178 protein-coding genes, 3 tRNA genes and 1 other RNA gene (2 of these 182 cut by a window edge) are annotated in these 230,686 nt (G+C 32.8%); 93 read left to right on the top strand and 89 right to left on the bottom strand.

Going from position 1 to position 230,686, the window contains the following annotated elements; translation table 11 throughout:
* Positions 1 to 1,044: the 5' portion of a family 20 glycosylhydrolase gene (locus tag BC961_RS08320; protein WP_121925391.1), read on the bottom strand. 1,236 nt of this gene lie to the left of the window's left edge; 1,044 of the gene's 2,280 nt are visible here — the first part of the coding sequence; the start codon lies at positions 1,042 to 1,044; its stop codon lies off the left edge, out of view.
* 162 nt (positions 1,045 to 1,206) lie between these two features.
* Between BC961_RS08320 and BC961_RS08325 the strand changes: the two genes are divergently transcribed.
* Positions 1,207 to 1,980 (top strand): DeoR/GlpR family DNA-binding transcription regulator, encoded by a 774-nt coding sequence (locus BC961_RS08325; RefSeq protein WP_121925392.1) that lies wholly within the window; start codon positions 1,207 to 1,209, stop codon positions 1,978 to 1,980.
* Here the strand turns inward: BC961_RS08325 and BC961_RS08330 are convergent.
* The 11 genes from BC961_RS08330 to BC961_RS08375 form a co-directional block, all read right to left on the bottom strand.
* Positions 1,977 to 3,047 carry a dipeptidase gene (locus BC961_RS08330; protein ID WP_121925393.1) on the bottom strand — a complete coding sequence of 357 codons (1,071 nt, stop codon included), beginning with the start codon at positions 3,045 to 3,047 and terminating at the stop codon, positions 1,977 to 1,979. The genes BC961_RS08325 and BC961_RS08330 overlap by 4 nt on opposite strands.
* Before the next feature lie 11 nt (positions 3,048 to 3,058).
* Positions 3,059 to 4,174, bottom strand: a complete 1,116-nt coding sequence (locus BC961_RS08335; RefSeq protein WP_121925394.1) for a D-TA family PLP-dependent enzyme — start codon at positions 4,172 to 4,174, stop codon at positions 3,059 to 3,061.
* Positions 4,175 to 4,180: 6 nt separating this feature from the next.
* The gene (locus BC961_RS08340) at positions 4,181 to 4,828 is read right to left on the bottom strand and encodes a bifunctional 4-hydroxy-2-oxoglutarate aldolase/2-dehydro-3-deoxy-phosphogluconate aldolase (protein WP_121925395.1); all 648 of its coding nucleotides are present in this window, start codon (positions 4,826 to 4,828) and stop codon (positions 4,181 to 4,183) included.
* A 12-nt stretch (positions 4,829 to 4,840) separates the two neighbouring features.
* Positions 4,841 to 5,740, bottom strand: coding sequence for a sugar kinase (locus BC961_RS08345; RefSeq protein WP_245980857.1), 900 nt, complete (start codon positions 5,738 to 5,740; stop codon positions 4,841 to 4,843).
* Positions 5,709 to 5,864 carry a hypothetical protein gene (locus BC961_RS14825; RefSeq protein WP_245980858.1) on the bottom strand — a complete coding sequence of 52 codons (156 nt, stop codon included), beginning with the start codon at positions 5,862 to 5,864 and terminating at the stop codon, positions 5,709 to 5,711. The genes BC961_RS08345 and BC961_RS14825 overlap by 32 nt, the downstream gene beginning before the upstream one ends.
* 10 nt (positions 5,865 to 5,874) lie before the next feature.
* Entirely contained in the window at positions 5,875 to 6,342 is a 468-nt protein-coding gene (locus BC961_RS08350) for a RidA family protein (RefSeq protein ID WP_121925396.1), read from the bottom strand.
* A 4-nt stretch (positions 6,343 to 6,346) separates the two neighbouring features.
* A complete protein-coding gene (locus BC961_RS08355; protein WP_121925397.1) occupies positions 6,347 to 7,669 on the bottom strand; it encodes a GntP family permease in 1,323 nt (440 codons plus the stop codon).
* A 10-nt stretch (positions 7,670 to 7,679) separates the two neighbouring features.
* Positions 7,680 to 9,206: a SusD/RagB family nutrient-binding outer membrane lipoprotein gene (locus BC961_RS08360; RefSeq protein WP_121925398.1), complete on the bottom strand. Its 1,527-nt coding sequence runs from the start codon at positions 9,204 to 9,206 to the stop codon at positions 7,680 to 7,682.
* Positions 9,207 to 9,243: 37 nt separating this feature from the next.
* A complete protein-coding gene (locus BC961_RS08365) occupies positions 9,244 to 12,393 on the bottom strand; it encodes a SusC/RagA family TonB-linked outer membrane protein (RefSeq protein WP_121925399.1) in 3,150 nt (1,049 codons plus the stop codon).
* 611 nt (positions 12,394 to 13,004) lie between these two features.
* Positions 13,005 to 13,421 (bottom strand): DUF6691 family protein, encoded by a 417-nt coding sequence (locus tag BC961_RS08370; RefSeq protein ID WP_121925400.1) that lies wholly within the window; start codon positions 13,419 to 13,421, stop codon positions 13,005 to 13,007.
* Between the two features lie 42 nt (positions 13,422 to 13,463).
* On the bottom strand, positions 13,464 to 14,024 hold the full coding sequence (locus BC961_RS08375) for a YeeE/YedE family protein (RefSeq protein WP_121925401.1): 561 nt from the start codon (positions 14,022 to 14,024) through the stop codon (positions 13,464 to 13,466).
* Positions 14,025 to 14,265: 241 nt separating this feature from the next.
* Here BC961_RS08375 and BC961_RS08380 point away from each other — a divergent pair, with 241 nt between their 5' ends.
* The 9 genes from BC961_RS08380 (at position 14,266) to BC961_RS08420 (ending at position 24,813) form a co-directional block, all read left to right on the top strand.
* On the top strand, positions 14,266 to 15,579 hold the full coding sequence (locus tag BC961_RS08380) for a TolC family protein (protein ID WP_121925402.1): 1,314 nt from the start codon (positions 14,266 to 14,268) through the stop codon (positions 15,577 to 15,579).
* A 176-nt stretch (positions 15,580 to 15,755) separates the two neighbouring features.
* Complete coding sequence (locus BC961_RS08385; RefSeq protein WP_121925403.1) at positions 15,756 to 16,832, top strand: efflux RND transporter periplasmic adaptor subunit; 1,077 nt, start codon at positions 15,756 to 15,758, stop codon at positions 16,830 to 16,832.
* Between the two features lie 199 nt (positions 16,833 to 17,031).
* Positions 17,032 to 20,265, top strand: a complete 3,234-nt coding sequence (locus BC961_RS08390) for an efflux RND transporter permease subunit (RefSeq protein WP_121925404.1) — start codon at positions 17,032 to 17,034, stop codon at positions 20,263 to 20,265.
* 18 nt (positions 20,266 to 20,283) lie between these two features.
* A complete protein-coding gene (locus BC961_RS08395; RefSeq protein ID WP_121925405.1) occupies positions 20,284 to 20,589 on the top strand; it encodes a hypothetical protein in 306 nt (101 codons plus the stop codon).
* 131 nt (positions 20,590 to 20,720) lie between these two features.
* Positions 20,721 to 20,822 carry a hypothetical protein gene (locus tag BC961_RS14950; RefSeq protein ID WP_394345441.1) on the top strand — a complete coding sequence of 34 codons (102 nt, stop codon included), beginning with the start codon at positions 20,721 to 20,723 and terminating at the stop codon, positions 20,820 to 20,822.
* A 240-nt stretch (positions 20,823 to 21,062) separates the two neighbouring features.
* Complete coding sequence (locus tag BC961_RS08405) at positions 21,063 to 21,524, top strand: 2-dehydro-3-deoxyphosphooctonate aldolase (protein WP_394345442.1); 462 nt, start codon at positions 21,063 to 21,065, stop codon at positions 21,522 to 21,524.
* Between the two features lie 216 nt (positions 21,525 to 21,740).
* On the top strand, positions 21,741 to 22,559 hold the full coding sequence (gene kdsA / locus BC961_RS08410; protein WP_121925406.1) for a 3-deoxy-8-phosphooctulonate synthase: 819 nt from the start codon (positions 21,741 to 21,743) through the stop codon (positions 22,557 to 22,559).
* A 17-nt stretch (positions 22,560 to 22,576) separates the two neighbouring features.
* Positions 22,577 to 23,431 (top strand): hypothetical protein, encoded by an 855-nt coding sequence (locus BC961_RS08415; protein ID WP_121925407.1) that lies wholly within the window; start codon positions 22,577 to 22,579, stop codon positions 23,429 to 23,431.
* A 284-nt stretch (positions 23,432 to 23,715) separates the two neighbouring features.
* Positions 23,716 to 24,813, top strand: a complete 1,098-nt coding sequence (locus BC961_RS08420; RefSeq protein ID WP_121925408.1) for a PAS domain-containing sensor histidine kinase — start codon at positions 23,716 to 23,718, stop codon at positions 24,811 to 24,813.
* A gap of 48 nt (positions 24,814 to 24,861) precedes the next feature.
* Here the strand turns inward: BC961_RS08420 and BC961_RS08425 are convergent, their stop codons facing one another.
* The 4 genes from BC961_RS08425 to corA all read right to left on the bottom strand — a co-directional run bounded on the left by BC961_RS08425 (position 24,862) and on the right by corA (position 30,985).
* Entirely contained in the window at positions 24,862 to 26,238 is a 1,377-nt protein-coding gene (locus tag BC961_RS08425) for a M20/M25/M40 family metallo-hydrolase (RefSeq protein ID WP_121925409.1), read from the bottom strand.
* Positions 26,239 to 26,418: 180 nt separating this feature from the next.
* Positions 26,419 to 27,618, bottom strand: a complete 1,200-nt coding sequence (locus BC961_RS08430) for an acetate/propionate family kinase (RefSeq protein WP_121925410.1) — start codon at positions 27,616 to 27,618, stop codon at positions 26,419 to 26,421.
* 148 nt (positions 27,619 to 27,766) lie between these two features.
* The gene (gene pta / locus BC961_RS08435) at positions 27,767 to 29,860 is read right to left on the bottom strand and encodes a phosphate acetyltransferase (RefSeq protein ID WP_121925691.1); all 2,094 of its coding nucleotides are present in this window, start codon (positions 29,858 to 29,860) and stop codon (positions 27,767 to 27,769) included.
* A gap of 54 nt (positions 29,861 to 29,914) precedes the next feature.
* Entirely contained in the window at positions 29,915 to 30,985 is a 1,071-nt protein-coding gene (gene corA / locus BC961_RS08440; protein ID WP_121925411.1) for a magnesium/cobalt transporter CorA, read from the bottom strand.
* A 331-nt stretch (positions 30,986 to 31,316) separates the two neighbouring features.
* Between corA and BC961_RS08445 the strand changes: the two genes are divergently transcribed.
* On the top strand, positions 31,317 to 33,878 hold the full coding sequence (locus BC961_RS08445) for a zinc-dependent metalloprotease (protein ID WP_121925412.1): 2,562 nt from the start codon (positions 31,317 to 31,319) through the stop codon (positions 33,876 to 33,878).
* A gap of 147 nt (positions 33,879 to 34,025) precedes the next feature.
* On the opposite strand, the gene BC961_RS08450 is transcribed toward BC961_RS08445, so the two are convergent.
* Entirely contained in the window at positions 34,026 to 34,751 is a 726-nt protein-coding gene (locus BC961_RS08450; RefSeq protein ID WP_121925413.1) for a bacteriorhodopsin-like, read from the bottom strand.
* A gap of 109 nt (positions 34,752 to 34,860) precedes the next feature.
* Here BC961_RS08450 and BC961_RS08455 point away from each other — a divergent pair, with 109 nt between their 5' ends.
* The gene (locus tag BC961_RS08455; RefSeq protein WP_121925414.1) at positions 34,861 to 35,757 is read left to right on the top strand and encodes a Brp/Blh family beta-carotene 15,15'-dioxygenase; all 897 of its coding nucleotides are present in this window, start codon (positions 34,861 to 34,863) and stop codon (positions 35,755 to 35,757) included.
* Positions 35,758 to 35,868: 111 nt separating this feature from the next.
* Here the strand turns inward: BC961_RS08455 and dnaK are convergent, their stop codons facing one another.
* Entirely contained in the window at positions 35,869 to 37,755 is a 1,887-nt protein-coding gene (gene dnaK, locus BC961_RS08460; protein WP_121925415.1) for a molecular chaperone DnaK, read from the bottom strand.
* Positions 37,756 to 38,078: 323 nt separating this feature from the next.
* Here dnaK and BC961_RS08465 point away from each other — a divergent pair, with 323 nt between their 5' ends.
* The 5 genes from BC961_RS08465 (at position 38,079) to tamL (ending at position 47,160) form a co-directional block, all read left to right on the top strand.
* Positions 38,079 to 38,408 (top strand): hypothetical protein, encoded by a 330-nt coding sequence (locus BC961_RS08465; RefSeq protein WP_121925416.1) that lies wholly within the window; start codon positions 38,079 to 38,081, stop codon positions 38,406 to 38,408.
* A gap of 110 nt (positions 38,409 to 38,518) precedes the next feature.
* Positions 38,519 to 38,956 carry an acyl-CoA thioesterase gene (locus BC961_RS08470; protein WP_121925417.1) on the top strand — a complete coding sequence of 146 codons (438 nt, stop codon included), beginning with the start codon at positions 38,519 to 38,521 and terminating at the stop codon, positions 38,954 to 38,956.
* Positions 38,957 to 39,037: 81 nt separating this feature from the next.
* On the top strand, positions 39,038 to 39,622 hold the full coding sequence (locus BC961_RS08475; protein ID WP_121925418.1) for a cytochrome b/b6 domain-containing protein: 585 nt from the start codon (positions 39,038 to 39,040) through the stop codon (positions 39,620 to 39,622).
* Positions 39,623 to 39,869: 247 nt separating this feature from the next.
* Positions 39,870 to 44,873, top strand: coding sequence for a translocation/assembly module TamB domain-containing protein (locus BC961_RS08480; protein WP_121925692.1), 5,004 nt, complete (start codon positions 39,870 to 39,872; stop codon positions 44,871 to 44,873).
* A complete protein-coding gene (tamL, locus tag BC961_RS08485; RefSeq protein WP_121925419.1) occupies positions 44,866 to 47,160 on the top strand; it encodes a translocation and assembly module lipoprotein TamL in 2,295 nt (764 codons plus the stop codon). Before BC961_RS08480 ends, tamL begins: the two co-directional genes overlap by 8 nt.
* Before the next feature lie 101 nt (positions 47,161 to 47,261).
* Here tamL and BC961_RS08490 read toward each other — a convergent pair whose 3' ends face one another.
* A complete protein-coding gene (locus BC961_RS08490) occupies positions 47,262 to 48,881 on the bottom strand; it encodes an ABC-F family ATP-binding cassette domain-containing protein (RefSeq protein WP_121925420.1) in 1,620 nt (539 codons plus the stop codon).
* A 397-nt stretch (positions 48,882 to 49,278) separates the two neighbouring features.
* Here BC961_RS08490 and BC961_RS08495 point away from each other — a divergent pair, with 397 nt between their 5' ends.
* Positions 49,279 to 49,995: an ion transporter gene (locus BC961_RS08495; protein ID WP_121925693.1), complete on the top strand. Its 717-nt coding sequence runs from the start codon at positions 49,279 to 49,281 to the stop codon at positions 49,993 to 49,995.
* An 88-nt stretch (positions 49,996 to 50,083) separates the two neighbouring features.
* Here BC961_RS08495 and BC961_RS08500 read toward each other — a convergent pair whose 3' ends face one another.
* The 5 genes from BC961_RS08500 to BC961_RS08520 form a co-directional block, all read right to left on the bottom strand.
* Positions 50,084 to 51,172, bottom strand: coding sequence for a glycoside hydrolase family 18 protein (locus BC961_RS08500; RefSeq protein ID WP_121925421.1), 1,089 nt, complete (start codon positions 51,170 to 51,172; stop codon positions 50,084 to 50,086).
* A gap of 149 nt (positions 51,173 to 51,321) precedes the next feature.
* A complete protein-coding gene (locus BC961_RS08505; RefSeq protein ID WP_121925422.1) occupies positions 51,322 to 53,352 on the bottom strand; it encodes a beta-N-acetylhexosaminidase in 2,031 nt (676 codons plus the stop codon).
* Between the two features lie 28 nt (positions 53,353 to 53,380).
* A complete protein-coding gene (nagB, locus tag BC961_RS08510; RefSeq protein WP_121925423.1) occupies positions 53,381 to 55,318 on the bottom strand; it encodes a glucosamine-6-phosphate deaminase in 1,938 nt (645 codons plus the stop codon).
* A 324-nt stretch (positions 55,319 to 55,642) separates the two neighbouring features.
* Positions 55,643 to 57,208: a RagB/SusD family nutrient uptake outer membrane protein gene (locus BC961_RS08515; RefSeq protein ID WP_121925424.1), complete on the bottom strand. Its 1,566-nt coding sequence runs from the start codon at positions 57,206 to 57,208 to the stop codon at positions 55,643 to 55,645.
* Positions 57,209 to 57,218: 10 nt separating this feature from the next.
* Entirely contained in the window at positions 57,219 to 60,251 is a 3,033-nt protein-coding gene (locus tag BC961_RS08520) for a SusC/RagA family TonB-linked outer membrane protein (protein ID WP_121925425.1), read from the bottom strand.
* A gap of 337 nt (positions 60,252 to 60,588) precedes the next feature.
* On the opposite strand from BC961_RS08520, the gene BC961_RS08525 reads away from it, so the two are divergent.
* The 3 genes from BC961_RS08525 (at position 60,589) to BC961_RS08535 (ending at position 63,976) form a co-directional block, all read left to right on the top strand.
* Positions 60,589 to 61,641, top strand: coding sequence for a sensor histidine kinase (locus BC961_RS08525; RefSeq protein WP_121925426.1), 1,053 nt, complete (start codon positions 60,589 to 60,591; stop codon positions 61,639 to 61,641).
* Entirely contained in the window at positions 61,631 to 62,332 is a 702-nt protein-coding gene (locus BC961_RS08530; protein WP_121925427.1) for a LytR/AlgR family response regulator transcription factor, read from the top strand. The genes BC961_RS08525 and BC961_RS08530 overlap by 11 nt, the downstream gene beginning before the upstream one ends.
* 174 nt (positions 62,333 to 62,506) lie before the next feature.
* Positions 62,507 to 63,976, top strand: coding sequence for an MFS transporter (locus tag BC961_RS08535; protein WP_121925428.1), 1,470 nt, complete (start codon positions 62,507 to 62,509; stop codon positions 63,974 to 63,976).
* Between the two features lie 101 nt (positions 63,977 to 64,077).
* Here the strand turns inward: BC961_RS08535 and fsa are convergent, their stop codons facing one another.
* From fsa to ffs, 4 genes are all read right to left on the bottom strand, one after another.
* A complete protein-coding gene (fsa, locus tag BC961_RS08540; RefSeq protein ID WP_073353076.1) occupies positions 64,078 to 64,734 on the bottom strand; it encodes a fructose-6-phosphate aldolase in 657 nt (218 codons plus the stop codon).
* Positions 64,735 to 64,887: 153 nt separating this feature from the next.
* Positions 64,888 to 65,088 (bottom strand): hypothetical protein, encoded by a 201-nt coding sequence (locus BC961_RS08545; RefSeq protein WP_121925429.1) that lies wholly within the window; start codon positions 65,086 to 65,088, stop codon positions 64,888 to 64,890.
* A gap of 2 nt (positions 65,089 to 65,090) precedes the next feature.
* Positions 65,091 to 65,894 carry an SDR family oxidoreductase gene (locus BC961_RS08550; RefSeq protein WP_121925430.1) on the bottom strand — a complete coding sequence of 268 codons (804 nt, stop codon included), beginning with the start codon at positions 65,892 to 65,894 and terminating at the stop codon, positions 65,091 to 65,093.
* A 107-nt stretch (positions 65,895 to 66,001) separates the two neighbouring features.
* Positions 66,002 to 66,099, bottom strand: an RNA gene (gene ffs, locus BC961_RS08555) — signal recognition particle sRNA small type.
* Positions 66,100 to 66,188: 89 nt separating this feature from the next.
* Here ffs and BC961_RS08560 point away from each other — a divergent pair.
* Both BC961_RS08560 and hutI read left to right on the top strand, forming a co-directional pair.
* Positions 66,189 to 67,262: a glutaminyl-peptide cyclotransferase gene (locus BC961_RS08560; RefSeq protein ID WP_121925694.1), complete on the top strand. Its 1,074-nt coding sequence runs from the start codon at positions 66,189 to 66,191 to the stop codon at positions 67,260 to 67,262.
* A 258-nt stretch (positions 67,263 to 67,520) separates the two neighbouring features.
* Positions 67,521 to 68,759, top strand: a complete 1,239-nt coding sequence (hutI, locus tag BC961_RS08565) for an imidazolonepropionase (protein WP_121925431.1) — start codon at positions 67,521 to 67,523, stop codon at positions 68,757 to 68,759.
* A 50-nt stretch (positions 68,760 to 68,809) separates the two neighbouring features.
* Here the strand turns inward: hutI and BC961_RS08570 are convergent, their stop codons facing one another.
* Positions 68,810 to 69,694, bottom strand: a complete 885-nt coding sequence (locus BC961_RS08570) for a hypothetical protein (protein WP_121925695.1) — start codon at positions 69,692 to 69,694, stop codon at positions 68,810 to 68,812.
* A gap of 91 nt (positions 69,695 to 69,785) precedes the next feature.
* Here BC961_RS08570 and BC961_RS08575 point away from each other — a divergent pair, with 91 nt between their 5' ends.
* A complete protein-coding gene (locus tag BC961_RS08575) occupies positions 69,786 to 70,820 on the top strand; it encodes a formimidoylglutamase (RefSeq protein ID WP_121925432.1) in 1,035 nt (344 codons plus the stop codon).
* Positions 70,821 to 70,955: 135 nt separating this feature from the next.
* The gene (locus BC961_RS08580; RefSeq protein ID WP_121925433.1) at positions 70,956 to 72,209 is read left to right on the top strand and encodes a DEAD/DEAH box helicase; all 1,254 of its coding nucleotides are present in this window, start codon (positions 70,956 to 70,958) and stop codon (positions 72,207 to 72,209) included.
* Positions 72,210 to 72,518: 309 nt separating this feature from the next.
* Here BC961_RS08580 and BC961_RS08585 read toward each other — a convergent pair whose 3' ends face one another.
* The 3 genes from BC961_RS08585 to aroC all read right to left on the bottom strand — a co-directional run bounded on the left by BC961_RS08585 (position 72,519) and on the right by aroC (position 76,300).
* Positions 72,519 to 73,802, bottom strand: a complete 1,284-nt coding sequence (locus BC961_RS08585) for a dicarboxylate/amino acid:cation symporter (RefSeq protein ID WP_121925434.1) — start codon at positions 73,800 to 73,802, stop codon at positions 72,519 to 72,521.
* Positions 73,803 to 73,952: 150 nt separating this feature from the next.
* Positions 73,953 to 75,242 (bottom strand): dicarboxylate/amino acid:cation symporter, encoded by a 1,290-nt coding sequence (locus tag BC961_RS08590; RefSeq protein ID WP_121925435.1) that lies wholly within the window; start codon positions 75,240 to 75,242, stop codon positions 73,953 to 73,955.
* On the bottom strand, positions 75,239 to 76,300 hold the full coding sequence (gene aroC, locus BC961_RS08595) for a chorismate synthase (RefSeq protein ID WP_121925436.1): 1,062 nt from the start codon (positions 76,298 to 76,300) through the stop codon (positions 75,239 to 75,241). The genes BC961_RS08590 and aroC overlap by 4 nt, the downstream gene beginning before the upstream one ends.
* A gap of 380 nt (positions 76,301 to 76,680) precedes the next feature.
* On the opposite strand from aroC, the gene BC961_RS08600 reads away from it, so the two are divergent.
* Positions 76,681 to 77,193: a hypothetical protein gene (locus BC961_RS08600; protein ID WP_121925437.1), complete on the top strand. Its 513-nt coding sequence runs from the start codon at positions 76,681 to 76,683 to the stop codon at positions 77,191 to 77,193.
* A 57-nt stretch (positions 77,194 to 77,250) separates the two neighbouring features.
* Here the strand turns inward: BC961_RS08600 and BC961_RS08605 are convergent, their stop codons facing one another.
* The 11 genes from BC961_RS08605 to BC961_RS08655 all read right to left on the bottom strand — a co-directional run bounded on the left by BC961_RS08605 (position 77,251) and on the right by BC961_RS08655 (position 90,945).
* Positions 77,251 to 77,679, bottom strand: coding sequence for a protease complex subunit PrcB family protein (locus tag BC961_RS08605; RefSeq protein WP_121925438.1), 429 nt, complete (start codon positions 77,677 to 77,679; stop codon positions 77,251 to 77,253).
* A 76-nt stretch (positions 77,680 to 77,755) separates the two neighbouring features.
* Complete coding sequence (gene bshA, locus BC961_RS08610) at positions 77,756 to 78,889, bottom strand: N-acetyl-alpha-D-glucosaminyl L-malate synthase BshA (protein ID WP_121925439.1); 1,134 nt, start codon at positions 78,887 to 78,889, stop codon at positions 77,756 to 77,758.
* A gap of 78 nt (positions 78,890 to 78,967) precedes the next feature.
* Complete coding sequence (locus BC961_RS08615) at positions 78,968 to 80,992, bottom strand: heavy metal translocating P-type ATPase (protein WP_121925440.1); 2,025 nt, start codon at positions 80,990 to 80,992, stop codon at positions 78,968 to 78,970.
* 52 nt (positions 80,993 to 81,044) lie between these two features.
* Positions 81,045 to 81,659, bottom strand: coding sequence for a phosphatase PAP2 family protein (locus BC961_RS08620; RefSeq protein WP_121925441.1), 615 nt, complete (start codon positions 81,657 to 81,659; stop codon positions 81,045 to 81,047).
* Between the two features lie 166 nt (positions 81,660 to 81,825).
* Complete coding sequence (locus tag BC961_RS08625; RefSeq protein WP_121925442.1) at positions 81,826 to 84,822, bottom strand: glycoside hydrolase family 3 N-terminal domain-containing protein; 2,997 nt, start codon at positions 84,820 to 84,822, stop codon at positions 81,826 to 81,828.
* Between the two features lie 15 nt (positions 84,823 to 84,837).
* Positions 84,838 to 85,320, bottom strand: a complete 483-nt coding sequence (locus BC961_RS08630) for an ABC transporter ATPase (protein WP_121925443.1) — start codon at positions 85,318 to 85,320, stop codon at positions 84,838 to 84,840.
* A gap of 44 nt (positions 85,321 to 85,364) precedes the next feature.
* On the bottom strand, positions 85,365 to 86,156 hold the full coding sequence (locus BC961_RS08635) for a (Fe-S)-binding protein (RefSeq protein ID WP_121925444.1): 792 nt from the start codon (positions 86,154 to 86,156) through the stop codon (positions 85,365 to 85,367).
* Between the two features lie 75 nt (positions 86,157 to 86,231).
* Complete coding sequence (locus BC961_RS08640; RefSeq protein WP_121925445.1) at positions 86,232 to 87,566, bottom strand: (Fe-S)-binding protein; 1,335 nt, start codon at positions 87,564 to 87,566, stop codon at positions 86,232 to 86,234.
* Between the two features lie 5 nt (positions 87,567 to 87,571).
* Positions 87,572 to 88,537, bottom strand: a complete 966-nt coding sequence (locus BC961_RS08645; protein WP_121925446.1) for an MlaD family protein — start codon at positions 88,535 to 88,537, stop codon at positions 87,572 to 87,574.
* A gap of 50 nt (positions 88,538 to 88,587) precedes the next feature.
* Positions 88,588 to 89,736, bottom strand: a complete 1,149-nt coding sequence (locus BC961_RS08650; RefSeq protein ID WP_245980861.1) for an N-acetylmuramoyl-L-alanine amidase family protein — start codon at positions 89,734 to 89,736, stop codon at positions 88,588 to 88,590.
* A gap of 42 nt (positions 89,737 to 89,778) precedes the next feature.
* Complete coding sequence (locus tag BC961_RS08655) at positions 89,779 to 90,945, bottom strand: N-acetylmuramoyl-L-alanine amidase family protein (protein ID WP_121925447.1); 1,167 nt, start codon at positions 90,943 to 90,945, stop codon at positions 89,779 to 89,781.
* A gap of 88 nt (positions 90,946 to 91,033) precedes the next feature.
* On the opposite strand from BC961_RS08655, the gene BC961_RS08660 reads away from it, so the two are divergent.
* Positions 91,034 to 93,775, top strand: a complete 2,742-nt coding sequence (locus BC961_RS08660) for a putative LPS assembly protein LptD (protein WP_121925448.1) — start codon at positions 91,034 to 91,036, stop codon at positions 93,773 to 93,775.
* A 54-nt stretch (positions 93,776 to 93,829) separates the two neighbouring features.
* Positions 93,830 to 94,210 (top strand): RidA family protein, encoded by a 381-nt coding sequence (locus BC961_RS08665; RefSeq protein WP_121925449.1) that lies wholly within the window; start codon positions 93,830 to 93,832, stop codon positions 94,208 to 94,210.
* A gap of 79 nt (positions 94,211 to 94,289) precedes the next feature.
* Here the strand turns inward: BC961_RS08665 and BC961_RS08670 are convergent, their stop codons facing one another.
* From BC961_RS08670 to BC961_RS08685, 4 genes are all read right to left on the bottom strand, one after another.
* The gene (locus BC961_RS08670; RefSeq protein WP_121925450.1) at positions 94,290 to 95,141 is read right to left on the bottom strand and encodes an N-acetylglucosamine kinase; all 852 of its coding nucleotides are present in this window, start codon (positions 95,139 to 95,141) and stop codon (positions 94,290 to 94,292) included.
* Positions 95,142 to 95,255: 114 nt separating this feature from the next.
* A complete protein-coding gene (gap, locus tag BC961_RS08675; protein ID WP_121925451.1) occupies positions 95,256 to 96,260 on the bottom strand; it encodes a type I glyceraldehyde-3-phosphate dehydrogenase in 1,005 nt (334 codons plus the stop codon).
* Positions 96,261 to 96,423: 163 nt separating this feature from the next.
* Complete coding sequence (gene pfkA, locus BC961_RS08680; RefSeq protein WP_121925452.1) at positions 96,424 to 97,410, bottom strand: 6-phosphofructokinase; 987 nt, start codon at positions 97,408 to 97,410, stop codon at positions 96,424 to 96,426.
* 448 nt (positions 97,411 to 97,858) lie between these two features.
* The gene (locus tag BC961_RS08685) at positions 97,859 to 102,292 is read right to left on the bottom strand and encodes a translocation/assembly module TamB domain-containing protein (protein ID WP_121925453.1); all 4,434 of its coding nucleotides are present in this window, start codon (positions 102,290 to 102,292) and stop codon (positions 97,859 to 97,861) included.
* A 205-nt stretch (positions 102,293 to 102,497) separates the two neighbouring features.
* Here BC961_RS08685 and tsaD point away from each other — a divergent pair, with 205 nt between their 5' ends.
* The 7 genes from tsaD to BC961_RS08720 all read left to right on the top strand — a co-directional run bounded on the left by tsaD (position 102,498) and on the right by BC961_RS08720 (position 109,109).
* Positions 102,498 to 103,520, top strand: coding sequence for a tRNA (adenosine(37)-N6)-threonylcarbamoyltransferase complex transferase subunit TsaD (gene tsaD / locus BC961_RS08690; protein ID WP_121925454.1), 1,023 nt, complete (start codon positions 102,498 to 102,500; stop codon positions 103,518 to 103,520).
* A gap of 3 nt (positions 103,521 to 103,523) precedes the next feature.
* The gene (locus BC961_RS08695) at positions 103,524 to 104,231 is read left to right on the top strand and encodes a 16S rRNA (uracil(1498)-N(3))-methyltransferase (protein WP_121925455.1); all 708 of its coding nucleotides are present in this window, start codon (positions 103,524 to 103,526) and stop codon (positions 104,229 to 104,231) included.
* A 15-nt stretch (positions 104,232 to 104,246) separates the two neighbouring features.
* Positions 104,247 to 104,888: a DUF4159 domain-containing protein gene (locus tag BC961_RS08700; RefSeq protein WP_121925456.1), complete on the top strand. Its 642-nt coding sequence runs from the start codon at positions 104,247 to 104,249 to the stop codon at positions 104,886 to 104,888.
* A gap of 352 nt (positions 104,889 to 105,240) precedes the next feature.
* On the top strand, positions 105,241 to 106,185 hold the full coding sequence (locus BC961_RS08705; RefSeq protein ID WP_121925457.1) for a zinc metalloprotease: 945 nt from the start codon (positions 105,241 to 105,243) through the stop codon (positions 106,183 to 106,185).
* A 79-nt stretch (positions 106,186 to 106,264) separates the two neighbouring features.
* Positions 106,265 to 107,356, top strand: a complete 1,092-nt coding sequence (locus tag BC961_RS08710; RefSeq protein ID WP_121925458.1) for an AI-2E family transporter — start codon at positions 106,265 to 106,267, stop codon at positions 107,354 to 107,356.
* Positions 107,357 to 107,358: 2 nt separating this feature from the next.
* Complete coding sequence (locus tag BC961_RS08715; RefSeq protein WP_121925697.1) at positions 107,359 to 108,537, top strand: THUMP-like domain-containing protein; 1,179 nt, start codon at positions 107,359 to 107,361, stop codon at positions 108,535 to 108,537.
* 5 nt (positions 108,538 to 108,542) lie between these two features.
* A complete protein-coding gene (locus BC961_RS08720; protein ID WP_121925459.1) occupies positions 108,543 to 109,109 on the top strand; it encodes a hypothetical protein in 567 nt (188 codons plus the stop codon).
* Position 109,110: 1 nt separating this feature from the next.
* On the opposite strand, the gene BC961_RS08725 is transcribed toward BC961_RS08720, so the two are convergent.
* Positions 109,111 to 109,770, bottom strand: a complete 660-nt coding sequence (locus tag BC961_RS08725; protein WP_121925460.1) for a M15 family metallopeptidase — start codon at positions 109,768 to 109,770, stop codon at positions 109,111 to 109,113.
* 563 nt (positions 109,771 to 110,333) lie between these two features.
* Between BC961_RS08725 and BC961_RS08730 the strand changes: the two genes are divergently transcribed.
* Positions 110,334 to 111,710, top strand: coding sequence for an NAD(P)-binding domain-containing protein (locus BC961_RS08730; protein WP_121925698.1), 1,377 nt, complete (start codon positions 110,334 to 110,336; stop codon positions 111,708 to 111,710).
* A 124-nt stretch (positions 111,711 to 111,834) separates the two neighbouring features.
* Here the strand turns inward: BC961_RS08730 and BC961_RS08735 are convergent, their stop codons facing one another.
* The 4 genes from BC961_RS08735 to BC961_RS08750 form a co-directional block, all read right to left on the bottom strand.
* Positions 111,835 to 112,233 (bottom strand): DUF2452 domain-containing protein, encoded by a 399-nt coding sequence (locus BC961_RS08735; RefSeq protein ID WP_121925461.1) that lies wholly within the window; start codon positions 112,231 to 112,233, stop codon positions 111,835 to 111,837.
* Between the two features lie 220 nt (positions 112,234 to 112,453).
* Positions 112,454 to 112,527 (bottom strand) — tRNA-Arg (locus tag BC961_RS08740).
* A gap of 39 nt (positions 112,528 to 112,566) precedes the next feature.
* A tRNA-Pro gene (locus BC961_RS08745) sits at positions 112,567 to 112,641 on the bottom strand.
* Between the two features lie 19 nt (positions 112,642 to 112,660).
* Positions 112,661 to 112,744: transfer RNA gene (locus tag BC961_RS08750), tRNA-Ser, on the bottom strand.
* A 228-nt stretch (positions 112,745 to 112,972) separates the two neighbouring features.
* On the opposite strand from BC961_RS08750, the gene BC961_RS08755 reads away from it, so the two are divergent.
* Positions 112,973 to 114,151 carry an acetyl-CoA C-acyltransferase gene (locus tag BC961_RS08755; protein ID WP_121925462.1) on the top strand — a complete coding sequence of 393 codons (1,179 nt, stop codon included), beginning with the start codon at positions 112,973 to 112,975 and terminating at the stop codon, positions 114,149 to 114,151.
* A gap of 69 nt (positions 114,152 to 114,220) precedes the next feature.
* On the top strand, positions 114,221 to 114,982 hold the full coding sequence (locus tag BC961_RS08760; RefSeq protein ID WP_121925463.1) for a C40 family peptidase: 762 nt from the start codon (positions 114,221 to 114,223) through the stop codon (positions 114,980 to 114,982).
* 53 nt (positions 114,983 to 115,035) lie between these two features.
* Here the strand turns inward: BC961_RS08760 and BC961_RS08765 are convergent, their stop codons facing one another.
* On the bottom strand, positions 115,036 to 116,304 hold the full coding sequence (locus tag BC961_RS08765; RefSeq protein WP_121925464.1) for a tetratricopeptide repeat protein: 1,269 nt from the start codon (positions 116,302 to 116,304) through the stop codon (positions 115,036 to 115,038).
* Positions 116,305 to 116,357: 53 nt separating this feature from the next.
* Entirely contained in the window at positions 116,358 to 119,000 is a 2,643-nt protein-coding gene (gyrA, locus tag BC961_RS08770; protein ID WP_121925465.1) for a DNA gyrase subunit A, read from the bottom strand.
* A 256-nt stretch (positions 119,001 to 119,256) separates the two neighbouring features.
* Between gyrA and BC961_RS08775 the strand changes: the two genes are divergently transcribed.
* The 4 genes from BC961_RS08775 to BC961_RS08790 all read left to right on the top strand — a co-directional run bounded on the left by BC961_RS08775 (position 119,257) and on the right by BC961_RS08790 (position 124,333).
* Positions 119,257 to 121,803 (top strand): ATP-dependent Clp protease ATP-binding subunit, encoded by a 2,547-nt coding sequence (locus tag BC961_RS08775; protein ID WP_121925466.1) that lies wholly within the window; start codon positions 119,257 to 119,259, stop codon positions 121,801 to 121,803.
* A gap of 137 nt (positions 121,804 to 121,940) precedes the next feature.
* The gene (gene rimK / locus BC961_RS08780; protein ID WP_121925467.1) at positions 121,941 to 123,311 is read left to right on the top strand and encodes a 30S ribosomal protein S6--L-glutamate ligase; all 1,371 of its coding nucleotides are present in this window, start codon (positions 121,941 to 121,943) and stop codon (positions 123,309 to 123,311) included.
* A 20-nt stretch (positions 123,312 to 123,331) separates the two neighbouring features.
* Entirely contained in the window at positions 123,332 to 123,850 is a 519-nt protein-coding gene (locus BC961_RS08785) for a DUF421 domain-containing protein (protein ID WP_121925468.1), read from the top strand.
* Between the two features lie 87 nt (positions 123,851 to 123,937).
* Complete coding sequence (locus tag BC961_RS08790; RefSeq protein ID WP_121925469.1) at positions 123,938 to 124,333, top strand: OsmC family protein; 396 nt, start codon at positions 123,938 to 123,940, stop codon at positions 124,331 to 124,333.
* 87 nt (positions 124,334 to 124,420) lie between these two features.
* Here BC961_RS08790 and BC961_RS08795 read toward each other — a convergent pair whose 3' ends face one another.
* Genes BC961_RS08795 through hutH form a run of 3 tightly spaced genes read right to left on the bottom strand, consistent with a single transcriptional unit; the run spans position 124,421 to position 128,006 of the window.
* Positions 124,421 to 125,767, bottom strand: coding sequence for an inorganic phosphate transporter (locus BC961_RS08795; RefSeq protein ID WP_121925470.1), 1,347 nt, complete (start codon positions 125,765 to 125,767; stop codon positions 124,421 to 124,423).
* A 30-nt stretch (positions 125,768 to 125,797) separates the two neighbouring features.
* Positions 125,798 to 126,442 (bottom strand): DUF47 domain-containing protein, encoded by a 645-nt coding sequence (locus BC961_RS08800; RefSeq protein WP_121925471.1) that lies wholly within the window; start codon positions 126,440 to 126,442, stop codon positions 125,798 to 125,800.
* Between the two features lie 49 nt (positions 126,443 to 126,491).
* The gene (hutH, locus tag BC961_RS08805; RefSeq protein ID WP_121925472.1) at positions 126,492 to 128,006 is read right to left on the bottom strand and encodes a histidine ammonia-lyase; all 1,515 of its coding nucleotides are present in this window, start codon (positions 128,004 to 128,006) and stop codon (positions 126,492 to 126,494) included.
* A 691-nt stretch (positions 128,007 to 128,697) separates the two neighbouring features.
* Between hutH and thrA the strand changes: the two genes are divergently transcribed.
* The 4 genes from thrA to BC961_RS08825 all read left to right on the top strand — a co-directional run bounded on the left by thrA (position 128,698) and on the right by BC961_RS08825 (position 135,689).
* Positions 128,698 to 131,145 (top strand): bifunctional aspartate kinase/homoserine dehydrogenase I, encoded by a 2,448-nt coding sequence (gene thrA / locus BC961_RS08810; protein ID WP_121925473.1) that lies wholly within the window; start codon positions 128,698 to 128,700, stop codon positions 131,143 to 131,145.
* A 90-nt stretch (positions 131,146 to 131,235) separates the two neighbouring features.
* Complete coding sequence (locus BC961_RS08815) at positions 131,236 to 132,159, top strand: homoserine kinase (RefSeq protein ID WP_121925474.1); 924 nt, start codon at positions 131,236 to 131,238, stop codon at positions 132,157 to 132,159.
* Positions 132,160 to 132,346: 187 nt separating this feature from the next.
* Positions 132,347 to 133,639: a threonine synthase gene (gene thrC / locus BC961_RS08820; RefSeq protein ID WP_121925475.1), complete on the top strand. Its 1,293-nt coding sequence runs from the start codon at positions 132,347 to 132,349 to the stop codon at positions 133,637 to 133,639.
* A gap of 625 nt (positions 133,640 to 134,264) precedes the next feature.
* Positions 134,265 to 135,689: a hypothetical protein gene (locus tag BC961_RS08825; protein WP_147440538.1), complete on the top strand. Its 1,425-nt coding sequence runs from the start codon at positions 134,265 to 134,267 to the stop codon at positions 135,687 to 135,689.
* 85 nt (positions 135,690 to 135,774) lie between these two features.
* On the opposite strand, the gene BC961_RS08830 is transcribed toward BC961_RS08825, so the two are convergent.
* Positions 135,775 to 136,683 carry an SH3 domain-containing protein gene (locus BC961_RS08830; RefSeq protein ID WP_121925477.1) on the bottom strand — a complete coding sequence of 303 codons (909 nt, stop codon included), beginning with the start codon at positions 136,681 to 136,683 and terminating at the stop codon, positions 135,775 to 135,777.
* 282 nt (positions 136,684 to 136,965) lie between these two features.
* On the opposite strand from BC961_RS08830, the gene BC961_RS08835 reads away from it, so the two are divergent.
* Together BC961_RS08835 and BC961_RS08840 are read left to right on the top strand one after the other, a co-directional pair.
* Complete coding sequence (locus tag BC961_RS08835) at positions 136,966 to 137,481, top strand: GNAT family N-acetyltransferase (protein ID WP_121925478.1); 516 nt, start codon at positions 136,966 to 136,968, stop codon at positions 137,479 to 137,481.
* A gap of 222 nt (positions 137,482 to 137,703) precedes the next feature.
* Positions 137,704 to 138,894, top strand: coding sequence for a BaiN/RdsA family NAD(P)/FAD-dependent oxidoreductase (locus BC961_RS08840; RefSeq protein WP_121925479.1), 1,191 nt, complete (start codon positions 137,704 to 137,706; stop codon positions 138,892 to 138,894).
* A 6-nt stretch (positions 138,895 to 138,900) separates the two neighbouring features.
* Here BC961_RS08840 and BC961_RS08845 read toward each other — a convergent pair whose 3' ends face one another.
* The 3 genes from BC961_RS08845 to BC961_RS08855 form a co-directional block, all read right to left on the bottom strand.
* A complete protein-coding gene (locus BC961_RS08845; RefSeq protein ID WP_121925480.1) occupies positions 138,901 to 139,284 on the bottom strand; it encodes a DUF3037 domain-containing protein in 384 nt (127 codons plus the stop codon).
* Complete coding sequence (locus BC961_RS08850) at positions 139,262 to 140,056, bottom strand: HipA family kinase (RefSeq protein ID WP_121925481.1); 795 nt, start codon at positions 140,054 to 140,056, stop codon at positions 139,262 to 139,264. Before BC961_RS08850 ends, BC961_RS08845 begins: the two co-directional genes overlap by 23 nt.
* Positions 140,057 to 140,140: 84 nt before the next feature.
* A complete protein-coding gene (locus BC961_RS08855) occupies positions 140,141 to 140,986 on the bottom strand; it encodes an NAD(P)H-hydrate dehydratase (protein ID WP_121925482.1) in 846 nt (281 codons plus the stop codon).
* Between the two features lie 192 nt (positions 140,987 to 141,178).
* Here BC961_RS08855 and BC961_RS08860 point away from each other — a divergent pair, with 192 nt between their 5' ends.
* From BC961_RS08860 to BC961_RS08905, 10 genes are all read left to right on the top strand, one after another.
* Positions 141,179 to 142,702 (top strand): S10 family peptidase, encoded by a 1,524-nt coding sequence (locus tag BC961_RS08860; protein WP_121925483.1) that lies wholly within the window; start codon positions 141,179 to 141,181, stop codon positions 142,700 to 142,702.
* A gap of 23 nt (positions 142,703 to 142,725) precedes the next feature.
* Positions 142,726 to 144,123, top strand: a complete 1,398-nt coding sequence (locus BC961_RS08865) for an alpha/beta hydrolase family protein (protein ID WP_121925484.1) — start codon at positions 142,726 to 142,728, stop codon at positions 144,121 to 144,123.
* 259 nt (positions 144,124 to 144,382) lie between these two features.
* Positions 144,383 to 145,102, top strand: a complete 720-nt coding sequence (locus tag BC961_RS08870; protein ID WP_121925485.1) for an AAA family ATPase — start codon at positions 144,383 to 144,385, stop codon at positions 145,100 to 145,102.
* Between the two features lie 50 nt (positions 145,103 to 145,152).
* On the top strand, positions 145,153 to 145,683 hold the full coding sequence (locus BC961_RS08875; RefSeq protein ID WP_121925486.1) for an alpha/beta hydrolase: 531 nt from the start codon (positions 145,153 to 145,155) through the stop codon (positions 145,681 to 145,683).
* Between the two features lie 343 nt (positions 145,684 to 146,026).
* Complete coding sequence (locus tag BC961_RS08880; RefSeq protein WP_121925487.1) at positions 146,027 to 146,419, top strand: hypothetical protein; 393 nt, start codon at positions 146,027 to 146,029, stop codon at positions 146,417 to 146,419.
* Between the two features lie 34 nt (positions 146,420 to 146,453).
* Positions 146,454 to 147,485 (top strand): TQO small subunit DoxD, encoded by a 1,032-nt coding sequence (locus BC961_RS08885; RefSeq protein WP_121925488.1) that lies wholly within the window; start codon positions 146,454 to 146,456, stop codon positions 147,483 to 147,485.
* Between the two features lie 354 nt (positions 147,486 to 147,839).
* Positions 147,840 to 148,922, top strand: a complete 1,083-nt coding sequence (gene gcvT / locus BC961_RS08890) for a glycine cleavage system aminomethyltransferase GcvT (RefSeq protein WP_121925489.1) — start codon at positions 147,840 to 147,842, stop codon at positions 148,920 to 148,922.
* Positions 148,923 to 149,071: 149 nt separating this feature from the next.
* Positions 149,072 to 151,114, top strand: coding sequence for a S41 family peptidase (locus BC961_RS08895; RefSeq protein WP_121925490.1), 2,043 nt, complete (start codon positions 149,072 to 149,074; stop codon positions 151,112 to 151,114).
* Positions 151,115 to 151,302: 188 nt separating this feature from the next.
* Complete coding sequence (locus BC961_RS08900; RefSeq protein WP_121925491.1) at positions 151,303 to 152,016, top strand: YebC/PmpR family DNA-binding transcriptional regulator; 714 nt, start codon at positions 151,303 to 151,305, stop codon at positions 152,014 to 152,016.
* Positions 152,017 to 152,428: 412 nt separating this feature from the next.
* The gene (locus BC961_RS08905; protein ID WP_121925492.1) at positions 152,429 to 154,504 is read left to right on the top strand and encodes a hypothetical protein; all 2,076 of its coding nucleotides are present in this window, start codon (positions 152,429 to 152,431) and stop codon (positions 154,502 to 154,504) included.
* A gap of 111 nt (positions 154,505 to 154,615) precedes the next feature.
* On the opposite strand, the gene BC961_RS08910 is transcribed toward BC961_RS08905, so the two are convergent.
* Both BC961_RS08910 and BC961_RS08915 read right to left on the bottom strand, forming a co-directional pair.
* Positions 154,616 to 155,656: a PLP-dependent cysteine synthase family protein gene (locus BC961_RS08910; protein ID WP_121925493.1), complete on the bottom strand. Its 1,041-nt coding sequence runs from the start codon at positions 155,654 to 155,656 to the stop codon at positions 154,616 to 154,618.
* A 68-nt stretch (positions 155,657 to 155,724) separates the two neighbouring features.
* Positions 155,725 to 157,860: a S9 family peptidase gene (locus BC961_RS08915; protein WP_170151300.1), complete on the bottom strand. Its 2,136-nt coding sequence runs from the start codon at positions 157,858 to 157,860 to the stop codon at positions 155,725 to 155,727.
* A gap of 70 nt (positions 157,861 to 157,930) precedes the next feature.
* On the opposite strand from BC961_RS08915, the gene BC961_RS08920 reads away from it, so the two are divergent.
* Both BC961_RS08920 and BC961_RS08925 read left to right on the top strand, forming a co-directional pair.
* Positions 157,931 to 158,251 (top strand): YbaB/EbfC family nucleoid-associated protein, encoded by a 321-nt coding sequence (locus BC961_RS08920; protein ID WP_121925494.1) that lies wholly within the window; start codon positions 157,931 to 157,933, stop codon positions 158,249 to 158,251.
* Between the two features lie 324 nt (positions 158,252 to 158,575).
* Positions 158,576 to 160,438 (top strand): OmpA family protein, encoded by a 1,863-nt coding sequence (locus BC961_RS08925; RefSeq protein ID WP_121925495.1) that lies wholly within the window; start codon positions 158,576 to 158,578, stop codon positions 160,436 to 160,438.
* A gap of 159 nt (positions 160,439 to 160,597) precedes the next feature.
* Here the strand turns inward: BC961_RS08925 and BC961_RS08930 are convergent, their stop codons facing one another.
* Positions 160,598 to 161,617, bottom strand: a complete 1,020-nt coding sequence (locus BC961_RS08930; RefSeq protein ID WP_121925496.1) for a threonine aldolase family protein — start codon at positions 161,615 to 161,617, stop codon at positions 160,598 to 160,600.
* 89 nt (positions 161,618 to 161,706) lie between these two features.
* Here BC961_RS08930 and prfB point away from each other — a divergent pair.
* Together prfB and BC961_RS08940 are read left to right on the top strand one after the other, a co-directional pair.
* Positions 161,707 to 162,805, top strand: a protein-coding gene (gene prfB / locus BC961_RS08935; RefSeq protein ID WP_121925497.1) for a peptide chain release factor 2 whose coding sequence is annotated in 2 segments (ribosomal slippage) — positions 161,707 to 161,769 and positions 161,771 to 162,805 — 1,098 coding nt in all. Because the reading frame shifts where the segments join, the coding sequence is not laid out codon by codon here.
* Between the two features lie 90 nt (positions 162,806 to 162,895).
* Entirely contained in the window at positions 162,896 to 163,594 is a 699-nt protein-coding gene (locus BC961_RS08940) for an energy transducer TonB (RefSeq protein WP_121925498.1), read from the top strand.
* A 40-nt stretch (positions 163,595 to 163,634) separates the two neighbouring features.
* On the opposite strand, the gene BC961_RS08945 is transcribed toward BC961_RS08940, so the two are convergent.
* The gene (locus BC961_RS08945; protein ID WP_121925499.1) at positions 163,635 to 164,546 is read right to left on the bottom strand and encodes a phospholipase A; all 912 of its coding nucleotides are present in this window, start codon (positions 164,544 to 164,546) and stop codon (positions 163,635 to 163,637) included.
* 184 nt (positions 164,547 to 164,730) lie between these two features.
* Here BC961_RS08945 and lpxD point away from each other — a divergent pair, with 184 nt between their 5' ends.
* Both lpxD and BC961_RS08955 read left to right on the top strand, forming a co-directional pair.
* The gene (gene lpxD, locus BC961_RS08950; protein ID WP_121925500.1) at positions 164,731 to 165,732 is read left to right on the top strand and encodes a UDP-3-O-(3-hydroxymyristoyl)glucosamine N-acyltransferase; all 1,002 of its coding nucleotides are present in this window, start codon (positions 164,731 to 164,733) and stop codon (positions 165,730 to 165,732) included.
* Between the two features lie 151 nt (positions 165,733 to 165,883).
* A complete protein-coding gene (locus tag BC961_RS08955) occupies positions 165,884 to 167,512 on the top strand; it encodes an acyl-CoA carboxylase subunit beta (protein ID WP_121925501.1) in 1,629 nt (542 codons plus the stop codon).
* An 80-nt stretch (positions 167,513 to 167,592) separates the two neighbouring features.
* On the opposite strand, the gene BC961_RS08960 is transcribed toward BC961_RS08955, so the two are convergent.
* Together BC961_RS08960 and BC961_RS08965 are read right to left on the bottom strand one after the other, a co-directional pair.
* Complete coding sequence (locus BC961_RS08960) at positions 167,593 to 168,642, bottom strand: AMP-binding protein (RefSeq protein WP_121925502.1); 1,050 nt, start codon at positions 168,640 to 168,642, stop codon at positions 167,593 to 167,595.
* A gap of 8 nt (positions 168,643 to 168,650) precedes the next feature.
* A complete protein-coding gene (locus tag BC961_RS08965) occupies positions 168,651 to 169,592 on the bottom strand; it encodes a CPBP family intramembrane glutamic endopeptidase (RefSeq protein WP_121925503.1) in 942 nt (313 codons plus the stop codon).
* Between the two features lie 99 nt (positions 169,593 to 169,691).
* On the opposite strand from BC961_RS08965, the gene arsC reads away from it, so the two are divergent.
* Both arsC and BC961_RS08975 read left to right on the top strand, forming a co-directional pair.
* Positions 169,692 to 170,036 (top strand): arsenate reductase (glutaredoxin), encoded by a 345-nt coding sequence (arsC, locus tag BC961_RS08970; protein ID WP_121925504.1) that lies wholly within the window; start codon positions 169,692 to 169,694, stop codon positions 170,034 to 170,036.
* A gap of 96 nt (positions 170,037 to 170,132) precedes the next feature.
* On the top strand, positions 170,133 to 172,583 hold the full coding sequence (locus BC961_RS08975) for an outer membrane beta-barrel family protein (protein WP_121925505.1): 2,451 nt from the start codon (positions 170,133 to 170,135) through the stop codon (positions 172,581 to 172,583).
* A gap of 119 nt (positions 172,584 to 172,702) precedes the next feature.
* Here the strand turns inward: BC961_RS08975 and BC961_RS14720 are convergent, their stop codons facing one another.
* Entirely contained in the window at positions 172,703 to 172,876 is a 174-nt protein-coding gene (locus BC961_RS14720) for a hypothetical protein (protein ID WP_170151301.1), read from the bottom strand.
* Between the two features lie 252 nt (positions 172,877 to 173,128).
* Between BC961_RS14720 and fumC the strand changes: the two genes are divergently transcribed.
* Entirely contained in the window at positions 173,129 to 174,526 is a 1,398-nt protein-coding gene (gene fumC / locus BC961_RS08980; RefSeq protein ID WP_121925506.1) for a class II fumarate hydratase, read from the top strand.
* Between the two features lie 222 nt (positions 174,527 to 174,748).
* Here the strand turns inward: fumC and lpdA are convergent, their stop codons facing one another.
* On the bottom strand, positions 174,749 to 176,152 hold the full coding sequence (gene lpdA / locus BC961_RS08985) for a dihydrolipoyl dehydrogenase (protein ID WP_121925507.1): 1,404 nt from the start codon (positions 176,150 to 176,152) through the stop codon (positions 174,749 to 174,751).
* 148 nt (positions 176,153 to 176,300) lie between these two features.
* On the bottom strand, positions 176,301 to 176,759 hold the full coding sequence (locus tag BC961_RS08990) for an Lrp/AsnC family transcriptional regulator (protein ID WP_121925508.1): 459 nt from the start codon (positions 176,757 to 176,759) through the stop codon (positions 176,301 to 176,303).
* Between the two features lie 233 nt (positions 176,760 to 176,992).
* Here BC961_RS08990 and BC961_RS08995 point away from each other — a divergent pair, with 233 nt between their 5' ends.
* On the top strand, positions 176,993 to 178,195 hold the full coding sequence (locus tag BC961_RS08995; RefSeq protein WP_121925509.1) for an aminotransferase class I/II-fold pyridoxal phosphate-dependent enzyme: 1,203 nt from the start codon (positions 176,993 to 176,995) through the stop codon (positions 178,193 to 178,195).
* A 152-nt stretch (positions 178,196 to 178,347) separates the two neighbouring features.
* Here BC961_RS08995 and BC961_RS09000 read toward each other — a convergent pair whose 3' ends face one another.
* Positions 178,348 to 184,365 carry a PAS domain S-box protein gene (locus BC961_RS09000; RefSeq protein WP_121925510.1) on the bottom strand — a complete coding sequence of 2,006 codons (6,018 nt, stop codon included), beginning with the start codon at positions 184,363 to 184,365 and terminating at the stop codon, positions 178,348 to 178,350.
* 376 nt (positions 184,366 to 184,741) lie between these two features.
* Here BC961_RS09000 and BC961_RS09005 point away from each other — a divergent pair, with 376 nt between their 5' ends.
* From BC961_RS09005 to BC961_RS09060, 12 genes are all read left to right on the top strand, one after another.
* Positions 184,742 to 185,197, top strand: a complete 456-nt coding sequence (locus BC961_RS09005; RefSeq protein ID WP_121925511.1) for a MarR family winged helix-turn-helix transcriptional regulator — start codon at positions 184,742 to 184,744, stop codon at positions 185,195 to 185,197.
* A gap of 14 nt (positions 185,198 to 185,211) precedes the next feature.
* Positions 185,212 to 185,844 carry an NAD(P)H-dependent oxidoreductase gene (locus BC961_RS09010; RefSeq protein WP_121925512.1) on the top strand — a complete coding sequence of 211 codons (633 nt, stop codon included), beginning with the start codon at positions 185,212 to 185,214 and terminating at the stop codon, positions 185,842 to 185,844.
* Between the two features lie 32 nt (positions 185,845 to 185,876).
* Positions 185,877 to 186,446 (top strand): YceI family protein, encoded by a 570-nt coding sequence (locus tag BC961_RS09015; RefSeq protein ID WP_121925513.1) that lies wholly within the window; start codon positions 185,877 to 185,879, stop codon positions 186,444 to 186,446.
* Positions 186,447 to 186,794: 348 nt separating this feature from the next.
* Positions 186,795 to 188,195, top strand: a complete 1,401-nt coding sequence (locus BC961_RS09020) for an anthranilate synthase component I family protein (protein ID WP_121925514.1) — start codon at positions 186,795 to 186,797, stop codon at positions 188,193 to 188,195.
* 53 nt (positions 188,196 to 188,248) lie between these two features.
* Positions 188,249 to 188,863 carry an anthranilate synthase component II gene (locus tag BC961_RS09025; protein ID WP_121925515.1) on the top strand — a complete coding sequence of 205 codons (615 nt, stop codon included), beginning with the start codon at positions 188,249 to 188,251 and terminating at the stop codon, positions 188,861 to 188,863.
* Between the two features lie 81 nt (positions 188,864 to 188,944).
* A complete protein-coding gene (trpD, locus tag BC961_RS09030) occupies positions 188,945 to 189,937 on the top strand; it encodes an anthranilate phosphoribosyltransferase (RefSeq protein WP_121925516.1) in 993 nt (330 codons plus the stop codon).
* A 151-nt stretch (positions 189,938 to 190,088) separates the two neighbouring features.
* Positions 190,089 to 190,868, top strand: a complete 780-nt coding sequence (gene trpC, locus BC961_RS09035) for an indole-3-glycerol phosphate synthase TrpC (RefSeq protein ID WP_121925517.1) — start codon at positions 190,089 to 190,091, stop codon at positions 190,866 to 190,868.
* 155 nt (positions 190,869 to 191,023) lie between these two features.
* Entirely contained in the window at positions 191,024 to 191,635 is a 612-nt protein-coding gene (locus BC961_RS09040) for a phosphoribosylanthranilate isomerase (protein ID WP_121925518.1), read from the top strand.
* Positions 191,636 to 191,647: 12 nt separating this feature from the next.
* Positions 191,648 to 192,829: a tryptophan synthase subunit beta gene (gene trpB / locus BC961_RS09045; protein WP_121925519.1), complete on the top strand. Its 1,182-nt coding sequence runs from the start codon at positions 191,648 to 191,650 to the stop codon at positions 192,827 to 192,829.
* Positions 192,830 to 193,062: 233 nt separating this feature from the next.
* On the top strand, positions 193,063 to 193,824 hold the full coding sequence (gene trpA / locus BC961_RS09050) for a tryptophan synthase subunit alpha (RefSeq protein ID WP_121925520.1): 762 nt from the start codon (positions 193,063 to 193,065) through the stop codon (positions 193,822 to 193,824).
* A 276-nt stretch (positions 193,825 to 194,100) separates the two neighbouring features.
* The gene (locus BC961_RS09055; protein ID WP_121925521.1) at positions 194,101 to 194,853 is read left to right on the top strand and encodes a DUF2971 domain-containing protein; all 753 of its coding nucleotides are present in this window, start codon (positions 194,101 to 194,103) and stop codon (positions 194,851 to 194,853) included.
* Between the two features lie 573 nt (positions 194,854 to 195,426).
* Positions 195,427 to 195,966 (top strand): DUF3575 domain-containing protein, encoded by a 540-nt coding sequence (locus tag BC961_RS09060; RefSeq protein ID WP_121925522.1) that lies wholly within the window; start codon positions 195,427 to 195,429, stop codon positions 195,964 to 195,966.
* A gap of 448 nt (positions 195,967 to 196,414) precedes the next feature.
* On the opposite strand, the gene BC961_RS09065 is transcribed toward BC961_RS09060, so the two are convergent.
* Positions 196,415 to 197,473 carry an alpha/beta fold hydrolase gene (locus BC961_RS09065; protein WP_211331312.1) on the bottom strand — a complete coding sequence of 353 codons (1,059 nt, stop codon included), beginning with the start codon at positions 197,471 to 197,473 and terminating at the stop codon, positions 196,415 to 196,417.
* A 590-nt stretch (positions 197,474 to 198,063) separates the two neighbouring features.
* On the opposite strand from BC961_RS09065, the gene BC961_RS09070 reads away from it, so the two are divergent.
* The 4 genes from BC961_RS09070 to BC961_RS09085 all read left to right on the top strand — a co-directional run bounded on the left by BC961_RS09070 (position 198,064) and on the right by BC961_RS09085 (position 201,594).
* Positions 198,064 to 199,059, top strand: coding sequence for a type I phosphomannose isomerase catalytic subunit (locus BC961_RS09070; protein ID WP_121925523.1), 996 nt, complete (start codon positions 198,064 to 198,066; stop codon positions 199,057 to 199,059).
* Between the two features lie 41 nt (positions 199,060 to 199,100).
* Complete coding sequence (locus BC961_RS09075; RefSeq protein ID WP_121925524.1) at positions 199,101 to 199,853, top strand: HAD-IIB family hydrolase; 753 nt, start codon at positions 199,101 to 199,103, stop codon at positions 199,851 to 199,853.
* Positions 199,854 to 199,867: 14 nt separating this feature from the next.
* Positions 199,868 to 200,959 carry a glycoside hydrolase family 130 protein gene (locus tag BC961_RS09080; RefSeq protein ID WP_121925525.1) on the top strand — a complete coding sequence of 364 codons (1,092 nt, stop codon included), beginning with the start codon at positions 199,868 to 199,870 and terminating at the stop codon, positions 200,957 to 200,959.
* 119 nt (positions 200,960 to 201,078) lie between these two features.
* Positions 201,079 to 201,594 (top strand): c-type cytochrome, encoded by a 516-nt coding sequence (locus BC961_RS09085; RefSeq protein WP_121925526.1) that lies wholly within the window; start codon positions 201,079 to 201,081, stop codon positions 201,592 to 201,594.
* A 151-nt stretch (positions 201,595 to 201,745) separates the two neighbouring features.
* Here the strand turns inward: BC961_RS09085 and pgi are convergent, their stop codons facing one another.
* From pgi to BC961_RS14955, 5 genes are all read right to left on the bottom strand, one after another.
* Complete coding sequence (gene pgi / locus BC961_RS09090; RefSeq protein WP_121925527.1) at positions 201,746 to 203,395, bottom strand: glucose-6-phosphate isomerase; 1,650 nt, start codon at positions 203,393 to 203,395, stop codon at positions 201,746 to 201,748.
* A 62-nt stretch (positions 203,396 to 203,457) separates the two neighbouring features.
* Positions 203,458 to 204,186, bottom strand: a complete 729-nt coding sequence (pgl, locus tag BC961_RS09095) for a 6-phosphogluconolactonase (RefSeq protein ID WP_121925701.1) — start codon at positions 204,184 to 204,186, stop codon at positions 203,458 to 203,460.
* 4 nt (positions 204,187 to 204,190) lie between these two features.
* Positions 204,191 to 205,711, bottom strand: coding sequence for a glucose-6-phosphate dehydrogenase (gene zwf / locus BC961_RS09100; RefSeq protein ID WP_121925528.1), 1,521 nt, complete (start codon positions 205,709 to 205,711; stop codon positions 204,191 to 204,193).
* A gap of 26 nt (positions 205,712 to 205,737) precedes the next feature.
* On the bottom strand, positions 205,738 to 207,186 hold the full coding sequence (gene gndA / locus BC961_RS09105) for an NADP-dependent phosphogluconate dehydrogenase (RefSeq protein ID WP_121925529.1): 1,449 nt from the start codon (positions 207,184 to 207,186) through the stop codon (positions 205,738 to 205,740).
* A gap of 500 nt (positions 207,187 to 207,686) precedes the next feature.
* Positions 207,687 to 207,992 (bottom strand): transketolase-like TK C-terminal-containing protein, encoded by a 306-nt coding sequence (locus BC961_RS14955; RefSeq protein ID WP_394345444.1) that lies wholly within the window; start codon positions 207,990 to 207,992, stop codon positions 207,687 to 207,689.
* A 301-nt stretch (positions 207,993 to 208,293) separates the two neighbouring features.
* On the opposite strand from BC961_RS14955, the gene BC961_RS09110 reads away from it, so the two are divergent.
* On the top strand, positions 208,294 to 208,767 hold the full coding sequence (locus tag BC961_RS09110; protein WP_245980866.1) for a GlcG/HbpS family heme-binding protein: 474 nt from the start codon (positions 208,294 to 208,296) through the stop codon (positions 208,765 to 208,767).
* Between the two features lie 202 nt (positions 208,768 to 208,969).
* A complete protein-coding gene (locus BC961_RS09115) occupies positions 208,970 to 209,554 on the top strand; it encodes a fasciclin domain-containing protein (RefSeq protein WP_121925530.1) in 585 nt (194 codons plus the stop codon).
* A 123-nt stretch (positions 209,555 to 209,677) separates the two neighbouring features.
* Here the strand turns inward: BC961_RS09115 and BC961_RS09120 are convergent, their stop codons facing one another.
* From BC961_RS09120 to BC961_RS09135, 4 genes are all read right to left on the bottom strand, one after another.
* Positions 209,678 to 210,232 carry a DUF4494 domain-containing protein gene (locus BC961_RS09120; protein ID WP_121925531.1) on the bottom strand — a complete coding sequence of 185 codons (555 nt, stop codon included), beginning with the start codon at positions 210,230 to 210,232 and terminating at the stop codon, positions 209,678 to 209,680.
* A 182-nt stretch (positions 210,233 to 210,414) separates the two neighbouring features.
* Positions 210,415 to 211,047, bottom strand: coding sequence for a nitroreductase family protein (locus BC961_RS09125; RefSeq protein WP_121925532.1), 633 nt, complete (start codon positions 211,045 to 211,047; stop codon positions 210,415 to 210,417).
* A gap of 41 nt (positions 211,048 to 211,088) precedes the next feature.
* A complete protein-coding gene (locus tag BC961_RS09130) occupies positions 211,089 to 211,667 on the bottom strand; it encodes a TetR/AcrR family transcriptional regulator (protein ID WP_121925533.1) in 579 nt (192 codons plus the stop codon).
* A gap of 1 nt (position 211,668) precedes the next feature.
* Entirely contained in the window at positions 211,669 to 212,058 is a 390-nt protein-coding gene (locus tag BC961_RS09135; RefSeq protein ID WP_121925534.1) for a DoxX family protein, read from the bottom strand.
* Positions 212,059 to 212,419: 361 nt separating this feature from the next.
* On the opposite strand from BC961_RS09135, the gene BC961_RS09140 reads away from it, so the two are divergent.
* The 4 genes from BC961_RS09140 (at position 212,420) to BC961_RS09155 (ending at position 217,117) form a co-directional block, all read left to right on the top strand.
* On the top strand, positions 212,420 to 213,046 hold the full coding sequence (locus BC961_RS09140; protein ID WP_121925535.1) for a TetR/AcrR family transcriptional regulator: 627 nt from the start codon (positions 212,420 to 212,422) through the stop codon (positions 213,044 to 213,046).
* Positions 213,036 to 214,367 carry a TolC family protein gene (locus BC961_RS09145; protein WP_121925536.1) on the top strand — a complete coding sequence of 444 codons (1,332 nt, stop codon included), beginning with the start codon at positions 213,036 to 213,038 and terminating at the stop codon, positions 214,365 to 214,367. The genes BC961_RS09140 and BC961_RS09145 overlap by 11 nt, the downstream gene beginning before the upstream one ends.
* Positions 214,368 to 214,376: 9 nt before the next feature.
* A complete protein-coding gene (locus BC961_RS09150; protein WP_121925537.1) occupies positions 214,377 to 215,456 on the top strand; it encodes an HlyD family secretion protein in 1,080 nt (359 codons plus the stop codon).
* Positions 215,457 to 215,533: 77 nt separating this feature from the next.
* On the top strand, positions 215,534 to 217,117 hold the full coding sequence (locus BC961_RS09155) for a DHA2 family efflux MFS transporter permease subunit (RefSeq protein ID WP_121925538.1): 1,584 nt from the start codon (positions 215,534 to 215,536) through the stop codon (positions 217,115 to 217,117).
* 150 nt (positions 217,118 to 217,267) lie between these two features.
* Here BC961_RS09155 and yaaA read toward each other — a convergent pair whose 3' ends face one another.
* Positions 217,268 to 218,026, bottom strand: a complete 759-nt coding sequence (gene yaaA / locus BC961_RS09160) for a peroxide stress protein YaaA (RefSeq protein WP_121925703.1) — start codon at positions 218,024 to 218,026, stop codon at positions 217,268 to 217,270.
* A gap of 388 nt (positions 218,027 to 218,414) precedes the next feature.
* On the opposite strand from yaaA, the gene BC961_RS09165 reads away from it, so the two are divergent.
* Positions 218,415 to 219,653 carry a protoporphyrinogen/coproporphyrinogen oxidase gene (locus tag BC961_RS09165; protein ID WP_121925539.1) on the top strand — a complete coding sequence of 413 codons (1,239 nt, stop codon included), beginning with the start codon at positions 218,415 to 218,417 and terminating at the stop codon, positions 219,651 to 219,653.
* Between the two features lie 77 nt (positions 219,654 to 219,730).
* Here BC961_RS09165 and BC961_RS09170 read toward each other — a convergent pair whose 3' ends face one another.
* Positions 219,731 to 221,263 (bottom strand): SulP family inorganic anion transporter, encoded by a 1,533-nt coding sequence (locus BC961_RS09170; protein WP_121925540.1) that lies wholly within the window; start codon positions 221,261 to 221,263, stop codon positions 219,731 to 219,733.
* 421 nt (positions 221,264 to 221,684) lie between these two features.
* Here BC961_RS09170 and BC961_RS09175 point away from each other — a divergent pair, with 421 nt between their 5' ends.
* Positions 221,685 to 223,103, top strand: a complete 1,419-nt coding sequence (locus BC961_RS09175; RefSeq protein WP_121925541.1) for an amidohydrolase family protein — start codon at positions 221,685 to 221,687, stop codon at positions 223,101 to 223,103.
* 88 nt (positions 223,104 to 223,191) lie between these two features.
* Here BC961_RS09175 and BC961_RS09180 read toward each other — a convergent pair whose 3' ends face one another.
* The 6 genes from BC961_RS09180 to BC961_RS09205 all read right to left on the bottom strand — a co-directional run bounded on the left by BC961_RS09180 (position 223,192) and on the right by BC961_RS09205 (position 229,933).
* Complete coding sequence (locus BC961_RS09180) at positions 223,192 to 223,557, bottom strand: response regulator transcription factor (protein WP_121925542.1); 366 nt, start codon at positions 223,555 to 223,557, stop codon at positions 223,192 to 223,194.
* 104 nt (positions 223,558 to 223,661) lie between these two features.
* Complete coding sequence (locus BC961_RS09185; protein ID WP_121925543.1) at positions 223,662 to 226,013, bottom strand: response regulator; 2,352 nt, start codon at positions 226,011 to 226,013, stop codon at positions 223,662 to 223,664.
* 19 nt (positions 226,014 to 226,032) lie between these two features.
* Positions 226,033 to 226,443, bottom strand: a complete 411-nt coding sequence (locus tag BC961_RS09190; protein WP_245980868.1) for a response regulator — start codon at positions 226,441 to 226,443, stop codon at positions 226,033 to 226,035.
* Between the two features lie 21 nt (positions 226,444 to 226,464).
* Positions 226,465 to 226,875: a response regulator gene (locus BC961_RS09195; RefSeq protein ID WP_121925544.1), complete on the bottom strand. Its 411-nt coding sequence runs from the start codon at positions 226,873 to 226,875 to the stop codon at positions 226,465 to 226,467.
* 4 nt (positions 226,876 to 226,879) lie between these two features.
* On the bottom strand, positions 226,880 to 227,608 hold the full coding sequence (locus tag BC961_RS09200; RefSeq protein ID WP_121925545.1) for a sensor histidine kinase: 729 nt from the start codon (positions 227,606 to 227,608) through the stop codon (positions 226,880 to 226,882).
* Between the two features lie 6 nt (positions 227,609 to 227,614).
* Complete coding sequence (locus BC961_RS09205; protein WP_121925546.1) at positions 227,615 to 229,933, bottom strand: PAS domain S-box protein; 2,319 nt, start codon at positions 229,931 to 229,933, stop codon at positions 227,615 to 227,617.
* Positions 229,934 to 230,626: 693 nt separating this feature from the next.
* Here BC961_RS09205 and BC961_RS09210 point away from each other — a divergent pair.
* Positions 230,627 to 230,686, top strand: partial view of a J domain-containing protein gene (locus tag BC961_RS09210; RefSeq protein ID WP_121925547.1) — the beginning only. 834 nt of this gene lie beyond the right edge of the window; the window shows 60 of its 894 coding nt (coding positions 1–60); the start codon lies at positions 230,627 to 230,629; its stop codon lies beyond the right edge, outside the window.

Consider the following 230,686-nt stretch of genomic DNA (forward strand, 5'->3'; position numbering starts at 1 on the left):
ATGTTCGTCCTTTAACCCTAATTCTTTTATTCTTTTCTGACAATTGGGGCAAACTTTCCATCTTGTTTTTGGACACTCATCACCACCAATATGAATATATGTACTTGGAAAAAGTGCTAATACTTCTTCAAGAACATCCTCTAAAAACTCAAAAGTTTCTTCTTTTCCTGCGCAAAAAACATCCTCAAAAACGCCCCATGTTTCAATAACTGTAAAATCATTAGAAGGAAAGCACGCTAATGAAGGATAAGCGGCTACAGCCGCAGAAGCATGACCAGGCATCTCTATTTCTGGTATTACATTTACATGTCTTTCTGTTGCAAATTGAACGACTTCCTTAATTTCTTCTTGCGTATAAAAGCCACCGTATGGATTTCCATCAAAAAATAATGGAAAACGCTCAAATTTATTTCCAACTAAAGTTTGTGCTCTTTTTGATCCAATTTCTGTCAATTTTGGATATTTTTTGATTTCGATGCGCCAGCCTTGATCATCTGTCAAATGCCAATGAAAATTATTCAGTTTGTAAAATGCCATTTGGGAAATAATTTCTTTAATAACATCTTTAGAAAAAAAATGTCTGCTCACGTCTAGATGTAATCCTCTGTATGAATATCTAGGCTCATCTTTAATAATTACGGAAGGTAATTTTAAAATACCATCATTAGGCAACATTTGTAAAATGCTTTGAACGGCATAAAACAGGCCTTTGCCTTTTCCAGAAATTCTAATTCCATCTTTAGAAACAGTCAATTTATAACCTTCTATATTAGTAACCGATTCGTCTATCGTTGAAATATAAACCTTAAATGCTTTGCCTTTTTTATTAGATTTAGCATTAAAAATTCGTTCCATAATTTGCGCTGATTTCTTTTCACTTGCGCTAGAAACATTCTTCTCAAAAATTATTTTGACCGGTCCATTTATAGCAACACTATCTCCAGTTGCTTGGTAGAAGTTGGGAGCCGGAATTATAGTTGATCCCTTTTGAGCGCTGGCAAAATTGAAAACAAATAATGCTAGTAATATGATGGTTTTTTTCATGATTTTAAATAAATTAATTTAATACTGTTTTTTAAATGCAAAAAAATAGCATCTAGTTAAAAAACTTAGAAACATTCCTTCTACACTGATTTTTAAAAGCTAAGACTCTTTTTATTTGATGTCAAAATGAAATAGTATTATATTTGTTACAAATAAATCACAATGATAGCAACGGAAATTGCAAATTATACTAAAGAGGAACGTAAGAATTATATTTTAAAATTAATAAATCTACACACTCGCGTTAGCTTTGACGCACTTGCTGTTCAACTTTTTGTATCTGAAGACACTATCAGACGAGATATTAATGAACTTGAATCAGATTCTTTAGTGATTAAAGTAAAGGGAGGAGCTATGACTAAATCATACCACCACTCCTCTTCATCTGAAACTTATGCTAATGAACACAAGCAAATAATTGCTAGAAAAACCATAAGTCTTGTAAAAGATGGTATGATTTTACTAATTGGCGGCGGAACAACAATTCGCGAATTTATCAAAATGATTCCTGATGAATTAAACCTTACCATTTTTACCGTAAATGTCTTATCAGCTGTTGAGTTATTAGACAAACCTAATATCAAAACTATTATGATAGGTGGTTATATTTCTCCCTATAGCCAAATGACAATCAGTGGAGACGTCTATGCCCAACTTGCTCATATCAAAGCGGATCTATTAATCTTAGGAACGAATGCTTTAGATATCGACGGTGGATTTTCTGATTCAGATTGGGAAACAGTGCAAGTAAAAAAAGCAATGTTACAAGCTTCCACAAAAAGTGCTATCCTTACTATTTCAGAAAAACTAAATACAATTCAAAAAATGAAAATAGCCAACTTATCCGAAGTTGATTACGTCGTCACCGAAGTTGATATCACTCACGAAAAACTGCAATCCTATTTAAAAGCAGTTCCAAGTTTAACCTTCATTTAATCCCAATGTTTCATCAGAAAGTCAATCCAGTTTTGATGAAATATTTTCTTTAAATCCACTTCTGAATAGCCATTATTTCTAAAAATCATAACTAGTTTCTGTAAATCAGCAATTGTATTTAAATCGTATGGAGTTTGCTCGGTACCGAAAGCGCCATCGAGATCTGAACCAATACCTATATGATTAGCATTTCCTGCCAACTGGCAAATGTGGTCCATATGCTTAAAAGCGACTTCTAAATTACATTGCATTCCTAGCGGTGTAGATTCCCCTCTTACCCAATTAGGAACCATCATCCACGCATCCAATGCACCACCAATAACTGAACCTTTAGCAATTAATCTTTTTATTTGCTCATCATCATACTGCCGATTGTGATTTACTAGCGCTCTGCAATTGTTGTGGCTCGCCCAGATAGGTCCATTAAAAACATCCATAGCTTGCCAAAAAGCATCATCACACAAATGAGTGGCGTCCAAAATGATATTTAAGCGTTCCATTTCTTTTAATAGTTCAATTCCGTTCTGCTTCATTCTACCAGTTGAATCGGTTCCATTTGCATAACGACCTGGACCATAATGTGCCGGTCCTATCGCTCTCAAACCATCATTATACGCTCTTTCTAAATAAGAAATATCAACGATAGAATCTGCTCCTTCTAAGCTTAAAATATAGCCAATTGCTTTTTTATCATTAGGCTTATCATCATTCCACAAAGTAAGATGTTCTTGCAAAGTTTTCTTGTTCGTTATTTGCTTCATTTCGCCCAAGGCTTCCATTTCTCTGTACCAAGCCAGTTGGCCTTGCGTTTGAGCCCAAGCTTGCTGCGGCGAATTCCAACCTGGAATTAAAGTACCTGGTTTTACGAAACGCGCAATTTGGGTAGCAACAACAATTCCTATATTTCCTTTGCGCAAGTCTGGCAAAGAGACAGTGGCTCTCTCGCGATCTGGTTTATCCGTCATTCCTTTTTCTAAAAGTCGTAAGGTTTCAACGTTCAATCTTATATCTCTATTCCATTCCATAGCATTCATGCTAAGATCAAGATGGGCATCTATAATAAACATACCGATTTTATTTAAAAATTAATTTTTCTTTTTCGAGCTTCGATAGACCATTGCCCATTAATATAACTTTCCTCATTTACAATTTGCGCAGTATCATACAAATTACATGTTGGACAAATGTGATACGGCAAAGTATACATAATGTCACCAATTGCATACGTATTTTGTCCCGTATTTTCTAGAACTAAATGCTCCTCTGAATGCGATATAGGAATTAAACTTTTATCATTAAGAATTAAAATTCTCTTGTCTAATGCATTTTCAGAAGCTACGGCTTTATAGCCAAGATCTATACATAATGTTTTAGCTGTTGGTTTTGATATTACTGTTGCAACAACTACCGCTGCTGGAACAAATTGTTGCTCTGGGAGTTGCAATTGATAATTGGTATCCCAAAAAACAAATGTTCCAGGACTGCATTCTACATTATTAATCTGTGAGTAAAATGGAAAGGTATTAGAGCCGCCAGCGACAATTTTGAGCTTACGAGCCATATTTTTTTCTAAATTTTTCACTTTTTCATTAATCGGATGAAATATTTCCGCTGCTTTTTCAGTACGCTCCCTAACGGTCCCTTTTATATGACCGTCGTAGATATGAACACCTAAAAAGCTAATGTTAGGAAATGCTACTATTTTCAAAACTAAGGTTTCCCAATCCTCTTTATAATCAAAACCTGTTCGATCCATTCCAGTGTTGAGATCGACGTAAAGGTTCAAAATAAGATTATTTTTTACTGCTAGATTAGATAATTGTTCTGCGATATCTGATGAATCGACTACAGTTGAAAAAACACTTTCAGGATAATTTTGAATCAATTGTATCCATCTATTTTGTTTTTCTCCCGTTAGCTGATAAGCCAAAAGAATATCATCCATATTATGAATTGCCGATAATTCAGCTTCTGCAATTGTAGCGCACTTTACTTTCTTTATCCCTACATTTTTGAATAAATTCAGGACTTCGCCCATCTTATGCGTTTTCACATGGGGACGCAACTTATCTACATCTTGAGCAACCCCTAAAAGTAAAGTAGCAATATTGTCCAAAACCCTATTTTTATATACTGCTAAAAACGGAGTATCTACTGAAATTCTTGATTCTATCTCCCACCAATTATTTTTCATACTCTTTTAATTTCGTGCTTCTTCAATAACGGCAATCAAATTTTTAAATTTAGACAAAGCAGTGTCATACGTTAAAGTCACTAATTCTTTTTTCGAAAACAAATGTGAACCTACACCAACACAAATGACACCCGCTGAAAACCATTTTCTCAAATTTTCTAAGTCTAAAGTGACGCCTCCTGTTGGCATTAACTTCAAATTTGGAAACGGCGCGCGAATCGCCTTTACATAACTTGCACCACCAATCTCATCAGCTGGAAAAAGCTTGACAATATCAGCACCTAATTTATTTGCGTTCAATACCTCATTCAACGTTGCTGCGCCAGGAATCCAATATACTTTATTTTCAATACAATATGCTCCAATATCAGAATCTGTATGCGGACAAACAATACAATCTGCTCCTAGAGAATGATATAATTTTGCTTGCTCCACAGACAATATTGAACCGACGCATATTTTAATATCCAATTTATTTTCTTGCTTAAAGGCGATCATCTCTTCGAAAACTCTTTTTGAGTCTTCAGATCTTGCGGCATACTCAATCGCTTTTATCCCAGAGTCGGCTGCAGCTTGCAAAACAATTTTAGCAATGTGACTATCGATTTGGGTGATTAGCGGCAAAACGCCCTGTCTTTTTAATATTTCGTACATTTTTTTCTTTTATTATCTCCCTATTCTATTACTGACTCCTTCTTTCAAAAAATGCTTAACCTCGTCGATTCCCGTAATAGCAAAATCTCCAGGCACACTTTGCTTTATGACTCCACAAGCCGTTGCCCATTCTATAATTTCTTGTGGTTCCAGATTATTCATTAGACCGTAAAGTAAACCAGCAGTAAAAGCATCTCCAGAACCTATTTGATCCGTAACCAAATGTATTTGATGTTGCTGTGATTCATACATGACATTATCATTCATCAACATGGCTGAGTAAATATGGGTCAGACCTTCTGATTTTCTAAAACTCATCGCTAAAGTTTCTAAGTGCGGCATGTGTTTTTTTAATTCTAAATAGGCTTTTTCAAATCGCAGGCTGTCTTTTTCTTTTTTATCGGTTTTAATACCAAAATAGATTTCTACATCATCTAAATCAGCTACTATAATTCTACTAAACTGCAGTAATTCTGGCATAATTTCAGACGGTTTTTTTCCATACTGCCATAATTTACTTCGATAATTAAAGTCAGAAGAAATTACTAGTCCTTTTTGATGCGCTAACAAAATACCCTGTTTACAAACTTCTGCAGCTTTCTGAGAAATAGCAGGACTAATTCCAGACCAATGAAAATGAGTTGCTTGTTCGAATGCTTTCTGCCAATTAACATCTTCTTTTTGTATTGTCGAGAAAGAAGAATTACTTCGATCGTAAATTACTTGCGTTTGTCTAATTTGATTTCCGTTTTCGACAAAATACAAACCCATTCGCTCTCCGCCAAAACTACAATTAGAAACATTTACGTTGTATTTTTTTAATTCATTTACTGCTAATGTGGCCAAATCATTAGCTGGAATTCTAGTTAAAAATTCAGTTTCAACTCCAAGCTGAGATAGTAATACACACATTTGCTTCAGCTCCACCTATCTGAACTCTAAAATCATTAGTCTGTGAAAATCGGAAACCATTTGTAGTGCTCATTCGGAGTAATAATTCTCCTATGGTTAGCAATTTCATTTTATTTTCAACCATTTTTGATCTTTTAAAACAATTCGAATAATGCCTCAACCTCAACAGGAATATTGTCTGGAAGCGAACCCATCCCTACGGCGCTTCTTACTCCTATACCGTTTTCTGTTCCCCAAACTTCAGCAAATAATTCGCTGCAACCATTGATAATGTACGGATGCTGCAAAAATTCAGAATTGCAGTTCACCATTCCAAAAACCTTTACAACTCTTTTCACTGCGTTTAGACTTCCAAAATTGGTTACAATAGTTGAGAGAATTGTTAAACCAACTTGTCTAGCTGCTAATTTTCCTTCATCTGAATCCAAATCGTCCCCAATTCTTCCAATTATTAATGACTTATCATCCCGTACTGGTCCGTGACCAGAGACATATAAATATTTGCCATCAACAAGAAAAGGCTTGTAAATCCCAAGAGGTTTTGGCGCGGGCGGTAAGGTTAATGATAACGATTCAAATTTTTCTTGTGGTGATAAATTCATGCTATTAATGTATAAAAATGTTTAAAATAAAGACAAAAACAATACCTAGTATTGATACAAATGATTCCATCAGCGTCCATGACTTAAAAGTGTCTTTTAGACTGACATTAAAATATTCTTTGAACATCCAAAAGCCAGGATCGTTTACATGCGAGCACATTAAACTTCCAGCTCCTATGGAAAGAACTAACAAATTAGGATCTACAGAATGATTGCCTAACAGCGGTAATAAAACACTAGCAGTCATAAGTCCAGCAGCGGTTGCTGAGCCAATACTTACTCTAACAATTGCCGTAATAAGCCAAGCTAACAAATAAGGATGGATATTTACTTGCAGAAAATAATCTACAATATCTTGACTAACTCCGCTTACCATCATGACTTCTTTTAAGCTTCCTGCTCCACCAATAATTAATAAAATCAGCGCAATTTCCTTAATAGCAGATCCATAATCCTCCATGATGCTTTTCATGTTTTTACCGAGCTTTAATCCTAAAGTGTACGTACATAAAATCAAGGAAATTAGCATTGCAATTACAGGATCACCAATGATTTCACATGCAACTTTTACATCTTGATTTTTAATTATAAAAGGAATTATGGAAGTTGCACTTAAAAGAAATACAGGAAACAAGGATGACAAAATACTCACAATAAAACTTGGTTGCTGGTCTGCTGATACAGAAGTTTCACTAAATGAAAATGCGGATTCTCCTGGCAAAGATTTTATATTTTTCAAAAAATTGGAGAAAAACAATCCTGCAATCAAGATAGTAGGAATCGAAATAATAAGTCCATAAATTAAAACTAAACCTAAGTCGGCATCAAGCATTTTAGTCAAAGCCATAGGAGAAGGATGCGGTGGCAAAAATCCATGCGCCACTGATAGAGAAGCTAACATGGGAATTGCGATATACACTCTAGGCAATTTGAATTGATGGGCAACTGAAAAAATCAACGGAACTAAAAGCACAAATCCCACGCTATAAAATAATGGAATACCTACTATAAATCCGGTAATCATTAATCCTGTTCGCACATATTTTTTGCCAGTCTTTTTCATTATCGAATTGGCGATAACTGTCGCAGCTCCAGAGGTAGAAGTCAATTTACCGATACAGGCTCCTAAAACAATGATCAAAGTGACGGCACCCAGCATATCTCCCATTCCTTTTTGAACAGTTTGGGTGATTGTCATTACTGGCAGGCCTAAAAGTAGACCTGCTAATAATGATGTAACTATAAAAGCTATAAACGGATTTATTTTAAAGCTTGTGATTAGCAAAACCAAAAAAAGAATACATCCAATAAGAATTACAATGCTCATATTTTATATTTTATTTGTCCCACCACATTTTGGTTGTAAACGTATCTGCACCTTGACGCGCTACTGCATCAGTATAACTTTTTGTGTTAACTGCAGCCTCCGTAGAAGGATATTTTAATCTTCTTGGTATCACTCCATTCGTAACATTTCCAGGAAAATTTACTGGTGTTAAAATAGGATATCCAGTTCTCCTCCAGTTTGCGTATACTTCTTGCTCATCTATGAATAGAGCAATCCAAACTTGAGTATGAATTTGATTCATTTTGGCATCAAAACTTCCCGCAACATTGTACGGATTAGCAAGTAAATATGGAGTTGCATTATTTATAGCGTGACTAGAACCATAAATCCCTGCATTTAAGAACGAAGCTTTTACTGCATTCTCAAATAAGTTTTTATCTGTATCACCTGTAAACCATCCCCTTGCTGCCGCTTCTGCCATATATAAATGAGTTTCAGCATTACTAAGGATTACTAACGGTGCATCCAAACGGAATACTGTTTGTTGATTTGGTTCCGAATAAGTTCCTTGATCTGCTGCTGACGGAGCATTTTTTAATCCATTAGGAAAACCTTTTTGAATAGCAGGACTATTATCCTGATTTGTACCAACCCAAACACCGGAGTAAACGCTAATTCTTGGATCTGAAGTTGCTTTTAGAACATCAATGAACGTTTTAGCTAGCTTTCCTCCCTCAGTATTCTTCTGTCCAAATGAATTCGCAGAAAAATCATTTATTCTGCTATCTAAGGCAGCTGGGTTTTTATTAAAATCTTTGGGTCCGTTTGTATATTTCAAAAGTGCATTATCGTCACCGTTAAGAATTACTCCTCCTGCAATTGCTTTTTGCACCCAAGCTTTAGACAATGCCGGATCCACCTTTGACAAACGCAATCCTAAACGCAACATTAAAGAATAAGAAAACTTTTTCCATTTAGTGACATCACCTTGGTAAATTAAATCAGCGCTCCCAAGACTAGGTTTAGCAGGGTCTAATGCTAGAGCCGCTTCATCTAACTCTTTTAATAAATCCTTATAAATGCTCTCTTGACTATCATATTTTGGTGTGAACACTAAATCAGTTGAGCCTTTCGAAGCATCAAAATAGGGAACATCACCATACAAATCCGTTATTCTATGAAAAATATACGCTTTCCAAATCCTTGCTATTGTAAACTTATTGCTATCCTCAGGTTTTACACTAAAAAGTCTCGCAGCCATTGCCACTTCATTAACGGCAGTCACGTAAGTTAAATTAAAATAAGGATTATAATAAACTGAATTGTCTAAATACTTGTCTCCCACTCCCGAAGCCTCTTTATAAGTAGCATAATGCTGTACTAGACCTCCACACTCCAACACAGAAGTGTAAAAATAATTATTATTGAATGCATCTAATTGCGATGAACTAAATAAAAAATTAGGATTAGCATTCTCCACAGTATTTGGGTTTGTGTTAATCTCCTCAAAATCTTTTGTACAAGAGGTCATGCTTAGCACAAAAACACTTGTAATATATAAAATTGTTCTTTTCATTTTTTTAAAATTTTAAATCTATTTTTTCTTAATTCAATTACAACTTAACACTTAGGTTTAAACCATAACTCCTGGTTCTTGGTACGCCAAATTGTTCTACACCTTGCGCATTTCCTGCACTAAATACAGACTCAGGGTCAATACCAGGCGTTTTCTTATATAAAATGAATAAATTTCTTGCTACGAATGAAACAGTAATCGAATTAACTTTAGACAAAAATGAAATTTTCTCTAATGGCAGTTGATATCCTAAAATAACTTGTCTCAACTTTACAAAGCTAGCATCGTAAACAAATTCAGAAGAAATATTTCTAAAACCGTCGTAGTACGTTCTTAAGTCAGCTGGAGCGATTGTCATATTTACTGGGTTTCCACTTCTATCAACCCCTGAAATTGGCAATCCTGATTCTCTTCCATCAAGAGTAAGTTTTGTCAATCCCATACGTGTTCCGTAAAGATTTGTTCCTGAATATAAACTTCCTCCAAATTTTCCATCTATAAGAAAACTAAAATTGAAATTTTTATATTTAAAATCATTGTTGAAACCTATTCCCACTGGGTGTACACCCTCTCCCAATTTCTCTAAAGGACCTTGAACAAGTGTTGCTGAACCTCCTGAGACATTATACACTTTATTACCGCTAGCATCTAGTAAAGGCTTGTATCCTTTTATAATACTGTAAGGACCTCCGACATCACTGGTAATTGTAACATAACCATTAACAGAACTAGCCATTGTAAGCGATTCTACATCTTCAGCAAGTGATTCCACGACATTTTTATTATAAGAACCGTTAATGCTGGTTTCCCAAGAAAAATTGTCCGTACGAATTGCTTTAGCGCTTAATAAAAGTTCGATACCTTTATTTCTCATTTTACCGATGTTTAACAAAGCAGAATTAAAACCAGATGCTGGAGATATCGTAGATTCAACAATATCATTAGTTGTTGCTCTATTGTACCAAGCAAAATCTAAGTATAATTTATTATTGAAAAAAGATAGGTCTGTACCAATTTCAATAGTAGTTGAGGTTAATGGACTTAAACCTGAATTTGCTACTCTAGTTCCCGTTAAACCTTGTAATTGTTGACCAATATGACCTCCTTGTCTAACAGAATACGAGTTATTTAAAACATAAGGTTCTGGTGTTGCTCCACCTACTTGAGCCCATGAACTTCTTAATTTTGCGAATGAAATCCATGACGGCATTGGTACTATTTCTGAAAGAATAATACTTGTCCCTACAGATGGATAAAATATAGTATTGTTCTCTGGAGATAGAGTCGAAAACCAGTCTTGGCGACCCGTTAATGACAAATATACCAAGTTTTTATAGTCTAGATCTAAAGCACCATAAACTGAATTTGTTTTTGTTTTTCCATAAGGATAACTGTAGTTCAAAGTGGAAAAATTAGAAAGAGAATAAAAGTCAGGAAGTGTCATACCAGAGCCATTTACTGCCTCTTCGTCCCTAAGATTTGTCTTAGAATTTAATCCCACAATTGCATTCAATGAAATATCTTTATAAATATCCTTTTTATTGTAGTTTAAAGAAAGTTCAGAATTACGATTTATCAAATTCACTTTGTTACTTTGAACGTAACCAATAGGATTATTCAACGTAGTTAAGGGTAAATAACCAAAGAATTTATAGTTAGTCAAATCTTGTCCTACCCTACCTTGCAAAAATAATTCTGGAGTTACATTAACTTTCAAATTTAACATACTTATAAAGCGGTCTTTAGTGTCGTAATTTTTTATTTTATTAACAACAAAAAGTGGATTAGAAGCAATAGGAACTGGATTCCATGGCATCTCTATTCCGTTTTCATCATAACCATTACCTAAACTTCTTATATCAACCGTATTTGCAATCATATATGTTCCCCAGTTCGGATTCGACTCGGCGTCAGATACCGTTGGTCTATTATTTGATTGCTCATTATTATATTGTACTACGGCATCAAGGTGCAACCAACTCGTTAAATTTAATTCAGAAGCTAGATTTATGGTCTTTCTATTAAATTCAGAGTTAGGAACAATACTTTTATTTTCCATATTTGAAAAGGATAATCTTCCGGTTGCAATTTCGCTTCCTCCAGTAAGAGCTAGCGTATTTGTAAAAGTTTCTCCCATTCTATAAAAGTTCTTTATGTTATTTCGTTGTGCAACATAAGGTCTTTTCACTCCATCAAATTGAATCACATCGCTTCCGTCAATTTTAGCACCCCAAGACCAGCGACCAGTAGCAAGAGCTTCTGCTTCAGTAACGGGTTTCATACCTAGCTGTCCTTGTCCATATTCATACTGCCAATCTGGTTTTATGGAAGGTGTTTCAACAGTATAATTTGAGTTGTACTCCACTCCTATTCCTTTTTGTGCAGTTCCTGTTTTAGTTCGAATCAATATCACACCATTAGCAGCCATAGATCCATAAAGCGCAGCAGCAGTTCCTCCTTTTAAGATTGTTATGCTCTTAATATCATCTGGATTAATTCCTGAAATACCATCGCCTCTATCCACGTTCATTCGCTCTCCATTACCTATCATTGGAAGATTTAATTGCGTATTGTCTAATGGCAAATCATTCACCACATACATGGGCTGGTTATTTCCGTTTAATGAACCGTTACCTCTAATAACAACACGGCTTGATCCATTTGCACCCGTGGAAGTGCTAGTGGCATTTACACCAGCAATTTTTCCAACTAAAGCATTAGCGATACTTACCTCTTTTGACTTTGCGAAATCTGTTCCTTTTAGCTCTGTAACCGAATTTGTAACTGCCTTGGTTGATTTTTTTACACCTAATGCTGTTATGATAACTTGGTTAAGCATGTTTTCTGCTTCGATTAAAGAAACCACCAAATCCTTTTCATTAGCTGAAATATTGACTTCTTTATTGTCAAATCCCATATAGCTAACTATTAAAGTCGATTTATCCTGCGGTAATTTCAGCGTAAAAAAACCCTGCTCATCTGTTACAGTTGAAAAATTCCTATTCCCTTTAACATAAATTGTTGCACTTATAATAGGCAATCCATCCACTTGGCTGATTACTTTTCCTGAAATAAGCTGCTGGTTAATCTGCTTATCTGAAACTTGTGCTTTTGTGGAAACTTCTTGTGCTTTTGTGGATAGCGACATACAACCCAACAAAAACAGTGTTAATAGTTTACGATTCATAATTAGTTTTTTTTCATGGTGGTTAGTTTAATAATTTCAAATATAAAACTAAAATTGAATAATTTGAATATTTTTTGCAAATAAAAAAAATAACTGCATTTTTTTTGAAAAATATAGTTTTAATTAAGTTATTTATTACAATATGCTAGTAGATTTAAAACGAATAATATATTAGATTTAGAATCGGAAGATATTTATTGCATTTATTTTGCATTTAGAAAAATCTGTACAGTAACTTTCTTGCGTAGACCTTAATAAAATCAGGATCGTAAAATTGTATTCTAAGTGAACTGAAACTTAAAACAAATTATCATAAAAGGGAAATTTAGCAGAAGACGATAATAGGAGTGTCGATTCAAAAAAACAACATAAATAATCTGCTCGCTTAAGCGACGAAAACTATTTCATTGAATAGAGCAGTGACTAATTTTATTAAAGGAGTTGAGTGCAGTACTGTTTTGTATTCCTTGACTTCTAGATAGAAAGAACGAGAGTTTGTATCTACAAGTATTTTATTATCAAACAAAAAAAGCTGCAATTTCCGAAGAAAATGCAGCTTTTTATCTACTATTTTAACATATTGATTCACAAAAATTTTGAATTTATGATGTCTAGTGAGGTAATTTATTCTTTAGTAATCCATATAAATAAGTACCTAAAAGTGCTCCAAAAAGCACTATAAAAACAGTCCAAAATCCTGCTCCTATCAATATAAATATTGGTCCTGGGCATGAACCAACTAATGCCCAACCCAATCCAAATAATATTCCACCAATCCAATAACGAGCGGAACCTTTTTCTTTGTCTTCAATTACTATTGGTTCTCCTTTAATGTCTTTAATATTTTTTCTTTTGATCAGCTGGATCCCAATCACTCCTACCAAAATTGCTACAGAAATAATTCCGTACATGTGAAACGATTGAAATTGGAACATCTCGTAGATTCGATACCACGAAACAGCTTCTGATTTGGTTAGGACTATTCCAAAAATAAATCCAACTACTAAGTATTTTAATATATTTTTCATGCTTTGTTTTCTAATGTTTAAAATTTGACTACTGAAGTATTATTAGCTTAGAAGTAATGGCAATAAAAAATGTGCCATAATTAAACCACCAACAAAGAACCCAATTACTGCTTTCAAAGAAGGAATTTGTAAATTACTTAAACCAGAAATCGCATGACCTGATGTACAACCTCCAGCATACCGTGATCCAAAACCAATTAAAAGACCACCAATTAATAAGATTGCTATAATCTTAGGTGACTGTAAAATTTCTGTTCCAAAAAGTGCTTGTGGCATTAATTTACCGTTGGGAGCATCAATTCCCATTTCAGCTAATTGTTCTATAGTCTGAGGATTTATAGATACATTTGAAGGATCACTCATGAAATTGACAGCAACAAATCCACCTAACATGGCTCCTAAAACAACCACTAAATTCCAACGCTGCGCTTTCCAGTCAAAGTCAAAAAAGGATACTTTTTTACCTAATCCAGCAATCGAACATAACGATCGCAAATTAGAAGACATACCAAACGTTTTTCCAAAATAAATTAAGCAAAGCATAATCAATCCTATTATTAATCCTGAAACGTACCATGGCCACGTTTGAAAAATCATTTCCATATTTTATTTTTTCACAAAGATAGAACGCATTTTCAATAAAAGGAAGCGGTAAAGCAATGAAAGTGACTATATAAATTGATAGCTCATTTTACAAATACATCACTAATAAAAAACTAAAATTCAAATCCACTGTAATTCAATGTTTAAAAAATAATAGGATTTAAATCGCATGTGTGACTTATGTTACTGAGCACGCTCTTTTGTCAATCTATCTTTGCTTCATAAACCTGATAAAATAATTATGAAGAATATAAATTTTATACTGCTCATCGGAATTTTGATTATATCTACTGTTGCATTTGGTCAAGACACCTTGATTATTTCCAAAAAGGATATTTGGATAAAAGCAGCTGATAAGAACTTACAAATAAAGATTTCAGATCAAGACTTTAAATCCGCACAAGCAGATTACAGACAATCAAATTCGTTGTTTTTGCCAAGTATTTCAGCTTCACATACGGCCATTTCTACAACAAATCCTTTGATGGCTTTTGGATCTAAACTAAATCAGGAAATTTTGACAGCCTCCGATTTTGATCCAGCTTTGCTTAATAATCCGGCGCGAACAAAAAACTTCGCTACTAAATTCGAAATTCTACAACCCTTAATTAATGTCGACGGAATTTATGGAAGGCAAGCCGCTAAAGCGAAAATGGAAGCGTATGCTTTACAGACGGAACGTACTAAAGAATATTTAGAGCTGGAGGTTAACAAAGCTTTTATGGAATTACAATTAGGGTATAAAGCTGTAGCAGTTTTAGAAAAAGCGAATATAACGGGAGATGCTAATCTAAAATTGATACAAAACTATTTTAAACAAGGCATTCTTCAAAAAACGGATTTACTATCGGTGCAAGTTCGTGTAAATGAAGTACAAAATCAGTTGCAATACGCTAAAAGTAATGTACAAAATGCATCTGATTATTTAGCCTTTCTTTTAAATGAAGACAACACTAATAAGGTCTACAAACCACTTGAAGAGCTGGACAATCTAATTGCATTGGAAAGAATAAATACTACTCTTTCTATTGATAGAAAAGACATTCAAGCAATGGACAAATCATCCGAAGCTTACGCAAAAATGTTGCAATTAAGTAAAATGATTTTCTTACCAAGATTAAATGCTTTTGGGAGTTACGAGTTGTACGATGACACTTTATTTGGAACCACAGCGAAAGGATATTTAGTAGGAGCGCAATTATCATGGAGCTTATTCGACGGTTATAAATCAATTGGGAAAATGGAAAAAGCAAAAGCAGAATTCCAAAAATCAGAAATTGAAATGCAACAATATAAAGCCAAAAGCCAGTTGGAATTAAACAAAGCAGATCGTCAATTGAAAGATGCGGAGAACAAAGTGAGTCTTTCTAAACTTGCTTTAGAACAATCGCAAGAAGCATATCGCATTCGCAACAACCGTTTTACTCAAGGTTTAGAAAAAACTACCGACTTACTACAATCAGAAACACAGATGTTTCAAAAAGAATTAGAGTTTTTACAAGCAGTTTTCGAATATAATTTTACTCAAAACTATTTACATTTTTTAACGAAATAAAGGAATTAAAATTCAATTGCAAAATTACTTTTTGGCTTTTTATTCCTGCAAAGTTTACAAAACCTTGTAGGTCTTTAGAAAATTAATTTAGTCCTTTTTTAAAAAATTGAAACTTAAAACATACCTACAAGGTTTAAAAAAAACCTTGCAGGATAAAAAACAATAAATACAAAACCATGAAAAAGATATTTATACCCTTATTTGCAGTAATTCTTTTAGCTTCTTGTAACAGCGAAAAGAAACAAGAAATTGCAAAAGAACCTGCTATTGCTGTGAAAGTAAGCGGAGTTTCTGAAAATAGCAACAGTCCTTTTGTGACTGCAAGCGGAAAAATTGAAGCTAAGAACAGTGCTAACTTAAGCACTAGAATGATGGGATATGTAACTAAAGTTCATGTGCAAGTTGGTCAAAAAGTGAATGCTGGACAATTATTAGTAAGCATTAATAATACTGATTTACAAGCTAAAAAAGCGCAGGTTGATGCGAGTATTCTTCAAGCGACTGCAGGATTTAACAGTGCTAAAAAAGATTACGATCGTTTTGTGAATTTGTTCAAAATGCAAAGTGCTTCTCAAAAAGAATTGGATGATATGACTGCACGCTACGAAATGGCAAAAGCTGGATTAGAAGGTGCGAAACAAATGAGGAATGAAGTATTGGCTCAGTTTTCTTATTCGAATATTACGGCTCCATTTGCTGGTGTTGTAACCAATACATTTATCAAACAAGGTGATATGGCTAATCCAGGAATGCCTTTAGTAAGTGTTGAAGGTGCCTCTAAATTACAAGTCATGGCAATGGTGTCTGAAAATGATATTGCGGCAATTACAAAAGGAATGCCAGTTAGTGTTTTAGTAAAATCATCAAATGAGAAACTAAACGGAAAGGTAAGTGAAGTAAGTATTTCAGCTACTAATACGGGAGGGCAATATTTAGTAAAAGTAGATTTAGATAAAACAGACGCTACTGTTTTATCAGGAATGTTTGTCAATATTCAGTTTCCAATTGCAAATAAAGCAAACACATCAAAAAGTGAAGTGCTACTACTACCAGAATCCGCTTTAGTAAAACAAGGACAATTAACTGGAATTTATACTATTGGAACTGGAAATGTAGCCATATTAAGATGGTTGCGTGTTGGGAAAAACTTTGGCGACCAAGTTGAAGTTTTATCTGGACTTTCGGCAGATGAACAATATATTGTTTCGGCAGATGGGAAATTGTATAATGGAGCAAGTATTAGTGTTCAGTAAAGGAGTGATCAGTGCTCAGTGCTCATTAAAAGAAAAAAAAGTGTTCACTGTTCAATGTTCATTTTAGATAAATAATAAGATTTTGTAATTAATTCCGCGTGAGGGATAGCAGTGAAAATCCCACGCTTTTTAGCGTGGATTGTAACGGATAGCCCGACCCGACCTTTTGGGAGGGTCACGCCCAAATAAATAAAAAATTATGCAAGAAGGTATTTCTGGTAAAATAGCCAATTTATTCATGAACTCAAAACTGACCATCTTATTGATGATAGGTTTGATGATTATTGGAGTTTATAGTTCGTTTTTGATTCCAAGGGAGGAAGAACCTCAGATAAATGTACCAATGGCCGACATCTTAGTTGGTTATCCAGGAGCAAGTCCGTCAGAGGTTGAAAGCCGTGTGGCAAAACCGTTGGAGAAAATTATATCCAACATAAAAGGTGTTGAACATGTGCATACGATGGCTATGAACGGCCAAGCCATGATTATTGTACAGTTTTATGTGGGTCAAGATGTGGAGCGCTCGTATGTGAAATTATACGATGAATTAGCAAAACATGAGGATATGTTCCCAAAAGGAGTGTATAAACCAATAGTAAAAACACGTTCGATTGATGACGTTCCGATGCTAGGAATTACTTTATGGAGCGAAAAAGAAGATGCTTTTCAAATTCGACAAATTGCTGAAGAAGTAACTTCGGAGATTGAGAAAATCAAAGATGTAGCTATTACAAAAGAAATTGGCGGTAGTATTCGTGCGCTAAAAGTAGTTTTAGACAAAGATAAAATGGCCGAAAATGGCGTTGATGCCTTAGGAATTATGCAAATGATTCAGGCTAATAACGGCAGTTCGCAATCGGGTGGTTTTGTTCAAAATGATCAGGAATATTTGGTTACTACTGGCCAGTTTTTATCGAATGCTGAAGATGTAGAAAACTTAGTGGTGGGTATCAATAAAAATATGCCTGTATATTTGAAGCAAGTTGCCAAAGTGCAAGACGGCCCAGAAACGCCAAGAAGTTATGTGTCTTTTGGATACGGCAAAGCCAATGAAAAATTTAAAACAGCTAAATCAGAATATCCTGCGGTTACTATTTCTATAGGTAAAGTAAAAGGAGCTGATGCGATGAAAATCTCGGAGAAAATCCTTCACAAAGTAGAATTATTGAAGAAAGATTTAATTCCTGATGATGTTCATGTTGAAGTAACTCGAAATTATGGTGAAACAGCTTCGGATAAAGTAGGTGAACTTTTATTTCATTTATTTATTGCGATTGTGGCTGTAACAGTTTTAGTGATGCTGGCCATGGGATGGCGCGTTGGATTAGTGGTGTTTTTCTCCGTTCCATTAACTTTTGCGTTGACTTTATTTAGCTATTATTTATTGGATTACACTTTAAATAGAATTACACTATTTGCACTCGTTTTTGTGGTGGGAATTGTGGTTGATGATAGTATTATTATTGCCGAAAATATGCACCGTCATTTCAAGATGAAGCGACTGCCGTTTAAACAAGCAGCTATTTATGCGATTAATGAAGTAGGAAATCCAACAATATTAGCCACTTTTACAGTTATTGCAGCTATTTTACCAATGGCTTTCGTATCAGGAATGATGGGCCCTTATATGAGTCCGATGCCTATTGGAGCTTCGATTGCAATGATATTATCACTATTCGTAGCCTTGACGGTAACGCCTTACTTAGGCTATCATTTACTTCAAGAAAAAGATACCCAAGAACATAAAGAAGCGGAAGGACTAGAAACGAGCCGTATCTATAAAATATATAATAAGTTAGAGCGTCCATTATTAGAAAGTAGCTCCAAAAGAAGAATACTTTTAGCGGTAACTATTTTGTTATTAATTGGTTCGGTTTTTATGTTTTTTACCAAATCGGTGGTGGTAAAAATGTTGCCTTTTGATAATAAAAATGAGTTCCAAGTAGTGATTGATATGCCAGAGGGAACTACGTTAGAACGCACAACAGCGGTAACTAAAGAAATTGCGCAATACCTGTCAACAAGACCAGAAGTAGTTAATTATCAAAATTATATTGGAACCTCGGCTCCTATCACGTTCAACGGATTAGTGCGTCATTACGACATGCGTGGTGGTAGTAATATGGCCGACATTCAAGTTAATTTACTACACAAAGAAGAAAGAACGATTCAAAGTCACGCCATTGCGAGAGACATGCGTGCCGATGTGCAGAAGATTGCTAAGAAATATGGTGCGAATGTAAAACTAATTGAAGTGCCTCCAGGACCGCCAGTCTTATCAACTTTAGTTGCTGAGATTTATGGCGGACCTAATTATAACGAGCAAATAAAAGTAGCGAAGCAAGTAAAAACTATTTTAGAAAATACGGCTGATGTAGTCGATATCGATTGGATGGTTGAGGACAATCAAGTAGAATACAAACTCGAAATAGACAAAGAAAAAGCAATGCTAAACGGAATTGCGCCACAGCAAGTAGTGGGGAATCTTACCTATTTACTGAAAGAATATCCTATTTCTAATTTGTACGATGAAAATTCAAATGATAATGTAGCAATCGTTCTTTCTCTTGACGACAAAGACAAAACAAGTTTACAAGACATTCAGAATCTAAAAATCAAAGGAAATCAAGGCAACATGATTCCGGTAAGTGATTTGGTAAAAGTAAAAACAGATACTTTACAAAAAACCATTTATAGAAAAGATCAAAAACGTGTGGTTTATGTAACAGCTGATATGGCTGGAGCTTTAGAAAGTCCTGTATATGCCATTTTAGGAATGAGCGACCAAATGGCTAAAATGAAAGTTCCAAAAGGCTATAAAGTAGAGAAATTGTATATGGAACAACCTACTGACGAAAGTAATTTTACAGTAAAATGGGATGGAGAATGGCAAATAACATTAGAAGTATTCCGTGATTTAGGAGTTGCTTTTATGGTAGCTATTGTCATTATCTACATGTTAATAGTAGGATGGTTCCAGAACTTTAAAACACCAATTGTAATGATGTTGGCTATTCCGTTATCCTTGATTGGGATTGTTTTTGGCCACTGGCTGTTAGGTGCTTATTTTACAGCTACTTCTTTCATTGGGATGATTGCATTAGCTGGTGTAATGGTTCGAAACTCGGTTTTACTGATTGACTTTATAGAGATTAGATTGCAAGACGGAGTTCCGTTGAAACAAGCGATTATAGAAGCTGGAGCGGTAAGAACCTCCCCTATTTTGTTAACCACTGGAGCAGTAGTTATTGGAGCATCGATTATATTATTTGATCCATTGTTTCAAGGATTAGCGATTTCATTAGTGTTTGGAGCGATAGTTTCCACCATTCTAACATTGCTAGTAGTGCCGTTAATTTATTATATAACAGAGAGAAAAAAATGGGAATCCAATTCTGAAATTTCAATCAAGAATGATGATGAAGCATTATAATTTAATAAAATATAAACTATGAAACTACTAATCATAACTGCAGTCTTAGAATTTGAAAAAGACATTAAGGCGATGCTAAAAAAATCTAATGTAAAAACCTTTACTTATAAAGAAGTAAAGGGGTTTACAGATCTTTCTGAAGAAGCTATTGAAAGCAACTGGTTTGCTGGCGATATGAATGAGACGGAATCCATACTCTTTTATGCTTTTGTCAAAAAAGAAAATATTGACTCACTGTTTGATTTGGTTAATGACTTTAATGCAAAACAAGCAGCCAAATCAAACATTCATATTGCTGTGCTGAATATTGAAAAATCTAATTAATAACAACTAAATAAGAGGATGAGCTTCCTTCATCACTCGCCAATATATAATGAAAAATAGAATAGTAAGATTCGTAGCGGGAACATATATTAACTAGTTTAATTTTAGCACATTATTTTAGTACTAATTGGTTGTGGCTTACAGCTTTTGTAGGAGCTAATTTATTTCAATCTTCCCTTAGCAAATGGTGCTTATTAGACACTATTTTAGAGAAATTAGGAGTAAAAGATTAGTCAGTAGTAATTAGTGATTAGTGACTAGTTCTTAGCATTTAAGACGTACAAATGAATTAGAATTCTAGAAAAAGAATTATTAGCTTAAGATTACAAATTAAAACAAGTGGATTATTTTGATACTTCTATTGACAAAAAAAACATTTTGTAATCAATAGGACTCAAAGTTCTATTTATCTTTGTGCTGCTCTTCAAAGTTTTTCTTGAGCAATTACAAATCATTTTTAACGTTAAGGATTTATGAACAATATCAAAAAAACTTTTCTTTTTTTAGCATTAGCATTATTAAGTGGTTCCTGCGTGAGCACAAAATCGACTTTAAAAAACGTGGATGATAATGCTCCAAATCTTGTGGTTACAAAAGATAATACTTTTGTGATTACTAAGTATAGCGATGATAAAAAATACGGTTATGACGAAGATTACCCGATCAATATTTTTTATAGAAACACATTAAATGACAAAATTAATCAAGAACGTTTCTTGAATGCTTTGGCTGGGCCAAAAGGCGAAAAAATAACGTACTCAAAATTAGAAAGCTGTTGTCCTTTTCCAACCAAAAGAACGGATCTTGGCGCTGGTTTATTAGATGTTTACGAGTTAAAATGGGAAGGGCAAAAAAAACCTATAAAATTATATTTAAATATTTTTGAAAAAGGAGTCTTAATGGTTCCAGTTGGGCTTAGTTTAAATAAAAAGTAGTGTTGTAATTAAAATGTCTCAAAAATATTTTCAGTTTTTAAGGGCACTGAAAAATATTTTCAATTCTATATGTTATGTTTGATGGAATGGGATTGCTTCGTTCCTCGCAATGACTAATCGTTATTACTAGAGCAGGAAACAGCTTCAAATAAAACGTTAATAGCAAAGTAGTTTCACAAAACCTAACTATCTTTGCACTTTCAAAAAATAACTACTATGAACATACATAAAATTCCTCAAATTAAGCATACTGAAAGCGGCAACTTCTTCCTATTAGCTGGTCCTTGCGCGATTGAAAGTGAAGAAATGGCGATGCGAATTGCTGAAAAATTAGTTGGCATCACTGATAATTTACAAATTCCTTTTGTTTTTAAAGGTTCTTTCAAAAAAGCAAATCGTTCTAGAATCGATAGTTTTTCAGGAATTGGAGACGAAAAAGCACTTAAAATCCTTAGAAAAGTGTCAGAGACATTTCATGTTCCTACAGTTACAGATATTCATACGAATGAAGATGCGGATATGGCGGCACAATATGTGGATGTTTTGCAGATTCCAGCTTTTTTAGTTCGCCAAACGGATCTAGTTGTGGCTGCTGCCAATACTGGAAAAGTAGTAAACTTGAAAAAAGGACAATTTATGAGTCCAGAAAGCATGAAGCACGCGGTACAAAAAGTGTTAGATTGTCAGAATGAAAACGTAATGATTACTGATAGAGGAACCATGTTTGGTTACCAAGATATGATTGTCGATTTTAGAGGAATTCCTACTATGCAACAATATGCTACAACGGTTCTTGATGTAACACACTCTTTACAACAACCCAATCAGACTGCAGGTGTAACTGGTGGAAGACCGGATATGATTGAAACTGTTGCTAAAGCTGGTATTGCAGTGGGCGTTGATGGAATATTTATAGAAACTCATTTTGATCCCGCTAACGCAAAAAGCGACGGTGCTAATATGCTTCATCTAGATTATTTTGAATCGCTGATGACTAAATTAGTAGCGATTAGAAAAACAATAAATACATTTTAATTTTAATACAAAGTTCATTGAAAACTAAAGTTTTATTTTTCGTCTTGTTCGGATTTTCATTAAGCACATTTGCACAAGAAGAAATTAAAGTAGAAAAATATACCGCTCATAATAAAGGAAAATTCTTTGTTTCATGGGGCGGAAATAGGGAAAGCTACACAGACTCTGACGTAACTTTCAAAGGGAAAGATTACAACTTTACAGTTGATAATATGACTGCGCACGATAAACCAAAAGGATGGCATTTGGACTACATAAATCCTGTGAAAATGACAATTCCTCAAACGAATTTCAGATTAGGATATTATATTTCTGATAATTATAGCGTTACAATTGGTGTGGATCATATGAAGTATGTAATGACACAAGATCAAACTGCTAATGTTTCAGGCGCAATCAATTTACCAATTACAGATGCAGGCTCAATTCACAATCGAATTTATAACAACACTCCAGTTAATTTTACGGATGAAACCTTCTTAAAGTATGAACACACTGACGGATTAAATTACGTACACACCGAGATATCAAGACACGATGATATTTCAAAATTTCTGGGTCTTCCTAATATTGACAAAGTTCAAATTAATTTCACTGAAGGTTTGGGACTTGGTTTACTTTATCCTAAAACAAACACAACGCTACTGGGAAAAGATCGTCATGATGATTTTCATATTTCAGGTTTTGGTGCTTCGGCGAAAGCGGGGCTTAACATAACATTTTTTAAATATTTTTACATTCAAGGAGAATTAAAAGGCGGTTACATTAATATGCAAGATATTAGAACAACCCAAAGTAAAGAAGATAGCGCGTCACAAGATTTTTTCTTTTTTCAAAGAATAATTGCAGTCGGTGGAATTTTTAGAATATAAAATAATAGGGTTTAGAGTTTCTTTTGAAATTTTTTAAAGTGACCGCAATAAACTTAAATATCTAATGTAAAAAGAAGGCTTGAATTTTAATATTCCAGCCTTTTTTTGTTTTAGATTGTAAATTTGAAAATAATAAATCCTTATTTAGTTAGATTTAAATTCAAAGTTAGTAGAATTCTTGTTTTTTTATATAAATTTGGAAAGAGGCCCAAAATTTTAATAAAAGAACTGTCACATATTTGAAAATATGAAATTATTTAAAAACTGTAAATCCTGCTAAATCAATGAATTCAAATTCTACTACTACTGATTCTGATGGAAAATATTCGTTTGATAATTTTTTCAATATTTCGGCTGATTTAATATGTATTGCAGGGTATGACGGTTACTTTAAGAGAATTAATCCCTCTGTATCAAAATTATTAGGATACAGTGAGGAGGAATTGTACGCTAAACCCATAAGTGCATTTGTTTATTCTCCCGATTTAAAATTAACATTAGAAACAAGAGAGCAAGTCTATAAAAGCAAACCACTATTAAATTTTGAAAATCGTTATCTCACTAAAAGCGGTGAAATCGTTTGGCTATCATGGACTTCAATGCCTGTAGATGCAAATCAATTAATTTATGCGATTGCAAAAAACATAACACATAAGAAAAAAGTAGAAGGCGAAAGAAATTTACTTTTAAGTAATCTGACACAAATAAATAAGGAACTGAGAATACTTTCTCATAAAACTTCTCATGATTTGAAGTCCCCTATCAACAATATGTTATCCGTATTTAGTCTGATTGATGTTTCTAAAATTGATGATGAAGAAACACTTGAGCTGATCAATATTTTAAAATTAACAAGCGAAAATTTAAAAGATACATTAAATGATTCTATTGACACTTTAATTGAAAATGCAAACATCAATACTCAAGTTGAAGAGATAAACTTTAATGAATGTCTTATTGAAGTTTTAGTGTCGATAAATTCACTAATTGTTGATTCGAAAGCAAGTATTACTTTTGATTTTTCGGAAGTAGAAAATGTAGTTTTTAACAAGGCTTATATTAAAAGCATTTTTTTAAATCTACTTACGAACTCAATTAAATATTCAAAACCATCAAGCGTACCAACAGTTAAAATTCGTTCTACAGTAGTGAACGGAATAAATCAATTAATTTTTTCAGATGAGGGACTTGGTTTCGACCTAGATAAAGTGAAAGATAAGATTTTTGGACTGTATGAAAAATTCCATACAAATGACGATACAAATAGTACGGGAATAGGACTTTATTTAGTTTACAATCACATCACAAGTTTAGGTGGAAGAATTGCTGTAGAAAGTAAAATAAACGAGGGTGCAACATTTACGATTTCATTTAAATATTGAAAAACATAAAAATTGCACCCACATTAATTTTGGTAACTTTTTATTCTATTATTCTATTATTCCATTTTGATCAATAAGATATAATAATGAAGCCATAGTTGCCGCACCTAATTCTAATTCTCTTTTATTAATTGCATCAAAAGTATCATTTGCAGCATGATGATAGTCAAAATAGCGTTGTGAATCTGGTTTTAATCCAGCTTTAACTATCTTTTTAGAAGTTAAAGCATCAATGTCAGAACCTCCATGACCTTTTGTAAAGCTATGAATTAAGTATGGTTCGAAAAGATTCTTCCATCCTTCGATTCTTTTAAAATTAGCATCGTCTGATTCGAAATTAAAACCCCTTGGAGTAAATCCTCCTGAATCACTTTCCAGAGCAAAAATGTGATTTTCTTTATTCAGTTGTGCTACTTCTTCGTATTTTTTTCCGCCTTTACCACCATTTTCTTCATTCATAAAAAGCACAACGCGTATCGTATTTTTAGGTTTGTATCCAAGATTTTTGAAGATATTGACTGCTTCCATGCTTTGCACCACTCCTGCTCCATCATCATGTGAACCATCTGCTAAATCCCAAGAATCAAGATGTCCTCCCACAACAATTATTTTTTCAGGATGTTCGCTACCTTTTAATTCTCCTATAACATTATATGATAAAACATCTTCCATTTGTTTGCAAGATTGTTTGAAATAAAACTTCAACTTAGAATTACTTTTAAGTGATTTACTTAATAATTCAGCTCCGTTGGTGCTTATAGCTGCTGTTGGAATATATTTTGATTCTGGCAAATCACCATAGCTTTGATTACCTGTATGTGGGAAATCATCTAATCGTAAGTTCATCGAGCGTACAATTGTTCCAACGGCTCCAAATTTTGCTGCTTCCTTAGCACCTGCGTATCTTTGATCTACACAACCTCCGTAAGATTTAAAAGTTTCAATAAGCTCTTGCTCCATCGGTCTGTTAAAAAATACTATTTTACCTTTAATCTTATCTCCTAATGTATTGAGTTCAGCTATTGTTTGCACTTCAATAACTTCAGCGGCAAGACCATTTTTAGAAGTTGCGATAGAACCACCTAAAGCGCATATTGGAACAGAAGTTTTAGCTTTGTTATCCATTATGTAAGCAGTTTCTTTTTCACCTCTTACCCATTTTGGCACCATCACTTCCTGCAAATAGACTTTATCCAAACCAAGAGTTTCTAATTGGGCTTTTGTATATAAAACTGCTTTCTGCGCATTTTCTGAACCCGATAATCGAGATCCTATATTATTCGAAAGATGATCTAGCCATGAGTAACACTTTGAATTTGTTAGCGAAGATTTATAGATTTCTTTAAACATTTGTTCATCTTTACTTTGAGCAGTCAATGTTACACCGCTAAAAAATAAAGCCGCTAATAGAAAAGTTTTTTTCATAATTTATAAAGATTAAAATCAATTTTGTTTGGAAATTTTAATTTATTATTATCAGGCAATTTCGTAATTAATAACGAATAATTAATATTAAGATACAAAAAAATCCTGCAAATTTAAATTTATTGCAGGATCTTTAAATATCAGTTAAAAAATAACCTTTTCTTTTTGAAATTAAATTTACTATTCAACAAGCAATTCAAAAACTTGATTTGCTATTTCAATTTCTTCATTTGTAGGAATTACTAAAACTTTAGTTTTAGATTCGGCTGTGCTTATTTCTCTAATTTCCTTCGAACGCAATTCATTTTTTTCTAAATCCAGTTCGATACCAAAATAATCCATATCGGTACAAACCAATTTTCTAATATAAGATGAATTTTCTCCTATTCCCGCAGTAAAGATAATTGCATCAAGTCCGTTTAAAACGGCAGAATAAGAACCAATATATTTTTTTATTCGATACGCATTCATCGCTAAGGCTAACTGGCAATCTACATTTCCGTTTTCAGCTTGCTTTTCAATGTCTCTCAAATCGCTAAAACCAGTTAATCCTAACATACCACTTTGCTTTTGCAACATTGTGTTTACAGCCTCTAAAGAGTAACCTAAAGTATTTACTAAATAGAATATTATAGATTGATCTACATCTCCGCTTCTAGTACCCATAATCAAACCGTTCATAGGACCAAAACCTAAAGTGTGATCGACACTCTTTCCATTTTTAATTGCAGTCATACTACATCCATTTCCTAAGTGGATTGTAATTATTTTAGATTCTTTACTAAAAGAATTCTGGGTTAAATAGTGAATTGCATTCTCTGATACGTACTTATGACTCGTTCCATGGAAACCATATAATCGAATCTTGTTTTCAGTCAATAGATAATTGGGCAAAGCGTACTTGTGAGCAATTACGGGTATTGTTTGGTGAAAAGCAGTGTCAAAAACAGCTACTTGTTGGGCATTTTTAAATATTTCAGAAGCAACAATGATTCCCTCTAAATTTGCAGGATTGTGCAAAGGCGCTAAATCAAATAACTGCCTGATTTTCTCCTTAACTTCCTCAGTAATTACGACTGTATTTGAAAACGTGCTTCCACCATGAACTACGCGGTGTCCCACAGCTTCAATTTCTTCGGTGCTAATAATAACGCCAAATTCTTCGTCCATTAAAAGGCTAGCTATTTTCTCCAACCCTATTTTATGGTCAGCGATAGGTAAAGATTCCTCAATTTTATTTGAAGTGCTTACAAACGTCAAGTTTGAAATTTCTAATCCAATTCTATCAATCATACCAGAACAAATTACTTCGTTTGCTGGCATTTCGATTAATTGGTATTTTATAGAGGAACTCCCCGAGTTTATTATTAATATTTTCATTTTTTAACTATTTTTTGCCGCGAACATATTATGGCGTAAAGGTTTTTACTATTATTTCAATTTTGCTAATGCACAAATATTATTACTAAATATTCAAAAACAAGATCATTAGTGACTTTGCGTTAAAAATTATTCCTTGTTTTAAAAACTAAAGTCCCTGTGCTTGTATAGCAGTAATAACTACTGTGTTAATAATATCGTCCACAGTACAACCACGACTTAAATCATTAACTGGCTTGTTCAACCCTTGTAACATAGGACCAATTGCTAATGCGCCAGTTTCTCTCTGAACAGCTTTATACGTATTATTTCCAGTGTTCAAATCAGGGAAAATTAAGACACTTGCTTGTCCAGCTACTTCAGAATTTGGCATTTTACTTCTTCCTACTTCCATGTCAACCGCTGCATCATATTGTATAGGACCTTCAATTTTCAAATCTGGGCGCTTCTTTCTCACAATTTCAGTTGCAGTTCTAACCTTTGTTACTTCATCACCTTTTCCAGAAGAGCCAGACGAGTACGAAAGCATTGCAATTTTTGGCTCAATGCCAAATGCCCAACTAGAATCTGCAGAAGAAATTGCAATTTCTGCTAGCTGCTCAGCTGTTGGATTAGGGTTTATGGCGCAATCTCCAAATACAGAAACTCTATCTTCTAGACACATAAAGAAAACAGAAGAAACTACACTTGAATTTGGCTTAGTTTTAATGAATTGTAAAGCAGGCAAAATTGTATGCTGTGTCGTGTGAGCAGCACCAGAAACCATTCCGTCTGCATGTCCTTTATAAACCATCATAGTTCCAAAATAGGATACGTCGACCATTAAATCTTTGGCCATTCCTAAAGTTACATTCTTAGCTTTTCGCAATTCGTAGTATGTATTTACATAATCATCAAAATACTTAGATTCTACAGGATTTACGATTTCAATTTTCGAAAAATCAAAAGTAATTCCTAACTCTGCAACTTTAGCTTCAATTTGTTTTCTGTTTCCAATGATTGAAATATCCACTACATCCATGGCAACTAAACGAGAAGCAGCAATAAGAATTCGATCATCATTCCCTTCTGGAAGAACTATATGCTTGCGGTGTTGTTTCGCTCTTTTTACTAGATTATATTGAAACATTTTTGGAGTCATCCCTTCTGCTTCAAATGCCAGCAATTTTTTAGATAAATTATCTAAGTCCACATATTTTTCAAATGTGTTTATCGATGTTTCTATCTTATGAGTATTATCAGCGTAAATTTTTGATTTAATATTACCCAATCGATTTGTAATTCCATAAGTACCGCCTTCAACAGTTATGATAGGTACGATCGTGGTTAAACCTTGAATCAATTTTATAATGCTATCTTCAGGAAGAATATTTCCAGTGAGAACAATGCCAGAAATCGTTGGGTAATTCACTGATTCATTTGCTTGGAGCGCTCCAAGTATGATGTCAGCTCTATCTCCGGGAGTTATAACAAGTGCATTTTCTTTTAGATGTAATAAGTAGTTATGCAGTTGCATGGCTCCTACACTAAAATTACCAACTTCATTATTCAAGAATTCATCCCCAAAAAGGACTTTGGCGCCAAGCAAATCAACAATCTCTTTAATCGTTGGATTATTCAAGCTAGAAATTAATGGAATTGCGTTTACCATAACCTCAATTGGAAGGCTACCTCTCAAACCATCTGTGACTAATCTAATGTTTTCTGGCTGGACTTTGTTGGCAATAACTGCTAGAACTTCAACATCTCGAACCTTAAATGAATCATATACTAAATAAAGACTGTCAATAAGTTCCTCCAAAGTCTTACCTACTCCTGAACCGACAATAATTGTTGGAATCCCTAAATTTTTAGCAATCAAAACATTCATATCGAGCTCAATCGCAGTTCCCTCTCCACTGAATCCAGTTCCTTCAACTAAAACAAAGTCAAAACGCTCTTCTAATTTCTTATATTTTTCAATAATTAAATCGAGAACCTCCCCTATTTTTCCTTTATTTTTCTTCTTGATTAATTTACTTTTAGTAATAGCATACGCATCTTCGAATGAAATATCCAAACCAAAATGACCTATTACTGTTTCAATGTGATTATCGCAGCTTCCGTCTTCAAAATCTTCAATTATTGGTCGAAAATAACCGACTTTGGCTGTTTTACCAATAAGCATACTCATCAAACCTAAAGTTATAATTGACTTACCACTATTTTGTTCGCTAGTAGCAATGTATATTGCTTTATTCATTTTATATATTTTTAATTTTATCCAATTAAAATTGGACATTTACTGTTTTACTAATTAAAACCAATCCCTCTTTTTAAAATAAATTATCATTCCAATAACTATCAAAACCATCACTCCTACAACGATAAAATAGCCGTTATGATACTCTAGTTCAGGCATATTTTTAAAGTTCATTCCATACACACCTACTATAAAAGTTAATGGAATAAATATGGCAGACACAATAGTTAGCGTCTTCATTATTTCATTCATTTTATGAGTCTGTGCCGAAAAAAAGAAATTAGAGGCGCTCTCTAATGATCCTAAATCAGATTCAATTTGTTCTAATAATTCTAAGCTCTTTTGATGTAAACGAAAAAAGAAACTAAAATTTTCAATTTCAATAACATTAAAAACAGTATCGTCTTTCAAACTTTTTATACCATACAAAGAATCTCTCAAAGGAATTATTGATCGCTTCAAGAAATTAAAATTATCACGATGTTTTTCAATACGTTCTAAAGTTAATGGATCCGCATTTCTTTTTGAAAGGGCAACCAATTCCTCTACTTTTTCCTCTTCATTTTCAATGGTGATATAAAAATTTTCCATTATCGCGTCTAGAAGTACATAGAGTAAGTAATCTACTTTCTTTGTTCGAACTAAACCAGAATGGGTGCGAATTCGTTCTCGAATATGGGTAAAAAAATCAGAGCGTTTTTCTTGGAAGGAAATTAAAATACCGTCTTTTATCAAAAAGCTAATCTGCTCTACACTTATATTATCAGAATCGCCTGCTGGGAGAAGCGATTTTATATTGAAAAAAAGTACATCTGATAATTCCTCGAGTTTTGTTCGTCTACTGGTATTTAGAATATCGGTCAGCATGAAATTATCTATTTCGAAAAAACTACCTATCGATTTTATTAAATCTATATTATTTAGACCGTGAATATTGAGCCAATTTGTTTTATTAGTATCTAGAAATTTAGCTAAATCAGCCACTTTAAAATCTTCATATTCTTTCAAGTCAATAGTGTCGTAAACAAACAATTGCATTTCAGAATCATTTTCTTTATGAATTCCCGTATATTCAAGATGATACGGCTGCAGTCTCTTACCTTTTTTAAATTTAATTTTTCTCATGTATAATCATTCACGAAGTAATATTACAAAAAACTTGTTCAATTGAATCACTACTAGGTCGCCTTAGCTTTCATGTAACACTATTGAGGCGTTTTATAATAGTTAACTACAAAAATAGGGATAAATACCTATTTACTATATGAGATAAATCATGTAATATTCACTTTACAGCGTTTAATGAACATTTGTTAATTTTAGTTAATTTTTTATATTTAAATTTTACCACTAGAAAATTGAAAATTATATTGATAGATTTGGAAATCGATAGTTACTTTTTGCGTAACTATTTTTTTATTTTAACTTATTTATAAACCATTAGAAGTATAACTAAATGATTAAAAAAAAATTATCTTTAATTATTGTTTGTCTTTTCCTTTTTTCAGCAAGTGAAACTTTTGCTCAAAGTAGAAAAGAGAAAAAAGCAGCGAAAAATGCAGTTGCAAAAGTGGACCCAAAGGCCGCTGATGCTAAAAAAGAACCTAAACCGTACAAGAAAGTTATTGATTCTACAGCAGTGACACAAAACGGTTTGATCATTGTTCATAAAGTAGATAAAAAGTATCTGTTTGAAATTCCTGATTCTATACTAGGAAGTGAAATGATGACCATCACTCGCTATTCTAAAACTCCTGCTGGAGGAGCAATCTTTGGTGGTGAAGAAATCAATAGACAAGTGGTTCGTTGGGAAAAAGGAATGAATAACAACATTCTTTTAAGATCTATTACTTACGTTATTATGTCTCCGGATGAGGACAAACCTTTGGCACAAGCCGTAAAAAATTCTACATCTGATCCAATCATCGGTAACTACGATGTACTAGCCTATAAAAAAGATGCAGATGGTAAAATAACTGGATACGTTCTTGATTTATCTACGACTTTTGACGCTGATGTTCAAACTTTTTCTTTAGATCCAATAAAGAAGCAAATGTTAAACATACAAGCATTTCAAAAAGACAGATCATTTATTTCTAAAGTGAGTAGCTTCCCAATCAATACTGAGATTAGAAGCGTAAAAACATTTACAACTACTCCACCACGAATTAATGCAACGCCAACACCTAAGATAGGAATTGATTTACCTTCGGCACTTGATGCTGGTGTTGTGACTATGGAAATGAACACTTCGATGATTTTATTGCCTAAAACGCCAATGCGAAAAAGAGAATTTGATGCTCGCGTAGGTTATTTTGCAAATCAATTTGGTGTTTTTGAAGAAGAATCACAAAAATCAGATACGAAAGTCTTTGCGGTAAGATGGCGCTTAGAGCCTAAATCTACTGAAGATGCTCAAAAACAAAAAAATGGCGAATTAATTGAGCCATTGAAACCAATTGTTTATTATATCGACCCCGCAACTCCTGAAAAATGGAAAAAATACATCAAACAAGGAATTGATGATTGGCAGGTTGCTTTTGAAGCTGCAGGTTGGAAAAATGCAATTCGCGGGGAATATTGGCCAGAAAATGATCCTACGATGAGTTTAGAAGATGCGCGTTTTTCAGTATTGAGATATTTCGCTGCAGAAATACAAAATGCATACGGACCTAATGTTCACGATCCTAGAAGTGGAGAAATATTAGAGAGCCATATTGGTTGGTATCACAACATTATGAGCCTATTAAGAAACTGGTATTTAATTCAAACAGCTGCTGCAAATCCAGAAGCAAGAGCTAAGAAATTTGATGATAAACTAATGGGTGAATTAATTCGATTTGTATCCTCTCATGAAGTAGGACATACATTAGGATTACGTCACAATATGGGTGCAAGTTCTGCGACACCAGTGGAAAAATTAAGAGACAAAGATTTCGTGGCAAAAAATGGTCATACTTCTTCTATTATGGATTATGCACGATTTAATTACGTAGCGCAGCCAGAAGATGGGGTAACTGACTTTTTTCCAAAAATTGGTGATTACGACAAATGGGCTATCAAATGGGGTTACTCTTATTTTGAAGATGCAAAAACAGAAAAAGCAGAAAAAGCTATTTTAAATGAAATGACTAAGGAAGCTTACAAGAACAATCGCTTGTGGTTTGGAACTGAAACTAGCCCGTATGATCCTAGATATCAAACTGAGGATATTGGAGACAATGCAATGAGAGCTTCAGAATACGGAATTAAAAATCTAAAAAGAATTCTTCCTAATTTACTAGAATGGTCTACAGAAAAAGGAGAAAGTTATAGTGAGCTTGATGAACTATACACTGCTTTAACAGGACAATTTAGAAGATATATGGGTCATGTTACTAAAAACGTAGGTGGAATCTATGATTCTCCAAAGACTTACGATATGACTGGAAATCAATTTACGGTTGTTCCAAAAAGCATTCAAAAAGATGCAGTTACTTTTTTAAATACACAATTATTTACGACTCCAAAATGGTTATTGAATCAAGATATTCTTTCTAAAATAAATCCAGAAAGTGGCGTTGAAGCTGTAAAGTCAATGCAAGATGCAACCTTAAGTAGCTTGCTAGCGGGAGATAGAATGGTTCGTTTATTAGAATCTTCTAGCATCAGCAAAGACAATTATTCTGTTGACGAATTAATTACTGATTTGAATAAAGGTATTTTTTTAGAGTTAAAAGGCAGCGGATCTATAGATATTTACAGACGAAATATCCAAAAACTTTACGTTGACAAACTAGTAGAATTACTAAAACCTGGGACAGCTACTGTGAGATCTGTACCTGTGGGAGTAACGTACGGCTTCTCGACAAAAAAAGTTAATTTATCTCAAACTGATTTACCATCAGTTGCAAGAGGACAGTTAATTGCATTGAGAAACGACTTAAAGACGTCATCTGGTAGAATGAGTGATCGAATGAGCAAGTTTCACGTTCTTGATTTAATTTCTAGAATTAGTTTAGCATTAGATCCAAAATAAAATATTTTATAATTGAGAAAGCACTACTTAGTGGTTTTATAAAATAAAACCTGACTTATATAATTATAAGTCGGGTTTTTTGATTCTAATAAAAAAGCCAGACTATAAATAGTCTGGCTTTCCACTTAAAATAAACAACCAATAAACTTAATCTTTTTGGTATTTAACTGCTAAGCTGTAGATAACTAAACCAAATCCTATTTTATTAATAGCATCAGCAATGTTATATACAACATCAATATTACCTGATGGAATAAATCCGTTGTACCATCCTGTTGTTCCCATCATATATCCTAATGGATAAATTGACCAACCAACTAGTACGAACCAACAGAGAATTTTGTGCGCTTTTTGTATTTCTCCTCCAGCTGCAGCAGCTAGTTTTGAAGCTTCACCTAACCAAATTTCATACACGATTAAGAAATAAGCAGCTCCAGAAATGAATCCCCATAAAGCAGCACTATCTGGAGCAATTACTTCTCCAATATAACCTGTAACTAGCATTACTATAGAGTAAAGAATCATTTTCCATAATAACGATTGTTTTGCTCCTGCTACCTTTAATATTAGATAAAACTCTAAACACATCAACGGTACAGTTAATACCCAGTCAACGTAACGGAAGAAAGTTGGAGATTCTCCAAAAGTCGCCCAGTAATCTCTCATGTAGAAATAATGCACTGCTGCAATAAAAGTAATTAAACCAGAAACTAAAACGGATGTACGCCATTTCCTGTCGAATTGGCTTAATGATAGAAAGAAAAATGCTGATGCAGCCATCATGGCCATGCAGCCTACAAAAAATGTAAAACCTACATAATCTGTTGGTAGTAATTTACCAACCAATGCTGAAATAAACATAAAGTTTGTCATAAGTGAAAATTTAAATGGTTTTTGTTTATTCAAATGTATAAAAAGTTAAACAATAATAAGTGTTTTTGTTTAAGTTTTTTTAACTATTTTTAAACAATAATAAAAGCAAATGAAAAATTACACTAACATCGCAATCGTAGCAAGCTTTTTTGCTCTATGGATGGATTCTTTTCTATCTGATAAACATCAGGTAATTATGGGATTTATGCTGATATTTTCATTTGGAATACTACATGGTGCCAATGATTTATTGTTAATAAAAAATATAAGCGCAGAAAACAAATCTAATTCATGGCTAAAAATCTTTACCTATTATGTAATTATTGTTTTAGCAGGCATACTAATTTTTTATTTAATTCCGCTGTTTGCACTTCTGCTCTTCATAATAGTCAGCGCAAATCACTTTGGAGAACAGCAATGGCAAAATTTAGATAACCATATTCCAAAATCATTGTTATTACTGTACCAATCTTTATATGGACTGATAATTCTCCTATTGCTTTTTAATTTTCATAGCGAACAAGTACAAGGAATAATTGAAACGATTACGCAAACTACTATTTCGACGGAAATATTTTTAATATCCCTTCAAATCTCGACTGCCCTATTTCTTAGTATGAGTGTTTATTTTTTCTGGAAAATAGAAAAAATTAGAAAAAAGATACTTTTAGAGTTATTCTTTCTAGTTGTGTTTTCAATATTATTTAAATCATCCAGTCTAATTTGGGGATTTGCAATTTATTTCGTTATATGGCATAGTATACCTTCAATTATAGATCAAATTAAATTTTTGAACAAGTCCTTTACTTTTCAGAACTTTTTTAGTTATTGCAAATCTGCTGGAGCATATTGGTTAGTATCAATAATTGGAATTTCGATTATTTACTATTTTTATCAGGATGAAGAATTATTCAATGCCTTGTTTTTTTCGTTTCTAGCAGCTATCACATTTCCTCATACCTTAGTTATAAATAAAATGTTTGGACAAAAGAACGCATTAGAATAAAGAGCATAAAAAAACCGTTCACTTTGAGTGAACGGTTTCTCTTTATTATATCCCGATAAAAATCGGGATAAGCAATTCATACAATTTTGTTATACAAAATTGATTTTCTGCTTATTTTACTTCTTCAAATTCAACGTCTTCAACATTGTCTCCTTGAGTAGCTTCACCTTGTGGCGCAGCTTCTTGTTGACCTTGTTCTCCTTGAGCATACATTGCTTCAGTAGCTGTTTTCCATGCTGCGTTGATGTTATCAAGCGCAGTTTGAATAGCTTCGATGTCTTGAGATTGGTGAGCCATTCTTAATTCAGTTAAAGCGTACTCTACAGCAACTTTATGATCATCAGCTAATTTAGAACCAAGTTCTTTTAATTGAGTTTCAGTTTGGAAGATCATTCCATCAGCTTCGTTCAATTTTTCTGCTCTAGATCTTGCGATTTTGTCAGACTCAGCATTAGCTTCAGCATCTTGTTTCATTCTTTCGATTTCTTCAGATGTTAATCCAGAAGAAGCTTCGATACGAATATCGTGAGATTTTCCAGTTCCTTTATCAGTTGCAGAAACTTTGATGATACCATTAGCATCAATATCAAAAGTTACTTCAATTTGTGGAACACCTCTTGGTGCTGGTGGAATACCGTCTAAGTTGAAACGACCGATAGTTTTGTTATCAGCAGCCATTGCTCTAGCTCCTTGAAGAACGTGTAGTTCAACAGTTGGTTGAGAATCAGCAGCAGTTGAGAAAACTTGAGATTTCTTAGTTGGAATAGTAGTATTAGACTCAATTAATGTAGTCATAACTCCACCCATAGTTTCGATACCTAAAGATAAAGGTGTAACGTCAAGTAACAATACATCTTTTACATCTCCAGAAAGAACTCCACCTTGAATAGCTGCTCCAATTGCAACAACTTCATCAGGGTTAACTCCTTTAGACGCTTTTTTACCAAAGAATTTTTCAACTTCTTCAGCGATTCTTGGCATACGAGTTGAACCTCCTACAAGAATAACTTCGTCAATATCAGAAACAGATAAACCTGCATCTTTCAATGATTTAGCAACTGGTTCCATAGAACGTTTTACTAAAGCATCAGTTAATTTTTCAAATTGTGATCTAGTTAATTTTTTAACTAAGTGTTTTGGTCCTGAAGCTGTAGCAGTTACGTAAGGTAAGTTGATTTCAGTTTCAGCAGAAGAAGACAATTCAATTTTAGCTTTTTCAGCAGCTTCTTTCAAACGTTGTAATGACATTGGATCAAGACGTAAGTCAATACCTTCTTCTTTCATGAAGTCAGCAGCTAACCAGTCAATAATTTCGTGGTCAAAATCATCTCCACCTAAGTGAGTATCTCCGTTTGTAGACAATACTTCAAAAACTCCGTCTCCTAATTCAAGAACAGAAATATCAAATGTACCTCCACCTAAATCGTAAACAGCAATTTTTTGATCTTTTCCTTTTTTATCTAATCCGTAAGCTAAAGCTGCAGCTGTAGGCTCGTTGATGATACGCATAACTTTAAGTCCTGCAATTTCACCAGCTTCTTTTGTAGCTTGACGTTGTGCATCATTAAAGTAAGCAGGAACAGTAATAACTGCTTCAGTAACTGTTTGACCTAAATAGTCTTCAGCAGTTTTTTTCATTTTTTGAAGAGTCATTGCTGACAATTCTTGCGCAGTATAAAGACGACCATCAATATCAACACGTGGTGTATTGTTATCTCCTTTTACTAACTTGTAAGAAACTCTTTTAGACTCTGAAGAAACTTCGCTAAAAGAATGACCCATAAAACGTTTGATAGAAGCAATAGTCTTAGTTGGATTAGTTACCGCTTGTCTCTTAGCAGGATCTCCTACTTTAATTTCTCCACCTTCAACAAAAGCGATGATAGATGGTGTTGTTCTTTTTCCTTCTGCATTAGGAATAACAACTGCTTCATTACCTTCCATTACAGAAACACAAGAGTTTGTCGTACCTAAATCAATTCCGATTATTTTACCCATTTTTAATATATTTAATTTTATTGTATATTAGTTTTATTCACTCGCAGTCATTAAGTCAATCTTTGTGCCAATACAAATGACCCTATTAAAATGTCAGTTTATGTTAAAATCCATAATAATTAATATGACAATATGACATTTCAGACTGACTGACATACTTATATAATGGTACATTTCACTATTAAAGGAACGCACTTCGAGCTTTACTACTTAAGCAATCAGCACTCTTTAATCGTCTAATAATGTTTATTAAATAATTAAATTTTTAAAGATTATTAGTACAAATCACCAACTAAGTTCTATGTTTGAAGAAATTTAAAATTATGAAATTTTCTACCGTTCAATTTGACGATAATAAAATTGAAATCTTCAACTCCTATTTAGGAAAAGAGACAATCAAATTAAATGGAGTTATCGTATCAGAAAAAAATTCAATTAGTGGTGGCACCCATACCTTTAAAATCCTAAAAAACGGTAAGGAAGCAGATTGTAAGATAATCTTAGGGTATGGTTCGAATGGAGTTGTAATGGACTTATTTATTGACAATGTTGCAGTAATACAGTCACCAAAAAGTTCTTTTATTATTCTTTTTATAATTGTTGGATTTATTATAGGTATCGCTTTAATACAAATGTTATATCATAACTATTAGAAGTAAAAGAATAAAGTCAATAATTAGTAGTGATAGAAATTATCATTTAGTTAATTTTGTTCGAGGCTAACCTACTTTAAAGCTAAAAATATAATTTAACCTGATAATAAATGACATCTTTTACAAAACAAATATCGCTACGTTGGTCGGATTTAGACCCTAATTTTCACGTGCGACATAGCGCTTACTACGATTTTGGTGCTCAGCATCGTATTGAAATATTAGAAAGTTTAGGTTTGACAATGAAAGTCTTACAGCAACAGCATTTTGGACCTATACTATTTAGAGAAGAATGTGTGTTTAGAAAAGAAATAAAGTTGGCTGATAAAATTACAATGCAAACCAAAATCTCTAAGATGAGACCTGACGCAGCGAGATGGTCCATTATCCATGAGTTCCTTAATGAAGAAGGGAATCTTTGCGCAGTTATAACTGTAGATGGTGCTTGGATGGATACTAAACTGAGAAAGATAGCAGATCCAACACCTGAAATCGCTGTTGAAGCCATTAGCCTTTTTCCTAAAAGTGAAGACTTTATAAGCATCTAATACAAATTGTAAAACTACAGATGTTTCTAAATTCTGTCAAGTAATATAATTTTAAGAACTTCTATAAATACTATTACCATTATGAAAACTAGAAATTACTCAGTGGTTTACAGAATAATGCATTGGTCCATTGCAATTTGCTTGACTTTAATGTTAATTACAATTTTCTTGCGTTTAACTTGGATGAACAAGACTAACATGGCCATAATAATTCAAGATTATTTAGCTACAACTTCTCAATCCTTGTCACAAGAAGAAGCAATCATTCTCGCAAAAAAAATACGAAAACCAATGTGGGACTGGCATATTTACATCGGATATGCTTTAGTAGGACTATATAGTTTGAGATTGATACTGCCATTTTTTGGTCAAATGAAATTTACTAGCCCTCTTAATTCAGCGCTCTCCGTAAAAGAAAAATTTCAATATTGGGTTTACATCATTTTCTATTTATGTATTGCGGTATCATTAACTACTGGATTAATCATTGTTTTAGGACCTGAAAATCTAAAGGATTCTATGGAGCAAATACATGTGCTCTCCATTTACTACTTACTCTCCTTTATTATCTTACACCTAGGTGGCGTTTTCATAGCTGAATTAACTAATCAAAAAGGATTAATTTCAAGGATGGTTAGCGGCTCTAAAAAAAGCGATTTAAGCTGATTCCTAATTAATAGGATTACATTTTAAGTGTAAGAATTAATTGTTTATAGACTGGCTAACTAATTCTGTTTTTAGACTTAGTTAGTTATTTGACTTTTAGACTCACTAAATTTTAGAAATTCAAAACTGAATGTTATAATTTATACTGCTCTACTTTTCTCACCTTTACGGCCAATTGTGTTCAAAAGCAAAATTGCTATTTTGATATAAATAAGCTATTTTTAACCCCAAAAAAAAATTGTCTCGTTTGAAAAAATATTTAAAGAAAAGTCTAAAAGTTTTACTTTGGATAGTAGGTTCACTAATTCTACTATTCCTTGTACTAGTTGTAGCGCTACAAGTTCCATCTGTTCAAAATTTTGCTAAAAATAAAGCAGTTACCTATCTAGAAGGCAAGATAAAAACGAAAGTAAGAATTCATCGAATAGAAATTGGTCTGCCTAAAAAAGTAATTCTTGAAGGCGTATATTTTGAAGATCAAAAAAAAGACACCCTCTTTTCGGGTAAAAAGCTTGCTGTAGATATTAGTTTATTTCAATTAATGAATAATAAGGTCGAGATTAATTCCGTACACTTAGAGGGAATTACCGCTAAAATTAATAGAGATTCTTCTGCGATTTTCAATTTCGAATACATAGTTGATGCCTTTGCATCTCCAGAAAAACAAAAATCTGACTCACCGCCGATGCAGTTTTCTGTAGAAGAAATTAAACTAGATCGTGTATTATTTAAATATGACGATTTTGTTACTAAGAATAATTTATATGCAAATGTAAATCAGTTCCAAACAAAGATTAAAACTTTTGATTTGGAAAATATGAGTTTTGAAATTCCGAAGGCAAAAATCAATGGGTTAAAATTAAAACTAAAGCAAGGAATTGTCGCTTTATCAAATGAAACTAAAAAAGCTGCTATTAAAAATGAGCCAGAATCAATCTTAAATTTAAAATTAGGGGAAATTGATTTAGCTAAAATTGATATTGATTACTCGAGTGATGAAACAAAATTAGCCACGACTTTATACTTAAAAAAGCTTCTTGCCAAGATTGACAAAATGGATTTGAACAATCAATTTGCAATAGTTGATAAATTAGAGGTAACTGGAGTAGAAGGAAAATTAGCTCTAGGAAAATTAGTGAAAGTTGTAACTAAAAAAGATTCAACGGAGCCTCAATCTAATAACTGGCAGTTTAAAATTAATGAAACTGAATTGAAAAGAATCAATTTCCGCTTTGACAATAATAATGTTGTAGCATCCCAAAAAGGTATTGATTACAATCACTTAGATATAACTAATTTAAATCTAAAACTTAATTCGCTAAATTACAATCCTGAAAATATATCTGGAACTGCAAAGTCATTAACAGTGAAAGATAAAAGTGGATTAAATATACAAGCATTAAGCACAGAGTTTTTCTACGGAAAGAAGAACGCTTTTTTCAAAAAATTATATTTAAAAACACCACAAACAGAACTTAAAGACGAAATTAGAATAGGTTATCCATCAATAGCTTCTCTAGCCTCAAATCCTGGTGAACTTGGCCTTATCGCTAATTTGAAAAAAAGTAAACTTGGAATAAAAGATATATTACTTTTCGCTCCCACTTTAAGTGCTACAAATCCTTTTAGTAGTAATCCTAACGGAATTCTATCTATTGATGGAGCTATAAAAGGAAAATTAAAAAATTTAGAATTTCCCATAATCGATATCAGCGGATTTGGTAACACAAAATTAATTGCTAGCGGTTCGATCACTGGTTTACCGGATATCAACAAAACATTTTTTAATTTAGATATCAAAGATTTACAATCTAGCGAAAAAGATTTTATGGGTTTTTTACCCAAAGGAACAATTCCGAACAACATACAATTACCTTCTAAATTTAGCGCGAAAGGAACTTTTAAAGGGACAATAGCAAATTTCAATACCAATCTAAATTTACAAAGTACATTTGGTGCTGCAAAAATAATTGCTGCTTTCGATCAAAGTAGAAAAAATTTTGAAAAATACGATGCTAAAACAGAATTCATCAAATTTGATCTGGGTAAGTTAATAAAGAATGACTCTATTGGTAAAATAACTTTAAAAGCAGATATTAAAGGAACAGGTTTTGATCCAAAAACCGCAACAGCTTCTTTAAATGCAAATGTATTGAAGGCCTATTTTAACAAATACAACTACACTAATCTAAATGTTAAAGGCGCAATTAAAAATGGTGATTTTAATGCAGTCGCTTTCGCAAAAGATCCTAATCTGACTTTTAATTTAGTGAGTAATGGAAGTTTCAGAGACAAATATCCAACAGCCAAATTAAAATTAAATGTTGATATAGCTGATTTAGAGAAACTGAATCTACACGCTGGTCCTTTAAAAATAAGAGGTGTAGTTGACGCTGATATTCAATCTGCAAATATCGATTATCTAAATGGAATAGTAAATGCACACAGTATAAACATAGTAAATGATAAAGGTCAATTTGCAATTGACTCTATTAATATTGCAGCAAATTCAAGCCCAGAAAAAAACACATTGCTGTTAGATTCTCCGTTTTTATCAGCAGAAGTAAATGGAAAGTATAAACTTTCTCAAATCGCAATTGCATTATCAAATTCTATCGCTACCTATTATGATAGTAATCCAAATGCTAAAAAAGTAGTAGTTGACAAGCAGCAATTAGCTTTTACTATCAATGTGAAAGACAATCCAATTTTATTTAAACTGATTCCTGAATTAAAAAGTCTGGAACCTATCAATTTAACTGGAAGATACAATTCAGTAAACGATTCGATTGTTTTGAATGGAGCAATTCCAAAATTAATATATGGCGAAAATATAATTACAAATGCAATCGTAAAAATTGATACGGAAGACAAAGCTTTATTATATAGTCTTATTATTGATGATATCCAAAACAAGAAAATTCAATTACCATTCACTAGCATTTCTGGTCAAGTTGAAAAAAACATCGTAGATTATATTTTGCAGTTAAAAGATATAAAAGAAGTGGAACGTTATTTAATTGCGGGAACTTTGAAAGGTGCAAATGGATATAATGAGCTAAGTTTCGATCCAACTCAGTTAGTATTAAATTATGAGCCTTGGAAAATAGACGATGATAATGTAATCCGTTTTGGCAAAAAAGGAATTTATGTTGGCCAATTTGATTTAAGTAAATCAGGAAGTCACATTAAAATCCAATCACAATCTGAAGCAGAAAACGCTCCTATAAAAGTAGATTTTAATGATTTTGACATTACTACAGTTACAAGTTTTGTTGAGAAAAATGATTTGCAATTTACCGGTAAAATAAATGGAGAAGCTGTGGTGAAAAATTTAACTACCACTCCCCTTTTCACCTCTGATTTGCTAATAGATACTTTTACTTTTAAAAAGGATACTATAGGAAACATTAGTATTAAAGTAAATAACGAAATCGCTAATCAATATGACGCTAAAGTAGAAATAACCGGTCAAGGTAATCAGGTTAATCTAGATGGATCTTATAAAACGACTCAAAGTGCTTTTGACATGAATCTTGATATTCAAAGATTGAATTTAAAAAGTATTCAAGGCTTCACATTAGATAACCTAAAGGAAAGCACTGGTTTTTTAAATGGTAATTTTAGAATAACAGGAAACACTAGCCAGCCTTTAGTAATTGGAGAACTAAAATTTAACGATATTGGATTTAAAGCGACTGCTCTAAACGCGACTTTTAAGCAGATAAATGATAAAATATCTTTTACTCGCGATGCTATTATTTTTGATCAGTTTAATATCAAAGATCAAAACGAGAATGACTTGACAATTAATGGAAAAATAAACAGTACTAATTTTAGTAATTTCGGTTTCAATTTGACCGTTGATGCTGATAATTTCCAAGCCGTTAATTCTAAAGCTAAAGACAACGATTTATATTACGGTGAGCTATTCTTGGACAATCATTTAAAAATTACTGGTAATTTAAACAACCCTATTGTTGAAGGAAATATAAAAATTAATAAGGATACTAAGTTTACAATTGTTCTACCACAATCTGATCCGTCAATAGCAGACAGAGAAGGTATTGTCGAATTTATTGATCAAGATAATCCAATGATTTTAGATGATCTCGCACTTGAAGAATTAAGTAGTGAAATGGACATTAAAGGAATTAACGCCTCAGTAAATATTGAAATTGATAAGGATGCTGAACTTTCAATGGTTATCGACAAGTCAAATGGAGATTTCCTAAAGCTTAAAGGTGAAGCGCAGTTGAACGGTGGTATCGATCCATCTGGAAAAACTACACTTACTGGTCGATACGAACTTTCTGAGGGTAGCTACGAAATGAGTTTTAATGCGATAAAAAGAAAATTTGATATCAAGGAAGGAAGTTATATTCTTTGGACAGGTGAACCGACTCTCGCAGATATCAATATAACTGCAATTTACAAAACAGAAGCAGCGCCAATTGACTTGGTTAACGATCAATTAGGAGCTGTAACTAGTGAGGTGCGCAATACATACAAACAAAAAATTCCATTTGAAACCAACTTGAAAATGACTGGTGAATTATTAAAACCAACTATTTCATTTGATGTTGTTCTTCCAGACGGAAATAACAGCGTATCAACAGAAATTATAAATACTACACAAGCGAAACTAACGCAGTTACGCTCGCAACCAGATGAAATGAACAAGCAAGTATTTGCTTTGCTTTTACTGAATCGTTTTATTGGTGAAAACCCATTTGCAAGTGAAACAGGTGGAACAAATGTTTCCTCTTTAGCACGAGAAAGTGTTAGTAAGATTTTATCACAACAGCTTAACAATTTGGCTGGAGATTTAATTGAAGGTGTTGAACTAAACTTCGATTTAGATACATCTGATGATTACACAACTGGTCAGCGTGAAAACAAAACGGATTTAAATGTTGGTATTTCTAAGAAATTATTAAACGACCGCTTGAAAGTTACCGTGGGAAGCAGTTTTGGAATTGAAGGTCCGCAACAAGCAAATCAGAACGCAAACAATATTGCAGGCGACGTTACATTAGATTACCAGATTTCAAAAGATGGAAGGTATAAAATGAGAGTGTACCGTGTCAACAAATATCAAGTTGCACTTCAAGGTGAAGTTGTTGAAACAGGAGTTGCTTTCATAATCACATTGGATTACAACAAATTCAAAGAATTGTTTACAAAAAGTAAAACGAAGAAAGAGAATCAAAAATCAAAAAAAGAATCAAAAGACAAGTCAGATGAATAATAGCCGTTTATTATCTTTTATTTTTCTAACTGCAGTGGCATCATCGTGCAGCAACACTCGGTTTTTACCAGAAGGAGAATTGCTGTATACTGGCGCAAAAGTAAATGTTGAGGGAAAAGAAATTAGTAAGAAAGATAGAAAAGCATTAAAAAGTGAACTGAAAGATTTAGTGCGACCTAAACCTAATAAAACTATTCTTGGACTGCGACCTAAATTATACATTTACAACATCGCTCCCACTCCAACAAAAGATAAGGGATTTCGTCATTGGTTAAAATATAAAGTTGGTGAAGCTCCCGTTTTTTACAGCAAAGTTGATTTAGAATATAACAAAAGCGTATTGCAAAATTATTCAGAAAATAATGGATACTTTAATGCTAAAACTACTGCAGATTCTACTAGAAGAGGCAAAAAAGCCAGCGCTGAATATATTGTAAAGCCAGCAAGACAATACACTATTAGAGAGGTGAAATTCCCAACTGATTCTACTGTGCTAGCAACAGCAATACGAAATACAAATCGCAGAACATTATTGAAAAAAGATGATCCTTACAGTCTTGAAGTTATAAAGGCTGAGCGTATTCGAATTGATGGAAGACTTAAGGAAAAAGGTTATTTTTACTTTAATCCTGATTATTTAAAAGTGCAGATTGATAGTACAGTTGCCGATCACAAAGTGGATTTAATTGTAAAAATAAAAGAGGAAGCTCCTGCGCTAGCTGAAACTCCATATAAAATCAACAAGATTATAGTTTATCCAAATTACACAATTGGATTAGACAGTTTAAAAGACAACACAAAGTCAATTAAAAAACACAATGATATTACTATTATTGACTCTACTAGTATGTTTAATCCAAGAGTTTTTGATCGAACTTTAAATTTCTCAAAAAATGATTTATACAATCGTACGGATCATAATTTGTCGCTAAATCGTTTGGTGAATTTAGGAACTTTTAAATTTGTGAAAAATCAATTTGCCGTTTCTGATACGACAGGAAATTATCTTGATGCTTTCTATTACTTAACTCCATTACCAAAAAAATCGCTTCGATTAGAATTGTTAGCAAAGACAAATTCAGCTAATTACACAGGAACAGAATTAAATTTAAACTGGAGTAATCGAAATGCTCTTGGCGGTGCAGAGCTCTTAACTATTTCTGCTTTTGGTGGTCTCGAAGTCCAAGTTGCTGGCCAGAATAACGGTTTTAATGTATATCGTTTTGGATCTGAAGCAAATTTAATTTGGCCAAGATTAGTAGCACCATTTAAATTAGATTCTCCAAGCGGTTTTGTTCCTAAAACGAAGTTGACACTTGGCTACGAATATCAAAACAGAACAAAATTATATTCATTGCAAACTTTTAAAGGATCTTTTGGATACTTATGGAAAGAGAGCGATAGAAAAGAACATTTATTAAATCTTACTGAAATAACGTATGCTAGTCCTCAAAATGTTACAGCATTATATCGCGACAAAATTGTAGAAAATAAGTCTTTAGAAAAAGTAATTGAGAAACAGTTAATATTTGGTCCTACTTACTCTTATACTTATACAAACACTGCTCAAAAAAGAAAAAAGAATACATTTTATTATAAAGGAACTGTAGACTTAGCGGGGAATATCACTGGACTAGCTACTGGTGCAAATATTAAAAAAGGAGATACTATAAATGTATTTAATGTTCCTTTTAGCCAATTTATTAAAATAGAAAATGATTTTAGACACTATTATAAATTAGGACCTGACTCGCAAATAGCAAGTAGAATAATTGTAGGAGCTGGATATGCTTATGGTAATTCAAGTGAAATGCCATTTATTAAGCAGTTTTTTATTGGTGGAACAAATAGTATTAGAGCCTTTAGGGCTCGTTCTATCGGACCTGGAAGTTTTGATGGAGCTTCTACAAATACAAATTCATTTTTACCAGATCAATCTGGTGATATTAAATTAGAATTCAACACGGAGTATAGAGCAAAAATATACGGTCTTGTAAAAGGAGCATTATTTATCGATGCAGGAAATATCTGGTTGCTTAATGACAACGTTGAAAAGCCTGGCGCTAAATTTTCTAAAAAGTTTATGAGTGAGTTAGCTGTAGGTGCAGGTGCGGGATTGCGTTTTGACTTCTCTTTCTTGATATTGAGAACTGATCTTGCTTTTCCTTTACGCAAACCTTATTTATCTGAAGGCAATCGCTGGGTAATGGATAAGATCGATTTTGGAAGCGGTCCATGGCGTAAAGAAAACCTAATTTTCAATTTAGCGATTGGATATCCATTTTAACAAACAACACTCTTAAATCGTCTATTTAAGATTCAATAAATTCCAAAAAAAAATCTCCTAAACATTTAGGAGATTTTTTTTGGCTAAAAGTGTTACTAGTTTTAAACAGTATACATTTTAACTCTTAATTCTTGTACTTTCTCATCGTCAAGATAATCATCAAATGTCATGTATCTATCAATTGCACCGTTTGGTGTTAATTCGATAACTCTATTAGCAACAGTTTGAGAGAATTCATGATCATGAGTTGTAAAAATCACAGAACCTTTATAATTTTTCAATGAATTGTTAAATGCGGTAATAGATTCAAGATCCAAGTGATTTGTAGGTTCATCTAACATCAATACGTTAGCACGCTCCATCATCATTCGAGACAACATACAACGCACTTTTTCTCCTCCTGATAAAACTCTACAAGTTTTCAGAGCTTCTTCACCAGAGAAAATCATTTTCCCAAGGAAACTACGAATGTTAACTTCGTCACGTTCCTCCTCTGTTTTAACCCACTGGCGCAACCAATCTACAAGTGTGTAATCGCTCTCAAAAAAAGAGTGATTTTCAACTGGCAAATAGGCTTGATTTGTTGTTACTCCCCAATCATAAGTACCATCGTCTGCTTTTTTATTTCCATTTAATATTTCATAAAAAGCAGTTGTTGCACGTGAATCTTTAGAGAAAAGAACAATCTTATCTCCTTTGGCCATATTCAAGTCAACTCCTTTAAATAAAACATCTCCTTCAATTGAAGCACATAGATTTTGCACATTTAAAATTTGATCACCTGCTTCACGCTCTTGATCAAAAATAATTGCTGGATAGCGACGGCTTGATGGTTTTATCTCTGATATATTCAACTTACTAATCATTTTTTTACGAGAAGTAGCTTGTTTTGATTTGGCTACATTCGCAGAGAAACGACGAATAAATTCTTCTAATTCTTGCTTCTTTTCTTCAGCTTTTTTGTTTTGCTGCGCTCTTTGCTTTGCAGCTAATTGGCTTGATTCATACCAGAAGGTGTAGTTTCCTGAATAGTGATTAATTTTACTAAAATCGATATCAGAAATATGTGTACATACAGAATCTAAAAAGTGTCTATCGTGAGAAACAACGATTACAGTATTCTCATAATTTGCAAGGAAATTTTCTAACCAAGCAATTGTCTCAAAATCCAAATCATTGGTAGGCTCATCCATAATAAGCAAGTCAGGATTTCCAAATAAAGCTTGCGCCAAAAGTACACGCACTTTAATTTTTCCTTCTAAATCACCCATTAATGTATAGTGGTGCTCCTCATTAATTCCAAGATTTGATAACATAGATGCAGCATCAGAGTCTGCATTCCAGCCATTCATCTCTTCAAATTGTACTTGTAACTCCCCTATTCTATCTGCATTTGAATCGTTGTAATCTAAATACAAAGCATCCATTTCTTTTTTAATTGCATACAAGGTTTTATTCCCCATCATTACAGTTTCAAGAACAGTGCTCTCATCAAACATGTTGTGGTTTTGATTTAAAACCGACATACGTTTTCCCGGCTCTAAATGAATATGTCCTGCTGTAGGATCCATTTCGCCTGCAATTATTTTAAGAAAAGTTGATTTTCCAGCACCATTAGCTCCAATAACTCCGTAGATATTACCGTGCGTGAAGGTTGTATTTACTTCGTCAAACAAAATTCTTTTGCCAAACTGAACTGATAAATTATTTACTGTTAACATGAATATCTTTTTATAAAATTTTTTGCAAAAGTACGAAAAAAATACTGATTTTCCTCGGAACTAAGTGACTTGATATCGATTAGAAATAATAATGATTACCTCTTTATTATTAGTAACGAAGACAAGCTCTAAAATGCTATTTAAATCTTCAACGGAATATTTGAGTATTTAAAAAATCGATTTTTTAGAATATAAAATGATTAAAAATTAGTAATTGAATAGAGGTATAACAAAATATTAATTGATCTTCAAAAGTTCTTTAATTACATTTTGAAAAACTTCATTAATTAGACGTTCTGCTTACGGCAGATAAAACATATTTCTTTTTCAATACCTTTGTTCCGTTTTTTTGAATAAAAAATCGCTACTTCAAAACAATTATCTAAAAATAAAAATCATGATTCGAGAAAAATTACGTTCCATAATAGAAGATAACACAACTCGAAAAGGTAGAATTTTTGATTATTTGATTCAAATTTTAATCTTTATTTCTCTAACATCATTTTCAATAGAGACGTTGCCCAATAATTCAATTCAGACTAAAGAGCTACTTGCAAAAATTGAATTGATAAGTATCATCATTTTTAGTATCGAATATTTACTCCGAATTTATGTTGCTGAAAAACCCTTAAAATATATATTTAGTTTTTATGGAATTGTAGATATATTATCGATCCTTCCTTTTTATCTAAGTGCAACATTTAATTTAAAAGCATTAAGAGCTTTTAGAATATTCAGAATATTTAGAGCTTTTAAATTAGTTAGATACAACAAAGCGCTTAACAGATTCAGCGTGGCATTTACTTTTATAAAGGAAGAATTAATTCTTTTTTTCATGATCACCTTAATCTTAGTTTTTTTGACATCATCTGGTATATATTTTTTCGAAAACGAAGCTCAACCAGATGTTTTCAGTTCCTTATTTCACAGTTTGTGGTGGTCAATTGTTACGCTAACCACAGTTGGCTACGGTGATGTTTATCCTATTACTTTAGGTGGAAAAATCTTTACTTTCTTTGTACTCATTATTGGTGTTGGAATTGTTACAATTCCAGCTGGTCTTGTAGCTTCAGCGTTAACAAAAGCAAGAACTTTAGAGGAAAAAGAAGAATAAAGGACATGTACATTAATAACTAAGCTATTCCTGTTGATGAAAAAAAAAATTCATGAACAGGAATAGTTTAGAAATTTACCAATCGTTTTTATTTTGATTTTTTAGCTTGATCAATTGCTTCAAGCATTCCATTTTTAGGATTGTCTATAGTAAGTTGCCAAAACATAATACCACCTAATTTTTTATTAATTGCATATTTTGTTTTTTCCTTTATCGAAGTAACATTATCACCGGTTGCGAACATTTTTTCATTTTTGTTATACCAATAAGCTGCTTTCGCTTTTTTATCCCAGTAATATTTCCATCCTTTTTCTTTTGAGAAAGTACTTTCATAATTTTTAAAGCTCACTCCTTCGATATGCACACCAGACTGATACAGACCATTATTTGCATTAGAAACTTCCTTCCAAATACGGGTGTAAAAAGCACCTCCTATCACTAACTTATGTGATGGAATTCCTAACTTTAATAAATAGGAAACCGCTTTATCAGTTGATTCTTCACCAGATTTTGTACTAAAAATAGATGTTTGATGTCCTGTTGATTTCGAAAAACCATTGACTAAATCATAACTCATAATATTCACACGATCTACTAGCGGCATTATCTTTTCCCATTCTACAGATTCATCTAAGAATTTTTGAAAGCCACCTGCAGCAAAACTTAATTCGTTATTATTTCCTAATACATTACGCAAACTAATAACAAGCGCTGTGAAATTTTTCTTATCAGCTGCTTGATACAAATGTCCTGGCGCTCCTTCAATCGTAGGATATTCCCAATCTAAATCAATTCCATCTGTTTTAAAGTAATCATTAACCTCCTTTACTGATTTAGCAAAAACAGCTATACCATCAGCAGTCGAAAAAGCCTCAGAACATGGAGCACATCCAGCCCAACCACCTAAAGACAACATTATTTTTAATTTTGGATGTTTAGTTTTAAGAGAAACTAAATGTTTTATCGCTAAAGAATCTTGCGCGGTATCAACACTTAATTTACCATCTTTTAAATGGCAAAAACTGAAAATAATATGAGTTAGTTTACTAACATCATATTTATCGATCTCTTTATCATCACCAGTATAATAGGCAATCACTGAGAAATCTTTTTGGCCTTGAGCCGAAATCGAAACAATTAAAAACGATAAAAAAAGAAATAATTTTAAATTCTTCATTTCAAAAATAATTTAGATTTATAAAAATAGCACTAACGATTAGTACTACAAGTAAATTAAACAAAGAAAACCTGGACAAAATGACCAGGTATTCTTAATGAGTTTAAAAAATTTGAACTGAAGTTAACTAATTCAGGCTCAGTTCTAATTTAATTGTTCACTAGTTTTTTCAAACTTTTGTAAACGGCTAATTCAACATCAGCATGATTTTTAGAATTACATTTCTCTAATAATTCATTCATTTTTGAGGAATTAGATGCTTGTTTATTTTCTATCGTTGCAATAAGTTGTTGTGAGATCTCGCTCAAACTTTTTGAAAGTGGTAGAATAGGTTGAACAAGCGGCGCATTTAAACCCAACTGCACAAGATCTTTATTTGTTGCAATCCATTTTTGGAAAAAAGCAACCAATTCGCGTTTGTTTTCTGAATTTTTATTTTTTAGATAATTATCTGTCGCTTTATTAAAATTATGAGCATCGATAGCATCTGGTGTGCACGCATCAGCAAACAAAGTCAGTGGCGAATACATTTGGTACTCAGTTCCGCCAGCATTACGAGAGTAAATTTTTAACGGTTCGCAAACATTAGAAAAATCAGCAAGGGCTTTAATTTCTTGATTATTGCTAATGTTTCTTAAAATCACATCTTTGTTTTTAATATGAGTGATTCCCAGTTCTTCTAATCTATAAGAAGTAGCATTCATTCTATTGTGCATACTTTCTAAATCTACGATATCTTGGCTAGACCATAATCTTTCAGCAATTGCTGCCGTTCTTGGCCAAATTCTAGAATCAAGCGTTGCAGGTGTTACGAGTTCCGTCCACATAGTAGCCTCACCTCCTAAAATCCTTGCTCGTTCTTCAGTTGTAAGCGTACTATTGTGAGGAATAGGATCATTTAAATAATGATCATTTACACTTTGCATTAAATCAAGATAATAACCGTTAGAAAGAACAGTTTGATAACCATTTTTTGCTGCAGCTGCAACTGAATGTCCTGCAGGCAAACCTTCATTTGGACCTTTCCAAGAATGGATAATAGCTTGCTTCGACATGTCTTTTGTCATTATTTCTTCCCATCCCATCAATTGCTTTCCGTGCTTTTTAAGCATTGGAACTAACTGCATGGTGAAATACGTCTGCAAATCATGGTTCGTTTCTAATTTATTTTTCTTTTTGAATTTCTGGATTTTCGGATTTGCATCCCAATCTTTTCCTTCATTTTCGTCTCCGCCAATGTGGAAGTATGCTCCAGGAAATAATGGACAAACTTCATCAAAAATGTCGCTTAATAATTGATACGTTTTAGGATTTGATGGATCTAAAGTTGGATTAAAAATACCTGCATTTCGTTCAATTTCATAAAGTGTAGATGCATTAGTTCTACTTCCCATTTCTGGATATGCTGTCAAAATAGCAGAAGCGTGACCTGGAACATCAATTTCAGGAACTACAAGTATTCCTCTTTCGCCAGCATATTTCACTACACTTTTAATTTCCTCTTGCGTATAAAACAAACCATCTGAAGCTAGATCCGTTAATTTTGGATGTTTTTTAATCTGAATTCTCCATCCTTGATCGTCCGTTAAATGCCAATGAAAAACATTTAACTTAACAGCTGCCATTGCATCAAGATTACGCTTAAGTACATCTACTGGTTGAAAATGTCTTGCAACATCAATCATTAAACCACGCCATGTAAATCGCGGAGTATCCGAAATTGTAGCAGTAGGAAAGTAATACTTACTGCTATCATTTTGCAACATTTGCAATAAGGTTTCTAAAGCATGAAGTGCACCTAGATCTGAAGCGGCAGTTATTAAAATTTTATTTTCTTGAATCTCTAATTTATAGCTTTCATCTTGATTTAATCCTATATTCCCCGCTTGAACGCAATTGATTTGTAATTCAGCTGTTGGCGTTTGATTGATTTTCGAAATAAATCCTTGCCCAAAAAACAATCCCGTTCTACCATCTAATCGTCTTAAAAAGTTAGTAGCACCAGCAAAAATTCGAGAATTAGGGTTACCTGTAACATTAATCTTGAAATTTTTATTGATCGCAAAATTACCAGCAGTCAAATTTATATTCTGCGGCCATGGCATTAGATTCAATTGCTCCTTTTTTACTTGGGCATTCGAAACAAACGCTGCAAATAATAGAATTATGATGTATTTCATATTTTCTTTACTTTATAAAAAGTGGTTTTTAATAATCGAAACGCTTAAAAGCTTCAATTGCCTCGTATTCTGCAAGACCTAAATCATCGTATAGTTTTGCTGTGTTTTTATTTCGATCCTCAGCTCTTACCCAAAATTCTCTAGAATCATTTCCTTGGAACATCACTCTATCTTTTTGAGATTGATGGTATAAAATAGCATGTCTTTTTAATAAAACTTCATCAGGACTTAAGGGAACAGCCATATCAATTTCATGTAAATCCCATTCATGCCAAGCGCCTCTGTACAACCATAACCAACAATCATCCATGAATGATTCTGTTTTCAGCTGCTTCATTGCCGCAAATATGGCATTTAAACAAACCTCATGTGTTCCATGCGGATCTGCTAAATCTCCAGCTGCAAAAACTTGATGTGGTTTAATTTTTTTAATGATAGAAGCTACTATTGCTACATCTTCGGCACCAAGCGGATTTTTCTTAATTTGTCCAGTTTCGTAAAAAGGTAAATCTAAGAAATGAGTATTTTCATCTTTCAGTCCAATATATCGAGTGGCTGCGTACGATTCTCGTCTTCGTATTAACCCTTTCAACTTTCTAACTTCCAATGAATCTATTTGATTTTCTGATTTATTATTTATGAACCGAATCACTGACTCAAAATCAACACTGCTATTATTGTTTCCAATAAAATCATTAGAAACCTCTGCAAACTTGAGAGCTTCGTCATCCGTTACTGCAATATTTCCTGAAGTTTGATAGACCACATGAACATCATGACCTTGCTTAATTAATTTTGAAAATGTACCTCCCATCGAAATCACATCATCATCAGGATGTGGACTAAAAAGAATAATTCTTTTTTTAGCTGGATCAGCTCTTTCAGGTCTGTGCGAATCATCCGTATTTGGTTTTCCGCCTGGCCATCCCGTTATTGTATGTTGTAAAACATTAAACATGTTAATATTTAAATCATATGCTGAACCTTCCTGAGCTAATAGATCAGACATTCCATTATTATTGTAATCTCGATCCGTTAATTTTAAAATCGATTGTTCTGTTTTTTGACAAAGCCAAACAATCGCTTTACTTTTTAATTCTTGATTCCAAATACACTCTCCAACCAACCATGGAGTTTTAAATCTAGTTAGTTCTAAAGCTGCAGATTTATCTAAAACGAAAGTAGCATTACTATGGTTTTGCAAAAATGTTGCTGGAACGTTTGAACTAATTTCACCTTGAATGGTACGTTTTATAATATCTGCTTTGTTTTGTCCCCAAGCCATTAATACAATCCTTTTAGATCTCATAATTGTGGACACACCCATCGTAATAGCTCTTTTAGGAACATTGTCGATTCCGTTGAAATCTGATGATGCATCAACTCGAGTGATATGATCTAAAGTAATAATTCGAGTTCCTGAATTAATGTGCGAACCCGGTTCGTTGAATCCTACGTGACCTGTACGACCTATTCCTAACAATTGGAAATCTAAACCTCCTGAATTCCTGATTTTCATTTCATAATCAACACAATATTGATTTAGCTCTTCGATTGAAACTGTTCCATCAGGAACATTAATATTTTCTGGATTAATATCAATATGGTTAAAAAGATGCTGATGCATGAAATAATGGTAACTCTTACTATTCTCTTTCGTCATTGGATAATATTCATCCAAGTTAAAAGTAACCACATTGTGAAAGCTAAGTCCTTCTTCTCTGTGCATTCTGACTAACTCTTCATACACTTTGATAGGAGAAGAACCTGTGGCTAAACCAAGAACACAAGGTTTATTTTCTTCTTGTTTTGATCGTATTAGTTGCGCTATCTCATGCGCAACAGCTAAGGAAGCTTCAATCGAATTTTTGAAAATCTCATTGTGAATTTTTTCAAATCTAGTGTCTTCGAATTGTCCTGCACTCTTATAACTTATATCCGATTTTAGTTCTAATGTATCTTTCATTAATTTATTTTTTATCAATTGACTAAACACCTAATTAAAAAATTCAAGTTTTTAACTGGTTGTGAAATTTTTTAGAAATTTATTGGAAAGAAATAGCAACAGCGAATGCAATTGTATTCTAATTCAATTATAGGAATCTCAGTATTTAGAAAATTGTAATTGCAAGTAGGTCTGAATTTCAATAGTTTAAAACAATAAATCGTTTAACTACCAAAATAAATTTTACAATTATTTTATTGTTTTATTTATAGAATAATAGATTTAATAAAAAAATGGCACAAGCATATACATACTTATGCCACTTTAATCACCAATCCAAATAATTTAAAAATTAGGGGCACTAGTATCCCACCATAATCTAGTAGCTCCATTATCAAGACCTCCTAGCGCAGCAACTCCTGAAGCAATTCCTTCTTTGTTGTTGGCTACTTCTGAATCTGAAAAAGCTAATCTTCTCACACCAAGCTCAGTGCTAATAAGACCGTTACTTTGATTATTAGATATTCTGAATAATTTAGGATATCCAGTTCTTCTAAATTCTGACCACGCTTCTTGTCCATCAGGATAAGTAGCAATCCATTTTTGAGTAATAATTTTCTCTAGATTTTTTTCCTTGTCAGTTCCCCAAGCAACAGTAATTTTGCTAATTGCTTGTGCATTATTTGCAGGATTTAGAGGGTCAACATAATCTTTAGGTAACTTAGTGTTATCTGCAATATAAGCCGTAGCACCTTCCGCACCATTTTGTTCAAATGAAGATTTAATACCTGCTTCATATAAACTTTGAGCAGTTCCACCCATATTCCAACCTCTTAAAGCGCCTTCTGCTCTCAAGAAATAAACTTCTGCAGTAGACATCCAAGTGATTTCTCCTGTTTTAGTTCTAGGACCTGTTTGAGAAAATTTAGAATAAGTACTTCCTGAAGGATATATAATCCCTGTTCGTACTCCTTTGTATTCTCCTGGAGTCACTTTTGAAGTATTCCAATATTTTGATATTCTTGGATCTTGGTAACCACCTAAAATTGATTCCATATCAGCTCCCATGAATAATCCAACCCAACTATGACTCATAACATCAATTACGTTAAGGTCCGTTGGTGATTTAATTTTTAATCCATCAGCAGTAGCTGTAAAAACCCCTAAAGAATGACTAACTGCTTTTTCTGCTTCTACTTTTGCTAATGCAGGATCAACTTTAGAAATACGCATTGCCATTCTTAAGCGCAATGAATTTGCATATTTAGTCCAGTTTGCATATTTACCTTCGTACAGAGACAAATCAGTTTCATCAAATGCAGTTTTTTCACCTGCAGCATTTCTTTTTGTTAACTCAGTTACAGCAAAATCTAAATCTTTAAACATTTGAGTATAGATTTCCTTTTGTGAATCGTAAGTAGCAACTCCTTTTCCAAATTTCGAATAAACAGCTGGTCCGTACATATCCGTTATTCTTTGCATTGTAGCAACTTTCAATATCAATGACCAAGCGTAAAATTGATCAAATTTATCTTTAGAACGCTGTTCTGCTTTGTATAAGTAAGAGATAATATTAACGTATGCATCATCCCAAGCATAACTGTTCCAACCGCCATTCAAAACATAATCGTGATTGTTTTGTGGTCCAAAAGGAACTGGAGTTGTCATATAGCCTGACCATCCATCAGCTTGTAAACTTTGCTGAATTTGGTATTGCCAAGTTGTTTCAGATATAAACAAGTGATTAAAAGCTGGTTTAAATAAAGATTTTATACTGTTATAATCTTGATCTAATTGTTCTATTGTAGCACCCTCTGGGTTTGTATTTATATCCTCAAAATTATCTGTACAACTAAAAGCCGTAAGTAAAGACAGGCAAAGCGCTGTTCTTTTTATTTTATTTATTGTCATGATTGTAATATTAAAAAGTTAAATTTAAATTAAGACCAATACTTCTTGTTGACGGTAAACCGAAAACATCCACACCTTGTAAACCTTCACCTGTACTTAAAGCAACATTAGGATCAAATGGAGCATCTTTATAAATAAAGAATAAATTTCTAGCAATTAAAGAAATACTAGCTGACTGCATAAATGGTAATTTAGTTTTGTTGAATGTGTATCCAATAGAAACTTCTCTTACATTAACATTAGTTGCATCGTAAACATATTCTCCAGTAGCACCATTTCTACCTGCTGTTTTATCGTAATAATCAAAAGTATCCATTGTAGTTACAGCAGTTCCGTCAGCTTTAGCACCGTTGATCTTAACACCACCAGCATTTCTAGCATCTCCACTAGCTTTAGAAACTCCATTAAAATCATTGATAGCTTCAGTTAAACTTAAAACTTCACCACCAAAACGACCATCGATTAAGATGTTTGCTGTGAAAGCGCCAAACTTGAATGTGTTAGAAAATCCTAACATAAAATCTGGATTTGCATTACCTACTTCTTCCCAGTCAGCGTTAACAGATAATTTTCCGTTATCACCCACTAATAATCTACCTTGAGCATCTTTTTGAATATTTTTACCTTCAATTATTCCAAAAGGTTTTCCTTCTACTAAAGAATATCTGTAATTATTTGATCCTGGATCAGTTAACACGATTCTTCCTTCTACATTTTGAGCAGGGATGTCATTTACTTTACTCTTATTTTGAGAGTAGTTGATTCTAGATTCCCAGTTGAATTTTTCACTTTTAACAAGATCAGCAAATAATACAACCTCAAATCCTTTATTAGAAATACTTCCAGCATTGATTGCATAGTTTAAGTATCCATTTTCATTTGTAGATTCAGCTGGAACTTGTAAGTATTGATTTTTAGTTTGTGAATCATAGTAAGAAACCTCAAAACCTAATCTATTATTGAACATTCTCCACTCTGTACCTATTTCATACTCTGATTTTAATTCTGGTTTCAAAGTAGTTCCTGGTCTTGGACCTACAGGAGGATTAATAGGTTGACCTGCAACAATTGAATATGTTGGTTTTGTAATAAATGCAGCAATATCATTTCCTACTTGTGCATAAGTAGCACGTACTTTTCCAAAATTTATAAATTCTGGCATTTCAGTCATTTCACTAATGATAGCAGTTAAACCTACTGAAGGATAAAAGAAACTTGGATTATCAGTATTTACTAAAGTTGAAGACCAGTCATTTCTCGCAGCAGCGTCTAAGAATAATACATCTTTGTATCCAAAAGTTGTTGCAGCAAAAACTGATTGTACTTCTCTTTGATAAGCAGTTTGAACGTTTCCATTATTATTTGCAAAGTTTCCTAAAGTAAAGATGTTTGCATTTCTTAATCCTCCACCAATTCCAGAATCTAAATTAAGTCCTGCGCTCTTTCCATTATTAATACTCGCTCCAATAGTTCCACTGAAAGAAAAATCTTCTGAGAAATTAGTGTTTATTAAACCGATTATATCTGCATAATTTTGAGTTGCGATAGTATTAGAATTAATATATCTTCCTTTTGGATGTACTAAAGAAGCAGCTGATGTAGCGTACATTTCTTTTTGGAAGTTACTTTCGCTTCTGTTATAACTGTATCTTGAAGTTAAACGAAACCAATCTGATACTTTGTAATCTAAAGCAACTGCTCCGTTGAAGAAGTTGTTAATATCAACAGACTTTTGTCTGTTTATTTGCCAGTATGGGTTTTCATTGCTTTCGCTAACCGCTGCAAAACCAGGATAATTTTGTGCATTCCAGTTTTTAGTTACATCAAAAACTTCATACGTTTTTAAATCACTTAAGCTAAAAGCTCTAGGGTGAGAATAAACACCACTTACTGGATTAAAGTATAAACCATTTACAGGTCTATTGTTGATTTTTTGAGAAACATAATTTGCAGTTACTGCAACATTCAATCTATCATTAAAAAACTTAGATGCTTGACGGATACCAAAGTTGTTTTTCTTCAAATGGTTTCCAGGTATTACTCCAGATGCGTCTGTGTTAGCATATGTAAAACTTGTAGATGCACCATCAGTAGCTTTTGAGAAAGCCATAGAAGTAATTTGTGTTGTACCAGTATTAAAGAATCCTTTAATATCGCCTTCAACTTTTTGCTTAGCTCCCCAGCTTTTTGCATCACCAACTGCTGAAGTATAATCAGATTGAAATTCAGGTAAATACGCTACAGAATCAAAAGTTGTCACTGAGTTTACATTGAATGTCTCAACACCAGCTTTTACTTTTTTTGAACTCAATAGAATAACACCATTTGCACCTTGACTACCGTAAAGTACAGAAGCCGCAGCACCTTTAAGTACAGTCATTCCTTCATAATCATCTGGATTGATTAAAGAAACAACATCTCCTCCATCTCTATTTCCTCCAGCTAAATCTCCAAAAGTTCCATTAGGTTGAACTGACCCTCCATTTGACAATGGAATACCGTCGATTACATATAAAGGTTGGTTATTTGTAAAAGAAGAGTTACCTCTAATAGTTACTTTAGTCGAACCTCCAGAACCAGAAGAGCTTTTTGTAATTGCTACACCTGCTATTTTACCAGCAACTGTATTAATAATGTTTGCATCCTTTACTCGAGTTAACTCTTCACCTTTTAATTCTTGTGCAGAATACGTTAAGGTTTTTCGTGCCTTTGTAATTCCTAATGAAGTTACAACCACTTCGTTTAATGAATTAGTAGCTGCCTCAGTCATTTTTACATTAATTGTATTAGACTCCCCTACTACAACATTTTTAGTTTCTAAACCTAAATAAGAAAAAATTAATGTTTTACTTTTTGCAACTTGTATTGAGAAGTTACCATCAAAGTCAGTACTTGCCGAAGCAGTTTCACCTTGCACATTAATATTAACTCCAGGTATAGGAGCACCACTTCCATCTGTTACTGAACCTTTGATTGTTTTCACCTGAGCAAGCGAAACTTGTACAGTAAAAAGAATCATAAAGATTGAAATAATTTTTTTCATTTTTATAGGTTTTTATTAGTTATGGCGTAAATCTATCAGTTAAAACAATCTTAAAAAAAGAAATTATACTAACAACTTTAAAAGAGCTACTAACCACATATTTTCACAAACAAAGCGTAAATATTACATATTATAAAATAAATTTTCGAATAATTTATACCAACGACACTATTTCACCAACGAACTACAATCTAAAATAATTTATATGTAACTTAAATTATATTTTGCACTTTTTGTGCCTGAAAATTCGATTTTTGGCTTCAAATTGATTAAAGTTGCAAAAGAATTTTACGATATAGTATTATTAGACTTCATATAATCCCTAACCTTTTCTCATTTGGCACGTTTAAAAAAAATAGAATTTAGTACCGAGTATCGAAATCATTTTGGCTTTTGGGGAATCTTTTTTTTAATCAATTGGTTAAGATGGGGATCTTACTTTGATGACTATCCCTATTCTTTCAAATCTAACCTGATTGAGTTTTCTTTACACATTCCTTTTGTGTACTTCAATTTGCTAGTTCTTATACCTAAATATATTGTAAAATTTGAATACTATAAATATGCTTTAGCGCTCTTAGGAAGTTTAATCATAATCTACGTTGCAAGGACAGGTTTGACGTATTATATGGTTTCAGAAAATATATGGCCAGAAGCAGATAAATTATATCGCCCTTTTGACATCAATCACATCGTTGCCGTGACAATTGGAGAAATTTATGTCTTGTCAATTGCCTCATCAGTTTTTTCAACAATGTATTGGTTAAAAGAAAGAGATAGAAACGCAATAATGAAACAAAATCAGTCTAAGATGAAGCTGAAATATCTTAAGACTCAAATTCAGCCACATTTCTTTTTTAACACTCTTAATAATTTATACGCACTTTCGTTAGAATCATCAAAAAAAGTACCCGATGTAATCTTAAAACTTTCTAGACTAATGGAATATGTATTATATGACATTAAAGGAACGCAAATGGTCGACCTAACAAAAGAAATCGATTATATCCAAAATTACATTGAAATTGAAAAACTGCGTTTTGAACAGGTGGAGGTAGCAGTTAATATAGAATCAAATATTGATGATATAAAAATTCCTCCTTTATTAATAATTACCTTAATCGAAAATGCATTTAAACACGGAGGTCCTTGCAATAGTAATCTTCGAATAAAAATCAATTGCAAAGTCATTAAAAACGAAACACTACAATTTGAAATATTAAATAATTTTGTAATTTCACAAAATACGAGTAATAAAAAGGGCATTGGTTTATCCAATACCAAAAAGAGACTAAAGCTGATATTTCAAAATAATTTTACTTTGGAAAAAATTGTAAAATTCAACTATTATATTATCCGACTACAAATACCAATTCAACATGAAGATTAAATGTGTTTTGATAGATGATGAACCATTAGCAACAAAAATCCTGCAAAATTATTTCGCTAATTTTCCAGATTTTGATATTATTGGGACATTCCACAATTCTGTAGAAGCATTAGATTTTATTAATAACAATGCAATAGATATTGTTTTTTTAGATATTCATATGCCTCTAATGACAGGTTTCGAATTAATAAGGCTTATTGAAAATAAAACTAAAATTGTAATTACAACAGCATTTAGAGAATTTGCTGCTGAAAGCTATGAACTAGACGTTTTAGATTACTTAGTAAAGCCTATTCCTCTTCCTCGTTTTATAAAATGTATACATAAAATTGAAGCTGATTTTAATGTAAAGAATAATGTAAAAGCTGATTCCCTTAAAATTGATCCACACATTTTTATAAAAGTGGACAAGAAAATGGTGAAAATCATTATTGATGAAATTCTTTTTATCGAAGGAATGAAAGAATATATAAAAGTTGTTACAGCTGACAAAACATATATTACTCACAAATCATTGACTGCATTATCTGAAGAATTACCCGCAGAAAAATTCACTCGAATTCATAAATCGTATATTATCGCAATTAATAAAGTAAAGTCTATTGAGGGGAATAGAATACAAGTACATTCCTACACTTTACCAATAGGAAGGAATTACAGCAAGGACGTAAAGATTAGAATTCTGGACTAAATCCAAGAATTCAAACCTAAATCAAGCCTTAAAATTATCAAATTATGTTGTTCATAAGGAGAATACTGCTGATGGTATAATTTATATGTATTTTATTATAAATTGCTTTCTTTTGACTTTCATAAAAAATATATTTGTAATCTTTCTTAAAAAAAATTAACCAAATTAACCATTATGAATTCAGAAAATTTACAAACCAAATGGGGGCAATTTATTTCATTAGTAATAGTCTTCTTTTTTTGGGGATTTGTTGGATCAGCCAACGATATTTTAATTCCAGTATTTAAAAAAGTTTTTACATTATCGCAAGTTCAGTCACAATTAGTAGCATGGGCATTTTATGCTGCCTATTTTGTAGGATCCTTAATATTTTTTCTAGTTTCACTAAAATCAGATGTTTTACAAAAATTTGGTTATAAAAAAACGCTTTCAACAGGTTTAATAATTTCGGCAATAGGTTCCTTCTTATTTGTACCAGCCGCGACAATGGAGAGTTTTCCTTTCTTTTTAACAGCATTATTCACTGTAGGTTTAGGTTTTTCGATACAGCAAATTGTAGCAAACCCTTTAGCAATAAAAATGGGTAGCCCAGCAACTGGAGCGCACCGTTTAACTCTAGCTGGAGGCGTAAATTCGTTTGGTACGACTTTAGGCGCCATACTTCTAGGAATTGCTCTTTTTGGAATGGGAGACAATAAAAAAACTACTCTTTCCTTAGAAGATATTAAGTTGCCATTTATAATTCTTGGCCTTACTTTCATTTTAGTGGCTATCTTTATGTACTTTTCAAAAATTGAAGATCCAGCAAAACAAGAAGAAGCAAAAATTGACACAGGTGCTGCAAACTTTAGTGTTTTTGACTATCCACAGTTGTACTTAGGAATGTTAGGAATCTTTATATATGTTGGTACTGAGGTAACTATTATTAGTAATCTACCCGCATTACTTCACACAAAAGACTTTGGAGGGATATTAGAAGATGCAATCTCTCCCTTTATCGCACTATATTGGGGAAGTTTAATGATAGGTCGCTGGAATGGCGGAGTAAACGTTTTCAATACATCAAACTTAGTAAATACTGCGCTTAAATTTATAGTTCCCGCTTTAGCATTTGGGGTTATTATTGGAGCAAATGTATTTGCAGCTCATGATGTTTCTGGATTTTACATTTATCCTTTTTGGATATTACTTTTTATAGGAGTTAGTTTTCTAGGTGGTAAAAATGCCGGTAAAACTTTAATGCTTTTTGCTATTTCTGGAATAGTGATGATGGCAGCGGGTTTAATCACTTCAGACACTGAGTTAGCTAAATTCTTCTTTATTTCTGGTGGTTTATTCCTTTCCATCATGTGGCCATCAATATTTGATTTAGCGATTGCAGGATTAGGCAAAAACACCGGAAAGGCTTCCTCTTTCTTGATAATGATGATTCTGGGTGGTGGTGTAATTCCGCTAGTGCAAGGAGCTATCTGTGATTTAGATTTAACAAATCCAGCGGGAATATTTGGAATATCATATACGCACTTCTCTTATATTGTTCCATTACTTGGATTTGCGTACTTAGCATTTTATGGTTTCTATTGTCCAAAGATCTTGAAAAAACAGGGTGTCTATCATTTAGAAGGTGAAAGCGCAGGACACTAAAATTAATAGTACAGTTAAAAAAAACAGTTCAATAAAAAATCCCATTTGCCTAGGCAAATGGGATTTTTTTATAGTAAGAAATTCTTATTAAGATAAAATTCTTATTTATTTCCTTTTTCGAAATCAGCAACAAATTGAGCTAATCCTATGTCAGTAAGTGGATGTTTCAACAATCCGTAAATTGCAGAAAGTGGCCCAGTCATAACATCAGCGCCAATTTTAGCACAATTCACAATGTGCATTGTATGACGAACAGAAGCAGCAAGAATTTGAGTTTCATAACCGTAGTTGTCATAAATTAATCTGATTTCCTCGATCAATGCTAAACCATCTGTTGAGACATCGTCTAAACGACCAATGAATGGAGAAACATAAGTTGCACCCGCTTTAGCAGCTAATAAAGCTTGTCCAGCAGAAAACACTAACGTTACATTTGTTTTAATTCCTTTATCTGAAAAGTATTTAGCAGCCATAACACCTTCTTTTGTCATTGGCAATTTTACAACGATTTGCTCGTGTAAATCAGCTAACTCTTCACCTTCTTTGATCATACCGTCATAATCCAAAGCATTTACTTCGGCACTTACGTCACCATCAACAAGATTACAAATATCAACGTAATGTTTTAAGATGCTGTTTTTACCTGTAATTCCTTCTTTTGCCATTAAAGATGGATTTGTAGTAACGCCATCTAAAACGCCTAATGCCTGTGCTTCTTTAATCTGCGCTAAATTAGCCGTGTCAATAAAAAATTTCATAATATTTGTATTTAATTGTGTGTTTTTAATTTTCATCTTCGCTTGCTTATCTTTGCAAAGTGAGTTTTCCGTTGTAATCTTATCCTTAAAAATAAAAAGATTTTCGACTCAATCCATTACGCTAAAAATTTGCTGCAAAATTACAACTTAAATTTACTTAACTAAATTGTTTTTATTCAATTCTTTAAGTTCTTCTCTAATTTCTTCGAGAACATTTAGCATATCATCTTTATAAAGATCATTATTCTTGATAATTTTATTTATCCATCTAATAATTCTAAAAATCACAAAAACGAAGAGAACTAGCCATAATAACATAGCTATTTGAGGTAAAAAAGTCTGTAAATTTTCCATATTTATAATTTATAATGATTCATAAGCATTTTCTCGTAAGTTTTATCAGGCAGAATTCTTTTTAGAAAGATAGAGAACTTTTGCATAAAAGCGCCCACCTTATAATGAATATTAGGAGTAGGATTTTGAATAATTTTATAAACAGCTTCAGCCATTTCATTTGGATTACTACCAGTATTAACATGCTCATCCATCGTCTTTAATGTGTTTCCGTATGTTTTTTCATAATCAGAACCTGGAATAACTGGAGCATGAAAGCGACCAGAAGCGATATTAGTAGCAAAATCACCGGGAGCAACATTTGTAATGTGTATTCCAAATGGCCTTACTTCCATTCGAAGCGCTTCGGTTATTAGTTCTAAAGCTCCTTTTGAAGCTGAATAAACACTGCGATATGGTAATCCCATGTATCCTGCGATAGAAGTAATATTGATTATCAGACCAGAAGTCTGCTTTCGCATTTGTGGTAACACTGCCTTCATAACTTCAATTGGACCGAAGAAATTAGTTTCAAAATTGTTTTTGATTTCTTCCATTGGAATTTCTTCCAAAGGGCCAGTAATGCCTACACCAGCGTTATTAATAACAATGTCTAATTTTCCAGAAATGGCTATTATTTTGGCAACAGCCAAATGTATTGAAGTTGGATTCCGAACATCTAACGCTACTAATGGAAAAACTGAATTTAAAATTCGCTCAGGATTCCGACTCGTACCGTATACAATGAAACCTTTATGATGTAAAAATTCACCAATTGATTTTCCTATTCCTGATGAACCTCCTGTAATAAGAACTACTTTATTCATTTTACTATTATTTGCGATACGAAAGGTCCAAAAATAAAAAAATCCTCCGTAAGGAAGACTAATAATGACTTTATTTCAAAAAAAATATTCTTAAATAGAAGATAAAAAAATGGCAAGCGACCTACATCGCACCGCTCAACCACGTACCCTTGCTATGTTCCCATCCTGGGGGAGTCTGCAGGAGCTGGTCGTGTAGGACTTGCCGGTGCAAATATACAACACTTTTTATATTTTTGCAATACCTTTGTGCCGATAAAAATATCGTTGTATATTGTTCTAACAAAAATTCAGACTATGAAAAATCATAACTTCCTATTTGTCATTTTATTAGGAATTACTTTAAGCAATTGTGGAGAACCAAAAAAAGGAGAAAATTCTATATTTACCATCGATAGTAGCGCTTTTAAAGAACAATATCAGCCTCAAGAGTCAGTAGATTTAACTATTTTGAATCCAAACAATAAGGTTATAGACAGCATTATCTATTATGTAAATGATAAGAAAATAGCTAGTAAAAAAGGACTTGAGAAATTAAAATTTGAATTGAAAGATCAAAAATTAGGATACCAAAACTTGAAAGCGCTAGTTTATTTTGAAGGAGAAAACACCGAAGCAACTGCAAGAGTTGAACTAGTATCAAACATTCAACCTAAACTCTTAAAATATAAGATTGTAAACACTTATCCACATGATTATGAGGCATACACACAAGGTTTAGAATTTCATCGCGATACATTATATGAAGGAACTGGAAATGGTAGCGGCCCAACTGGAAAAAGAGGCGTTTCAAGTCTAAGAAAAGTTGATTATAAAACGGGAAAAGTCTTTAAAAAAGTAGAATTAGCAGATCAATTTTTTGGAGAAGGAGTAACGATATTGAACAATAAAGTGTATCAGTTAACTTGGAAAAATAATGAAGGATATATTTACAATGCTGATACTTTCAAAAAAGAAAAAACATTTCCTTACTTTAAAAACATTGAAGGTTGGGGTTTAGCTAACGATGGAACTCATTTGTATTTATCTGATGGGACAGAAAAAATATGGAAACTAGATCCTACAACCTTAAAAGAAGTTGATTACATCAACGTTTATTCGTATGAAACTAAAATAAAAGCAGTCAATGAATTAGAGTGGATTGAGGGTAAATTATATGGTAATATTTATCAAAAAGATGCAATCGCTATTATTAATCCAAAAAATGGAGCTGTAGAGGCTATTATTAATCTTGTTGATTTAAAAAGCAAAGTAACTCAATTGCCAGACACCGATGTTTTAAATGGAATTGCGTACAATCCTAAAACAAAAACAATTTTTGTTACTGGAAAAAACTGGGATAAAATGTTTGAAATTTCAGTTTCAGAGTAACATAAAAACTGGCTAAATAGGTACAATTTTTTGCTACAAAATATAAGTTTAATTATAATTTTGCCACAAAGACACGAAGACACTAAGTATTTTTTAAGTATTTTATTATATACTTTAGTCGTATTACAATAAAGCACTAATCTAATTTTTTTCTAAGATTTGTGCTTCTGTACCTATGTACTTTTCTATCTCTGTCCCTTTGTAACTTTGTGCCTAAAAAAAAGTTAGCTGTAAAATCCCAAAAACAAAAACACAACAATGACAACTTTAATCATAAACATTAAGGAATTACTTCAAGTTCGGGAAACAAGTGTTGCAAAAGTTTCTGGAGCGGAGATGACAACTCTTCCAACGATTAAAAACGCATTTCTTCTACTTAAGAATAACTTAATAGCTGATTTTGGATCTATGGATCAAATACCACAAGTCAAAACAGATAAGGTAATCGATGCATCAGGAAAAATCGTTCTACCATCATGGTGCGACAGCCACACACACATTGTATATGCTGGAAACCGCGAGCAAGAATTCGTAGACAGAATTAACGGTCTAACATATGAAGAAATAGCAAATCGAGGTGGCGGCATACTAAATTCTGCTAAAAAACTAAACGAAACTTCTGAAGACGACATTTATCAGCAGTCTAGCGCTAGATTGGAAGAAGTAATGCATTTAGGAACTGGAGCTGTCGAAATCAAATCTGGTTACGGTCTAACAGTTGAAGGTGAATTAAAAATGCTTCGTGTTATTCAAAAATTAGCTCAAAATTATCCTATCACTATCAAAGCTACCTTTCTAGGTGCACACGCTATTCCACGCGAATTTAAAGAAAACCGAAGAGGATATATAGATTGCATTCTTAATGAAATGTTACCTCAAATATCTAAAAATAAATTAGCCGATTATATCGATGTATTTTGTGAAACAGGGTATTTTACAGTTGCCGAAACAGAAGAAATTATGGAAGCTGGTATTCACTTAGGCTTAAAGCCAAAAATTCACGTGAACCAATTTAATTCAATTGGCGGAATTCAGGCGGGTGTCAAATACGATGCGCTTTCTGTCGATCATTTAGAAGTGATGACAACAGAGGATATTATTGCTTTAAAGAACACTAAAACAATGCCAGTCGCATTACCTTCTTGCTCCTACTTTTTAAGTATTCCCTACACTCCAGCAAGAGAAATGATCGCTGCAGGACTTCCTATTGCTCTCGCCACGGATTATAATCCTGGTTCTACTCCATCAGGAAACATGAATTTTGTAGTTGCCACAGCTTGTATTAAAATGAAGATGACTCCTGAAGAAGCGATTAACGCAGCCACGATCAACGGCGCTTATGCAATGGGAATTTCAGAAACTCATGGAAGTATAACTATTGGCAAAAAAGCTAATCTTATTATCACTAAACCTATCCCCTCCTACTATCAATTACCCTACGCTTTTGGTAGTAATTTAATTGATACAATTATTATCGAAGGTCAGATATTGGCATAAAAAAGAGGAACATTACGTTCCTCTTTTTTTTATTTATTTTATTTCGAATACTATCTTAAATTAAAGCTTGTTTTAGAAACTAACTGATCTTTATCAAAAATATTGATGAAGTAGGTTCCTTTAGCAAAATCCTTACCTTTTAAATCTTGTGAAACTTGAACTGTTTTGTTTTCATAATTTACATTAGTTAAAAAACTATACGTTAAAATATTATCACCAAAATTTTCTGTCTTCTTGTCTCCTAAAACATTGTTTTTACTATCAATCACTTGAACGTAATAAGTTTTAGCTCCAGATTTTGCAATTGCATTTTCTGCAATAGTAAAATTAACTCTAAGTACATCAGCTCTACTTGCTTTGTCAGTTGCGATTTGTTTACCTGAACTTCTCAATTTGAATGCGGAACCGCTTGTATTTAAAACTGTAAGTTTCGATCCTATTTCAACTGCTTTTGATAATTCTTCGTTTTGACCTGTAAGAGCTTCAACATTTCTTTTAGTTTCGCCTAATACTACAACTGTACTATCACGTTGCGTTGTAAGCGTTGTATTAGCCTTTTTTAATGTTTCATTCTCAGCCATTAAGACTTTCATATTTGATTGCAAAGAATTGTATTGTGATCTGTATTTAGATAGAGAAGCTACATCACCTTTAGATTTACTTAAATCAGACATTAAATTAACTACTTTATCTCTTTCTTGAATTAACTCGTCAGACATAGATGTATTTTCTGAAATAGCAGCATCGTAAGTCAATTTAAGCTCTTCAAGATCTTTCATCACCAATTCTTTTTCGGTCAATGTAGTTTTCAATTCTGTTTTAACTGTATCTGCATCAGAGGTCATTTTAAAAATATAAACTAAACTACCTACTAATAAAATAGCCAATACCGCTATTATCGCTTTAAGACTTGAACTGCTTTTTTGATTTTCCATATGAGTTTTTTTTTCAAATTTAATAATATATAATAGTCTAATAACGAAACTTAACACAATTATAGTATTTTTGGATAAAAATATTTTTTTAATGGAAAAAATTATCCCTTTTACAATCAAAGATCTCGCAAAAATAACAAATCATCGAAGTGGTGAAATTAAATTTGGAGAGAAAATGATAACTATTCCAAAAGATGCTGATGCACTGGATTTTATTGCGTCATGTGAAGCAAAATATGTTCTTTTTGGCATCCCAGAAGATATCGGAGTAAGGGCCAATTACGGTCGTCCTGGAGCAGCTTCTGCTTGGGAAAGCGCCATAAAAAATATTGCTAATATCCAACATAATCGATTTTGCAAAGGCAGCCAAATTGTTGTTCTAGGACAATTAGATGTGCGTGAATCAATGAAAAATGTCGAAGTTTTAGATTTTAATGATATTGACGATCGCTCTAAGTTGAGCCAGTTAGTCGATAAAATTGATAAAGACGTTTCGCACATTATATTTAATTTAGTTAAACTTGGAAAAACCCCAATTATTATTGGTGGCGGACATAATAACTCCTACGGTAATATAAAAGGTACGGCTCTTGCCAAAGGTAAACCTGTAAACGCAATTAATTTTGATGCGCATTCTGATTTTAGAATTCTTGAAGGACGTCATAGTGGAAACGGTTTTTCATATGCATTTGAAGAAGGATTTTTAAAAAAGTATTTCATTTTTGGTTTACACGAAAACTATATTTCAAAAAGCGTATTAGATATTATAAAAAAAATAGAAGATCGAGTTCGTTTTAATACGTATGACAGTGTCAGTATTAGAAAAGAAAAAGATTTCAATAATGAGATGGATCACGCTTTAGAATTTATCAACGATGACTTTTTTGGACTTGAGGTCGACTTGGATGCAATTCCCAATATTGCGAGTAGTGCCATGACATTGAGTGGTTATTCTGTGGAGCAGTTACGCCAATTTATTTCTTATTTTGGCAAAAGCAAAAATGTTTCTTATCTACATATTTGTGAAGGCGCACCAGATCTTGGCGAAGAAAAAAACAATCATTTGATCGGTAAGCTTATTGGTCATCTTGTAACTGATTTCATAAAAGCTAATTCAATATTATAATATTTCAAGTATTTTTTCAATTTAATCACGCTACAATTGCGATAGTGAACAACATATAAATAAGCATCACAAATAATAATACTATCTTTGCCGACGTATCTATGTACTAATTACAAGATATTTAATACCTATTATATGTTATTCGAAGATTTATCGCTCTCAAAAAGTATACAAAAAGCCGTATTTGAACAAGGCTATATAGAAGCAACCCCAATACAAGAACAGTCCATTCCTATCGTTTTATCAGGTCGTGATATGATTGGTTGTGCGCAAACCGGTACCGGAAAAACGGCCGCTTTTGCAATTCCTATTATTCATCAATTACACAGAATAGTTGGTTCATCAAAAAAAGCAAGTCCAATCCGCGCTTTAGTTATTACACCAACACGAGAATTAGCAGTTCAAATTGGTCAAAATTTTGATCAATATTCAAAATATACAAACTTAGTACAACTAACTATATTTGGTGGAGTTTCTCAAGTTCCTCAGGTAGAAATGCTAAAAAAAGGAATAGATATCCTGATCGCTACTCCTGGACGTTTACTTGATTTAGTAAAACAAGGTTTTATTGATTTAGATCATTTACATACTTTGGTTCTTGATGAAGCAGATCAAATGCTTGATATGGGATTTGTAAATGATGTCAAAAAAATCGTAAAACTTACTCCTAACAATAGACAAACACTTTTGTTTTCAGCGACAATGCCAAGTGCAATTAGAGAGCTAGCTGAAATGTTTCTTAAAGATCCTGCAACTGTTAGTGTATCGCCAGTTTCTTCAACTGCAGAAAGCGTTGAACAACGTGTATACTTTGTTGAAAAAGGAGAGAAAAGAAATTTGTTATATCATCTAATAAAAAACGAAAACTTATCTAATGTTTTAGTTTTTTCAAGAACAAAACATGGCGCTGACAATGTTGTTAAAGCGCTACGCAAACATGATATTGAAGCAGAAGCTATTCATGGTGATAAATCTCAGAATGCTAGACAACGTGTTTTAGATGGTTTCAAAAATAAAGAAGTAAAGGTGTTAGTAGCTACTGATATTGCTGCGAGAGGAATTGATATTGATCAATTACCATTTGTAATCAATTTTGATCTTCCTAACATTCCAGAAACTTATGTTCATAGAATAGGTAGAACTGGTCGTGCAGGAAATGAAGGTGTTGCAATATCTTTTTGTGGAAAAGACGAGCATCAATACTGGAAAGACATTCAGAGATTAATTAAAGTAGATGTAAAAATAGTGAGTGATCATCCCTATGGATGGCATTCTGGAAGCCCAGAAACAGCTCCTGGTCTGAAACAACCTAATTCTAACCGAAGCGCTGGAGCACACAAATCTAGAAAGTCAGAGGTTTCGAAACAAAATAAAAAACGTTGGTACTAATCTAACTTTGAGCATTCTATAGCTTTTTCAAAATTAAATGCTAGTTAGAAAATTATAAAATCCTTAAATTTTTAAAGTTGTATGACTTTAAAAATTTAAGGATTTTTTTTTAGAGAAAACGAAAAACAACAACTTTACTTCTCAACTTATAGATAATAAAAGTAATTGTACAAAAACCTTCTTATTCATTGAATGAAAAAGTCAAAAAAATTGAGATTATTTAGCTTAAGCTAATATTGAAAATATAAACTATAAAAAAAGCCTGCTCACAATAAACAGGCTTTGATTTATAAACTTCTTTAAGATTTATTATGATTCGATACTAACAGTTTCAGATCCTTTGGTTTCTTCCCACTGCCCTACAACTGATGTCGCTAAAGCATTTCCTAGAACATTTGTTGCACTACGGAACATATCACAAAAATGGTCAATTGGTAAAATTAAAGCAATTCCCTCGATAGGAATATCAAACATCCCACACGTTGCAGCAACTACAACTAAACTAGCTCTTGGTACACCTGCAATACCTTTACTTGTAAGCATTAAAACTAAAAGCATCGTCATTTGGGTTCCAATGTCTAAATCTATACCGTACGCTTGCGCTATAAAAATACTTGCAAAGGTCATATACATCATACTTCCATCAAGATTAAAAGAGTATCCCAGCGGCAACATGAAAGAAACAATTCTATCTTTTACTCCAAAACGCTCTAATTCTTCTGTTAATTTCGGAAATACAGCTTCACTACTTGTAGTTCCAAAAGCAATAATCAATGGACTTACAATTCTTTTTAACAAAACAGTCATTCTGCTTTTTAAGAAAATATAACCAACAAGTATAAGTACTACCCACAGAGAGGAAATTCCAATTAAAAATGATCCGAAAAATTTGAAATAGGTAATTGCTAGTTCTTGGAAATCTCTTACCGCAAAAACTCCTGCAATAGCACCAAATACTCCAATAGGTGCAAACTTCATTACATAGTTTACCATCTTTAAAACGATGTGCGACATCTTTTCTAAAGCGTTCGTTACTGGTTTTACGTAGTCTCCTAACGACGCGGCAGCCAAACCAAAGAAAATGGAGAAAATTACAATTTGTAAAATCTCATTAGTTGCTAATGCTTCAAAAATACTCTTAGGAACGATGTGCTCGATGAAGTTTTCAAAAGATATATTTTGAGTTTTAGCCGTTACTTCTGAAGCAGATGATAAATCAATACTTGGTAGATTTAATCCTACTCCTGGCTCAAGTATATTTACAAAAAACATTCCTAATAATAATGAAACAAATGAAGCGGTAAAGAACCAACCCATAGCTTTTCCACCAATTCTTCCTACTGCTTTGATGTCTCCTAGTTTGGCAATTCCCACAACTAAAGTCGTGAAAACTAAAGGAGAAATAATCATCTGAACTAAGCGTATGAAAATAGTGGCTAAAATATTTATTTTCTTACTAAATGCCGCAGCATCTTCTGGAGAAATATAATTATGTATAATGATGCCTAAAATCGCACCTAAAACCATCGCTATTAATATTTGTCCAGTTAAGCCTGAAAAAAATGATGGTTTTTTATCGGTATTGTTATCCATTTAGTGATATTGTTAATTATTAAATTCGCACCGAAAGTAATATTAATTCCTTAAATATCAAATAACATGAATATAATATTATTGAAAATAAAATGAAGAAGAAAAAAAATAATTAAAGTATACTATCTATCCTTTTAACTAAACAAAAAATTAAAGCTTTCGTTCGTGGATGTCTTCGGGCTTTCTTAATTTTCCAACAGAATTTCCAACTATTGTCGCTACTGCAGAATCACTTGTTATATTAACGACAGTCCTGCACATATCTAGAGGTCGATCAATAGCAAAAATTAAAGCTAAACCCGCTTCTGGTATTCCTGCTTGTCCTAAAACTATTACTAGCATAACCATTCCTGCACTTGGAACTGCCGCTGATCCTATTGAAGCTAAGGTCGCAGTAACAACAATCATTAATTGAGTAGTTAGATCTAGATGAATTCCCATAGCTTGTGCAATAAATACAGCTGCAACTGCCTGATATAAACTCGTACCATCCATATTTACTGTCGCACCAAGAGGTAAAACAAAACTAGTTACTTCCTCATCAACTCCTAAATGTTCTGTTACGCATTCTAATGTTACTGGTAAAGTCGCAGCACTCGAGCTAGTTGAAAATCCTAACAACTGAGCTGGAGCAATCGCAGAGAAAAAGCGTCTTGGACCCACTTTAGCAAAACTATATAACATGGTAGGATAAACAATATAAGTCATTATTAGCAAACCTAATAATACAGTCATACCATAAATTGCTAATGCTCCTAATGTAGTGAAATCTGGAATTTCTACCATCAGCGAAGCCATTAATGCAAATACTCCGATTGGAGCCGCAAGCATTATAATATCAATAATTTTTAAAATAACTTCATTTAATCCTTTGAAAAAATCAACTACAGGTTGCGATTTTTTTTCATCAACTAATATAATTCCAATTCCTAAAAGAATAGTAAACAAAATTACTTTCAACATACTTGCATTATCAGTCAACGCTTGGAAAAAATTCTCTGGAACAACATCTATCAAAGGTTGTAAAGGACCTTGATTTTTAGCGGTTTCAGCCATTTGAATTTTAGCATTAGCATCGCCAGTAAAACTTGATAAAAGAGTATCTCTCGATACTTCATTGATGTAACTTCCAGGTTTAATTACGTTTGCTAAAACTAAACCTATGCACACTGCAAATACGGTAGTAAACAAGTAAAGAGCAACAGTCCTTCCTCCTAATTTTGAAAGCTTAGAAATATCTTTTAAATCAGCAAGTCCAGTTATTAATGAAACCACAATTAGTGGAACGGCAATCATTTTTAAAAGGTTAATAAAAATTGTACCAAAAGGTTTTATCCAATCAGTTACCGCACCCACCATTCCGATATTCTTCATGAATATTCCAAACAGCAGACCGAGAATCATCCCAATCAATATTTTCCAATGTAAAGCTAATTTCATTTCAAAGTTTTATTTATCAAGTGGAAATCAGCCAATACAATAGCAGCCATTGCCTCAACAATAGGTACAGCGCGTGGAACAACACAAGGATCGTGACGACCTTTTCCAGTCATTTCAGTGATGTTGCCTTTGTTGTCTAGCGATTCTTGTTTTTGCATTATTGTTGCAACAGGCTTAAATGCAACACGAAAATAAATATCCATTCCGTTACTTATTCCGCCTTGTATTCCTCCTGAAAGATTAGTTTTTGTAGTTCCGTCAGTGTTATACAAATCATTATGTTCGCTACCTTTCATTTTTGCTCCACAAAAGCCGCTACCGTATTCAAAACCTTTAACAGCATTGATTGATAACATTGCCTTTCCTAGTTCCGCATGAAGTTTATCAAAAACCGGTTCACCTAATCCTACTGGTACATTTTGAATAACGCAAGTTACTGTTCCACCAACGGTATCACCTTGTTTTCTAATATCGCGTATATAATCTTCCATTACAATTGCCATCTCTGGATCTGGACAACGCACTGGATTATCTTCAATTTTCGAAAAATCTAAATCTTGATATGGTTTTTCTAGAAATAATGGACCAACCGAAGAAACGTAAGCATTAATCTTAATTTCAGGTAACATTTGCTTTGCAACTGCGCCAGCAACAACTCTACTTGCTGTTTCTCTAGCAGAACTACGTCCACCTCCACGGTAATCACGTACTCCATATTTTTGCTCGTAAACGTAATCAGCATGACTAGGTCTGAAATTATCTTTTATATGAGAGTAATCGTCTGATTTTTGATTGGTGTTAGGTATAATAAAACCTATTGGTGTTCCTGTAGTTTTTCCTTCAAAAATTCCAGAAAGAAATTGAACAGCATCAGGTTCTTTACGCTGCGTTACAATTGCAGATTGACCCGGTTTTCTGCGTGACATCTCAAATTGAATTGCTTCTAAATCTATTGTTATTCCTGGAGGACAACCATCTATGATTCCGCCTAAAGCTTCACCGTGAGATTCTCCAAAAGTTGTTATTCTAAATAGTGTTCCGTAGCTATTACCTGCCATTATAAATAGTTTTAAACAAAAGTAACCTTTTACTTTAAAGTTCAAAATTTTTGCATTCAAAGTTTTATGAAATAAAGGCTTAATTTGTATGATTCAATTTTTTCTCATGAAATTTATAAATTATTATAAATTTCATTTCTCTTTCGAAGATTACAAAAGTTTTAATGAAATTGTGCAACAATAGTGCAGAATAAATCACAAAATTTTATTGCTAACAAATCATTAAACCCTAATATAGTAATCAAAATAAAATACCTCGGATACGCAGTAGCGCTAAGAAAATTGAAAAAATAAATGTGGTAATTATATAACTTTTTGCGAGAATTACATAAATGATAAGAACTCTAATTAAATACATTTGTACCAATAAAAACAAACTTATGAAAAAAATAATTTTATCCGCTATAATGCTAATGGGTTTAGCGTTTACAGCACAAGCACAAGATATTTCTAAAAACGCTTTAGGATTGCGTTTTGGTAGCAATGGTGGATTTGGAACTGAAATTTCTTATCAAAGAGAGCTTTCTAAAAACAATAGACTAGAATTAGATTTAGGTTGGAGAAACAGAAAAGATTATAATGATGATGATTTTGATGATACTGCAATCAAATTAACTGGTTTATACCAATGGGTTTGGAATATTGATGGTGGTTTCAACTGGTACGCAGGTGTTGGTGGTGGTGTAGGAAGCTACAACAGAGATTATTATGATAAAAGAACTTACAATAATGATGTTTTTGTTTTTGCTGCTGGAGATATCGGTATTGAATACAACTTTGACTTTCCTTTATTGATCTCTTTAGATTTCAGACCTGAATTTGGTGGAAATGGTGGATACTACAAAAATAATTATGGTTCTGATGTAGCTTTAGCGCTTAGATACCAATTCTAATATTATTTAGAATCTTATTAAAAAAATAGGCTGTTCGTTATGAACAGCCTATTTTTTTTACTTTATAATTATTTCCTTTTTTGAATTTATTTTAACCACACAAAATGGATTTGTCAAAGCCTGCGTAACCATACTTCCCGTGGCGGGAACATTTTCTTTTACCGTTACAACAATATTTTTCTCCGTTTCTACCACATTGTCAATTCCTATGCTATATCCACCGGATGCTTTCTCACCCATATTTAATATAATAAAATTAGATTTTTGAATATCAGTTGGACTAATTTTATTTTTTAAGTTCTCATCTTGTTGAAGCATCTTAATTTCTTCTGGCAGAGATAGTATTTCAAAAAATCGAATGCTTGCTCCTCCATACGATTCTTGCGATAAAACTTCGTATAATTTATTTGTTTCGACAGTTTTAATCGAAGCACTACTACAAGATACTAACGAGATTGCAAATAATGATAGAATGACATTTTTCATTTATTTTCTTGTTTACTTAAAGTGCGTTTGAATTTATTTAATAAAATAGCAAAGAACAATTAAGCGTTATTAAAATTTAGATGTATTTATTTATAGCTTTCTGATATAACGATTCGTACAAAGGTAAGATGTTTTTAATGTCAAATTGTTTAGCAACGGACAGCGCATTTTCTTTAAATTTATTCAAAGTGTCATCGTCTTTTAAAATTCGCAATGCATTTTGTGCCATTTCTTCTATGTTTCCAACGTCACTTAAATATCCGGAAATACCTTCAAAATTAACCTCAGACAATCCTCCTGAATTACTAGAAATAACTGGAACACTGCATGCCATCGCTTCAAGAGCTGCTAATCCGAAGCTTTCAGTTTCTGATGGAAGCAAAAACAAATCTGTTAAACATAAAATTTTATCAATTTCATTACTGTTTCCAAAGAAAATAACTTTGTCTTCAATTCCCAATTCTTCACATAATTTTTCTGCCTTTTCTTTTTCAGGTCCGTCTCCTACCATCATCAACTTAGCAGGAATTTCTTTCTGAATGTTATAGAAAATTTTAATAACATCCGGAATTCTTTTTACTTTTCGAAAGTTACTAATATGCGTAATAATCCGTTCGCCTTCTTTCGCCATTACAGAGCGCTGACAAGGTTCGCCTGAATCTTTTGTGTTTTTATTTATTTCGATAAAGTTTGGAATAACCTCAATCTCATTTTTAATATTGAATAATTTAATCGTATCGTCTTTTAAACTTTGGGAAACCGAAGTAACAAAATCAGATTTATTGATGCTAAACGTAACTGCAGGTTTGTAAAATGGATGATTACCTACTAATGTAATATCGGTACCATGCAACGTTGTTACCATAGGAAGATTAATTCCTTCGTCTTTTAGCATTTGTTGAGCCATGTATCCCGCGTAAGCATGAGGAATCGCATAATGCACGTGAAGTATTTCAATTTTATACAACTTCACCATATCAACTAGCTTACTTGATAAAGCTAATTCATAAGGCTGGTAATGAAACAGTGGATATTCAGGAACATTCACTTCGTGATAATGTACATTCGGACTTAAAAGCGCTAACCTCACTGGCTGACTGTACGTTATGAAATGTATTTCATGTCCTCTACGAGCTAACTCTAGACCTAATTCTGTAGCGACAACACCACTTCCTCCGAAGGTTGGATAACAAACTATTGCAATTTTCATGTATGTAATTTAATAAAAACGAATTTAATAAAAATAGAGCCTAATTTTATGGAAATTTAAGTTAAAACTTCTAATTAATTAGAATTTCATCCTTTGGATTCGTACCGCGTTTAATATGGCTAACAAAGCAACGCCGACATCAGCAAAAACCGCTTCCCACATAGTTGCTAATCCACCAGCACCTAAAACTAACACAATCAGTTTTACTGCAAAAGCTAATGTAATATTCTGCCAAACTATTTGTTTGGTCTTTCGACCAATATTAATGGCTGTGAAAATCTTTGTAGGCTGATCGTTTTGAATTACTATATCTGCGGTTTCAATTGTAGCGTCACTTCCCAGGCCACCCATAGCAATTCCAGCATCAGCAAGTGCAATAACCGGCGCATCATTTACTCCATCACCTACAAAAGCAACTTTGTACTTTTGCTTCAGTAAATCTTCGACTTTTTGCACTTTGTTTTCCGGTAATAAACCTCCCAGCGCCTCATCAATATTTAACTCCTTTGAAACAGCATCCACCACAGCTTGATTATCTCCTGACAACAAAATTGTTTTAATTTTTATTTTATGTAAACTTTGAATAGCAGCTTTAGCATCTTCTTTAATTTCGTCAGCAATTATAAAATATCCTGCATAATTTTGATTGATGGCTACAACAATTGTAGTAAATGGAATAGAATCTAAGACTACATCATAAGCAATATTTAATTTCTTCATCAGTTTTGGACTGCCGACAGCGATATCGTTTCCATCCACTTTTCCTTTAAGTCCTAATCCTGGAATTTCTACTACTTCACTAACAATAACATCTTCAAAACTTAAATTGGCATATTGTACTATGGCAGAACCAACAGGATGCGTCGACTTAGACTCAATAGCTGCAGTATAGCACACTAGATTTGCTTCATCATTTTCAACTGAAACTACTTTTTGTACTTTAAAAACACCCTTTGTTAGCGTTCCTGTTTTATCCATTACTACGACTTGAATACTTGCCATAATGTCTAGAAAAGTAGAACCTTTAAATAAGATACCGTTTTTACTTGCTGCACCAATTCCTCCAAAATAACCTAATGGAATAGAAATGACTAATGCGCAAGGACAAGAAATTACTAAGAAAATTAATGCTCGATATAACCAGTCTTTAAAAACATAATCATCTACAATCAAAATTGGAACAAGACAAATTGCGATAGATAAATAGACAACTATAGGAGTGTAGACTTTTGCAAACTTTCTAATGAATAATTCTGTTGGCGCTTTCTTTGTAGTTGCGTCTTGCACCATCTCTAGAATTTTAGACAATTTGCTGTCTTCAAATGCTGTAGTAACTTCGACAAGCGCTATGGAATTTAAATTAATCATTCCTGCTAGTATAAAATCGCCCTTCGACTTAGAATCTGGTTTACTTTCTCCAGTTAAAGCTGCAGTATTAAATGTTGCAGTATCTGACAGTAATATTCCATCAAGCGCTAATTTTTCTCCCACTTTTAATTCGATAATCTCACCTATTTTTATTTCTGATGCTTTTTTAGATATAGACTTTTGTCCTTCTATCACGGTAGCTTCGTCAGGTCTCTGATCTAAAAGTGATTTTATATTTGATTTGGCTTTTGTCACAGCCAATGTTTGAAATAATTCTCCGATAGCGTAAAACAACATCACAGTCACACCTTCAGCATATTGACCGATTCCAAATGCACCAACAGTTGCAATACTCATTAAGAAAAATTCAGAAAAAACATCTCCTTTTATAATACTGGAATAAGCATCTCTTAGTACAGGAATTCCAACAGGAATGTAAGCGGCAACGTATAAACTAAATCGGATCCATCCTGTAAACCAAGATTGGGGAAATAAATTATCTATTGCTAAACCTATTCCTAATAACACAAATGTTATCATCGCTGGCAAAAACAATAAGAATTTATTGCCGTCTAAATCATCATGTTCATGGCTATGATCGTGTCCAGAATGATCGTCTAATTGCTCATCATCAGTTGCACAGCAAGAAGATTTTTTTCGCGATTTTTTATTAGCTGAATTGCAGTTTTCTTCGTTTTTGTGAACGTGAGTGCTATGGTTGTCTGTGGTATTCATTACTGATTTATATTTTTAAGTAGGTTGGATATTGTATTATTAGAGAAGTCTTTCATTTCTTAACTCTTTTCTTATTTACCCATTTGTTCATTTTGTAACTCAGATATGCAGCTCCGCTACCTACAAATGCACCTGCCAAAACATCAGTGGGATAATGAACTCCTAAATGCATTCTGGAATAACCTACAGCTGTTGCCCATGCAAAGGTGGGTGCAATAACATACCATTTAGGATATTCTATACATAGTGAGGTTGCAGTTGCAAATGCAGTAGAAGTATGACCTGAAGGAAACGAATATCCCGATGCATATCTAACTTCTTCAATATCGAGATACGAGTTAAACGGCCTTTCCCTTTTTATCGAATATTTTAAAGCAGTAGTAACAAAGGCGGAAACTAAAAAAGTTTGACCTATAAAAAGTGCCTGCTTTTTAATTGTACTATCTTTCTTAATCAAACCTATTGAGTACATCACCAAGGGTGTGCCGATACTTATAGGAACTGCACTTTTAGTAATTAGAGTAAAAGCAGGATCTAATGAAGTGTTCCTATTCACATTGATATCGCGGAGTAATTCAATATCAATATTTTGAGCAAATGAAAAGTTAACACAAAATAATAATGTTATTAAATTTAAAACAGTTGACAATTTATTCCTTCTACTCATAATGAATGCATTCAACTCAAATATAACATAATCCTCTTGTAAAAATAAAACATAATAACAAAAATATAACGTAAAGCAAAAAGTTAAAACAAAAAAAAATACTCTCAAAAATTTTGAGAGCATTTGATAAATTCTATGAATAATTTTATTCTACTTTAAATAAGATTTAATTTATAATTGCCTCATAAATCACTTGCTGAATATCCTCTCGAATATTAGCTTTAGATAATCTGTTTTCTGCAGCTACTGGAAACGTTCTATTAGACAGAAAAACATAGACGATTTGATTTTCAGGATCAGCCCACGCCATTGTCCCTGTGTATCCGGTATGACCAAAACTAGTCATAGAAGCACAACCACATGTTGGTCCTGAAGAACCTAATTGCGGTTTATCAAAACCGACACCTCTCCTATTTCCCGCAGCACAAAAATAACAAGTGTTGAAATCTTCAAAAGTTTTCTCAGAAAAATACCGGTGATTTCCATAACTCCCTTTTTGCAGATAAAGCTGCATCAACTTAGCGACATCCATAGCATTCGAAAAAGCACCTGCATGACCCGATACTCCACCTTCTAATGCAGCTGATAAATCGTTTACATATCCTTGTAGAAGTTGACGACGAAAATAAGTGTCGGTTTCTGTAGGCGGTATTCTGTTCTTATCGAAATTATTTAGCGGATTAAAAGTTGAATTATTCATACCAAGCGATCGATAGAAATTTTCTTGAATTAACACATCTAAAGTTTTGCCCGTGGTTTTTTCTAAATAATCTTTTAATATCATAAAAGTAAGATCACTATACTTATACTCTTTCTTTCCAGATAGTTTACTTTTTACAATCATATCAACCATTTTATCACTAAAATCATTTCGTATGTAAAGGCTATCGCCAACTCGTTTAGTAAAATTTTCCTCTGGCAATTTTCGAAAATAAATATAAGAAGGTAATTTTGCTTCATTCATTGCCGCTTTGTAAAAAGGAAGTCCTGCGGCTAAACCTGCGTAATGTGATAATAAATCCTTTAAATTGATGCTCTCTTTATTCGAACCTTTAAAAACAGGAGACATGGTTCCTAAAGTTGTTTCTAAATTTATCTTTTTCTCATCATATTGCAAAATTACATTTGGCAAAGTTGCTAGGATTTTAGTTAAAGATGCCACATCATAAATATCAGAATTTTGAACTTTAATTGATTTTTCATAAGTATGGTAACCAAATGATTTTTGATAAATCACCTTTCCCTTTCGAGCCACCAAAACCTGAATTCCGGGTGTCATTTTTAAATTGATTGCTTTATTAGCAATACCATCAATTTTAGAAAGTATTTCAGAATTCATACCTACATTTTCAGCGGTAGTAAATCCTAGACGATCTAATTTTTCTGTTGACAATCCGTCATTTACTTTAAACTTAGAATTAATGGAAACTGGTAATTTACCTTTCGCTTCTACCGCTCCAAAGATTAATTCAGCTGATACAATTTGGGATATAGCACTATTTTGATACGAAATCACTAATCCTTCAATAGCATCAAAGTTGTCAAAAGGAAGTAATGCATACGGTTTTGAAAAGAGATTTAAAATAACATTATTATTCTGTGCGATAAAATTAATTTTAGCTAATTCATCTAATCGTAAATCATCATTTTTAAAGGCACCATCCGCTTTGTGAAAGCCAATAATTACAGTTGTAAAAGGCTTTAACTTTACTTGTAAACTGTCTAAATTTCGATCTTCAACCACAGTGACATCCGCGTATTTTTGTAAGGTCGAAATAAAAGAATCGTTATTACCATCACCAATTTTTACATAAGCTATCTTTTGCTCTGCTAAATTTTTAATTGGCAAAGTAGCATTTGTGTTTTTAAGGACAGTAATAGCATTCTCGTAAAGCTCATATTGTAAAACGTCATTTTCAGCTTTATTTAAATCTTTATACAAATTATCTGTTACAATAGGCTGATACTTATTTAAGCCAGCTTTAAATTTAAATTTTAATATTTTCTTTACGGAGAAAGCTAGTCTTTCTTCTGATAATATATTTTGAGCATACGCTTCTTTAAATTTTTCAATCGTCGCAGGAACATTTTCAGGGAAAAGTAAAACGTCATTTCCAGCCATGAAAGCTTCAAAATTCACTTCACTAGGAATTTTAAAATCACTAACTCCTTTCATGTTCAAAGCATCAGTAAAAATAAGACCTTTGAAACCAAGCTCTTTTTGAAGAACATTTGTAACTACATCATAGGAAATCGAAGATGGATAATTGCGACGTGATTCTAAGCTTGGAACGTTTAAATGTCCAACCATTACCGAAGAAAGACCTTCATGAAACATTTTTTGGTATGGGTAAAATTCGATATCGATCAAACTTTCTTTTGTCGAAATTATAGTTGGTAGTTCTTTATGAGAATCCTTAGAAGTGTCACCATGTCCTGGGAAATGTTTTGCTGTTGCAAAAACATTCTGACTCTGTAATCCTTTCATTAAAGAAACCGCACGTTCCGCAACTTTGAATTTATCTTCGCCAAATGAGCGAAAACCAATAATAGGATTTTTAGGATTTGAATTGATGTCTACTACTGGAGCAAAGTTAAATTGTAGTCCTAACCTTCTACTTTGCTGACCCATTTGCGCTCCAAGTTTCTCAATTAATTTTAAGTCTTGAACAGCACCAAGCGTCATATTCCACGGATAACGATACGTAGAGTCAAGTCTCATTCCTAATCCCCACTCCGCATCAACACCAATAAATAAAGGAATTTTTGAAATCGATTGATATCTATTAGTCAATTTAGCTTGACGTAATGGACCTCCTTGAAAGAAAATAATGCCGCCAACTTTACTTTCTTTAACCAGTTTTTCAATAGAATTAACATGTTTAGCATCTTTATTAGAATAAGCGGCAATCATAAACAATTGACCGAACTTTTCCTCTAAACTCATTGAGCTGTAAACGCTATCAACCCACTTCATGCCCTCTAACTTAACATCAAAAAGTAACGGAGTATTGGTAATTGCAATACTATCAACATTTTTAATTTTGACAGGAATGTTGGTGACAATTACTTCATTCTTATTAATTTTTGTACCAACACAACTAGCAGCAACAAAAAGAATTAAGACACAAAAAGTAAAAATTTTAATGTCTATTTTTTTCATTGGACAGTATTTTATTTAAAAGAAGCGACTATGCCAGCTATCAATTGCTGGTACTTCCCAAGATTCATTAAATTCTTCAATATTATTTACTAAGTTGTTAAAGACAACTGTATTCTCTGTAACGGCTTTATCTTTAACCATTTTTTTAAAATCAATCAATGGTTTGTGTGCGATATGTTCACCTAATTTAAAAGTAACATTCATTTTGTCCAAAAGATCAACTGAATACTTTTGTTCTAAACTTTGGATAAATTCTACAGATGAATCGATTGAGCAACCTGTAGCAGCTTGCACGTCTTGATTTACCGCAATAATAATAAATCTATTGTATTTTAATTGGTATGAAGATTCTAGACTTGTACCGTGCGCAGCCCAATCCTCAAGAAAAGCTTTAAGAGCGATTTCTATTTCAGAAAATTCTGCATCAGAAAATTTTCTATTCGATTGATATATCCAGATTTTAGATTCTTCGGGTAAATTTTCAAATGGAACGTACATTATAATTTATAATTTTAAGTGCAGATTAAATTAATTCAGATTTACTACAAATCTTGAGCATTTGCGATCAATTCAGCTATATCCATAACTTTCACATCACCTTCTTTATCTTTAGCTTTGATTCCGTCAGTCATCATTGTATTACAGAACGGGCAACCTGTAGCAATTATTTCAGATTGTATCTCTAAAGCATCTTCCGTTCTTTCCACGTTGATTTCTTTATTTCCTGGTTCTGCATCTTTAAACATTTGAGCACCTCCTGCTCCACAGCATAAACCGTTTGCTTTAGAACGTTTCATTTCAACCAACTCAGCATCTAATTTAAGAATCAAATCTCTAGGAGCTTCATAAACTTTATTAGCTCTTCCTAAGTAACAAGGATCATGAAACGTGATTCGCTTTCCTTTAAACTGACCACCTTCTATAGTAAGTCTTCCATCATCAAGTAATGATTTTAAAAACTCAGTGTGATGAACTACTTCATACTTACCACCTAATTCTGGATATTCATTTTTTATTGTATTAAAGCAATGGGGACAAGCTGTTACAATCTTTTTTGCTTCGTATGCATTTAAGACCTCGATATTCATCATGGCTTGCATTTGAAATAAAAACTCATTTCCTGCTCTTTTTGCTGGATCTCCTGTACAACTCTCTTCAGTTCCTAAAACTGCAAATGAAATATTAGCACGGTTCAATATTCGAACAAATGCTTTAGTAATTTTTTTTGCTCTATCATCAAAACTCCCAGCACAACCTACCCAAAATAAAACCTCTGGTTGTTTGCCTTGAGCTAACATTTCAGCCATTGTTGGCACTATTAAATCTTCTGACATAACTTTTATTTTTTTTCAAATAGTTAAAAAACCATCTGTAATTATATTTTATATTCTAATGCGGGAATAAACTTTTTACTTCTCGTTTTTCCAATTCAATCGGTCCTGCTGATTGTATTGCCATGGAGCTCCGTTATTTTCGATATTAGTCATCATAGCATTTAGTGGCATTGGCGCAGCACTTTGCTCCATAACTAAATAACGACGCATATCCATGATTATCGAAAGAGGACTAATATTTACTGGACATTCTTCAACACAAGCATTACATGATGTACATGCCCACAATTCTTCAGCTGTGATATAATCGTTTAGTAAAGATTTGTTGTCTGGAATAAAAATTCCTTTATTAGCATCTATATTTTTACCTACTTCCTCTAATCGATCTCTTGTATCCATCATAATTTTACGAGGAGACAATTTTTTACCTGTAATATTTGCTGGACAAGCTGAAGTACATCTACCACATTCAGTACACGTATACGCATTGAGTAATTGTACCCAATTCAAATCTTGAACATCGCTCGCACCAAATTTACTTGGCACAGCATTCGCATCTACGGGCGCTGCTGCAAAAGGATCAGCATTAGGATCCATCATTAGTTTAACCTCAGTAGTCACAGAAGCTAAATTATCAAATTGACCTAATGGATTTAAGTTTGCAAAATAAGTATTAGGAAATGCTAGTAGAATGTGTAAATGTTTTGAAAAGTACAAGTAATTCATAAAAATCAAAATACCTGTAATATGCAACCACCAGAAAACTTCCGTTAAAAGCATAACTAACTCATTTGACATTCCATTAAAAACAGGTTCAATAAATTGACTAATAGGAAAATATCCCGCTTTTATAAAATGAGAAAAACCACCTGGAACATTTTGTAAATGTAAATCAGAGGCATTCATTAATAAAAATAAGGTCATTAAAACAACCTCAAAATATAGAATGTAGTTAGCATCGTTTTTCGGCCATCCTGTTAAATCAGAGCTAATAAAGCGCTTTAACTTTATAACATTTCTTCTAGTCCAAAAAACAATTACAGCTACAAGGACTAATACAGCTAATATTTCGAAGGAAGCAATCAAAACGTCATAAGTGGTTCCAAGAAAAGCAAAAATACGATGTGTGCCAAAAAGGCCATCGATTATGATTTCGAGTAACTCAATGTTAATAATTATGAAACCTAAGTAAACAATAATATGCATGATTCCAGCCACAGGTCTTTTAACCATTTTTGACTGACCTAATGCAATCATGGCCATATTCGCCCATCTTGCTTTAGGATTATCATAACGATCAACGTCAGTTCCCAAATTTATGTTTCTTCGGATTTTCTTTACACTCATAAAGAAATAACCGAATCCAACAGCTAGAAGAATTGCAAATAAAATATTGTCTAAATAACTCATAGGAACTAATTTTTTATAGTAGAAACAGAATCTTGTACGGGAGCAACATAAGGTTTATCTTTTTTACCAAAAACAGATATGTTTACGTAACGTGTTGGATGAAGTCTCACATCCTGCAATAGTAATTCAAGCTCTTTTGTAGAAGTTTTAATGTTTTGGTAGAAAGCCTCATCGTTTAGCAATTTACCCATAGAACCTTTACCTGATTCTAATCCATTGACAATTCCATCTACTTTTGCCAAAGTTGCATTTAAATTAGTTACCGTTTTACCAACGTCAGCTTTGTTTAATGATGCAGAAATTTGAGAGAAGTCTCCGCTGATTTTATCAAACTTAGTAACAACACTTGTTATCTGAGATCTATTGTCGTCAAGTAAACCGTTAACATTTTTAGATGCTTTATGGAATTGCTCCATCGTTTTACTTAATTCTGCTAAAGTAAGTTTTAACTCTTGCTGCCCTTGTTGATCTAACACATTATTTAAACCAGATATTAATTTTTCAGTACTTCCTAAAAGCTTTTCAAGTTTTTCCTGAAGTGGCGCTAGTTGATCTCCTACTTTATCAGTAAGACCCATTTTTACTCCTGCTTTAAGCCTTTGACCATCGACTGCTAAAGTTTTGTCAGCAAAATTCGGAATGATAGCAATTTGTTTTCCTCCAATGAATCCCGGCTCATAAATAGATGCCACACTCGATTTAGATATTGGAAAGTCAGTTTTCAACTGTAATTCTACTAATAATGTACCCGTGTTTTCATTGATAGCAATACTACTAACCTTACCGACTACTAAACCGTTTAAGGTTACGGGAGCAGAAGTAGCTAAACCTTCGACACTTTTATATTCAACATAGAAAGTTTTATAGTTAATAAAAAGGTCTCTCCCTTTCAAAAAACTATATCCCCAAATGAATAATAATATTGACGCTATTACTAGAATAGCCGTTTTAATTTCTCTTGTTATTTTCAAAATTTAAGTATTTTTGACAAATTTAATATAAAATATTTGACTTGTTGTTATTATTTCAGCGCTTCTTCGACACTGACGTTTTTTCCATCTTTAAATGCTATAATATACGCTGAAGCGTAGCCTTTGGATTTCACTTCTTTCAAATCTTTTTTAGATTGGTTGTAATCATCAGTTTCACCATAAGCGTACTTATAAAAATTTCCGTTATTTGTTCGAACTGAAACGTTCTTTAATCCTTTAAAGTTAGAAGGTACTAATTTAATGTTTTGATTTCCTGCCGCAAACTGCACTTTAAAAATAACATTTGCACATTTCGACTTATGGCCACTAGCATTTTTTTTATCCTTAGCAGATGCTGAAGATTCACTTATTTCCTTACCGCTTGTTTTATTCGAACTCGCTTTGTCATTTTTTGATGAATATCCATTCCCAAAATATTCTTTCTTATAGGAAATAATAGCAGAAGCAATTGCTCCAGCCATAGCTTCTTGCCCTGCATTAGAATTTAGATAAAGTCCTTCTTTATTATTAGACAAAAAACCAAGCTCAATCAAAACGCTTGGCATATATGCCGCATCAAGCACCCATAGAGGAGATTGTTTTATACCACGTGATTTACGGTTTAATTTGTGTTTAAAATTACTTTCAATCTTTGATGCGAGTTGAATGCTTCGCTCGAGATAATCTTCTTGAAGCATTTTTAAACCAATTAAAGTAGTAGGGTTTTTTGGATCAAAACCTTTATAAGTTTGCTTATAATTTTTCTCCAATAAAATAACAGAATTCTCTTGCTTTGCAATTTCTAAATTGCCTTTGCTTCGAGTCAGACCCATCACAAAAGTTTCAGTACCAAAAGGAATTGGATTACTAACGGAATTACAATGAATGGATACAAATAAATTAGCATCCATACTATTAGCTTTCTTAGGTCTGTCTACTAATTCTATAAAAACATCTGACTTGCGTGTGTGAACGACTTCAATATCGCTATCTTTTTTTAAAAACTTTTCTAATTTCAGCGCTGTTTTAAGCGCAATTTCCTTTTCGACAAAACCGTGATATGAATTCCCAGGGTCTTTACCACCGTGGCCTGCGTCTAAAATAATTACAAATTTATTCTTGGATTGTGAGAAAGTATTTTTTGGAGATAATACTAATAAGAGTACAATTATTGTTTTAATCGTTCTAAATAAAGTCAAAGTTTTATTTTTTTGTTTATAATAATAAGTCGGAAATAGAAATTATTTCAAAGCGTCTTGAACATTTATTTTTTCTCCGTTTTTAAAGGCAATTAGAAAAGCTGTATCATAACCTTTTGATTTTGCTTCTTGCAACTGCTGTTTTGCTTCGTCATAATCAGAAGTTTCACCATACATATATTTGTACACCCTGTTTTCATAAGCAACAGAAATATTTCGTAGTCCATTAAAATTTCTAGGAATTAAATCTAGCCTTTTGCTACTTGCTGATAACTGCACTTTAAAAATTGGTTTAGTTGTATCAACTACTTTTCTTGTTTGGATTGGCTCTTCAACTACAGGTACTGGTTTTGCCTTAATTGGAACAATGTTTTCTTGTATTGGTTTCTCATTGATTTTTTGAGAAGGCAATTCGCCTATTAATTCAATTTCGCCATTACCGTAATACTCTTTTTTATAGCTTATAATTGCTTCAGCAATCGCTTTAGAAATTTCAACTTGTCCTTCTTCTGAATTTAATAAGTTTCCTTCTGTAGTATTGGATATAAATCCAGTTTCTATCAAAACTCTAGGCATATAAGCTTTATGAAGTACCATAAAAGGAGCTTGTTTCACTCCACCGCCTCTAATCTTTTTTCCTAAATCAGCAAAAGCATCTTCTATTTTGCTTGCTAATGAAATACTATTATCTAAATATTCCTCTTGCATTAATGTCATTCCAATCATTGTCTCAGGCGAATTCGGATCAAAACCTTCGTATTTCTGTTTGTAATCTTTTTCTAAAGTAATTACCGAGTTTTCCTTTTTTGCAGCAGCAAGATTAGAAGCTACTTTACTCAAACCCATTACATACGTTTCAGTTCCGTCTGCAGCGGTATTTCTATTAGCATTACAGTGAATTGAAACAAAAATATTAGCATTAAATCGATTGGCGATATTGGCTCTTTCAATTAAATCAATAAAAACATCTGTTTTGCGAGTATAGTTAACCTGCATTTGTGGAGTCGATTCCAATATTTTCCCAACTTTTAAAGCAATTGCTAGCGCAATATTCTTTTCGATCCTGCCCTCATAAACTGCACCGAAATCATGTGCTCCGTGACCCGCATCTAAAGTTACTTTGAACGTATTAGACTGACTAAATCCAGATGCCGAAATCATCATTAAAATAAAAGTTACTACTATTTTAATTTTATATATTTTATGCATAAAGCTATAAGTTAATTTAATTAAAAGACTACCGCCATAAATTTATTTATTTGTCTATTTTTGACAAATAATAATATGTAATTCTGAGATGTCAAAAAACAAGCCACAAATTACAAAAATAGCATTTAAACCTTTGTATACAAACTTATTTAATATCGTTTTAATATCATTTTTCCTATCATTAGGTTCTGGTAAATTATACTCTCAAGATATAATAAAAAAAAAGACGGCTATACCCGCTAATAAACAAACAGATAGCGCTAACAAGATCATTTCACCAATTGAGAAACCTAATTTGATTCCAATTAAAGAAAATGACACTATAAAAAAGGATACGGTAAAAGGTAAAAAACCATTTCTCGATGGAAAAGTAAGATACAAAGCAGATAAATACGCAAAGATTGATCAAAAGAAAAAATTACTGACATTGTACGACAAGGCAGAACTTTTTTATCAAGATATCGAATTAAAATCAGGAATCATAGTTATGGACTATGAGAAAAATGAAGTTTACGCAGGACGAATTAAGGATTCTACTGGAAAATATACACAGTTTCCAAATTTCAAACAAGGTGCAAATGTTATTGAGCCCGATTCCATCCGATTTAATTTTAAGACAAAAAAAGCCTTAATTTGGAATTCTCGATCTGAACAAGGAGAGTTTAAAATAAAAGCAGCGATTACTAAAAAGGAAAACGACTCGGTTTATTTCTTAAAAGGAGCTCGTTTTACTACTTCAAAAGACATAGACAATCCAGAATATTATTTCCAAACCAATAAAGTGAAATTTATTCCAGGTAAAAAAGTAGTAACAGGATTGACAAATATGGTTATTGCTAATGTACCAACTCCTATAGCATTACCGTTTGCTTTTTTTCCAATGAGTAAAGAAACTAGTATTTCAGGACTCATTCTACCAAGTTACAATGACTCCAATGATAGAGGTTTCTCATTACAAAATTTAGGATACTATTTTGCATTGAGCGATAATTACGATTTAACTGTTTTGGGTGACTACTATACTAATGGTAGTTACGGAATGCGTTTTGAATCAAGTTATGCCAAAAGATATAATTTTAGAGGAAATGTAAACGTTAGGTTCGAAAATTTAATTAGCAGTGAACGCGGATATCCTGATTATTCGAAACAAAATATCTATAATATTCAGTGGTCTCATTCTAAAGATAATAAATCAAGTCCAAATTCTAGTTTCTCCGCATCTGTGAATCTTGGTAGTAGTAAGTATTTTAAGCAGTCTATAAACCAAGTCAATATTGGTTCCAACTTGAACAACACATTGAGTTCGTCAGTGTCGTATTCAAAAACATTCAATTCAGTTCCTCAAGTAAGAATGTCTTTGACAGCTACACATTCTCAAAATACTCAAACCGAGGAGATTAATATGACATTACCAACGTTGCAGTTGAGTGTCGACAGAATTTATCCGTTTGTAGGGAAAGATGGCGTTAAAAAAGGTTTTTTCAAAAACATAAATTTACAATATAACTTAAACGGCCGCAACAGTATCGTTACAACCGATTCTCTATTTTTTAAACCGCAAATGTTTAGAGATGCAAAAGTTGGTTTTCAACACAGTATTCCTTTGAGCACTAATTTCAAAATATTCAAATATTTCAGTGCATCCACTTCGATGAACTACGAGGAAATTTGGTACACAAAAACAATTGAAAGAGGATACGATAACGACTTAAGTAAGGTAACAGACAAAGTAGTCAATGGATTTGATGCTTTTAGAACCTATTCATTTTCATCAAGCGTAGGAACAACGGTTTACGGAACATTTAATTTTGGAGAAAACAAGAAAATTAAATCGATTCGTCACGTCATGAGACCTTCCGTATCGTACGGTTATACTCCTAGTTTCGAAAAATACTACGATACTTATGCTTCAGATGCCAGTGGGACAATGGACAAGCAATATACACGATTTGAAAATGGAATTTTTGGTGCGCCAGGCTTAACAAATTCTAATACTTTAGGTTTTGATTTGAGTAATACCTTTGAAGCAAAAGTTACAGACAAAGACAGTACAAGAACGGAAGCAAAGAAAATTATGTTATTAAATAACTTAAACTTCTCTACTAGTTATAATCTAAATGCTGACGGTGTTAACTCGCTTGCATTTGCTCCTGTTAGAGTTAGTGGTGGAACGCAGTTATTAGATAATAAAATGAATGTGAATTTCGGGGCAACTTTAGATCCTTATGCGATAGATAATTCTGGCAAGAGAATCAACAGATTTAATATCGATAATGGCGGAAGTCTTTTTAGAATGACAAGTTCAAATATGACTTTAAATTACTCTCTTTCAAGTAAAGGGAAAGATGATATGAAAAAGGATAAAAACGAACAAAGTCAGCGGAATGGTGGTCGTGCAGATGATTTGTTTGGAACCAACACCGATTTAGGAGACAGCAGAAAAAGTCAATTTGGCGACGAAGAGTCAGAAGGTGAAGACAAAATTTCAGGATTTTTTAATTCGAAATTACCGTGGGATATGACTTTTGCTTATTCCTTAACCTACGGAAATAATAACAGAGAGAATAAAATTATTGGGAACTCCATAATGATTTCTGCTAATGCTGATATAACTCCAAAATGGAAAGCAGGAGTTTCTACTGGTTATGATTTTGTACAAAAAGGAGTTACGTTCACACAGTTTAGATTTGAAAGAGATTTGCTTAGCTGGAGAATGGATTTTAACTGGTCTCCTTTTGGAGATAATGCGAATTGGGGATTCTTTATAGGAATAAAATCTGGAGTGCTTAGCGATATCAAATGGGATAAACGAAGCGTTATTAACCGATAGTTTTCTCAAAAAATCTACATACCAACAATTTAGTGTTTAAAATATAAAACAAATATGAAAAAGATAATTTTTACTGAAAATGCTCCAGCTCCAATAGGACCTTACAATCAAGCCGTTTTAAAAGGAAATACTTTATATACATCTGGGCAAATCGCTATTAATCCAGCGACGGGAGATTTAATAACTACAAATATAGAAGAGGAAACGAAGCAAGTAATGGAAAACATGAAAGCAGTTTTAACAGCTGCCGGAATGACATTTGATCAGGTAGTAAAAACTACGATATTCATAATGGACATGAATGACTTTGCAAAAATAAATACTGTTTATGGATCGTATTTCGACGAAAAAACGGCACCAGCTCGCGAGACCGTTCAAGTAGCTTGCTTACCAAGAAACGTTAATGTAGAAATATCGATGATTGCAATTTTATAATAGCATTTGATATTAAATAAAAAATTCCAAACTCCTTTGTTTAGCATTGGAATTTGGAATTTTTTATGTATTTTTTGTATTACTTATTTGCTACGTGATAGGCAATAAGACCGTCAATAGGTCTTCTAAGTACATTTCCTAGCTGAAGTTCATATTTATCAAAAGTCTCCTGCAATTCATCTTTTAAATAGAATGCTATCGAACCTACAAAGTGTACTGGAACTTCTTTATGATTATCAAACTGTTTGATATAATTTTTTACGAAAGATTTCATCCCTTTGAAAATTATTTTTCTACAAAACTCAGTTTCCTTATTTTGAATTAAGAATTTAGCAAAAGTCGCTAAATAAGCATTAGGATTTGGTTCTTTGTACAATTTGCTTTTTACAGCGTCTGCGCTCATATCATATTCTTTTTCAAATTTTGCCGCTAATTCTTTAGGCATCTTATTGAAATAATATTTTCTGATTAATTCTTTACCAAAAACATTACCGCTGCAATCATCCATTACAATATATCCTAAAGACTGCACTTTTTGATGCAATTCTTTACCATCAAAATAACTACAATTCGATCCAGTACCTAAAATACTAACGATCGCTTTTTCTCCTTTAGGAGTCGTAGCGTAAACTGCCGCATACGTATCTTCTTCCACAGAAATAATAGCATTTGGAAAATACTCTTGAAAAACTTGAGATAACATAATTTTCATTCGATCCGTACCACAACCAGCGCCATAAAAAAATAAGTGAGTAGCGGCTTTCTTGTTTTGTAAAATATCAAAACGATCATTCAATCGGTCAATTATTTCATCTTTCTCCAATATTTCTGGATTCAAGCCTAATGTTTGCGTTGTAAAAAGCACTTTTCCTTCTTCATTTATCGCTATCCAATCGGCTTTGGTTGAGCCACTATCAACAATTAATCTCATTTCGTTTGGTTTTTTTGGTTTTTGGTTAAATTAACCGAATATAAAATTGAATTTTTGTAAAAAAATAAAATCCCGCTAAAATGAAAATAACGGGATTTTTGTAAATATAGATAATTATTTTAGTCCTGCAATGTGTACCGATAAATCGATTAATTTACTAGAATAACCATATTCATTATCGTACCAAGATATAATTTTAAAGAATGTAGAATTCAATCCAATACCTGCATTTGCGTCAATAATTGAAGTTCTCGGATCAGAAACGAAATCTTGCGAAACTACCAAATCTTCAGTGTAACCTAGAACACCTTTCATCGTTGTCTCAGAAGCAGTTTTCAATACCGCCATGATTTCTTCATAGCTCGTTTCTTTGGCCACTTTCACAGTTAAATCTACAGCTGAAACATCAGTTGTAGGAACACGGAAAGCCATTCCAGTTAATTTACCGTTCAACTCGGGAATTACTTTTCCTACCGCTTTAGCAGCACCAGTTGATGATGGTATAATATTACATGAAGCTGCTCGTCCACCTCTCCAGTCTTTTTTTGATGGACCATCAGTAGTCATTTGTGTTGAAGTAGTAGCGTGAACTGTAGTCATTAACGCTTCAACTATTCCAAAATTATCATTGATAACTTTAGCTAATGGAGCAAGACAGTTTGTAGTACAAGATGCATTTGAAACAATGGTATCTGAAGCTAAAGCCTTGTGATGATTAACTCCCATAACAAACATAGGTGCATCTGCAGATGGCGCCGAAATAATAACTTTTTTAGCTCCACCAGTGATGTGCGCGTTTGCAGTTTCTAGAGTGGTAAAAAATCCAGTACATTCAGCAACAACATCAACATCAACTTCATTCCATTTTAAATCAGCAGGATTTTTCTCTGCAGTAACTCTAATATGTTTATCGTTCACATAAAGATTACCGTCTTTTACTTCTACTTTTTCAGAAAAACGACCGTGAACTGAATCATATTTCAATAAATATGCTAGGTGATCAACATCTAATAAGTCATTAATTGCAACTACCTCTACGTTATCTCTATTATATGATTCTCTAAATACAATTCTTCCTATTCTTCCAAAACCGTTTATTCCTAATTTAACTTTTGACATTTTACTTTAATTTTTTAGTTTATTTTATTACCTCCACATAAAGTCTAATTTCCTCACAATAAACTTTAACAAATCTTGTAGACATGCTGTCTGATATTCTATTTATTCTTAATTTTCCAAATTTTTAACATAATCTAACTTTCTCACGATAGATTAAAACAATTTAGGTCGACATGATATCTGAAACTCTTAATAATTCTCTATCAATCTCTGTTTTTCCTTTTATGGCTTGTACCAAAGGAGTCAATGAAATTTTATCACACTGAAGTCCTACCATATAACTTGACTTACCTTCGATTAACGATTCAACAGCTTTCACTCCTAACCTACTTGCAAGAACTCTATCAAAACAAGAAGGTGAACCGCCACGTTGCATATGACCTAAAACTGAAACTCTAACATCGTATTCCGGTAAATTAGCTTCTACATAATCTTTTAATTCGAAAACATTTTTACCAATTTTGTCTCCTTCAGCGATCACAACGATACTAGAAGACTTTCCAGAAGCTTTACTTTTTTGTAATGATTCTAAAAGACGTTCTAAACCAAGATCTTCCTCAGGAATTAGAATCTCTTCAGCACCAGCGCCAATTCCAGCATTCAAAGCAAGATGTCCGGCATCTCTACCCATCACCTCTACAAAGAACAAACGATTGTGCGAACTCGCTGTATCTCTAATTTTGTCAATTACTTCAATAACTGTGTTTAAAGCAGTATCATAACCAAGCGTGTGACTTGTTCCAAAAATATCGTTATCAATAGTACCTGGAATTCCCATTATTGGAAAATTAAATTCGTTACTAAATAGTAAACCTCCAGTAAATGTTCCATCACCACCAATAACAACCAAAGCATCAACTCCAGCTTTTAAAAGATTTTCATGAGCTTTTTTACGACCTTCAGCCGTTTTGAATTCATTTGAACGCGCCGACTTTAAAATCGTTCCTCCTTTATTGACAATATTATTTACACTTCGAGGTCCCATATCTTTGAAGTCGCCTTCAATCATTCCTTGATACCCTCTATAAATTCCGATACATTCTATATTATGATAAGCGCAAGTCCTAACAACTGAACGAATAGCAGCATTCATTCCTGGTGAGTCTCCTCCTGAAGTAAGAACTCCTACTTTTTTTATTGTTTTTGGCATTTCTTTAAAGTATTAAAGTGTAAATTTAACAAACATTACCCACTTTCAAGGCTGCGTTATTGATAAATTAGGAAAGCCTTTTAAATTCAAACGTTTTCGTTGATAAGTTTTTAGAAAACTCAATAAATTGAATAATATTTAATAAAATTAAAAAATATTCAAATTATGTTTAATGATTTTCGAATCAGACCTTTATTTTACTATAAATCAGTAGTTATAAAAATAGTGATTTTAAAAGAGAAATCTTGGAGATTTGATTTTGGATATTTAAAAATGAATACATATTTAATGTATAGAAATTATGATTTAAAAAAAACTAAATTCAAATAAAACTGGTAACGCATCATATACGTCTTTCGGAAAAAAATAGATTTTTTTAGATGTAAAAAACCTGCAAGATTACCTTAATCTTGCAGGTTTTATAAATTTTAAATTTAACGGTGTTATATTAAATTTCGTCCGGAATTAATCCTTCCTGATTTTTTTTGACTTTTTCTGTTGAAGATTTTTTGGACCTTTGAAACTTAATATATTCAGGTGATAAGTTAGAATCTTGATCTTCAGATGCAGGACTTGAAACTTTTTCGAATTTTAGATTCTTAAAAATCTTATTTACAAATTCCTTGAATGTGTCAAAATCGACTTCATAAGAAACCCCTAAACCTTGTGTATATCCTATACCTTGACCAACGTAATTAATATCATTTTCTTTGTTGAATAGCCTTAAATTTAAAGTACCATCCTCATTAACTCTAAAAAGAACTTCAACATCACCTACAATAGCTGATTCATTGACTCCACCAAAAGGAACTCCTAATTTTCCATTAATGGTAACTCGATCATTAATTTTTGAAGAAATTGTTGCTACAAATCGACCATCTGTTTCTTTCCCTATTCTTCTATCAGCACCAATAAAATTCAGACCAACTTTAAATTTCTCGTCATCAGACTGAATAATTCCTCCAAGAATGCTAGAAGCTGTCTCAAATAAACTTCCTGAAAAATCAGACTGACTCACTCCTTCTGGGCTTAAGAAAGTACCTGATGACAATAAGTAAAGAGCTTGTGTTTGTCTGACGTCTTTATCATTCAACTTATATTGAATCTCTGATTTTAACACATTACTAACTGTTGGGAACTCAATATTAAAATCGGGTTCTGGACTCGTTAAATCGCCTCTTACTCCTATTATAACTTCTACAGGAACTTTAGTATTAAAAGAAGAATTATCTAACAAAACAGCTGGATTTGCAGAAGTTTTATAAATGGCTTCAAGATTTAGTTGCGCTTTCATAGGATTTCCTTCCCACGTAATCGAACCTCCTTTTTTAACCTCAAACTTCTTATCAATCAAACCGCCATATTTAAAATTATAACTTCCTTCATATGCCTGGAAATCTCCCCACATATTAAATCTACCAAGCGTATTAATTTTGAACAATAATGATCCAAATCCTTTTCCACGCATTCCATGACCCGTATTACGATCGAGAATAACTTCTACCTCGGCATCTGGTGTAATATCAAAATCAAATTCTAATTCAAGTCCGTTATAATTTCTAGTATTGTCAACAATACCATTTTGTAAATTGTATTTTTCCTTCTCTGTTACAAAATGTATAAATATATTATCACTTACACTTTCGGCATTATTAATAGGTATTTTAACAGCTGTACCCTTTTCTGACTTCGCATCAACTTTAATGAATAGAGAATTTGTAGGTCCTTTAATAGTTGCTGTACCATCAATGAAGGCAGTTCCATAATAAGCAGCATCCTCACTGTCCTTTGTATCCAAAGCGAGTAAACGTTTAGATCGAATAGCCAAATCTAGCTTCCAGTCGGTAAAATTATTATGTTCTATATTTCCATTGAGACTTCCCGTTGTTCCGTATTTTGTATCGGTCAGCGTATTGTTTCTAAATAAAAATTTCTCGTCCGTCAAATCAATGATAGTATTATCGCCCAAGCCGTAATCAACATTTAAATAAGGGATTGTAATTCCCGCCTTATCTAAGAACAAGCGACCGTTAATATTAGGTTTTTTCACGTTACCTTCAATTGTTGCATTACCAGAGATTGAACCTCTAATATTAGATAAAACATCACCTCCCAAAGAATTTAAAGCAGCAATGTTGAACTTATCAAATTTTAATTTCAGATCTAAAAGAGTCTCCTTGTTTACAATTTCTAAACTACCATCAGCATCAAAGGATTCTAAATTCTTGTTTTCTAGATTAGAATTAATTTTAAATTTCTGTAGGTTCTCATCTCCTTCAATATCAAAGTTTAACGTCCCTAAATCAGTTTTATTTACGTTTAAATTGTCAATGATAATTGAAGCCGTGGGTTGGTAAACATCCTTGTTCTGTTTAAAACTCACTTCACCATTAATATTTCCTTCCAATAGGAATTTTTCGTTTGTAGGTGTGATTTGATTTAAATCTACATCTTTGAAACTTAGCTTTAAATCCTTGACTGTGGGTCCTTTAAAAATACCACCTAATGCAATAGATTGTTCTTCGTGCGAAAGAATGATATTATCTATCGTAAAGTTTTTAAACGATTTATCAAAAACGATTTGGTTATCAGCTGATTCATTTTCATTCAGAAACCATAAATAATCCTTGAATTTCACTTCCGATTTACTGATGCCCACTACATTATTATTATCCTTGTTGATAGTGTGATATAAATTCAGATTGTAATAATCTTCGGCGTTTTTCCCTCCTTTAAATTCAGACCTAAAATACAAAGTATCTTTCATGGTCACATTTATCAAACTGAAATCTTGAATTTTATAGTATTTAGTTTTGATACTGTCTAGTTCGATGTACGCGTTATAAAGTGGATTTTTATTATCGATTGATACATTAATATTATCAAAAGTATTGTCAGAAGCAACGATTTGCGGAGAGTTGAAATTAAGTTTGAATTCTTGATTGTCAGAATTCATATTTCCTTTAACAATAGTATTTGCTCCTATCGCAATGTCTGGAAAAAATATTTCGATGATTTTATTATAGATCGAAAAGTTGAATTTTAAAAACTGTCCCTTTTTAACTTTATGTGGTTTGAAATTAGTGTATAAACTTCCCAAAGAGTTTTTTACTAAATTCTCTAATTGATTGAATTCATATCTTCCTACGATCTCTCCTTGTACAATATCTGGAGAGTTAACAGTTATTGTTCGTACTCTATTTTGATCAAATACAGAATTAATGGTAAAATCATCAAAATTGTAAGTGTCTTTTGCATTTTGATAAGAAGTCTTGTTGATATAAACATTACCCTGGAAATTTTCTATATTATTTCCACTGGCTTGTACAACAACATCTCCTCTAAATATTGATACTGAATCTTTTACTAATTTTAATTTATTCAAATCAGCATTTTCAACATTTAAATGAAAATCATAACGGCTGTCTTTTTTAGTAATATCAAGTAAACCGTCAAATGTCATACTTAAATTTGGGTCGTTAACTGATATTTGACCTTTATACATTGGGCTTTTAAGCGTTCCATCGACAACAATATTAGAATACGTATAATTCCTAAAATCGACCTTTGTAATATCACCCTTAATTGCTGTATCTAGAAATTTTTGCTTAAAACCTTTACCGTCAACGTCTATATTCAAACTTACTCTTCCTAAGTCTTTTTCTTCTAATAAGTTTCCAATGTCAAAATTATCTAAAATTACATTTCCAACATAAGAAGCTTTATCAATTACATCAATATTTTGAATTGCTAAATTTGAAGTTACATTTCCTAAAGCAGTTATCATGAAGAAATCAGCCTCTACGGCAGTAGTCGAAACGGTAGAAGTTCCTTTTGCAGAGAATCTACCTAACTTTTTTAATGAAGTCGGTAATTTATTTCCTAAGATATTTGGTAAAATAACCACTAAGTCTTCATAGGTTGAAGTCAATTTGTCAAACTTAGCGTCCATTGAAAACTTTTGTCCTTTCTTGGCAAAAAGATTATTAAAGTGAATATCTCCCACAATCTCTGTCTTTCGATCATCTATTAATTTAAGATTATTCAATTGCAAATTATTCAATGTTCCTTTTATATTAGACTTTACATAAAAATGCTGGTTTTTTCCAATTTCTTTATAGAAGTGACGAATATCGTTTGAACCTATAGAACCTGATTTTATCTTAATATCAAAAACGACCTTGTCATTAAAGTTTATAAAATCCTCAATTTTATAATTTAAAAGAACGGTTCCCACTAAAGCAGATTCTTTAGTAAGCAAGTCTAGTTCCTCAAGTTTAATACTCTTCTTGGAATACGAAAATTTAGATTTCAGGTTTTTTACGTATAAACCTCTAAAATCCATGAACGACATTTTATTGATGTTAGTGGTAACATCTGGACCAAAAATCATAAAATCAGTAACCGATGCATTTAATTTAGTAAAATCAACATCTTTAGGATTTTCTCTATTCTCATCTGTTAAAATGAAATGTCCATTATAGATTTGTAAATTATTAGCCTTCAGCAAAAATTTTCTAGTAGATGGTTTTCCGCTTTCAAATGCCTCTACAAATTTATCTAGGTTAGAATCCTTTTCATTTTTATACGTCTTTAGGTTAAATAATAGACCCTTAAGTTCTAAACCATCAAAAATCAAATCACCATCTAACAACTTTTTTCCTTCTAGAATTGTCGTAGCTATTCGTTGAGAATAGATTAAGGTGTCCCTGTGATGATCCCGAATCAAAACGTTTTTAAACTTTATTCCTCCAAAAACAGATACAGCAACTCCCTCGATGGCGATGTTTGTGCCAAAGTCTTTGTTAATACTGTTTGTAAAATAGTGAGCAATTTTTGTTTGAACAACTGGCAAAGTAAGTGCAATAGCAGCAACCAACAAAAGGAGGATTAGTCCAAGAAGGAAACGGAATACTATTTTTATTATTTTTTTGATACCTATTTATTGTTTAAATTTTCTAATATTTCATTTTGCCTTTGTAAACGCAGCACCTTTGATAAAAATTTTCTAATTTTGGACTTTGACAAAAAGAATATTTTTTGTGGTAATTCACTTGTCAAAAGTAATTCAAAATTTGTGCCTTTTTATGCAAAATCCCGAGGTTTTTATTCTTGCTATCGAAAGTTCCTGCGATGATACTGCTGCAGCCATTTTACAGAACGATAAAGTACTATCAAATGTTGTAGCAAATCAGTTAATTCACAACCAATATGGCGGTGTTGTACCTGAGCTAGCCTCCCGTGCTCATCAGCAAAATATTGTTCCCGTTGTTGACGCAGCGCTTCGTAAAGCAAATATACAAAAAGAACAGTTATCTGCAATTGCATTTACTCAAGGTCCAGGACTAATGGGCTCACTATTAGTGGGAAGCTCTTTTGCTAAATCGATGGCATTAGCATTGCAAATACCATTAATTGCTGTTAATCATATGCAAGCGCATGTCCTAGCACATTTTATAGCTGAAGAAAATTTCGAAAAACCTAAATTTCCATTTTTAGCTTTAACCATTAGCGGTGGACATACACAGATTATTAAAGTTGATGATTTTTTTGAAATGAAGGTAATTGGCGAAACTACAGATGATGCTGTAGGTGAAGCATTCGATAAAAGTGCAAAAATCTTAGGTCTTCCGTATCCTGGAGGTCCTCTAATTGATAAATATGCACAACTAGGAAATCCAAAAGCTTTTGTATTTACAAAGCCAAAAGTTCCCGGATTAGACTTTAGTTTCTCTGGACTAAAAACGGCGATTTTGTATTTTATTCAAAAGAAAAAAATAGAAAATTCGAATTTTGTTGACGAAAATTTAAATGATATCTGTGCGTCCATACAACATACAATAATCGAAATTTTAATGGATAAATTAAAATTAGCGGTTAAGGAAACAGGAATCAAACAAATCGCAATTGGCGGAGGAGTGTCCGCAAATTCAGGAATTAGGAATACATTAAAGAAAGCTGAAGATTTATACGGCTGGAAAACTTTTGTTCCAAAATTTGAGTACACTACGGATAATGCTGCAATGATTGGAATTGTAGGTTATCAAAAATTTTTAAATCAAACATTTGAAACTTCATCTGTCGTTTCTAAAGCAAGAATTCAATTTTAAGTTATGCAATTATTTTACAATCCCAACATAAACGAAGCAACAGAAAGTTTTTCTTTTGATAAAGAAGAGAGTAAACATATAATTAAAGTATTACGTAAAAAGGATACAGATATATTACATGTTACTAATGGATTAGGTTTTTTATTTACTACTGAAATTACTTTAGCTTCTGACAGTAAATGTACCGTTAAAATTATTTCGATAGAAAAAGCAGAAGTTTCAAAATTCAGATTGCATCTTGCTGTCGCACCAACAAAAATGAATGATCGTTTCGAGTGGTTTTTAGAAAAAGCTACTGAAATAGGGATACACGAAATAACGCCAATCATCTGTGATCGTTCCGAAAGAAAAACGATTAATAAGGAACGTTTTGATAAGATCTTATTAGCCGCAATGAAACAATCGAACGAATTATTTCTGCCAATTTTAAATCCTGCAATGACTTTTAAAGAATTTGTAAATAGTGAAAATCAAGATTTAAAAATTATTGCGCATTGTGAAGAGACAGATAAAAAAACATTTAAATCTATCTTACGACCTAATGAAAAAATAACCATGTTAATAGGTCCAGAGGGTGATTTTTCAGAAAAAGAAATAGGATTAGCTCTCAGTAATAATTTCACAGCTGTTTCTCTTGGAAACACTAGATTACGTACAGAAACTGCCGCAATTGTCGCTTGTCACAGTGTAGTATTTGTTAATGAAGTCTAATATAAGCCATTGGTTATGAAAAAAATATTTTATTCATCACTGCTCTTATTTTCTTTATCATCGTATTCGCAAGAAATTGCTTTGCTGAAGTATAACGGCGGCGGCGATTGGTATGCAAATCCAACTTCATTGACTAATTTAATAAAATATTGTAATTCAAATATTAATACGCAAATTAAACTTAAACCAGCTACTGTTGAACCAAGCAGTCCAGAATTATTTTTGTATCCATTAGTTCATATGACAGGCCATGGAAATGTGGTTTTTAATGAGAATGAGGTAAGTAATTTAAGCAATTACCTTTCGGCCGGAGGTTTTCTTCATATCGATGACAATTACGGGATGGATCAATACGTTCGAAAAGAAATAAAAAAAATATTCCCAAATAATGATTTAGTAGAAATTCCAGCCAATCATTTAATTTTTCAAAAACCAAATTTTTTTCCAAATGGATTACCAAAAATTCATGAACACGACGGAAAACGACCTCAAGCATTTGGTATATTTTTAGAAGGTAAACTAGTTTTACTCTACACTTATGAATGTGATCTAGGAGACGGATGGGAAGATGCAGAAGTAAATAACGACCCTAAAGAAGTTCGCGAAAAAGCATTAAAAATGGGAGCGAATATTGTAAATTATATATTTAATAATTAGATAATTAAATTTAATTTTTACCTTGTTTTATGTATAATCTAAGAAAGATCTAGAAAAATTCTAAGTTAATTTTATTGTAGACATTTTAGAAGGTTACTCGACTATATGAGCTTCCCAAATAATTTAAATTTTCATTTTTACTAGCTAGTTATAAAAATTTTCTACATTCAAAATTTTACATTTAGTAAGAAAATACTTTATTTTTATAAATATCCACATTTCTATTTATGCAGTAAAACCACCTTATAATTTTTATTTTTGTAAAAAAACATATAAAAATTTTTTATATTGATAAATTGTTATAGAATTGTGAAATAATTAACCAAAACCACTAATTTATAACAAACCATTTATGAAAAAAATCTTTTTACCAGCTGCGGCATTATTAATGCTATTTTCTTGTCAAAACGACACAACAGAAACAGATGTTCAAACAAACGCAGTTTTACAGCGTGGTTGTGCATCACAGGAAGTGTTAGCCGCACAAATGAAAGCTGATCCAACATTAGCTTTGAGAATGAACAAAATTGAGGACTTTACTCAAAAATCAATGTTAAACGGTCGTATTGTTAATGGAAAAGTCGAAATTCCAGTAGTAGTCAACGTTTTATACAAAACAGCTTCTGAAAATATTTCAACAGCTCAAATTCAGTCACAAATTGATGTTTTAAACCGTGATTTTAATGCTGCGAATTCTGATTTCACTAAAGTTCCATCATTATTTTCAGGAGTAAAAGCTAATGTGGGTATTAAATTTGTTTTGCAAAATATAGTAAGAAGATCAACTACAATAGCTTCTTGGTCTACAAATGATGCTATGAAAAAATCAGCTACAGGAATTGCACCTACGTCGCCAGCTACAGTGCTTAACATGTGGGCATGTAATTTAGGTGGTGGAATATTGGGTTACGCTCAGTTTCCAGGAGGATCATTATCCACTGATGGAGTTGTAATTGACAATAATGCTTTTGGAACAACTGGATCAGTTAGTGCTCCATTTAATTTAGGAAGAACAGCTACTCACGAAGTGGGTCACTGGATGAATTTACGCCACATTTGGGGTGATGCAAACTGTGGAAGTGATTACGTTTCTGATACACCAACACATAACGAACCTAATTACGGTGTTTTAAATTATCCTCATTATAGCACTTGTTCAGGAACTCCGGTTGAAATGACTATGAACTATATGGATTACTCAGATGATAGAGGAATGTATATGTTTACAAATGGACAAAAGTCTAGAATGGCAGCCTTATTCGTTTCTGGAGGTTCTAGATCAAGTTTTAGAAATTAATATTTTTTGTTTTTTTTTTGAATTTAAAACTCGCTACTTGTTAGCGAGTTTTTTTATATTTACCAATTAAATTCAAAACATGATTACATCAAAAATTATTTCTAATGGTATCCTTCGATCAGTACTGACGATAGTTGTAGTAGGATTGATACTTTTATTTTTATATAAAATACAATCAGTACTTATCTATCTTGTAGTATCTCTGATACTTGCCTTGATAGGTACTCCAATTCTAGATTTTTTCAAACGAAGACTGAAATTCAATCATATTTTTGCAACAATAGCTGTATTGTTCATATTCATATTAATAATATTTGGTTTCATAATGTTGTTTGTACCATTAATACTTTCACAGGGGCAAAACTTATCGCTCTTAAATACTGGTGAAATCGAACAAAAAATAATACTACTGGTCAATCAAATTACTGCTTTTTTAGATAATCATAGTATCGATTCAGCGCAAGTCCTGAAAGAATCGAATATAACCTCAAAAATTAATTTCAACTTTATTCCAGACTTTTTAAATGCATTATTAGGAACAATCAGTAGTTTCGGAATGGGACTAGCTTCTGTATTATTTATTACATTTTTCTTTTTAAAGGATAGTAAAAAGTTCTTAATTGGATCAAAAAAGTTAATTCCAGACAGTCATGAAGATCAAGTTTTAAACTCGGTGGAAAAAACAAATCATTTACTGTCTCGTTATTTCATTGGTTTACTGCTTCAATTATTTATTGTTTTCATTTGTTACCTTATCGTTTTAATAATTTTTGGTTTACCAAATGCTATTATAATTGCTTTTCTATGCGCAGTGTTAAACATCATTCCGTACATAGGACCATTAATCGCTTCGCTTTTGGCAGCGCTTTTAACAATGCTTAGTAATTTAGGTAGTGATTTTCAATCTGAAATTTTACCTACAACTATCTATGTTTTAATTGGTTTCTGGATTGTTCAAATTATAGATAACAATTTATCGCAGCCTATTATTTTTTCGAAAAGTGTAAGTTCACATCCTTTAGAAATTTTTCTTGTGATTCTTATTGCTGGTTTTCTATTTGGAATTTTAGGAATGATCATCGCAGTTCCATTATATACTATCATTAAAGTTATTAGTAAAGAGTTCTTTCCTGAAAACCCGGTTATCAAGCTATTAACTAAAGATATGTAATGTTGGATTTAAAGATTCTTAATGATAATGTACAAAAGTTTATAAATGAAAATATTGGTAAAAGTATATCAAAATTAGCATTGCAGAAAAATCCTTTTCCTTACTTGAATTGGCTTTCAGTTTTAAACCAAATTGAAGCAAAATCCAAAGCGAGGGAAAAACTCCCAACTTGGTTTGCAACTGAAAATATAATATATCCTGCCAAAATTTCGATTGAACAAACTTCGTCAGAGAAAACAGCCTCTTATAAGGCATCACTTGTGGATGGTGAAACATTAATAGATTTAACGGGCGGTTTCGGAGTTGACGATTATTACTTTTCGAAAAAAATCAAGCATATCACTCATTGCGAAATCAATACGGAACTTTCCATGATGGTGGCTCATAATTTCACGCAATTAAATGTCAATAACATTAAATGCTATGCTGAGGATAGCATAGAGACTTTAAAACGTTTGGATGTTAAGTGGGATTGGATTTATATTGATCCTTCCCGAAGAAATGACGAAAAGGGAAAAGTTTTTTTACTAAAAGACTGCTTGCCTAACGTGCCTGAAAATCTAGATTTCTATTTAGCGAAATCGAAATCAATTCTGATCAAAACAGCTCCGTTACTCGACATTTCTGCTGGATTATCAGAACTAAAAAATGTAAAAGCGATTCATATTGTAGCAGTAGAAAATGAAGTCAAAGAATTATTGTGGGAAATAAATCCGTTGTTCTCAGGATCTACTAGTATTAAAACTGTAAACATTTTAAAAGACCGATTGGAAACTTTTGATTTTACACTTAACCAAGAGATTGATTACTTACCCTATACTAAACCGCAAGCATTTCTTTATGAACCCAATAGTGCAATTATGAAATCAGGTGGTTTTGATGAAGTTGGTGCTTTCTACAAAGTAAATAAGCTTCACAAGCATTCTCATTTATATACTTCAAATGAACTAGTACCTTTTCCAGGCCGTGCCTTTGAAATTCGAAATAGAATTCCTTATAACAAGGTAGCTATGAAAGAATTTTTAGAAAGTAAACAAGCAAATATTACCACCAGAAATTTTCCTGATAGTGTTGACAGTATTAGAAAAAAATGGAAAGTAAAAGGTGGAGGAAATACATATTGTTTTTTTACAACTGATGTGAATAATGATAAAATAGTTTTAATTTGCACCAAAATTTAATCATAATGAAAAACGTAATTGTAATAGCTTTTTTTCTTTTTAGCATTAGTGTATTGGCTCAAAAGCCATGTGATTATAGCACTAATGTAACTGATTCAATTGGTACTTATAAAGAAACTAAAGAATATATAATTTCTGAAAAGCATTTTGCAAGTAGTTCTAGCTATATTTTTTATTCGCTAGCGAACACAGATGGTATACCAACATTGAACTTACAATTGCTACAAAAAAGTAAGGATTTTATAAAAGCCAATTGTTTTGATAAAAATTCAAGGCTGTTTTTACAACTAAATAATGGAAAGATAGTTACGTTAATTCATATCGACCAGGAGAATTGCGGAACGATGATTCGCGATGAAAAAGGTTTTGACAACCGAGTAAATTCTGGAGTATTTATGTTTGCAAAAGATAATTATGAGGAACTTAAAAATTCGCCAGTATCAATGATGCGTATTAAATATCTCACTGAAACTGAAGATTATGTTTTAAAGAAAGAGCTTAAATCAGAGCTGAATAATCAAACCTATTATCCAGAAACTTACTTTATTGATAATCTTAGATGTATTGAATAATCTAGTTACATTCCCATTTCACATTAGATACTTTGTCATTTAAACCTTCTTTAAGATTATAATGCCACCACTCTGAATTAAACGGATTAAAACCACTTTCCATCATTACTGACTTGAGCAATATTCTATTGTCTTTAATTTTTTGAGATAAGTTGGTATAGTTATGTCCCGCTTCTATTCCAAAAAAATCAAAACCAGTACCCATTTCTAACTCTTTACCAGAGCTATCAACTAAAGTGATATCAACCGCTCCTCCTCTATTGTGAATTGAACCTTTTGCAGGATTTGCAACATACTCAGGGTTTGACACGATGGTCCACATTTTCTTTTGAATATCTAAAGGACGATAACAATCAAATAATTTAATGCGATATCCTTTTTTAATAAATTTTTTATTTGCCTCCACTAATGCTGTAACTGTTTTTAATCTTAAAAAACACTCCGCACAGTCGTAAACTTGTGCTTTTAAAAAATTATCTGAAGTAGCATATTTCATATCATATACAAAATCCTCGCTGTAATCTTTTAAATTTACAAAAGTGGTATCACTTAAAACTACGACAGCTTTTGAACGTGCGTTTACAGTTCTGTTTTGTGATTTGCAAGATATGATGCAAAAAAAGGAGAAGATGGCTAAAATTAATTTACTGCTTTGAGACATAAAAAGTTTTTTATAAAAATAAGATAAATTGAATAAGTACCGGCACGTACATTTCGAAATAAAATTTCAAGTTACATTATATCTTTAATTATTCTTATAAATAGAAATTTACTATTCACTTTTTGAAAATTAAACGTACTACCAATACGAAACATCAACACTTAATATAGTCATAGAATGTTTGTATCGCTTAGTACTCTTATAATACTAAATTTAGACAATATTTATTGTAAATTAAGTCTGAAAGTAATTTCTAAAATTCTAAAAAAAAGGTTATAAAAACAAATAAAAGAGCCATTTTTCCAAGGGTATTAAGGTTCTGAATTTGGAAATAAAGGCTAAAAATCGTATTTTAGCAGTATTACCGAATTACATAATTCAAAACGGAAGATTTACTAATTGGTCATCGACCAATTTATTTCCATTTTTAGAGTCTTGCACTCTATCCGCTGAATCCTGCAGCAAATTTTCATTAGCGAGTATTAATTATTGAGCTTTGACTTTTTATAAAAGGTCAAATTCTCTTGTAATCCTAAAAAATAAAAAATATGAATAAAAATTCTATGAAAGACAAACGTATAGGTATAATTGGTGCTGGACCAAGTGGTTTAGCGCAAATTCGTGCTTTTGAAGCTCTTAAAGAACAAGGATATGCAATGCCAGAAATCATCTGCTTTGAAAAGCAAGATAACTGGGGCGGCATGTGGAACTACTCTTGGAGAACTGGCGTTGGAAAATATGGCGAGCCACTTCACGGAAGTATGTACAAATACTTATGGTCTAATGGTCCCAAAGAATGCTTAGAATTTTCCGATTATTCCTTCGATGAACATTTTAAAAAACCAATTTCGTCTTATCCACCAAGACCAGTTTTATTCGATTATATACAAGGTCGTATTAAAAAAAGTAATGCCAGAGATTACATTCGATTTGACACCACGGTAAGATGGGTGAGTTTTGACGAAAATTCGAAGAAATTTAATGTAATTCTAGATGATCTAAAAATTGACAAAACGTATAGCGAAGAATTAGATTACTTAGTAGTGGCATCTGGACATTTCTCGACACCAAATATGCCCTACTTTAAAGGAATTGAAAATTTTCCTGGGACCGTTATGCATGCACACGATTTTAGAGGGGCGGACCAATTTAAGGATCGAAATATACTTTTAATAGGTAGTAGTTATTCTGCAGAGGATATTGGTGTACAATGTTACAAGCACGGTGCGAAATCAGTGACCTTAAGTTATAGAAGCAATCCTATAGGTATCGAATGGCCTGAAGGAATAAAAGAATTGCCGATGGTAACACATTTTGAAGGCGATACTGCATTTTTCAAGGATGGAACAACCGAAGTTTATGATGCAGTGATTATGTGTACTGGATACCAACACAAATTTCCCTTTTTACCAGATGAACTTCGATTGAAAACAAAAAATAATCTTTTCCCAGATAATTTATATAAAGGAATTTTATTTAATGCACTTCCGCAATTGATTTATTTAGGTATGCAGGATCAGTATTACACTTTTAATATGTTTGATGCACAAGCTTGGTTAGCTAGAGACTTTATGATGAATCGTTTGACTTTGCCAAAAGAAACGGAACGAAGAATGGATATTGACAAGTGGCTTGATCGAAATAATAAATTGGAGAATAGCTTAGATAATGTTGATTTCCAATCAGACTATATCAAAGATTTACTTTCACTTTCAGATTATCCGCACTTTAATGTAGACAAAGTCGCTGAAATGTTTAAAGAATGGTTACAAGATAAAGAAGAAAACATTTTAACGTATCGTGATAAAACGTATCAGAGCGTCGTAACAGGAACAATGGCATCACAACATCACACAGAATGGATGGATGAACTTGATGATAGTAAAGAGCGTTATCTCTATCAAGGAGAGCAAGAAGAGGTTTTACAAGATAATCTCTAAATAACTTTACACAAAAAAATATCCTTCAAAACCCTGAAGGATATTTTTTTTTCTTATTTGACACGATTTTAAAACGGGTTTTTTTCTACTTTTAATAAAATTAATTTCTAGTAAAATTAAAAAGTTACGAGAGGTGAATCCATTTTTTATCGCTGTTCAACTTAAATGTGCCAATATGCTCTTTGTTCCATTCATTAGGACCAATTAACGAAAGAAAATCATTGCCATCAATACTTCGATACAAATGATAAATCTCCCCTACAACAGGCTCAAAAGAGAATTTAGAATTATAAACCAATTCGTTCCACTCAAATTCTTCGATTAAACTTTGATACTGCGCTTTAAGCTCATCAAACTTACTTTTAAATTCCTTGTTTACAGTAGTAATACCTCTACTCTTCCATGAAACTAAGTCGTCCATTCTAATTACTGGAGCACCTACGCTTGTTCCATAAGGTAATAAATTAGCATTGTATCCTTCAGTTTCCGAATAGACTATATTATCTGGTTTTTTATTTTCCATTGTAGTATTAATTGTTTTTCTGTTCTATTATTCCAATTAAGAAATGTCAACTTTAAAATTAGTATCAATCATCACAATCAAAATAAAATTACTTAAACCAATGATGATTTTGCTTTTGCAAATATAAAAATAATTAATTGTTTAATGATATTAAAAAAAGAATAAACAAAATAAATTTTAAACACAAAAAAACCGATACTAATAAAAGTATCGGTCTTTGTGAAGGCAGAAGGATTCGAACCTTCGACCGCCTGCTTAGAAGGCAGGTGCTCTATCCAGCTGAGCTATGCCTCCATTTATCTTATAAAACTTAAATGGAAAAAGTTTAATTAGTCGGGGTGGCAGGATTCGAACCTGCGGCCTCCTGCTCCCAAAGCAGGCGCGATAACCGAGCTACGCTACACCCCGAAAAACAAAATTATAAAAGCGGAGAGACAGGGACTCGAACCCTGGCACCGATCACTCGATGACAGTTTAGCAAACTGCTCCATTACCACTCTGGCACCTCTCCAAGCTCAAAGAAACGTGTCTTGTTTTGCGGTTGCAAATTTAGGACTTCTTTACGTTACTCACAACTATTTCGAGGCTTTTTTTTATTCTTTTTCACCTTATTTGCAAAAGCTCTTCACAATCAAACATATAGAATAGAAATAAATTTAAAAAAGATTATATCTGTGTCAAAATATGAAATTGTTTAAAAAAGATTAAATTTGCTAGATAAACCAACATTATCAAAGTTATGAACAAAAGAGTTGTTATCGTTTCTGCCGTTAGAACACCTATCGGAAGTTTTATGGGGGGATTATCTACAGTTACCGCTCCTAAGTTAGGTGCAGCAGCAATCAAAGGCGCATTAGACAAAATAAATTTAGACCCAAATTTAGTTGACGAAGTATTTATGGGCAATGTAGTTCAAGCTGGAACAGGACAAGCTCCTGCTCGTCAAGCTGCTATATTTGCTGGTCTTAATGAATCTGTTGCTTGTACCACTATTAATAAAGTTTGTGCTTCAGGAATGAAAGCAGTTATGTTGGGAGCTCAAGCTATTCAATGTGGCGATGCAGAAATTGTTGTTGCTGGTGGAATGGAAAACATGAGTTTGATACCTCATTATTTAAACTTAAGAAACGGTACTAAATTTGGTCCTGCTGCTATGGTTGACGGTATGCAGAAAGATGGACTTACAGATGCATATGATAACAGCGCAATGGGAGTTTGTGCTGACTTATGTGCTAGCGAATATAATTTTACCCGCGAAGACCAAGATAACTATGCAATTCAATCTTATGAGCGTAGTGCGAAAGCATGGGAAAGTGGAAAATTTGATAACGAAATTGTTCCTGTAGCGGTTCCGCAAAGAAAAGGAGACCCAATAGTGGTTTCTAAAGATGAAGAATTTACAAACGTAAAATTAGATAAAATTCCGTCTTTAAATCCTGTTTTTACTAAAGATGGCACGGTTACCGCAGCAAATGCTTCAACTATAAATGATGGTGCAGCAGCAGTAATATTAATGAGCGAAGAAAAAGCGCTTTCGTTAGGATTAAAACCGCTAGCGTACATAAAAGGATATGCAGATGCAGCTCAAGAGCCAAAATGGTTTACTACAAGCCCTGCTAAAGCTTTACCGAAGGCTCTAGACAAAGCAGGAATAAGTATTGATGCTGTAGACTACTTTGAGTTTAATGAGGCATTTGCAGTCGTTGGTTTAGCTAACGCTAAAATTTTAGGTCTAGCAAATGACAAAGTTAACGTAAATGGAGGTGCAGTTTCTTTAGGTCATCCTCTTGGCTGCTCTGGAGTTAGAATTATCGTTACCTTATTGAATGTTTTGGAACAAAATAATGCTAAAGTTGGTGCTGCTGCAATTTGCAACGGTGGTGGCGGTGCATCAGCTATCGTAATCGAAAGAATTTAAATAATAATAAATGATGGGTTATATGCCAAAAACATATAGCCCTAATTTTTAACTTCTAATTAAAGATAAATGTTTGGAATTTGTAATCTAGCAATGATACCACTTCGGTTTGAACCTAGTGATAGAAGCGAAATTGTTTCTCAGGTTTTGTTTGGAGAACATTTTGAAATTTTAGAGCAGTTGAAGCAGTGGACTCGCATCAGAATGCAATATGACGGATATGAAGGTTGGATCGATTTTAAACAATTACAACTTATCTCTGAGGAGAGTTTTAATAAATTATCTTCAGAAAAAATCGTGCTCAATGCAGATTTGATTGAATATATAACAACGCCATCAAACTTATTGATTCCCATTCCTTTAGGATCATCGTTATCCTTTCTAAATTATGGGGAAATAAATATTTCAAATTTTGAATTTGAAGGAGAGCGAACCAGTGCAGTAAAAGATAAATCACATTTGATTGATACTGCTTTTATGTATTTAAACGCGCCTTATCTTTGGGGAGGAAAAACGCCTTTTGGCATTGACTGCTCCGGTTTTACACAAATGGTGTATAAGCTAAACGGTTATAAATTACTACGTGATGCTTCACAACAATCTGCGCAAGGAGAACCTTTAAGTTTTATAGAAGAAAGTGAAGCTGGTGATTTAGCCTTTTTTGATAATGATGAAGGAAATATTATACACGTTGGTATCATCATGGAGGATAATTATATCATTCACGCCAGCGGAAAGATAAGAATTGATCGCTTAGATCACTTAGGTATTTTTAACGCAGAAACAAATAAACATACACACAAGTTAAGAGTCATTAAAAAAATTATATAAAAAAAACCGGTTTGAAAAATTTCAAACCGGATTTTTATACTTAAAGATCAGAATTACATCTTAGCTTTCAATGCTTTTGACTCTGCAGTCATTTCTAAAGCACTATAAACATTTAATAGAGTCTTAGCAACATCTACATTTTTAGGATCTAATTCATATCCTTTTTTAAGGAATGGAATCACACTTTTAAAAATGTTATCTCTCTTAACTTTTAATTCGTCGTAACGCTTCATGTCTTTAGTAGAAGTACCTAACTTATTCATTTCATCAATGATTGGTTTCTCTCCTTCTAATTTCAAAGCTGCTAGATTAATATAAGCGTTGATGTAGTCAGGCTTAATTTCCATTGCACGTAAATAATACTTTTCAGCATCTGCTTTATTTCCTGCATTTCCACTGATTACACCTAAATTGAAAGTCAAATCAGCATCATTAGGATTTTTTGCTAAAACTTCTCCAATTAATTTTTTGTAAGTCTCGTAATCTTTAGACTCCAAATATAAATTAGCTTCAGTTAATACTAAAGAAGTATCATCTGGATTAGCTAATCTCGCTTCAGAAATTGCTTTTTTAGCTTCATCCGTTTTACCGTTTTCTACTAAAATTAAAGCCATGTTTTTATAGATTTCTCCTCTTTTTGAAGGAACATCTTCACTTCTTGGCTTTTCGTGCGTACCAATTTTTACAGATAAATCTCTTTCTTTAGATGTGTTGAAAAAATCTTCTGCATTTGTCAATTTATTCATCGCAAAGTAGCTTTTACCTTTTCCAGAATAATTTAACTTTTTCAAATTTTCATATAACTCTAAAGCTTTATCATACTCTTTAGCATTAATATAAGTTGATGCTGCATAATACAAGTTTATTGTATCTTTTTTATCTAACAAATACGCGTCGTATAATTTTTTAGCACTTGCTGAATGTTTATCTGCTTTTGATTCTTCAATCGCAGTATTAATCAGCTTAAATTTAATGTCAGTGATTGAGGATGTCGCTTGAGGTGTAAATTTTACTTTTCCTGAAGTTTTCTCAACATCCATCAAATCTTGATACGCCTTTGCAGCCATAGAAAGATTTTTATCTGCATCAACTTTTTTGTTTGCTAAATCTAAAAGAGCATTCCCTTTAATAAAATAGAATTGAGCCTTTTCAGCGTCTGAAGCATTACTAATTAAAGATTCAGCTTCCATTAAAATAGTAGCTGCTTCTTGAGACTTACCGCCTTTCATTGCTTTTTCAGCTGCTTTAATTTGATCTTTTTGAGCAAAAGTAGCTACTGATACCAATAACGCTGATGCTAGTAATACATATTTACTTTTCATAACATTGTTTGTTTAATTTAAATTTATTGTTGGTTCACTATAACAATCTACGTCTATTCGTCAGAATCATCTTCTTCCGACTCGTCTTCTAATTCTTCTTCAACATCAGTTTCATCCTCATCATCTTCCTCTTCAGCACCTTCGTCTTCAAGAACTTCTAATACTGGTTTAACTCTTTCGATAGCTTCTGTTTCAATTACGTTTCCATCTTCATCAACTACAACTTCAACTACATCATCTTTCATTACTTTAGTAACTGCAGCGATTGAGTCTTTACCTTTAAGGTTGATTAACTTAACTCCTTGAGTAGCACGTCCCATAACGCGTAAATCTTCAATAGCCATTCTTATTGTCAATCCTGATTTATTAATAATCATTAAATCATCTGCATCAGTAACTGCATTTATCGAAATTAACTTACCTGTTTTCTCAGTAATATTTAAGGTTTTAACTCCTTTACCACCACGGTTTGTGATTCTATAAACATCTTCGCCGTCTTCAACAAGTTTTGTACGTTTACCGTAACCGTTTTCAGTAACAACTAAGATCTGAGAATCATTGATATTTTCCTTATCTACAGTAACCATACCAATTACTTCATCAGTATCATCTTTTAACGTAATTCCACGAACTCCAGAAGCAGTTCTACCCATTGGACGAGTCTTAGTTTCTTCAAAACGAACCAATTTGCCTGACTTAACGGCTAAAATGATTTGGCTTTCACCATTTGTCAATTTTGCTTCTAAAAGTTCATCACCTTCCTTAATTGTAATTGCAGCAACACCATTAACTCTAGGTTTAGAATATTTCTCTAAAGATGTTTTCTTAACCTGACCTTTTTTGGTCACCATAATAAGATTATGACTAGTGATATAATCTTTATCTTTTAAATCTTGAGTACAAATGAAAGCTTTCACTTTATCGTCGCTTTCAATATTTACTAAGTTTTGAATCGCTCTTCCTTTAGCAGTTTTACTTCCCTCTGGAATTTCGTATACACGCATCCAGAAACATTTTCCTTTTTGAGTAAAGAACATCATGTACTGGTGATTTGTAGCGACAAACATGTGTTCTAAGAAATCTTGATCTCTTGTTCCAGCGCTTTTTTGCCCTACTCCTCCTCTATTTTGTGTTTTATACTCTGTAAGGTTGGTACGTTTGATATAACCTGCGTGAGAAATTGTAATAACCACATTTTCATCCGCAATCAAATCTTCGATACTTACATCTCCACCAGAATATTCAATAATTGAACGACGCTCATCTCCGTATTTTTCACGAATTTCGATTAGCTCCTCTTTTATCAAATTTGTTCTTAAATCAACATTTTCTAATAATGCTTTTAAGTGTGCAATCAATTTCATCAACTCTTCATATTCAGCTCTCAACTTGTCTTGTTCAAGACCAGTCAATTGACGCAAACGCATTTCTACAATAGCACGCGCTTGAATATCTGATAATTCAAATCTTTTCATTAATTTTTCACGAGCTTCCTCTGTATTTTTCGAACTTCTAATTAAAGCGATTACTTCGTCAATATTGTCAGAAGCAATAATTAAACCTTCTAAAATATGCGCGCGTTCTTCTGCTTTACGCAATTCAAAACGAGTTCTTCTTACTACAACATCATGGCGGTGCTCTACAAAATAGTGAATCATTTCTTTTAGATTCAACATTTGTGGACGACCTTTAACTAATGCAATATTATTTACACTAAAAGAAGACTGAAGTTGTGTGTATTTGTATAACGTATTTAAAACTACGTTAGGAGTAGCATCACGTTTCAAGATGTAAACGATACGCATACCGTTTCTATCTGATTCATCACGAATATTTGCTATTCCATCTATCTTTTTATCATTAACTAAGTCGGCAGTACGTTTAATCATATCTGCTTTGTTAACTTGGTATGGAATCTCAGTTACAATGATACATTCTCTACCATCAACTTCTTCAAAACCAACCTTTGCACGCATTACAACACGTCCTCTACCTGTTTTGAAAGCTTCCCGAACTCCATCGTAACCGTAAATAACTCCACCCGTAGGAAAATCTGGTGCTTTAATATAATTCATCAATTCATCGATTTCGATTTCATTGTTGTCCATAAAAGCTAACGTACCATTGATTACTTCCGTCAAGTTGTGCGGCGGCATATTTGTTGCCATACCCACTGCAATTCCTGTTGCTCCGTTAATTAACAAAGTAGGAACTCTTGTTGGCATTACTTTTGGCTCATATAAAGTATCGTCAAAATTCAATTGAAAATCAACTGTCTCTTTTTCGATATCAGCCATAATTTCTTCCGAAATCTTGCGCATTCTAGCTTCTGTATAACGCATTGCAGCTGGACTATCTCCATCTACAGATCCAAAGTTACCTTGACCATCCACTAATAAATAACGTAAACTCCATTCCTGAGCCATACGAACCATGGCGTCATAAACAGAAGTATCTCCGTGTGGGTGATACTTACCTAAAACTTCACCGACAATTCTGGCGGATTTTTTATGGGCTTTATTTGAAAAAACTCCTAAATCATACATTCCGTAAAGAACCCTTCTATGAACAGGCTTCAAGCCATCTCTAACATCTGGAAGTGCCCTTGATACAATTACTGACATCGAGTAATCGATGTAAGCTGATTTCATTTCATCTTCTATGTTAATAGGAATTAACTTTTCTCCTTCAGACATAAGTTGTTATATTAAAAAATTATATTAGTTTCAAAACGTGCCAATATACATCTTTTTGAAATTTTTTGGCCCATTTTAGCAGACTTATTTCAATGATTTATCAACAAAAGAATCTCACTATTTAGTTGATAATTTAAGGTAAATTTAACGCTGCAGTTATGATATTTTTTGTCTATTAGCTGACAAGACTAGTAATGGGAATACTTTTTGTTTTCCAATCACTAATTCACTAAATTTACGATATCAAATATATATTATGGATGATAATTTTTCACCGCGAGTAAAAGATGTTATAACCTATAGCAAGGAAGAAGCTTTGCGATTAGGACACGACTTTATAGGCACGGAACATTTAATGCTAGGTATTCTAAGAGATGGTAACGGAAAAGCAATTCAAATATTGAACAATCTCAATGTTGATTTAGACCATTTGCGTAGAAAAGTAGAAATCCTTAGTCCTGCCAGCACAAGTGTAGAAGTTAATATTGAAAAGAAGAATCTACATTTAACACGCCAAGCGGAAAGAGCCTTAAAGACGACTTTCTTAGAAGCTAAAGTATTTCAAAGTTCTTCAATAAGTACTGCACATCTCTTGTTGTGCATACTCAGAAACGAAAACGATCCAACAACAAAGCTATTGAATAAATTGAAAATCGATTATGATTTAGCTAAAGAAAATTATATAAATATGACTCCAAACGAAGAAGATTTTATCGAAAAATCCCCGCGAAATGAATCGTATAATGACGATTCAGGACAAGATGACAGTCTTAAAGAAGGAACTTTTAATAATCCCGCCAACAAATCAAACAAAAAATCGAAGACTCCTGTTTTAGATAATTTTGGGAGAGATTTAACAGAAATGGCTGAGGAAGGAAAACTTGATCCAGTTGTAGGACGTGAAAAAGAAATTGAGCGTGTTTCTCAAATTTTAAGCCGTCGTAAAAAGAACAATCCACTATTAATTGGAGAACCTGGAGTTGGAAAATCTGCTATTGCAGAAGGTTTAGCGCTTCGTATTATTCAAAAGAAAGTATCTCGAACATTATTCAATAAACGCGTAGTTACTTTAGATCTAGCCAGCCTTGTTGCTGGAACTAAATACCGTGGACAGTTTGAAGAACGTATGAAAGCTGTTATGAACGAATTAGAGAAAAATGATGACATCATTCTTTTTATAGACGAAATTCATACAATTGTTGGTGCCGGTGGTGCAACAGGTTCTTTGGATGCATCCAATATGTTTAAACCTGCGTTAGCACGTGGAGAAATTCAATGTATCGGTGCTACGACTTTAGACGAATACCGCCAATATATAGAAAAAGATGGAGCTTTAGAGAGACGTTTCCAAAAGATAATTGTAGAACCAACTTCTGTTGAAGAAACGATTACAATTTTGCACAATATTAAAAACAAATACGAAGACCACCACAATGTTACATACACTGATGATGCAATCGAAGCTTGTGTTAAATTAACGGATAGGTATATGTCTGAGCGCTTTTTACCTGACAAAGCTATTGATGCTTTAGACGAAGCAGGTTCAAGAGTTCACATTACAAATATTGAAGTTCCAAAGCAAATTTTGGATCTTGAACGTCAGTTAGAAGATGTTCGCGAACTTAAAAACGTTGTTGTAAAGAAACAAAAGTACGAAGAAGCAGCTAAGCTTAGAGATGACGAAAAACGAATTGAAAAAGATTTGGCAGTCGCACAAGAGCAATGGGAAGAAGACGCTAAAAATAATCGTATTGAAGTGACTGAAGACAATGTTGCTGATGTCGTTTCAATGATGAGTGGTATTCCTGTAAATAGAATTGCACAAACAGAAAGTAACAAGTTAGCTAAATTACCAGAACTTATTGAAGGTAAGGTAATTGGACAAAGAGAAGCAGTTATGAAAATTGCACGATCGATACAAAGAAATCGTGCGGGATTAAAAGATCCAAATAGACCAATTGGTTCATTTATTTTCTTGGGACAAACTGGTGTTGGAAAAACGCAATTAGCTAAAGTACTGGCTAAAGAATTATTCGATTCTGAAGATGCGCTAATCCGTATCGACATGAGTGAATACATGGAGAAGTTTGCAATTTCTAGACTTGTGGGAGCGCCTCCAGGATATGTAGGTTATGAAGAAGGTGGACAGTTAACGGAAAAAGTAAGAAGGAAACCTTATTGTGTTGTGCTTTTAGATGAAATTGAAAAAGCGCACCCTGATGTTTTTAACATGCTTTTACAAGTATTAGATGACGGTTATTTAACGGATAGTTTAGGACGAAAAATCGACTTCAAAAACACTATAATTATCATGACTTCAAATGTTGGAGCCAGACAATTAAAAGATTTCGGACAAGGTGTTGGTTTTGGAACTGCTGCGAAAGTAGCTCAGGCTGATGATAATTCGAAAAGTATTATCGAAAACGCATTGAAAAAAACTTTTGCTCCTGAATTCTTAAATAGGATCGATGACGTAATTGTATTTAATGCTTTAGAAAAAGAGCATATTGATTTAATTATAGAAATTGAATTGAAAAAACTATATGCTCGTGTAGCAGAATTAGGATATCAATTGAATCTTTCTGCTGAAGCAAAAGCATTTATTGCTGACAAAGGTTTTGATAGACAATTTGGCGCAAGACCTCTTAAAAGAGCAATTCAGAAATATGTTGAAGACGCACTAGCGGAAGAAATAATTACTTCTAAAATTGCTTCTGGTGATGAAATTTTCATGGATATTGAGGAAGGAGCTTCAGAGCTAACTGTTCAAGTTCATAAAGCTGGAGAACCAACTAATTTATAAATTTAGTTTCAAATAATTATAATAAACCCGTTACGTTTTCATAACCTAACGGGTTTATTCTTTATGTTAAATAGTCTTTTTTTCGAAAACTAATATTTACATTTGGTTTAGAAAAATGATTAAATTAAAATCAATATATGTCAGATAATAAAGTCATTCTAGGGAGTGAAGAGTGGTGCTCTTTTCCAGAATTAGGAATTCCTACTATAAAAGCGCGTGTAGATTCAGGTGCGAAAACATCAGCGCTACATGCCATAAATATTGCGCCGTTTATTAAAAACGAAGCCAACTGGGTGAAATTTGACATTAATCCAATCCAGAATAACTTAAAAACGGTAATTCACTGTGAAGCAAAACTAATTGACAAGCGAATTGTGAAAAGTTCAAGCGGATTTAGAGAGCAACGTTATGTTATTCAAACAAATCTCCAAATTGGAAATTCTTCTTGGCCAATAGAAATGACATTGACAAATCGCGATTCTATGGGATTCAGAATGCTTTTAGGTCGTGAGGCAATGAGCGGAAGAGTTTTAGTGGATCCAGAGCAAAAGTATCTTCTGGGCCAACCAACAACGGACACTTTAAAAGAATTATACAAGAATTCTGAGAAAGCAAGTTCAGGACTTCGAATAGGACTTTTAGCTAGCAATCCAGAACTATACAGCAATAAGCGAATCATGGAAGCCGGTGAAATGCGAGGTCACGAAATGCACTTTTTGAATATCAAAGAATGCTACATGAAATTGGACGCAAAAACTCCAGAAATTCACTATCGTGGTGGTAAAATATTGAATCAATTTGACGCAATTATTCCGAGGATAAGACCAAGTATCACGTTCTACGGCTGTGCATTAACTAGACAATTTGAAGCACTGAAAGTATATTGCTTAAATTCATCGCATGCTATTACACAGTCTCGTGACAAACTGTATTCATTACAATTACTTTTAAATCATGGTGTCGAAATTCCTACCACAGGATTTGCAAATTCACCTTTGGATACCGATGATTTAATAAAAATGGTAGGTGGGCCACCTTTAATTGTAAAATTATTAGAAGGAACTCAAGGAAAAGGAGTTGTATTAGCAGAAACAAAAAAAGCAGCTGAAAGTGTTATTAATGCATTCAAAAGTCTAAATGCTAATATTTTAGTGCAAGAATTTATTAAGGAAGCAAATGGTAAAGATATTCGATGCTTTGTAATTGATGGTAAAGTAGTTGCTGCTATTCAGCGCGAAGCAATGCCAGGCGAGTTTAGAGCAAATATACATCTCGGCGGAACCGCTTCGATTATAAAAGTAACTGCAGAAGAGAAACGCATCGCTATAAAGGCAACTAAAGCAATGGATCTAAAGGTAGCAGGTGTCGATATTATTCGTTCTTCAAAAGGTCCGCTTTTACTTGAAGTAAACTCTTCTCCTGGATTAGAAGGAATTGAAGGCGCAACTAATAAAGACATTGCAGGTGAGATGATTAAAGCTATTGAGAAAAACTTCAAACTAAAATAATCAGAGAATTTAGTGGCGCTATGATCGATCCATATCTTGATATAATAATTCGCAGTGCTGCCGTCTACTTTTTCATGGTGATAGCATTGCGCATTTTCGGCAAGAAGGAATTATCGCAATTAAACACCGCCGATGTTATTCTGATATTATTGATAAGCAATTCGGTTCAAAATGCAATGGTTGGAAACAACACGACTTTATGGGGTGGATTAGCCGCAGCCTCTGTGCTTTTCTTTATCAATTTTATATTAAAAAAATTGATGTTTAAAAATAAAAAGTTCAGTGATCTCATGCAAGAAAAGCCAGAGATATTAGTACATAATGGAACTTTAGATTTCAAAATATTAAGCAAGTTAAACATTACCTCTGACGAACTGAAAGAAGCGATGCGTGAACACGGAATTGAATACTTTAAAGACGTAAAGCTTGCTATGCTTGAGATTGATGGTAATATTAGTATTATTTCAGGTGTGGAAAATTTGAAGCAAACGTATCACAGACGTAAGCACGCTCACAAAAGCTTAAGCGGAAGTATTTAGAAGAAAATAACAACTACTCAAACCTTGTGAAAATTAGGCACTATAAATAATTTTCATTCTGTTTTTCGAAAAAAAAAACACTTTACTATGGATAAAATTACTGCACATATAGGATCAGCGTTTTACAAAACGGAAATTAAGTCAGCAACAAATACTATTATTTCAGACGAGCCTAAAAGCGATGGAGGAATGGATTTAGGTTTTTCGCCTTATGAGTTGCTGGCTTCTTCGCTAGCTGCTTGCACTTGCATCACTTTAAGAATGTACGCTAATAGAAAAGGCTGGGAATTACAAGATATTAAAGTAGAAGTGAACATAGTAGAAGAAGCTGAGGAAAAGAAAACAACGATAATTAGATCTATTGAATTATTTGGAAGTTTAGATACGGAGCAAAAGAAAAGATTACTAAATATTGCTAACAAGTGTCCAGTTCACAATATTTTGACAAATACTATCGAAGTCAAAACCGATATTATCCAATAGTATTATTTAAGATAATGTTAATCACCTTGAGTAAACAAAGAAGCCATTCGTAAGAATGGCTTCTTTGCTTTTAAAATGTATCAAATACTAAAGAAAGATACTTAAAACATAATATATTATCGCTGCTAAAATAGCTGAAATAGGAATTGTTAAAACCCAAGCCCATAACAAACTTACCGTCATTCCCCAACGAACTGCAGAAACTCTTTTGGTTAATCCTACTCCAATAATAGAACCAGTGATAGTATGTGTAGTACTTACAGGCACTCTGAAATGCTCCGTAAAGTATAATGTTAATGCTCCCGCTGTTTCTGCTGCAACTCCTTCAAAAGAAGTTACTTTAGTAATCTTGGAACCCATAGTTTTTACAATTTTCCAACCTCCGCTTAATGTTCCAGCTGCAATAGCAGAATAACACGCTAGAGGAATCCATTCTGGCATTTTAAAATCACCATCAGCGTTTGGCAAGACTACATCTAACCAATCCGGTAAACTATCTTGCGTGATTCCGCTCGTGTGAATGTAAACGGTAACCGCTGCTGCAATGATTCCCATTACCTTTTGCGAGTCATTACCACCGTGACCTAAACTAAAAGCTGCAGATGAAATTAATTGCATCTTTTTTAACCAATAATTGGATTGATGTAAATTTAAACTACTAAAGGTCAAGCAAAAACCGCTAACCGAAAGTACAATAAACGCGACTAAAAACCATTTAATATTATGCGACTCTAGAGCGATACTCCAAAAATGAGAGTCGAATCTAGGTTTCTTTATTTGTTCGTAGTATATCATTTGGCTTTCGACAAACCAAATAGTTAATAGCATTAAACCAATAGTAAAAAGCTTTGGATAAATACTTTTCTTAGAAGCGTTAAGAAGCCAAATCGATATTAAATAAGAGATTAGCGCCCCTAGAAGAGGAGCTATAACTATAAAAGCAATAATAATTAAAACTCCTGAAGGAAAACCTCCTTCAATACCTGGAGTATACCAGTTTACTGTATTATACCAATAAGCAGAATGAGTTTCAGCGCCATCTATAACTGTATATTCAAAAAAACCATGAACTGCAATAGCGTGAGCAATAGCAGCACCAGCAAAACCACCAATTAAAGTGTGAGAAGAACTAGAAGGAATTCCTTGCCACCAAGTAAATAGATTCCAAATTATCGCTGCAATAACTCCTGCAAGAATTACAACCAAATCTATTTCTAATGTATTTGCAGTTTTTGCAACCGTATCAGCTACACCAAAACCAAAAACCCAATAGGCTAAAAAGTTAAAAAAAGCAGCCCAAACAACTGCTTGGAAAGGAGTTAATACCTTAGTAGCAACAACCGTTGCAATAGCATTAGCAGCATCGTGAAAACCATTGATGTAATCAAAGATTAAAGCTAAAACTATGATAACTATAAGTAGAGTAAATTCCATAATTACAATTTCAGAATAAAACGGATTAAATTAAGAATGTTTTACAGAAATTGACTCCAGAACACTTGCTACACTTTTACATTTATCAGCAGCATTTTCTAGAACAGAAAGAACTTCCTTGTACTTAATAATGTTTTTAGCATCAGTTTCATTTTCGAATAAATCAAGAACTGCTTTATCGTAAACATTATCTGATTTATTTTCTAGCTTGTTGATTCGAACGATAGCATCAGTGATGTTTTTCATTTTTTTCAAATCTCTCAACTCTCTAACAGCAACATCAATATTTTGACAAGCCTCAAGATTTATTTCTGTTAATTTTCGAATTGACTTTGTAATCTTGTCAACTTGATACAATCTCATCCTACTCGCAGCACCGTGAAGGTAATCAGCAACATTGTCAATAGAAGTAATTAACGCGTGAATATCTTCTCTATCAAAAGGAGTAATAAAATTTCTACTTAATTCTAAATTAGTTTGGCGCGTGATGTCCTCCCCTTTTTGTTCTAAAGTATCAATCTTTTGAAAAAGAACTTCGCGCTCTTTTAAAGGCAGATTCACAGCTTCGTGTAAATTTGTCGCAATCTCAATTAAATTGCTAGACGCTTGTTCGAAAAGAGGAAAGAATTTTTTATCCTTAGGAACTAGAAACTGGAAAAAGTTATTTATGTTCATTTACTTTTAATTTAGTGCGACAAAATTACTGCATTCTTGACTTTTAATGTTAAGTTAATATTAACAAATCAGTTTCGATCTGAAAAGTATTTAAAAAATTAACCGTCTTTTCAATATCATAGTGTAAAATTCTGTCTTCTTTAATAAAAGGGACCTCTTCACGATACGCACTCAAAAACATTTCTATAAAATCACTTGACTGTAAAGGACGTCGATATTCTATCGCTTGAGAGGCATTCATCAATTCAATTGCTAAAATTCGCTCTAAATTATCTAAAACGCGCAGCGCCTTTGTTGCCGCATTTGCTCCCATGCTTACGTGATCTTCCTGTCCATTACTAGAAACAATGCTATCAATGCTTGCTGGTGTTGCTAATTGTTTATTTTGACTTGCTATACTTGCTGCGGTATATTGTGGAATCATCAAACCAGAGTTTAAACCGGGATTATCAACTAAAAACGCAGGAAGATTTCTAGTTCCTGATATCAATTGATAGGTTCTTCTCTCCGAAATACTTCCTAATTCAGCTAAGGCAATGGCCATAAAATCTAAGGCTAAAGCCAAAGGTTGTCCGTGGAAATTTCCACCAGATATAATTTGGTCACTTTCAATAAATATATTTGGATTATCTGTAACAGAATTTATTTCAGTTTTAAACACTTTTTTGACATATTCAATGGCATCTTTTGATGCTCCGTGTACTTGTGGCATACATCTAAAAGAATATGGATCTTGAACATGTGCTTTTGTTTGCCCTATAATTTCACTTCCTTCAAGAAAACCTTTAATGCGCTTTGCAGTTACAATCTGTCCTTTATGAGGTCTTATAAAATGGATTAGCTCATGGAAAGGTTCTATTCTACCGTCAAAACCTTCTAGAGAAATTGTTCCTATTAAATCAGCTAAATAAGAAAATTTGCTAACTTTCATTAAAATGTGAGCTCCATAAGCGCTCATAAATTGTGTTCCGTTTAACAATGCTAATCCTTCTTTTGACTGTAGCATTATTGGTTCCCAATTAAATGCTTTCATTACCACACTAGTGTGAACTTTTTTCCCTTCATAATACACTTCACCTTCACCAAGTAATGGTAATGACAAATGCGCTAAAGGTGCTAAGTCACCAGATGCTCCTAGAGATCCTTGCGTATAAATTACAGGTAAAATATCATTATTATAGAAAGCAATTAAACGTTCTACTGTTTGTAATTGAATTCCGGAGTGTCCGTAACTTAAAGACTGAATTTTCAACAATAACATCAGTTTTACAATATGACTTGGAACTTCTTCACCTGTGCCACATGAATGTGATTTGACAAGATTTTCTTGGAGTTTAGATAAGTTCTCGTTCGATATTTTCACGTTACAAAGCGAACCAAAACCTGTATTAATACCGTAAATAGCATCAGATTGTGAAGCCATTTTTTTGTCTAAATAGTCTCGGCATTTTTGAATATTTATTTTTGCCTCTTCAGACAAAGATAATTCTTTATGATGTGATATAATTTCCTCTAAAGATTCCAAGCTAAGTAATTCAGTACTAATATAATGCGTATTGTCCATTTTGATCGTGTTTAAAAGGTAAAATTGAGTAAATCTTTAGTATTACACAACACATATTGACAATAATTTAAAAAATGCAGTTAAACAAAACCAAATTATGAATTCTGTGCAACAATAGCATCCTCTCGAACCAAATTTACAACACTACATTCCTACTACTTCAATAGTAATTTTATTTATTGATAGTTTAAAGTAAATTGGAAACAATAACGATAAAATTTATCAAAGTGAGAATATAAAACATAAATAATCATCAAAAATTAGTATCGAATAATTTTGTATGGTTCTTATTTCTACGAATAGTTAAAAAGCAATGTTTATAAATTACAGAATCTATAATTAAGAACGAATAGCACTTCATATTCTACGCTATTCGTAAAAACGATTGGAAAGTTTTCTGCTTTTATAAAAAAGGGTAGTTTTGTAATATCAAAATGACAAACAACAGCATTACATATCAATCTCCGATATCAACTCAAATTTGGGTTGCAACTGCTGCTACATTTACTACAACAACTACAACTACCCCTTTGGGGTAAATTTTCTTCATATAATCCTGTTCATTATATCTTTTTTTTCGAAAGAAGATAGCTCTTGGGGTTGTAAAAAATATAATTTCTAAAATCAAAATACCCACTGACTTTGTCTATTTAATAACGAAGAGACAAAGTCAAAAAAATAAAAGCTTGACATGAAAGTATTAAAATTTGGAGGATCTTCCGTTGCGAATGCGCAAAATATTAAACTGGTTATAGACATAGTCGTTAATTCGGCAAAAGACGAAAAATTAATTGTTGTAGTTTCTGCTTTTAGTAAAGTTACTGACCTTTTACAATTAGCTTCAAGAAAAGCTGCTGCAGGAGATGAGAGTTTTAAAGAAATTCTCATAGAAATAGAGAAAAAACATCTAGAGGCGATAAAAGAATTAATTCCTATAAGCGAACAGAGTAGCTTATTAAGTCATATCAAAAGAATTATCAATCACCTTGAAACTTTATTAGATGGCTGCTATCTTCTGGGTGAGTTATCACTAAGAACTGCAGATACTATCCTGAGTTTTGGTGAATTATTATCTTCTTATATAATCGCAGAGGCGCTAAAGCAAAATCTAAAAAATAGTGGCTACAAAGATAGCCGCGAGTTGATAAAAACAAACAGTCATTTTGGAAAAGCAGCAGTTAATTTTGAAATTTCAAATCAGCTGATAATTGATTATTTTGAATCGAACGAAAATCAAGTCGTTGTACTACCCGGATTCATAGCAGCATCGCTTGATGGGATCAACACAACTCTTGGACGCGGTGGATCTGACTACTCTGCAGCTATTATGGCAGGTGCATTAAATGCAAATCAGCTCGAAATCTGGACTGACGTAAACGGAATGTATACTGCAAATCCAAAAGTAGTGAAACAAGCACAGCCAATCGCTTTTATTTCCTACCAAGAGGCAATGGAGTTATCGCATTTTGGTGCTAAAGTGTTATATCCACCAACCATTCAGCCTGTCTTAAGAAAAAATATTCCCATTCTTATTAAAAACACATTCGAGCCAGACGCAGAAGGTACTTATATTTCGAATCAAGAAATGACTTATAAAAATCCTGTGAAAGGAATAAGCCATATCGATAATATTACTTTAATTACACTAGAAGGCCCTGGAATGATTGGCGTTACAGGTTCTTCTAAAAGGCTTTTTGAAGTTTTGTCATACCAAGAAATTAATGTAATATTCATTACACAAGCTTCTTCTGAACATTCTATTTGTATTGGAATTTTAAATTCTGATGCAGATTTAGCGCAAGAAGTTATTAATAAAGCTTTTGAAGTTGAAATTTCACAAAACAAAATCGATCCATGCATTGTAGAAAGAAATCTATGCATCATCGCATTAGTTGGTGAAAACATGAAAAACCATCAAGGTTTGAGCGGAAGAATGTTTAGCACTTTAGGGAAAAATAACGTAAATATCAGAGCAATTGCTCAAGGTGCATCCGAGAGAAATATTTCTGCAGTTATAAATGAAAGAGATGTCAAAAAAGCTTTGAATACGTTGCACGAAAATTTCTTTGAAGAGAACACAAAACAGCTTAACTTATTTGTAATGGGTGTTGGTAATGTAGGTGAAAAATTCATCGAGCAAATCCACAAACAAAATAATTATCTGAAAGAAAATCTTAAAATAAATGTGCGTGTGGTGGCAATTTCAAACTCTAGAAAGATGCATTTTGATGAGGAAGGAATAGACTTAAATGAATGGCAATCGTTGCTGCAAAATGGAGAAACTGCCGATCAAGAAAATTTTATCTCAGCAGTAAAAGATCTGAATTTACGCAACAGTATTTTTGTGGATATCACAGCTAACGAAAGTATTTCTAAAACGTATGAACATTATTTAAAACGCAATATTGCAGTTGTCACTTGTAATAAAATAGCTTGTGCATCTGAATATAATAATTATAAAAAGCTTAAAAACTTATCACAAAAATTCAATGCCCCATTTTTATTTGAAACTAATGTTGGAGCTGGATTGCCAATAATTGATACAGTGAAAAATCTAGTTGCTTCTGGTGACAAAGTCCATAAAATTCAAGCGGTATTATCCGGAAGCTTGAACTTTATTTTCAATAACTTCAATGAAGAAAATACTTTTCATGATGTTGTAAAAGAAGCTGGAGTACAAGGATTTACAGAGCCAGATCCTAAAATCGATTTGAGTGGAATTGACGTTGCTAGAAAGATATTAATTTTGATTCGTGAAAGCGGTTACCAAATGGAAATCGAAGAGATTACAAATGAATCTTTTATGCCAGCAGAATGTCTTGAAACAACATCAAACGAAGCCTTTTTCAACTCATTGAAAGATCATGCTTCTCATTTTGAAAATATTTATAAAGAAGCTTTAAGCAAAGATTCAAGATTGAAATATGTAGCACAATTCGAAAATGGAAAAGCGAATGTTGGTTTAAGATTCATCCCTAAAGATCATCCATTTTACAATTTAGAAGGAAAAGATAATATCGTATTATTCTTCACGGATCGTTATGTGGACCAACCTTTATTAATTAAAGGAGCTGGTGCAGGAGCGGCGGTTACTGCATCTGGAATTTTTGCAGATGTGATCAGAATTGGGAATAATTAATTAGTTGAAAGTAAACAGTTTTTGTCTTATCAGTAAAAGGTAAAACACCAAAAGACAAAAAAACTTTAGACTACAAGATTTAATAATATCATGAATGAAATAAAAATATTTTGTCCCGCAACTATCGCAAATCTTTCGTGTGGATTTGATGTGCTGGGACTTTGCTTAGAAACTGCGGGTGACGAAATGATTATTCGAAAATCAGATGTAAAAGGAGTTCGAATTACTAAAATAGTTGGCGCCGATTTACCGCTAGAAACAGAAAAAAATGTAGCAGGTGTTGCAGCTTTAGCCATGCTTGAAAATTTAGAAAGTGAATTTGGATTCGAAATCGAAATTTATAAGAACATTAAAGCCGGAAGTGGAATTGGAAGTAGTGCTGCTAGTTCGGCGGGAGCTGTTTTTGGAATAAACGAATTACTTGGTAGACCTTTTACAAGAAAAGAATTGGTATTGTTTGCCATGCAAGGTGAAAAGCTTGCTAGTGGAAATGCGCATGCTGATAACGTTGCTCCTGCTCTTTTAGGTGGTTTTACGTTAGTAAGAAGTTACAATCCACTAGATATAATTAAGATAGAAAGTCCATCTGAATTGTACGCAACAGTGGTACATCCACAAATTGAATTAAAAACTTCCGATGCACGTTCGGTATTAAAGCAAAATGTATCGCTGAAAAGCGCCATTGTACAATGGGGAAATCTAGGTGGGTTAATCGCAGGATTGTATACTAAAGATTATGATTTGATTGGTAGATCACTTCACGACGAAATTGTAGAACCTTTACGAAGCGTTTTGATTCCCGGGTTTGACTTAATTAAGCAAACCGCTATTGATAACGGCGCATTAGGATCTGGAATCTCAGGATCTGGACCATCTATATTTGCTTTAAGCAAAGGTGCAGCAACTGCAGAAAAAATTGCAAAAGCGATGAGTGAGGTTTATGAAAATATGAATTTACCTTATGAAATTCATGTGTCGAAAGTAAATGATGAAGGAGTGAAAATTATAATTTAAGATTTTTAATTAACAATTTTTGATTTCAGATATAACTTCGTTACCAAAAATTACAAATCTTCAATCTCTTATCTAAAGTACATTTTAAGAATAAAATAATTTAAGAATTTTGATTAAAAATTTTTGATTCCAGATGTAACGAGTTTACTAAAAAATCAAAAATCTATAATCCGCAATAAAAATCACAATGAAATACTACAGTTTAAACCATAACGCGCCTAAAGTCTCGTTTCAAGAGGCGGTAATACAAGGATTAGCGTCCGACAAAGGTTTATATTTTCCGGAAACAATAACACCAATAAATGCTGATTTTTTTGAAACTATCGAAAATTTAAGCAACGAGGAAATATCATTTGAGGCTATCGCGCAATTTGTAGGCGATGAAATTCCTACCACTATTTTAAAAGAAATTATTGCAGACACCTTATGTTTTGATTTTCCAGTGGTTGAAGTCGAAAAAGATATTTATTCTCTCGAATTATTTCATGGACCAACAATGGCTTTTAAGGATGTTGGCGCACGATTTATGTCTAGATGTTTAGGATATTTTAATAAAGATAATAAGGAAAGTAAAAACACGGTTTTGGTTGCTACATCAGGAGATACTGGTGGCGCTGTAGCAAGTGGATTTCTTGGTGTGAAAGGTGTTGAAGTAATAATTTTATATCCTTCTGGAAAAGTAAGCGATATACAAGAAAGACAATTAACTACGTTAGGTCAAAACATAACTGCTCTTGAAGTAGACGGTGTTTTTGATGATTGTCAAGATATGGTCAAAAAAGCATTTTTAGATTCAAATTTAAAGGACAAAAATTTAACTTCGGCGAATTCAATTAATATCGCGCGCTGGTTGCCACAAATGTTTTATTTCTTCTTGGCGTACAAAGAACTGAAAAAACACAACAAACCATTAATTTTCTCATGTCCAAGTGGAAATTTTGGAAATATCTGTGCTGGAATTATTGCTAAAAAATTAGGATTACCAATAGAGCATTTTGTAGCCTCTACTAACATAAATGATACTGTACCAAGATTTTTAGAGAATGGAATTTATGAGCCAAGAGCTTCTAAAGCAACTATATCAAACGCGATGGACGTGGGGAATCCAAGTAATTTTATCCGAATTCAAGAAATGTATCATAACGACTTAGAAAAGTTCGAGAAAGATTTTTCATCCTACACATTTTCTGATGAAGAAACTCTTGAGGCGATGAAAGCGATTTATAAGACAAGTGGTTATATTGCAGAGCCTCACGGAGCTGTTGGTTATCTAGGATTGAAAAAAGAATTAGCGAATCATGAAGATGCAATTGGGATTTTCTTAGAAACTGCTCACCCTATCAAGTTTTTAGATACCGTAGAACCTGCTTTAAATATAAAACTACCTATACCAAGCCAGATAGAAAGCGTTTTAAATAAAGAAAAAGTAAGCGTAAAAATTAAAACCTATCAAGATTTGAAAGAGTTTTTAATACACTAAAATTTCTATTATATTTTAAAGTTATAGTCCTCATTACATTTTTACGGAAAGTAAAAATGTAATGAGGATTAATTTTTATCATCTATTAAATAATCTATTTAACCAACAATAATATCAACGCTCTTTGCTATACTAATTATATAGAAAAAACAGGTAATTTAGCCTTGATAGCAGCGGCATCCTTTATGCTTGTTGTTCAAGCAGAAAGATACAGCGAATAGCGAGAGTTAATTGTCTCATAAAATCTATGATATGTGCTCCTATGACAAGAGAATCCGTAAAACTGCTACCGCAACATCTTCAAGTAATTACTTCTCGCAAATATCTTTTGAAATCAAAAATTTAGTGAAGAAAATAGGTGCAAAATTACTCTGGAAAATAATTTCAAAATCCTGATTGATTTAGACCTAAATTTTAACTACTTTTGCAAAATATAAGTTGTTTGCGTTCCTATCTTTTAATAATAGAAAAAACAATTTATCCTCACAAAAAAACAAAACTTAAGTATTAATATTCTTTTTGACTTTTAAAAAATCAGAGAGACTCGCAATGCTTTAAAAAAACTACCTGATAAAGTAGCTTCCCATATCAACATAATTTATTTAAAAAAAGGAGAAAAAAGTTTATGACGAATCATAGCATGAATGATGTTAGTTTTGAAATTGAATTATTGGACAAACATAAAGAATACATTAATCAGTACAAATCGAACGATTTTTATTGGGGAGTTGGTATTGAGAATGAATGTTATTTAGAGTTTGAAAAACACCGTACGGTGGATAAGGATTTTTTGCTAACCAAAGGTCTGCATGAGAAGTACAGTATCAATCATTTTAAGAATTATAAAGAAAATGTATTTGAAAATTCTTTATTAAAAATCTTAACTGATAAAGAGTACCACATTCCTGTTTTAATGAATTCGCATTCGTTTACTAAGACTGATGTTAATAATGAGCATGAAACTTTAGATCCTATCGATAAAGAACCGAATCCAGAATATTCAGGAGAAAGTATCTTTGATAAACTACAAAAAAATAACAGCTATTTTGTTGACGAACTTCAGAAAAAATTCATTTTTGATGGTGATACTATTGAATTTGTAACCCAAGATTTTTACAAAAAAGACGTTGATAGCGTCATAGCAGAGTTGGCTAAAATTAAGAATGAGTTTACTACTAATTTACAAAATGGTATGAAACAAGAAAATATTTTTCCTCAGTTTGGAAAAATAAAAATTTGTTCGCAAAATCATCCTTTTGCAATATTTGTATCAAATAATGATAATTATTCGGTTTTTAACAACATGACGTATCATTTTAATTTGACCATTCCAACAGAATTAAATACTGCAGGTGAAATTAAAGACAAAATAGATTTTATTAAAAAACACCAGCGCACCATTAGATTATTTCAGTGGTTGAGTCCGCTATTTATGATCAAATTTGGCTCATCTGACTATCTTTCTCATAATGATTCCACTGTCAATCTGACTAAGGCTTCACAGAGATGTGCGATGTCTAGATACATAGGAATAGGTACTTATGATACCGAAGTTATGAAAACTGGTAAGATTGTACAAATGGATTTCACAGCACATCCTATGCATGATAATCCAATGTGGTGGGTAAATCGATATTCACAAATTTCAGATTACGAACAAATCGATAAAATTGGACTTGATATCAATTTTCACAAGCATAAAAATCACGGTATTGAATTTAGAATGTTTGACTATTTCGAAGAAAAACATTTAAAAGAAGTACTACAATTTCTTGTATTCATTATGGATCACTCCTTGTTACACGAGATTGAAAATCCAATCTGTAATTTAGAATGGAATAATTTCACATTTGAATCAATTGTTCACGGTAAAGAAACTGTTGTTCCTGCTGACTTTATTTCTATTATCGAAGAAATGTTAGTTATAAATATACATTCAACAGATCCAATAGAAATCTATAATCAGATCTACGCTAGCTTCTATGCTAAATATTATGAAAATGGTTTCTGCAGTTCGTTACTTATTAAGAAGGACGCTGTACTGTCTTAATATTCAGTTCGAATAAGGTTTATAAAAAAAAGACTTTTTAAAGGATGGTACCTTTAAAAAGTCTTTTTTTATTTTACGCTATTTCTTATTCGTGATAGTAAAAAATCGCTGATGAATATCCTTTTTCGGGATCAGGATTCGCCCACCAGTCTTTTCTCACTTCCGAGAAATAATTATAGTTATCATATCCCGCTTGAGACTGTAAAGGATAAATCACCTTTCCATCAACTCTAAATGCTTTTTCTGTTTCTGTTTCAGGAACTACAACTACTACATGACCTGACTTATGCATTATAAAACGTCTAGCGGCTATGACTCCCACTCCACCATTTTCATTTACTTTCTTCTGTAATTCATCTACATCTGACATTTGTTCCCAACCAAAATCCTTGGATGATTCTAAAAACCAGTCATAAAGATAATTGGAGTAGAAAGGTCTTACAGTTTCATTAAAAATAAGCTGTACTTCATTACCTTTTTCTAATTCTTCGATTGCCTTATCTGTCCATCTTAATCTAGGAATATAAACTCTTGCAAAGAAACAAAAGTCAAATGTGTAAACATTGCAATACGTATCTGCTTCATCTTTCTCGTATCTAAAACTTTTTTCAACGTCTAAAGTATCGATAATTTTTTTGATCGAAGTCTTTTTAGATTCTACACTTGTTAAGTCTCTGAAAGGAATATCTGGATTGCCTATAGGTTTATATGTTTCTTCCTTAGTATACAAACTTGATCTGGGACTTGCTTCGAAATTAGGAATTTCAATATCAGAACCTTTGTGTAGCGTTTCGTCGAGAAGTTCTAAATCTTTCGAACAAACAAAACCTTCTTTATCCGTATTTAAAAGCTTCACTTTCCACCAATCTGCATGCGTATTGTCAATTAATTTAACAGTATGTCTGTAAGGGATATTTGCTAAAATGGTAGAATTATCCATCGTCGGAGGAAAATCGGTAAGATTTAATGACGAAGTTGCTACTCTATATTTCATAATAATCTAATTTAACATCGAAGTTATTTAAAGCCAAAGTACTAAAAACAAGCAAGAATGACTCACAAGAAGAGGAGTTTTTTACAAAAAAAACAAATTCCGTATTGGAACATCTTGATTTTTACAGAGTTTCTTTAAATGTTCCTTTTTATTTATTAATCTGTAATTCGATTATTTGTCTAAATAGTAGAAAATTTCACGATAAAGCTGAGATTAATGGGTGCTAAATTATGCATTCTTTTTTTATCTTTGGAGACTTATTGACCTAAATTCCTAATTCAAATGATCACAACTGCAGTTCTAGAAGACGCTTTAGAATTAAACAATTTAATAAATTCAGCGTATCGCGGAGAGTCTTCAAAAAAAGGATGGACAACTGAAGCAAACCTTTTGGAAGGACTTAGAACGACTGAACAAGAACTAACAGAAATTATCGCGCATCCACAAAATAAAATTTTGAAATTTACCGAAAATAGTAAGATTATAGGTTGTGTATTATTGGTTCAAAAAGAAAAGCAACTCTATTTAGGAATGCTGACAGTTTCCCCAGAATTACAAAATAGCGGTGTTGGAAAAAAAATGTTGCAACAAGCAGAAATTTACGCTGCTGTATTAGATTTACCAAAAATTATAATGACCGTAATTTCAGTTCGAGAGGAGCTTATTTTGTGGTACAAACGTAACGGCTATGAAGATACGGGATTGCGAGAACCTTTTCCTGCTAGTGATGTACACATTCCTATCTCAGATACTCAATTAGAATTTATCGTACTAGAAAAAGAAATTTTTAAAAATTAACTTCGATTTTATTTCGTGATAGATAGCTGATTAGATAGCGAAGGCATGCTTTGTTTTTTTATCCAAAAAGTAGAGATCTAACAAAGAGTCCCATTGCAAAGCAGAATTGAAACGAGTTTATAAATATTTTTTTCTGATTTTCGGTGATGCTCAAAATAAAACGCACTTGCTACTTTACTTCTTGATAGTACTTTTACTTCTTTTAAATATTACTTTTGCACTGTGAAAAAATCAGTTTCAATTATTGGGGGAGGATCAACAGCACTTATTCTCGCTGCTTTACTTGATTGTGAAAAATTCAAAGTTACGATCTATGAAAAAAATAAAACACTTGGTAGAAAATTTCTAGTGGCCGGAAAAGGAGGTTTTAATCTGACACATTCTGAACCAATTGATGAACTAATCAATCGCTACACACCACCCAATTTCCTTGAAGAATCATTACGAAATTTTGATAATCAAAATTTAAGAGATTGGATGGGAAGCATTGGTATTCCAACTTACATTGGAAGTAGTAAAAGAGTATATCCCGAAAAAGGTATAAAACCCATTTCCGTTTTGAACGCTATTTTAATGATTCTTGAAAAAAACGGCGTAGTTATTAAAAACAATCATAATTGGACAAGTTGGGGAGAGGATGAAGCTCTTATTTTCAATGAGAATATCGAAATTAAATCAGATTACGCGATTTTTGCTTTGGGTGGTTCGAGTTGGAAAGTAACAGGATCTGATGGATTATGGATTGATTTTTTCAATTTGAAAGATATTGTGATAGTTCCATTCCAAGCTTCAAATTGTGCTTTCCAAGTCGATTGGCCGCATGATTTTATTAATGAGCATGAAGGAACTCCGCTTAAAAACATAGCAGTTAGTTGTTTGAATAAAAAGCAAAAAGGGGAAGCTGTAATTACTCGATTTGGTTTAGAAGGAAATGCTATTTATGCGTTGAGTCCACAAATTCGGGAAGAATTTAGAAAAGATAATAAAGCCACTATTTACTTAGATCTAAAACCTACATTAAATCAGGAAGCAATATCGTTTAAAATTAGAAATTCTACTTTTAAAAAGACTAGTGAATCACTGCAAAAAGAATTAAAATTAACTACTGCGCAAATTGGACTTTTAAAAAAATATCTTTCAAAAGAAACGTATTTAAATCCTGATTTATTAGCAAAGAATATTAAGAACTTGGCTATCGAGATTATTGGCAGCTCTCCTATTGAAGATGCTATATCAACAACGGGTGGTGTTTCGTTAACCGAAGTTGACAAAAATTTCGAATTAAATAAAATCAAAAATCACTTTTGCGTTGGAGAAATGCTCGATTGGGATGCTCCTACTGGCGGATATTTACTGCAATCTTGTTATAGTATGGGCGCACAACTTGCAAAGCATTTGAACCGAAATCGATAAAATCATTTATAATACCATTTCCTCAAATAAACGTTCCGCTGTTTCGTCTAAATTACTGCTAAAACCAGAATGTGGTCTTGATGTTTGAATCGCAGAACTTCGTAAAGCTGTAAGCCAACGAAATCGTTCTGAAAGCTCAAATTGAGCAATAGGTCCGCCGTTTTTAGCTCCATGCGCAATTTTTTGAAATGATTCTAAGTTTAGCTGCAGTTGCTCCAAATCTAAATCGCTTGCGAATAATTGCATTTTAGCTTCATCAATTGCGAAAAGCATTTTAACAAATTTAGCTCTTTTACAAAAAACCATAATACCTACGTTGAGGAATTCTTCGCGCTCTACCCTTGGTACAACACGGATTACCGCGTACTCATATAAGTTTTTTTCTTGCATTTTGAGCTTCGTTTATAAAAATTTCGGAGTGATTCAATCGGATTAACAAAAACTGAAGATAGACTTCACGAAGCGCTTCAGGAGATTCTTCACTATCTTCCCAAATCAACCATTCTTCGGGAATCAAATCAACAATAGATTGTAGCACAGCCGGAGATAAAATAGTTTTAAAAGATACATCAACTTCATCTAAAACAGAGGCTTGTGGTAGCAAAACGTGATCTTTAATTAAGGTAAAAGGACTAATAGCATGTTTTTCCCAATTGTTCCAAGAATGGTGAAAATACAAACAAGCACCATGATCGATAAGCCATAATTCTTTATGCCACATTAACATATTTGTATTTCTAAAAGTTCGATCTACATTTGTAATATAAGCATCTAGCCAGACTATTTGCGAAGCTAATTTTACATCGACAACTGTTACAACAGGATCATAATTTATAGCTCCCGATAAATAATGCATCGCTAAATTAAGCCCTTGACTTCCTTGCAAAAGATCTTGAATTTCCTCATCAGCTTCTGTTCGTCCAAAAGCTTCATCAAGATTTGCAAAAACAAGTTCTGGCATTTTTAGATTTAAAACTCGGGCTATTTCTCCACCTATTAATTCGGCAATTAATGCTTTTACACCATGTCCTGCTCCTTTAAATTTTAGAACATATTTAAAGTCGTCATCTGCTTCCGCCAAAGCAGGTAAAGATCCACCTTCTCGCAAAGGAATTATATATCGAGTAACATTTACGTTTCTTAGATGGGGTTTATTTTCCATATTCTAACTTTATTAGCGTTTTAACCGCTTTTGCAAACTTACAAATAACTACTCTTATTATTATGGCAGTTATTGTCCTTTAAATTAATTTCCTAATGTGAGATGGGCTTTACCAATGTTCTCAATGATATCCGAAGCAATAAAAGATTGATAACCAGTTGTTGGTAAGGCGATGTCAGCTGTCAAACCGTGAAGATAAACTCCAAGAATCGCAGCGTTAATAGGTTCGTATGATTGTGCCAGTAAACTCGTAATCATTCCAGTCAAAACATCACCACTTCCCGCTGTAGCTAAAGCAGCATTTCCTGTGCTGTTTTGATAAACTATTCCGCCATCAATAATATGAGTCGGAGCTCCTTTCATTACTATTACCAAATCATATTCTTTAGAAAAAGCAATTACTTTTTCCATTTTCTCATCATCAGAACTCCACTTTCCAATAAGTCTTTCTAGCTCTTTTGGATGAGGAGTAAGAATCGTTTTTGGGTGCAATAACTTCAACCACGATTTGTTTAGTGACAGAATATTTAGAGCATCAGCATCAATGACTACTGGACTTATATTAGTTTTTAGAAATTCATTAAAGGCTTTTTGAGTCGGCAGCTCCTGCCCTATTCCTGGTCCGATTCCTATTGCTTGTGGAATAATTTCAAAATTTATATTCGAAATCAATTCATCTTTTTCATCTGTTAAAACCATCACTTCCGGGATGGAAATTTGTACAATGTCATAACCACATTTGGGAATAAATGCAGTAACTAAGCCGCAACCCGTTTTTAAAGCAGCTTTCGAAGATAAACAGATCGATCCTATTTTTCCATAGCTACCGCCAATTAACAATGCATGACCTTGAATACCTTTGTGCGTGTACTTATCAATTGATTTGTATATTTTAGAAACTTCTGCTTTATCAATTGTAATAGCTATCATCTTTTCATTATTTCTCTAAAAATACATATTATAAATTAAAACAAGTTGCTACAACACTTATTTATTCTTCATAGAACAATCTAAATGATTACAATTTATGAATTAGATTTCTGTTCTTTTTTGTTATTATTTTTAAAAACAATACTTTAGTATCCTATTAAAAATAATGAACTAATCTAGACCAACTATTTCATGAAAAAAATTTTACTAATACTATTATTATCAGGCTTTGTCAATCATACTAATGCGCAAGAAACAAAGGATAAAAAAGAGATAAATAAAGAAACTGATTCTGCCTCAAATTTGGTTTTCAACCCCGACCAAAATGTAGTTACTGAGCACAGCACTACTATTAAAGGACAAAAAATTGCGTATAAGGCAACAACGGGAACGATGCCAGTTTGGGACGAAGAAGGCAAAGCTATAGCGGGATTATTTTATACTTATTACGAGCGTTCCAATGTTAAAGATCGCGCTTCGAGACCATTGGTAATTTCCTTCAACGGCGGACCTGGTTCTGCTTCAGTTTGGATGCAAATCGCTTATACGGGTCCGAGTTTAATAAATATCGATGATGAAGGATATCCTTTGCAACCTTATAGCATAAAAGAAAATCCATATTCAATATTAGATGTTGCTGATATTGTTTTTGTAAATCCGGTGAATACTGCTTATTCAAGAGCAACCAGTAAAGATATTCCGAAAGCAAAATTTTTTGGAACCAATGCTGATATTAAATACTTAGCGGATTGGATTAGCGGATTTGTAACTCGTACGAATCGCTGGGCTTCTCCAAAATATTTAATTGGTGAAAGCTATGGAACAACTCGTGTTTCTGGACTTGCGTTAGAATTGCAAAACAGCGAATGGATGTATCTTAACGGAGTAATTTTAGTTTCTCCTACAGATTTAGGAATTACGCGAGGCGTTGCTACAGAAGCGGCTCTTAAACTACCTTATTTTGCTGCTACAGCATGGTTTCATAATAAACTAAGTTCAGATTTACAAAGTAAAGATTTAACTGCAATGCTTCCAGAAGTAGAGGAGTTCACCATGAATGAACTGTTGCCTTCTTTGAGTAAAGGAAGTTCATTAGAAGAACAAAAAAGAAAAGAAATAGCTGCTAAGATCGCACGCTATTCTGGAATTTCAGAGAAAGTAATTCTGCAAAATAATTTAGATCTACCATTAAATTCTTTTTGGAAAGAATTACTTAGAGATGAGGGATTCACTGTGGGAAGATTAGATTCTCGCTATAAAGGAATTGATAAAAAAGACGCTGGAGACCGACCGGACTTTAATGCTGAATTAACTTCATGGTTACATTCATTCACTCCTGCGATCAATTTATATCTTCGAAATAATTTAAATTATAAAACTGATTTCAAATACAATATGTTTGGTCCAGTTAATCCGTGGGATAGATCTAATGATGCTACAGGTGAAAATTTACGCCAAGCAATGGCGCAAAATCCTTATCTGAACGTTATGGTACAGTCTGGCTATTACGATGGTGCTTGCGATTATTTTAATGCCAAGTATAATATGTGGCAAATGGACCCTAGCGGAAAGTTAAAAGATAGAATGAGTTGGAAAGGATATAGAAGTGGACACATGATGTATTTGAGAAAAAACGATTTGGAAACCGCAAATGAAGATATAAGAGAATTTATCAAAAATTCATTACCTAAAGAAGGCCAATCAGCAAAATATTAAAACACGGTTAAACACAAATTATAATGCAAAAATTTTTAGTAATATTACTTATTTTATTCGTTTCAGTGACGATGTCTGCTCAAGATGTTACAGGACAATGGTACGGCGTTTTAAAAGTTCAAGGAACACAACTTCGACTCGTTTTTAATGTAACTAAATCTGGAACTGCGCTTAGCTCTACGATGGATAGTCCTGATCAAGGCGCAAAAGGTATTCCTGTAACCAAAACTACATTTGAAAACTCAAAAATAAAATTTGAAGTTTCAAATGCAATGATTGAATACAATGGAGAGCTAAACAACGATGAAATTGTTGGATCCTTTAAGCAAGCTGGCCAAGAATTTCCAATGAATCTCTCCAGAAAAGCGATCGAAAAAGAAGTCGTAAAAAGATCTCAGGAACCAACAAAACCTTATTCTTATTATTCAGAAGATGTCATTTTTCCAAATGCAAAAGCGAATATTAGTTTAGCAGGAACGTTAACACTCCCTAAAAAAGATGGTAATTATCCAGTCGTAATTTTGATATCAGGTAGTGGAGCACAAAATAGAGATGGAGAATTATTAGGACACAAACCGTTTTTAGTGATTTCTGATTATTTAACAAAAAATGGAATTGCAGTGCTACGATATGATGACAGAGGTTTTCGAAAATCCACTGGTAATTTTGAAACGGCAACATCCGCAGATTTTGCAACTGATGCAGAAAGTGCTGTTGCCTATTTAAAAACTAGAAAAGAAATTAACCCAAAGAAAATTGGGCTGATGGGTCATAGTGAAGGTGGTATAATTGCTCCAATGGTTGCTGCAAAATCTAAAGATATTAGCTTTATAGTGCTGTTAGCTGGAACTGGAATTCAAGGTGACAAAATAGTATTACTTCAGCAAGAATTAATCGCTAAAGCAAACGGAGCACCAGAAATGGAAATAAAAAAATCAGTTGAGGGTAACGCAAAGCTTCTTGAAATGGTTGTGCAATCTAACAATGATGAAAAATTAAAGTCAGAATTAAGAAATCGTCTCAACGAACTTATTAAAGATAATAGCGATAAAGAAATTCCGCAAGGAATGACAAAAGAGCAATATATAAGCTTGCGAGTAAGTGTAATAACAAGTCCATGGATGCAATATTTTCTAAAATATAACCCACAAGCAGTGTTAGAAAAAGTAAAATGCCCAGTTTTAGCAGTCAATGGAGAAAAAGATTTGCAAGTTCCGCCGAAAGAAAACTTAACTGCAATAAAAAATGCATTGATCAAAGGTGGTAATAAAAATGTGACTACAATTGAATTTCCGAATTTAAACCATTTATTCCAGGAAAGTACCACAGGATCACCTACAGAATACGATAAAATAGAACAAACATTTGCGCCTGTTGCTTTAGACGAAATTACAAAGTGGATACAAAAACTAACTAAATGATTTGTTTTAAAACGCAATATTTTAAGATATTATAAAAATCAAAGAGTATTAAATATAAATTATTTTAAGCTAAATCTAAGAAGTACTAAAGCTTCATGGATTTAGCTTTTTTTATGACATCTTTTAAATTTTGATAAAAGAATAATTGTCAGAAATTAATCTATCAATCTCGCAGATAAATAAAATCCGCAAAACATAATTATATAGGTCTACATATTATTATTGCTTAATTTCGTAGCCAAAATACACAACTACAAAAATGGAGTTACACAACCTTCTCATCACTGATAAAGAAATTGTTTCATTGGACGATGTTTTTCTAAATCAGTACAACCAAAAAAGTATCCATCAACTGATCAAGGAACACAAATATGTTGACGAACTGACTAAATTTGGCTTGCCAGTCAACAATAAAATTTTGCTTCAAGGAAATTCGGGTTGCGGTAAAACAACGACCGCAAAGGCAATTGCTAATGCAATAGGAAAACCTATTTTGACATTAAACTTAAGTAATGTAGTTTGTTCCAGAATTGGTGAGACTTCACAAAACATCAAACAAGTATTTGACAAAGCTGGAAGAGATAATGCAGTTCTGTTCTTAGACGAGTTTGACCAGATAGGAAAAGCTAGAGGAAATGACGATAAGGACGTTGGTGAAATGAGACGTTTAGTGAATACTATTATCCAACTAATTGATTATTTTCCAAAAAATGCGCTACTAATTTGTGCTACTAATCATCCCGAAATTATTGACATTGCTTTAATGCGAAGATTTCAATTGCGAATCAATTTTGAAATGCCTTCAAAAGAAATTTTAGACGATTATTACAACAAGATACTTACCTCCTTTCCTGCTGAATTACAAAATATTGAGCGCAAGTATGATGTTTCATTCGCTGAGGCAAAAGATTACGCGTTCACAATAATTAAATCTGCGCTGATTGAGAAATTAGAAAATGCAGAGAAAATAGCATTATAAATCTCGAAGTATTTATCTGAGATTATAATTCAGTATTAACACCATAAATTATGTCAAAACAAAAACTTTTACTGATATCTGATTTATGGGGTAGAGAAAAATCAGAATGGATCATTCATTACACCTCCATTTTGGAGCATCATTTTGAATTAAAGTATTATGACAGTTGTGAGTTGGGGGCTGTTAATAATATTAGTTATACTTCAGAAAGTTTACATAATCAGTTTATCAATGGCGGAATTGAAAAAGCAGTTGCAAATTTAATTCTAAAAGAGAAAGAAAACGTCTCCGTTTTAGGATTTAGTATTGGCGGAACTATTGCATGGAAAGCAGGATTATCTAGTCTTAAAATTGACAACTTAATCGCGGTATCGTCTACGAGATTGCGCTACGAAACTGAAAAGCCGTTAACAAAAGTAGAATTATTTTATGGCGAGAATGATAGTTTCAAACCTGATAATATGTGGGTTCAAAAAATGAATCAAGACTTACAATTGTTTCTCAATGAAGATCATGAATGTTATAAGAATAAAGAAATTGCCGAAATAATTTGCAAGAAAATTTTAGTAATGATGATCTAAATAGCATTTTTTTTACCATGTAAGGCATATAAGTTTAAAAGTCAATTTTATGAAAAGATTGGTCAGTTAATGTGAATTTATTAAAATTTAAGAACATTTAAGAGGAGTAGAAATTGAGTATTGATGTTGTAATTGAAAAGTGATAATTCAAAAACTATAAACTAGGAGAATGTAAATTTTTGATTTCTTGAAATAAATATAGAAGTAAGAACAGATACTTCAATTGGTAATGAATTCTTAAAATTTGATTACTTCCTTGCGAACCATTATCCTATTTGATACTTTTGAAAATTAACGAATCAAACCATCACAATCCACAATTATATTTTTGAAATAAGTTAAAATGAATAGAGAAGTTGTTAATCCAATAAAATCATTTATCATTCTTGTAATGGCATTTTTGTTGTTAACAGCACCTTGTTCAATGCGAAACAATGTAGAATCTTCTTTAGAAATCGCGACAACTAAACCGCTAAATCCTATAAAGACTGCAAATAACTTTTCTAATTATTGTTCTATAATAGAGAATACTTCCGAAAAAAGGGAAACTCAAGAAGTCAAGAATAATATCCTTAAAAAAATCCAGTCAGTTGCATTTATTTCTGTAGCTCTATCTTACGATTCAGAAATTAAGGAATACATTCCTTCAAGAAAAGAATCTAGCTGGATTCCTCCCTACTATATTTTATATAAAAGATTAAAAATCTTTGATTTAAGCAAAATCAACTTCGCTTAACTCAAATTATCTTTTATTATAAAATATTTAAAAAATGCAAAATAAAGAATTATTGCAGTCCTATCATATGGCTGGACTTTTCACTTTGACTATACGTCTTGTTGTAGGATGGACTTACTTTTCCGCATTCTGGCGCCGCTTAATTTTAGAAAACAAATTAGATCCAGAAACTGCAGGTTACATTGGAGAAAAGTTCAATCACTTTTTACCAAACGCTTTAGGCATAAAACCGATGATCGAATATCTCGTTAGCAATCCTGATGCATTATGGTGGGCAATGGCTGCTTTCACTATAATTGAAGGAATTGTAGGTCTACTTTTGATGTTAGGACTTTTCACTCGCCTTATGAGTATTGGCGTTTTTAGCTTAGCAATGGGTATTTTATTAGGCTCTGGATGGCTTGGAACTACATGCTTAGATGAATGGCAAATTGGAGTTTTAGGGGTTGCTTCTGGTTTTACACTATTCTTATCTGGTAGTGGAAAATATTCATTAGATTATTTCCTACAAACAAGAAACTACAAAATCACGCAGTACAAATTATACAATTGGTTAGGTTCTGGAATTTTGCCTATTCAATTGAATTCATTGCATAAAATAGTTTTTGGTGGTGCACTAGCAATTTTGGCCTTGACCTTATTTACAAACCAATATTTTCATGGTGGAGTTTATGGAACACTACACAATATGACTGTTAAACCTAAAGTCGAAGTTACTAATTCAACAATCAAACAAGACGTTCTTTCTTTTCAATTATTTAGAGTCGAAGGTGCCGATGTTTATGGTTCATTTCTAATTGGCATCAAACTTAGCGATGCTAATGAAAATACAGTTATAGAATTAGACCAAAATGCACTTGCAAACTTCCCTAAAGAAAATATTAAAAACAACTACGTAGCGAAGATTAAAAGTGGCGTTCATAGTATGATAATTCCTTTAGGTGCTAAAGCTACATTGCAAATCAAGGATCAAAAGCTAGCAAATTTATCAAGTGGAATTTATAAAATTATATTAACAGATATCAGTGGAGCCACTTGGCATGATACTTTACAAATAAAGAATTAAAAAGTAACACATCTTTAATGCTTCATTAAACCCACAGAAGTTTTAGTGAAGCATTATTTCTTTAATTTAAAAAAAGCAACTAATTGAAACTAAAGCTGTAATAAAGCAGAAAATCCCTAGCCCAAATAGAAATGAAAAGCCCACAGTTGAGCCGTTTTGGCGAAATGAGGACTTGTAATGTCCCGAAGCCTGGGGAGCTGGAAAGAGCTGGAAAGAGCTCCAAAAAACAATTTTATTAATTGGAAATAGTAGTTTTCCGAAATCGATTGAAACTTTCAATTTCAGTCTCAATCTCCTTTGCTACTCCATAAAAAAGCAATAAATTAGCGACTTAAAATTTTATACAACTACACAATGAAAAATACTGCGCTTACGCATATACACGAAGGTTTAGGAGCAAAAATGCTTCCATTTGCGGGATATAATATGCCTATAACATACGAAGGAATCAACGCTGAACACGAGACAGTACGCAACGCAGTTGGTGTTTTTGACGTTTCTCACATGGGTGAATTCCTAATCTCAGGACCAAATGCGTTAGCATTAATCCAAAAAGTTTGTTCCAATGATGCCTCAACTTTAACAATAGGAAAAGCGCAATATTCTTGTTTGCCAAACCACGATGGCGGAATTGTAGATGATTTAATTATCTATAAAATGAAGGAAGAAGAATATTTATTAGTTGTAAATGCTTCTAATATTGAGAAAGACTGGGAATGGATTTCGGCTCTTAATGATTTAGGTGCTGAAATGAAAAATCTTTCTGCAGAATATTCTTTGCTGGCAATACAAGGACCAAAAGCTGTTGAAGCTATGCAATCATTGACTTCAATAGATTTAGCTACAATTCCTAACTATCATTTTGAAGTAGCTGATTTTGCGGGAGTTGATAATGTAATCATATCTGCAACGGGTTATACCGGTTCAGGTGGATTTGAGATATATTGTAAAAATAATGAAGTAGAGCAAATATGGAATAAGGTTTTTGAGGCTGGTGCTGCTTTTGGTATTAAACCAATTGGACTTGCTGCTCGTGATACTTTACGTCTTGAAATGGGTTTTTGCTTATATGGTAATGATATTAGCGACACTACTTCTCCATTAGAATCAGGTTTAGGTTGGATTACTAAATTCAATAAAGAATTTACGAATTCTGAGAACTTGAAAAAACAAAAAGAAGCTGGAGTTACTAGAAAAATTGTTGCTTTTGAAATGCAAGAACGTGCAGTGCCAAGACATGACTACGAGATCGTTGATGGAACTGGAGCTGTAATAGGAATTGTGACTTCCGGAACCATGTCACCATCTATGAACAAAGGGATTGGTTTAGGTTATGTAACTGTTGCAAATAGCGCTGTTGATAGCGATATATTTATCAGAATCCGTAAAAATGATGTTCCTGCTAAAGTAGTAAAACTACCTTTTTACAAGAAATAATCTATACTAGCTTGCGAACGATATTGCAGAAAAAAAGGTGCAGATAATATTAAAATTCAGCCACAAATTAAGTGTTACATTTGTGGTTGAATTTTTATAAATAAAATCTTGAATTTTCAAGTGTTGATATTCAATCCCTTTAGTAGCTAATGACGAAAACTTTACTCGCGCTTTTACTGACTTCTTTTTCATTATTTGGCCAAAGTGATGAAAATACTTGCGAAATAGCTTCAAAAATAAATGTGATGCTGCAACAAGAACATTTCCAGCCCAAAGTTGTTGATGATAGCTTGTCAGTTTATGTTTTTGATAATTTTATGGATGCGCTTGACTTTAATCGAAACATCTTCACTAAAAAAGAATATCTAAGGCTAAGAAAGCACCGACTTAAATTAGACGATTATATTTTAAAAAATAATTGTTCGTTTATGAATGAGTTTTTCTCCATTTATAAAACTGCGCTCATAAGAAAAAAGAAGGTTTTAGAGAAGATTCAAAACGATACTTTTAACTACACTACAAACGATTCTATTCGGTTTTCAAAGAAAAATTTTCCATTTGATTTAGTCAAAAATGACTTAGAGCGCGTATGGAAAAAAAGATTAAAGTATAATATTCTTGAAGACATTTCTAAAGTAAGCAGCAATTTAGATTCATTGACTCAAAATTTTAATGCACTAGAAAAAACTATTAAAGCTAAAATTTTTGATTCCACTTTATGCCAAGTCAACAGTGTATTAGAATCTGACAATCAAATCGAAAAAGATCTTAAAAATACCTTTCTAAATCTTTTTTGTACTTATTTTGATCCACACACAAATTACTTCTCATTAGAAGCTAAATCAAGCTTCATGTCCGGCTTATCAACTAGTACATTATCTTTAGGTCTCATTTTTAGACTTAACGAAAGTGAAGAAATAAGTATTGTCGAAATTGAACCTGGCGGACCAGCAGAAAAAACAAATAAATTTGACAAAGACGATGTAGTTCTGAAAGTTTCTAATAAAAATGGAACAGAATACGCAGTTTCTTGTTCGACAATTGACAAAATAGGAGAAATGTTGTTTTCAGACTCGAATGCTGTCATAGAATTGACCATTCAGAAAAAAAGCGGATCTATTATAAATGTTGCTGTCCAAAAACAATTAATGAAAGCAACGAGTAACGCAGTGTATAGTTTTATTGCGGAGCATGAGACAAAAGTGGGCTACATTAATATCCCTAGTTTTTATTCTAATTTCGACCAAGATGCTATTCAAGGTTGTGCCGATGATGTGGCTAAAGAAATCATAAAACTTCAAAAAGAGAATGTAAAAGGACTAGTGCTAGACCTTCAAAATAATGGAGGTGGTTCTATTGAAGAAGCCATTAAATTAGCTGGAATTTTTATAGAAAATGGACCCTTGTCTATTTTAGTTAACAACCAAAATGATCATATTATATTAGAAGTTTGTAGTGAGGAAAAGACATACAAAGGTCCTATTGTCTTATTGCTAAATGGCAACTCTGCTTCTGCTAGCGAACTATTTGCATTTGCGATTCAAGATTATAATAGAGGAATATTAATTGGAAGTACGTCACTTGGAAAAGCAACGATGCAGTCTATAATAGCTTTAGATGAAAAAAATCAAAAAGATTACGTGAAAGTTACTGTTGAGAAATTCTACAAAAGCAACGGAGAAAGTCATCAGGCTAAAGGGATAATTCCAGATGTTATTCTTCCTGTTTTATTTGACAGCATAACAGCCAGAGAATCTAGCTTTAAAACGGCGTTTAAAAATGAAAGAATTGCTGCAAAAATTGCTATTAATCCCTTTCCTCGTACTAATTTTCAAGAAGTAATTAAAAGAAGCAATTTGCGAGTGAATTTAAACCCTATTCTTAACGAAATTATTCTAGCGAACGAAAATATAAACGAAATTTACAACACATCCAAAAAACCTACTCGACTAATTTTTGAGGATGTTTTTGAAGATGTCCATGAAATAGATGCTTTATGGGGAACGGTAAAGAAAATAGTAGAAACTAAAAGCGATTTTAAAATTTCTAACACAGTAGAAGATACAGAGCGATTAAAAAATGATACCTATCTTCAAGATATTAACGCTTATAAAATCAAAAATATCCAAACTAGTCCCTATTTGAAGGAAGCTATAGCAATCATAAATGACTATAATAACTTGAATAAATAATGTTTTATCAAGGTTACAAATATCCTTATTTAGTAGGTCTAAAGTTCTAAATCAGGTAAATTTAAAATACAGCATCTAAAATCCATTACACAAGCCAATTTAATTACAGATTAAAAAAATTCTACCTTAAAAATAATTGAAAAAATAACTAATAAATGTATTTTTGCACTACAAAATAATAAACAGCAATGGGAAGAGCTTTTGAATTTAGAAAAGGTAGAAAAATGAAACGTTGGTCAGCAATGGCTAAAGCATTCACCAGAATTGGTAAAGATATTGTGATGGCTGTTAAGGAAGGTGGACCAAATCCTGAAGCAAATTCACGTTTAAGAGCAGTAATACAAAACTCGAAGGCTGCAAACATGCCAAAAGAGAATGTAGAGCGTGCCATCAAAAAAGCAACTGATAAAGATACAGCGAATTATAAAGAGGTTTTATTTGAAGGTTATGCACCTCACGGAATCGCACTTTTAGTTGAAACAGCTACTGATAATAATAATCGTACTGTTGCTAACGTTAGAAGTTATTTTAACAAATGTAACGGAACTATGGGAACTCAAGGTTCAGTTGAATTTATGTTTGACCACACTTGTAACTTTAGAATTCCTGCAAACGGCATGGATCCTGAAGAGCTTGAATTAGAATTAATTGATTTTGGTGCTGAAGAAGTTTTTGAAGACGAGGATGGAATTTTAATTTATGCTCCCTTTAATAGTTTTGGAACAATACAAAAGGAATTAGAACATAGAGGACTTGAAATTCTTTCATCTGGATTTGAAAGAATTCCGCAAATTACTAAAAAACTGACAGAAGCTGAAGTTGCTGACGTAGAAAAACTAATTGAAAAATTAGAGGAAGATGATGACGTAATGAATGTCTATCATACTATGGAAGAGAATTAATTTGCTTTTCGAAATAGAGATAGAAAATCAATAATTATCATTTTTAAACGGAACAAAAAAGTCCTTTTTGCTTATGTAAAAGGGACTTTTTAATTATCAATTTAGAGCCTGTTTTGTAACTTCAACTAAAGTAAAAATAGATAATCAATAAATTATTGTTTTATATTGCAACACAAAACAGCTACTATTTAGCAATAAGACGCATTTAAAAAAATTTACTTTAAATTTGATAATTACCTTATAAAAAGAATAGTCCTTTATAAAGCAAAGCGTTTTAATTGATTTATAATTGAATAGTTCTAACGATAACTAAAAAGAATTTAAGCGTAAAATGAAGAAACTATTTATTTGATACGTATTAATTCCTAATTAAAAAACTTCGTTCTGAAGAACGTTTTAAAATATACCACCTATGACAAACAACATTCTTATTGAAAATCAATACAATAGAAGTAGTTTATTTGAAAAGGAAAATGTTAACTATTTAGTTCGCGTTTTAAAAAGATTTAATACTGTACCGAAAATAAATAACATAAATATAATTGCCTCAACCACTGAGCCCAATGTCTTTAAAATCATACCTAACAAAGCGATTATAATCGGTTCGGCATTTTTAAGCCAGCCCGTTTTAGCTTTGGTTTACTTAAGATACGGTATCGAATGGCAGTTGTGGTATAAGGCTTTGCCTAGCGATAAAAAAGATACTGTTTTGTGTGATATCGCAGCACTTGAAGTAACTCGGATATTTTATAAATTATTACCTAAAGATGATAAGGAAAAATTAAAAAATCTTGATTATCTATTAATTAATTTAATTAAAAATGAAGCCGACATACCTGAAGAATGCGGCTTGCAACACGAAGGATTACAAGTTTTTCATGGATTAATAACTTCAAATAATGAATGTAAAGATTCTTGGAAACCCATAATCGAAAATCTTGCAAAACCAACAGAATATTTATTAATGGCTGGTGGTGATCTTAGATTAAATATTGACGAAATTGAACTGCTAAATAAATACGGTTGCCGTCCTTTTCCTAGACCAGATGCTTTTACTTTCGCTTCATCGACTGCATCAAGTGTCTCTAATTTTGCTTTCGATAAAACAGATAAAGTTAGAAGTATTTTAATAAATAACAGTTTAAAGAACGGTTTCAAAAAAACAACCACAGAATTTGCTGAGCTACTAAAAAATAATCTTCGAAAAATATTTAAATTAAGTGATGATTGTGAAATAATCTTTTCACCATCAGGCACAGACTCTTCGCTTCAAATTGCAGCACTAACTCAAATTATTTCTGAAAAAGAGATCACACATATTCTAGTAGCTTCAGACGAAACTGGAAGTGGCGTAGCTTCGGCATTGAAAGGATGTCATTTTGAGAATACTACGGCATTAAATTTCCCAATTAAAAATGGTGATAGAATTGAAGGTTTTAGAGATGTTGACCTTATTAAAGTTCCTTTTAGAGATGAAAATGGTGCATTAAAATCTGCCGCCCAATTAGATGAAGAAGTTTTTAATGCTATTTCTAAAACTAATGAATTAGGCAGACATGTAGTATTGCATACAATGGATCAATCAAAACTGGGGTATCAATCACCGAGCGATGGGTTTGTTCAAAAACTTAAAACTCTTAATAAATTATCACTGCAAGTTATTGTTGACGGCTCCCAACTTAGATTAGATCCAAAAGACATACAAAATTATCTCAGTAAAGGATATATTGTTACGATTACAGGAAGTAAATACTTTACTGGCCCACCGTATTCTGGTGCTTTAATTTTACCTAAAAATGTAAATAAATTAATTCGCTCCGCGAAATCTAAGTTACCAAAAGGATTAACTCAATACTTCAATCACTCTGATTGGCCTATTTCATGGTCGTGTTCGAATGAGTTATCGGATGGCTATAACTATGGTTCCTACATGCGGTGGAACGCTGCCATCGTTGAAATGGATCGATATTACAAAACACCTATTTTATATCGAAATATGGGTATTGAGATGTTCTGTAACTTTATTGAAGCTTCAGTAAAAGACGCTGGATTTTTAGAACCAATTTATAGCGACGAAACTAAATCTAAAACATATTCTAGTAAAGAATTTGGAATTAGAAACATCCGCACCATTTTTCCTTTCTTTATAGTAAAAGATAACAACGCACTAACAGTTGATAAAGTAAAAAAATTGTACACTTTATTGAATTCTGATTTATCAGATCATTTTGAGGAGTCATCAATAGAAATAATTCGTCTTGCTGCGCAAAAATGCCATATCGGACAGGCTGTTAATGTAAAATATAGCAACGATATAGAAAGTGCTGTCTTGAGAATTAGTTTGGGTGCTAGAGTTATTTCTGAAAGTTGGGTAAACAGAGACATCAGTCTGTTTTTCAGAAACATAGAATTACAAATGAATCAAATTACGATTATTATTAAAAAGATCGAATTAATAATTAATACTCCTGAATTACTAGATAAGTAAAAATTGTTACGCTTTTTAAAATTGCATTGTAATAAATAATTAAAAATGTCCCCAAAAAGTCAAACTATTTGGGGACATTCTTGATTAAAAACTATACTACTCTAACCTCAGTTATTTTATAAATTCTATTTTTTGAACTTCCTCTTGATTAACACTATCAAAGAAACCTTGCTCATTCATCCAATCATCGCTAAAAACTTTACTCATGTATCTCGAACCGTGATCTGGAAAAATCGCAATTACATTACTGTCATCATCAAATTCGCCTTGCTCGGCATATTGCTTTATTGCTTGTAATACAGCTCCAGAAGTGTAACCCACAAATAATCCTTCTTTTTTCGTTATTTCTCTTGCCGCGTGCGCACTTTCTTCATCAGTGACTTTCATGAAGATATCGATAACATCAAAATCTGTTGCATCCGGAATTAAATTTTTACCTAAACCTTCTATTCTATAGGGATAAATCTCATTGCTATCAAATTCTTTTGTTTCATGATATTTTTTTAACACTGAACCAAAAGCATCAACTCCAAGAACTCTAATATTTGGATTTTGTTGTTTTAAGTATTTTGCTGTTCCTGAAATAGTTCCACCAGTACCGCTACAAGCTACAAGATGTGTTATTTGTCCGTTCGTTTGCTTCCAAATTTCTGGGCCTGTAGATTTGTAATGCGCATCAATATTTAACTGATTGAAATATTGATTAATATATACTGAACCTTTTGTTTCTTCGTGTAAACGTTTTGCAACATTGTAATAGGAACGTTCATCATCAGCCGATACGTGCGCTGGACAAACATACACTTTAGCGCCTAAGCTTCGAAGCATATCTATTTTATCCTTTGATGATTTAGAACTAACAGCAAGAATACAATTGTATCCTTTTATAATACTAACCATCGCTAAGCTAAAACCAGTATTGCCAGATGTTGTTTCGATTATCGTATCGCCGGGAGATAAAATTCCTCTTTTTTCAGCTTCTTCAATTATGTACAATGCAATTCTATCTTTGGACGAATGTCCAGGATTGAAAGCTTCCACCTTTGCATAGAAATTACCCTTCAACTCTTCAGTAACTTTATTTAGCTTAATAAGGGGAGTATTCCCTATTAACTCTAACACATTTTTGTAAGCGTTTATCTCTTTTTTCATAAAAAATAGTTAGTCGTAGACAATATAATTGCAAACACGAATGTTACAAATTTAACAAAAAAAACTAATTACTTTTTAATTCCTTCTAAATCTAATAAAAAGGCAAACTCTTTCGCTAATTCTTTTAATGCTTCAAAACGTCCTGAGGCTCCACCATGACCTGCATCCATATTTGTATTTAGATACAAAACAGTGTCGCTAGTTTTATGTGTTCTCAACTTGGCAACCCATTTTGCGGGCTCCCAATATTGCACTTGTGAATCATGTAAACCAGTAGAAACATACATATTAGGGTAACTTTGCGCTTTTATGTTGTCATAAGGTGAATATGACATCATGTAATCATAATATTTTTTGACATTAGGATTTCCCCATTCATCATATTCTCCTGTTGTAAGCGGAATAGTGTCATCTAACATCGTGCTCATTACATCAACAAAAGGAACTTGGGCAATCACGCCGTTGTACAATTCAGGTGCCATATTAATTACCGCTCCCATTAAAAGACCACCTGCTGAACCACCTTCAGCGTATAAATGTTTCGGTGAGGTATATTTTTGTTCTATAAGAAATTTAGAACAATCAATATAATCTGTAAATGTATTTTTCTTTTTAAGCAATTTACCATCTTCGTACCATTGTCTTCCTAAATCTTCTCCACCTCTAATGTGCGCAATTGCAAAGACAAATCCTCTATCTAAAATTGATAATCGTGTAGATGAAAAGTAAGGATCCATTGTAACTCCATAAGAACCGTAAGCATAAAGAAGTAAAGGATTATTCCCATCTTTCTTCATTCCTTTCTTGTACACCATTGAAATTGGAACTTTGGTACCATCTGTTGCGGTAGCCCAAACACGCTCTTCAACATAATTATTTTTATCAAATTTTTCGCCCAGAACTTGCTGTTCTTTCTTGATTTCCTTCTCCCTAGTCTTCATATTGAAGTCAATCACTGAAGCAGGTGTAGCAAGAGATTGATAACTATAACGCAATATATCAGTATCAAAATCAACATTTGTTGTCGTTCCCGCACTGTAAGTTTCGCTACCAAAAGGCAAGTAATACTCCCCTTCTCCACTCCATGGCATAATACGAATGTGATTCAATCCATTTGATCGTTCTTCAACTACAAGATAATTACTAAAAATCTCAATATCTTCAAGTAAAACATCTTCTCTGTGAGGAATGACTTCCTTCCAATTTTCTTTAGAAGTAGCACTTTCTGGTGTCTTCATCAATTTAAAGTTAGTCGCTTTATCTTTATTTGTCAAAATGTAAAACGAATCTCCAAAATGAGAAATACTATATTCTAATCCTCTAACTCTTTTTTGAAATATTGCAAATTTTCCATCTGGTGTATCTGAATTTAATATTCTATATTCAGTAGTTAAAGTACTTCCTGAGCCAATTACTATGTATTTTCTCGATTTTTCTTTGCCTACAGAAACGTCAAACGTATCATCTTTTTCATGAAAAACAAGTACATCAGCATTCGAGTTCGTATCTAACTTGTGTTTAAATACTTTGTCAGATCTTAATGTAACTTCGTCTTGCTTTGTGTAAAATAAAGTTTGATTATCATCAGCCCAAACTGAACTTCCAGAAGCATTCTCAATCTTATCAGCGAATAATTCTCCAGTTTCAAGATTTTTTATTTGGATGGTATAAATACGTCTTCCTACAGTATCTAAACCAAAACTAACTAATTTATTGTCAGCGCTAACGCTCAAACCTCCTAATTGAAAGTAAGAGTGTCCTTCAGCTAATTCATTACAGTTGAATAAAATTTCTTCAGTAGCCGTAAGACTTCCTTTTTTTCTTGAATAAATAGGATAGCCTTTTCCAGTTTCAAAACGAGTGATATAATAATATCCATTATATAAATAAGGAACCGATTGATCATCTTCCTTAATACGAGCTTTCATTTCTTCGTACAATTCTTTTTGAAAAATATTAGTATCAGCAGTCATAGCCTCGTAATAAACATTCTCCTGATTCAAATAGTCTATAACTTCGGGATTCTCTCTATCATTTAACCAGAAATAATTATCTAACCTTTTTTTATTATGTTTTTCTAATGTTTTTGGAATAATTTTAGCGACCGGAGTTTGAATATTTTTTGACATTTGATGTGCTTTAATTTTTGTAATTGAACCTGCAAAAATAATACAAACGCAACTTAGGAAGAGCTTATTTTTCATGAATTATTATTGATTATGTTTATGCAATTTAGTAATTTTGATTTTTAGCTATAATTTAAAAAATATAAAGATGGATTTAATGGGAATGATGGGTAAACTTAAGGAAACCCAACAAAAGATTGAGGACACAAAAAATCGTTTAGATACGGTAATGATTGATGAGCAAAGTAATGACGCTTTATTAAAAGTGACATTGACAGCAAACCGAACTATAAAATCTATAACAATTGACGATGCCCTGCTAGAAGACAAAGACCAATTAGAAGATTATCTAATTTTAGTTTTAAACAAAGCAATAGAGAAAGCTACAAATGTAAATGCAGCAGAAATTGACGCAGTTACTAAAATGGATATGCCAATGATTCCTGGAATGGAAGATCTATTTAAATAAAAGCAGAAAAGTTAAATGGTAATATAACTATTGATCAATACTGTAATTAATCAAAAACTTCAGAAGAGATAATTATTTCTTCTGAAGTTTTTTTTTGAATTAAATCCTTAATGCGCAAATCAGCGCAAATTTTGCTTTGCAAATTCAATAGTCTATAGTTTACAAGTACTGGTAAGTCAATACAGATGACCTTGTAAATTAGCTATCCGTAAAGAATTTTATTTTTTTTTATTTTTTTTTCAAAACTAGGGGTAACAAAAATCATGTTTGGTTTATATTGTTCTATAACCAACAAATTAATGTTAAAAACTAAAAATTAAAATTATGAAAAACAGGATACAAATTATTTTGACAATGCTTTTTCTAGGAATTATTTTCCAAAGCTCTAAAGCGCAAGTTACTCAAGCTGTAAATACTGCAACTAATAATAGAGAATGGCAATTTTCAGCACGTGCAGGTTTTGATAAACCACTATTTGACGAAGATTTTAAATACATCGATTACAAAGGTGGATTTATGGGTGGAATTTCGAAAAACCATTATTGGAATTGGTTTGGCCTCCAAGCTGATTTCGATTATATGAAAAATTCTCCTTCATCAGTTGGTTTAGAGAATTTAGATTATGCTGAAAACAATGGTCCAGTTGGCCCGCCAATTATCCTTTCTTATTCTGATTTGGCTACGCAAAAGAAAGATATCACTCGAATGTTTGCTGGATTTGGTCCTGCTTTCAGGTACTTAAACCAAACTAGAAAATTTCAAGCAGAACTTTCTTTACTTGGTGGAATCGGATTTATAGACGGTGGAGAAATTTTAGTAGATGCTAAGAGAGTAGATGGCACAAGAGACGTACTTTCTTATCACTCTGGATTTGACAAGTTGAAACTTGCAACCGGAAAAGCACAAGCACGTTTCACTTATTTTTTTAGCGATAATTGGGGTGTTCATGCTGGAGCGTATTATATGAAGCATTTTGGCGGAGCAGAAGAATCTTCAAAAAACCAAATATTGAAAGCATCTGCGTATGGAAGTGGTGTTTCAAGTACTACTTATTTTGCCGAACCTATTATTCGAAATGTAAAAGGAGACAAAGCTGGTGTTTCTGGTGGATATGACGTTGTTGCAGGCCAACTGAATATTAGAGATTATGTTCAAAATGAGCCAGATATGAAACGTAAAATTGATTTAGCCTCGGCTGGTGTATTTGCAGGTATAACCTATAGATTTGCTCCAAAGATTATTCAACCAGTTGTAGAAAAAACAATAATTAAAGCTGAAAAGTATTGTATCCAAATCACAGCTAAAGATAAATATACAAACGAAATTATTCCTAATACAGATGTCGCACTTAAAGATAATTCAGGTACAATAATTAAAACTGCAAAAACAGATGCATTTGGAATTGTGAAATTCTGCGATATTTTACCATCAGATTACAAAGTAGACGGTATATTTAATGAAGTAGCTTTTCAAGGAAATTCAACAGCAAAAACTGAATTTGTAAATGGTCAAACTGTGATGAAAGAGATTTTATATACTGACAGAAATTTTATTGTGAAAGGAAAAGCTGTTGAATGTAACACTACAACTTTAATATCAGGTATTACAGTAGTACTGGAAAATAATGAGAAAGCATTTAAAAAATCTACAGTAACGGATGAAAAAGGAGTTTTTCTACTTCAAATTCCAGAAGCAGGAATCTATACTTTATATGGAAAAAAAGACAACTATTTTTCTCAAACCGAAGAAATCAACGCTTCAAACTACAGCAGAGACAAAACACTATTCGTAAAATTAGAAATGTGTGCTGAAAAAGCGGATTGTGGAAAAGGAATTGGATTAAAAAACATCTTGTTCGACTTAGCAAAATATAATATTAATGACGCTGCCAAAGTAGAGCTTAATCGTCTTGTTCGATTTATGAAAGATAATCCAGAGGTAAAAGTAGAATTGGGTTCTCATACTGATTCAAGAGCTAGTGCTTCATACAATCAGGTTCTTTCTCAAAACAGAGCAAACTCATCAGTAAACTATATTGTTTCGCAAGGAATTGAACGTTCTAGAATTACTGGAAAAGGTTATGGTGAAACAAAACTTTTAAATGAATGTGCTGATGGAGTAGCATGTAGTGAAGACCAACACGCTATTAATAGAAGAACTGAAATGAAAGTTATTTGTCCACAATAAAAATAAATCAGTAATAAAAAACCCCAATACTTATTTAAGTGTTGGGGTTTTTCTATGTATAGTTATCAATTTATTCTAAAGAAATTACTAGAGATAATTCTATCTAAAATAAAATTTATTTTTATTTAGCTTTAAAATTGAAAATTAGGTGAATCTTTTTTACAACTTAGACAGCGTTTCTAAAACATAAGTATGCATCACTTCTCTATAATCAAGATGTGTTACAATTCTAAGTTTTCCTTGTCCCATAGAGCTTATAGAAATATTCTTTTGTTTTAACAATTCGATTAAATTCTTTTCAATACAATTAGGAACCAATTTAAATATTAAAATATTTGTTTCCACCGGCTCTACTGATTCTACCCAACTTACCCTCTTTAAAACTTCAGCAATTTCCTTTGCTCTACGATGATCTTCTGCTAGGCGTTCAATGTTGTTGTCCAGTGCGTAAATTCCTGCTGCAGCCAAATAACCAACTTGTCTCATTCCACCTCCCAATATTTTTCTAATGCGAAGCGCTCTGTGAATAGTTGACTTATCTCCTAATAGCACAGATCCAATAGGAGCTCCTAAACCTTTAGACAAACAAACAGAAATGGTATCAAATAATTTCCCAAAAGCTTTTGGATCTTGTCTTTTAGCTATTAAAGCATTCCAAATACGTGCGCCATCCATGTGAAATTTTAGATTATTGGTATCGCAAACTTGCTTTATTCTCTGTAAATCTTCTATTTCGTAACAAGCTCCTCCACCTTTATTAGTTGTGTTTTCAACACAAACTAAACTCGTCATTGGACTGTGATAAAATTCTGGGTCATTGATTGCACTTGCTACTTGCTCAGCAGTTATCATTCCGCGATTTCCATCTAGTAAACAGCAAGAAACTCCACTGTTAAATGATACACCGCCACCTTCATAATGATAAACATGAGCATATTTGTCAGCGATTAATTGTTCACCTGGCTGAGTATGTAACTTAATTGCAGTTTGATTTGCCATGGTTCCAGATGGAAAGAAAAGTCCCGCTTCCATTCCAAACATTGCGGCAACCTTTGCCTCAAGCTCTATCACAGTAGGGTCTTGTTTATACACATCATCACCTACCACAGCATTTAACATGTGTACTAACATTTCGCGTGACGGTTTTGTGATGGTATCGCTAACTAAATTTATTTCCATATTTCTATTGTTATTTTTGAGGAGAACAAGTATCGACTTGCCCCTACGTAAAAAATTATCTATTTTTGCCCCACAAAATTACATAATTTATGACAACTACCGAACAAATTAAAGGTATTGTAGAGCGCCTTGGTGCGTTGAGGAGGTATCTTTGACGTTGATGCCAAATTAATTGAGATTTCAAACGAAGAAGAGAAAACTTTTGCTCCAGACTTTTGGAATAACGCAAAAGATGCTGAAATAATTGTAAAGAATCTTCGAAATAAAAAAAAATGGATTGAAGATTATAATAAAGCCGTCGAAATGACTGATGAGCTTCAGCTTGCCTATGATTTTTATAGAGAAGGCGAACTTACTGTAGAAGAGTTAGACGAGCAATATAATTCGACACAAATACACATCGAGGCAATCGAATTCAAAAATATGCTTTCTGATGAAGGTGATACTTTAAGCGCTGTAGTTCAAATCACAGCTGGTGCTGGTGGAACAGAAAGTTGCGATTGGGCAGAAATGCTGATGCGTATGTATATGATGTGGGGTGAAAAATACGGTTATAAAATAAAAGAATTAAACTTTCAAAAAGGGGAAGCTGCTGGAATTAAAACGGTGACGCTCGAATTTGAAGGCGATTATTCTTTTGGATACTTAAAAGGCGAAAACGGCGTGCACCGCTTAGTTCGTATTTCTCCATTTGATAGTAATGCAAAACGCCATACTTCTTTCGTATCTGTTTATGTGTATCCTCTTGTCAATGACAGTATTGAAATTGACATTAATCCTGCAGATATTGAAATTACGACATCACGCTCTAGTGGTGCTGGAGGTCAAAATGTGAATAAGGTTGAAACCAAAGTGCAATTGTTTCACAAACCAACTGGAATTCAAATTCAGTGTTCAGAAACTCGCTCGCAACAAGATAATAGACAACGTGCCATGCAAATGCTTCGTTCTCAATTGTACGAAATTGAGTTAAAGAAAAAACAAGCACAGCGCGCCGATATTGAAGCCGGCAAAATGAAAATAGAATGGGGTTCCCAAATTAGGAATTACGTTATGCAACCTTACAAGTTAGTGAAAGACGTTCGCACAGGCTTCGAAACTAGTAATGTAGACGGCGTAATGAATGGAGAAATTGATGGATTTCTTAAAGCTTATCTAATGATGATGGGACAAAAGGAAGAAGAATAACCACTTAATACATTTAAATCATCCTATATAATTGTAAAAATTATTTAGGATTTTTTTTTGATGCTTTATATAATTTTCAAATAAACACTTATGAAACAAATTGTTACCCTTTTAATTTTTTTGTTTACTATTCCAATTTGCGCTCAGAATAAGGTTTATTTTGATGCTGATTTTAAGGAGTTAACTTCGATAGACGGAGCAACTTATTACAGTACTTACGAAGAAGTTAAGGAAGGAACACAAAGGAAAACCTACTTCTTAGACGGCACGATTAGAAATAGTGATTTTTTCAGCAATTATAAAAAACGTATAAAGGAAGGCACTTCAATTACTTGGTATAAAAGTGGATCGATCGAAAAAGAAGAATTTTATTCGAAAGGTAAGCTAGAGGGTATTTCAAAAATGTTTTATGAAAACGGTGCAAATAAACGTACCGAAAATTATAAAAAAGGTGAATTCATTGATGGCAAATGTTTCGATGAGAACGGAATTGAAAAAGCTTTTTTTCCATACTATTTACATCCAGAATATCCCGGAGGTAAAAAAGAATTTTACAACTATCTAGCAGATACTTTTAAAGCTCCTAATAAAATTAAGGGCCAAGTCATAATCAGTTTTTTTGTTGAAACAGATGGCACTTTAAACGATTTTAAAATCATAAAAAGCATAAATAAAGAAATTGACTTAGCGGTTATTAAAGTACTTGTTAATGCATTGCGATGGAAACCAGGTCAAATAGACGGGGTTGTAACACGCGCTAAGTATACGCTACCACTAACATTTCAATAATAACATGAATCATTAATAAAAGAGTTTACTGCTAGATTAATTAAAACCACTCTATTAAGGATACTCCTACTCCAACACTAGTTTGTAAGTGATTATAATCAATCATCGACTCGCCATACCCGTGTGAAACTTGTAAAAATCCCTTTAAATTATTTTTAATTGGATACGACCACGAAAATGCAGCACCACCGTTTGATTTGGAATTGAAGTTAAAATTATAACTTCCCGTAAGTGATAAAATATTTCCGTTTTTAGTGTAAATAACATTCATATCGCCTCTACCTACATAAGATGATATATCTGGATTATCGTCTTTTTTAGCTTTTAGAACTACCCACGGTCTGAGATAAACACTCCAATTATTTCTTTCGAAACCAGCGTGAAAAATAACTCTATTCCAACTTCGGGAATAAGGATTGCTTTTTCCATTTGACTCGTGATTAAAGGCAACACCTACCATTCTAGTTTTAAAACCTAAAATATTAAATTTAACAGGAACATTTAAGATCACTTCTGGTTCATAATTGATTTCTCTGAAAGGTCTTGATAGCGCATTATTATAGATTTGCCAATGAGACACTTGTGTATATCCAACCCATAAATCACCACGACCCCAGAAGATACCTTGTAAAATTTTAGTTTTGAAGCTCAATTGAAACTTGGACTCAATATTATTGTAATCTACACCGTCAGGAGAAACATAATCAGGACCTTCATTCACTGAAATAGGCTGCTCATTTGGAGCGCTTGACCACTTAACAGGAATTACATAAACAGGTTTATAAGGAGTAAGTAAAAATGTTCCGCGTACAGAGGTAGTATCTAATTCCCAACGTTCAGTCATATTTCTTAGCTGCGTTTTATTATTAAATAAAGCTTGAAGCTGAGCATTTGCTGTAAAAAATGAACATAAAAATAGTAAAATGGAGATCAAAAACTTTGAGGATTTCATTGTAGATTTTTTAAATGGGGTGCAAAAATAACTAATTTTGACCTTTGAAAAGTTCTAAATTTTTTATTTACCATAATTTCAAAACAAGCATTATTGCTGTTAAAGAATCTTGAAATATTAGGAATTTTAATGCCAATTTGTTTTATTTGAGCAGTAAATTTTAACTAAATCCAAACTAGACTTAATGAAATCCTATTCCATCCACGAAATAAATGAAATTTTGAAAGGAGTTATTGTTGGAAATACTTTCCACAATATCACTGCACCTGAACAACTTGAAGTCGCAAATGAATCTGAAATTTCATTTATTGGAAATAAAAAATACGAGAAACTATGGGCTGCTTCTGCTGCTTGTGTGGCAGTTGTTAACGAAGATATCTCGATCGATCCAGGTGAAAACAGGGCTTTCATTAAAGTGAAAAATGCTGATTTAGCAATGTCTCAGGTTTTAGAAATGTTTGCTCCGCCTACTCCAATTTTTCGAACAGAAATCCATCCTACAGCAGTAATCGATGAATCTGCAACTATATGCAATGGTGTTCGCATTGGCGCAGGTTGTTATATAGGTCCAAAAGTAATCGTTGGAGATAATTCGACAATATATCCTAACGTAACAATTCTAGATGAATCCACTATTGGAAAAAACAGCGTTATTTGGTCTGGAACCGTTATTAGAGAGCGCTGCCAAATAGGTAATGATTGCATTATACATCCTAATGCTACCATCGGTGCTGATGGATTTGGTTTCCGTCCAGATCCACAAAGAGGATTAGTAAAAATTCCACAAATTGGAAATGTAATTATTGGTAATAATGTGGAAATAGGTGCTAATTCGTGTATTGATAGAGGAAAGTTTAGTTCTACTGTTTTAGGTGACGGATGTAAAATTGATAATTTAGTTCAAATAGGACATAATAGTAAGCTTGGAATGTTTTGTATAATGGCAGGAAATAGTGGTTTAGCTGGTTCTGTTACATTAGGGAACGGAGTAATAATTGGCGGAAGCGCCTCTATAAAAGACCATACGATAATAGGTGATGGCGCAATTGTGGGAGCTGGATCTGGTGTAACAGGAGACATTGCAGCTGGAAAAACAATGCTAGGATATCCCGCGGTTGAAGCACGTGATGCACTAAAACAATGGGCAATACTTAAAAGATTAGTAAACGAATCAAAAAAGAAATAATACGATTATTGCCAAATTCATAAAATCACAAGAATTAAAATCAGATTTTTTAATTTAAAAGCAATTTTCAATTCAATTTTCTAACAAAATACTAAAATTAATTTCGATTGATTTCGTATTTTAGCACAAATTTTTTTAATATTATTTCATCATGGATTTGAACTTCAACAAAAACGAAGACCACAATAAATTATTACTTTCTGCATTACGTCACAGACTTACTACCGTTAAATTAGGTGGTGGTGAGAAACGAATTCAAAAATTGCATAACGAAGGTAAAATGACAGCACGTGAACGCATCGACTACTTATTAGATCCTAAAGCTAAAAGTATAGAAATAGGTGCTTTTGTTGGTGAAGGAATGTACGCTGAACATGGTGGTTGTCCATCTGGCGGAGTTGTTGTTAAAGTTGGTTACATTAGAGGAAAACAATGTATTGTTGTTGCTAATGATGCTACTGTAAAAGCGGGTGCTTGGTTTCCAATAACTGCTAAGAAAAATTTAAGAGCGCAAGAAATAGCGATGGAAAACCGTTTGCCTATTATTTATTTAGTGGATAGCGCTGGTGTTTATCTTCCTTTACAAGATGAAATTTTCCCTGATAAAGAGCATTTTGGACGCATATTTAGAAATAATGCGCAAATGAGTAGTATGGGTATTACCCAAATTTCTGCTGTAATGGGAAGTTGCGTTGCAGGTGGAGCCTATTTACCTATTATGAGTGATGAGGCAATGATTGTGGATAAAACTGGAAGTATTTTCCTTGCCGGAAGTTATTTAGTGAAAGCTGCTATAGGCGAAAGTATTGATAACGAAACTCTTGGCGGAGCTACAACACATTGTGAAATTTCGGGAGTGACGGATTATAAAGCTAAGGATGATAAAGATGCGTTAGATAGAATAAAAAATATAGTTGACAAAATAGGTGATTTTGATAAAGCGGGTTTCAACCGAGTTAAATCAGAAAAACCAGCATTAGACGAAAAGGAAATTTACGGTATTTTACCTAAAGCACGCAACGAGCAGTACGACATGATGGAAATCATCAATCGTTTAGTTGATAATTCTGAATTTGAAGCGTACAAAGATGGATACGGTCAAACTATCATTACTGGATATGCTAGAATTGATGGTTGGGCAGTAGGAATTGTTGCGAATCAAAGAAAAGTAGTTAAAACTAAAAATGGCGAAATGCAATTTGGAGGAGTTATATATTCTGACAGTGCCGATAAAGCGACTCGTTTTATTGCAAATTGCAACCAAAAGAAGATTCCTTTAGTTTTTGTTCAAGATGTTACCGGATTTATGGTAGGGTCAAAATCGGAACATGGCGGAATTATTAAAGATGGAGCAAAAATGGTAAATGCTGTTTCGAATTCAGTAGTTCCAAAATTTACTGTTATCGTAGGTAACTCTTACGGAGCTGGAAATTACGCGATGTGCGGAAAAGCATATGATCCAAGATTAATTTTTGCATGGCCAAGTGCTGAACTAGCGGTAATGGGTGGAACTCAAGCTGCAAAGGTATTGGCGCAGATTGAAGCTTCTTCGCTAAAAGCGAAAGGTGAAATAGTTGATGAGGTGAAAGAAAAAGAATTATTTGATAAAATTAAAGCGAGATACGACGAACAAGTTTCTCCTTATTATGCTGCTTCGCGATTGTGGACAGATGCAATTATCGATCCTTTAGACACTAGAACATGGATTTCTATGGGAATTGAAGCGGCTAACCAATCTCCAATTGAGAAAAAATTTAATTTAGGAGTTATTCAAGTTTAAGTTCCTAAATAAGGAAGAGTAAGCATAAAAAAAGCATCTAGTGAATCACTAGATGCTTTTTTTATCTTGAATAAGGTCTATTAAATACTTTCTAAAATTTCTTTCCTTTTTACTTTTCCCGTCTCTGTTTCGAAAAATTTTTCGACAAAAAAGATTTCTTTTGGTTTTTCAAATTTATCTAATGAATCGAAGATTGAATCCTCTAAATTTTGCTTTTCACCTTCAACAATAAGAACTAGCTTTTCGCCAAGAGTATCATCAGGCGAACCGATAACAAAGAATCTTGAGTGAATATGATCAGACAATTTATCTTCAATGTTTTCTGGAATTAATTTAACACCTCCGCTGTTAATTACATTATCGATACGACCCAAAAAAACAAATTGAGAATCGTTAATTAATGTTACTAAATCGTTAGTAATAACGACTTGACTTGACACATTTGGAGCTTGAATTACTAAGCAATTACGATCATCGAGTTCTATTGTTACATTTGGTAAGGCTGAAAAGGCTTGCTCCCGTACTAACTTTGCAGCAATATGGGTAACGGTTTCAGTCATTCCGTATGTTTCATACACTTCCGTTTTAAGTTTCAATATTTTTTTCCTCAGTACACTATTTATTTTAGCACCACCAATAATTAATTTCTTTACATTCTTTAATTCCGAAAGCGTATTTTGGACTTGCAGCGGAACCATAGCTACAAAATCATAGTTAATTTCTTTTCGAATTCTAGGATGCGAACTTGGTTCTACAAAATCGATATCAAGTCCGAGAATAAGCGCTCTTATTAACATCATCTTTCCCGCGATATATTTAATGGGCAAACAATGTAGTGCTTTATTTCCAGGTTTTAAATGGAAGAAGTCACCAGTAGCTATAGCAGAATTAATCATTGCGGTTTTCTCAATTCTAACGACTTTTGGAATTCCTGTTGTTCCCGATGTAGTTTGTTCGATATATGATTTATTATCGAACCAGTCTAATAGGAAATCTCCCATGTCTTTTTCGTAGGGATCACCTTCCTTTATAAAACTATACGCAATTCGGCATAAGTCATTTCGCTTCAGATGATAACCATTCAGTTTAAATAAATTATGGACATTGTTGTACGTTATTTGATTGGTCATGATTTGAATTATTTATTAATTATAGTTGGATTTAATTCCTCCACTTTTCCGGTTAGTTTCTCTTTCCAGTTGGTCCATTTGTATTTATTACTAAAGATAAATAAAAGAAATGGGTAAATTATAAGAACGGGAAGTATAATATCGAAACTAGCTGAAGGTTCTGAAATATCTTTAAATATAGAATGCGTTTGAAAAGCAGACCAATCTGACGTCAATAACAATGCACCAACCAAATTATTTGCAGCATGAAATCCTAGTGCTAATTCCATACCATCATCCATTAAAGTAATGATCCCAAGGAATAACCCAGTTCCAATATAATATACCATAATTAGTGGACCAATCTTAGCCACCTCAGGATTAAAGTAGTGCATACCACCAAAAATTAACGAAGTCATCAATAAAGGGAACCACTTATTTCTAGCCAAATTCGCGAATCCTTGCATCAAATAACCCCTGAAGATGTACTCTTCGCAACTGGTTTGTATTGGAATAAGTATAATTGCTATTGCTGCTAAAACCGCAAAAGGAATTGGTTTAAAATTCCAAATAAATTCGGTTGGATTGTAGTAATATGTTATCAGCGTAGTTGCAATTGTAAAATTTGTCCAAATAGAAAAAGAAAAAAAGATTCGATTCCAATCTACTTTCTTCCTTGCGGTAGTAACGGAGAGGATGGTTTGATTGTGCACAGATCGTACAACCAAGTAAACACCAACCATTGTAATTACAAAAGAAAATAATATTAGAAACAAAGTCAAATTAGAATCAAAATAACGCATCAATGCATCATTAGTAGTTGGATAGTTTTTATCAGTCGTCGACGAATCGTACAGTAGAACTGCAACAAATAAAATTTGCCCCACAAATGAAGCAAAAATAATTAGTACTGATCCCCAAATATATTTGAAGAATTTATTTTCTGAATTAATACTTTGTTCTAAAAACATGAAATTTTGTTTAATTTAATATGTAATACGATAAACAAACCTTATTTTTGCAAACTCAAAAACAAGATTTTTACTAATTACCGGTAATATATAAATTTTATGATACAAATATACCATAATGCACGATGTGGAAAATCTAGAAATTGTGTTGCGCTTATTGAAGAGTCGAATAAACAATATGAGATAGTAAATTATTTAGCTACACCACCCTCATTTGAAACGCTTACTGAAATTATTAAAAAGCTAAATTTTAAACCTTTGCAATTAGTAAGACAAAAAGAGAAAATTTGGGTTGAGAATTTCAAAGACAAAGTGATGAATGACGATGAAATTATTCAAGCAATGATTGACAATCCAATTTTAATCGAAAGACCTATCGTTCTTTATAATGATAAAGCAATAATAGGCAGAGATTTAGAAAATCTATCTGCTTTTATATCCTAAAAATTAAGCGATTTAATTAACATTTAATTATGAATTTTGGTTTTAAACCATATCAAACTTTTACAATCTAATAGTACATAACCAACGTTTTTAAAAATGAAAAAAATAAATTCTGTTTTCACCCTTATCCTCTTTTTTACCACAATTTTTGCATTTGCTCAAGACGCAGCTAATAAAAAAATTAAAATCACAGGAAGAGTTATTGAAAAGGTGAGTAAACAACCTCTTGAATATGCAACAATTACTTTTTTACTTCCTGATAATCCAAAACCTGTGGCGGGTGGAATTACAAATCCAAAAGGAGAATTTGATATTGAAATTAAACCAGGAGTTTATGATATAAAAATTGAGTTCATCTCTTTTAAAATATATGAACTCAAGCAAAAAAACTTAAAGAACAGTACTAGTTTGGGTTTAATCAGTTTAGAAGAAGATGCAAATCAATTAAATGAAGTTGTTATTCGAACAGAAAAAACTACTGTCGAAATAAAATTAGACAAAAAAGTATACAACGTTGGTAATGATTTGATGGTTAAAGGTGGAACAGTAAGTGATGTTCTAGATAACATTCCTTCTGTTTCAGTAGATGTTGAAGGAAATGTAAGTCTTCGTGGAAACGAAAACGTACGAGTTTTGATTGATGGAAAACCTTCAAATGCAATTAATATTGCTGAAGCTCTTCGATTAATTCCTGCAGATGCAATTGAAAAAGTAGAAGTAATAACAAATCCATCTGCAAGATATGATGCTGAAGGCGGTGGTGGTTTACTGAATATTATCTTGAAAAAAGGTAAAAATCAAGGATTGAATGGAACTTTTAACGCATCAACAGGATATCCTGAAACATACGGTTTAACTGGTAATTTAAATTACAAGTCTAAAAATTTTAACCTTTTTACTACTCAAGGTTACAATGATCGTAATAGCCCAGGAAACTCTTTTACAAATTCAAAATATTTAAACTCTGATAACTCTACTCGTAATTACGTTTACGAAGACAGAGAAAATGATAGAAACAGTAAAGGTTATAATGGTAACTTCGGAATCGAATTATACTTGAACGAATCTACATCATGGACTAACTCCTTCAATTATAGAAAAAGCAAGGGAGATAATGTTGACAATGTTGTACAAGACTATTATGACTCTGGTTTTAATTATGATTATTCACGTACTCGTATTAATGGAGAAGGTAGCGACAGTGAAAATGTAGAATTTGCTACTAACTTCATGAAGAAGTTTAAAAGAGATGGTCATAAATTAACGATTGATGGTTCGTTCTCATCAAATGATGATTTCAATGATGCAATTATTACTGATAAAGTTACCAACAGTAATTTGGTTAAATTTGATAATACTTTAAGCACTCAAACTCAAAATAGAAATTTAATCCAAATGGATTATGTTTTACCTTTTGGAAAGGGAAGCCAATTTGAAGCCGGATATCGTGGTGAATTTTCAAAATTACTTACAGATTACCAAGTTGAAAATGACGGAATCATAAACAATAATTTCACAAATACTTTAGACTATAAAGAAAAAGTGAATGCATTGTACACTCAATACGGATTGAAAATCGATAAATTCTCGGCTCTTTTTGGACTGCGATTTGAAGATTCAAATATCGAAATCAATCAGTTAGCAACTAACGATTACAATACAAAAAAATACAGTAACTTTTTCCCAAGCGCTTTCTTTACTTATGAGATTTCAGATAAGAGTAGCGCATCTGTAAGTTACAGCCGCAGAATACAAAGACCAAGAGGAAGAATGTTGAATCCTTTCAGCAACTTGTCTAGCAACATCAACATTTTCATGGGAAATCCTGATTTAGATCCGGCTTACTCAGATGCTTTAGACTTTGGATACATCAAAAGATGGGAGAAATTGACTTTCAATACATCTTTATATGTTAACAAGACTACCGATGTATTTCAATTTGCAAGAAGAGAATCTGGAGACTTTATTAACGGAACTCCTATCGTAATTAGCTCACCTATTAACTTAGCGACTGAATATAGAGCTGGATTTGAATTTACATTAAACTACTCTCCATATAAATGGTGGAAATTAAATGGTAACTTCAATTTATACAGAAATGAAACACAAGGAGATTTCTCTTATATAAATTTCAATAATGTTGAAGTTTTCCAAAACTTTGATAACACTACAACATCATGGTATTCTAGAATTACTTCTAAAGTAACATTACCTTATAAAATAGACTGGCAGACTAACGTAAGTTATAATGCACCATCTACTAGTGCTCAAGGTAAAAGTTTAGGTGTTTTTGGAGCTAATCTAGCGTTCAGTAAAGATGTATTAAAAGATAAAGGAACTGTTTCGTTCAACATTAGTGATGTTTTTAATTCGAGAAAAAGAATTAGCGAAAATTACCTTGCTGGAGTTGTATTATCAAACAGTGAAATGCAATGGAGAGAAAGACAATTTAGTTTATCATTCACATACCGTTTTAACAAACCTAAAAACGAAAGAGAAAGAACTAGACCAAGTCAAAACGAAGGCGAAGGAGAATATCAAGGATAAAAAAATAAGGACTCTAGAAATAGAGTCCTTATTTTTTTTAAAACTAAAATGTTTTATTCGAAAAAAAAGCATAAAAAAAGGACTCGTAAAAACGAGTCCTTTTTTATTAAACAAACAGACTAAACTGATTGTTGTTCTTGCTTCTTTTTGTCTCTTCTTTCTTTGTATGCTTCCCAAGTTGCACCACCTACCCAATAGGATACGAAACTCACTAGAAAAAACATTAACCAGAATCCTATAGTAAGAACGGTTAAGAAAAGTAAAAAGCCTAAATACTGTGAAAATTCAAACATGTTTTCCGGAATTTTTGAATGTAAGTACAAATGTAACTTTAATTCCTTTTCAGAGCAATAAAAAAGTATAAAAACTATCAATCAATTTTTATAAAAAAGGAATTATCCGTATTTTTGAAATCAGATTTTACAGCGCTTAAAAGTTCTACTCTTTCGGAAACGAAAAATCTGTTTATTGACTATGAATAAGTCATTTATATCTCATTATTAAATTAAAATTTTTAAACTACATATTTTTTAAATAACTACAACATGAAATTCAGAATAGAAAAAGACACAATGGGCGAAGTGCAAGTACCTGCAGATAAATATTGGGGTGCACAAACGGAACGTTCTCGAAATAATTTCAAAATAGGCGCTTCTGCATCTATGCCGAAAGAAATCATTGAGGGATTTGCTTATTTGAAAAAAGCTGCTGCTTACGCTAACTGCGATTTAGGCGTTTTACCTATTGAAAAAAGAGATGCTATTGCTGCTGTTTGTGACGAAATTCTAGCTGGGAAATTAGATAACGAATTTCCATTGGTAATTTGGCAAACAGGTTCTGGTACACAAAGTAACATGAACGTAAATGAAGTAGTTGCAAATCGTGCACAAGTTCTAAAAGGATTCAACATTGGCGAAGGAGAACAGTTCATCAAAGCAAATGACGATGTAAATAAATCACAATCTTCAAATGACACTTTCCCAACAGGAATGCACATTGCAGCTTATAAAGCAGTAGTGGAAGTTACTATTCCTGCAGTAGAAAAATTAAGAGATACACTTCATGCAAAAGCAGTTGAATTCAAAACAGTTGTAAAAATAGGCCGTACGCATTTAATGGATGCTACGCCTCTTACACTTGGACAAGAAATTTCAGGATATGTTGCACAATTAAACTACGGTTTAAAAGCAGTTAAAAATACGCTAGCTCACTTATCAGAAGTTGCTTTAGGTGGAACTGCCGTAGGTACTGGACTAAATACTCCAGAAGGATACGACGTAAAAGTAGCTGAGTATATTGCTGAATTTACAGGACATCCTTTTGTAACTGCTGAAAATAAATTTGAAGCATTAGCGGCGCATGATGCAATTGTTGAATCTCATGGTGCTTTAAAACAATTAGCAGTTTCCTTAAATAAAATTGCTAATGATGTTCGAATGCTAGCTTCTGGACCACGTTCAGGAATTGGAGAAATCATAATCCCAGAAAATGAGCCAGGTTCTTCTATCATGCCAGGAAAAGTAAATCCAACACAGTGTGAAGCATTAACTATGGTTTGCGCGCAAGTTATGGGTAATGATGTTGCTATCACTGTGGGAGGAATGCAAGGTCAATACGAATTGAATGTTTTCAAACCGTTAATGGCTGCAAACTTTTTACAATCTGCTCGTTTGTTAGGTGACGCTTGTCTTTCTTTTGACGAACATTGTGCTCAAGGAATTGAACCTAACTACAAACGTATTAAAGAATTAGTTGATAACTCATTGATGTTAGTTACTGCTTTAAATACTAAAATAGGATACTACAAATCAGCTGAAATTGCTCAAACGGCACATAAAAACGGTACAACGTTAAAAGAAGAAGCGGTTCGTTTAGGCTACGTAACTTCAGAAGATTTTGATGCGTGGGTTAAACCAGAAGATATGGTTGGAAGTTTGAAATAAAACCTAGAAATTAAGAAAAGATAGACACGAATTTCACGAATAGTCACGAATTACTGTAATAAAATAATTACACGAATCAGGTATTTAAAGTTAGTGCTAATTGTTGAAATTCGTGTCTAAAACTTGTTAAACAATTTGTCTTGAAACTACAATAAAAAAATCCCAAATTCCACCTTAAAACTGTGGAATTTGGGATTTACTATTTTTGTAATTTAGTATCAGCTATACGTGTAAGGCTCTATTATCTGTAGCTGCTAATGCAGCTTCTTTTATTGCTTCCGCAAAAGTAGGATGCGCATGCGAAATTCTAGAGATATCTTCGGCAGATGCTTTAAATTCCATTGCAGTTACTGCTTCAGCAATCAAATCAGCACAACGAGCACCAATCATGTGAACTCCCAGAACCTCATCAGTTTTTGCATCAGCAAGAATTTTTACAAATCCATCTAGATCTCCTCCTGCTCTTGCACGACCTAAAGCTTTGAAAGGAAAACTTCCAGCCTTATAGTCTACTCCTGCTGCCTTTAATTGTTCTTCTGTTTGTCCTACTGCAGCCACTTCTGGCCAAGTGTAAACAACACCCGGAATTAAGTTATAATCAATATGCGGTTTTTGACCCGCTAGAATTTCAGCAACCATAGTTCCTTCTTCTTCCGCTTTGTGTGCTAACATTGCTCCACGAACTACATCACCAATTGCATAAATATTAGGAACATTAGTTTGTAAGTGATCATTTACCTCAACCATTCCTCTTTCAGTGATTTTCACTCCTGCTTTATCAGCATTTAAACCATCAGTATAAGGACGACGTCCAACAGAAACTAAAGAATAATCACCTTGTAGAGTAATTGTTTCTCCCTTAGCATTCTCTGCTTGAACTACAACTCCTTCCCCATTTCTTTCTACTGATTTCACTTTGTGTGAAACGTAGAATTTCATGCCCTGTTTTTTCAATACCTTGGTCAATTCTTTAGAGAGTGATGCATCCATTCCTGGAATAATTCTATCTAAATATTCTACTACAGATACTTGCGATCCTAAACGTAAATACACTTGACCTAATTCAATACCGATAACTCCACCACCAATGATAACTAGGTGTTTTGGTACTTCTTTTAGTTTCAAAGCTTCTGTTGAAGTGATAATTCTTTCTTTATCTAATTTGATAAATGGTAAAGAAGACGGTTTAGAACCAGTAGCAATAATTATATTTTTAGCCTCAATAGTTTCAGAAGTTCCATCTGCTTTAGCAACCGCAACGTGCGTAGCATCAACAAAAGATCCTAAACCTTCAAGAACTGTAATTTTATTTTTATCCATCAAAAATTTCACACCGCCAGAAGTCTGGTCAACAATTGCTTGTTTGCGTGCGATCATTTTTTCCAAATTCACTTTTACTTCTCCAGATAATTCAATTCCGTGCTCTGCAAAATGTGAAATGTCACTATAATGGTGAGAAGAAGCAAGCAAAGCTTTAGAAGGAATACAGCCTACATTCAAGCAAGTTCCACCTAAAGTAGAATATTTTTCTATAATTGCTGTTTTAAAACCAAGTTGTGCACAACGAATCGCTGATACATATCCTCCAGGTCCAGAACCTATAATGACTACGTCAAATGAACTCATAGTAATTTTTTTTAGTGTGTTTTTATAAAATGTTGCACAAAATTAAGGAATTAAGTTTTGTTTGAACTTTAAATGAGAAGGTTTTGTTACGAATTTTTAGTTATTCTGATTTACTTATCCCTAATTACTATTAAAACCAACATTTAATCTAAATATCAACAACAGTTGTGTTTTTTACTTCACTAATCATAAAAGTACTATGAGTACTTCCTATATGTTCTAGCGTAGTTAATTTAGTTACTAAGAATTCTCGATACGCTTCCATATCTTTTACTACGATCTTTAATATGTAATCGTAATCACCACTTACATGATGACATTCCAATACTTCTGGAAGTTGTATCACTTGACTCTCAAACTTCGAAATAAATTCTTTTGTATGTTGAATCAATTTTAAATGACAAAAAACTACAAATCCTTTTTCGACTTTAGAGCGATTAATTAAAACGACGTATTTGTCGATAATTCCTTCTCTCTCTAACTTTTTAATACGCTCATAAACAGCGGTAACAGAAAGGTTTAATTTAATGGATAGTTCTTTAGTAGTCTGCTTACAATCAGATTGAAGTAGTACAAGTAATTTCTTGTCGGTGGCATCTAGCATCATTTTATTCGAATGTTTAAATTGATATAAAATCTAAAAATTTCTAATTTGAAAGCTAATTTAGAAAATAAGTTTGTCATTAAGTGACTCTTTAGTTTTAAAATCTAATATTATACTTAAGTATTGATTAATAATCTGAAATCATGTTATTTTGAATGCGCTTATTAATAACTAAAAACCTAGCCCTGACTGTCCCGACGCTTCGGGGGCATGAAAAACCTCCAAAAAATATAGATATGAAAAACTTTAACCCCGCAGACAACATTCAAGATTTACAGTACTTTGGAGAATTTGGTGGTGTCAATCCATCAATTTCTGATTCATCAACGTATACTTTTCTTTCGGCAAAAACCATGTTCGATACTTTTGAAGGAAATATGGAAGGTTGCTACTTATACTCTCGTCATTCTTCACCAAGCAATTTATATCTAGATAAAGCTTTGGCAGCGATGGAAGGTACGGAGTCGGCTAATGTTTCAGCATCAGGAATGGGAGCCATTACGCCTACTTTACTACAATTATGTGGAGCTGGTGATCATGTTGTTTCTAGTAGAACAATTTATGGCGGAACCTACGCTTTTCTAAAGAACTTTGCTCCAAGATTAGGCATTAAAACAACATTTGTAGATATTACAAAACTAGAAATTGTAGAAGCGGCAATAACGGCTGAAACAAAAGTTTTATACTGTGAAACAGTGAGTAATCCACTACTTGAAGTGGCAGACATTGAAGGTTTAGCTAAACTTGCTAAACGTCATAATTTAACGCTTGTAGTTGACAATACTTTTTCGCCATTATCAGTTTCTCCAGCAAAATTAGGAGCTGATATTGTAATTCACAGTTTGACTAAATATATCAACGGAAGCAGTGATACAGTTGGCGGAGTTACTTGTGCATCACAAGAATTCATCGATAGTTTAAAAAATGTAAATAGTGGTGCTAGTATGCTTCTTGGACCAACAATGGACAGCATGCGATCTGCGAGCGTGATGAAAAATTTACGCACGTTACACATCCGAATGAAACAACACAGTTATAATGCTATGTATCTTGCAGAACGGTTTGAAAAAGACGGTCTTATTACTGTCTATCCAGGATTAGAAAGTCATCCAAGTCATAAATTATACAAAACTATGATTAACGCTGAATATGGTTTTGGTGGAATGATGACCTTAGACGTTGGAACTTTGGCGAAAGCCAATGCGTTAATGGAATTAATGCAGGCAAAAAATTTAGGATATTTAGCAGTAAGTTTAGGATTTTACAAAACATTGTTTAGCGCTCCAGGAACTTCAACATCTAGTGAAATTCCACTAGAGGAACAAATAGAAATGGGATTAACAGACGGATTAATTCGTTTTTCTATAGGATTAGATAACGACATTGAAAGAACGTACCAAATGATGAAAGCGTGTATGAAAGAATTAGATATTATGTAGGACTAACTAAATTTTACAACCAAAACCAAAAAAGCTTGTATGTAAACATACAAGCTTTTTTAATTTATAATGTGAGAACATTTTGCACTTTGAAAGTGAAATTACGACTCTTCAACTCAGAAACTTATACTTAGTCTAGATTTAGTTAATGTCTATTTCTTATGCAGCCATTTTAATAATATTTGTTCTAAATCTACTTGAATAATTGGTTTTGGTAAATAATCATTCATTCCTGCTTCAAAACATTTTTCTTTATCACCTACCATGATCCCTGCAGTTATTGCAATTATTGGAATTTTATCAGAGTCGTTTAACTGTCTAATTTCATTCGTTGCTTCATATCCATTTTTATTTGGCATTTGAATATCCATTAAGATTACATCAGGTTTTTCTTTTTTATAAATTTCTACTGCTTCGTTTCCATCCTTAGCTTCAAAAACGATACAATTTGTGATAATCCTTTTCACTAAAGTTTTTGCTAGAAGCATATTAATTTTATTGTCCTCAACAATTAAAACCTTATTGTTACTTAATGTATGTGCAGGTGTTATCACGTCTTCATTTATTGTCAATGCTAGCATTAAATCAGGGTCTTTTGTGTTTTTTACTTTTTTAAACTTAATTACAAAGTAAAAATCACTTCCATCACCATAACTACTTATCAAATGCAATTTACTGTCCATCAAAGCTAAAAGCTGATTTGAAATTGCAAGTCCTAATCCAGTTCCGCCAAATTTGCGATTTGTCGAATTATCCTCTTGGACGAAAGACTGAAATATCTTTTCATTATTTACAGATTTTATTCCTACACCTGTATCCTTGACAGAAAATTTAAGCGTAGTATGATTTTTTTCGGTAGATAAAATTTCTGTAATATCCATTCTAATTTGTCCAAAATCTGTAAACTTTATCGCGTTGCTTAATAAGTTTACTAAAACTTGTTTTAGTCGTACAGAGTCGGCCAAAATAAATTGCGGAACACTTTCATCAATATTGAGTGCTAAATCAATACCTTTTTGGATTGCTTGAAAGCTAAAAAGATTAATAATTTGACTCGTTAACTTGTGCAGATTAACTTTTTCGACATCTAATTCCAGTTTTCCAGATTCAATTTTAGAGAAATCGAGAACATTATTAACAATCTCCATAAGTGAAATAGCAGATTCATTGACTGTTGTCATGTATTCTGCTTGATTTTTCTTTAAATTAGACTTCATTAATAAATGCGTAAACCCAATGATACCATTTAGTGGAGTTCTAATCTCGTGACTCATATTTGCTAAGAAATCAGTCTTAGCTCTACTAGCTGATTCCGCTAATTCCTTAGACTTTAAAAGTTCCATTTCCATTACTTTTTGCTCCGTAATATCTAGAAAACTTACAACGATCTCAGTTATAACACCATTTTGATCTACATTAGGATAGCCATTAACTAATATCCATACAATATCTTTAAAAGTGGGACGCACAACACCGACTGTAAAATTCTTTAGCGGCTGCATGGTGTTAATAATTTGTATTACAGGAAAATCTTCAAGCTTCATTGCTGATTCATCCTCATTTAAAAAATTCCATGATGGGTCAATAGATTTAACTCCCTTCATTTGATCATCTGATAATCCAAGTAATTCTGCTGCTTTATTATTAGAAATAATTATGGAGGTGTCCGCGGCATGTACAACAATAGCTGCATCTAAATTGTTTAGTAATCCGCGATATCTTTCTTCACTCTTAAAAAGTGAACTATCAAACTCTTTTGCAGTAGTTATGTCTCTACATAGGCAGATAAAATGGATTTCATGATCAGCACTTTCTATCATGGGAGCCACAGAAAGTTCAAACCAATGCATCCCTGTGTCTAATTCTAATGTATATTGTTTGCCAGATGAAAAACCTTTTTCATGTGCTTCTTTGATTGCCTCTAAGCATACATTAGATGCACTCAAAGGTAAAATGTCACTAAAATTTTTATCTAAGAAATGAGAAGCCGGCATAGCTAATAAATCATTTCGTCTTGAATGGTAATTATAAATTTTACCATTTACATCCACTTCAAAGAGTAAATCTGGAATAGCTCCGAGTATCGCTTCCATTTTTTTATTAACTTTCTTGAACTCGTCATTTATTCTTTTGCGCTCACTGACATCCCTTACAAAAGCTACAATGCGCCCATCAACAATCATTTTTGCAGTGATTTCAACAGCAATTAAAGATCCATTTTTATGACGCATATTACGCTCTAATATGGTTTGCTCACCACTCAATAATTCTTTGTACATTATTGGTTTTCGGAGCAATTCTTCTTTCGTATATAAATCTGATATATTTTTTGAACAAAGCTCTTCTTTAGTGTACCCCAACATTAGACAAGCACTTTCATTAACATCAAGTAAATTGCCTACAACATCATTAGTGAAAATGGCATCAGAAGCTTGTTCAATAAGACTTTTGTATTTTTCCTCACTACTTACAAGCAATTCCTGTATTTTCTTCAACTCGGTGATTTCAATCATAGCGCCATTCAATCGAATCGCTTTTCCAGTTTCATCCCTCGTTACAATTCCTCTATCGTAGAATATTCCGTAATTGCCATCTGCTTTTTGAAATCGGAATTCATCTGACCAGAAATTATTAGAACTAACATATGTTTGATCCATTTTAGCAATCACACGTTCACGATCATCTGGATGAAGCCTAGATCTCCAAATTACTCTATTGTCAACTCCATTAAATTCAGTGCTACCAAAACCTAAAAGATCAATGAATTTTTTGTTGTTCCAACTCTCTCCTGTAATTAAATTTACTTCAAAAACTGCGTCGTTTGTAGCTTCTGATATTATTTCATATCGGTGATTGGCGATTTTTAATTTTTCTTCAGCCTTTTTAATATCACTAAGGTCAAGTCCCATGCCTAGTAATCTCTTCTTCCCTTTATATTCTAGACAATGTGAGTTAATGTAGAAGGGTACTTTACGCTTATCTTTTGTAAATAATTCAATCTCTATTCCTGGCGCATCTTTTATAAATAAATTCTTTATTCTTTTTTCGATCTTATATTTAAAATCATCGTCATAAAAATCAATCGGTTTCATTTTCGATATTTCACTCTCACTATAGCCTGTAACAGTTTCAAAATTCTTATTCCATTTAACAATGGTTTCATCCTCATCATACAAGTAAAAAATTCCTGGAAGATTATTAATCACCATTTCTGATAATTGTTTCTCTTTTAGAAGGGCATCTTCAGCAATTTTTCTTTCACTGATATCAACGATTGTTCCTATATAACCAACAATTTCATTTTTTAAGTTTCGCTCTGGAATAGCTTTACCTATAACCCAAGATATAGTTCCGTTAGGCAAAACGTAACGAAATTCAGTATAAGATGCGTGAACGTCATTTGATATGTCTCTCCATCCATTGAATATTTCTTCTTTATCTTCCTCATGTACAGCGTTAATCCATCCTTCACCATATCCATCTTCGGCAGAAAGTCCAGTGATTTTGCACCAAGCTGGATTAACATAAGTAATGAATCCTTCACAGTTAGTTCTGAAAATTCCAACGGGCGAAATCTCCGTAAGTGCGTGGTAACGCTTCTCACTTTCCATTACTAAATCTTCTGCTCTTTTTCTTAAAATTTCTTTTTCGAAAGTTTCTAAAGTAAATGCAATATCTGCGGCTGCGCCTTCTAATAAATCAATTTCAGCCTGATCAAAAAAGTTTTTTTCATTCGCATAAAAAGAGAAAGCTCCAATTATCTTTCCCGATATTTTAATTGGCACCGACATTAAAGAATTATACCCACATTGTAAGGCGTCTTCTTTCCACGGAAGCATTGCAGGATCGTTCTCAATATCATTGCATATAATAGAACTATTTTCTCTAACGCAACGACCCGCAGGGCCTCTGCCCACTGGTTCATCATCAATTGAGATTGTTTTCATTCTAGAGAAATAACCGTTATCATCTCCCGCAAAATTTAGAGGAAATATTTTATGTGAATCCTCATCGATAGCTCCTATCCACGCCATTTTAAATTTACCGATGTCCACTGCAATTTTACACGCTTCTTTGAAAAGATCTTTTTCATTAGTGGTGCGAACCATCATTTGATTCATTTGACTTATAAAAGAATAAAGTCTGTTGGCTTTTAGTAGTTTTTGTTCGACAGATATTCTATCCGTAATATCTGTCACAATACCGTGACATATAACCGTTCCCTCTGGCTCTACTATTGGAAGAGAATTTACGTTATGCCAAACTAATCCTTTGGTGGGATGGTTATAACGATACTCACATTTTAAAGGGATTAATTTTGTTTTAGTTTCAATTATACTAGCAGTTACGTTTTCAATATCATCTTTATGGATACATTCTAAAAGTCTAGTTGCATCCTTTTCGATATCCGCATGTAGAAACCCATAAATATCCTCGATAGCATTGCTGGCATAAGGAAAACACAAAGAACCGTCTCTATTTTGACGCATTGAATATATTAAACCAGGAGAGGTACTTGCAATCTTAGCAAACTTCTCCTTCTCATTAACTATAATATCATGAGCTATTTTAGAGTCAGTTACATCCTTTAAATTTGCTATTATACCACCTATGTTTTCGTCTTCAATTCTATTATTGAGAACTCCTTGTAACCAAATATATTTTCCATTCTTATGTTTTACTTGAAAAAGTAAATCAATGGGTGTACCTGGATTAAGAACTGATTTCTCAATCATTCTCATCACATATTCTAAATAATCAGGATGATAATAATCAATACTGCTTATTTTTTGAAACTCATCATTACTATATCCAGTTATACGTGAAGAAGAGCTACTTCTAAAAATAGTATTAAGATCTTTATCTAAAATGCATATAATTCCATCATTATATTCCACAAGCGTACGGAATCTCTTTTCATTTTGTTCTAATTTCAGTTCAGCATTTTTCTTTTCTGTAATGTCTTTAACAAAGCCTAGAAATAATTTATCAGACAGTCTAACTGCATCTACAAAACACCATACAACGCCATTATCTTTTCGACAAAGTCGTATTTCCCCTCGCATTACTCCAGTTTCTTGAAGGACTTTAAAAATGTTTAAAGTGTGATCAAGTTCCTCCTTAAAAGATAAATCACCAAATTTCATTTTAAAAATTTCTTCCTTAGAATAGCCCGTTAATTTGACCGCGGCTTCATTAGCTTCTAAATAATTCCTTTCATTATCGATAACAAAAACTCCGTCAGGAGCATTATCAATATAGTTTTTAAACTTTTTATTATTTTCCTGCTCGATTAATTTAAGCTTATAATCAGTGACAGCAGCTTCTTTTTCGTTGATCGCTTGCTGAATCAATACTTTTTCAGTAATGTCTTGCGAAGTACCACGGTATCCGCAAACAACTCCGTTTTCGTCTAAGAGAGGAATTGCTATTGAGGAGAGCCATTTAGTGTTTTTATTTTCTAGAGTAACTTCACATTCTAATTCGAATTGATCCTCACTTGAAGCAGCACTTTCTACATTATTTAGAAAAATAGCTGCTTTATCAGATGGAAAAACGGATAAAAATTCTTGAAATAAATTTTGATGAGGAACTGCTTCAATTTCGAAAATGGAATACAATTCCTTTGACCAAATCATTTTTTTATGTTTTAAATCAAATTCCCAACTACCTAGTTTGGCAATTTTTTGAGCATCGTTCAATAAATTTTCACTAAATATTGATTTTTCCTGATTTTTTCTAATCTCTGAAATATCTCGTCCTATTCCGTAAATAGTTTTTTTATCAGGCGATAAAGTAATGGTCCATTGAATGATGACGATTTCTCTACTTTTTTTAATATATCGATTCTCAAAACAGACTGATGACTGATAATTTGTCAATAAAAAAGCTTCATCCCTGGTTTTATCTATATCCTCTGGATGCACAAATTCTGTAATTGGATTAGAAAGCAATTCTTCCTCTGAGTATCCCAGCAGCTTAGCAAATGCAGGATTCACTTCTGTAAAAAAACCTTCAAAACCTGCTATACAGACTAAATCCTTTGATCCCGTTTGGTAGAAATCAAAATTACATATGGACTGTTCCTTTCTTAATAATCGACTAATCTCAAAATCTTTGTCTTTTATTATGTTTATCAAGTCTTCGTAAGAAGGTTTGTCTGTATTCATTTGGCTCAAATTCTATTAAAAGTTAAATATAATAAAATATTTTAGATATAAAAAAGTGAAAAAATTAATAATAACATGGTCTTTTCAAAAAAAGCACAAAAAAAGATTTGGAAAATAATCAAAGCTTTATATTATTAAATAGCAATCAGTTTCTTTATCTCTATTTTATGAGATATTCTCATTCATTCATTGGGAAAATTCGGCTTAGTTCTTGCAATAAGGAGAAAGTAATAAGTAAATATTTAAATCGTCATTTATTAAGTAAAACTTCTATTTAGTAGGACTGTAGAAATAAATCTACAAAAAATTAAATACATTTGTATATACAAATAAAAAAAGCGTTACATTTGTACCAACAAATGACGTATAACCAAATATGAAAATTGAAGATATATTAAAATCAACGGTACCAATGGATAATTCGAAAAAAATTATCCTGAACATCTTATACACACAAAGCATGATCGCAGAGAATTTTAATTTGGTTTTAAAACCTTTTGACATCTCTGGCGAGCAATATAATGTACTTCGTATTTTAAGAGGCCAAAAAGGAAACCCAGCAAATATGTCAATGATTCAAGATCGAATGGTTGCAAAAACAAGTAATACAACTAGATTAGTTGATAAACTTCTTTTAAAGGATTTAGTTACTCGCAAAGTTTGCTCTGAAAACAGAAGAAAAATAGAAGTTCTTATCACTCAAAAAGGATTAGACGTTTTAGCAGAACTGGATCCTAGAGTGATTAACCATGAAGCGACATTATCACAAAATCTAAGCGAACAAGAAATTACCCAATTAAACCATTTGTTAGAGAAATATAGAAATCAATAAAGAATACGTACTAGATGAATAGTTTTATAGAAAACCAGAATTGGAGATACGCTACTAAAAAATTTGATAGCAGCAAGAAAATAGAATCGCAAGATATCGACATCTTAAAAGAAGCAGTCCGCTTGAGCACCTCTTCTTATGGTTTGCAACCGTACAAGATTATAATTGTTGAAAATCCTGATTTAAAAACTTCATTGCAGCAAGCAGCGTGGGGACAATCACAGATTGTTGAAGCATCACATCTCATGATATTTGCAAACGACGTTAATTTTGGTCCAGAAGGCATCGATAGCTATTTTAAAAACGTAAGTGAAATTAGAAACGTTACAATGGAAAGTATGTCTGGTTATATGAATTTTATGAAAGCTACTATTGCGGCTTTTACTCAAGAGGAACGAAATAACTGGTCAGCAAAACAAACGTATTTAGCACTTGGTAATCTTTTAAATGCTGCAGCTGAACTAAAAATTGATGTCACTCCTATGGAAGGTTTTAAAGCAGAGCAAGTCAATGAAATCACTGGTTTAGACAAATTAGGTTATAATGCAACTTTATTAGCGACACTTGGATACCGACATATAGAAGATGCGACGCAGCATTTTGCAAAAGTTAGAAAGTCAAACGAAGAATTATTTATCACACTATAATTATTAATCTTAAATTTAAACAAAAAAAAAGAATGAAAAATTTTAAATCGATCGCATTAGCAGTATTAGTAGTTTTATCAACTATCTCAGTAACAGCACAAACTAAAAAAGTGGATGCTTCAAAAAGTTCAATTAATTGGATTGGAAAAAAAGTAACAGGACAGCATGAAGGAACTGTTAACCTTAAAGATGGTACTTTAGTTTACAAAGGAAAAGCATTAGTAGGTGGTGCATTTAATGTTGATATGAATTCAATGGTCGTAACAGATTTGAAAGCAGGACAAGGAAAAGAAAAGTTAGAAGGACACCTGAAAGCAGATGACTTTTTTGGTACTGACAAATTTGCTACTGCTTCTTTAATGTTCAAAAATGTAGTAAACAAAGCGTCAAATTTATATACTGTAACTGCTGATTTAACAATCAAAAACATTACTAAGCCAGTTACATTTGATCTTGCAACAACATCGAATTCAGCTGTAGCTAATGTAAAAATTGACAGAACTAAATATGACATTAAATATGGTTCAGGAAGTTTCTTTGACAATTTAGGAGATAAAGCAATCAGTGATAATTTTGATTTAGCAGTTTCTTTAAAATTCTAAATTTACATAATTGCTTAAGTACTAAATAGGATTTATGGTTATTAGTGAACACTTTAAATTTTTTATTTAACAAAATAATTAAAAATTAAAAATATTTTAACGCTAAATGCTTTTGAAAAACCAAATTACATTTATACATTTGTTGCAACAATAAAAAACATGAACACAATTTTAAACAATACTTGGTGGTGGAACAATTTACGTCAGTCGTCGTGAACTAAGCTCCTATAGTATTAATTAAAACTATAAATATAAAAGGCTTGTCATCACGACAGGCCTTTTTTTTGTTTTAAACTCAAATTAATTAGCAGCGATAACTAAACGTTATCAGATTAAAATAACAACAAGATGAAATCTTTTTTACTAAATACAAAATACAAACAAATACTAGCTGACACCATTACGCCTGTCAGTGTTTATCTTAAGATTAGAGATAAATTCCCAAATAGCTTATTACTTGAAAGCAGTGATTATCGTGGAAATGATAATAGTTTCTCTTACATCTGTTGCAATCCTATTGCTTCCATAAAAATAGAAAACGAAATTATCTTTAAGAATTATCCTGATGGAACTGCAGAGAAAATTACGGTAAACGCTACTACTAATATCCCAGCAATAATTCAGGAGTTTTCACAACAATTTAAATCAGAAAAAAATGATTTTAAGTTTATAAATAATGGATTATTTGGATACATCTCTTACGATGCCGTTCGTTATTTTGAAAAAGTGGCTATTGCCAAAAAAGAAAATAGCAATACAATTCCAGATATTTATTATGCAGTTTACCAAAATATTATTGCTATCAATCATTTTAAAAATGAGGCATATATATTCTGTCATAGTTTAGACGGCAAGAATAACATTTCTGAAATTGAACAACTACTGCAATCTAGAAATATTGCATCTTATAAATTTTCAAAAGAAGGAGAAGGTTTTTCTAATCTAACCGACGATGAATTCAAGCACAATGTGGCTTTGGCCAAAAAGCACTGTTTTAGAGGAGACGTTTTTCAATTAGTTTTATCAAGAAGATTCACCCAAGGATTTAAAGGAGATGAATTCAATGTGTATCGCGCGTTAAGAAGCATAAATCCTTCTCCTTACCTATTCTTTTTTGATTATGGTGATTTTAAAATATTTGGTTCCTCACCCGAAGCTCAAATTATTGTAAAAGATCGTAAAGCGGAGATTCATCCTATTGCAGGAACTTTCAAAAGAACAGGTGATGACGAACAAGATGCTGTCCTTGCCAAACAATTATCGGAAGACAAAAAAGAAAATAGCGAACATGTCATGCTGGTTGATTTGGCCAGAAATGATTTGAGCCGCAACGGTCACGATGTAAACGTTGAGAAATATCGAGAAGTTCAATTTTTCTCACATGTAATTCATTTAGTTTCAAAAGTAACTGGTCATTTACATGAAAAAGCCACTACGATGCAAGTGGTTGCCGATACTTTCCCAGCAGGAACATTAAGTGGAGCACCTAAACATCGTGCCATGCAATTAATCGAAGAATACGAAAAAACAAATCGTAATTTTTATGGAGGTGCAATTGGCTTCATGGATTTTGAAGGTAATTTTAATCACGCTATTATGATACGAACTTTCCTCAGTAAAAATCATCAATTGCATTCGCAAGCTGGCGCTGGAATAGTAGCAAGTTCTGATGAAGAAAGTGAAATGCAAGAAGTGTACAATAAGTTAAGAGCCTTGAATGCGGCTTTAGATTTAGCAGAAACAATATAAATCCCTACCCATCTCTCCCCGAAAGTGAGGGAGACGAGACTAAAAAATTTAAAATGGAAAATAAAAATACAACTACTCCAACAGTTCTTCCTTCGGGGGCTAGGGGAAAAATATTAGTCATAGACAATTACGATAGTTTCACTTACAATTTAGTGCATTATCTAGAGGATTTAGATTGCGAAGTAACTGTTTATAGGAATGATGAATTTGATATCGAAGAAATAGCAGCTTTTGATAAAATCCTATTATCTCCAGGTCCTGGAATTCCAGACGAAGCAGGATTACTCAAAGAAGTAATTAGAACGTACGCATCGACAAAAAGTATTTTTGGAGTTTGTTTAGGACAACAAGCAATTGGAGAAGTCTTTGGTGGAACGCTTTCTAACTTAGATACTGTTTACCACGGTGTGGCGACTATGGTAAAAACCGTTGTAGATGATGAACTTTTATTTGAAGGATTAGGAAACGAATTTGAAGTTGGTCGATATCATTCTTGGGTAGTAAACACTGACTTGCCAGATTCTCTTGAAGCAACTTCTTTCGACGAAAACGGTCAGGTTATGTCCTTGCGTCACAAAACGTATGATGTGCGTGGTGTTCAATTTCATCCCGAAAGTGTTTTAACACCTAATGGTAAAAAAATATTGGAAAACTGGGTGAAATCCTAGATTAAGACAATACAAAAGAGAATAAAAACTGAAGCCTTGAGGAACTAAATTCAAGTATAAAAGCTTCTACAAAAAAATAAAATGAAAAATATATTAAATAGATTAATTAATCACGAGACACTTTCAAAGGAAGAAGCTAAGAATGTATTAGTTAATATTTCCAACGGAAGTTACAATACCAGCCAGATTGCTTCATTCTTGACTGTTTATATGATGAGAAGCGTTAGCATCGACGAACTTTCGGGCTTTCGTGAGGCTTTACTAGATTTGTGTATTCGAATTGATTTATCAGCATACAATACTTTGGATTTATGTGGAACTGGTGGAGACGGAAAAGATACCTTCAACATATCTACTTTAGCGTCTTTTGTTGCTGCAGGAGCTGGAATTAAAGTTGCAAAACATGGTAATTACGGTCTTTCTTCGATTTCAGGATCTAGTAATGTGATGGAAAAACTAGGAATTAAATTTAGTAATGAATCTGATTTTTTAGAGCGTAGTATTGACCAAGCTGGAATTGCAATTTTGCACGCTCCTTTATTCCATCCCGCGATGAAAAACGTGGGTCCGATTAGAAAAGAATTAGCGGTAAAAACCTTTTTCAATATGGTTGGTCCAATGGTAAATCCATCCTTTCCTCAAAACCAATTAGTAGGTGTTTTCAATTTAGAATTGGCAAGAATGTATGCGTATTTGTACCAAAACACAAACACAAATTTTACCATTTTACATTCGCTTGATGGTTATGATGAGGTTTCACTTACTGGACCAACAAAGATGATTACTAGCAATCGAGAAGGTATGCTGAATCCAGAGGATTTTGGTGTTTCACTTTTGACGCAAAGCCAGATAGAAGGTGGAACTACTATTGATGAATCTGCGCAAATGTTTATTGATATTATTTCTGGCAAAGGAACTGAAGCACAAAATAACGTGGTTTGTGCCAATGCCGGAATGGCGATTGCTACGGTGACAAAATGTACTCCTTTAGAAGGATTTCAAATAGCAAAAGAGAGTTTATTGTCTGGAAAAGGACTTTTATCTTTGAAGAAATTACAAGAATTGAGTAGATAAATATAAATTAAGAATCTAAGTGCTTGCAGTATAAAAATTTGAACACAGATTACACAGATTACACAGATTAAAACAGAATAAAAAAATTGGTGCCTTTACCCATTAGTGGCAAAAGAAAGATTAAAAGAATTCCTTAGCAGTAAAAACAAATATGAATATACTTGACAAAATAATTATCGACAAAAAAAGGGAAGTCATTCTCAAGAAATCAATCATTCCAATTACTCAATTGGAAGCATCTATTTTCTTCGAAAAAAAGACTATTTCTTTGAGTAAAAGTTTAAAAAATAGCACATCAGGAATTATTGCGGAGCACAAACGTCGCTCTCCTTCTAAGGCAGAAATCAATTATAGTTTTACGGTCGAAGAAGTGGTCAAAGGATATGAAGAAGCTGGTGCTTGCGGAATTTCAGTTTTAACAGATGGAAAATATTTTGGAGGTTCTCTAGACGATTTACTTTTGGCAAGAGCCACAGTAAATGTTCCGTTATTGCGTAAAGAATTCATTGTTGATGAATACCAAATACTGGAAGCAAAAGCACATGGCGCTGATTTAATTTTACTAATTGCTGCAGTTTTAACTCGTGAAGAAATAAAATCGCTATCTGAATTTGCTAAAAGTCTAAATCTTGAAGTTTTATTAGAAGTGCACAATCAAGAGGAATTAGAAAAATCGATAATGCCTACACTTGATATGATTGGCGTAAATAACAGGAACCTAAAAACATTTGAAGTTAGTCTAGATTTCAGCAAACAATTAGCGGCACAAATTCCAGATGATTTCGTAAAAGTATCAGAGAGTGGCATCTCGTCAATTGAAGCAATAACCGAATTAAAGCCATATGGATACAAAGGTTTCTTAATTGGAGAAAATTTTATGAAAACGGATAATGCTGGAAAAGCAGCCAAAGAGTTTATTAGTAAAATTTAATCCCCCTAACCTACGAAGGGGGAACTAGCAACAGATAAATAAATTTTGGTATGCAATCATTTTCAAAAAATAATAACAATAAAAATTGCGGTACAAATCCGCCGCAACAACTCCCCCTTCGGGGGACGGGGGGATTTGGGATCAAAATCTGCGGCATGAAATATCCTGAAAATATACTTGAAGTAGCATCGCTTCTACCCGATTACATGGGATTTATATTTTGGGAAAAATCAAGTCGGTATTTTGATGGTATCATTCCAGTTTTGCCCAAATCTATTAAGAAAACTGGAGTTTTTGTAAATGAAACTATAGACGAAATTTTGGCGAAAGTCGCAAAACACAATTTGCAAGCCATTCAATTGCACGGATCAGAGTCTGTTGAATTTTGTTCTGATTTACAAAATAAAATACATAATAAAATCGAAATTATAAAAGTGTTTTCAGTTGAAGATAGCTTTGATTTTGAACTTTTAAAACCTTTCGAAACCGTTTGCGATTATTTCCTTTTTGACACTAAAGGAAAACTACCGGGAGGAAACGGAACAACGTTCGACTGGAAAGTATTGGAAAAATATCCCTCTACTAAACCATTTTTTTTAAGTGGCGGAATAGGAATTGACGAATTAGAAAGCGTACAAGAAATATTGAAAACAAAATTACCTATTCACGCCATTGACGTCAATAGCAAATTTGAACTAGAACCCGGATTAAAGAATGTAGAATTATGTAAAGATGCGATCATTCGTATCTCAAATATAGAACAATAAAAAGAAAAAATCATGTCATACCACGTAAACGAAAAAGGCTATTACGGAGAATTTGGAGGCGCCTTCATTCCTGAAATGTTATACCCAAATGTCGAAGAACTACGCCAAAACTATTTAAAAATAACAGCAGAACCTGAATTCCAAGCTGAATTTGATGCTTTGCTAAAAGAATATGTTGGACGACCAACTCCACTTTATTTTGCAAAGCGCTTATCAGAAGAATATAACACTAAAATCTATCTAAAAAGAGAAGATTTATGTCATACGGGAGCGCACAAAGTCAATAATACAATTGGCCAAATCCTGCTAGCAAAACGATTAGGTAAAACCAGAATCATTGCTGAAACTGGTGCAGGACAGCACGGTGTTGCAACCGCTACTGTTTGCGCACTTATGGGATTAGAATGCATCGTATACATGGGTGAAGTCGATATTAAGCGTCAAGCGCCAAACGTAGCACGTATGAAAATGTTGGGCGCCGAGGTTCGTCCCGCAATGTCAGGATCTAAAACTTTAAAAGATGCTACTAATGAAGCCATTCGCGATTGGATTAATAATCCCGTTGACACCTATTACATCATTGGCTCCGTTGTGGGACCGCATCCGTATCCAGACATGGTAGCGCGTTTTCAAAGTGTAATTTCTAAAGAAATCAAAGGACAATTATTAGAGAAAGAAGGCCGCGAAAATCCGGATTATCTGGTTGCTTGCGTTGGTGGTGGTAGTAATGCTGCCGGAACCTATTACCACTTTCTTGATAATGAAGACGTGAATATAATTGCTGTCGAAGCTGCCGGTTTAGGCGTTCACTCTGGCGAAAGTGCTGCTACATCAGCTTTAGGAAAAGTAGGAGTTATTCACGGTAGTAAAACATTGTTGATGCAAACTACTGATGGACAAATCACAGAACCCTACTCTATTTCTGCAGGATTAGATTATCCAGGAGTTGGCCCTATGCATGCGCATTTGTTCGCTACAGGAAGAGCCCAATTTGTTTCTATTACTGATGATCAAGCCATGCAATGGGGAATTAAATTGTCTAAAATGGAAGGATTAATTCCCGCTATAGAAAGCGCGCATGCCTTTGCTATTCTTGACGAAATGAAATTTAAACCTGAAGACATAGTTGTGATCAATCTTTCCGGCCGTGGCGATAAAGATTTGAATACCTATATCGATTATTTTAAATTATAAAAGATTTTTTTGGGCGTTTCCCCGCTTTTACTAGCGTTACAGCGGCGGGCGGGCTTTCCGTTGCAATCTTTTCCTTTTAAAAAAAAAAGGAAAAGGATTTACACTGCAATCCCTTACGCAAACCCCATAAAACAACTTAAATAGTTTTCAAAAACTTGATTATTTTAAACAAATAAATTCTCTTTAAAACCTACTAATGCAAAAATTGGTAAAAGAGTAGAAAAAAATATAAAATGAACAGAATAAATAAAAAATTACAAGAAGCTAAAAAGATATTTTCCATCTATTTCTCTGCTGGATATCCTAATTTAAATGATACTGTCCAAATCATTCAAGATTTAGAAAAAAATGGTGTCGATATGATCGAAATTGGTTTGCCTTTCAGTGATCCATTAGCAGATGGACCAACTATTCAAGCAAGTTCAACACAAGCATTGCACAACGGAATGACCACTCAGGTTTTATTTGACCAACTAAAAGACGTTCGAAAAACAGTTACTATTCCTTTAGTGATTATGGGATATTTCAATCCGATGTTACAATACGGAATCGAAAATTTTTGCCAGAAATGTGCAGAAGTTGGTATCGATGGATTAATCATTCCTGATCTTCCTGTAGACGTGTATGCTGATGAATACAAAGCAACTTTTGAAAAGTACGGATTAAAAAATATATTTCTAATCACACCACAAACTTCTGTAGAGCGCATTAACTTTATTGACAGCGTTTCTGATGGATTTATTTATATGGTAAGTTCAGCAAGTGTAACAGGATCACAAACAGGTTTTGGTGCGGAACAAGCTGATTATTTCAAACGCATAGCTGACATGAACTTGAACAACCCACAAGTAATTGGATTTGGAATAAGTGATAAAGAAACCTTTAACCAAGCCACACACTATGCTAAAGGCGCCATTATAGGAAGTGCTTTTATCAAACATCTAACCCAAAATGGAACTGGAAAAATCAAAGAATTTGTAGAAGAGATAATTTAAATTTTATTTTTTGATAACCAAAAACGGCATTTAAAAATTGTTTTAAATGCCGCTTTTTTTTGTACGCGTGATAACATTTTTCTGATTCTATGATTTCAAAAATCTAAATATGTAGGAAATTATTTTATATATTTGAAATAAAATAATGTGTGAGCTCGTCATATTTATCTACCCAGATTTGGGTGTATATGTATGATAAGGTCATATATATATATATATAAGTTAGCGGTAATGTTGCCAAAAAACAGAAATTACATTGCATTAAAATTCAATTAAATGATACTTAAACATTCTTCATTTTTAAATCCGCAAAATCAAAATCAAAAAATTTGGAGATATGTTGACTTTACTAAATTTATTGATTTGTTGAATTCAGAATCTTTATACTTTACAAGAGTTGATAAATTTGAAGATATTTTTGAAGGTTCTGTGCCACTAAAAACATACTATTCGAGAAAAGTTGCATTTAGACAAGAAATTATAGATGGTGAAGTAGTTGATAATTATCAAGATGTCCAAAAATACAGTGAATTTCTAAAAAAAGGCAGACAAGATTTTGGTGTGAATTGTTGGCATATGAACGACAATGAATCTGCAGCAATGTGGAAATTATATTTGAAATCTAATGAAGGAATAGCAATTCAATCTAATTTTAAAAAATTAAATAAAGTACTAAAAAAATCTAAATTTGACTTCTTTATTGGGACTGTAAATTATATTGATTATGAAAATGATGATATAATTTTTGAAAATACATTTTCACCCTTCGTTCATAAAAGAAAAAGTTTTTCCCACGAAAATGAACTTAGAGCATTAATACCAGTAGAAGCTCCTTCTAATATTAAAGAAATAGACTTGCAAAATGGCGGTTGTAAAATTAAAATAAACCTAAATGACCTCGTTGAAAATATTTTTGTTTCCCCAGATTCACCAAAATGGTTTTCAGATTTAGTTTCTGAAACTTGCGTTAAATTTGGATTTAATTTTAATGTTGTCAATTCGGCTTTAAACAATAAACCAATTTATTAAATAGAAACACTGCCGCTAACAGCCGTTTGCCAAGATTGGGGATTTAGTGGAATTAGCGTCTTTTTACTGCATTTACGTTAAGCCGAAAATACTCGGCTTTGAAAGTCGCCAACCTCGCCAAGCGCCAAGACTTTACAAGCAATCCTACCAAAAATCGTCGAAAATTGAAACAACAGAAAATCAATATATCATGTGAAAGTAAAGAATTTGCAGAAGAGATAATTTAAATTTTATTTTTTTGATAATCAAAAATGTCATTTAAAAATTGTTTTAAATGACGTTTTTTGTTTAAACGCCTGACAACATTCTTGTTATGGTATAATTGCGTGAATATAAATTTGAAATAAAATATATAGCAACATTCTATAATTATCTACCTAGATTTTGGTGTATATGTATTCTAAAGTGATACATATAAGTTAGCGGTCAGCAGAGTTGGAACGGGGAAAAAGCATTGATTACAAAATCATTTAATTACAAAAATTGCATGAATTTTAACTTGAATCATAAATTTATTAACATTCTTTTTAAATAAATTATAATAGATTTGCTTAAAAAAATCAAACTTATCTCATGAAAAAAAAGTACTTAATTATTGCGATTTTATTTTCGTTTTTCTTTACTAATGCACAAACTAGTGACTTAGAAACCGAAAAAAAAGATGAGATAAAATTAAATATAATATCACCTTTGTCTGGAACTTTTGAAGCCACATATGAAAGAATCTTAAATAATAAATCGTCAGTAGGTATAACCACTTTATATGTATTTAATAACAAAAATTCAAATGAAGATACAAATTACATGATTTCACAAAATTACAGAAGATACTTTGGTAAAAAATATGCTGCAGGTTTTTTTTTAGAAGGTTTTGGAATGTTAAGTTCAATTGATGGAAAAAGAATATATGATACAAGCGATAATTTAACATATACTAAAGGTTCTGACGTAATTGATTATTCTATTGGTTTAGGTTTAGGCAGTAAATGGGTTACCAAACGCGGATTAATTATTGAAGTTAATGCTGGTTTGGGAAAACTTTTATTTAATGCAGATAAAACTGACCACGACCAAGTTGCAAGATTTGGTATTCAATTAGGATATAGATTTTAAAAAATAATTAAATTTGAAATGGACAATTTAAAGATTTTAGAATGGATATATGGTTTAAATAAACTGCCGAACCGCTAACAGCTAAGCGTTCGCTGGGCTTGAAAAGCCAGCATTGAACCCGCGTTTGAATCCTCCACGGCGGACAAGCTGGAACCACTTACATGCCGTTAACACTATGAAGTTATCATATAATGAGTAGAGCGATTACAAGAGGCTAAAATTCCTCTTTCTTATTGTCCTTCAATAACAATGGTTATAATCATGTTTTACTTCTCTTTAAATTTCGACGTTAACCATAAGATCAAAACAGCGCAAATTTTCATTACATTCTAATGATTATTTCTTTGAAAACTAATCATCATTAAATCAAATGTCATTCAAAAAGCAAAACCCAACTAATTAAATTTTAAATAGTTGGGTTTTATTATAAATTGAGATTCAAAGTAGCTTAATCAACTCTATTATCTTTTACCTTATTTAAGAACTCATGCAAATACTTATTAAATTCTTCTGGTTGTTCCAAGTTGGAAACGTGTCCTGCACTTTGAATAACTTGTAGAACAGAACCTTTAATATTTTCATGCATAAATTGAGACTGCGCAACAAGTGTCAATTCATCTTGTGCACCACAAATAATTAGTGTTGGAATCGTTATAGTTCTTAAAGAGGAACAACTGTCAGGTCTTTCCGCTAAAGCAGTTAAACCAGCAGTAATAATTCTAGTTGAATTAGCAAAGACTACTTCGCGTAAGCGGTCGACTAATTCAGTTTTATTTTGTAATGAATCAGGGTGAAAAACGCTTTTTATAAACTTCTCATTAAACTCAGTTGCTCCATTCTGCTTGATCTCTTGAACTGTTTTCATACGTTTTTCTTTCGCTTCAGCGCTATCAGATATACATTGCGTATCGGCTAAAATTAAAGCTTCAAAACGCTCGGGAAATCTTTTTACAGCATTCAAAGCAATATATCCTCCCATTGACAATCCGCAAACAATTGCTTTTTCAATATTCCTTCTATCCATAAATGCCACTAAGTCATCCGTGAATAAATCAATACTTAAGTCTGTTTCTTCATCTGTTGATTTTCCAAATCCTCGAATATCAATTGCTATCGTACAGAAAGAATCTTTCAAACTGTCTATTTGCTCTTTCCACATTGATTTATCAAACGGAAATCCGTGTAGGAAAAGGATTGGAACAGCTCCTTCACCAGCATAATTATAAGATAGTGACATACTATTTACTTCTTCAATCAAATCTGAATTTGCACTAGTCGCACCACTTACCTTAACCGATTCCAACACCTTTTCAGTATGGCTTTCCTCATATTTGTTTACTAAATTCACTAGTGAATCGTAGTATTTACCTAAATTTATTTCTGGATCTTCTTTAGCTGGAATCGTTTCTGTGAGTTCATTCAAGTGCTTCAATAGCTCAGGATAATTTTCTCTAATTTTTTCAGTTATTTTTAAAATCTTTTCGTTCAACGCTTTTTCAGTAGACATACTTTTGTATTTAAAAATTATTAAGTAATTAACTCCTTATGAAATATAAGATCAGTTAATTTTAAAGTTTTGATGCATTTTTCATTTTAGCGGCTTAATTAAACCACGACATTTAAGAAGCATCCTTATTTGTAAAAATAACGATTTCATATATAGTAAGTGTTATATAGTTAATGCATAAGCTTATAAAATACACATATTTAAATTTTTAAAAATTAAAAAAATCATAAGGTATAGTGAGAAAAAAAACTTTTAAAATGTTGCAAAAAGACATTTAGAGGTCTCTAAGTAATTTTATATCAATTATTAAATAGTTTTACTTTGAACTATATCAACGCTTATTATTTGCTAACAATCATTCCATCGTTTTCAAATGAACAAATAAAAATCTTTATACAATTACTATAATTCGTTACATATCAGAGGCCTTATAATTTACGTGCTTATATTTTTTGTAAATTTGAGTTTAAGGAGCATTTTTTTAGACATCCATTTTCAAGTGACGAAATTCTACAGTTACAAAAATGATAGCCTGAAAATCTATATCTATTTTAAAAAATGCTGCTACTAGACCTCTTAAAAACAGCAAAATGAAAATTCCAATTTATCCTTTAAAATTTGATCCCATATATCAGTACCGACTTTGGGGAGGTCGAAAATTAGAAAATTTATTATCAAAACCCTTACCTGCCGCTGAACCCATAGGTGAAGCTTGGATATTGAGCGACCGTAAAGATCATTCAAGCCAAGTGCTAGAAGGTAATTTAAAAGATAGTAGCATCACAAACTTAATGGAAGAGTATCGCTATGAAATAATGGGCAAGAATGGATTAGATTATGATCGTTTTCCATTATTACTAAAATATCTAGATTGTAAAGAAGTATTGTCTGTACAAGTACATCCTTCTGATAACCAAAAGGAATTATTACCAGAAGGCGATACAGGTAAAACAGAAGCTTGGATTGTACTTGAAACTATTGATGATAGTATTATTTATGCGGGATTAAAAGAAGATACCACTAAAGAAAATTTACTAGAATCTATTAAAGACAAAACAGTTTCAGAGCGACTGCACAGTTTTACCCCTAAAAAAGAAGATGCAATCTTCATACATTCAGGAACTGTTCATACCCTTGGTGGAACTGTAGTTTTTGAAGTTCAAGAAAACAGCGATACAACTTTCCGATTGTACGATTGGGATCGTGTTGATGCGAAAACTGGGAAGCCACGAGAGCTTCAGGTAGAAAATGCGATGAAAAGCATAGATTTTAAACAAGGTGAAGTTGGACCAGTAATTCCATTGGTAGATTCAGCTATTAAAAATGCTGAAATACTTTTTGACAATGATCATTTTAAACTTTGGAGAATAAAAAATAGAGAGGCTTTTACCGTTGGCTTTAAAGATGAGCCAGCCGTACTGGTTTGTATTGACGGGAAAGGAAGTCTGAATTATAACGATCAGGAATATCATATTGCTAAAGGAGAAGTTATGTTGATTCCAGCGATTATCGGTCAACTGGAACTTCATCCTGAAGCTGAAATTACATTGTTCCAAATTGCGATCCCCGATAAAAAGTTTATTTAAAAGGCACTATTCCACTGCTCACCAATTAGAAAGATTTTATAATGAAAAAATTAATAATATTTGACTTAGACGGTACACTCGCAAAAAGTAAATCTGCAATTGATAAAGAAATGGCAATCCTTTTTCAAGAACTGCTTGAAATATCTCAAGTAGCTATTATATCCGGGGGAGATTGGCCACAATTTAAAAAACAGGTTTTAGATCAAATACCTATAAAGTCACTACTTTCAAAACTTTCGATACTTCCTACTTGTGGAACTAAATTTTATCAATATGATAAGAAATGGATAAAACTGTACGAAGAGCAATTCTCTGATGATGAGCGAAAAGAAATTCTTTTAAACCTCAACGCTGCAATCAAAAACTCAGGTATTGAGATAAAAAAAACTCGGGGAAACCAAATTGAAGATCGCGGTAGCCAAATCACTTTTTCTGCTTTGGGGCAGGAAGCACCTCTTGAAGAAAAAAAAGAGTGGGATAGCGATTTTGAAAAGCGCAAGAAAATAGTGCTGCCTCTTCAAAAATTATTAAAAGATTTTTCAATAGGAATGGGAGGAACAACTTCGATAGATATTACTAAACCAGGAATTGATAAAGCGTATGGAATTGCAAAACTTAAAGAAATTTTAAAAATAGATATTAATGAGATGCTATTTATTGGTGATGCATTATTTGAAGAAGGAAATGATTATCCCGCGAGAATAACTGGTGTCAAATGCATCCAAGTAAGAGATCCAGAAGAAACAAAAAGAATAATAGAAACAATTATTGCTTGTTCAACTATAACTATATAAAAACTCAAAATACAATGATCCCATTTAAACTTAACCGCATTTGTACCATCATGGAACCCGAAGAAGGAAATGAATATGAAGTAGAAGGTGTTTTAAATCCGGCTGTAACTCGTGGTCCAGACGGTGAATTATATATTTTTCCAAGATTAGTTGCGAAGGATAATTACTCTAGGATAGGAATAGCTAAAGTAAAATTTAATGCTGATGGCGATCCATTTAAAGTTGAACGTTTAGGAATTGCATTAGAACCGGAGATGGATTATGAGAAACGTCCTGATGGCGGTGGCGGATGTGAAGACCCAAGAATAACGTATGTAAAATCTGTTGAGAATTACATAATGACGTACACTGCTTATGGACCACAAGGACCCCGAATTGCAATGGCTAAGTCAAAAGATCTTTTGAGTTGGGAACGATTAGGGTTGGTTTGCTTTAGTTTATATAAGCCTCTCGATTTTAATAATGTAGATGATAAAGATGCTAGTTTTTTCCCGACGCATCTTCCCAGCCCACACAATCACACCTCCATTGCGATGCTACACCGTCCGCTTTTCCCAGAAACTATTCCTGAAAAAACTGTTAAACTTGACGATAATCGACCAATCGATCAGCACAGAGAAAGCATCTGGATTTCCTATTTTAATTTGAAAGAAGGCCAAGAAACTTGTTTAGAACATGCCCAATTTACTTCTCATTATTGTTTAGCGCAACCCATGTATCCCTGGGAAAATTTAAAAATTGGCGCTGGTGCACCTCCTCTTTTAACGAAACACGGTTGGTTAATGATTTATCACGGTGTTAGAAAACATAGTGGATGTACTGACGAACGGCCTCGATATACTTATTCTGCTGGCGTTATGGTTTTAGCTGAGAACTCACCTCAGGAAATAATTTACCGTTCGCCAGAGCCGATTTTAGTACCAGAATTAGATGATGAAACAATTGGAATAGTGGGTAACGTAGTTTTCCCAACAGGAACTGATAGAAGGGACGATATTGGTCAGCCAGAGCGTATCGACGTTTACTACGGAATGGCAGATAATCGTATAGGCGTAGCAAAAATGACAATACCTGAAGAACTTCCCAAATACTGGAAGAGCTTATAAATAAAACAATATAATGGAATTAAATTCATTATTTGTAATTTTTAAAGTACTAACTAGTAGTTCTTCAAACAATTATTTTTTGTATATTCGGGATAATAACAACTCTAAATCAATGGATTATGAAAAGGAAATTACTAACTGTATTAATGAGTGTTGGATTTCTAGTTTTAATTACCACACTTTATGCGTTTAAATTAAAAACGAATGAGGAAGAAAGTTATCAGCCGCAAACTAAGTGGAAAAACCTCAAAGTACTTCCGCAAAACATTTCAAAAGACAGTTTAGATTATTTAATGGATGGATACACTAGCGCATTAAGTGTTAAATGCAATTATTGTCACGCACCACAAAAAGACAATCCAACAAAATTAGATTTTGCAAGCGATGATAAAATTGAAAAAGAGATTGCTCGTGGAATGATCAAAATGACTAATGACTTGAACAAAATTTATTTTCAGCCACATTTCCCAGATCCAAAACCGGCACAAGTGCAGGTTGTTAATTGCGTGATGTGTCATCGAGGAGCTCCAAATCCCGAAAAATATTTAGCAAAAATGAGTACGATGTATAAAACGTATGATCCTGAAAGAGATAATAGAAAAGAGAAAATCTTAAAAGAAATGGGAAAACAGTAATAAAATATTGAAGATTTTAATGTTTTCATTTGAGGCACACAATATAAATAAAAAGGATTTTAGATAACTACTATTGTAGTTGTCTAAAATCCTTTTTTTACTAAAAGTAATCAAATTTAATCGAATTTTAAAAATTGGTATATTCGATAGACTATCTCCAGTTTTTATAAGCATTAATTAATCCGTTTGTAGAGGCATCGTGCGACTTTATTACATCATTGTTTTTAAGTTCCGGAAGCACAGTTGAAGCCAATTGTTTACCTAACTCAACACCCCATTGATCAAAACTTAGTATATTCCAGATTATTCCCTGAACAAATATTTTATGTTCATAAAGTGCTATGAGTTGGCCTAAAGAGAATGGTGTAATTTCTTTAATTAAAAATGAATTAGTTGGTTTATTTCCTGCAAAAACTTTAAAAGGAATTAGTTCGTCAATTTCAGCTTTACTCATCTTCGAATTTTTTAATTCATTGGCAACTTGCTCAGCTGTTTTACCATTCATAAGCGCTTCCGTTTGTGCGAAAAAATTAGATAGTAAAATAGGATGATGTTCTCCCACCGGATTATGACTTATTGCAGGAGCTATAAAATCACATGGAATCAAATGTGTTCCCTGATGCACTAATTGATAAAAAGCATGTTGACCATTAGTTCCTGGCTCACCCCAAACAACTGGTCCAGTGCTGTAATTTACTACATTCCCATTACTGTCAACGTGCTTACCGTTACTTTCCATATTTCCTTGTTGGAAATAAGCTGGAAAACGATGCATATATTGATCATAAGGTAAAATAGCTTCTGTTTCAGCGCCGAAAAAATTGGTGTACCAAATCCCTATCAATGCCATGATTACAGGAACATTAGTTTTAAAATCTTCTTCTTGAAAATGATTGTCTGCAGCTTCAGCACCTTTCAATAACTTTTCGAAATTATCATAGCCAATAGTAAGTGCAATGGAAAGTCCAATACTACTCCAAATGCTGTAACGTCCACCTACCCAATCCCAAAAAACAAACATATTTTCAACGTCGATACCAAAATCCTTCACTCCTATTTCGTTTGTCGAAAGTGCTATAAAATGTTTGGCAACAAACTTTTCATCTTGTGCTGATTTTAAAAACCAATCACGCGCTGTATGAGCGTTGGTCATGGTTTCCTGAGTAGTAAATGTTTTAGATGCAATAGCAAAAAGTGTTTCCTCTGGATCTAAGTTTTTTAATATTTCAACAACTTGTGTTCCATCAACATTAGACACAAAATAAGCTTGTATTCCTTCAATCCAATACGGTTTCAGTGCTTCGGTAACCATTACGGGACCTAGATCACTGCCTCCAATTCCAATATTTACAATATTTTTAATTTTTTTACCAGAATATCCTTTCCATTCTCCGTTGTGAACTTTTTTGCAGAAAGATTTCATTTTTTCACGAGCTTCTCTAACGTCTGGCATAATGTCTTTGCCGTCTACAGTAATCGATTCTTGAGAAAAATTTCGAAGAGCAGTATGTAAAACAGCTCTGTTTTCACTTATATTAATTTTTTCTCCAGTAAACATAGCTGCTCTCGCTACTTTAACTTGCGATTCATCTGCTAATTGAAATAATAGTTCTAATGTCTTTTCATTAATAATATTTTTTGAATAATCAAAAAGGATAGTATCAAATTGAATTGACATTTTGTCAAAACGTTGCGGATCGTTTATAAATAAATCTTTCATCTGAATTTGACTCATTTCAGCTTGATGTTTATGTAATTCTTTCCAAGCACTGGTTTCGGTAGGGTTAATCTTTGGTGACATATTCGAATATTTTTTTATTTATTATTTAAAATAGTTTAAAGTGCGACCACTATTTTTTTCTGTTAATTCAATTTAGATGCGGCTTCAGTATCTATATACCACTGCGTTTTATCTTTATCAGTACTTATTAATCGTGCAGGATGTTCATTTATTGAACCTTCTAAATCTTTCAAAACATGGTAAACTGCCTCCGCTTTGTCCTTGCCATAAACTAAAAAAGCAATAGCTCTCGCTTGATTAATAAGTGGAGCAGTCATTGTAATTCGCCACATGCTCACTTCTTCTACATAAACGGACTTAGCACTGGCGGCTGTTTCTTTAAGGACAGTAGTATTAGGAAAAAGTGATGCTGTATGTGCATTATCACCAAGACCTAACAGAACAAAATCGAATTCGACTTTTTTATCTCCAAAATGCGATTTTATGCACTCATTGTAATTCGATGCTGCTGCTTCGGGACTTTTTGAAGTATCAACTTTGAACACATGAGAATCTTTAATTTTTAAAGGTACGAATAAAGCTTTTTGCACCATCATAGAATTTCTCTGTGGATCATTTTCGGGAACGTAACGTTCATCACCAAAGAAGAAAAAAGTTTTGTCCCAATCGATTTTACTCTTAAACTTTTCAGATGCTAGTAATTCATATAATTTTTTTGGAGAATTACCGCCTGCTAAAACAAAGTTGAATTGTCCCCTTTCTGCTATTGCTAATTTTGCTTTAGTACAAATAGCTTCTGCCAAAGCGCTTAACACTTCATTAATGTCATTATAGATATTTATTTCACTCATTATTTTATTTACTTTTTTCTGGAAGGTTAAACCAATGATAGCCATCTCTTGCAATTAGCGCCTCTGCATTTTCTGGTCCCCAAGAGTCAGCTGGATAATTTGGAAAATCGGCTGTTTTACTATTTTCCCAAAAATTAAGGACTGGCATAATTAATTCCCAAGCTTCCTCCACTTGATCTGCACGCATGAAGAGCGTTTGATCTCCAGAAATAATATCTAAAAGCAACGTTTCATAAGCTTCTGGCGTTTCTGATTTAGCGACACCAGAATAATCAAAAATCATATTCATTGAATTAAGATTCATCTCGAGACCTGGACTTTTACTTTGCAACTGAAACTGAATAGCCATATCTGGCTGAATACTAATAACTAATCGGTTCTTTTTAGGAGTATTACCTTCTTCACAATGGAAAATATTATGAGGAACTTCTTTGAACTGAATTGTAATTTGAGAAGCCGATTTAAACAGCCTTTTACCTGTACGCAAATAAAAAGGAACACCTTGCCAGCGCCAGTTATCAACATATAGTTTGAGAGCCGCAAAAGTTTCAGTGTTGGAATGTGGTTCTACATTTTCTTCCTCACGATACCCAATTACTTCCTTGCCTTCGATCCATCCAGAACCATATTGACCTCTAGCAGACATGGAATCAATTTCGCTAGGTACGATTTTACGCATTGCCTTTAAAATATCAACTTTCCGATTGCGAACCTCATCAGCATCAAAGTTTACAGGTGGTTCCATTGCAATAATACAGAGCAATTGTAGAAGATGGTTTTGAATCATATCTCTCAAAATTCCAGCTTGCTCAAAATATTTTCCTCTAGTTCCAATACCTATTTGTTCCGTTACCGAAATCTGAACATGTTCGATATGATTTCTGTTCCATAGTGGCTCCATAATCGAATTAGCAAAACGGAAAGCCATTATATTTTGAACAACCTCTTTACCTAAATAATGGTCAATTCTATAAATCTGATTTTCCTGAAATAATGTTAACAGTTTTGCATTAAGCGCCTTTGCCGATTCAAGGTCGGTGCCAAATGGTTTTTCGATAACGATTCGAGCAGTTTCAGGACTGTTGTCTAATTTCGCAATTAAAATATTGTGAGCAATGGTACAAAAAAAGTGTGGAGCAACAGCGCAATAATATACCACTGATGGAGTCTCCTCTTCCCACTCCTTTTTGAATTTCTCAATGTAATCACCAAAGGGTTTAAAAGTTGAAGCATCAGTAATATCAGCTGCTTGATGAAATATATTAGATGCAAATTCTGACCACTCTTCTTTTTTTGATTTTCCTTTACGAGAGAATTCGTTTACTGAAGCAAGTAATTCGCCTTTATATTTTACATCATTCATTTTAGTGGACGATGTCCCAATGATTGCAAATTTCTCTGGTAACCAACCATCTAAAAATAGATTATAAAGAGCTGGCATTATTTTTCGTTTCGTCAAATCCCCGGTACCACCGAATATGATAAATATGGTTGACTTTGCTTTTTTATTAGCCGATTTTCGCATAATTGATATGTATTGAAACCTTTATTTTAAGAGATTAAATCGCTTTGTTCTGTTTTGTTATTTATTTCCCAGATCGTATGAAAGACACCTTCTTTTCCAATTAACTCATAAGTATGCGCTCCAAAATAATCGCGTTGTGCTTGAATAAGATTTGTTGGCATACTAGCACATCTGAAATTATCGAAATAACTTAAAGATGCAGAAAAAGCAGGTATGGCGATTCCCTGCATAACAGCATCTGAAACGATAGTACGAATTCCAGCTATACATTTTGTTAGGTTATTGTGAATAAAATCATCTAAAAATAAATGTTCTAATTTAGAATCTATTTGATAAGCTGCAAAAATATCTTCGAGAAAAGCAGATCGTATGATACAACCTCCACGCCATATTTTTGCAATTAAATCTAAGTTTAAATCGTATTTAAACTCTTCATTAGCTTTGAACAACAGATGCATTCCTTGAGCATAAGCAGAAACCATAGAGAAATAGAAAGCATTTTCTAGTGCAGTAATGTAGTCCTTTCCTTTATCGTCATATTGCAGATTGTCATCACTTGGATACATTTTTGAAGCTTTAACTCTCAAGTCTTTGTAATGGGAAAGATCTCTCATAGAAACTGAAATATCTATCGTAGGTATGGGACAATTAAGATCCATTGCTGCTTGAGAAGTCCATTTTCCTGTTCCTTTGGCTTTAGCTTGATCGCTAATATAATTCACTAAAGCAACTGACTCTCCTTCATTTTTAAAAGCAAAAATATCACGTGTAATATCTAATAAATAGGATTGCAGTCGGCCTTCGTTCCATATTTTGAATACGTCATGAATTTCTTCATCACTATATTTTAATCCGTTTTTTAAAATTTCATAAGTCTCAGAAATCAATTGCATCAATGCATATTCAATTCCGTTATGAACCATTTTTACAAAATGCCCAGCAGATCGCTCCCCCATATAAGCAACTGTGGCATCTCCATTTACATTTGCAGCAATCTTTTTTAGAATTGGCTCTACTATTTCATACGCTTTTTTATCACCTCCTGGCATCATACTCGGACCTTTACGAGCTCCTTCTTCACCTCCAGAAACACCCATCCCTATGAAATGATATCCTGTTTCCTTCAAAGATATATTTCTACGCTCAGTGTCTGTAAAATGAGAGTTTCCACCATCAATTATAATATCGCCTTTTTCTAGAACTAGTAGTAATTCCTCTATCACATTGTCCACAATCTTTCCCGCAGGTACTAACATCATTACTATTCTTGGACTTTTTAAACTCTTTGCAAAAGTTTTTAAATCTGAAAAACCTTGAATTGTATCTCTCTTTAAATTGTTTAGGCTATCAACTTTATCGGCGCTATTATCATAGCCAGCACAATTGTAACCGTTGTCTGCAATGTTTTGCAATAGATTAGAACCCATTGTACCGAGACCGATCATTCCAAATGCATTTTCGTTATCTAATTTCATATTAGCTTTATGTTTGTGTAAAATTTTCTAGAATCTTTTTAGTTGTTTCAAAATTTTGATTAAGAATCGTATTCATTCCCAGTTTTTTAGCTGCATCTACTAGCATTGCTACGTCATCAAAATAAGGACATTAATTGGGGGCAACTTGAGGAATTTCAATTTGTTAATAATCAAAAATTTGTGCTGCTTTCTGGCGCAACTTATATCCCTCACCATTGATCAGCAATACGCCACCATTATCCATAAAGATCACTTTTATTTTTGTTGCATCAAAATCACTCATAGATTTATTTATTTTTACATTTTTGATCAGCAATACTTTCGCTCAATTTTTCATCATCTTAATTGAATTTTTCAATGCCTTCCGCTTATAGTTTTTCTTTTATAGCATCGCTATTTATGATCTGAATTCTGCTGATACTAACTTTTTAGTTCTTCTAAATGCTTTCTATATTCTGATATTAAAAATTACAAACTTTGAGGATTCTTAATTGGATAAATCAAGATAGTAACGCTCTTGCTTGCTTTACTACATTTGCTATCGAAAAACCATATTCTTCCATCATTTGTTCTACAGCTGCGCTTTCGCCAAATTTGTCAATCCCATTTACTGAACTATCATCGGTTTTATATTTCATCCATCCTATATAAGACCTTGCTTCTACTGCTAATCTTTTTCGAATACTTTTCGGGAAAACTGTTTCTCGATATGCAACATTTTGTTTTTCAAACAGATTGCCATGTTGATTTTTACATTTAAAAACATTTAAAAGAACATTGTAAATAATGTATTCCCGGAAAAGAATGCCCTTTAATTAAAACTGAATATCAAGATAAAGATGAGCAACTCGTTATACTTTTAGATGATAATTTAAATTTATTAAAGTATTTATAAACTTGTTGTATTAATAAATAAATTTTGTTCTATTTGGTATCTATCAAAATTACAGTAATTCGATTTTCAGAGATTATGGATTCGCATTGTTTAATAGTATTTACACTTTAACTTGATTACATCTCATATTATATATGCTTGAAGTTATAAGAAGAAAAACAATCTTGATAGGAAACCAAATTAAAAGCAATTTATAAAAAGGAGTAAAAGCAATGATTAAAACAACAACGCTAATTTTAGTATTATTTATCACAATGATGACAAACGCACAAGAGAAATTCACACAGCAACCCGTACTTACAGGAACAACTGCTAACACTATATTACAGAAAGCTTTTGCGCAAGCAGAAAAAGATGGATTATTTGTTACCATAACTGTAGTCGATAAGTCCGGGCAAACATTAGCAGTCTTGCGTCACCATAATGCAGGAGTTCATACTATTAGAGCCAGTTATAAAAAAGCATATACAGCTTGTTCCCAAAAAAGAGAAACCGCTGAAATTGCTAAAGGATTGAAAGACGGTAGCATTCCGGACGATATTAGATTTCTGGATGAGAACATATTGATGATGGATGGCGGCATTCCTATTTATATTGATGGTGTCGTTGTAGGAGGAATTGGTGTCGGTGGAGCACATGGAAGCGAAGATGTACGTATTGCAAAGGCTGGTTTAGTGGGTCTATAAACACCTAAATAAATATTTATAGTGCATATTACGAAAAAATATTTCGTTTGAATTATTTTAAAATCCTTTGATAATCAGCCCTCACAGCGCATGCCATTTTTTTATTTACTAATTTGTTTAATTTTTTGTTAAAAAACTTAAACAAACCAAATAAATAATTATCTTTGACCATCTTAATTTATTAAAACTTAAAATAAAAACTATGAAATTAGCAAAAACAATTGGAGCATTTGTATTAATGGGAGTAATAACTACTTCTTGCGGAGAGAAAAAAACAGCTGATTCGACAGAGATGGCGGACACTACAGCAGTAGAAATGGACACAATGGCTGTTGCTGAAACAGGAAACATTGTAGACGTAGCTGCAGGAAATGCAGATTTTTCAACTCTAGTAGCAGCGGTTAAAGCAGCAGGATTAGTTGAAACACTAAGCGGAACAGGTCCATTTACAGTATTTGCACCAAACGATGCTGCATTTGCTAAATTACCAGCTGGAACAGTAGATAACCTATTGAAACCAGAAAATTTAGAGAAATTGAAATCTGTTTTAACGTACCACGTTGTTGCAGGGAAATTTGATGCTGCATCAGTAATGGATGCTATCGAAAAAAATAACGGAAAATATACTGTTACAACTGTTCAAGGTGGAAAAATCAACTTGAGCTTAAAAGATGGAAAAGTAATGTTAGAAGATGCTAACGGTGGAATGTCAACAGTAATTCTTGCTGATGTAGCTGCTTCAAACGGAGTAATCCACGCTATTGATACAGTAGTTATGCCTAAATAAGGTTATTATTTATTCTTTAAAAGCCGTTGCACAAAATAGGTGCAACGGCTTTTTTATTTAATTGTGTTTTGCAAAATCTGTTATGACAGTAGTAATGAAAGTAAAATCACTGCCGAATTAAATCTAAGCAGTTACTTCCTCTTCTTTTTCTTCAACAAATTCCATGTGATCTTCGACTTCAACAATTTCAGGTTTTGATGCTTTCAAAGCATTGAACTTTTCTAACTGCTCTAATTCTCCCTCTTCACCTGAAAAATAAGGAAATACATCCATAATAGGAGATTCGGAAATAGCAGGAATTGTATAATCACCCATAGTGCCTTTCATAACTCCAGTCGTATTTTCAAAAGCTTCTTTTACATCATTAGCTTGTATCAATAAATACATACTAGTTTTACGCTCTTTTCCGCTTTCTTCATCGTAAGCTAATAATGAAACTTTAGATTTAAACCAGCGATCAGCATTTTCGAAAGAATGTATTTCCGCATAATTAGCCATTTTTATATTAGTAATTTTAAATTCTTCACTAATGTAAGCTGACATTTCTTCTGTAATTCTGCTTTCTGCTTCTGTATATGATAACGCGTCAACTAAATAAGGTTCAGTTGTTATCTTCTGTGCGCCAGTTTCATCAGTTTTTCTATATTTTACTTTGCATTCGTACCAAATTGTGCTCATCTGTCTTTTATTTTAAGGAAGTCAAAGATAGATTTTAATGCTAAAAAAGTGTAACTATTGTAAAATAGATATTCACAATTTGAAAGCAAATCAAAACATGATTTAGAATATTTTTTTAATTAGGTATAAAAAAAATAGCCCTTCAGTGAAGAAAGGCTATTGTATATAATAAACGTAAATTACTAATCAATCAGCGTCACTAATTCTTCTTTACTCTTTCTTACTTTAGCTAAGTTTACCAACCAATCATTTGCAGCGTCTCTATACCCTAAAGGTAAGATTACACAACTTCTCAAACCTTTTGCTCTTAATCCTAAAATTTCATCTAATGCATTCTCATCAAATCCTTCAATAGGTGTGCTATCAACCTCTTCAAAAGCAGCTGCTGCAATCGCTTGTGAAAAAGAAATGTACGCTTGCCTCGCAGCGTGCTGAAAGTTTACTTCAGGATCTCTTTGTGGATAAAGTCCTAAAAGCATCTGACGGTAATTTTCAAAACCTTCATTTTTAAAACCTCTAATTTCATTGGTAAGATCAAACACTTTATTAATACGTTCTGCAGTATAATTATCCCATGCAGCAAATACAAGTAAATGCGAACAGTCAGTTATAACAGACTGCTTCCAACCTATTTCTCTAATTTTTTCTTTAATCTCTTGATTCGTAATCACCATAATTTCAAATGGTTGTAATCCGCTAGAAGTTGGTGCTAATGAGGCTGCCTCAATAATCCTATCTACTTTTTCCTGCGATACTTTTTGTCCATTCATCGCTTTTGCAGCGTAACGCCACTTCAATCTATCTATTAATTCCATTTAGATTTTATTTAATTATTTAATTTTAACTTATAATTCATTTAAATTTTGATGCTATCCCATGCCGCTTGGTAAGCATCTTTTAAAACAGCATCACCCAACTCACATAACTTTCTATTTTCCATGTTCATTAAGAAAGCTAGTGGATAAATTGTGAAGGCATAAAGTAGATATGGTGACAATTCTTTTATAATACCTTGTTGCTTACCCTTTATCCATAGATCAAAAAGAGGAGTTAAAAATGTTAACCCTTTTTGCCTAGTTTGCTCATCAATCATAGGCGTATTATCACATTGCGATAAAAAAGAAGCCTCTTCTTTTTGGTGTAACTTAAAATCAACCATGTTAAACCAAATCTTTTCAAAATTTTCTTTGACCGAGCTATCAGTTAGTAAATTTTTAAAAGCAGCGTCTGTGAAAGACTGTTTAACATCCAGATACAATTGATTCACCATATCTTGCTTGGAGTCAAAATACAGATATATAGTTGCTGGAGAAACATTAGCAAGCTTAGCGACTTTCGCCATCGAAGCTTCTTGAATTCCTCCATTATTAACAAGACATAATGTAGCTTTTAAAAGCGCATCACGTTTCTCAATACTTTTTTGCAGTAATGCCATATTATTTTTTATTAAAATAGATAGTCTTTAATTCCCAAGCTAATGCTATAAACAGAAATTGAAGTGAAAGTCTAACCACAGCTTTAACTTTACTACCTATTATTGGTTGCTCTAAAATTACATCCCAAAGATGAATAGGTAAAAAGGTAAGTAGAAGTATAAAAAGTGCAACTGACCCAATACCCCGATATTTAGTGAATAAAATTAGAGTACCTATTATAATTTCTACGACACCTGAAATGTAAATTATAGCCAAATCATATTTTAGAAATTTTGGAACGTAAGGGGTAAATAATTCCGGATCAACAAAATGCATCATGCCAGCATAAATCATAAAAAAACTAATTATCACTGAAATTACGGACATAAAAGTAGTAGCAGGTTTTTTCATTGTATTCCATTTAATAGCGCAAAGATAAATTAAAAAAGAATGAACGTTCATAAATAAATTAATTTTAACTTTTAAAAAAAGTAAATCATCTTCCTTAATATTATAATTTTTTGTTTTTAAGGACCTAAGCGATCAAGTTTTTGATTAACATTTGCGCACTTTTAATTCTCGAATTCAATTTACTAAATTGAAAATAAATTTACTTAATTAACTATAAATCAATAATATAAAAATATTATTAAAGTTATTTATATCTCAAACAAACGCGTAAAATATTGTTAAAATAAAGTTAAAATATTAATTAAACAGTTGTTTAATTTAAACGCTTGTTTAATTTTGTTTTCGAAATAATCCCTTCACCTTGAAAAGTAATTTTAACGATAAACAAATCCAAATTCTCGAAGTTGCTGAGATTCTTTTTTCAGAAAAAGGATTTGACGGAACTTCTATTCGGAATATTGCAAAATTGGCAAAAATTAATATTGCCATGGTTTCTTATTACTTTGGATCTAAGGAACGACTACTAGAATCACTTATTATATATAGGACCTCTGATCTAAAAAACCAGTTGGAAAACTTACTAAAAGAGGAAATTGAACCTATAGAAAAAGTTAATAAACTTATTGAGTTATACATCAATAGAATTAATAGCAATAGAGGAATATATAGAATTTTACATTTCGAATTTGCTTCGAAAAAGAGAGAGCAAAACTTAAACGCTATTTCTGAACTCAAGAAAGGAAATTTAAAATCCTTAGAGACAATTATTGAGGAAGGTCAGAGAAAAGGTGTTTTTAGAAAGGATATAATTATTCCTCTTATCACTCCTACCATTTTGGGTACTTTTTTTCACTTTCACATGAACAAACCATTCTTCGAGAATTTACTGAATTTAAAAACAGAAAATTTGTATAACAATTATATTGAAACTAATTTGACAAAGCACATTCAACAAACAATTAAAGCACTTCTAATTTATGAAAGTTAGTCAATTCATGCTCTTCGGGATTTTCTTTATTGGAATTTCTACTTTGGAGGCACAAGAAAAAACAAGTTTAACATTGACCGAAGCCATTAATATGGCTTGGAACAAAAGCAACGAAGTTACGCTTGCTAATACGAAAGTAAAAAGTAAGAAATACGAATTGCAGTCAACTAAAAATAATCAATATCCCGATTTAAAACTTTCAGGTCAATATCAAAGATTAGCAAATGCTTCGGTTAATTTTAAAATTAATCAAAATGCCTCTGCCACGCAACAAGCGCTACCGGTGGTTGATCAATTAATGATAGGTCAATTAAACGCAAGCCTTCCTGTATTTTCTGGTTTTAAAATTCAAAATAGTATTGCAGCTTACGAGAATTTATATCAGGCAGAAATGGCGACTGCTTCGCAAACTAAAGAAGAAATAGCTGTCAAAGTTATTGATTATTATGCGAGTTTGTATAAAGCACAAAAAACAATAGAACTGCTAAAAGAAAATCAAAAAAGTGCGCAGCAACGGGTGAAAGATTTTATCGAATTAGAAAAAAACGGTATCATTCCCAGAAATGATTTACTAAAATCAAAGTTACAGACTTCAAAAATTCAACTTTCATTAGACGAGTCGAATAATAATTTAAAAATAATCAACTTTTATCTGGTTACGCTTTTAAAATTAAACCCGAATACTAAACTATTCGTTCGCGAGGAGGATTTTGTTGATTTCCAAATGACTAATGTACCCACAAATGAATTACCTGCTCTTGAAAACAGGAAAGATTTAGAAGCGCTTCGATTTCAAGGAAAAGCAAGTGAAGCAAATATTAAAATAGCAAAAGGATCTTACTATCCGGTTATTGCCATTATAGGAGGTTACACAGCGCTTGACCTTCACAACGTTATTGCTGTCAAAAATGCTATGAATATTGGCGTAGGAATTTCTTACGATTTGAGTGCGATTCTTAAAAACGGTACGCTAGTCAAATTAGCAGAAAGTAAATTTGAGGAAGTTCAAAATTCTGAATCTATGCTAACTGATTACATCAAAATACAGGTTAAAAAAGCGATTGAAGATTACGATTTAGCTTTAAAACAAAGTGTAGTTTACGGTGAAGCAGAAGAACAATCTACTGAGAATTACCGAATTGTAAAAGACAAATACGACAACGGTCTCTCAGATACAAATGACTTACTGGAAGCTGATGTAGAACAATTGAGTTCTAAAATTAATAAAGCTTTGGCGAAAGCCAATACAATCCAAAAATACTACGAGTTACTATCTGTAACTGGCCAATTATCACAAACCTTCAACGTTGCTCAAAAATAATTAAGTCCTATGGAAAAGAAGAAAACAAATACAAAATTTATTATTATCCTAGTGTCTTTAGTGGTTTTGGGTGGAAGCTATGGAACATATAAATACCTTCATGCGCAGTCACACGAGGAAACAGATGATGCGCAAATTGAAAAAAATATGAATCCTATTATTCCAAGAGTTTCAGGATATGTTGACAAAGTGTATATCAAGGATAATGATTATGTAAAAAAAGGAGATACCCTTTTTACAATTGATAAAAGAGATTACTTATTAAAAATTGAAGAAGCAAATGCTGCAATGGTGGGAGCTGAAGGTAGTTTTGAAGTTTCTAAAGCTGACATTGGAAGTGCTTTAGCAAGTATTTCGGTTTCTGATGCGAATGTGCAATCTGCTGGCGGAAATATTGAATCGGCAAAAATTAGATTAGATCGTGTTACAAGTGATTACAATCGCTATGACAATTTATATAAAAGTCGCACTATAACAAAGCAACAGTATGAGCAGGCACTTGCAGCAAAACTGGAAGCAGAAAGCCAAGTACGTGTTTTACAACAGCAACAAAGAGCGAGTGCATTCCAAAAATCAGTGATTGTAGCCAAATCTAAAGTTTCTAACAAACAAACTGAAGTGGCTGCAGCCAATATAAAAAGAGCAAAAGCAATGCTTGACGCTGCTAAATTAAATTTAAGTTACACTATAATTACAGCTGCAATTGACGGTCAAGTCTCAAAAATTGATATACAACCAGGTCAACTCGTGCAACCAGGTCAATCATTATTCTACATCATTAATAATAAAGAAGCGTGGGTAATTGCTAATTTCAAAGAAACCCAATTGAACAAAATGATCATTGGACAGAAAGTAACTGTAAAAGTTGATGCCTATCCAGGTTATGATTTTGAAGGAACAATCACTTCTTTTTCTCCTGCAACTGGTTCTCGTTTTTCATTATTACCTCCTGATAATGCAACAGGAAATTTTGTTAAAACAATACAGAGACTACCCGTTAAAATAAACTTGAATAGCTCAAATGATCCTGAAAAAATAAAATTATTACGTGCAGGAATGAACGTTGATGTAGATGTGCACTTAGATTAAAATAATTATTGGCATTTTCAAAAGAGCCAAAATGATTTGTTATTCAATAAAATTATAGTTTAGAATTTAGTATAAAGATGGCAGAAAACGGAGACGATGATTTAGTAGAATATGGCTTTAGAAGAGTCATAATAACCATTACGGCCGTACTATGCGCTATGCTTGAAATTGTAGATACTACAATTGTAAATGTAGCTCTAAATAATATGCGAGGTAGCCTTGGTGCGTCTCTAACTGATGTAGCTTGGGTTATAACTGCTTATGCAATTGCAAACGTAATTGTAATTCCAATGACGAGCTGGCTTTCGCAGCAGTTTGGACGCCGAAACTATTTTGCAGCCTCAATAATAATATTTACAGTTGCCTCTTTTTTATGCGGTAATGCTGACAATATTTGGGAATTAGTTGCTTTTAGATTCGTTCAAGGACTTGGTGGAGGTGCCTTATTAGTAACAGCACAAACCATAATTACAGAGAGTTACCCAATGGCAAAACGTGGAATGGCTCAAGCTATCTACGGAATGGGTGTAATCGTGGGTCCTACCCTTGGTCCGCCATTAGGAGGTTATATTGTAGATCACTTTTCATGGCCCTATATATTTTACATCAACATTCCTCTGGGAATTATAGCGACTTTATTAACGTTATCATTTGTCAAAAGCCCTAATTACGGTGCTAAGCTAAAAGCAAGTCAAGTGGATTGGTGGGGAATCATTCTCTTGTCGTCATTTATTGGTTCGCTTCAATATGTTTTAGAGCATGGTCAACAAGACGATTGGTTTAATGATATGATCATTGTGGCTTTGAGTGTTGTAACCGTTTTTGGTTTGATACTTTTTATATGGAGAGAACTTACATACGAGCATCCTATTGTTAATTTAAGAGTTTTAAAGGACACTAACTTAAGAGTTGGAACTATTATGTGTTTCATACTTGGATTTGGATTGTATGGATCTACATTTATTATTCCTATTTACACCCAGTCGGTTTTAGGTTGGAGTGCTTTAGATGCAGGTTTACTTTTAATTCCAAGTTCTATTACTACCGGAATTATGATGCCTTTCATAGGTAAAATGATTCAGCGTGGTGTTCCACAGACGTATATGGTAGCAGCAGGATTTCTTGCGTTTTTCTTATTTACTTTTTGGATGCAAAACGTTATCACACCAGATTCAGGTGAAGAGCATATGTTTTGGCCGCTAATATTAAGAGGAATTGGATTAGGTTTACTTTTTGTACCAATTACGACACTTTCACTATCAACTTTAAAAGGAAAAAGTATTGGTGAAGGAGCAGCTTTTACTGGAATGATGCGCCAATTAGGAGGGTCATTCGGAATTGCTATCATCACCACTTTCTTAGCGAGATTCAATCAAGAGCATCGCGTAAATCTAATTGCACATCTTGACAAAACCTCATTTGAAGTACAAAAAACGATTCAGCAATTACAGTTAGGTTTTATGTCTAAAGGGTATTCGACAAATGAATCACTGGCAAAAGCCTATAAAGCAATCGATTTAAAAGTGACTTTGCAAAGCGCGGTTTTATCGTACATGGATATATTTTTATATCTAGGCGCGCTATTCTTATTGTGCATTCCTTTCATTCTTCTGATTAAGAAAGGTAAGAACAAAATCAATCCTGCGGATGCAATGCATTGATATAGATTTCCGCTTTTACGAAAAGGTATTTCTTTGACTGAACGTGTAAAATAAATTTCAAAATCGACATAGTTTAAAATTAATTGCCACTAAATTTCGATTCTAAAAGAGTCTTAAATTTTAGTGGCAATTTAATTTTATATAAAAACTTTATCTTGTGAAAACCAACTGATTGCCTTCAGATAAATTAGAATCGAACTGGTATCCGTCGTAATTAAAGCCTTTTAAGTCTTCGATAGTTTCGGCGTTTGTATCAATTATGTAACGTACCATCATTCCTCTCGCTTTTTTAGCATAGAAACTAATAATCTTTAGTTTTCCATCCTTATAGTCTTTAAATTCAGGAGTAATCACTGGAACTTTTAAAGTTTTCACATCGATAGCGGAGAAGTATTCGTTACTAGCTAAATTTACAAATAACTCATCATCTTTAAGTTCTTTATTTAAGGCAGCCGTAATTGTAGGTTTCCAAAAATGATATAAATTCTGATTTTCACCAATGGGCAATTTTGTTCCCATTTCTAAACGATACGCTTGCATTAAATCAAGTGGCTTCAAAAAGCCATATAATCCTGAAAGTATTCTCAAACGATCTTGTAAAGCATCAATTTTATTTGCTGGAATTGTGTAAGCATCTAATCCAGTATACACATCACCATCAAATGTGTAAACTGCTGGACGAGCATTTGCGCTGGTAAATGGAGTTTTCCAGTCTTGATTTCGCTTCCAATTCAAGTCGGCTAATTTATCTGAAATACTCATTAGCTCTGCTAATTCTGTTGGACTCTTCTCTTTTAAAACTTTTTGAACTTGTCTTGATTCCTTTAGGAATAAAGATTCTGTATGCAATTTTGTTGGTAATTCTTTATCGAAATTTAAGGACTTAGCTGGTGATATAACAATTTTCATAATAGATAGTCTTTTAGTTCTTTTTATTAGTTTTATCAAAAGTACAAATTGAAAATAAGAAATCTTGATCATAGACATTGATTTCTTTAATAGCCTGATAGACAACTTAAATTGATTCGAGATTTTATTTACGTATTTTTAAATTCAAGTAGTAAATAAGTTGACTTTATACAAAATCGCATAAAAATAGTCAATGTTGGAGTTACAGAAATAGCGAATATAAAAAAATCATGTTTTACCGATTTCATTGAAACTGTTAAAGAGTTGAATACTGCGACAAATCTTATATCGGGATTTAAATAGACAATCTGTTACTGCATTTAAATTTTTCATCCTATACCATGACAAATTTTAGCTTATTTTTGTCTTAAATTATTTTTTTTAAATTATGAAAGAGGACGTAATAATTGTAGGTGCTGGAATTGCTGGATTAACTGCTGCGGTCCATTTGCATCGCGCTGGTAGAAAAGTTCTTGTTTTAGAAGCAAGCGAACGTGCTGGCGGAAGAATAAAAACGGACTTGCATGAAGGTTTTCTGCTCGACAGAGGTTTTCAAGTCCTTTTAACTGCTTATCCAGAGACGAAATCCTTACTAAATTATTCGACCTTAAATTTAAAAAAAATGCTGCCTGGAGCGACAGTTCTCTATGACGGCGGACAGTTTGAAATTGCAGATCCTTTCCGTAGACCGTCAGCAGCGTTAGCCACTCTTTTTGCTCCGGTAGGAACATTGAAAGATAAAATAAATACACTTTGGTTAAAAAATCGATTACAAAAGCTATCTATAGATGCTATTTTCGAACAACCTGAACAAACAACAAGCAAGCAACTTATAGAATACGGTTTTAGTCCAAAAATGATTGAGCGCTTTTACGCACCTTTTATGTCTGGAATATTTTTAGAAAATAAATTAGATACTAGTAGAAGAATGTTTGATTTTGTAATGAAAATGTTTTCTGATGGAGATGTCGCTATTCCTGAATTAGGTATGGAAGAAATTCCGAAGCAATTAGTTACCATGCTTCCAATAAACACCGTTCGATGCAATACTAAAGTAACTGCAATTGAAGGTAATAAAATTATTATCGCAGATGGAACTATTCTTGAAGCGAACCAAATCCTTTTAGCTACCGAAGCTAATCAATTGACCCATAACTTTAGTCCAAAGCAAAAAATGACGTCACACCAGGTGACTAATATTTATTTTGAGGCCACAGAAGCACCAACAAAAAAGGCTGTTGTAGTACTAAATGCATCAAAACAAAAAAAGTTTGTAAATAACTTGACTGTGATTTCTAACGTTTCTAAAGCCTATGCGCCAGCAGGGAAAGTACTTATTTCAGTTTCTTATAATGGAAAACCAGCTTTTGATGATGCAACTTTAGCTCAAAATATGAAGCAGGAATTAAAACAGTGGTACGGCGAAAAAGTAGATAGTTGGAAAATGTTAAAAGGGTATCGAATAGAATATGCGCTTCCCACTCAACAAACTGTTAGGAATGAAATTTCAGCTGAAGAGATTAAGATCTCGGATGTACTTTATATTTGTGGAGACAATCTTTTAAATGGTTCTATTAACGCCGCGATGAAGACAGGTAGATTAGCAGCAGAAGCAATGAAGCAATAGTTCAAATATTTTAGATAATTGAAACTTCTTATTTTTAAAGGGAAGCAAAATCATTTAATAATAAGAAGCTTTTTTTATTAATCAATTACGATTTTGTATGTTGGATCTTCTAATATGTTTACGTCTATAATTTGGTCTGCATTTTTAAGTAAAGCTTTGCAGTCAGAACTTAAATGTTGCAAATGCACCTTTTTATTTAGCCTTGCGTATTTCTCAGTAATTTTATTGACGGCGTCTATTGCACTCATATCGGTTATTTTACTTTCTTTAAAGTCAATGATAACTTCTACTGGATCGTTATAAACATCAAATTTTTCTAAAAAAGCAGTAGTTGAGGCAAAGAATAAAGGACCATAAATTTCGTAGTGCTTTACTCCTCTCTCGTCGATATATTTTTTAGCTCGAATTCGTTTAGCACTTTCCCAAGCAAATACCAGCGCTGAAATTACCACTCCAATTAAAACTGCTAATGCTAAATTATGCAAGAGTATCGTTATAACTGCTACTAGAACACCTACAAAAATATCGTGCTTCGGCATCTTATTTATAATTCGGAAACTTGCCCATTCAAAAGTTCCAATCGCAACCATAAACATTACGCCAACTAAAGCTGCCATAGGCAATCGCTCTATAACTGGCGCTCCAAATAATATGATTATTAGAATTGTTAAAGCAGCAATTATTCCTGACAAACGGGCTCTTGAACCTGCCGATAGATTCACTAAAGTTTGTGCAATCATAGGACAACCGCCCATTCCGAAGAAAAATCCATTTAAAATATTAGAACTTCCTTGAGCAATACACTCTCTATTACCATTTCCTTTTGTCTCTGTAATTTCATCTACTAGAGTTAACGTAAGTAATCCTTCGGTTAAACCTACAGATGCCATTATCAATGCGTATGGAAATATAACTTTTAACATTTCAAAATTTAACGCGACATTAGGAATATGAAACGGTGGGAAACCTCCGCTAATCGATGCAATGTCGCGCACTGTTTTTGTTTCGATTCCAAAGAAAAAGACAAGTGCAAATACAACTATAATTGCCACTAATGAGGCAGGTAAAGCTTTGGTAATTTTAGGTAAAAATATTATAATTGCAATTGTCAGAATTACTAAACCAGCCATAATCAGGAAAGGAGTTCCAGTCAGCCATTCCTTATTTCCATTGACGACAACTTTAAATTGTTCTAGCTGAGATATAAAAATAATTACCGCCAAACCATTTACAAAACCAAACATTACAGGCTGTGGTACTAAGCGAATAAATTTTCCCAACTTAAAAACACCAACTAAAATTTGTAAAACTCCAGCTAAAACAACTGCAGCAAAAACATATTCTAATCCATGAGATTTCATTAAAGCTATCAAAACAATAACCGTAGCTCCAGCTCCTCCAGATATCATTCCCGGTCTACCACCAAATATTGCTGTCACTAAACCCGCAATAAAAGCTGCGTACAAACCCATTAAAGGCGGAAAACCCGCTAATATTGCAAACGACAGTGATTCTGGAATCATAGTCATTGCAACTGTTAAGCCTGCTAGAACTTCTGTTCGAAAATTCACTTTTTGAGAAAAATCAAATAAATTAAATACTTTTTTCATACGATAAATAGAGATGTACAATAATTTAACAAACAGAAAAACTTTCGAAATACATTAGAAAAAGTAGCTGAAGTGAAGATCATTAATCATGGTTTAACCCAATACTCAAACTGTTTTTATTGGAAGTGCAAAACTAAAACTTTTAAATGCGTTCTCCTAATCGATATAATGGAGTTGCTATAGACCTTTTAGAATATTGAATACTATTATCCAATATCAATAAAGCACTAAATGACACGCTTTTTAGCAAAATAGTGATTTCAGATGCTTAAAAAGCAAAATTCATGATGATATGATAAGAGTTTCTCGTTAAAGCTTTCAAAATCAATCAAAAATATTCATCTTTGACAAATTTTATTTTTTTAAGAAAATCGTGTTCACTATTAAACTGGTTTTTTAAAATTTCTACAATAAATAGGCTATGAAACTACTATATACGTTACTCTTTACTCTTTTATTTTCTGCTTCTTATTCACAGTCAGCTAATGACTATTTTGAAAAAATTAGAGATAATGAAGTAGCATTGACTGCTTTTTTTTCTCAAATGCCTAAAGGAGGTGATTTACACCATCACTTTTCTGGTTCTATTTATGCTGAACCATTGTTAGAGCGAGCCATTAGGGATGATTTTTATCTTAATATTGAAACGATGGATGTTTTGCAGGACAAACCTCTAACTGGGAACTGGACACAATTTTCAACTTTGAAAAAAAATGGCACATTAGAGAACTACAAACAAAAAATTATGCAAAAATGGTCTGTAAAGGATTATAATTTTGTTGATTACCCTTCTGATAAATTGTTCTTTGAATCTTTTATGAAGTTTGAGCCAGCGATTCAAGGTAATTTTGGACAAGGATTATTAGAATTAAAAAATAGAGCAATTTCAGAAAACGTAAGCTACATTGAAACGCAACTCTCTACAATTCCTACCGCTATTAATACTGAAGATCTGAGTTCGTTTAATACTCGCTTGAGAAAATTAGCGCTGGTAAAAGATGAAAAAGCAATCATCAAAGCATTAGATTCTGTTTACGCTTCTTTACTTAAAAAAGGTGCTGCGAATGATGCTAAAAGTTTTAATATAAATTTTGTTACGAAAATGCATAACGATTTGAAAATCGATGATGCTCGTTTTACAATGCGTTATCAAAATTTTGTACTTCGATTTATGGAACCGGTTGACTTATTTAAAAATTTAGTAATCGCTTTCATATCTGCTGATGGAAGTCAGCTAATGGCAGGAGTTAATATAGTTTCTCCAGAAGATGGTGAAACCTCAATGAAAGATTACTGGTTACACATGTTAATGTTCAAATACTGCCATTCTAAATATCCAAATGTAAAATATACGATGCATGCTGGAGAACTTACTCTTGGTCTAGTTCAACCTGAAGAATTAACGTGGCATATTGGCGCTGCAGTTTACACTGCAGGAGCTAATCGCATCGGCCACGGTGTTGGCATGGCTTATGAGAAAGATGCTTATAATTTGCTACGTTACATGGCTAAAAAAGCAATTCCAATAGAAATAAACTTAGTGAGTAATGAATTTATTTTAAAAGTGAAAGATAGTCGTCACCCTTTTACATTGTATAAGGAATTTGGCGTTCCTATTGTTATTAGTACTGACGATGCAGGAATCTTGCGGACCAATATGACGGAACAATATGTGCTATTAGCAAAAAGGTACAAGGACGTTTCTTATGCTGATATTAAGCAATTTGTTTATAATAGTATCGCTTACAGTTTTATAAAAGAAGATAAAGTGAAGAAACAATTGACCAAAGATTTAGATAATCGATTTAAAACTTTTGAATCCAACTTCCCTTTGCAATAAATAATTATATCAAATTGCTGAAAAACCTCGCTGATTCTATGAATTAGTGAGTTTTTTTTATAGTTTAAAATATTCGAAAATATATTTTTTATCTTTTTTGTAATAGTCTTTTTACTCGAATCGACAATTCGTTGGGGCTAAAAGGTTTGGTGATAAAATCATCAGCGCCAAGCTCAAATGCTTCCAAAACCGTTTTTTCTAGTCCCACTGCTGATAACATAATTATTGGGATTGATAAGGCAAGTTCTAGTTTTACTCTTTTCACAATATCTAAACCGCTTACAAACGGCATCATAATATCCGATATTATTAAATCAGGCTTTTCAGAAATTATCTTCTCTAAAGCAATCTCGCCATTTTGGCATAAAATTACTTCATAACCTTCTTTTACCATTTTAAATTCCATGGCTTTTAACATCATTTCATCATCCTCAGCAATTAATATTTTTTTCATAATAATTAATTTAAAAATTATAATATAAAATGTAAGATAACAAATGCTACAAACTTCAGACCGATATTGTTAGACTTTAAAAATTTTAAATTTAAAATAGAATTCTAGAAAGCGTGTACCTCTTGCAATTCTAACATAGCTGAATTACATATTTGATTTAAATGCGTTACCTCGTCCTTTCTTTTCTGCGATAGTGGACTATCTTCTATCTCTTTTTCTATTACATCAACAACTCTAGAAGCCTTAACTATTCCTAGTAAACTAAGCGAAGATTTTAATTTATGAACTTCATCTTTCAAAACTTGGATATCGTCGCTATGACAAGCGTTCATAATTAAATCCAGTGACTGAGGCGTATTCTTTAAAAACAACGAAATCATTGTCTTCATAAATTCTGTATCTCCATCTGCAAGATCTCGGAGATATTCGAAATTTACTAAATTTTCTACCCTTTTTAATTCCTTTTTCACCTCTTTTAATGGTATGTTTTTTTCCACTCTTCTATTTAAGTTTTGGTATAATTTATTTAAAAGAATATCAAAATCATACGGTTTAGATAAATAATCATCCATACCATTTTCAAGACATTTTGCCTCTTCTCCTACTGTAGCGTGAGCTGTTAGCGCAATTATTGGAATAGTAGATTTTTCTCCCATATTATTTCTAATATGATTTGTCAATTCAATCCCATCCATTTCTGGCATTTGAATGTCCATTAAAATAATGTCGTAGCTATTGTTTTCAATTTTATCAATTGCTATTTTACCATTATCAGCAACATCAATTTCTTTATTCCATTTTCTAAAAACTTTGATTGCTAAAAGTTGATTGAGCTCATTGTCTTCTACTAAAAGTATATTTATATCTTTTAAGAAATCAGCTGAAATTTTCTCTTCAATGTGGTCATCATTTCTGCCTTCGCTCTCTTTGGCTTTAGCATACTTTAATGAAAATGAAAATTCACTTCCTTTAGCAATAACACTTTCTACATTGATTTTACCTCCTTGCAATTCAACAAGTTTACGAGTTATGGTGAGTCCAAGTCCTGTTCCGCCGTATTTCCTTGTAGTTTCATTTGATGCTTGATTGAAACTCTCAAATATAGAATCGATTTTATCTTTTGGAATACCTATACCGCTATCAGTCACCGAAAATTTCAAATAGCAGTCTGAGTCTGTATTTTTTACTTCTTTAACTATCAATTCTACAAATCCTTTCTCAGTAAATTTTATAGCGTTTCCAATTAAATTGAACAAAATTTGAGAAAGCTTAGTGGGATCGCCAATTAAATTATCACATACATTTGGACTAATCTGACACAATAATTTAATGCCCTTATCTTTTGCGGTTGAATCCAATAATTCAATTACTGAATGAACTGTTTTTGATACTGAAAAACGAACTTCTTCTAAAGTCATTTTATTAGCTTCAATTTTAGAAAAGTCAAGTATATCGTTAATGATATACATTAAATTTTGACTCGCTTTTTTAATAGCTTCAACACTTTGTTTTTGATCATTATCTAAGCTAGTGCTTTCAAGTATTCTTGCAAAACCAATGATTCCATTCATAGGAGTACGTATTTCGTGACTCATATTAGTTAGAAATTGTTCTTTGATAATCACAGCTTGCTCTGCTAATTCTTTAGCTTTAATAAGCTCTGATTCAGTTCGCTTTTGTTCTGTAATATCTTGAATCGTACCTAGGATTTTACAAGGTTTATCTTTCTCATCAATCAAGCATTTAATAAATTGATTGATGTATTTAATATTGCCTTCTTTAGTTGTTATAGCATGATAAAACTGCACTTCAGCTCTAGTAGTCTTTACATCGTAAAGATTTTTTTCAAAACGCACTAAGTCTTTTTCGTCTGTAATACACGTTTTAATAAAATCTACTGATAACGATTGCTCACAATCAACTTCAAAAATAGTGTAGAATTCATCTGAAAAAAACATTTCATCATTAGCTAAATTAAATTCCCAACTACCAATTTTAGCTAACTTCTGCGCTTCTAAAAGACGCGTTGAATTTACTTTAAGTGCTAATTCAGTTATTTTTCGCTGCTTTAAACTATCGTGCAATTTCATCGCATTTCTAATGCTTTGAGATACACCATCAGGCGTTAGTAAAGTTTTAGGGATGTAATCAGAAGCACCACTTAATATCGCCTGACTTGCAATTTTTTCGTCTCCTTGAGAGGTTACAAAAATCACGGGAGTTTCAATACCACGATCACGAATTTTTTTAAGAAAAGAAATGCCATCCGTATCTGGCATCATATAATCTAAAAAGATTAAATCATATTCTAAGGATTCGATTTTTATTATTCCTTCTTTAGCAGAGAAAACGCTATCGACCTCTGCCACAATGCCCGACTGAGATATGGAGCGACTGATCGTTATGGAATCGATTTTATCATCGTCCATTATTAATATTTTTAAAGCGACTGCCATAATACTGTGTTGGTTTAACTTATAACTCAATTATATTCCAATAATCATTTAGCACAGAAAAACAGTTATTTAACTCTTGTACTCCAAAAGTTATTGGTATATATCCTGCAATATTTAAATTTAATGCAGCTAATTTATTAGACTGCGAAACGGAATTAGTGATTACGAAGACTAGCATTGACTTTAAATCTGGATGACTCCTTAAAGTGTTCAATAAATGCATACCTTCATCTTTTGTCCTATTTACGTCTATTAAGACTATTTTAGGAACGGGAAATACTTTACATGATCCCTCGAGCATTGACAACGCTTCATCTTCATTGCAAGCAGAATATAATGTAGGTTTTATTTCAAAGTCTGAAAAGAAGCCTTTAATACTCTCTAGAATAGTTACTCGATCGTCAACTAATAAGATACTTATATTCGCCATAACATAAATGGATTTTAATGCCTACATTTCACATAGTTGCCAAAAATTCTTAAGTGTAGCAACTGAAGTCAGAAACTTTTCAAAAGACAATGGTTTAAGTATATATCCTGCTACATTGAGATTGTAAGCATTTATTTTGTCTGAATCTTCATTTGAAGTCGTCATAACAAAAACGGAGATATTTTTAAGCTTTTCGTTTTCCCTCATTACTTTTAGAAATTCAATACCATTCATTTTTGGCATATTTATATCTAAAATTATAATTTTTGGAAGCGGAATAATTTGATTTTCTAACATCTCTAAAGCTTCAATACCGTTACCAGCAACAAAAAGCGGATTCTTTATATTATTTTTAGAGAATGCTCTTTTCACATTCATTACATCTACTTCGTCGTCTTCGACCAATAAAATGTTTACCAATTTCTGGTTCATAATTTTAGCTTTTTAATATTATATTTTTAGGCCAATTTAGTGTAAAAATTGAACCATTTTCTATACCTTCTGTGTATTTAATTTTTCCTCCAACTAATTTTATTATTTTACAACTAATTGCTAATCCTGCTCCAGTAGTGTCCACAACATCTTTAGAATTTACAGTATAGAAAATAGAGTATATTTTATGCGCTACCTCTTCGGGAATACCGGGACCGTTATCTGTAATTTCGATTATATAATCCGTTTCACTTTCTAAAATAGTGATGCTAACTTTTTTATTAACTTTATCATTAAATCGCACCGCATTATCAATCAAATTCAGCACTACTTTTTGCAACTTTGCGCCTAGAGTTACAACGTTTTCTTTGATGAGGTTTGCCTTTACAACAAATTCAATCTTAGGATCACTATTAAACAAGTCAATACAGTTTCCAATAATTTTAGGGATATTAACTTCATAAAACTCTAAATCCATTCTGTCTACACGCGATAGCTCTAACAAACCATTCATCATATTTTCAAGTCGGTTGACTCTGTTTTTCAGCAATCCAAAATTGGTTGTAATATCCTCACTCAATCCATTTTCTAAATCTTCTTCAATCCAAGTTGTTATATTTGAAATTGCTCTCATTGGCGATTTTATATCATGAGAAACAATATAAACAAACTCATCGTATTCTTTTTTTAAAGCGGTCAATTCCTCTTGGCAATTTTTTAAAGATTCCTCCATTATATTCTATTTAGGGAATGTAAATATGAAACTACAGCCCTCGTTTTCTACTGATTCAATATAAATTATTCCACCTTTTTCTTCAATAATTTTCTTGACTATTGACAATCCAACTCCCGTACTTTCCTTTACATCGCGGGCTACAATGGTTTGAAAAATTTTAAATACTTTTTGATGATACTCCTCTGCGATTCCAGGTCCATTATCAGTTACAGTAAACTGATGATAACCCGGTAAAGATTCATAATGACATTCAATCTTTCCAATTAATTTATCATTATATTTCACTGCATTACTAATCAAGTTGCTAAAAACCTGCTCTAAAAGTATTTTTTCTGATTCAATTATAGGAAATTCATCACCGATAATAACTTCAAATCCTGTTTTAGGAACGATAGAGTCAATTACTTGGTGCAACATGGATTTTAGATCAATCGTTTCATGTTCTATTTCAACACGACCTATTCGAGAATATTCTAAAACACCATTAATTAAATTTTCCATTCTTAAAACACGGCCACGAAGCAAGTCAAAATTTGAACTCACATCCTGTGGCATTGTAGGCATGTCCTCAACAATCCATTCCGCTAGATTATTGATTGCTCGTAACGGCGCTTTTAAATCATGAGAAACTACGTATGCAAACTCATCCAGTTCTTTATTCTTCTTTTCAAGATTTTTCAACACATTAGTTAAATTTTCCTCTGCAATCTTTTGATCTGTAATATCTGTACTGATGGAGATATATTGATAAGGTCGATTTTGATCATCTTTAAAGGGAACAATTGTCATTCTTTCCCAATAGCAAGATCCATCTTTAGCTAAATTGCGAATTTCACCTTTCCAAATATCACCATTAACTATTGTATTTAAAATTGCTTTGGCACCTACTTTAACAAAATATCCTGTGATATCACGCTGATTTTTTCCTATTAATTCTGCTTCCTCGTATTTAGAAACTGTACAGAAATTTTCATTCACATATGTTAACAATCCATTTTTATCAGAAATAGAGACTATAGCGGATTCATCAAGAGCGGAACGAATATCTCTAATTTCTTTTGATTTTCTAATAAGTTCTTGCTCTGCAACTGTAATTTCAGTTATATCTTGAATAATTCCTTTAAGCTCTATAACTTCTCCCTTTTCGTTTTTAAAGGGTTGGCCAATCTCCAAAATATGTTTTATACTTCCATCATTCAGAACAATTCTATATTTAATCTTGAAACTTTCACCTATTTTAATGGCGTTCTCAGTGCTTTTATCCATCTTTTCCAGATCATCTGGATGAATTCTATTTTTAAAAGCTTGAAACAATTGATCAGCAGGCAAATTATCCATTTCAAATATTTGATAATGCCCTTCTGACCAAATAAGATCATGGGACTTTATAGTATATTTCCAGCTACCAATTTTCGCAATATTTTGTGACTCATTTAGTAAATTAGCACGGTCAATAAGATTTTGTTCCGCTGCTTTTTCCTCTGTTACATTTCGAGCGATGCAATATAGATTTCCAGTGATGGGATCTGGAGATGTATTCCAGCTTAATGCAATATAATCTCCATTTTTACATCTAAAACGATTTACAAAACTAACAGTTAATTCTCCTGTTACCAGTTTCTCAACTTCCTTTGATGTATCAGCTAAATCATCAGGATGGACGAAATCAACAAAAGCAGTACCTTCCAACTCTTCTTTCGAATAACCTAAAACTTTTGTAAATGCTGGATTAACTTTGTAAAACAGACCATTGACATTTGCTATACAAACTAAGTCTTTAGAAAGCTCAATGAAATTCTGTAATTCTTTCTGAGATTCAAGAAAATCTGAATGTTTCATTCGAGAATCTAGTAAAGTAACAACCTGATCCGCTAAAAGCTTTAAAGCATTTTTTTGCTCATCAGATAGATTTTTTGGTTCCGTGTCAATAACACATAGCGAACCCATATTCAAGCCTTCTTTAGTGCGTAGTGGAGCACCAGCATAAAAACGAATATCAGGATTACCTGTTACTAAGGGATTGTCTGAAAATAATAGGTCTTCAGTAGCATTTGGAACTTCAAATACTTCGTCACCCATAATGGTATATTGACAAAATGAAATCTCTCTTGGTGTTTCAGTGGCATCGATACCAAATCTTGATTTAAACCATTGACGATCTTCGTCAATAAGACTCACTAAAGCGATTGGAGTTTTGCAAATAAAAGAGGCAAGTTGCGTAATTGCATCGTATTCCTTCTCAGACAAAGTATCCATAACGGAGTACTTTTTGAGCGCTTCTAATCTTTTAACTTCATTTTCAGGTATAGGATACTTTTTCATTAACTTGGGGCTGTTTTGTAAAAGTGAACTGCAATCTCGATAAATTACGCAGATTAGACAATAATGATCTCTGCCACTACTATAAGTTCTTTGCTGCTTAAATAAACGGTTGCCTTACAAAAATAAAATTATTTTTGAATTAAACAGTGACTTAACACGTTATTCTTTACCAAATACGGAAAAGAGCAGCAGTTATTATTCGTACTTTTTCTTATTATATCTTTTTACTCCTATTTAAGCTATAATGAGAGCTATTAATACATGCAATTTAAAATAAAAACTATTCATTCCGTAGATTGAAGTAAGACTATTTTTAAAACTTTCTCGTACCTTAAAAAAATTAAAATTTAGAAAATAGAGCGATTAGAAGTTTACGTTTTAAATTTTATTTTGCTAGTATCTCTCATTCGAAAAAATCAAATTTATGTTCGTAATTAATCCTTGAAGAGACTTACAACCGTAAAGAGAACTTTCTACTTGCGCATAGTAAACTTAAAAACGAATCGTTTCCAAACAACTAAATAAAACAACCTATTGAAGTTTTCTATATCATTTAACGAGTATGATCTAACTGTAATTCTCTGATTTATAAAGTCCTTTAATTAAAAAATTGATTAAATTTGGAACAAGAGAACGCAAATTTTTAACATGACCTCACTCTGTTTTCTATAAACCGAAATAAATAAAAACAAAATGGCATTTATTGACTATTATAAAATTCTTGAAATAGATAAAAAAGCGACAGAAGCTGAG

This window comes from Flavobacterium weaverense (assembly GCF_003688495.1).
In the GTDB taxonomy this organism is placed as follows: domain Bacteria; phylum Bacteroidota; class Bacteroidia; order Flavobacteriales; family Flavobacteriaceae; genus Flavobacterium; species Flavobacterium weaverense.

Bases quoted from the DNA above. Each gene is read 5' to 3' on its own strand.
- trpD (WP_121925516.1), top strand. From the start codon at position 188,945: ATGAAAAATATATTAAATAGATTAATTAATCACGAGACACTTTCAAAG.
- BC961_RS08620 (WP_121925441.1), bottom strand. From the start codon at position 81,659: ATGAGTAGAAGGAATAAATTGTCAACTGTTTTAAATTTAATAACATTA.
- BC961_RS08520 (WP_121925425.1), bottom strand. From the start codon at position 60,251: ATGAAAAAAATTATTTCAATCTTTATGATTCTTTTTACTGTACAAGTT.
- BC961_RS08905 (WP_121925492.1), top strand. From the start codon at position 152,429: ATGACAAACAACATTCTTATTGAAAATCAATACAATAGAAGTAGTTTA.
- BC961_RS08660 (WP_121925448.1), top strand. From the start codon at position 91,034: ATGTCAAAAAACAAGCCACAAATTACAAAAATAGCATTTAAACCTTTG.
- BC961_RS08870 (WP_121925485.1), top strand. From the start codon at position 144,383: ATGGAGTTACACAACCTTCTCATCACTGATAAAGAAATTGTTTCATTG.
- BC961_RS09075 (WP_121925524.1), top strand. From the start codon at position 199,101: ATGAAAAAATTAATAATATTTGACTTAGACGGTACACTCGCAAAAAGT.
- BC961_RS08975 (WP_121925505.1), top strand. From the start codon at position 170,133: ATGAAAAAAATAAATTCTGTTTTCACCCTTATCCTCTTTTTTACCACA.
- trpB (WP_121925519.1), top strand. From the start codon at position 191,648: ATGTCATACCACGTAAACGAAAAAGGCTATTACGGAGAATTTGGAGGC.
- BC961_RS08880 (WP_121925487.1), top strand. From the start codon at position 146,027: ATGAATAGAGAAGTTGTTAATCCAATAAAATCATTTATCATTCTTGTA.
- kdsA (WP_121925406.1), top strand. From the start codon at position 21,741: ATGAACATACATAAAATTCCTCAAATTAAGCATACTGAAAGCGGCAAC.
- BC961_RS08335 (WP_121925394.1), bottom strand. From the start codon at position 4,174: ATGAAAAATAATTGGTGGGAGATAGAATCAAGAATTTCAGTAGATACT.
- BC961_RS08350 (WP_121925396.1), bottom strand. From the start codon at position 6,342: ATGAATTTATCACCACAAGAAAAATTTGAATCGTTATCATTAACCTTA.
- BC961_RS08755 (WP_121925462.1), top strand. From the start codon at position 112,973: ATGAACAAAAGAGTTGTTATCGTTTCTGCCGTTAGAACACCTATCGGA.
- BC961_RS08470 (WP_121925417.1), top strand. From the start codon at position 38,519: ATGACATCTTTTACAAAACAAATATCGCTACGTTGGTCGGATTTAGAC.
- BC961_RS08815 (WP_121925474.1), top strand. From the start codon at position 131,236: ATGAATGAAATAAAAATATTTTGTCCCGCAACTATCGCAAATCTTTCG.
- BC961_RS08835 (WP_121925478.1), top strand. From the start codon at position 136,966: ATGATCACAACTGCAGTTCTAGAAGACGCTTTAGAATTAAACAATTTA.
- BC961_RS08665 (WP_121925449.1), top strand. From the start codon at position 93,830: ATGAAAAAGATAATTTTTACTGAAAATGCTCCAGCTCCAATAGGACCT.
- BC961_RS08635 (WP_121925444.1), bottom strand. From the start codon at position 86,156: ATGTCAGAAGATTTAATAGTGCCAACAATGGCTGAAATGTTAGCTCAA.
- rimK (WP_121925467.1), top strand. From the start codon at position 121,941: ATGTCAGATAATAAAGTCATTCTAGGGAGTGAAGAGTGGTGCTCTTTT.
- gyrA (WP_121925465.1), bottom strand. From the start codon at position 119,000: ATGTCTGAAGGAGAAAAGTTAATTCCTATTAACATAGAAGATGAAATG.
- BC961_RS08325 (WP_121925392.1), top strand. From the start codon at position 1,207: ATGATAGCAACGGAAATTGCAAATTATACTAAAGAGGAACGTAAGAAT.
- fsa (WP_073353076.1), bottom strand. From the start codon at position 64,734: ATGAAATTTTTTATTGACACGGCTAATTTAGCGCAGATTAAAGAAGCA.
- BC961_RS09065 (WP_211331312.1), bottom strand. From the start codon at position 197,473: ATGTCTACTGAAAAAGCGTTGAACGAAAAGATTTTAAAAATAACTGAA.
- BC961_RS08475 (WP_121925418.1), top strand. From the start codon at position 39,038: ATGAAAACTAGAAATTACTCAGTGGTTTACAGAATAATGCATTGGTCC.
- BC961_RS08505 (WP_121925422.1), bottom strand. From the start codon at position 53,352: ATGAAATACATCATAATTCTATTATTTGCAGCGTTTGTTTCGAATGCC.
- BC961_RS08710 (WP_121925458.1), top strand. From the start codon at position 106,265: ATGATTACATCAAAAATTATTTCTAATGGTATCCTTCGATCAGTACTG.
- BC961_RS09120 (WP_121925531.1), bottom strand. From the start codon at position 210,232: ATGAGCACAATTTGGTACGAATGCAAAGTAAAATATAGAAAAACTGAT.
- BC961_RS08945 (WP_121925499.1), bottom strand. From the start codon at position 164,546: ATGAAATCCTCAAAGTTTTTGATCTCCATTTTACTATTTTTATGTTCA.
- BC961_RS08760 (WP_121925463.1), top strand. From the start codon at position 114,221: ATGTTTGGAATTTGTAATCTAGCAATGATACCACTTCGGTTTGAACCT.
- BC961_RS08425 (WP_121925409.1), bottom strand. From the start codon at position 26,238: ATGAAAAAAACTTTTCTATTAGCGGCTTTATTTTTTAGCGGTGTAACA.
- BC961_RS14825 (WP_245980858.1), bottom strand. From the start codon at position 5,864: ATGGTTGAAAATAAAATGAAATTGCTAACCATAGGAGAATTATTACTC.
- BC961_RS08575 (WP_121925432.1), top strand. From the start codon at position 69,786: ATGGAAAAAATTATCCCTTTTACAATCAAAGATCTCGCAAAAATAACA.
- BC961_RS09010 (WP_121925512.1), top strand. From the start codon at position 185,212: ATGAATAGTTTTATAGAAAACCAGAATTGGAGATACGCTACTAAAAAA.
- pta (WP_121925691.1), bottom strand. From the start codon at position 29,860: ATGAATAAAGCAATATACATTGCTACTAGCGAACAAAATAGTGGTAAG.
- zwf (WP_121925528.1), bottom strand. From the start codon at position 205,711: ATGCGAAAATCGGCTAATAAAAAAGCAAAGTCAACCATATTTATCATA.
- BC961_RS08450 (WP_121925413.1), bottom strand. From the start codon at position 34,751: ATGACAAACTTTATGTTTATTTCAGCATTGGTTGGTAAATTACTACCA.
- BC961_RS08395 (WP_121925405.1), top strand. From the start codon at position 20,284: ATGAAACTACTAATCATAACTGCAGTCTTAGAATTTGAAAAAGACATT.
- yaaA (WP_121925703.1), bottom strand. From the start codon at position 218,026: ATGAAAATTGTTATATCACCAGCTAAGTCCTTAAATTTCGATAAAGAA.
- BC961_RS08955 (WP_121925501.1), top strand. From the start codon at position 165,884: ATGGATTTGAACTTCAACAAAAACGAAGACCACAATAAATTATTACTT.
- BC961_RS08585 (WP_121925434.1), bottom strand. From the start codon at position 73,802: ATGGATAACAATACCGATAAAAAACCATCATTTTTTTCAGGCTTAACT.
- BC961_RS08895 (WP_121925490.1), top strand. From the start codon at position 149,072: ATGACGAAAACTTTACTCGCGCTTTTACTGACTTCTTTTTCATTATTT.
- BC961_RS08920 (WP_121925494.1), top strand. From the start codon at position 157,931: ATGGATTTAATGGGAATGATGGGTAAACTTAAGGAAACCCAACAAAAG.
- BC961_RS08550 (WP_121925430.1), bottom strand. From the start codon at position 65,894: ATGAATAAAGTAGTTCTTATTACAGGAGGTTCATCAGGAATAGGAAAA.
- BC961_RS08940 (WP_121925498.1), top strand. From the start codon at position 162,896: ATGAAACAAATTGTTACCCTTTTAATTTTTTTGTTTACTATTCCAATT.
- BC961_RS08625 (WP_121925442.1), bottom strand. From the start codon at position 84,822: ATGAAAAAAATAGACATTAAAATTTTTACTTTTTGTGTCTTAATTCTT.
- BC961_RS08735 (WP_121925461.1), bottom strand. From the start codon at position 112,233: ATGGAAAATAAAAAACCAGATAATATAGTCTATTCGGAAACTGAAGGA.
- BC961_RS08605 (WP_121925438.1), bottom strand. From the start codon at position 77,679: ATGAAAAATGTCATTCTATCATTATTTGCAATCTCGTTAGTATCTTGT.
- BC961_RS08355 (WP_121925397.1), bottom strand. From the start codon at position 7,669: ATGAGCATTGTAATTCTTATTGGATGTATTCTTTTTTTGGTTTTGCTA.
- BC961_RS08765 (WP_121925464.1), bottom strand. From the start codon at position 116,304: ATGAAAAGTAAATATGTATTACTAGCATCAGCGTTATTGGTATCAGTA.
- BC961_RS08500 (WP_121925421.1), bottom strand. From the start codon at position 51,172: ATGAAGAATTTAAAATTATTTCTTTTTTTATCGTTTTTAATTGTTTCG.
- arsC (WP_121925504.1), top strand. From the start codon at position 169,692: ATGATACAAATATACCATAATGCACGATGTGGAAAATCTAGAAATTGT.
- BC961_RS08860 (WP_121925483.1), top strand. From the start codon at position 141,179: ATGAAAAAAATTTTACTAATACTATTATTATCAGGCTTTGTCAATCAT.
- BC961_RS08865 (WP_121925484.1), top strand. From the start codon at position 142,726: ATGCAAAAATTTTTAGTAATATTACTTATTTTATTCGTTTCAGTGACG.
- BC961_RS09205 (WP_121925546.1), bottom strand. From the start codon at position 229,933: ATGAAAAAGTATCCTATACCTGAAAATGAAGTTAAAAGATTAGAAGCG.
- thrC (WP_121925475.1), top strand. From the start codon at position 132,347: ATGAAATACTACAGTTTAAACCATAACGCGCCTAAAGTCTCGTTTCAA.
- BC961_RS08615 (WP_121925440.1), bottom strand. From the start codon at position 80,992: ATGAATACCACAGACAACCATAGCACTCACGTTCACAAAAACGAAGAA.
- BC961_RS08375 (WP_121925401.1), bottom strand. From the start codon at position 14,024: ATGGAAATGATTTTTCAAACGTGGCCATGGTACGTTTCAGGATTAATA.
- BC961_RS08495 (WP_121925693.1), top strand. From the start codon at position 49,279: ATGATTCGAGAAAAATTACGTTCCATAATAGAAGATAACACAACTCGA.
- BC961_RS09055 (WP_121925521.1), top strand. From the start codon at position 194,101: ATGATACTTAAACATTCTTCATTTTTAAATCCGCAAAATCAAAATCAA.
- BC961_RS09200 (WP_121925545.1), bottom strand. From the start codon at position 227,608: ATGGAGGAATCTTTAAAAAATTGCCAAGAGGAATTGACCGCTTTAAAA.
- BC961_RS08655 (WP_121925447.1), bottom strand. From the start codon at position 90,945: ATGCATAAAATATATAAAATTAAAATAGTAGTAACTTTTATTTTAATG.
- BC961_RS08600 (WP_121925437.1), top strand. From the start codon at position 76,681: ATGAAAAAAATAATTTTATCCGCTATAATGCTAATGGGTTTAGCGTTT.
- BC961_RS09125 (WP_121925532.1), bottom strand. From the start codon at position 211,047: ATGGAATTAATAGATAGATTGAAGTGGCGTTACGCTGCAAAAGCGATG.
- BC961_RS09080 (WP_121925525.1), top strand. From the start codon at position 199,868: ATGATCCCATTTAAACTTAACCGCATTTGTACCATCATGGAACCCGAA.
- BC961_RS08965 (WP_121925503.1), bottom strand. From the start codon at position 169,592: ATGTTTTTAGAACAAAGTATTAATTCAGAAAATAAATTCTTCAAATAT.
- tsaD (WP_121925454.1), top strand. From the start codon at position 102,498: ATGCAAAATCCCGAGGTTTTTATTCTTGCTATCGAAAGTTCCTGCGAT.
- BC961_RS09070 (WP_121925523.1), top strand. From the start codon at position 198,064: ATGAAAATTCCAATTTATCCTTTAAAATTTGATCCCATATATCAGTAC.
- BC961_RS09190 (WP_245980868.1), bottom strand. From the start codon at position 226,443: ATGGCGAATATAAGTATCTTATTAGTTGACGATCGAGTAACTATTCTA.
- BC961_RS08995 (WP_121925509.1), top strand. From the start codon at position 176,993: ATGAAAAACTTTAACCCCGCAGACAACATTCAAGATTTACAGTACTTT.
- BC961_RS09175 (WP_121925541.1), top strand. From the start codon at position 221,685: ATGAAACTACTATATACGTTACTCTTTACTCTTTTATTTTCTGCTTCT.
- BC961_RS08705 (WP_121925457.1), top strand. From the start codon at position 105,241: ATGAAAAAAATCTTTTTACCAGCTGCGGCATTATTAATGCTATTTTCT.
- BC961_RS08545 (WP_121925429.1), bottom strand. From the start codon at position 65,088: ATGGAAAATTTACAGACTTTTTTACCTCAAATAGCTATGTTATTATGG.
- hutI (WP_121925431.1), top strand. From the start codon at position 67,521: ATGACAACTTTAATCATAAACATTAAGGAATTACTTCAAGTTCGGGAA.
- BC961_RS08790 (WP_121925469.1), top strand. From the start codon at position 123,938: ATGGATAAAATTACTGCACATATAGGATCAGCGTTTTACAAAACGGAA.
- BC961_RS08630 (WP_121925443.1), bottom strand. From the start codon at position 85,320: ATGTACGTTCCATTTGAAAATTTACCCGAAGAATCTAAAATCTGGATA.
- BC961_RS08725 (WP_121925460.1), bottom strand. From the start codon at position 109,770: ATGTCTCAAAGCAGTAAATTAATTTTAGCCATCTTCTCCTTTTTTTGC.
- pgi (WP_121925527.1), bottom strand. From the start codon at position 203,395: ATGTCACCAAAGATTAACCCTACCGAAACCAGTGCTTGGAAAGAATTA.
- BC961_RS08930 (WP_121925496.1), bottom strand. From the start codon at position 161,617: ATGGAAATAAATTTAGTTAGCGATACCATCACAAAACCGTCACGCGAA.
- BC961_RS08340 (WP_121925395.1), bottom strand. From the start codon at position 4,828: ATGTACGAAATATTAAAAAGACAGGGCGTTTTGCCGCTAATCACCCAA.
- lpxD (WP_121925500.1), top strand. From the start codon at position 164,731: ATGAAATCCTATTCCATCCACGAAATAAATGAAATTTTGAAAGGAGTT.
- BC961_RS09155 (WP_121925538.1), top strand. From the start codon at position 215,534: ATGGCAGAAAACGGAGACGATGATTTAGTAGAATATGGCTTTAGAAGA.
- BC961_RS08695 (WP_121925455.1), top strand. From the start codon at position 103,524: ATGCAATTATTTTACAATCCCAACATAAACGAAGCAACAGAAAGTTTT.
- trpC (WP_121925517.1), top strand. From the start codon at position 190,089: ATGAATATACTTGACAAAATAATTATCGACAAAAAAAGGGAAGTCATT.
- BC961_RS08380 (WP_121925402.1), top strand. From the start codon at position 14,266: ATGAAGAATATAAATTTTATACTGCTCATCGGAATTTTGATTATATCT.
- BC961_RS09000 (WP_121925510.1), bottom strand. From the start codon at position 184,365: ATGAATACAGACAAACCTTCTTACGAAGACTTGATAAACATAATAAAA.
- bshA (WP_121925439.1), bottom strand. From the start codon at position 78,889: ATGAAAATTGCAATAGTTTGTTATCCAACCTTCGGAGGAAGTGGTGTT.
- BC961_RS08720 (WP_121925459.1), top strand. From the start codon at position 108,543: ATGAAAAACGTAATTGTAATAGCTTTTTTTCTTTTTAGCATTAGTGTA.
- lpdA (WP_121925507.1), bottom strand. From the start codon at position 176,152: ATGAGTTCATTTGACGTAGTCATTATAGGTTCTGGACCTGGAGGATAT.
- BC961_RS08420 (WP_121925408.1), top strand. From the start codon at position 23,716: ATGAATTCAAATTCTACTACTACTGATTCTGATGGAAAATATTCGTTT.
- BC961_RS08370 (WP_121925400.1), bottom strand. From the start codon at position 13,421: ATGAAAAATATATTAAAATACTTAGTAGTTGGATTTATTTTTGGAATA.
- BC961_RS08915 (WP_170151300.1), bottom strand. From the start codon at position 157,860: ATGAAAAATAAGCTCTTCCTAAGTTGCGTTTGTATTATTTTTGCAGGT.
- BC961_RS08330 (WP_121925393.1), bottom strand. From the start codon at position 3,047: ATGTTTATTATAGATGCCCATCTTGATCTTAGCATGAATGCTATGGAA.
- BC961_RS08910 (WP_121925493.1), bottom strand. From the start codon at position 155,656: ATGAAAAAAGAGATAAACGCTTACAAAAATGTGTTAGAGTTAATAGGG.
- BC961_RS08405 (WP_394345442.1), top strand. From the start codon at position 21,063: ATGAACAATATCAAAAAAACTTTTCTTTTTTTAGCATTAGCATTATTA.
- corA (WP_121925411.1), bottom strand. From the start codon at position 30,985: ATGAGAAAAATTAAATTTAAAAAAGGTAAGAGACTGCAGCCGTATCAT.
- pfkA (WP_121925452.1), bottom strand. From the start codon at position 97,410: ATGCCAAAAACAATAAAAAAAGTAGGAGTTCTTACTTCAGGAGGAGAC.
- BC961_RS09020 (WP_121925514.1), top strand. From the start codon at position 186,795: ATGAAATCTTTTTTACTAAATACAAAATACAAACAAATACTAGCTGAC.
- BC961_RS08640 (WP_121925445.1), bottom strand. From the start codon at position 87,566: ATGAGTTATTTAGACAATATTTTATTTGCAATTCTTCTAGCTGTTGGA.
- BC961_RS08960 (WP_121925502.1), bottom strand. From the start codon at position 168,642: ATGACCAATCAAATAACGTACAACAATGTCCATAATTTATTTAAACTG.
- BC961_RS08730 (WP_121925698.1), top strand. From the start codon at position 110,334: ATGAAAGACAAACGTATAGGTATAATTGGTGCTGGACCAAGTGGTTTA.
- hutH (WP_121925472.1), bottom strand. From the start codon at position 128,006: ATGGACAATACGCATTATATTAGTACTGAATTACTTAGCTTGGAATCT.
- BC961_RS08360 (WP_121925398.1), bottom strand. From the start codon at position 9,206: ATGAAAAGAACAATTTTATATATTACAAGTGTTTTTGTGCTAAGCATG.
- dnaK (WP_121925415.1), bottom strand. From the start codon at position 37,755: ATGGGTAAAATAATCGGAATTGATTTAGGTACGACAAACTCTTGTGTT.
- BC961_RS08900 (WP_121925491.1), top strand. From the start codon at position 151,303: ATGGGAAGAGCTTTTGAATTTAGAAAAGGTAGAAAAATGAAACGTTGG.
- BC961_RS09025 (WP_121925515.1), top strand. From the start codon at position 188,249: ATGGAAAATAAAAATACAACTACTCCAACAGTTCTTCCTTCGGGGGCT.
- BC961_RS08775 (WP_121925466.1), top strand. From the start codon at position 119,257: ATGGATGATAATTTTTCACCGCGAGTAAAAGATGTTATAACCTATAGC.
- BC961_RS09085 (WP_121925526.1), top strand. From the start codon at position 201,079: ATGAAAAGGAAATTACTAACTGTATTAATGAGTGTTGGATTTCTAGTT.
- BC961_RS09135 (WP_121925534.1), bottom strand. From the start codon at position 212,058: ATGAAAAAACCTGCTACTACTTTTATGTCCGTAATTTCAGTGATAATT.
- BC961_RS08345 (WP_245980857.1), bottom strand. From the start codon at position 5,740: ATGTGTGTATTACTATCTCAGCTTGGAGTTGAAACTGAATTTTTAACT.
- gndA (WP_121925529.1), bottom strand. From the start codon at position 207,186: ATGAAATTAGATAACGAAAATGCATTTGGAATGATCGGTCTCGGTACA.
- BC961_RS08845 (WP_121925480.1), bottom strand. From the start codon at position 139,284: ATGCAAGAAAAAAACTTATATGAGTACGCGGTAATCCGTGTTGTACCA.
- BC961_RS09005 (WP_121925511.1), top strand. From the start codon at position 184,742: ATGAAAATTGAAGATATATTAAAATCAACGGTACCAATGGATAATTCG.
- BC961_RS09185 (WP_121925543.1), bottom strand. From the start codon at position 226,013: ATGGCAGTCGCTTTAAAAATATTAATAATGGACGATGATAAAATCGAT.
- trpA (WP_121925520.1), top strand. From the start codon at position 193,063: ATGAACAGAATAAATAAAAAATTACAAGAAGCTAAAAAGATATTTTCC.
- BC961_RS09060 (WP_121925522.1), top strand. From the start codon at position 195,427: ATGAAAAAAAAGTACTTAATTATTGCGATTTTATTTTCGTTTTTCTTT.
- BC961_RS08515 (WP_121925424.1), bottom strand. From the start codon at position 57,208: ATGACAATAAATAAAATAAAAAGAACAGCGCTTTGCCTGTCTTTACTT.
- BC961_RS08800 (WP_121925471.1), bottom strand. From the start codon at position 126,442: ATGAACATAAATAACTTTTTCCAGTTTCTAGTTCCTAAGGATAAAAAA.
- BC961_RS09130 (WP_121925533.1), bottom strand. From the start codon at position 211,667: ATGGCATTACTGCAAAAAAGTATTGAGAAACGTGATGCGCTTTTAAAA.
- BC961_RS08490 (WP_121925420.1), bottom strand. From the start codon at position 48,881: ATGTTAACAGTAAATAATTTATCAGTTCAGTTTGGCAAAAGAATTTTG.
- BC961_RS09040 (WP_121925518.1), top strand. From the start codon at position 191,024: ATGAAATATCCTGAAAATATACTTGAAGTAGCATCGCTTCTACCCGAT.
- BC961_RS08535 (WP_121925428.1), top strand. From the start codon at position 62,507: ATGAATTCAGAAAATTTACAAACCAAATGGGGGCAATTTATTTCATTA.
- BC961_RS09170 (WP_121925540.1), bottom strand. From the start codon at position 221,263: ATGAAAAAAGTATTTAATTTATTTGATTTTTCTCAAAAAGTGAATTTT.
- BC961_RS08925 (WP_121925495.1), top strand. From the start codon at position 158,576: ATGAAAAACAGGATACAAATTATTTTGACAATGCTTTTTCTAGGAATT.
- gcvT (WP_121925489.1), top strand. From the start codon at position 147,840: ATGAAAAATACTGCGCTTACGCATATACACGAAGGTTTAGGAGCAAAA.
- nagB (WP_121925423.1), bottom strand. From the start codon at position 55,318: ATGAAAGATACATTAGAACTAAAATCGGATATAAGTTATAAGAGTGCA.
- BC961_RS09195 (WP_121925544.1), bottom strand. From the start codon at position 226,875: ATGAACCAGAAATTGGTAAACATTTTATTGGTCGAAGACGACGAAGTA.
- BC961_RS08385 (WP_121925403.1), top strand. From the start codon at position 15,756: ATGAAAAAGATATTTATACCCTTATTTGCAGTAATTCTTTTAGCTTCT.
- BC961_RS09110 (WP_245980866.1), top strand. From the start codon at position 208,294: ATGATTAAAACAACAACGCTAATTTTAGTATTATTTATCACAATGATG.
- pgl (WP_121925701.1), bottom strand. From the start codon at position 204,186: ATGAGTGAAATAAATATCTATAATGACATTAATGAAGTGTTAAGCGCT.
- thrA (WP_121925473.1), top strand. From the start codon at position 128,698: ATGAAAGTATTAAAATTTGGAGGATCTTCCGTTGCGAATGCGCAAAAT.
- BC961_RS08875 (WP_121925486.1), top strand. From the start codon at position 145,153: ATGTCAAAACAAAAACTTTTACTGATATCTGATTTATGGGGTAGAGAA.
- BC961_RS08990 (WP_121925508.1), bottom strand. From the start codon at position 176,759: ATGATGCTAGATGCCACCGACAAGAAATTACTTGTACTACTTCAATCT.
- BC961_RS08580 (WP_121925433.1), top strand. From the start codon at position 70,956: ATGTTATTCGAAGATTTATCGCTCTCAAAAAGTATACAAAAAGCCGTA.
- BC961_RS08455 (WP_121925414.1), top strand. From the start codon at position 34,861: ATGAAAAATTACACTAACATCGCAATCGTAGCAAGCTTTTTTGCTCTA.
- BC961_RS08530 (WP_121925427.1), top strand. From the start codon at position 61,631: ATGAAGATTAAATGTGTTTTGATAGATGATGAACCATTAGCAACAAAA.
- BC961_RS14720 (WP_170151301.1), bottom strand. From the start codon at position 172,876: ATGTTTGAATTTTCACAGTATTTAGGCTTTTTACTTTTCTTAACCGTT.
- fumC (WP_121925506.1), top strand. From the start codon at position 173,129: ATGAAATTCAGAATAGAAAAAGACACAATGGGCGAAGTGCAAGTACCT.
- BC961_RS08445 (WP_121925412.1), top strand. From the start codon at position 31,317: ATGATTAAAAAAAAATTATCTTTAATTATTGTTTGTCTTTTCCTTTTT.
- BC961_RS08850 (WP_121925481.1), bottom strand. From the start codon at position 140,056: ATGGAAAATAAACCCCATCTAAGAAACGTAAATGTTACTCGATATATA.
- tamL (WP_121925419.1), top strand. From the start codon at position 44,866: ATGAATAATAGCCGTTTATTATCTTTTATTTTTCTAACTGCAGTGGCA.
- BC961_RS08430 (WP_121925410.1), bottom strand. From the start codon at position 27,618: ATGAAAATATTAATAATAAACTCGGGGAGTTCCTCTATAAAATACCAA.
- BC961_RS08465 (WP_121925416.1), top strand. From the start codon at position 38,079: ATGAAATTTTCTACCGTTCAATTTGACGATAATAAAATTGAAATCTTC.
- BC961_RS08825 (WP_147440538.1), top strand. From the start codon at position 134,265: ATGACGAATCATAGCATGAATGATGTTAGTTTTGAAATTGAATTATTG.
- BC961_RS08855 (WP_121925482.1), bottom strand. From the start codon at position 140,986: ATGATAGCTATTACAATTGATAAAGCAGAAGTTTCTAAAATATACAAA.
- BC961_RS08670 (WP_121925450.1), bottom strand. From the start codon at position 95,141: ATGAGATTAATTGTTGATAGTGGCTCAACCAAAGCCGATTGGATAGCG.
- BC961_RS08830 (WP_121925477.1), bottom strand. From the start codon at position 136,683: ATGAAATATAGAGTAGCAACTTCGTCATTAAATCTTACCGATTTTCCT.
- BC961_RS08390 (WP_121925404.1), top strand. From the start codon at position 17,032: ATGCAAGAAGGTATTTCTGGTAAAATAGCCAATTTATTCATGAACTCA.
- BC961_RS08885 (WP_121925488.1), top strand. From the start codon at position 146,454: ATGCAAAATAAAGAATTATTGCAGTCCTATCATATGGCTGGACTTTTC.
- BC961_RS09150 (WP_121925537.1), top strand. From the start codon at position 214,377: ATGGAAAAGAAGAAAACAAATACAAAATTTATTATTATCCTAGTGTCT.
- BC961_RS09165 (WP_121925539.1), top strand. From the start codon at position 218,415: ATGAAAGAGGACGTAATAATTGTAGGTGCTGGAATTGCTGGATTAACT.
- BC961_RS08365 (WP_121925399.1), bottom strand. From the start codon at position 12,393: ATGAATCGTAAACTATTAACACTGTTTTTGTTGGGTTGTATGTCGCTA.
- gap (WP_121925451.1), bottom strand. From the start codon at position 96,260: ATGTCAAAAGTTAAATTAGGAATAAACGGTTTTGGAAGAATAGGAAGA.
- BC961_RS09015 (WP_121925513.1), top strand. From the start codon at position 185,877: ATGAAAAATTTTAAATCGATCGCATTAGCAGTATTAGTAGTTTTATCA.
- BC961_RS08560 (WP_121925694.1), top strand. From the start codon at position 66,189: ATGAAAAATCATAACTTCCTATTTGTCATTTTATTAGGAATTACTTTA.
- BC961_RS08590 (WP_121925435.1), bottom strand. From the start codon at position 75,242: ATGAAATTAGCTTTACATTGGAAAATATTGATTGGGATGATTCTCGGT.
- BC961_RS08700 (WP_121925456.1), top strand. From the start codon at position 104,247: ATGAAAAAAATATTTTATTCATCACTGCTCTTATTTTCTTTATCATCG.
- BC961_RS09180 (WP_121925542.1), bottom strand. From the start codon at position 223,557: ATGAAAAAAATATTAATTGCTGAGGATGATGAAATGATGTTAAAAGCC.
- BC961_RS08795 (WP_121925470.1), bottom strand. From the start codon at position 125,767: ATGGAATTTACTCTACTTATAGTTATCATAGTTTTAGCTTTAATCTTT.
- BC961_RS09115 (WP_121925530.1), top strand. From the start codon at position 208,970: ATGAAATTAGCAAAAACAATTGGAGCATTTGTATTAATGGGAGTAATA.
- BC961_RS08570 (WP_121925695.1), bottom strand. From the start codon at position 69,694: ATGGAAAATCAAAAAAGCAGTTCAAGTCTTAAAGCGATAATAGCGGTA.
- aroC (WP_121925436.1), bottom strand. From the start codon at position 76,300: ATGGCAGGTAATAGCTACGGAACACTATTTAGAATAACAACTTTTGGA.
- BC961_RS08785 (WP_121925468.1), top strand. From the start codon at position 123,332: ATGATCGATCCATATCTTGATATAATAATTCGCAGTGCTGCCGTCTAC.
- BC961_RS09145 (WP_121925536.1), top strand. From the start codon at position 213,036: ATGAAAGTTAGTCAATTCATGCTCTTCGGGATTTTCTTTATTGGAATT.